Genomic DNA, 226413 nt, shown 5'->3' on the forward strand with positions numbered 1-226413 from the left:
CGATGATCTCGCCGATCTGGGGGTCGGCGGCCGAGATGGACGCGGTCGCGGCGATCTCGTCCTTGGTCTCAACCTCCTTCGCCGTCGCGAGCAGCTCCTCGGAGACGGCCGTGACGGCCTTCTCGATGCCGCGCTTCAGCGAGATGGGGTCGGCGCCGGCGGCGACGTTGCGGAGGCCCTCGCGCACGAGCGCCTGGGCGAGCACGACCGACGTGGTGGTGCCGTCACCGGCGACGTCGTCGGTCTTCTTCGCGACCTCCTTGACCAGCTCGGCGCCGATCTTCTCGTACGGGTCGTCGAGCTCGATCTCCTTGGCGATCGACACGCCGTCGTTGGTGATGGTGGGGGCGCCCCACTTCTTCTCGAGGACGACGTTGCGGCCGCGCGGGCCGAGGGTCACCTTGACCGCGTCGGCGAGCTGGTTGAGCCCGCGCTCGAGACCGCGGCGGGCCTCCTCATCGAAAGCAATGATCTTTGCCATGTGTGTCTCTCGTCCCTTCCGGACGTTCAAAGATTCCAAGGGTTAGCACTCAAAACGAGTGAGTGCTAAAGCGATTCTGGCACTCACCCGGCCCGAGTGCAAGCGAGCGACGGATGCCGCATCCCCCGGGAACGCGGAAGCGCCGCCGGGCGAGCCGACGGCGCTTCGACGCTGAGGGGATCAGGCGGGGCGGACCGCCTCGGCCTGGGGGCCCTTGGAGCCTGAGCCGACCTCGAAGGTCACCTGCTGGCCCTCTTCGAGCACCTTGTAGCCCGCCATGTCGATCGCGGAGTAGTGGACGAAGACGTCCTGACCGCCCCCGTCGACGGTGATGAATCCGTAGCCCTTTTCAGCGTTGAACCACTTCACGGTTCCGTTCGCCATGCGTTGCTCCCATGTTGCCGAGTTTCCGAGTCAGCACGTGCCTTCGCCTGTACCGGGCCGTCGACGTGCCGACACGGCGCCGGGGCCCCGGCACCGGATGCTCCACACGCGATCGAGCGGCCGAATCCAGATAGTCACAGCGCGCGCGCCCCGCACAAGGGTTCCGCGGTCCCGAATGGTCGCAGAATGGCAACGATTCGGTCACCGTCAGCGGCCGGACGCCTCCACATAGTCCGCCCCGAGCACCACGACGAGCTGCATACCGGTCGCCCCGTACTCCTCCGAGAGCCGGACGTCACCGACGGGCAGCAGCCCCAGCACTCCGCGGGCCGCGCCCTCGAGCTCCGGCGCCGCGTAGTACACGACGGTGGTCTCGATGTCGGACGTGTCGGCGTTCGAGGTGATGCCCACCGTCAGCCCGCTCGCCGTCAGCGTCTCGCCGACGCTCGCCGCCAGGCCCGACGTGCCCGTGCCGTTCAGCACCGCGACCGGGACATCGGGCGCCAGGGTCGGCGGCGCCGTCGCCACGGGGGTCTGCGTGGGGACCGGCTGACCCCCGCCGAAGTCGAGCCGGTCGTTGTAGATGCTCACCGCGGCGATGCCCGCACCGGCCAGCACGACCGTGGCGAGGGCGGCCCAGCCGAACGCGATCCACCGGGCGCCACGGCGGGCGGGGGCACGGTGCGCGCCGACGCGCTCGATGCCGTGCGGGATCGAATCGAACCGGTCTCGGGGGAACTTCTGCGTCATGGATCCTGCCGGGGTCGTGGTCGGCCCGTCTCGATCGCCGCGCCGGTGGGGATGGCGCGTTCGGCCCGGGCCGCCGCCCGCGCCGCGCGCTGCCGCTGCAGGCGCTTCACGAGCATGGGATCGTGCCGCAGGGCGGCGGGGTCGTCGACGAGTTCGGCGAGCAACCGGTAGTACCGGGCCGGCGAGAGATCCAGTTCGTCGCGGATCGCATCGGCCTTCCGCGCCGGATCGCGCCACGCGCGCGCCTCGAAGGCGAGGATGCGCCGACGTCGCTCGTCGAGTCCGTCCGTGCTCCGGTGCGTGGTCGCGGAGTCGGGGTCCGGCCTGCCTGCGGCGTCCATCGCACCTCCTCGTCGGTCTCGGTCGGCGGTCGCCCGCTCGTCTGACGACATCCTAGAGAGCGGATGCCGCGCACCCGCCGCACTCGGGCGGAGCGCCGTCACGGAACACGCGTCGAGCGTCATGCGTTGCACCGCACGTCGCCGGAACTGCGACGATGGGATGACCGCACACGACGAGGAGACCGCATGCCGTACGAGGTGGAGAAGTCCGAGGAGCAGTGGCGAGAGGAGCTCGGCGACGAGCGCTACGCCGTGCTCCGCGGTGCCGGGACCGAGCGCGCGTGGACCGGCGAGCTGCTCGACGAGGAACGCGCCGGCGTCTACGCGTGCGGCGCGTGCGGCGCCGAGCTGTTCAAGAGCGGCACGAAGTTCGACTCCGGATGCGGCTGGCCCAGCTTCTACGAGTCGGTCCGGCCCGAGGCGGTCGAGCTCCTCGAGGACACCTCGCTCGGCATGGTGCGCACCGAGGTCCGCTGCGCGCGCTGCGGCTCGCACCTCGGCCACGTCTTCCCCGACGGCTTCGGCACGCCCACCGGCGACCGCTACTGCATGAACTCGATCGCCCTCGACTTCACGCCCGAGTCCTGAGCGTGGCATCCGTGCGCGAGGCGGCCCTCGCCCGCCGGTCGTGGCCCGAGGTGACGGATGCCGCACCCGGCGACGACGAGCTCCGCGACCTGCTCGAAGCGGCCGGGCGGGTCGCCGACCACGCGTCGCTCGCCCCGTGGCGCGTGATCGCCGTGCGCGGCGACGCCCGCGCCCGCGTGGGCCGGGCGCTCGCGGCCGCCGCCGGCGCCGAGGGAGCCGCGGCCGAGAAGCTCGCGGCGAAGCCGCTGCGCGCCCCGCTGCTCCTCGCGATCGTCGCCTGCACGAGGCCGCATCCGAAGGTCCCCGAGTGGGAGCAGGACGCCGCGGCGGCCGGGGTCGCCCACCTGCTCTCGCTCCTGCTCGACGAGGCCGGGTGGGGCGTGATGTGGCGGACGGGGCCGCTCACGCGGCATCCGCTCGTCGCCGACGCGCACCACCTCGCCCCGGGCGAGCACCTGCTGGGGTGGCTCTACGTCGGCGGCCGGCCGGAACGCGTCCGCCCGGAGCGGCGAGTCGGCCCCGACGTGGCCCAGCGGTTCAGCTCGTTGGCCTGACCGCCGCGGTCGACCCGGTGACCGGCTCGGGCTCCGGCGGCGCCGCGTGCTTCGCGCGCCCCCAGCGGATGCTCGCCAGTGCGACCGCAACGAGCGCCAGCACCGTGCCGCCGACCGTGGCCAGCCCGACGGGGCGGCCGGTGGCCGGCAGGAGCAGGTCGAGCGCGAGCGCCGCCGTCAGCTGCCCGGCCACGAGCCCCAGCGCGAGCAGCAGCACCCCCACGCGGCGCACCAGCACGGCCTGCGCGGCGATGAACACGCAGCCGATCGCGCCGCCCGTGTAGAGCCACCAGTCGGCGGGCATGCGATCGGGCCAGCCGACGGATGCCGCATGCACGAGCATCACGCCGACGAGCACCGCCGTGCCCACCGCGAAGTTGGCGACGGTCGCGGCGAGCGCGCTCGCCGATGCGGTGCGGACCCGCCCGTTCATCGCCTGCTGCCAGGAGGCGCCGATGCCGGCCGTGAACGGCAGGAGCATGACCCACAGCGGGACCGACGCGGACACCTGCGCGGAGACCGCCCACCCCACCGCCGCGAGGGCGAGCACGGCGCCCGCGACGCGCGCGATCGACAGGGGCCGACGCCCGCCGGGACCGATGCCGATCACATCGAACACGACCCCGCCGAGCGTCTGCCCGGCGACGATCCCGATCGTGAACAGGGCGACGCCGAGGACGCCGACGGCGATGCCCTGGGTCGCGACGAACCAGGCGCCCGCGACGCCGCCGAGCAGCATCCACCACGGCACTGCGCCGGCGCGGAAGGCGACGCCGAGGCGAACGAGCCCGCGGCGTCCCCCGGGCCACGCCGCCGCGAGCACCAGGAGGAGCACGAGGCCGGACCCGAACGAGATCACCGCGGCGACGGAGTAGTCGTCGAGGGCGCGCGCCAGCTGCCCGTTCACCCGGGACTGCAGCGCCACGAGGCCGCCGGACACCACGGTGAGGGCGATGGCGACCCACATCGGCACCCGCGAATCGGCCGCGTGCGCGTGCGGGGGCGAATGGTGCGGATGACTCGCCGCGCCGCCCGCTGCGGGCTGCGACGACGGGGCGGGTGTGCTCGACATGGAGCCGGCTACGGGACTCGAACCCGTAACCACCGCTTTACAAGAGCGGTGCGCTACCAATTGCGCCAAGCCGGCGTGACTCCCCCACATCCTACCGATCGCGCGGCGCGAGCGGACGACGACGGCCCGGCCCCGCGATGGGACCGGGCCGTCGGCACGACCGGGACGGCGCTCAGCCGGCGGGGGTCGGGGTGGGCGTCGGCGTCGGCGTGCCGTTGGACTCCGAGTAGCTCTGGCCGGCCGCCTGCAGCACGAACGCGCGGAACTCGGCCGGGTCCTCGAGCGAGCCGACGTACTGCTTGCCGTTCACCAGCACCGTCGGCGTGCCCTTGACGGACTCGAGCTCGGAGTTCGGGATCGGCTGGGTCAGCGCCCGGTTGGTGGCATCCTCGACCCAGCCCTTGAACCGCGTCTCGTCGATGCACTCGTCGACCGACGAGGACGCGCCGGCCTCGGCGGCGAGCGCCTTGATCTCGTCGTTCGAGAGGCCGGCCGAGAGCTCCTCCGGCTGGTTCTCGAACATGAGCGCGTTGAAGTCGAAGAACGCCTCGGGCGACCGGTCGGCCACGCACGCCGCGGCGTTGGCGGCGCGGAGCGAGTACTGGGTGCCGGCGGACTTGTTCGTGAGGATGGCGATCGGGTGCACCTCGAGCGTCGCGGCGCCCTGCTCGACCATCGTGCGCATCGACTCGGAGTTCGTCTGCTCGAACTGGCCGCAGTAGGGGCAGAGGTAGTCGACGTAGACCACGATGTTCGCGACCGTGCCGCTGTCGTCGGGCTCGCTCGGCGTCGGCTCGCCGTTCGCGGGGATCGCGCGGGTCGAGACCGGCTCGATGCCGCTCTCGCCGCCGACGAGCAGGATGCCGTCGCTGGCCATGTTCTGCGGACCGGGACCCTCGGGACGGACGCTGTTGAAGATCATCGTGCCGATGAGCGCCGCGATGGCGAGCACCACCACGATCACGCCGCCCTGGATCAGGAACTTCTTGCGGCGGTCCTTCCGCCGCTGCTCCTCGCGCAGCAGGCGGGCCTTCTCACGGGCCGCCTCGCGTCGCTCGTTGCGGCTGGGGCGCGGCTGGATGGATCCAGTGCTCATCGATGGTCAACTCCGGGTCAGCTGTGGGGGCGCGCGGGAATGCAGGCGCACGCACCGAAGAGTGTAGGAGCGGACACTGTGAATCGCCCAAACGGCGCCCGAGCGCCGGCTGGTCGCGGCATCCGCGGGGCATGGTTCGCCCGCTGCGGCCACCGACGCGGATGCGGCGATGCGGAGCTCGCATGACATACTGAGGGAGCGTCGACACCGATGTCGGCGTTTCCATTCACTACGGATCGTCCGGCACGTACCTGCCGGTGAAGGAGAACAGAACCATGGCGTCAGTCACGTTCGACAAGGCCACCCGCCTCTATCCCGGTGGCACCCGTCCCGCCGTCGACCAGCTCGACCTCGAGATCGCAGACGGGGAGTTCCTCGTCCTGGTCGGCCCCTCCGGCTGCGGCAAGTCCACGTCGCTCCGCATGCTCGCGGGCCTCGAAGAGGTCAACGACGGCAACATCTTCATCGGCGACCGCAACGTCACCGACGTGCCGCCGAAGGACCGTGACATCGCGATGGTCTTCCAGAACTACGCGCTGTACCCGCACATGACCGTCGCCGAGAACATGGGCTTCGCGCTCAAGATCGCCGGCGTCGGCAAGGAGGAGCGGGCCGCGCGCGTCCTCGAGGCCGCCAAGCTGCTCGACCTCGAGCCGTACCTGAACCGCAAGCCGAAGGCGCTCTCGGGCGGCCAGCGGCAGCGCGTCGCCATGGGCCGCGCGATCGTGCGCCAGCCGCAGGTGTTCCTCATGGACGAGCCGCTGTCGAACCTCGACGCCAAGCTCCGCGTCCAGACCCGCACCCAGATCGCCTCGCTCCAGCGCCGCCTCGGCGTCACCACGGTCTACGTCACGCACGACCAGACCGAGGCCCTCACCATGGGCGACCGCATCGCCGTGCTGAAGGACGGCGTCCTCCAGCAGGTGGGCACGCCGCGAGAGCTGTACGAGCGGCCGAACAACGTCTTCGTCGCGGGCTTCATCGGCTCGCCGGCGATGAACCTGTTCCACGCCGACGTGGTCGAGGGCGGCATCAAGTTCGGCACCGCGACCATCGACGTCGAGCGCGACGCGCTCGCGTCGGCGTCCGGCCCCGTCGTCACGGTCGGCGTCCGCCCCGAGGACATCGTCGTGTCGAACACGCAGGGCGAGGGCCTCGAGGTCGTCGTCGACCTCGTCGAGGAGCTCGGCGCCGACGGCTACCTCTACGGCCACTCGACCATCGAGGGCAAGCGCACCGACATCGTCGCGCGCGTCGACGGCCGCGTCCACCCGTTCGCGGGCGACACCGTCTACCTCATGCCGACCCCCAAGCACGTCCACGTGTTCGACGCCGAGTCGGGCGCGCGTCTCATCCAGGAGCCGGTGGCGAGCTGATCTCCGCGATACTGCGACCGCGATGCCGGTCGGGCTCCGGCCCGGCCGGCATCGTCGTTCCCGGGTACGCTTGGGCCTGATGAGCGGCACACTCTCGATCACGTCGGCGATGACCGACCCCGCCCTGCTCGACCTCCCGTGGGACCTCCCGCTCGAGGCGTGGCCGAGCGAGACCATCGCGGCGCTCCCGAAGGGCATCTCGCGGCACCTGGTCCGCTTCGCGCACCTGAGCGGCCACGTCGTGGCCATCAAGGAGACCACGGCCGAGATGGCCAAGGGCGAGTACGAGATGCTGCGCACCCTGCAGCGGCTCGAGATCCCCTGCGTCGACCCCGTCGCGGTCATCACGAACCGAACGGATGCCGACGGCGAGGAACTCGCGCCGGTGCTCGTCACCCGGCACCTGCGCTTCTCGCTGCCGTACCGGGCGCTGTTCTCGCAGACCCTCCGCCCCGACACCGCGACCCGCCTCGTCGACGCGCTCGCGGTCCTGCTCGTGCGCCTGCACATCGTCGGGTTCTTCTGGGGCGACGTGTCGCTGTCGAACACGCTGTTCCGTCGCGACGCCGGGGCGTTCGCCGCGTACCTCGTCGACGCCGAGACGGGCAAGCTCTACGAGGGTGGCCTGTCGAACGGCCAGCGCGAGAACGACCTCGAGATCGCGCGCGTGAACATCGCCGGCGAACTGCTCGACCTCGAGGCGGGCGGCCGTGTCGCCGACGAGCTCGACCCGGTCAACATCTCGAACGGCATCGTCGACGCCTACCGCAGCCTCTGGACCGAGCTGACCGGCTCGGAGTCGTTCGGGCTCGCCGAACGGTGGCGGATCAACGAGCGCGTCAACCGACTCAACGAACTCGGGTTCGACATCGAGGAACTCGCGATCCGCACCGACGAGGCCGGTACGACGCTGCGCATCCAGCCGAAGGTCGTCGACGCGGGCCACCACCAGCGCCGGCTGCTCCGCCTCACGGGGCTCGACGCGGGCGAGAACCAGGCCAGGCGCCTGCTGAACGACCTCGACTCCTATCGCGCCGCGTACAACAAGCAGGACCAGGACGAGGAGATGGTCGCGCACGAGTGGCAGATGCGCGTGTTCGAGCCCGTCGTCCGAGCCGTCCCGCAGGAGCTCCGCGGCAAGCTCGAGCCCGCCGAGGTGTTCCACGAGCTGCTCGAGCACCGGTGGTACATGGCGCAGCAGCAGGGTCACGACATCCCGCTGGCCGAGGCGCTCACCGCCTACATCAACGACGTGCTGCGGCATCGTCGCGACGAGGCCACGGTGATCGGCCCGCCGACCGAGGCGATCACGACCGCGCTGCCGGCCGTCGGCCCGGACACCGCCGAGCTGGCCGTGCACGATCCCGACGACGAGGGCGACTGGCGCCTCAAGGTCTGAATCGCCCGGTGGTCGAGTAGGACCCGGCCCGTACCGAGGTGGCGCTACTCGGCGCGCAGCTTCGCGATCTCGTAGAGCGTGACGGATGCCGCGATGCCGGCGTTCAGGGACTCGGTGGCCGCAGAGATCGGGATCGACACGATCGCGTCGCACGTCTCGGTGACCAACCGCGACAGCCCCTTGCCCTCGGACCCGACGACGACCACGATCGGCCGGTCGGCGAAGTCGAGGCCGGGCAGCGACACGTCGCCGTCCCCGTCGAGACCGAGCACGAACACGCCGCGCTCCTTCAACGCCTTGAGCGTCTGCGTCAGGTTCGGCGCCATCGCCACGGGGACCCGAGCCGCCGCACCGGCGGAGGTCTTCCACGCCGCGGCCGTCACCCCGACCGACCGGCGCTGGGGCACGATCACGCCCTGCCCGCCGAACGCGGCCGTCGAGCGGATGATGGCACCGAGGTTGCGCGGGTCGGTGACGCCGTCGAGCGCCACGAGCAGCGGCGTCTCGTCGTCGGCGAGCACCTCGTCGAGCAGGTCGATCGGGTGCGCGTACTCGTACGGCGGCACCTTCAGGGCGAGGCCCTGGTGCACCCCGCCCTCGCCCGCGAGCCGGTCGAGCTCGGGCCGCATGACCTCGAGGATCGGGATGCCGCGGTTGGTCGCGATCTTCACGGCCTCCTTCACGCGGTCGTCCATCTCGATGCGTGCGGCGACGTAGAGCGTGGTGGCGGGGATGCGGGTGCGCAGCGCCTCCACGACGGCGTTGCGGCCGGTCACGATCTCCGACTCGTCACCCGACTTCGACCGACGGGCGGCACCCGATGCGCCACGAGGGGCGCCGGCGCGCTGCGGCGTGCGGCCGCCCGACTTCTCCGCGGCGCGCTCGGCTGCGGCCTTGCGCTTGTAGGCCTTGTGGTACGGCCGATCCTCGGCCTTGGGGGTCGGGCCCTTGCCTTCGAGCGCCTTGCGGCTGTGGCCGCCGGTCCCGACCTTCTGGCCCTTGCCCTTCTTGCGCACGGCTCCCGCGCGAGGCTTTCCGCTGCTGCCCTTCATGAGGTGAGGCTCCAATGCGTTCCGGTCTGGCTGTCTTCGATGGTGATGCCGGCGCCCGCGAGTTCGGCGCGGATGCGGTCGGCGGTGGCCCAGTCCTTCGCATCGCGCGCCGCGCGACGGTCGTCGACGAGCCGGGTGACGAGGGCGTCGAGCGCGGATGCCGCAGGCCCGGCATCCGTCGCCCAGGCCGCGTCGGCCGGGTCGATGCCGAGCACGCGCACCATGGCGTGCACCTGCCCGCGACGCTCGGCGGCGACCGGCAGGTCCTCGTCGTCGAGGGCCTGGTTGCCGGCCCGGACGGTCTCGTGCAGCACGGCGAGCGCCTGCGGCACGCCGAGGTCGTCGTTCATGGCCTCGGCGAAGGCGGCCGGCCACGTCGCATCCGTGCCGGTCTCGGCGTGGCGCGTGCCGGCGAGCCGGCGGTCGACGCGAGCGAGGAAGGTGTTGATGCGGTCGACGGCGGCCTCGGCCTCGGCGAGGGCCTCGGGCGAGTAGTCGAGGGTCGATCGGTAGTGCGCCTGGCCGAGGTAGTACCGCACGGCGAGCGGGGAGGCGAGCTCGAGCAGTTCGTCGGCGTAGACGGAGTTGCCGAGCGACTTCGACATCTTCTGGCCGCCGACGTTCACGAGGCCGTTGTGCACCCAGTACCGGGCGAAGCGCTGGCCGTCGGCGCCGGACTGCGCGAGTTCGTTCTCGTGGTGCGGGAACCGCAGGTCGAGCCCGCCGCCGTGGATGTCGAACTCGGTGCCGAGGTAGCGCGCCGCCATCGCCGAGCACTCGATGTGCCAGCCCGGGCGCCCGTGTCCCCACGGCGCGTCCCATCCGGCCGAGGCGGGCTCGGTGTCCTTGCGGCCCTTCCAGAGCGCGAAGTCGCGCGGGTCGCGCTTGCCGCGCGGGTCGGCGTCGGCCGCGGCCTCCATGTGGTCGCGGGACTGCCTGGTGAGCTCGCCGTAGGCGGGCCACGTGGCCGTGTCGAAGTAGACGTCGCCCGACCCGTCGGCGGCGACGTAGGCGTGCCCGCCCTCGATGAGGCGCGCGATGAGCTCCTGCATCTGCTGCACGCTCGCCGTGGCGCGCGGCTCGTACGTGGGCGGGAGGATGCCGAGCGCGTTGTAGGCGGCGGTGAACTCGAGCTCGACTCGGTAGGCGAGCGACCACCACTGGTCGCCGATGCCCTCGTCGGCCGCGGCGTTCAGGATCTTGTCGTCGATGTCGGTGACGTTGCGGATGAAGGTGACCCGGTCGCCCCGCGCCGTGAACCACCGGCGCATGAGGTCGTAGACGAGCGCGCTCCGCAGGTGCCCGATGTGCGGGCTCGACTGCACGGTCGGGCCGCAGACGTACATGCCGACGTGTCCCTCGGTGAGGGGCACGAAGTCACGCAGGGCCTGGGCCTTCGAGTCGAAGAGTCGCACGGTCACCCCGCAAGCCTACCGGCGGGCCCGCTGCGAGACGGATGCGACGGATGCCGCGGTTCAGCGCTTTCGCGGATCACCGCTGCGGCCCCAGGTGCGAGGTGGCCGCGAGCCGCGAAGGGCCTTCAGGCCGAGCCAAGCGAACACCGCCGCGAAACCTCCATTCACGAGGACGGACATCCAGAGGGGCCCCTCGCCGAAGCGCGTGAGCGGGACGGTCGCGGCGAGGTCGCCGCGGACGTCGATCCCCGACTGGATCACCACGAACAGCAGCAGCGCGGAAATCAGCAGCGGACCGACTGCGAGGAGGACATCGAAGCGTCGATTCATGCCTGACCCGGGCCGGGCACGATGAGGGCGGTGGCGATCGCCGTGACGCCCTCTCCGCGGCCGGTGAAGCCGAGGCCGTCGGTCGTGGTGGCGGTGACGCCGACCGGCGCGCCGACGACGCGCGTGAGGAGCGCCTCGGCCTCGGCGCGGCGCGGCGCGAGCTTCGGGCGGTTGCCGACGACCTGCACCGAGACGTTGCCGACACGGAATCCGGCGTCGGCGAGGCGTCGAACGGTCTCGGCCAGGAAGACCTCGCCGTGCGCCCCGGAGAACCGCGGGTCGGCGGTGCCGAACATGCCGCCGATGTCGCCGAGGCCCGCGGCGGCGAGCAGCGCGTCGCAGATCGCGTGCGCGACCGCGTCGCCGTCGGAGTGGCCGGAGAGGCCCCGCTCCCCCGGCCAGTTCAGTCCGGCGAGCCAGAGCGGCGTCCCGGCGTCGTCGGCGAAGGCGTGGACGTCGATGCCCGTGCCGACGCGCGGCACGACGACGGACGCAGCACCGGCGGGCGTCGTGATGGCGGCCGCGGTATCCGCGCGCTCGGCCACGAGCTGCTCGGCCCGGTGCAGGTCGGCCGGGACCGTGATCTTGAAGGCCCGCGCATCACCCGGGACGATGTCGATCGGCATGCCGACGGACTCGACGAGGGCCGCATCGTCGGTGTGCTCGCCGTGCGCCCGCGAGTAGGCGTGCTCGAGCGCCGACCGTGGGAATCCCTGCGGCGTCTGCATGGCCGCGAGTTCGGACCGGTCGACGGTCGCGACGATCCGGCCCCGCGCGTCGACTCGCTTGATCGTGTCGATCACCGGCAGGCCGGGCACGACGCCGTGTCCCCGCGCCCGGACGGCCGCGGCGACCTCGTCGAACACGATCGACGGCGTGAGCGGCCGCGCCGCGTCGTGCACGAGCACGGTCTCGATGACGTGCGGCAGTGCGCCGATGCCGCGGGAGACCGACTCCTGGCGGGTCTCGCCGCCGGCGACGACGTCGAAGGCGACGGATGCCCCTCCGGCCCGGGCCGCGACGATCGCCCGCGCCTCCTCGACGCGCTCGTCCGGCGCGACGACGACCAGGTACGGGGCGTCGCTCATGCCGAGCACGGCATCCAACGCGACACCGAGGACCGTGTCGTCGCCGAGCGGCACGAACGCCTTCGGCTCGGGGCGACCCAGGCGCGTGCCGCTGCCCGCGGCGACGACGATGACGGCGACGGTCGAATCGTTCACGAATCGAGCGTATCGCCGCCCGGACGACGATCGCCGCCCTGCGCTGGTGCGCGGGCGGCGATCGTACGGGAGCCGGGCTCGGGCTCGGGCTAGGAGGCGAGGACCTCGTCGAGGACGGTCGACGCCTGCTCCTCGTCGGTCTTCTCGGCCAGCGCGAGCTCCGAGATCAGGATCTGTCGAGCCTTCGCCAGCATCCGCTTCTCGCCCGCGGACAGGCCGCGGTCCTGGTCGCGGCGCCACAGGTCGCGCACGACTTCGGAGACCTTGATCACGTCGCCGGAGGCGAGCTTCTCGAGGTTCGCCTTGTAGCGGCGCGACCAGTTGGTCGGCTCTTCGGTGAAGGGCGCTCGAAGCACCTCGAAGACCTTGTCGAGGCCTTCCTTGCCGATCACGTCACGAACGCCGACCAGGTCGACGTTCTCGGCGGGCACCTCGATGACGAGGTCGCCCTGCGTGACGTTCAGCTTGAGGTAGAGCTTCTCTTCGCCCTTGATGATGCGTTTCTTGACTTCGACGATCGTCGCGGCTCCGTGGTGCGGGTAGACAACGGTCTCGCCAACCTCAAACAGCATGAATAGACGTCCTTTCGGCAACTTTCAGGATATCACACCGAGGTAGTGCTAGGGTTCCGCCTCCACGCCCGAAGCCCCTGCGCCCGTAGGCTAGACTCATCGAAGTCCCCTGCGCGCGGTTGCCTGCATCCGCGCGCACGCATGTCTCGTTGGAGGTTCTGTGAAGGCGCGTCTCGCGGCATCCGCTGCCCTGGCTCTCGGCATCGCCATCGGCGGAACCGGCTGCGGCATGGTCACCTACCAGGCGACCACGGAGCGGTACGACCCCAGCGACGGCGTCTCGGCCGAGGTCGGTTCGCTCGCGGTGCGCAACATCCTCATCATCAGCGAGGACGGCGACGAGGGCAGCATGACCCTCTCCGTCTCCAACTCCGGGTCGGAGGACGCGACGCTCGAGCTCCAGGTCGGCAGCGAGACCGTCGAGGTCGACGTCGACGCCGGCCAGACCGTCGCCCCGGGCGCCGGCGACGAGGAGCCCCTGCTCATCGAGGGCCTCGACGCCGAGGTCGGCGGGCTCGTCCCCGTGTTCGTCACCACCGACGGGGCCGAGGGCCGCGAGATCTCCGTGCCCGTCCTTGACGGCCGCCTCCCCGAGTACGAAGACCTGGTGCCGTAACCCGAACCACCACGACCGATCGAGCGGATGCCGCAGCGCGAGCGCGCGGCATCCGCTTCGTCGTCTCAGGCCTCGAACCGGTAGCCCAGGCCCCGGACGGTGACCAGTTGCACCGGCTCCGAGGGCGTGACCTCGATCTTCGAGCGGATGCGCTTGATGTGCACGTCGAGCGTCTTGGTGTCGCCGAAGTAGTCGCTTCCCCAGACGCGGTCGATGAGCTGGCCGCGCGTGAGCACGCGACCGGCGTTGCGCATGAGCAGCTCGAGCAGTTCGAACTCCTTCAGCGGCATCGCCACCGTCTCGCCGTCGACCTCGACGGTGTGGCGGTCCACGTCCATCCGGACGCGGCCGCCGGTGATGATCGCGTCGTCGACGTCCTCCGGTTCGATCCGTCGACGCAGCACCGCCCGGATGCGGGCGAGCAGCTCGCGGGTCGAGTACGGCTTCGTGACGTAGTCGTCGGCGCCGAGCTCGAGGCCGACGACGATGTCGACCTCGGAGTCCTTCGCGGTCAGCATGATGATGGGCACCTGCGAGCGCTGGCGGATCTCGCGGCACACCTCGGTGCCGGGCAACCCGGGCAGCATGAGGTCGAGGAGCACGAGGTCGGCTCCCGCGCGGTCGAAGGCCGCGACGGCCGCGGGTCCGTCAGCGGCGACCTCCACCTCGTACCCCTCGCGCTCGAGCAGGAAGCTCAACGGTTCGCTCAGCGCGATCTCGTCCTCGACGAGCAGGATGCGGGTCACGTGCGGTCTCCTCGGGAAGGGGCCGCGGCCGGCAGGGCCGCGGCGATGCGATCGGGGGTCTCGGACGATTGGCCGCGCCCCGTGGTGGCGGTCGCGGAGCCGTCGCCCTGACCGTCGACGACGGTCTCGGCGGCGGTGTCCTCGGGCTCGGGCGGGGATACGGGCGGCTCGGCGAGCGGCAGTCGGATGGTGAAGGTCGAGCCGCGCCCCGGCTGCGACCACACGCGGACGTCGCCGCCGTGGTTCTGCACCGTGTGCTTGACGATGCTGAGGCCGAGGCCCGACCCGCCCGTGTTGCGGGAGCGGGCCTGGTCGACCCGGTAGAACCGCTCGAACACCCGGTCCTGATCCTCGGGGGCGATGCCGATGCCCTGGTCGGCCACGGCGATCTCCACCGCATCGTCGTCGACCGTGACGCCGACGCCCACGCGCCCGCCCTCGCTCGAGTACGCGAGCGCGTTCGCGATGAGGTTGTGCACCGCGACGACCATGAGCGCCTCGTCGCCGTAGACCTTCGCCTTCGACTTCGCGCGGAGCCGGACCTCGATCCCCTTGGCCGCGGCGACGACGCGGTTCTGGTCGACGGCGGCGGCGACGATGCGGTCGACGTCGAGCAGCTCGTCGCGGCGCAGGGCATCGCGGGCCTGCAGGCGGGACAGCTCGATCACCTCGCTCGTGATGTGCCCGAGGCGCGTCGACTCGACCGCGAGGCGATCGGCGAAGCGGCGCACCCGTTCCGGCTCGTCGGCGGCCTGGTCCAGCGCCTCGGCGAGCAGGCTCACCGAGGCGATCGGGGTCTTGAGCTCGTGGCTGATGTTCGCGATGAAGTCGCGACGCACCTCGTCGAGTCGCCGGGCCTCGGTCCGGTCGTCGGCGAGGAGCAGGACGAAGCGCGTGCCGAGCCGGGCGACCCGCACGTCGACCTGCATGGTGGCATCGCTGAAGGGACCGCGCGCGAGCACGAGCTCGGTCGCCACGGGGTCGCCCGTGCGGCGGACGGCGGCGACGAGGTCGATGAGCTCCTGGTGGGCGAGCATCTGGTTGCGCACCAGGCCCATCGCGAGCGCGCCCGGCGAGGCGCGGAGCACGTTGTTCGACGGGTCGAGCACGACGCCCGCCGACTCGAGCACGTCGAGCACCTGGTCGACGCCGTCGGGGATGGTGGGCGCGACGACGCGCGCAGCGCTCTGCCCACGCCGTTCGGCGATGTGCAGCACGACGGTGAAGCCGGCCCCGATGAGCACGCCGAACGCGAGCGCGGCGAGCACGGACCAGGTGGAGTCCATGGGACCAACGATAACCACCGCCCGGGCCCGTCACGTCCGGGATGCCGGTGGACGAGGGTAGGTTAGGGAGTGTTCAGGAACGCGGCACCTGCCGTTCACCTGCACCGGGGAGGATGTCGCGGGTCGGCCGGCTGCCGGCTGCTCGCGCGTGCCCGACGCGCGAGCCGAGACCGAAGGGGTCGAATTACATGCGTGAGGTGTTCCAGCAGGAACTGCGGGAGGTCCAGGACGGCCTGGTCGAGATCGCGACGCTCGTCGCCGAGGCCATCGAGAAGGCCACGCGCGCCTTCAACGAGTCGAACGTGAGCCTTGCCGAGGAGGTCATCGCCGACGACCACCTCATCGACCAGCGAGCCCAGGCGCTCGACGAGCTCGCCATCACGATCCTCGCCCGCCAGCAGCCCGTCGCACGCGACCTCCGCATCGTCGTGAGCGCGCTGCGCATCTCGGCGTCGCTCGAGCGCATGGGCGACATGGCGACGCACATCTCGCAGCTCGCGCGCTACCGCTTCCCCGACAAGGTGGTGCCGAAGAGCCTGCGCCCCACGTTCGCCGAGATGGGCACGCTCGACGTCGAGATCGCGCGGCGACTCGTCGAGCTGCTCCGCAACGAGGACGTCCGCCTCGCCGAAGAGATCCGCAACGAGGACGACAAGGTCGACGCCCTCCACCTCTCGGTGTTCGACAAGGTCCTCGGCGAGACCTGGAAGGGCGAGGCGGTCGACACGGTCGACGCGACGCTCGCCAGCCGGTACCACGAGCGGTTCGCCGACCACGCGGTGTCCATCGCCAAGAAGGTCCAGTACCTCGCCACGGGCGACTGGGTGCCCGACCCCGTCTGACCACCTCGCGCCGGGAGGCGCGACGGCGAAGGGCCGAGCGGATGCGACATCCGCTCGGCCCTTCGCTCGTGTCGGGGCGTCGACCCTACTTCTTGCCCTGCGCGGCCACCGCCGCGGCGCCGGCCGCCGCCGCCTCGGGGTCGAGGTACTCGGCGGGCTTGGTCGGCATGAAGTCGTCGCCGAGCTCGTAGACCAGCGGGATGCCCGTGGGGATGTTCAGCTCGGCGATGTCGGCGTCGGAGATGCCGTCGAGGTGCTTCACGAGCGCGCGCAGCGAGTTGCCGTGCGCGGTCACGAGGACCGTCTTGCCGTCCTTCAGGTCGGGGATGATGTCGGTCTCCCAGTACGGGAGCATGCGCGCGATGACGTCCTTCAGGCACTCGGTGCGCGGCATCTCGTCGTCCGAGAGGTTCGCGTAGCGGGGGTCGCCGACCTGCGACCACTCGCCGTCGTCGTCGATGGGCGGCGGCGGGGTGTCGAACGAGCGACGCCACAGCATGAACTGGTCCTGGCCGTACTTCCCGAGGGTCTCGGCCTTGTCGAGGCCCTGCAGCGCACCGTAGTGGCGCTCGTTGAGGCGCCACGACCGGCGGACGTCGATCCAGAGCCGGTCGGCCTCCTCGAGGGCGAGGTTCGCGGTCTGGATGGCGCGCGTGAGCACCGAGGTGTGCAGCACGTCGGGCAGCACGCCCTTCTCGACGAGCAGCTCGCCGGCGCGGCGCGCCTCGGCGCTGCCGAGTTCGCTGAGCCGCACGTCGACCCAGCCGGTGAACAGGTTCTTCTGGTTCCAGTCGCTCTGGCCGTGGCGCAGCAGCACGAGGGTGTAGACCATGAGCCCCAGCCTACCGGCGCGGCATCCCGCCGCCATTCCCGCGGTCGCCGCGTGACGGATGCTGCGCAGCGGAGCCGCACGCCCGCGCACGCCTGCGAGACTGGGAGCATGCCGGTCGGATCCATCACGCGGGGGACGACGAACACGAATCGCCTCCGCCGCGTCGACCGGTGGATCGCCGACCAGCCGGAGTTGCGCCGCGCGGCCGATCCGCTCGTCGTCGACCTGGGCTTCGGCGCGAGCGGCGTCACGGCCTTCGAGCTCGCGACGCGGCTGCGACGCACGCGCCCCGACGTGCGCGTGCTCGGCCTCGAGATCGACCCCGGGCGCGTGCGCACCGCCGAGGCGCAACTCGCCGACGTGCGGGCGGCCCGAACCCACTTCGCCGCGGACCTGCCGGTCTCCTTCGGGCTCGGCGGCTTCGAGGTACCCGTGCGCAGCGGCGGCTCCCCCGCCGTGATCCGAGCGTTCAACGTGCTGCGCCAGTACGACGAGTCCGACGTGGCCGGCGCCTGGGCGCGCATGCGCGAACGGCTCGCGCCCGGCGGGCTGCTCGTCGAGGGCACCTGCGACGAACTCGGTCGCATCGCGGCGTGGGCGGGGGTGACGGATGCCGGCCCGCGCACCTTCACGATCAGCCTGCGCCTGCGCGACCTCGACGCGCCGTCCGTGGTCGCCGAGCGCCTGCCCAAGGCGCTCATCCACCGGAACGTGCCCGGCGAGCGCGTGCACGACCTCCTCGTCGCGCTCGACCGCGGATGGCGCGTCCACGCGCCGCTGTCCGTCTACGGCCCCTCGCAGCGGTGGATCGCGGTGGCGCGCGGACTCCGCGACGAGGGGTGGCCCGTGCTCGGCGGGGTGCGCCGCTGGCGACTCGGCGAGCTCACGCTCGCGTGGGGCGCGGTCGCGCCGGGCGCGGCGGCATCCGCTCGCTGAACGCCGGCCCAACCGGGTGCCGCACCACCGGGTGCCGCACCATCGGGTGCCCGCCTAGGGGCGGACGCCGAGCCTCGGCAGGCGGGGCACGTCGACCGCGGCCCCCGCGCCGGCCGGGACGATCTCGACCTGCGCGGCCGCCACGTCGATGCCATGGCTCTCGACGATGAGCTCGAGCTGCGGGGGCACCGCGCGCTTGACCACCGCCAGGGCGATCGGACCGAGTTCGTGGTGCATGGCGGCCGAGGTGATGTGGCCGACGACCCGGCGCTCGGGCTCCTCACCGGGCGCGGGCTCCGGCCGGACCTTGACGCCGACGACCTCGTCGCCGGCCTTCGGCAGGACGGTGTCGCTGCCGTCGAGGTGCAGCATGACGAGCCGACGCGGCGGGCGGCCGAGGTTCACGACCTTCGCCACGGTCTCCTGGCCGCGGTAGCAGCCCTTGTGCAGGTCGACCGCGCTGCGGAGCCAGTCGAGCTCGTGCGGGAGGGTCTTCTCGTCGACCTCGGTCGCGAACCGGGGACGCCACGCGGCGACGCGCAGCGCCTCGAGCGCGAGCACCCCGGCCGGCTCGGCGGCCCCCGACCGGACGGCCGCGGCGAGGCCCGCGAGCGATTCGCGCGGCACGATCACCTCGACGTACCGCCAGAATGCGCCGGGGTGCGCCGGGTCGACGCTGTAGCGGTGCCCGCCCGGGAGCTCGAGACGCCAGGGATCGGTCCAGCGCAGCGCGTCGTCGGGCAGGTCGAGCGGGAACGCGTCGCCCTCGGGCATCGCACCGACGACCGCGACCTCGGCGGAGACGTCGGCGACCTCGACGCGGAGCATGAAGCGCATGCGGTCGAGCCACGACGCCAGCGCGGGCGCGTCGTCGCGCTCGGCGACGAGCCAGGTGCGCTCGCCGTCGTCGACGACGTGCACGGCGTGCTCGACGTGGCCGGCGGCATCGAGGAAGAGCGCCTCGGCCGATTCACCCGGGCGGAGGTGGTCGAGCCGCTGGCTCGCCATCGAGTTCAGCCAGGAGAGGCGGTCGGGGCCGGTGACGGTGACGACGCCGCGGTGCGAGAGGTCGACGACCGCTCGCCCCTGCTCGAGTCGGCGCTGCTCGACCATGGGATTGCCGTAGTGACCCGCGACGCCCTCGTCCACGCCCTCGGCGGGCACCGCACCGGGAAGCGCGAGGAAGGGGGAGCCGGTCATCAGTCGACCTTCGCGAGCCGCGCCGAGGCGTGGGTACGGAGGTCCTGCCCGAGGGCGGCGATGTCCCAGGCCCAGAGCAGGTGGTTCTCGACGAGGCCGTACAGGCGGGTGGCGGCCGCGTACTCCTTCGCGCCGGCGGCGCGCATCACCGCGTCGGTCGCGAGGTCGATGCGGGGGCCCTTGACCTGCCCGAGGTAGAGCTCGCTGACCCCGCCGGGGTGCACGACCGAGACCTCCAGGTCGAACCCTCCGGCAGCGTTGCGCAGCGTCTCGACGGCCTCGGCGTCGGGGAACCGCGAAGGTCCGGTCGCGGGCAGGAGCGCGGGGCCGGGGTCGCCCTCGCCGAGCGGCCGGGCGAGCCGCCAGTATCCGGTCTCCGCGGCGATCGGCGTGGGCTCCGCACCCTCGTCACCCGGGAAGAGCCACGTGGACGACGTGTAGTTGAGGTAGGGGAGGCCGTCGTGGCTGAAGCTCACGCGCTGCCCGAACTCGTGCGTGACCGACTCGTCGCCGACCTTGTAGTCGATGACGCCGGAACCCTCCCACACCCCGATGAGCCAGGAGAGCGGAACGAGCTCCGGGGGGAGGTCGACCGGGAGTTCGATCACGGCCTAGCGCTGCCCCTTGAAGAGCCGGAAGACGACCACGCCGCTCACCCAGGCGATGGCGAGGCTCGCGAGCCCGAGCAGGCCGATGAAGAAGAGTTCGAGGGCGAGCAGCGAATCCATGCAGCGAGTCTACCCGCTGCTCAGAGCACGACCGGCAGCAGCGCGAGCGCGGCCACGGCGACGACCACGACGGCGCCCGCGATCGAGGCGCTCACCCGTCCGACGAACCCGTGCGGCTCGCGCGAGGCGAGCTGCAGGGCCATCGATGCGATGACGGATGCCGCGAGCACCATGCCGAGCGCCACGTAGACCGCCCCCGGCGCGTCGTCGCCGAACCACACGCGGCGCCCGGAGTACGCGGCGGCGACGACGAGCACCGAGCCCACCGCGGCGAGCGCCCACACGACGGGGATCGCCCACCGCCCCCATGCCGACGCCGGCGCCGATGCCGGGGCCGGCGGTGCCGTGTGACCGTGTGCGTCGCCCATGCCGTCCCTCGTTCCGTGGCGCCCCTTCGAGCGTCCCGTAGTATTGACCGCACCTTACTACTGGAGGGTGTGCGTGGCGCAGCTGCTGATCCTGACGCCGGCAGCCAACGATGACGTTCTCCCGGCCCTGTCTCTCCTGACCCATCGGGTGCGCGTGATCCCCGCGTCGCCCGACCAGCTCGTGCGCGCCCCCGAGTCCGATCTCGTCTTCCTCGACGCCCGCACGAACCTCGCGGGAGCCAAGGCGCTGGCGCAGATCCTGCGCACCACCGGGCTCTCGGTGCCGCTCGTCCTCGTGGTCACCGAGGGCGGCCTCACCGCGGTCACCCCGGACTGGGGCGTCGACGACGTGATCCTCGAGCACGCGGGCCCCGCCGAGATCGACGCGCGCATCCGCCTCGCCGTGGGCCGGGCGCAGGCGTCCCAGCCGGCCGAGCGCATCCAGACCTCCGGCGTCGTCATCGACGAGGCCAGCTACTCGGCGAAGGTGCACGGGCGCACCCTCGACCTCACCTACAAGGAATTCGAGCTGCTCCGCTTCCTCGCGGCGCATCCGTCGCGCGTGTTCACCCGCGAGCAGCTGCTCAGCGAAGTGTGGGGCTACGACTACTTCGGCGGCACGCGCACGGTCGACGTGCACGTGCGGCGGCTGCGCGCGAAGCTCGGCGACCTCGACTCCCTCATCGGCACCGTGCGCAACGTCGGCTACCGCTTCAACGTGCACGAGGAGGACGAGCGCGACGCCGACGTCACCATCCGGTGACACCCGCTTCACCACCCGGTCGCACCCCGGTGGCATGATGTGGGGATGACGGCCGAGACCACCCTCGACGAAGACCGCACCTCGAGCGATTTCGACGACGACTTCGAGCCGCTCGACACGGATGGCGCCCCGGAGCTCGTCTCGGAGCGCTACCTCGACCGCGAGCTCAGCTGGCTGGCGTTCAACCAGCGCGTGCTCGAACTCGCCGAGGACCCGCGCCTGCCGGTCCTCGAACGGGCCAACTTCCTCGCCATCTTCGCGACGAACCTCGACGAGTTCTTCATGGTCCGCGTCGCGGGCCTCAAGCGCCGCATCAACACGGGACTCGCCGTGCCGACGAACGTGGGGCGCACCCCGCACGAGGTGCTCACCGACATCTCCCGCAAGGCGCACGAGCTGCAGCTGCGGCACGCCGCCGCGTACCAGGAGCTCGTCAAGCCCGCCCTGGCCGATGCCGGCATCCGCATCGTCTCGTGGGAGGACCTCGACGAGGCCGAGCACGCGCACCTCCACGAGTTCTTCAGCTCGCAGATCTTCCCGGTGCTCATGCCGCTCGCCGTCGACCCTGCCCATCCCTTCCCCTACATCTCGGGACTCTCGCTGAACCTGTCGGTGCGCGTGCGCAACAGCCGCACGGGTCGGCTCGAGTTCGCCCGCGTGAAGGTGCCGCAGATGCTCCACCGGTTCGTGCGGGTCGACCCCGACGAGCCGGTCGAGGATGCGCGGTACATCGCGCTCGAGGACCTCATCTCGAACCACCTCGAGGACCTCTTCCCCGGGATGGAGATCCTCGACCACCACGTGTTCCGCGTCACCCGCAACGAGGACGTCGAGATCGAGGAGGACGAGACCGAGAACCTCATCAAGGCACTCGAGAAGGAGCTGCTCCGCCGCCGGTTCGGTCCGCCCATCCGCCTCGAGATCTCGAACGACATGGACGACGTCACGCTCGGCCTGCTCGTCCGCGAACTCGACGTCACCGAGCAGGAGGTGTACCGGCTCCCGGCCCCGCTCGACCTCGGCGGGCTGTTCGACCTCGCGCGCATCGACCGGCCGGAACTGCACTACCCCACGCACGTGCCCGCGACCAACGCCCAGCTCATGCGGTCCGAGCCGAACCTGCCCGCCGACGTCTTCGGCGCCGTCGCGCGCAAGGACATCCTCCTGCACCACCCGTACGAGTCCTTCGCGACGAGCGTGCAGGCCTTCCTCGAGCAGGCCGCCGCCGACCCCGACGTGCTCGCGATCAAGCAGACCCTCTACCGCACCTCGGGCGACAGCCCCATCGTCGAGGCGCTCATCGACGCCGCCGAGGCGGGCAAGCAGGTGCTCGCACTCGTCGAGATCAAGGCCCGCTTCGACGAGCAGGCGAACATCTCGTGGGCGCGCAAGCTCGAGAAGGCGGGCGTCCACGTCGTGTACGGCCTCGTCGGACTGAAGACGCACTGCAAGCTCGCGCTCGTCATCCGCCAGGAGAAGGGGCGGCTGGTCCACTACAGCCACATCGGCACCGGCAACTACAACCCGAAGACCAGCCGCATCTACGAAGACCTCGGGCTGCTCACCGCCGACGACCAGGTCGGCAAGGACCTCACGCGGCTCTTCAACGAGCTCTCCGGGTACGCGATCGAGAAGAAGTTCAAGCGCCTGCTCGTCGCGCCGCTGCACCTGCGGAAGGGCCTGCTCAAGCTCATCACGCAGGAGATCCGCAACGCCGAGGCCGGCCGGCCGAGCGGCATCCGCATCAAGGTCAACTCGATGGTCGACGAGGCGATCATCGACGGACTGTACCGGGCGTCGAACGCGGGCGTGCCCGTCGAGATCTGGGTGCGCGGCATCTGCAGCCTGCGGCCCGGCATCCCCGGCCTCAGCGAGAACATCACGGTGCGCTCCATCCTCGGCCGCTACCTCGAGCACTCGCGCATCTTCACCTTCCACAACGACGGCGACCCCATCGTCTACATCGGCTCGGCCGACATGATGCACCGCAACCTCGACCGCCGCGTCGAGGCGCTGGTCCGCCTCACCGACCCCGACCACGTCGCCGACATCGGCGAGCTCTTCGACGAGGCCATGGACGACGGCACGAGCTCGTGGCACCTCGACGGCGACGGCATCTGGACCCGGCACTCCACCGACGACGAGGGTCGGCCCCTCGCCGACCTGCAGCACCTGCGCATCGAGCGCGTCGCGCAGCGCACGTCGCGCGTGGTCCGGAGCGCACGATCGGCGAAGCGACGATGAGCCCCGTCGCGACCGCCGTCTACGCAGCCGGCGCGGTGTGCTGGCGCGTGATCGACGGGCGCGTGCACGTGCTCGTCGTGCACCGCACCGTCTACGGCGACGTCACGATCCCGAAGGGGAAGGTCGACCCCGGCGAGACCCTCCCCCGCACCGCCGTCCGCGAGATCGCGGAGGAGACCGGACTGTCGGTCGCCCTCGGGGTGCCGCTCGGCGTCTCGCGCTACGCGCTGCCGAGCGGGCGCGAGAAGATCGTGCACTACTGGGCGGCCCGCGTCAGCGAGAAGGCCGTCCAGCGCTCGACGTTCCGCCCGAACGCCGAGATCGCCGCGCTCGAGTGGGTGACCGTCAAGCGCGCTCGCACCTACCTTACCTACGAGCCCGACCGCGAGATCCTAGACAACTTCGCGAAGCTCGTCGACCAGGGAGTGACGTCGACGTTCGCGCTCATCGTGCTCCGGCACGGCAAGGCCCAGGCGCGCGGCTCGTGGGACGGCCCCGACACGACCCGTCCCCTCGTCGAGCGCGGGGTGCGGCAGGCGGTCGCCCTCGCCGACACGCTGACCGCGTGGCGGCCGAAGAAGATCGTCTCGAGCCCGGCCGTGCGCTGCGTGACCACCGTGACCCCCCTCTCCGCGGCATCCGGCATCACCGTCAAGCGCGACGACGGCATCAGCCAGGACGCGTGGGAGGCCGGGCACGACGAGGTCCGGCGGGTCATCGGCAAGCGCGTGCGGGTCGGCAAGACCGCCGTCGTCTGCAGCCACGGGCCGGTCCTGCCGGAGATCATGCGGGAGATCGCCCTCGCGACGGGGACGCCGCTCGGCTCGTACGTGACGGATGCCGCAGGCATCGACGTCGGCGAGTTCAGCGTCGTCCACCTGTCGGCCACGAACCCCTCGTCGGGCATCATCGCCATCGAGACGCACGCCCCGAAGTCCTGAGCCTTCGGACGCGACCGACATGCAGCGGATGCGCAGCTTCCCCACCCGCCCTCGGCACCGGCTGTTCACCTTCCGTTCACCGAGGTGGGTTTCGCTGTTCACGCGATCGCGAGTCGGAATCGGCCGCGCCGGTCGATCCCCGCTCCCGTGTCCCCCACCCGAAGGATCCCAGTGAATCGCACGCGCCTGCTCGCGTCCGCCGCGCTCGCCGCGACCTCCTCCCTCCTCCTCTCCTCGTGCGCCGTCAACGAGATGGGCCTCGACGACACCGGTTCGAACCTCGACGGGTACGTCATCGGCGCCGGATCCTCGGCCCAGGGCGCCGCGCAGCAGGCCTGGGTCGCCGGTTTCCAGACGGCGCACCCGCACGTGACCGTCGACTACGACCCGTCCGGGTCCGGAGCCGGCCGCGACACCTTCATGGAGGGTGCGAGCGACTTCGCCGGATCCGACCGCGCCTACACGCTCGACGAGCTCGACGAGGGTCGGTTCGGCCGTTGCGCACCGGACTCCACCGTCATCCAGCTGCCGCTCTACATCTCCCCCATCGCGGTCGTGTTCCGGCTCGACGGCATCGACACGCTCGACCTCGACGCCGCCACCATCGCGGGCATCTTCGCCGGCGACATCGTGAACTGGAGTGATCCGGCCATCGCCGCGACGAACCCCGACGCGGACCTGCCCGACCTGCCCATCACGGCCGTGCACCGCTCGGACGACTCCGGCACCACCGAGAACTTCACGGAGTACCTCAACGCGGCCGCGCCCGACGTGTGGGAGTGGGAGGCCGACGGCGTGTGGCCGTTCGCCGGCGGGGAGGCCGCCCAGGGCAACTCGGGCGTCGTCGACACCGTCGGCAAGGGCGTGGGCACGATCGGCTACGCCGACGCGTCGCGCGCCGGCGACCTGGGCACGGTCGCCGTGCAGGTCGGCGAGGAGTTCGTGCCCTTCTCGCCCGAAGCCGCGGCGGCGATCGTCGACGCGTCGCCGCTCGAGGAGGGGCGCGCCGAGGGCGACCTCACCATCGCCATCGACCGCACGACCCAGCAGGCGGGCGTCTACCCGATCGTGCTGGTCAGCTACCTCATCGCCTGCGAGGAGTACGTCTCGCCCGAGAACGTTGAGGTCGTGCGGGAGTACCTCGCCTACATCGCGAGCGAGGAGGGCCAGCAGGCCGCTGCCGAGGACGCCGGCTCGGCGCCGATCTCGGATGCGCTGCGCGACCGCGCCATGCAGGCGATCGAGTCGATCCGGTAGGCGGACTCCCAGCTGGGGCTCCCCCGCCGGTCGACCCCGGTTCACCTGCCGTTCACCCTCGTGGGGGACGCTCGTCACGCACGCTGGTTAGCGTCGCAGGCGGGTCGGCACCGGCCCACCCCCTGCATTCCAACCCCGGAAGGGAATCACGTGAACCTCAAGCGTTTCGGCGCGCCCGCCGTCATCGCCATGACCGCGGCGCTCGCACTCAGCTCCTGTGCTGCGAACGAGGGCGGCGCCACCGAGAACGGCGACGCCGGCTCGGAGTCGACGCTCTCCGGCAACCTCGTCGGCGCCGGCTCGTCCGCCATGGATGCCGCCCAGCAGGCCTGGATCGCGGAGTTCCAGAACGCGAACCCCGATGTCACCATCGACTACGACCCGTCCGGTTCGGGCGCGGGGCGCGACACGTTCCTCGAGGGCGCGAGCGGCTACGCCGGCTCCGACCGTGCGTTCAACGACGAGGAGATCGCCGCCGGCGGCTTCGCCGCGTGCGCGCCGGACTCGACGATCATCCAGCTCCCGCTCTACATCTCGCCGATCGCCGTCATCTTCAACCTCGACGGCATCGACTCGCTGAACCTCGACCCGGCCACGATCGCCGGCATCTTCGCGGGCCAGATCACCGAGTGGAACGACCCGGCGATCGCCGCGACGAACGAGGGCGTCGAGCTGCCCGACCTGGCGATCACCCCGGTCCACCGCTCCGACGACTCGGGCACGACCGAGAACTTCACCGACTACCTCGCCCAGGCCGCTCCCGAGGTGTGGACCTACGAGGCCGACGGCGTCTGGCCGTTCGAGGGCGGCGAGGCCGCGCAGGGCACGTCGGGCGTGGTCGACGCCGTGACCAACGGCACGGGCACCATCGGCTACGCCGACGCGTCGCGCGCCGGGGACCTCGGCACCGCCGCGGTGCAGGTCGGCGACGAGTTCCTCGAGTACTCGCCGGAGGCGGCCGCCGCCATCGTCGACGTCTCGCCGTTCGTCGAGGGCCGCCCGGACGGCGACCTCTCGCTCGAGCTCGACCGGACGCCGGATGAGGCCGCCTACCCGATCGTCCTCGTCGCGTACTCGATCGCGTGCCAGCAGTACGAGGACTCGGCCACCGCCGAGCTGGTGAAGGCGTACTTCTCGTACATCGCCAGCGCCGAGGGCCAGGACGTGGCCGCCGAGAACGCCGGTTCGGCGCCGATCTCCGACACCCTGCGCGAGCAGGCGGTCGCGGCGATCGACTCCATCCAGTAAGAAGGTCGTGCCCGGCCCCGACGCTTCCGAGGAAGCCGGGGCCGGGCACAGCCCTGTTGTTGCGAAATCAGACCAGAGGAACTCGCCAGATGAGCACCGCACCCGCCCAGATCCGGGCGAAACAGCGACCGGGGGACCGCGTCTTCTCGCGTTCCGCGGTCTTCGCCGGGTCGATGATCCTCGTCACGCTCGCGGCCGTGGCGACCTTCCTCATCGTGCAGAGCATCCCCGCGCTCTTCGCGACCGGCGAGACCGCGTCGATCCTCGACACGAACTTCTGGGCGTACGTCGGCCCGCTCGTGTTCGGCACGATCTGGGCGGCGGCGCTCGCCCTCCTCCTCGCACTGCCCGTCTCGATCGGCATCGCGCTCTTCATCTCCCACTACGCCCCGCGGCGTCTCGCCTCGGTGCTCGGCTACATCGTCGACCTGCTCGCCGCGGTGCCCTCGGTCGTCTTCGGCCTGTGGGGCATCGGCGTGCTCGCTCCCGCGGTGCAGCCCCTCTACACCTGGCTGGTCGACAACCTCGGCTGGTTCCCGCTCTTCTCCGGCCCCGTGTCCGGCACGGGACGCACGATCCTCACCGCCGCCGTCGTCCTCGCCGTCATGATCATCCCCATCATCACGGCCATCTCCCGGGAGGTCTTCCTGCAGACCCCCGTGCTGCACGAGGAGGCCGCGCTCGCGCTCGGCGCCACGCGCTGGGAGATGATCCGCACCGCGGTGCTGCCCTTCGGCCGCCCCGGCATCATCTCCGCCGCCGTCCTCGGCCTCGGCCGCGCGCTCGGCGAGACGATGGCCGTCGCCATGGTCCTCTCGGCCACCGGCGCCGTCACCTTCCAGTTGCTCACGTCCGTCAACCCGTCGACGATCGCCGCCAACATCGCGTTGAGCTTCCCCGAGGCCTACGGCATCAACGTCAACGTGCTGATCGCGACCGGCCTGATCCTCTTCATCGTCACCTTCGCGGTGAACGCGCTCGCACGTTGGATCGTGGCGCGCCGCAGCGAGTTCTCGGGAGCGAACTGATGACCACCACGCTCACCCCTCCGGAGCCCCGCGTCGCGACGCCCGTCAGCAACTCGCTGACCGCCGGCAAGCTGCCCAACGGCGCACCGTGGATGATCCTCGCGGCGAGCCTCCTGGTCTCGGCGGGCCTGTTCGGCGTGATCGCGCTGAGCGGCGCCGAGTTCAACTGGGTCGGCACCCTCGTGGTCGCCGCGCTCATCTACGTCGTCGTGATCACCGTGCTCTCGCGGATCGTCGAGGGATCGCGCCGGTCCACCGATCGGTTCGTGACCTCGCTCGTGACGGGCGCGTTCCTGCTCGCGATGATCCCGCTCGTCTCGCTCACGATCACGGTCGTGACCTTCGGGCTCGCCCGCTTCGACCCGGAGTTCTTCACGTACTCGATGCGCAGCGTCACCGGCGAGGGCGGCGGTGCGCTGCACGCGATCGTCGGCACGCTGCTGATGACGGGCACCGCGGCGCTCATCTCGATCCCCATCGGCCTGATGACCTCGATCTACCTGGTCGAGTACGGTCGCGGACGACTCGCGCGCGGCATCACCTTCCTGGTCGACGTGATGACCGGCATCCCGTCGATCGTCGCGGGCCTGTTCGCGTACGCGCTGTTCGCGATCTTCTGGGGACCCGGCACCCGAACGGGCATCGCCGGGGCGGTCGCGCTCGCGGTGCTGATGATCCCCGTCGTCGTCCGCTCGAGCGAGGAGATGCTGCGGCTCGTGCCGAACGAGCTCCGCGAGGCCGCCTACGCGCTCGGCGTGCCCAAGTGGCTCACGATCGTGAAGGTCGTGCTCCCCACGTCGATCGCGGGCATCACGACCGGCATCATGCTCTCGATCGCCCGCGTCATCGGAGAGACGGCACCGCTGCTCATCGCGGCCGGCTTCACGAACAGCATGAACTACGACATGACCGAGGGGCGCATGCAGTCCCTCCCCGTGTTCGTGTACACCCAGTACGCCAACCAGGGCACGCCCGCCTCGGCCTATCTCGACCGTGCGTGGGCGGCCGCGCTCACCCTGATCCTCATCGTCATGGCGCTGAACCTCATCGCCCGCCTCGTCGCGCGGTTCTTCGCCCCCAAGTTCGGGCGCTGAGCCCAGACCCCCAGTAAGGAAACCCGTGTCCAAGCGCATCGAGGTCCGCGACCTCAACGTCTACTACTCGAAGTTCCTCGCCGTGGAAGGCGTCACCCTCGAGATCGAGCCGCGCAGCGTGACGGCCTTCATCGGCCCGTCCGGCTGCGGCAAGTCCACCTTCCTCCGCACCCTCAACCGCATGCACGAGGTCATCCCCGGCGCGCGTGTCGAGGGCGAGGTGCTGATCGACGGCAACAACCTCTACGACCCGGATGTCGACCCGGTGCTCGTCCGCCGCCAGGTCGGCATGGTCTTCCAGCGTCCGAACCCGTTCCCGACGATGTCGATCAAGGAGAACGTCCTCGCGGGCGTGAAGCTCAACAACAAGCGCATCTCGAAGTCCGACGCCGACGACCTGGTCGAGAAGTCGCTCAAGGGCGCGAACCTCTGGAACGAGGTCAAGGACCGGCTCGACCGCCCGGGCTCCGGCCTCTCGGGCGGCCAGCAGCAGCGCCTCTGCATCGCCCGCGCGATCGCGGTCTCGCCCGAGGTCATCCTGATGGACGAGCCCTGCTCGGCACTCGACCCGATCTCGACCCTCGCCATCGAGGACCTCATCGAGGAGCTGAAGCAGGAGTACACGATCGTGATCGTGACCCACAACATGCAGCAGGCGTCGCGCGTGTCCGACAAGACCGCGTTCTTCAACATCGCCGGCACCGGCAAGCCCGGCAAGCTCATCGAGTACGACGACACCACGACGATCTTCTCGAACCCGTCGCAGAAGGCGACCGAGGACTACGTGTCGGGCCGCTTCGGCTGATCCCGACGGCGCTCCGCCGACGGCCCGTCCCCGATCCCGGGGGCGGGCCGTCGCCGTCAGTCGCGCGGCGAGAGCAGGTAGGCGTTCAGCGCGGCCGTGGTCTCGGCGTCGAGGGGCAGTGTCGCGCCGTCGAGCTCGACGATGGGCGCGGCCATGCGCACGCTCGACACGAGCCACGCGGCATCCGCTGCCCGCAGGTCGTCGACGGTGAGGTCGCGGTACTCGGCGGTGCGCCCGGTCGCCTCGAGGTGCGCGAAGACGCTGCGCTGGGTGGTGCCGTGCAGGATGCCGGCTGCGGGGGGCGGCGTCACGAACTGGTCGCCCATCCGCACGATGACGCTCGAGGTGGGTCCCTCGAGCACGTACCCGTCCGAGGAGATGTAGATCGCGTCGTCGGCGCCGCGCCGCTTGGCCTCGCGCAGCGCGGCCATGTTGCCCGCGTAGCTCAGGGTCTTCGCGCCGAGCAGGAGCCAGGGGGCGCGGTCACCGACGCCGTGCGCGACGCCCCGGTCGAGGGTGATGACGCGGATGCCGCGCCGCCGTGCCGCCGTGAAGTCGACGCCGGGCGTCACGTGCACCCAGCCGGTCGGCTTCGGGCCCGGCTCGATCCCGCGGCTGAGCGCCAGCTTCAGGGCGAACTCGCCCTGGGCCGGCACACGCTCGGCCGCGCGGGTGATGATGAGGCGCCACTGGTCGAGGTTCGGCTCCGGCAGCTCGCAGAGCCGCGCCGAGTTCACCAATCGGGCGAGGTGCGGTTCGACCTCCTGCGGGTGGCCGTCGATGATCGCGAGCGTCTCGAACACGCCGTCGCCGCGGTGCGGGGCGAGGTCGTTCACGGCCAGGGCGTCGGCGCCCGGTTCGACCTCGCGGAACGACGACTCGAGGAACTGCGGCGAGGCGTCGGTCGGCAGCGGATCGACCAGGAACGTGACGGTGTCGGCCATCCTCCGATGCTACGCCGGTGGCCGTCGTCGCGGGCGTGGCTGCGGTCGCACGGCCGTCGCGGCGCCGTGGTGGGCCCGCGGGCATGGAAGTGGCCGGCCGCAGAACGCCTCTCGGCGCGAGGCCGCTCGAAGCGGCGAGATTTGGAGCCCGGGGTTACTGCGACCGGCCACGACAAGTGTAAACGAGGGGCCCCCGAGGACTATTCCGCACGCCCGATCCCGGTGCGGGCCGGGCGTGTCGGGCTCGACCGTGCTAGCCTGCGCCGCTGCTCAGTCGAGGCTGTCGTGGCGCCAGAGCCGCGCGCAGGCGGTGAGCTCCTCGGCGAGGGACGACAGGCGCAGCGCTCGGCGCGTGAGGATGCCGGGACGATCGGGGTGCACGGCGTCCGCGGCATCCGCGTCGTCGGCGAGGCTCGTGAAGCCGGTGGCGGCCACGCGCCCGAACGCCGAGGCGCGTTCCAGGGCCGCGGCGAAGTCGCCGGAGAACACGCCGCGAAGGATCACGTCGGCCAGCTCGCGCACCTCTGCGGGACCGGCCGGGGTGGGGGCGCCGGCCACGACCTGGTCGATGGTGCGCGATACCTCGGTGCCGCGCTGGAAGGCGAGGCTCACGCCCGCGGCGTCCTGCCGGATCATCGTGCGCAGCAGGTAGATGCGCCACAGCGCGCCCGGAAGGCTCTTGGGCGAAGCCTGCGACCACAGCTCGGCGATCGCGTCGATGCCGTGCTCGTCGGTGTACGACACCAGCCGCGACACGATCTCGGGATCGGGGTCGGCGCGCACGCGCGATAGCACCGCCGCCGCGGTGTCGTGGGCGACTCGGCTCACCTGCGCGGGATCCTCCGCGCCGAGGTAGCCCTCGAACATGCGCGGCGGAAAGCGCGTGGGACGGTGGAAATCTGCGGTCATCGCGGGCCACGATACCGCCGCGACCTGCGAGCCGTGCCGATTCCGCGCTCCGCGGAATCAGCTCCCGTCCTCCGCCGAGAGGAAGGCATCGACCTCCGCCATCGACTGGAGCCGAACGGTCGAACGCCAGTTCCTGCCGAGCCGTTCGTAGGTGACGATGGCATGGCAGTTACGGCAGCGAACGTCGCACTTGGCGATCTCGGCGGCGATCGTCGAGATCGCGTGCCCACCTTGTGCGAGCCGCATCACTCCGTCCTGCTTCTCGACGCCACTGCGGTGATCGAAGTCCAACACGCGGATGTCGGTTTCTCCGCAATCGACGCACGGATGCGTCAGGAGATGCCGACCGATCCACTCGAGTGCTCTGGATCGACGTGATTCCTTTCCAGCGATGATGCGCCGTACCTGGCTCTCCCGATGGAGTGAATAGTCGGCGCGGGCATTCGCCCGGTTGCAGTCGCGGCACAAGGACTGCAGGCCGTCCCGCGAGGCCGTTCGTCGGTTGTATTCGACCAGTGGCCTAGACTGCTTGCATCTGCCGCATTGCTTCGTCTGCGTCACCTTGCCCCCGTAGCTCAGAGGCAGAGCAGCTGACTTTTAATCAGCGGGTCGGGATGTCGGAATTCCCCGGGGGCACCACTCAACGCCCGCTGCTGCTCCGGAGGTGCTCTGCCTGCGGATCGGTGGCCTGAACGTACCGCCAGCCGCCGACACGCTCCTCGCGACTCCGCGACCACCGAACGAACGGCACGGGGCCCCTCCGTGCGCCTGCCCGCGTCCATCGCACGTGAACGTTCGGTGAAGTCTCACCAGTCCAGTGATCAACCCATAGACCGCGGTCTATGGTTGGAGTGAGCGAGACGAAACGAGGTGCCATGACCGAGGCCGACCTGAGCGACGCGCGCGACCGCGCGGCCGCGTCATCCGCCGACCGGAGCGTGCTGCGAGCCCTGGACGACCCGTACGAGGTGCTGCAGCGCAGCGCTGAGCGGCTCGCCTCGCACTACGACGGCATCGTGAGCGCCGAGACGGCCGAGCGCGTCGTCTTCGAGTCGTACGCCGCGCTGAAGCGGACCGCCCGCGTGGACGCGCACCTCCCGAGCCTCGCGTACCGGTTCGCGAACGAGCGCCTGACCGCGCTCGCGCAGTCGAAGGGCGTCATCCCGAAGCCGGTGCCCGAGGTGCTGTTCGTCTGCGTGCAGAACTCGGGGCGTTCGCAGATGGCCGCCGCGCTCATGCGCGAGCTCGGCAGCGGGCGGGTGCACGTCCGATCCGCCGGGTCGCAGCCCGGGGAGGCGGTGCTGCCCTCGGTCGTCGACGCCATGCGCGAGGTCGGGCTCGACCTCGGCGAGGAATTCCCGAAGCCGCTCACCGACGACGTCGTGCGCGCCGCCGACGCGGTGGTCACGATGGGCTGCGGCGACGCCTGCCCCGTCTACCCCGGCAAGCGGTACCTCGACTGGCGGCTGGAGGATCCGGCGGGGCTCGACGCCGACGGCGTCCGCCGCGTCCGCGACGAGATCCGAGCCCACGTCGAACGGCTGCTCGCCGAGATCCTGCCGGCGGCCTGAGGGCGGTCAGGCGCGCGCGGGCCGGTCCTCCGGTGCGAGGTCGGGCGGCGACAGGACCCCGAACTCGTGCCGCAGCGCGCTCCGTGCCGCGTTCCAGCCCGCCAGGCCGTGCACACCCGGCCCCGGCGGTGTCGAGGACGACGCGAGGTACACGCCCGAGAGGGGCGTGCGCCACGGGTCGGGTGAGATCACCGGGCGGCGGACGAGCTGCATGAGCGACGGCGCGCCGGAGGCGATGTCGCCGCCGATGTAGTTCGGGTTGTCGGCCTCGAGGTCGACCGCCGACCGCGCGGAGGACGCGAGGATCACGTCGCGGAAGCCGGGCGCGAACCGTTCGATCTGCCGCACGACGGCCTCGGTGGGGTCGGCGGTCGAGCCGGCGGGGACGTGCGTGTACGTCCACAGCGTGTGCCGCCCGTCCGGCGCCCTCGTCGGGTCGACGATCGACGGCTGCGACACGAGCACGTAGGGCGATGCCGGATGCCGCCCGCGGGCGACCTCGCGCTCCCCCGCGGCGATCTCGGCGCGGGTGCCGCCGACGTGCACGGTGCCCGCCTCGGCGAGCGCCGGGTTCGCCCAGGGCACCGGCCCGGCGAGCGCGAAGTCCACCTTCGCGGCGGCGTTGCCGTAGCGGAAGCGCCGCAGCGCCCTCCGGTACCGGTCGGGAAGGCGATCCCCGGCGATGCGGTCGAGCGCGCGCGGGGTGACGTCGAGGACCACGGCCCGTGCTGCGGGCAGGGCCGCGAGGTCGTCGATCGCGGCATCCGTCACCACCTCGCCGCCGTGCGCCCGCAGGTCGTCGACCATGGCGCCGACGATCGCGCCGCTGCCGCCCACGGGGATCGGCCAGCCGCGCGCGTGGGCGAGCGCCGTGAGCACGAGCCCTGCACCGGCGGTCGCCGGGGAAGGCATGGGCCGGATCGCATGCGCGGCGACGCCGGCGAGCATGGCCGGGGCGACCTCCTCGCGGAACCGGGCGTTCCAGGCCCACGATCCCTGCTCGAGCACGGCCAGCCCGAAGCGCAGTCCGACGAGCGGATGCCGCGGCACGCGTACGAGCGAGGAGCCGATGAGGTCCATGAGCGCGTCGTCGTGCGCGGCCAGCCCGCGCAGGAGCCCGGCGTATGCGGCGCCGTCGCGCCCCAGCCCCTCGGCGGTGCGCTCGAGGTCGCGCCACGCGAGGCCGGCGCGGCCCCCGTCGAGCGGGTGCCCGTACGAGATGGGCGGGAGGCGCAGCTCGATGCGGCGCTCGAGTTCGAAGCCGCGGAAGAACGGCGAGGCGAGCGCCATCGGGTGCACCGCCGAGCACACGTCGTGGAGGTAGCCGGGCAGCGTCAGTTCCTCGGTGCGGGCGCCGCCGCCGGGGGTCGGTGCCGCCTCGTAGACGCGGACGGACAGTCCGGCGCGAGCGAGCGTGACGGCCGCGGCGAGCCCGTTGGGGCCCGCCCCGACGACGATCGCGTCGACGGCGTCGGTCACTTGCCCTCCCAGCGACCCTCGGCGAGGTAGGCCAGGCGACGGAGCGTCTCCACGTTGCGCAGGCGGATGACGGGCTGCCGGATCAGCGAGGGGACGAACCTCGCCGGGCCCTCGGCGGCCTCCTCGTAGATGCGCACGAGGCAACCTCCGTCGGTCGGCTTCGCCTCGATGGCGACGACGGCCTCGCCGATCGGCCATCCCTTCGCGCGGAACACCGCACGCCGCGGCGGATCCCATTCACGCGACTCGGTGACGTCGTCGAGGTAGATGGGCCAGATGCCCACCGAGTGGTGCAGGCGCGCGCCCGGAGTCGGCCATCGGCGGTCGACGTCGCGCATGCGCATGGCGCCCACGACCCAGGCGGGATAGAGCCAGCCCTCGGCCAGCACCTCGAACACGGCCTCGGGCGGGCATGCCAGCCGCCGGACGTTGTGGGCCATCGGTCCTCCCCCGGCCGCGGCGTACCCGCGCACGGCCTGTTCCGATGCTACGGGCGCGCCACCGGTCGAAGGCAACCCCTCGACGGATGCCGCGAATCGGGGCACCGCCTGGCGGGGTCGCGGCCGCATCGGCCTCGTCGCCCCGCCACGGCAGCCCCACCCCCATGGTTCCCCTGCCGCAACCTGAGCTGCGGTGCACCGAGCGTACGCGCCCGACCGGGCGTGATGACACACCCCTGAACTGGGGGTGGACTGGGGGGACGATCGTGGAACAATGCCGGTGCGACGTGCCGCCGAGCCCGCGGACGTCAGCCGACGATACGCCGGAACGCGGCCATGAGCGCCACCCGCTCGGCCGAGTCCCGGGCGAGCGGCGTGACGGTGAGCGTCGTCACGCCCGCGGCGGCGAACGCCGCCACCCGCTCGGCGACCTCGGCGGGCGAGCCGATCAGCGAGATCGCGCGGACCAGGTCGTCGGGGACCGCGGCGATCGCCTCCTCGCGGCGGCCCTCGAGGTAGAGGTCCTGGATCGTCGCCGCCTCGTCCGCGTAGCCGTAGCTCGCGATCAGGTCGTTGTAGAAGTTCTTGCCGCGCGCGCCCATGCCGCCCACGTACAGGGCCAGGTTGGGCTTCACGGCCGCGATGGCGGCGGCCGCGGCATCCGCTCGGTCGGTGATCGCCAGGGCCGGGCTCGCGAACACGTCGAGCGGGCCGAGTTCGGGTGCCCGCTTCGCCAGGCCCGCGTCGAGCGCGTCGCCCCAGACGTCGCGCGCCCGCTCGGGGTGGAAGAACATCGGCAGCCAGCCGTCGGCGATCTCGGCGGTCTGCGCGACGGACTTCGCACCGAGCGACGCGACCGTGATCGGGATGCGCTCGCGCACGGGGTGGTTGATGAGCTTCAACGGCTTGCCGAGCCCGGTGCCCTCGCCCTCGGGCAGCGGGATGCGGTAGTGGCGTCCGGTGTGCACGACGGGCTCGCGCCGCCAGGTCATGCGGCACACGTCGATGATCTCGCGGGTGCGGCCGAGCGGCGCGTCGTACTTCACGCCGTGGAAGCCCTCGATGACCTGCGGGCCCGAGGCGCCGATGCCGAGCTCGAAGCGCCCGTCCGACACGTGGTCGAGGCCGGCGGCCGTCATCGCCGTGAGCGTGGGCGTGCGGGTGTAGAGCTGCAGGATGCCGCTCATGAGCGTCATGCGGGAGGTGCGCGCGGCGAGGAAGCCGAGCTGGCTGACCGCATCGAACGAGTACGCCTCGGGCACGGCGACGAGGTCGACGCCCGCCGCCTCGAGCTCGGTCACCTCGTCGGCGACCTCGCGGAATCCTCCGGCGTAGTTCAGGAACATGCCGACGCGCATGCGTCACTCCTCGTCGTCGTGGGGTTCGGGCGGGCCGGCACGCGGCGTGGGGGCGCGCGGCGGGCCACCACGACCCTAGCCGACGGCGAACGGATGCCGCGGCGCCCCCGATCCCCCGAGGGCCGCCGCGGCATCCGAGTCTCAGGTCTCGAAGGCGACGATGGGTTCGGTCGTCGGGGCTTCGGAGCCGCCGGCCGGTTCGACGGTGATGCCCACGAGCAGGCCGGGCTCGAACTCGCCGTCGAGCACGACGTACGCGGCCCCGCCGTCCGGATCGAAGAGCCCGGCGGGCGTCGCGGCGGGCTGCTCGCCCGAGGCGTCGATGTACCAGAGCTCGTACGTGCGGTCGTCGCCGGCCTCGGGCAGGCGCTCGGCGCGGATGGCGGATCGTCCGAGCTGCTCGGACCAGACGAGGGTGACCTCGCCGCCGCTGGCGAGTTCGACAGTGGCGGTCTGCGCGTCGTCGGCCGCGGCGATGGCCTGCACCTCGCGCTGGGCGCCCCAGCCGGCGGTACCGGTCCAGTTGAGGCCGACGACGGCACCGGCGATGAGGAGCACGGCCGCCGCCGCGGACGCGACCAGAGCCGCGGGCCGCTGGAACCAGCGGCGGCGAGCGGCCCGCTCGGCCGGTCCGGCACCGACCGGTGCCATGGCATCGGCGGGCGTGGCGAAAGGGGCGGGTCCCACGGGCGCGAGCGGCGTCGCCGGCGGCGGCACCATCGACTCGGCCGGGGCCGACTCGGCGGGAGCCGTCGCCGCAGCGGGCGCGGCCGGCGCGGACTCCGAAGGCGCGGGGGCGTCGACCTGGGGCGCGTCGTCGAGTCGAGCGAAGATCGCGTCCCTGAGTGACGGCGGCGGCGCGACGGCCGGGGCCTCGTCGGCCAGGCCGACGGCGGCCTCGCGATAGGCCTCCACCTCGGCGCGCGCCTCCGGCGAGGCGGCGAGGTGCCGTTCGACGATCGCGCGCTCCTCGTCGGACACGGCGTCGAGCGCGTAGGCGGCGAGCAGCTCCTCGGGGTCCACGGGGTCTCGACGGCCGGGGAACTCGGGCTCGGTCATGCGGTCACCCCCAACAGCCGGCGCAGGCGGATCATGCCGTCGCGCAATCGGGTCTTCACGGTGCCGAGCGGCACGTCGAGCCGCTCGGCGATCTCGGACTGGGTCAGCCCGCCGTAGTACGCGAGCGCGACGCACTCGCGTTGCAGGTCGCTCAACTCCGCGAGCGCGCCGCGCGCGCGTTCGTGCTCGATGCGCACCTCGGCCGATTCGGCGACGGTGTCGACGGGCACGTCGAGGTCGCGCGCGCCGATGCGGAGGTCGCGGTCGTGGGCGGACTGGGCGGACCGCACGCGGTCGACCGCGCGGCGGTGGGCGAGCGTGAACATCCACGAGATCGCCGACCCGCGGTCCCGGTCGAACCGGGGCGCGGTCTGCCAGACCTCGAGGAAGACGTCCTGGGTGACCTCCTCGGCCTGGGCCGGGTCGACGACGAGTCGCCGCACGAGCCCGAAGATCCGGGCGGACGTGCGGTCGTACAGCGCGCCGAAGGCGTCACGGTCACCGGCACCGGCGGCGACGAGCAGGTCGTCGACGCTGGGGTCGGATGCCGCGGCCTCGTGTTGCGCGTCCACCACGCGTCCCAGCATGTCAGACCGGGGGCGGCGGCGTCGCACCGGGGCCGGCGCGATCCGCGCGGGGGCCAGTGCGATGCTCATCGGTGCTCCTGCGGTCGGGTTCGCAGGTGGTTCGGTGCGGAGGCTCGCGAGGATTGCCCCGCGGCGGAAGGGCGGGACCGGGCGGACGGGGTCAGATGCCGCCCGGGGTGTCCTCACCCGTGGCGATGCGGCGTCGGTGCTCGCGGTTGCGGATGACGCGCTTGACGACGAACGCGGCCACGGCGACGACCACGCCGATGATCACGAGCACCTGGAACGCGTCGGCCCACGGCTCGACGACCTCCCAGTTCTCGCCGAGGAAGAAGCCGGCGAGGACGAAGACCGTGTTCCAGATGAGGCTTCCCGCGGTCGTGAGCAGGAGGAACAGCGGGACGTTCATGCGGGTGACGCCCGCCGGGACCGAGATGAGGCTGCGGAACAGCGGGATCATGCGGCCGAAGAAGACGGCCTTCTTCCCGTGGTCGAGGAACCACTGCTCCGTGCGATCCACGTCGGCGACGTCGACGAGCGGCACCGCCTTGATGATGGCCCGCGTGCGCTCGCGACCGAGCACGCGCCCGATCGTGTACAGCGCGACCGCGCCGAGGACCGACCCGAGCGTCGTCCAGAACAGCACCTCGACGAGGCTGAACGAACCCTGGCTCGCGGTGAAGCCCGCGAGCGGGAGGATGACCTCGCTCGGCAGCGGGGGGAAGAGGTTCTCCAGCGCGATCGCGAGGCCGGCGCCCGGAGCGCCGAGCGTCTCCATGAGGTCCACGGCCCACGCGGCGAGGCCGGTGAGTTCGGGTTCGGCGGCGGCGATGGGGGTCGTCGTCATGCGTTCGAGCGTATGGGATGCCGATGGACGGACCCTGACCGAGGCGACGGCGCCGTGGCATCCGCTCGCCGTCGCCGGGCCGACACGCCCGGCCGAAGCCTCACCAAACCGTCTCGTCGCCCGCCCCGAACCCCACCATGACGGCCCCGAGGGGCGGGCCGCACACCGAAGGAGAGAACCGATGCGAACCACGTTCCGCACGCAGCGCACCACGCTCGCCGCATTCTCGATCGTGGCCGTCGCCGCGCTCGGCCTCGCCGGATGCAGCGCCGGCTCGACCGATGAGCCGGCCGCCGACGACGAGACGACGATGTCCGAGGAGCCCATGGAGACCGAGGACAGCATGGCGGACCCCGCCGCGAACCTCGTCGGCCCCGGCTGCGCCGACTACGCCGAGCAGGTGCCGGACGGCGCCGGCTCGGTCGAGGGCATGTCCCAGGACCCGGTCGCGGTCGCGGCGTCCAACAACCCGCTGCTGACGACGCTCGTCTCGGCGGTCTCGGGTGAGCTGAACCCCGACGTGAACCTGGTCGACACGCTGAACGGCGACGAGTTCACGGTCTTCGCGCCCGTCGACGACGCGTTCGCGAAGATCGACGCCGCGACCATCGAGACCCTGCAGACCGACAGCGAGCTGCTCACCTCGATCCTCACGTACCACGTGGTTCCCGGCCAGCTCTCGCCGGACGAGGTCAGCGGCACGCAGACCACCGTGCAGGGCGGCACCGTCGAGGTGACCGGCTCGGGTGACGAGCTCATGGTGAACGACGCCAACGTGATCTGCGGCGGCGTCATGACGGCCAACGCGACCGTCTACCTCGTCGACACGGTGCTGCTTCCGCAGTAACCGACGCGCACGGCTGAAGGCGCCCGGGCTCCGGCCCGGGCGCCTTCAGCGCGTTCCGAGGCGGATGCGGGAGGCTTGAGGCTCCCGGTGAGCGATCGGAGACCGAGTGGGCTGGAGCATCATCCTCGACGTCGCGCTCGTGCTCGTGCTCATCGGGGCGCTCGTGCACGGATGGCGCGCCGGCCTGCTCCGCACCGCCGCGAGCCTGCTCGGCCTCATCGCGGGCGGCATCGCCGCCTACTTCGCCATGCCGTGGGTGGTGTCGTTCATCCCCGCCCCGGAGTGGCGCGCGCCCGTCGCCATCGCCATCGCCATCATGCTCCTCGTCGCGGGGGCCTCGCTCGGCGGCGCGATCGGGCGCGGACTGCGACGCGGCGCCGACGCAGTGAAGCTCGGTCCGCTCGACCGCGTCCTCGGCGCGATCGGCAACACCATGGTCACCGCCTTCGTCATCGCCCTCGTCGGCGCGGGAGTGTCCACCATGGGCGTCCCCGTCGTGTCACCGGCCGTGGCGAACTCGTGGGTGGTGCGCGGCATCGACCAGATCACGCCGCAGCCGGCGCGGTCGCTCATGGCCGAGCTGCGCGGCGCGGCCGTCGGCGAGGCGATCCCGTGGCTGGTGGGCGTCCTCGACGGCCCCTCGGTCGCGCCTGAGCTGCCCACGGGCGGCGTCGACGATCCGGAGCTGTCCGCGGCCGCGGCATCCGTTGTGCGCATCACCGGACTCGCCTTCGAATGCGGCGGCAACCTGACCGGATCGGGCTTCGTCGTCGCCGAGGACCGCGTGGTCACCAATGCGCACGTCGTGGCCGGCGTCGACGAGCCGATCGTGCACGCGCCCGGCCGCAACCCCGTCGCGGGCCGCGTCGTCGCGTTCGACCCCGACAACGACCTCGCGCTGATCGCGACCGACGGCCTCGGCGTGACGCCGCTCGGGCTCGCCGAGCCGCCCGCGGCCGAGGAGGACGCGGCCGTGGCCGGCTACCCGTACGGCGGCCCGCTCGAGCTCCGCCCCGCTCGCGTGATGGCCAACGGCCCGCTCACCATCTCGGTCGACGGGACCACCTCGTCGCGCGAGGTGGTCACCCTCGCCGCCGACGTCGACCAGGGCAACTCGGGCGGACCGGTGCTCACCGGCGACGGACTCGTCGGCGGCGTGGTGTTCGCCAAGTCGCAGACCGTCGACAACGTGGGCTTCGCGGTGCCGGTGGGCGCGCTGGCACCCCTCGCCGACCAGGCTCCTTCGCTCAGCCAGCAGGTCGACTCCGGCAGCTGCGTGAACTGACCCCGCGGGGCTACTCGGCGGTGAAGCCGGCGAAGCGGATGCCCCAGCTGATCTCCCACTGCTCGCCCGGGTCGAGCCAGCGCACGCCCTTGCCGGAGTTGAAGGCGTCGGCCGGCGCGGTCATCGGCTCGACGGCGATCGCCATCGATTCGCCGGGGTAGCTGTCGGTGGTGAAGACCTGCACGTAGGCGAACTCGTCGTCGGCCCACACCGAGACGGAGCGGCCGTCGGGCGCGGTCAGCGTGTGCTCGACGGTGCCGTCGACCGAGGCGAGCTCGCCGAACGCGTCGTCGAGCTGCAGGTCGCCCACGCGGCGCCCCTCGCGGAAGTCCCACGGGGTGTCCTCGACCGAGATCTCGCCCGTCGGCAGCAGCCGGTCGTCGACCTCGATGTGGCTGGCGGCGCGGAGCCGGAGCACGAGGTCCTCGGTGCGGACGCCGCCGATCTTCAGGAACGGATGCGTGCCGACCGCGACGGGCGCCGACTCGCCGCCCTGGTTCTCGAGGAAGTGCGTGACCTTGAGCCCGTCGGAGACGAGTTCGTAGCGCACGGCGGTGCGGACGGTGAAGGGGTAGCCCATCTGCGGGTGGATCGTGGCGCTCAGCGTCACCGAGTCGCGGTCCTGCTCGACGGGCGTGTACTCGGTGTAGCGGAGCAGGCCGTGGATCGCGTTGCTGCGGGCGGGCTCGGTGATCGCGAGCTGGTACGAGGTGCCCTCGTGGGTCCAGACACCGTCGCGGATGCGGTTCGGCCACGGCACGAGCACGATCCCGGAGCCCGACGGCGGGGTCTCGTCCTCGCCGTAGGACGGCACCAGGTCGATGCCGTTGATCGTCAGCGTGCGCAGGCCCGCTGCGACGGCCGTGACGGTCGCGCGGACATCGCCGGTGGAGGTGGTCGTCTCGAGTTCGAACTGCTCGCCCGTCGGGAGGGTCATGCACTCCACCTTATGGCTGCTCGGCTCCGTGGGCGACGAGGACCTCGAGCCCCGCGTCGCGGAGCTCGCCGAGGAGCACGGCCGGGGCTGCGGCATCCGTCACCAGCGTGTCGAAGGCGTCGACCGGGGCGACCCGGCCGAGGTGGACCTCGCCCAGCTTGGACGCGTCGGCGACGACGACCGCACGCTGCGCGCGGCGCAGCATGAGCGCCTTGACCGAGGCCTCGGGGAGGTTGGCGTTGGTGACGCCGTGGCGCGCGTCGACGCCGTTGCAGCCGAGGAACGCGAGGTCGACGTGGACCTCGTCGAGCACGGACGCGGCGAGCGGGTGCACGAGCGAGTGCTGGCGCGGCCGGAGCGTGCCGCCCGTGACGACGACCGAGAAGCGCGGGATCTCCGGCTCGAGCTCGAGCGCGATCGAGAGGCCGTTCGTGAAGATCGTGAGGTCGTCGAGGTCGGTGCGGGCCCGCAGGGCGCGCGCGACCTGCAGGGTCGTGGTGCCGACGTCGAGGATGATGCTCTGCCCGCTCCGCACGAGGGCCGCGGCGCGCTGCCCGATGAGCTGCTTGGGCACGACCGAGGCCTCGAGGGCCTCCTCGAAGGTCGGCTCGCGGTCGGGTCGCGGGGCGTCGGGGCCGGCTCCGGCCGGCACCGCGCCGCCGTGCACGCGGCGCACGCGCCCCTCGCGCTCGAGCGCGTCGAGGTCGGCCCGCGCGGTGACGGGCGTCACGCCGAAGGACTCGCTGAGTTCGATGACGCGCACGAAACCGCGCTCGACGACGAGGTCGGCGGCGAGGGTGCGCCGGCGGCGGGCGTCGCGGGGCGGTCGGTCGGGTTCCATGGGCCCATCATCGCGAGGCGAAGCGCACTTTGCAATACGAAACCCGCTTGTTTCCGAAACGAAGATCGCGTAGCGTGTCGGCGTGCAGCAGACGGAACCCGGCATCCTCGACCCGCGCATCGCGGTGCGCCGCTCGACCCTGGCCGACGGGCGCGAGCTCATCTACTTCGACGATGCCGACACCGTGCTCGGCACCGAGCGCGCCGTCGACGCGCGAGCGCTCGACCCGCGCCCCGGGACCGCCGAGATGCGCCAGGACCCGCTGACCGGCGACTGGATCTCGGTCGCCGCCGCACGCCAGAACCGGGCGTTCCTGCCGCCCGCCGAAGCCGATCCCCTCGCGCCGCAGACCGAGACGAACCCCTCCGAGATCCCGAGCACGTACGACGTCGCCGTGTTCGAGAACCGCTCGCCGTCGTTCGGGCCCGACCTGCCCGGCTGGGGCGAGTCGACGGATGCCGCGGCATCCGCCCTCGCCGAGCTGCGCGCCGTCGGCCTGGACCGCACGTCCCCGTCGCACGGCCGATGCGAGGTCGTCTGCTTCAGCCCCGAGCACGAGGGGTCGTTCGGCACGCAGACGGTCTCGCGCGCCCGCACCGTGATCGAGGCCTGGTCGCACCGCACCGCGGCGCTGTCGGCGCTGCCCGGCGTGCAGCAGGTGTTCCCGTTCGAGAACCGCGGCCGCGACATCGGCGTCACGCTCCCCCACCCGCACGGCCAGATCTACGCGTACCCCTACGTGACCCCGCGCACCGAGCGGCTGCTCGCCTCGATCGACGCGTACGGACCGACGCTGCAGGCCGACATCCTCGACCGGGAGCGCAGCGGCGACCGCGTGCTCATCGCCGGCGAGCACTGGACCGCGTTCGTGCCGTTCGCCGCGCGCTGGCCGATCGAGGTGCACCTCATGCCGCACCGGCACGTGCCCGACCTCGCGGCGACCGACGAGGCCGAGCGCGCCGAGCTCGCGAGCCTGTACCTCCGCCTGCTGCGCGGCGTCGACCGGCTGTACGACACCCCCACGCCCTACATCGCCGCGTGGCACCAGGCGCCCGTGCACGAGCGCCGCGACGAGGTGCGCCTCACCATGCAGCTCACCAGCCCGCGCCGCGCCGCCGAGCGGCTGAAGTACCTCGCCGGCTCCGAGGCCGCCATGGGCGCCTGGATCGGCGACGTCCCGCCCGAGACCCAGGCACGCGCGCTGCGCGACGCGATCGAAGGAGTCGAACTGTGACCGACGCCGTGGCATCCGCCCAGCAGCGCTTCGCCGAGCAGTACGGGCGTCGCCCGGTCGGCGTCTGGTCCGCTCCCGGCCGCGTCAACCTGATCGGCGAGCACACCGACTACAACGACGGGTTCGTCTTCCCGTTCGCGATCGACCGGCGCACGACCGTCGCCGTCGGCGACCGCGACGACCGCCTCGTGCGCGTCGCCTCGACGTTCTCGCCCGGGACCGTCGAGGTCCACCTCGACGAGCTCTCGCCCGACGCGGTCTCGGGTTGGGCGGCGTACCCGCTCGGCGTGGTGTGGGCGTTCGCCGAGTTCGGCGCCGACCTGGCGCACGCGCGCGGCGTCGACCTGTACATCGACTCCGACGTGCCCGTCGGCGCCGGCCTGTCGTCTTCGGCCGCCATCGAATGCGCCGTCGCCCTCGCCTTGGACGAGCACTGGGCGCTGGGCTTCGACCGGCCGACGCTCGCGAAGGTGGGGCAGCTCGCCGAGAACCGCGCCGTCGGCGCGCCGACGGGCATCATGGACCAGTCCGCGTCGCTCCTCGGCGAGACGGATTCGGCCGTCTTCCTCGACTGCCGCAGCCTCGATGCCGACGTGATCCCGCTCGGCTTCGCCGAGGCCGGCCTGTCGCTGCTCGTCATCGACACGCGCGTCAGCCACTCGCATGCCACCGGCGGCTACGCCGCGCGACGGGCGTCGTGCGAAGCGGGTGCGCGAGCGCTCGACGTGGAGTCGCTGCGGTGGCTCGACGTCGACGACCTCGACCGGGCTCGCGAGCTGCTCGACGACGAGACCTTCCGCCGCGTGCGGCACGTCGTGACCGAGAACCAGCGCGTGCTCGACACGGTCCGCACGCTCCGCGAGCAGGGCCCGGGCGCGATCGGACCGCTGCTCGACGCCTCGCACGTGTCGATGCGCGACGACTTCGAGATCTCGGTGCCCGAGCTCGACCTCGCCGTCGAGACCGCCCAGGCCAACGGCGCGATCGGCGCGCGCATGACCGGCGGCGGCTTCGGCGGCGCGGCGATCGCGCTCGTCATCGACGACCTCGTGCCGGTGGTCGCCCGCAAGGTGCAGGAGGCGTTCGCCGAGCGCCGCTTCCGCGAGCCCGCGATCTTCACGGTGCACGCGGCGCAGGGCGCGCGGCGCGACGCCTGAGCCGCGTTCCGGCGTCGGGCCGCGCGGAGGTCACGCCTCCCGCGTCGGTTCGTCCGCGGACCCGGGCTCGACGGGCGTGGGCGTGCCGCCGGTGAGGCGCACGAGCTCGTCGTACGTGGTCGGGAAGACCGTCTTGGCATGCCCGGCCGCGGCCCACACCTCGTCGTAGCGGGCGAGGTCGACGTCGACGAACGTGCGCACGGGCGCCGGGTGCCCGACGGGCGCGACCCCGCCGATGACCTGCCCGGTCGCCGCCTTCACGACCTCCTTCGACGCGCGCCCGATCCGGCCGCCGAGGCGCTCGCCGAGCCAGTCGGTGTCGACGCGGTGCGCGCCGGAGGTCAGCACGAGGATCGGCTCGTCGTCGAGCGTGAAGACCAGTGAGTTCGCGATCTGGCCCACCTCGACGCCGAGCGCGTCGGCGGCGAGCTGCGCCGTCGTCACGGCGTCGCCGAACCAGACCACGCGGGGCTCGACGCCCCGCGCCTCGAGGGCGGCGATGACGCGGTCGACGGCGGCGTGCGAGGGCGCGGTCTGCTCGGCGGACATGGGTCGATCCTACGAGCGGATGTCGCGGCATCCGCCACGCCCGCCGCGGGACTTCACCGCACTGGCATAGGGTGCGACCGTGAGCCGCGACGCGCCCCAGCCGACACCCGAGCCCGGACCGGGCGGAACGCCGTCCGGCCGGCTGGCCCGACGACTGGGTCTCCGCGACGCGGTGGCGATCGGGCTCGCCGCCATGATCGGTGCGGGCGTGTTCGCGGTGTGGGCTCCCGCCGCACAGGCGGCGGGCGGGTGGCTGCTCGCCGGGCTGGTCGTCGCGGCGTTCGTCGCGTTCGCCAACGCCGGATCGACCGCGCAGCTGGCGGTGCGCCATCCCGAGGCGGGCGGCGCCTACCGGTACGGGCGGGAACGGCTCGGCGCGTGGCCCGGGTTCCTCGCCGGCTGGGGGTTCGTGGTCGGCAAGACCGCCAGTTGCGCGGCCATGGCGCTGACCGCCGCCGCCTACCTCGTGCCCGGCCAGTGGCAGAAGCCGGTCGCGATCGCCGCGGTCGTCGTGCTCGTGGGCGTCAACGTGCTCGGGGTCACGCGGACCGCGCGCGCGGCGACGGTGATCGTGTCGGCCGTGCTCGCGGTGCTGGTCGTGGTCGTGGCCGCCGGCGTCGCGACGATCGCGGAGGCGGGGTGGGGCGGGGCGGCCGCCTCAGCGGCGACGGGCGTGTACGAGCTCCGCACCGGCATGGGCGCGGACGCAGCAACCACGCCGTTCGCCGCCGCCTACGGCGTGCTGCAGTCCGCTGCCCTGATCTTCTTCGCCTTCGCCGGCTACGCCCGCATCGCGACGCTCGGCGAGGAGGTGCGCGATCCGACGCGCACCATCCCACGCGCGATCGGCATCGCGTTCGGCGTCGTGGTCGTCGTCTACGCGGCGGTCGGCACCGCCGCGCTCGGGTCGCTCGGCGCCGTCGCCCTCGCCGGATCGCCCGCGCCGCTCGCCGACGTGGTGGTCGCGGCCGGCTGGGCCCGGGCCGATCCCGTCGTTCGCGTGGCTGCGGGAGTGGCGGCGCTCGGGTCGCTGCTCGCCCTCATCGCCGGCATCGGCCGGACGAGCTTCGCGATGGCGCGCGACGGGGAACTGCCGCATCCGCTCACCCGGGTGCACCGGCGGTTCGGCGTGCCCCACGTCGCCGAGCTCACCGTCGGCGCGGCGGTCATCGTGCTCGTCCTCGTCGCCGACCTGCGCGGCGCGATCGGGTTCTCGTCGTTCGGGGTGCTCGTGTACTACCTCGTCGCGAACTGGTCGGCGCTGACCCAGCCCGCCGCCGAACGGCTGGTGCCCCGGTGGGTGTCGTGGTCGGGCGCGATCGGATGCGTGGTGCTCGTGATGACCCTTCCGCTCGTCTCGATCGCGGCGGGCGTGGCGGTGTTCGCGGTCGGGGCGGCGGTGCGCGGCATCCGTCTTCGAGCGGGCCGCCGTCGCTGACGGAGCGGGCCTAGGCTGGGGCGCATGACCGCCGCCGACCCGTCCGCCCGCATCCTGACCATCGCCGACGTGCCCGCACCCGACATCGACGACACCGCGTTCGTCGCTCCGGGCGCCGTGATCGTCGGCCAGGTGCGCCTGGCCGCGCGGTCGAGCGTCTGGTATACGGCGGTGCTCCGCGCCGAGGCCGAGCCGATCACCCTCGGCGAGCGCTCGAACCTGCAGGACGGCGTCGTCTGCCACGTCGACGCCGGCTACCCGGTCACGATCGGCTCGGGCGTCTCGGTCGGCCACCGCGCGGTGCTGCACGGCTGCACCGTCGAGGACGACTGCCTCATCGGCATGAGCGCGACCGTGCTCAACGGGGCGGTGATCGGCGCGGGCTCGCTCGTCGCGGCCGGCGCGGTCGTGCTCGAGGGCACGGTGGTGCCGCCGGGCTCGCTCGTCGCGGGGGTGCCCGCCAAGGTGCGCCGCGAGTTGACGCCCGAGGAGCAGGCCGGCATCCGCCGCAACGCCGAGGCGTACCTCGCGCACGTCGACCGGCATACGGCGCCCGTCGACTGATCAGTCGCGCGAGCCGGCCCCGACGGTCTCGTCCCGGCTGGGCGGCGCGGTGGCCGTCGCAGCGGATGCCGCGGCCTCCGGCCGGACGGGTGCGAGCGGCTCGGCGACCCGCGCCGCATCCGTCGCCGTCCAGCGCCGCAGTGCTCGCCGCGCCCGCCGGACGCGGCGCACGACGGCCCGCACCGGCACGCCGATGCCCCACGCGAGCGTGCCGGCGAGCGAGCGGTCGAACGCGCCCAGCATGCGCCGGCGCTCGAACGCCGCACGGAGCGCGCCGCCCCACAGGTCGTGGCGGCGTTCCAGCGGTGGCAGCGGCACGATCTCCCGCGCCTCGACGAGCGCGGTGAGCCGCCGGGCCCAGTCGGACTCGTGCGGCTCGTGGAAGTAGTTGTCGGCGAGCCACGCGGCATCCGCGTACCGGAACCGGCCCGCGACGAGGTCGGTCGTCGACCCGAACACGCCGGCCCCCTCGAACACGGTGTTGATCATCGCCGGCGAGACGCCGAAGTCGTCGAGGAGGAGCACGGGCAGGTCGAGGGCGATCGCCTCGAGCGCGGCGGTCGAGCTCACCGTGACGAGCGCGGCGGCCCGGGCGAGGTGCGCGGCCATCGGGCCGTCCTCGACGACGAGGTTGGCGGGCACGCGGTCGAGGTCGGCGAGCAGGTCGGCGTAGTCGTGCTCCTCGGCGTGGGTCTGCGCCTCCCCCGCGCGGGCGCGCACCTTGACGACGACGCGGTGCTCGGGTCGGCGCCGGGCGAGCTCGGCGAGCGCGGCGAGCAGCTTCACGCGGTCGGCGCGCTCGGTGGGCACCTTGGCCTGCGCGGCGAACACGAGATCGGTGCGCTCGCGCCCGGGTGCCTCGCGGTCGTCCGTCGCGAGGAACGGGAGGTTGGCGAGCCCGAACATCCGGTCGACGCCGAGCGCCCACGCGTTCGCCTCGAAGTCGCGCACCTCGCGGCGGCTGTGCAGCACGACGAGGTCGGTCTGCTCGCGGTAGACGACGGCCTTCGGCACGGCCGGGATGGTGAGCCCGGGGAATCCGCTGAGGAGCACCGGCCGGTTCGGGCGGGCGTTCAGGCGCGGTGCGACGACGCGGACGAACGGTCCCCGCAGCGAGAGCAGCACCGCGTGCGGGTCGAAGGCGTCGAGCTCGGCGTCGAGGTCGTCGAGGTGGCGCGCGTGCGCGGCCTCCGTGGTGAACGCGGTGCCGGCGAGCGCGTCGGCGAGCTGTCGCGGGCTCGGCTGCACGGGCGAGGCGATGACGACCAGGCGGGTGCGCCATCCGCTCGGCAGGGTCGATGCGAGGGCGGCGCCCCACTTCACGTACGAGTCGGAATCGGCGACGACGAGCAGTCGGCGGCCCCCGCGCGCGTCGCGCGTCGCGGCATCCGTCACGCGAGCACCCGGCGGAGCTTGGCCTTCGGCGCCTCCTCGCCCGGGTAGACGCGCTTGATGCCGTCGCCGAGCGCCTCGCCGATGATGCGGATGTCGCGCACGAGGTGGTCGAGGCCCTGCGGCTCGAGCGAGGCCGAGTGATCGGAGCCCCACATGGTGCGGTCGAGGGTGATGTGCCGCTCGACGGCCACGGCGCCGAGTGCGACGGCCGCGAGCGAGATCTGCAGGCCGCGCTCGTGCCCGGAGTAGCCGATCGGGACCCCAGGGAAGCGGCGCTTCAGCGCGGGGATCATGAGCAGGTTCGCCTCCTCGGGCGGCATCGGGTAGCTCGAGGTGGCGTGCATGATGACGAGGTTCTCGGTGCCGAGCACGGTGACCGCGCGGTCGATCTCGTCGAGGGTCGACATGCCCGTCGAGAGGATGACCGGCTTGCCGGTGTCGCGCACCGCCTCGAGCAGTTCGAGGTCGGTGACCGAGGCCGACGCGATCTTGTGCGCGACGACGCCGTACGACTCGAGGTCGGCGACGGCGGGCGCGTCCCACGGCGACGCGAACCAGTCGAGCCCGTGCAGCGAGGCGTGGTCGGCGATCGCCGCGTACTCGTCGCGGCCGAACTCGACCCGGTGCCGGTACTCGAGGTAGGTCATGGTGCCCCACGGCGTCTCGCGGGGCGTGAGCTTCATGTGCTCCGGCGTCGAGAGGTCGGGCGTGCGCTTCTGGAACTTCACCGCCTGCGCGCCGGCCCGCGCAGCGACCTCGATGAGCCGCTTGGCGAGCTCGACGTCGCCGTTGTGGTTCAGGCCGATCTCGGCGATGACGTAGACGGGCTCGTACTCGCCGATGGCGGCGTGGCCGATGCGCACGGACATGTGGGCTCGCTCTCGTTCAGGGTGCGGGGGCGGGTTCCGGCGCCGGCGGCGCAGCGGGCGGGTGAGCGGATGCCGCGGCGATCGCCTCGCGCTGCAACCGGGTCGGGTGGGCGGGCTCCAGCTCGCGCGCCTCGCGGGCGGCGGCGCGGGCGTCGCGTTCGCCCCGCCAGTCGTCGTCGACGGATGCGGCGGAGCCATGCGCCGCGCCGCCACGCGTCGCCGCGGTCGCCCTGGCCTCGCGGGCGGCGAGCACGAGCTCGGCCAGCTCCCGCACCGCGCCGTGGCCGCCGTGGCGCTGCAGCACGTGCCGGGCGCGGGCGAGCGCCTCGGGCGCGGCATCCGGCACCGCCACGGGCCAGCCCACGAGGTCGAGCGCGGGGATGTCGCCGCGGTCGTTGCCGAGGTACGCGATGCGGTCGAGGCGGATGCCGCGCGTCGCCGCCCACTCGCGGAGCGCGCTGCCCTTGTCGGCGAGCCCCTGCACGCAGTCGACGCCGAGCTTCTCGGCGCGGCGGCTCACGACCGGGTTCGCCTCGGCGGAGAGGATGAGCACCGGGATGCCGGCGTCGCGCAGCCGCGCCACGCCAGCGCCGTCGGCCCGTGAGACGCGCACCGATTCCCGGCCGAGCTCGTCGAGCCCGGCGGTGTCGTCGGTGTGCACGCCGTCGAAGTCGGTGACGACCGCGTCGACGTCGATGAACGGATGCCGCGGGTCGGCCGGCCACGCCGCGCCGCGGGCCGCGCTCACGCCGCTGCCGGCAGCCCGCGCGGCCTGCGCCGCGGCGAGGGCCCCGGCGAGCCGGCGGTCGATGCGCGCGGCGAGCGCGCGCGCCCGGGCGAGGTCGGCCGCGTCGTCGATCTCGATCGCGAGGTCGGCGTGCACCGGCTGGATGCCGATGCGACCGAAGAACCGGTGCCGGGCCGCGGTGAACCCGTCGGTGCGAAGCGCGTAGAACGCGCCGGTCTCGAGGTACTCGGGCGCGCGGTCCTGCCGCCGCGGGCGGTTTCCCGGGTCGTGGTTCACGCCGACCGCACTGGCCCCGTCGGCCTCGTCGGCGCGTTCGCGCCAGAGGAAGCCGTGCGTGGGCGTGGCCGCGAACACCACGTCGCGCTCACCGCGCTCGACCCGGGAGACCGCCGCGTCGAGGTCGGCGGGGTCGATGAACGGCGACGTCGCCTGGATGAAGACCGTGACGTGCGCCGGCGCCGGCGCCTGGGGCGAGCGGCTCGCGGCCGCGCGGGGCGTCACGAGGTCGAGCACCTCGAGCGCGTGGAGCAGCGCCGACTCGCTCGACGCGGTGGCGTTCGCGAGTTCGGCGGGTCGCGCGACCACCTCGGCGCCGGCTGCGCGTGCGACGTCGGCGATCTCGTCGTCGTCGGTCGTGACGACGACGCGTCCGATGCGCTCCGCGGCGAGCGCCGCGTGCACGGCGCGGGCGACGAGCGGCACGCCGCCGACTCGGGCCACGTTCTTGCCGGGCAACCCCTGCGAGCCGCCGCGCGCCGGGATGACCGCGACGGCCGTGCGCGCCGGCGCGTCCACTCCCGACCCGCCGCCGGTCGCCGCGCGGTCGCCCGGCGCGCCGGCGAGGTCCCCCGACCCGCCGGAGCCGTTCCGAGCGAGTCCCCTCGCGCTCGCGCCGGCGGCGGTCGCCTCGGTGAGGTCGGTGCTCATGCCGCGAAGCTATGCGCGGCGTTCGTCCGCCCGGTGCACGCCCGGTGAACGTCCGACGTCGTTCAGGCAGCGAGCGGATGCCGCCGCGCCCCCGTGCGCTGGGGATAACCTCGTCCCGCCGCGCCGCCGTCGCCTACGGTGGAGCGCATGCCCGAAGCCTCCCCCGCCAGGCCCTCGAGACGGATGCCGCACCCCCGCGCCGCTGCCGCCGTGCTCTCGTGCGCCCTGCTGCTCGGCACTGCCGCCTGCGCGTCGCCGGACGGCGACGCGCCCCGCGCCTCCACGGCCGCCCCGTCCGCCGCCGCGACCGACCAGCCGATCTTCGCGTCGGACGAGGAAGCGCTCGCGGCGGCGGTGGAGGCGTATGAGGCCTATAGCGAGATGTCCACGCGGATCGCCTCAGAAGGGGGCACCAACCCCGAGCGGATCACGGAGGTCGTCAGCGAGAACGCCGCTTCGCAACTCGTCGAGGAGTTCGAGGCTCTGGCTGAGGCTCAGCTGCGTACGACCGGGACAACCAATGTCTACGGAGCGCGCCTCATGTCTTGGGAACAGGCCGGAGAAGACACAACGGTTTCGGCGTACTTCTGCCGAGACGTGTCTGGCGTTCGAATAGTCAATGCCTCTGGGGCGGACGTAACCAAGCCGAGGACCAGCGATGTATCGGCTCTGGTTGCCACCTTCGTGGTCCGACCAGACGATCCGTCCAAGCTCATCGTCGAGGACACCGAGCCATGGTCCGACATCACATTCTGCGAGTAGGACTGGCTGGGTGGGCGGTTGCGACGCTCTCGCTTGCCGGGCCAGTCGCTGCTACCGCCGACGACGCTGATTCCTGGGACATCGGTGCCGTCTTCGACGCCGACCAATCATCCGGCGAGGGCGCAGCGCAAGTCGTAGCTGATTACGCCCGACCGGGCACGGACAACAATCCGGTCGACGGCTACAGCCCCGACCCGGACCAGGTCGCCGAGGGGATCGGCTTCGGCGGCACCACCCAACCCACTCGCCCCGCCGCTCCCCCGCGCGACATCTGCAGTCCCACGAATCCGACCGACTGCTTCTTCACCGGCGCCGAGCCGACCCCGCCGCCGGCGGGCGAGCCGGCCGTGACGCTTCGCGACGTCGCCACGTTCCAGCCGGCGCCGCACGAGCACACCGCCGAGCCGGCGGGTTGGGCGGTCGTCGACCTGCCGGCGAATGCCGTCGCCGAGGCCGGCACCGTGACGCGATCGGGCACGCTCTTCGCCCGACCGGTGCAGGTGCGGTTCCATCCGGTCGGCTACCGCTGGGTGTACTCCGACGGCGCGACCGTCGGCAGTGCGGATCCCGGTGCGACCTGGGCCGAGCTCGGCCAGCGCGAGTTCACCGCGACGCCGACGAGCCACGTCTATCGCAGCAAGGGCGAGCACACCGCCCGGCTCGACGTGACCTACGTCGCCGAATACCGCTTCGACGGGTCGGCCTGGCGGTGGATCGACGGCACGCTCACCGTCCAGGGCGCGCCGCAGCCGGTGCTCGTCGGCGACTTCGACACCGTGCTCGTCACCGGGCCGTGCACCACGCACCCGAACAGCCCCGGATGCGGGTAGCGGTCAGCGGCTGCTGAGCCGGAGCTCGGCCGCCTTCACCACGTTCGCGAGCAGCATCGCCCGCGTCATCGGGCCGACACCGCCGGGGTTCGGCGACAGGTGCCCGGCGACCGACGCGACCTCGGGATCGACGTCGCCCGTGAGCCGACCCTTGCCCGTCTCCTCATCGGCCACGCGCGTGATCCCCACGTCGAGCACCGCTGCGCCCGGCTTGATCCAGTCGGGCTTCACCATGTGCGGCACGCCGACCGCGGCGACGACGATATCGGCGCGACGCACCTCGTCGGCCACGTCGACCGTGCGTGAATGGGTGAGGGTGACCGTGGCATCCAGCCCCTTGCGGGTGAAGAGCAGGCCGAGGGGGCGGCCGACCGTGAGGCCGCGGCCGATCACCGCGACATGCCGCCCGCGGATCGGCACCTCGTACCGCTGCAGCATCTCGACGATGCCGGCGGGCGTGCAGGGCAGCGGGGACTGCAGGTCGCCCTCGATGCCGAGCACCAGGCGGCCGAGGTTCGTGGGGTGCAGCCCGTCGGCGTCCTTGTCCGGGTCGATGAGCTCGAGCATCGCGTTCTCGTCGTGCCCCGTCGGCAGCGGCAGCTGCACGATGTAGCCCGTGACCTCGCGGGCCGCGTTCAGGTCGCGGATCGCCGTACGCACATCGGCCGTGGTCGCCGACGCGGGCAGGTCCACGCGGATCGACTCGATGCCGACCTCGGCGCAGTCGCGGTGCTTGCCGGCCACGTACGACCGCGACGCCGGGTCGTCGCCGACGAGCAGCGTGCCGAGCCCCGGCACCACCCCGTGGGCGCGCAACTCGGCGATGCGCGACGCCAGCTCGGACTTCACGGCCGACGCCGTGGCGACGCCGTCAAGGGTGATCGCGGTCATGTGGGTACCTCTTCCGAGCTGGTCAGCGGAGCGGGATGAAGGAGATCCGGGCCGACACGCCGTGGGGCGGATGCCGCGGGCGGCGTGTCGAGAGCGGACTCCTTCGCTGCGACGGGATGCCGGAGGCTCCGGGGCCGGCCGGGACCACGATGGGGCCGGCCGGACCCGGAGCTCCGCGGGACTACTGCTGCAGCCCCGGGTAGAGCGGGAACGCCTCGGTCAGGGCCTCGACGCGCGAGCGGAGCGCCGCGACATCCGCCGACGGCTGCAGCGCCAGCGCGATGATGTCGGCGACCTCGGCGAACTCGGCGTCGCCGAAGCCGCGCGTCGCGAGCGCGGGCGTGCCGATGCGCAGGCCGGACGTCACCATCGGCGGACGCGGGTCGAACGGCACCGCGTTGCGGTTCACGGTGATGCCGACCTCGTGCAGGCGGTCCTCCGCCTGCTGGCCGTCGAGCTCCGACGTGCGGAGGTCGGCGAGCACGAGGTGCACGTCGGTGCCGCCCGTGAGCACGTCGACGCCCGCGGCGCGGGAGTCGTCGGCGGTGAGGCGCGACGCGAGCAGCTTCGCACCCGAGATGGTGCGCGCCTGGCGGTCCTTGAACTCCTCGGAGGCCGCGATCTTGAACGCGGTCGCCTTGGCGGCGATCACGTGCATCAGCGGCCCGCCCTGCTGGCCGGGGAACACGTTCGAGTTGAGCTTCTTCGCCAGCTCGGTGTCGCGCGAGACGATGAGGCCCGAGCGGGGGCCGCCGATGGTCTTGTGCACGGTGGTCGAGACGACGTCGGCGTGCGGCACGGGCGACGGGTGCAGGCCTGCGGCGACGAGTCCGGCGAAGTGGGCCATGTCGACCCAGAGCTTCGCGCCGACCTCGTCGGCGATCTCGCGGAACGCGGCGAAGTCGAGGTGGCGCGGGTACGCCGACCAGCCCGCGATGATGACCTGCGGCTTGGTCTCCTTGGCCTTGTCGCGCAGCGCGTCCATGTCGACGAGGAACGTCTCGGGGTTGACGCCGTACGACACGGCGTTGTAGAGCTTGCCCGAGAAGTTCAGCTTCATGCCGTGCGTGAGGTGGCCGCCGTGCGCGAGCTCGAGGCCGAGGATCGTGTCGCCGGGCGTCGCGATCGCCGACAGCACGGCCGCGTTCGCGGTCGCACCCGAGTGGGGCTGCACGTTGGCGTACTCGGCGCCGAACAGCGACTTGGCGCGCTCGATGGCGAGCGACTCGGCGACATCCACGTACTCGCAGCCGCCGTAGTAGCGGCGGCCCGGGTAGCCCTCGGCGTACTTGTTGGTGAGCACCGAGCCCTGCGACTGCAGGACCGACACCGGCACGAAGTTCTCGCTCGCGATCATCTCGAGCGTGTGGCGCTGGCGGTTCAGCTCCTGCTCGAGCACCTCGGCGATCTCGGGGTCGACCTCGGCGAGCGGCTTGTTGAAGACGGAGTCGGCGCCGGCGGCGGTGCCGGGCGCGACGGTGGAGAGTGATTCGGCCAAGACTGGCTCCTTCGAAGATGACATGCGGACCTGCGGAAATCGCCTCGTGCGCGACTCGCGCCCCGAGGCTTCGCGTACCGGCCCAGGCGTGCGGTCGGTCCGTGCCAGTCGCTCCCCGATGGTCACCCATCTCAACGCCAGTCGCGACGCTCGCAAGCATACCAACGGATGCCGCGACCGCACGCCGTGCGTCATCCGCCGACGCGCGCAGCGGGATAACGTGAGCGGGTGAGCTCCCCGCGCGTCGACGTGATCCACTCCGCCCGCCTCGTCTCCGGGGGCGACGTCGTGCCCGAGGCCTGGGTGCGGTTCGACGGCGACCGGGTCGCCGCACGCGGCGTCGGCGACGGATGGCGCGACGGCCTCCCCCGCGACGGCGCCGCCGGCGGGGGCGTGACCGTGACGGATGCCGCGGGTCGGTGGCTCGTACCCGGGTTCATCGACCTGCACTGCCACGGCGGGGGCGGCGCCGCCGCCGACGACGGCGAGGACGCGATCCGCACGGTGCTCGCGACGCATCGCGCGCACGGTACGACCCGCAGTGTCGTGTCGCTCGTGACGGCCGGCATCGACGAGCTCGAGGGCCGCCTCGGGGCGATCACCCGCGTCGCGGCATCCGACCCGCTCGTGCTCGGCTCGCACCTCGAGGGCCCGTTCCTCGACCACGACTTCCGCGGGGCCCACGACCCGGCGCGCCTGCGGCGGGCCGATGCGGCATCCGTCGACCGGCTGCTGGACGCGGCCGCGGGCACGCTGCGGCAGATCACGATCGCGCCCGAGCACGACGGGGCGAGCGAGGCGACGGCGCGGTTCGTCGATGCGGGGGTCGCCGTCGCGGTCGGCCACACCGGCGCGGACTTCGCGACGGCCCTCGCGGCATTCGAGGCGGGCGCGAGCATCCTCACGCATGCGTTCAACGGCATGCGCGGCATCCACCACCGCGCGCCGGGTCCTGTGGTCGCGGCCATGCACGCCGACCACGTCACGCTCGAGGTCATCAACGACGGCGTGCACGTGCATCCCGACGTCGTGCGCCTCGCGTTCGCGGGGGCGGCGGGCCGGGTGGCGCTCGTGACGGATGCCATGGCGGCGACCGGATCGGCGGACGGCCGGTACGTGCTCGGGTCGCTCGAGGTCGACGTGGTCGACGGCATCGCGCGCCTGGCCGAGGGCGGGGCGATCGCCGGCTCGACGCTGACGCAGGATGCCGCGCTCCGCCGCGCCGTGCTCGAGTGCGGCATCGGCCTCGCGGACGCGGTGACCGCCCTTACCGAGACGCCCGCGGCCGCCGTCGGCCGCGCGCACGACCTCGGCCGGCTCGACGCGGGATACGCCGCCGACGCGGTGCTGCTCGACGACGACCTCGCCGTGACCGCGGTCTGGGGCGCGGGCGCGCGACTGGGCTGATCCCCGCGATGCGGCGGCGCGCGCGTCGGTCGGCTTCGGGCCGGGGCGGAGGCCTGCTCCCCTTCGTCTCCGCTCGCCCGGCCCGCGTATCGAACCCGCGCCTCGTTCCCCCGATGCGGGTCGTGCCGACCGCGGCCGGCCCGAACTCCGGCCGCGATCTCATCCTGCCTCCCGGAACCCGTGAGCCCGCTGGGAGCATTCCGTGATCTGGCCGAGGAGGCCGGTTCGGGGTGTATCGGCCCCTAGGCCGAGGGCGTGATCGAGCCCGTCGCCGCGGCGACGCGCGCGCGCCCGGCCGCCGCGCGCGTCGACGACACGACGACGATCACGGATGCCGCGACGAGCATGACGGCGTACGCGAGCGGCACCGCACCCACGCCGAACGCACCGAACAGCAGCCCGCCGAGGAGCGCGCCGCCGCCGATGCCGATGTTGAACGCGGTCGTGTAGAGGGCGCTGGCCGCGTCACGTCGCTCGGGCGGGGCGGCCTGGAGCAGGCGCGTCTGCAGCAGCGGCGGCACCGCGCCGAACGCGAAGCCCCACGCGGTGTAGGCGATGACGGCCGGCCACAGGCCGGGCTCGGCGGCCATCACGACCAAGGCGATGGCGATCGCGGTCATCGCGACCACGAGGGCGCGCACGCTGTTGCGGGCGATCGGACTGCCCGCGACCACGAGGCCCGCGGCGCCGGCGAGCCCCGACGCGAACAGCAGCGGGGCGACCGCCTCGGGCGCGGCGCCGACGACGTCGGTGAGGATCGGCGCGACGTAGGTGAGAGCGGCGTACTGGCCGATCATCACGACCGCCGTGACGACGCACACCGCGAGCACGGCCGCCATGCCGCCGGCCTCCGAGACGCGGATCGCGGCCGTGGAGCCGGTCGCCGGACGGATCGCGGCCGGCGCCGCGGCATCCGTCGGCAGCACCGCACGCACCACCAGCGCGCCTGCCAGGGTGAGCACGCCCACGAGCACGAACACCGGCCGCCAGCCGAGCGCCTGCCCGAGCGCGGTCGAGATCGGCACGCCCGCGATGAGGGCGATCGTGCCGCCGCCGAGCACCGTCGACACGGCGCGGCCGAGCTGACCGTGGGCCACGAGGCGGGCCGGGTAGGCGCCGACGAGCGCCCAGAACACGCCGTGGGCGACGCCGCCGAGCACGCGCACGGCGACGAGCATCCAGTACTCGGGCACGAGCGCGCTCGCGATGCTCGTGAGTCCGAGCAGGACGAGCACGGCCGTGAGCAGCGTGCGCCGCGGCATCCGTCGGGTGAGGGCGGTGAGCGGGGCGGACGTCACGACGACCGCGAACGCGAAGACCGAGACGAGCAGGCCCACGAGCGGCTCGCCGACGCCGAGGTCGGCGCTCATCTCGGGGAGCAGGCCCATCGGGATCATCTCGATGGTGATGGACAGGAACACCGCCGAGGCGAGCGCGATGAGCGGCTTCCACGGCAGGGCTGCGGTGGGGGTCGCGGCGACGCGCGACGATGAGGTGATCGGCATGAGGTTCATCCGACGGCGTTCCCCGCTCGCGGCGATGCCTGCGGCGGGTCGACTACGCGCTCACGTGCGCGCCCGGGGCCGGCGGTGACCGCACGACCGCGAGCATTCTACCGCGTGGCGTCCGTGCGTCGGCTGAACGCCCGAAACGTCGCGCGACCGCCGGGTACGCTGTCCGGATGATCACGGATGCCACCGAGACCGCGGATGCCACGGGCACGCACCTGAACCACTGGGTCGTCACGCTGAGCTGCACCGACGGGCCCGGGATCGTCCACGCGGTGAGCGGCGCGATCGTCGCCGCGCGCGGGAACATCACCGAGAGCCAGCAGTTCGCGAGCCACGACACCGGCCGGTTCTTCATGCGCGTGCAGGTGGAGTCGCCTGCCGACCGGGCCGAGCTCGAAGCCGCCCTCGCGCCCGTGCGGGAGCGCTGGCAGATGGACCTGCACCTCGACGAGGTGGGCCGGCCGCTGCGCACCCTCGTGCTCGCGTCGACCGCCGGGCACTGCGTCAACGACCTGCTCTTCCGCCAGCGCGCGGGCCAGTTGCCCGTCGAGATCCCGCTCGTGCTCTCGAACCACGGCACGCTGCGCGACCTGGTCGACTTCTACGGCGTGCCGTTCGAGTCCGAGGCGGTCGTCTCGCCCGAGACGAAGGCGGCGTTCGAGCGCCGGATCCTCGACGCGGTCGAGGAGCACGACATCGAGCTCGTCGTGCTCGCCCGCTACATGCAGATCCTCTCCCCCGAGCTCTGCGACGCGCTCGCCGGCCGGTGCATCAACATCCACCATTCGTTCCTGCCCGGCTTCAAGGGCGCGAACCCGTACCGCCAGGCGCACGCCCGCGGCGTGAAGCTCATCGGCGCGACCGCGCACTTCGTCACGAGCGACCTCGACGAGGGCCCGATCATCGAGCAGAACGTCGTGCGCGTGGACCATTCGCGCTCGGTCGCCGAACTCGTCGCGATCGGCCAGGACGAGGAGAGCCGCACGCTCTCGCAGGCCGTGAAGTGGTTCGCCGAGCGGCGCGTGCTGCTCGACGGGCAGCGCACCGTCATCTTCCGCTGAGGCGCGCGGGTCTCGGTACGCGCCTTCGGCGCTACCCGACCACCGGCCGCAGCCGGCGCCGTCGGTTCAGCGGAACTCGCGGCGGCCGTTGATGACGCCGCTGACCGCGGCGACCACCGCGAACACGACCGCGATCACCGGCTGGCCCATGACCCACCACGCGATCGCCGCGCTCGAGAACACGGCGATCTCCACGAGCGCCTTCACGAACGGGTCGACGCGGAACACGGCCTTCGGCGACCGGAACAGGGCCCACAGCAGGATCGCGGCGAGCGGCAGGCCGATGCCGAGCAGCACGCCCGGCCACGGCAGCTCGAACGCGACGAACCCGAAGATGCCGAGGGTCACGATCGCGAAGACCTCGAGCAGGAACCGCAGCAGGTCGTTGAAGCCCACCTGGGGCGTGTCGGGCGTGGCGTCGTTCACGAGGTTCAAGCCTAACCGCGGTGACGGATGCCGCGGCATCCGTCACCGTGACCCCCTCAGCCGACCGGCGTCGGCATCCGCGGGACGTCGGACACGGCGGGCCCGTCATCGGCGTGCGACGCCTCGGCATCGGTCTCGGCGCCGCCCGCGGTGCGGAAGTGCCCGACGAGCGTGAGCGCGAGGCCGCCGACCGCCCAGGCCCAGAGGACGAGCCAGGGGAACGTCGCGTCGGCCGCCGGGAAGTACGACAGGTCCCGCAGCAGCGTGGCTGCGGCGCCCGGCGGGAACCACTGGCCGATCGCACCCCACGGCGCCGGCAGGAACTCGACCGGGATCGCGGCCGCCGAGATCGGGTTCGCCACGAGCAGGAAGGTGAGCGCGCCGAGCGCGATGCCGGCCCGACCGAGGAGCGCGACGAACCCGGTGATCGGCGCGGCGATCGCCGTGAGCGCGAGAGCGATGGCGGCGCTGTTCACCCAGAAGTCGCCCTGCAGCGCGCCGAACCATCCCTGCAGGATGCCGGTGAGCAGCAGCCCCGCACCGACGGCGTACACGAGCACGGCCGTCATCCGGCGGACGGCGCCGATGACGGCGAATGAGATCGCGATGCCGCCGAGCATGCCGCCGATGACGATCGGGAACATCGCCGCGGTGAGGCCCGTGCCGCGCGGGTCGGTGTCGGCGAGCGGCACGACGTCGGTCACGGCGACGGTGACTTCGGGCAGCTCCGGCGGCGCAGGTGCTGCGGGAGGGGCCGCGGGTGCCTGGCCGGACGCCTGGGCCTGCGCGGCCTGCAGCGCCGCGGCAACCGCCTGCTGCAGCGCCTCTTGGATACGGCTCGGAAGCTCCTCGCGCAGTCGTGCGTCGATGCCCTGCTGGAGTTCGGCGGCGACGCCGCGCAGCGTCTGGGCGACGACCGGGCTCGCGGCCGAGGCGACGAGCACCTCGGGAGCGTCGGTCGGCGTCTCGCCGAGGACGACCGCTCCGTACGCGTTGCGGCGTTCGATCGCATCGACCGCCGCGTCGCGGTCGTCGACCCGTTCGAACTCGACGGCGCCGTCGGACTGCTCCGCGACGCGGCTCTGGACCTGGTCGACCGCCGCGTCGGTCCCGGCGATCGCGACGGGAAGGTCCTTCGGCTCGGCGGCGACGGAGGGCCACGCGAAGGCCAGGACGATCAGCCCGACGACGAGCGCGAGTGCCCCACCGATGCCGATCGCCCGGGCGAAGGAGGTCACTGCGTGAGGTGCGGTGTTCGATTCCATGACGACTCCGTAACTAAAACGAATGTTCGTTCTTTATAATGCTCTCGAATGCGTAGGATCGTCAAGCGGATGATCCGCATCGAGGGAAGGGACGCGATGCCGAAGGTGACGGAGGCCTACCGCGAGGCCAGGCGCACCGAGATCGCCGATGCGGCGCTGCGGTGCTTCGCCGAGAAGGGCTTCCGCGGCACCTCGATGGCCGACATCATCGCCGCGTCCGGGCTGTCCGCCGGTGCGATCTACGGCCACTACGCCAGCAAGGAGGAGCTCTTCGTGGCGGCCGCGCAGCACGTCCTGTCCGCACGCACGGTCGAGCTCGAGGAACTCCGGGCCGAGCACGGCCCGCTCGCACCCGGCGAGATCATGGCCGCCCTCATCGACGGCATGCGCCAGGAGGTGATCACGCCGAACCTCTTCCTCCAGGTGTGGGCCGAGGCGGCGATCGATCCGTCGCTGCGCGAGATGGTGCACCGGTTCCTCGCGCCCGCGCGGCAGATGCTCCGCGGCCTCGTGGCCGAGTGGGCTGCGGCGCACCCCGACATCGCCGGCGCGGAGCCGGAGGCCTACGCGCGGCGCGTCGTCCCGGTGCTCATGGGTCTCGCGCCCGGCTTCATGGTGCAGCGGGCGATCCTCGCCGACTTCGACGAGGAGGCCTACCTCGCCACCGTCAGCGCCCTGATCCCCCGTTAGCCCGCATCCGGCCGGTGCGCCGCCCGGGGATCCGGGCGACCTTCCGGGCGGCGGCTCCGGTGGGCCCGGCATCCGTCATCCGACGTACTCGTCAGATGCCCTGCCAGTCGGGCTTGTTCGCCCACGCGTGCCGGTAGTAGTCGGCGTGCTCGAGTTCGGCGGCGGCGGCCTCGTCGACGATCACGGTCGCGTGCGGGTGCAGCTGGATGGCCGAGCCGGGCCGGCTCGCCGAGACCGGGCCCTCGACCGCGTCGGCGAGCGCGCGCGCCTTCGCCGCCCCGAACGCGAGCAGCACGAGGTGCCGCGCCCGGAGGATCGTGCCGATGCCCTGGGTGATGCAGTGCACGGGCACGTCGTCGGGCGAGTCGAAGAAGCGCGCGTTGTCGGCGCGGGTCTGCTCGGTGAGCGTCTTCACGCGCGTGGGCGAGGCGAGTGAGGAGCCGGGCTCGTTGAACCCGATGTGCCCGGTCCGGCCGATGCCGAGGATCTGCAGGTCGACGCCGCCGGCGTCGGCGATCGCGCGTTCGTAGTCGTCGGCCGCCGTGCGGATCGTCTCGGGGTCGCCGTTCGGCACGTGCACGAGCGACGGCGTGAGGCCGAGCGGCTCCACCACCTCGCGCGTGATGACCGCGCGGTACGACTCGGGGTGCCCGGGCGGCAGTCCCACGTACTCGTCGAGCGCGAACCCGCGCACGCGCGACACGTCGAGGCCGTCGTCGCGCAGGCGCCGCGCGAGCGCCCGATAGGTCGACAGGGGCGTCGACCCGGTCGCGAGCCCCAGCACCGCGTCGGGTCGCGAGCGCACGAGGTCGACGAGCGCGGATGCCGCGAGCTCGCCCGCCTCCTCCTCCGAACCGACGATCACGACCTCGGCCATGCGGGCACCTCCTCCTGGATCGCGGGCGTGCGGAGCGCTTCGGCTCCGCCGGATGGCGCCGGCTCGTCGCCGACGAGTGCGGCGCCGACGGCCGCGGCGGGGAAGCCGCGCGGGATGACCCGCACGCGGGACGCGAGGTCGAGCGAGGCGAGGAACGGCGACGAGGCCGTCCAGTCGGCGAGCACGCGCCGCGTGCCCACGAGCAGGCGGTCGCCGAGCGCGGCGAGCCCGCCGCCGATGACGATGTCGTCGACGTCGGTCGTGAGCGCGAGCAGCCGCACCGCCGATGCGACGCCGGTGAGGAACCGGTCGCGCACGGCGACCGCGGCGGCGTCGCGGGCGTCGGCCCGGTCGAAGAGCTCGAGGCTCGGATGCTTGTGCTCGCTCGGCCACATCGCGGCGAGCGCGGACCCCGACGCGACGGTCTCGAGGCAGCCGCGCTGGCCGCACGGGCAGGCCGCGCCGGCCGGGTCGACGGGGATGTGACCGATCTCGCCCGCGACGCCGCGGCGGCCGCGGAGCAGGTGCCCGTCGAGGACGATGCCCGCGGCGAGCCCGGTGCCGAGGTTGAGGTAGGCCATCGAGTGCGCCCGCTGCCCGTCGGCGAGGCCCAGCAGGTGGTGGGCGCCGAGCGCGGCGGCGTTCACGTCGTTCTCGACGCGCACGTCGACGCCGAGGCGGTCGGCCAGGCGCGGGCCCAGGTCGAGGCCCTCGAGGCCCAGGTTGACGGCGTGCGCGACGCGGCCCGTCGCGCTGTCGACCGAGCCGGGGATGCCGATGCCGATGGAGCGGAACGCGTGCGCGTCGACGCCCGCGAGCTGCGACATCCGCTCGACCGTGCGCAGCGCCGTCTCGACGACCGCATCGGCGCCGAACCCCGTGGGCATGCGCACCTGGTCGCTGAGGGCGCCGTCGTCGCCGATCGCGACGGCCGCGGTCTTCGTGCCGCCGATGTCGATGCCGAGCCTCACGAGGCCTCCGCCGGCGTCGTGCGCAGGGCACCGTCGATGCGCTCGGCGAACGCCTCGGCGACCGACCGCGACGCACCGAACGTCGCGACGTCGGCGAGCGCGAGGTCGTCGCTCGGCCAGCCCAGGTCGGCGGTCACCACGTCGTCGCGCACCGCGCGCAGGCGCTCGATCGCGTCGACGGCGAACGGATGGCGGTGCAGGTCCTTGCCCACGACGAGCACGGGCCCGGCGAGGCCGGTCGGGTCGGCGAGCGGCGTCGACGCGTCGACCGGCACGATCGCGGCATCCGTCAGCCAAGCCGGCGCCGGGCGGCTCGGGTCGGGAGCGGCGACGAGGGCGAACGGCCCCCACGGCACCTCGCCCACGGCGATGTTCGCCGCCGTGTCGATGCGCACGACGGTGCCGAGGCGCCCCGCACCCGCGAGGCGCTCGAGGGCGCCGGGCGCCTCGTGGAACGACGACGCGATGCGGGCGCCGAGGTCGGCGGGCAGGGCGGCGCTCGTGTCGGCTTCTGCCTCGGCGTCGGGCGCCGGTGCGAGCGCCCGGACGCGGGCCGCGGCATCCGTCACCCGTTCGGCCGGCAGGCGGCCCGCCTCGATCGCGTCCTCGATCGCCGCGACGATCTCGGCGAGCTGGTCGGCGGTGTTGCCCGTGCCGATGCACAGGAGGTCGCAGCCGGCGGCGAGTGCGCGCACGGCCGCCTCGGGGATGCCGTGCACGCCGCTCGCCCCGGCCATGTCGAGCGCGTCGGAGACGATGACGCCCTCGAAGCCCAGCTCCCCGCGGAGCAGGCCGTGCAGGATGCGGGGAGACAGGGTGGCGGGCTGCTCCGCGTCGAGCTGCGGCAGCAGGATGTGGGAGGTCATGATCGTGCGCGTGCCGGCCGCGATCGCCGCGCGGAACGGTGCCAGCTCGCGCTCGCGGAGCCGCTCGAGCGGCAGGTCGACGACGGGCAGCGCCAGGTGCGAGTCGGTCGCGGTGTCGCCATGACCCGGGAAGTGCTTGGCGCTCGCGGCGATGCCCGTCGACTGCACGCCCTCGATCCACGCGGCGGTGTGCCGGGCGACGAGGCCCGGCGTCGCACCGAAGCTGCGAACGCCGATCACCGGGTTCAGCGGATTCGAGTTGATGTCGGCGTCGGGCGCGAACGTCATGGTGCACCCGACCTCGACGAGGGCGGCGCCCACGGCGCGGCCGATCTCGCGCGTCAGCGACTCGTCGTCGATGCGGCCGAGCACGGCGTTGCCCGGGTACGGCGCACCACGGTCGGCGAAGAGCCGGGTGACGTCGCCGCCCTCCTCGTCGATGGCGACGACGGCGTTCGGGTTCGCGCCGCGCAGGCTCGCCGTCAGCTGGCGGAGCCGGCCGGGCGTGCGCACGTTCGTGGCGAACAGGCACACTCCCCCGAGCCCTTCGGCGAGCAGGCCGAGCAGCCACTCGGGCGCCCTCGGCCCCGTGAACCCGGGCAGCAGCGTGGTCAGGATGTCGCGGCGCAGGTCGCCGATCGCGGCATCCGTCGTCATGGTGCTCACCCCTTCACCGCCCCGCTCACGAGGCCGCTCGTCATGCGTCCCTGCACGATCAGGAAGAACACGATCACGGGGATCGCCATGAGCGTCGAGCCCGCCATGATCGCCGCCCAGTTCGTGGTGCCGTTGGCGACGAGGAAGGTGCGCAGCCACACCGGCAGGGTCATCATCTCGGGTCTCGCGTTCAGCACGAGCGCGATCACGAACTCGTTCCACGCCTGGATGAAGCCGAACACGCCCGTCGCCACGAGGCCCGGGGCGAGCAGCGGGAACGTGACCCGCCAGAAGGCGCCGGAACGAGAGCATCCGTCGATCATCGCAGCTTCCTCGAGCTCGGCGGGGACGCCGTTCACGAAACCCCGCAGGGTCCAGATCGTGAACGGCAGCACCGTGGCGACGTACACGATCGTGAGGCCGATGAGGGTGTTCAGCAGCTGCCATCCGTCGATGACGCGGAAGATCGAGACGATCATCGCCTCGCCGGGGATCATCTGCACGACGAGGATCACGATGATGAACGTCCGGCGGCTCTTGAACCGGAAGCGGGTGACCGCGAGGGCCGCGAGGAACGCGAAGATCAGCGCGACCGCGACGGTCGTGAGCGTCACGATGAGCGAGTTCAGGGCGGCGGGGGCGAACGGCGTGCGACCCGGGTCGAAGAGCACCGTCGCGTAGTTGCGCAGCGTGAAGTTGTCGGGCCAGAAGTGGATGTCGGCGCCGCGGATCTCGTTGTTCGGCTGGAACGACGTGTTCACCATCCAGTAGACGGGGAACGCGAACAGCGCGAAGAGCACGACCGAGAGGGCGCTCCAGCCGATGGTCGACGGGCGGATGCGGCGGCGCCGGGGCGCGGCGGCCCGACCGGCGGGGCGGCCGGACGCGGCCGGCTGCGTCCCGGGTGCGACGAGGGCGCTCACAGCTCCTCCTCCTTGACGGTCTGACGCACGTAGTAGAGCGAGATGGACATGAGGATGATCGCGGTGATGACGGCGATCGCGCCGCCGGTGCCGAAGTCGCCGCCGGCGATCGACACCTGGTAGATGTACACGCCGAGCGTGTTCGTCTGCTCGCGGATGCCGCCGATGTCCTGCAGCGCGAAGATCTGGGTGAACACCTTCAGGTCCCAGATGATCTGCAGAATCGTCGTGATGAGGAAGATCGGCTTGAGGTACGGGAACACGATGAGCCGAAAACGGCTGAACCCGCCCGCCCCGTCGAGCTGCGCGGCTTCGAGCACCTCGTCGGGCACCTGCGTGAGCCCGGCGTAGAGGGCGAACGCGACGAACGGCACCGCGCCCCAGACGATGATGACGCCCGCGACGAGGAAGAAGCTCAGGGGCTCGATGAGCCACGAGTGCTGCGTGTACTGCTCGAGGCCGAACGCGTTCACCAGCACGGAGTTGACGACGCCGTAGTCGGTGTCGAACATCCAGCCCCACACGATCGTCGCCGACAGCGGCGGCATCGCCCACGCGAGCAGCAGCCCGAGCGAGAGCAGCAGGCGGAAGCCCTTCGGCAGCCGCTGCAGGAGCAGGGCGATGAGGGTGCCGAGCAGCATCGTGATGACGACGCACGCCGCGGCGAACACGAGGCTGCGGCCGAGCACGGCGTAGAAGGCGGGATCGGTGAGGACCGACACGTAGTTGTCGAACCACACCCACTCGGGCGGGGCGCCGAAGACCTGCGCCCGGCCGAACTCCTGCATCGACGTGACGAGCAGCTGGACGAGGGGCCAGCCGACGATCGCGGCGAGCACGATCGAGGCCGGCACGAGGAGGGCGTACGGGGTGAGTCCGCCCGTGGGCCGACGACGCCGGGGCGATCGCCGGGGCGCGGGCTGCGGCGCGACGAGCCGTTCGCCGTCGACCGAGCTGACGACCGGGGGCGGGCCGCTGTCGGTGGTGGTCATGGGGTTCTCCTGCAGTCGACGGATGCCGCGGGCGGGGCCCGCTCATGGTTCCGGGCCGGCAGCGTGTGTGGGCGGCTGCCGGCCCGGGGCCTGGAGGACGGGTGCGGTCGCGCGGCCATGCTGCGCGGCCGCACCCGGTCGGGACGGGATCAGCCGTTGAGGATGTCCTCGATCTTCTGGTCGGCCTCCTCGGCGAGCGCCTGGACGTCGCCGCCCTGTGCGATCTTGACGAAGAGGTCCTGCAGGATGCCGGCGGCCTCCACGTCGGCCCACTTCGGCGACGCCGGGGTGAGCTTGGCGTTGCCCGCGGCCGCCGCGATGGCCTGCGCGACCTCGTCGGTGCCGAGGGTGTCGGCGAGCGAGAGCTTGGCCGGAACGAGGCCGTTCTCGCCGTAGATGGTCTGGAACTCGTCGGACAGGATGATCTTCATCGCGTCGAGCGCGAGCTCCGGGTGCTTCGACTTCGCCGAGATGCCGATGTTCGAGCCGCCCGCGAAGACCTGGGCGGCGCCGCCGTCCTTGCCCGGCAGGGCGTAGACGCCGAGGTTGGCCTCCTCCTCGGGGCAGCCCGGGGTCTCGGCGTCGGCCGGCGCGAGGATCGACCACTTGACCCAGCTCGGGGCCGACAGCTGCAGGGTGGTGCCGTCGCAGTAGCCGACCTGCGGGTTGGTCTCGTTGCCGTCCTTCGGCGCGAGCGAGGCGTTGGTCATGACCTGCTGCACCTGCTCGAGTCCCGCGACCGACTCGTCGCTGGAGAGCTGCGCATCCCACTCGTCGCCGTCCGGGACTGCGACCTCGCCGCCGTTCTCCCAGATGTAGGGCAGGGCGTTGTACCAGTCCTGGCCGGGCCACCAGATGCCCGACTTGCCCGGGTTCGCCTCGGCGAGCGCCTCGCCGTTGGCGATGTACGCGTCGAGGTCGCCGGGCACCGAGAGGCCGGCCGCCTCGAGGGCGTCCTTCTTGTAGAACACGAGCCGCGAACCGGAGTAGAGCGGTGCGGCGTAGAACTTCCCGTCGAACGAGCCGGCCTCGACGAAGCCGGGCAGGAGGTCGTCGCCGCCGAGCTCGTCGTAGTGCTCGGTGAGGTCGAGGAACGCGCCTGCCGAGGTGAACGCCGCGGCCTGGGTGTTGCCGACCTCGACGATGTCGGGGCTGTCGGAGCCGGACAGGCTCGTGGTCAGGCGGTCGACCAGGCCGTCCCACGACTGCTCCTCGATGACCAGCGTGGAGCCGGGGTGCTCCTCCTCGAACGTCTCGACCAGGTAGTCGCGCGCGGCGTCGGGCGTGTCGGTGCCGACGAGCCAGACGCGGATCTCGGCGCCCTCGTCGGAGGCGACGTCGCTTCCGGTCGTGGCGCAGCCGGCGAGGGTGAGCGCAGCAGCGGCGCCGAGCGCCGCGATGCCGAGTTTCCTCATTGCTGGGGTTCCTTTCGATGGGACATGGGGTGGGGCGGGGTGCGTCCACCCGTGGTGCGGGGTGGGCCTCTACGAGACCCCGAGCTGCCCGGACAGGACCATGACGGCCGCGCCGCGCAGGACGATGTCCTGCCCGTGCGCCGTCATCCGGAGCCTCAGATCGCGGTGGTGTTCCGCCATGGTCCGGTTCCGGAGCGTCTCGACGGCCGCCTCGAGCAACGGTCCGTCAAGCAGTTCCGTCGGTCCGCTGAGCACGACCTCGGAGAGGTTCAGCGCACCGACGACGGGGGCGAGCACGATGCCGAGACGTCGGCCGGCCTCCCGCAGGGTCTCTTCGCGAGCGGATGCCGCGGCATCCGTCGTGCCGAGCCGTTCGAGCTCGGCGGTGAGCCGGGGCACGGCGAGCCACGACTCGAGGCATCCGTGCTTGCCGCACGCGCAGCGCGGCCCGCCGTCGGTGCCGACGACGACGTGGCCGATCTCGCCCGCGGCGGAGCCGGCGCCGAGCACGGGGCGGCCGCCGACGATGAGGCCGGCGCCGACACCGTGGCCCACCTTCACGAGGATGAGGTCGCCGGGCGCGGTCGCGTGCTCGGCGAGCACGGCGACGTTGGCGTCGTTGGCGACGTGCACGGGCAGGTGGAAGGCGGCGGTCAGCCGCTCCTGCAGCGGCAGGTCGGTCCAGCCGAGGTTCGGCGCGGAGCGGACGACGCCGTTCGGCTCGACGACACCGGGCGAGCCGACGCCGATGCCGAGGACGCGCGCGGTCGTGAGGGCGAGGAGCCCGTCGAGCAGTTCGACGATGAGCTCGACCGCGCGCTCGCCGGTCGCGCCGTCGAGCGCGACCTCGGCGCGGGCGACGATGCCGCCGTCGAGGTCGAGCACGGCGCCGCGGAAGCGGGTGTGCTCGGAGAGGTCGAGGGCGACCACGTGGAATCCGGCCCGGTCGACGTCGATGAGGGTCGCGGGCTTGCCCGGGCGGGCGTCTTCGCGCTGGCCCAGCTCGACGACGAGTCCCTCGGCGATGAGCTCGGCGACGAGGTCGGAGACCGTGACGCGGGTGAGGCGAGTCTCGCGCGCGACGTCGGCCCGGCTCTGCGCACCCTGCGTGTACAGCGTCTGGAGCACGAGCGAGCGGTTGTGGCTGCGGGCGTGCTCGGGGAGCACCTTGCCGGACGCCCGGAGCGCTCGGCCCGCGAACAGCGGAGCCGTCGCGCTCGTGGCGGGCGCCTGGGGCGGCTGGGCCGGGGTGGTCTCCGTTGCGGTCACGTTTGTTAGTAAACCTTACGAACAAACTCGGCGCAAGAGGTCGTTATCCGTCCGTGACCTCGTTCCCGCAGGCGCGGGTGTCAGCGGGCGGCCGCGCCGACCCGGGCGCGCGCCGCGACCGCCGCCGCCGCATCGCGACGGCCGCCGATGGCCCGGAGCGCCGCGAGGATCGCCGCGAGGTCGACGAACTCCTGCAGCAGGGCGCCCGCGGTCGCCGGGATGTAGCCGAACGCCGCGACGAGCATCAGGCCCACGCTCACCACGATGCCGAGCCAGATGCTCTGCAGGGCGATGCGCACGGTGTCGCGCCCGATCTCGACGGCCTTCGCCGTCCGCGAGACGTCGTCGACGAGGATCACGGCATCGGCGGACTCGCTCGCCGCCGTCGCGCCCCGCGCCCCCATCGCGATGCCGACGTCGGCCGCCGCCAGCACCGGGGCGTCGTTCACGCCGTCGCCGACCATGATCACGGGCCGGTCGGTGATCGCGGCGACCTCCTGGACCTTGTCGGCCGGCAGGCACTCCGCCCGGACGCGCTCGATGCCGAGTTCGGCCGCGATGTGGTCGGCGGTCGCCTGCGCGTCACCGGTCAGCATCATCGTGTGGGTCACCCCGAGCGCCTCGAGCCTGGCCAGGGTCTCCCGTGCGTCGTCGCGGAGCCGGTCGCGCGCGAGCAGCGCGCCGGCGTACCGACCGTCGACGGCCACGTACACGGCGAGCTCGCCCGGCGCGATGGGCGTGCGCCGCGCCTCCGGCGCGTGCTCGAGCACGAACGCGAACTTGCCGACCACGACCTCGCGCCCCCGGATGCGGGCGACCACGCCGTTCGTCGCCGCCTCGCGTGCGGCATCCGCTTCGGACAGGCGGAGCCCGCGTTCGGTCGCCGCATCGATCATCGAGGCCGCGAGCACGTGCGACGAGTACTGCTCGGCCGACGCGACGAGGGCGAGCAGCTCGTCGGCGTCGAAGCCCGCCTCGGGTCGCACGGCGACGAGCTCGGGCGACCCGTGCGTCAGGGTGCCGGTCTTGTCGAACACGGCCGTGCGAGCGCGCGCCAACTGCTCGAGCACGCCCCCGCCCTTGACGATCACGCCGTTCCGGGCCGCGCGGCTCATCCCGCCCATGAACGCCACGGGGGCGGCGATGAGCAGCGGGCAGGGCGTCGCGAGCACGAGCACCTCGGCGAAGCGCACCGGGTCGCCCGACACCCACCAGGCGACGCCCGCGAGGAGCAGGGAGAACGCCGTGAACGGCACCGCGTAGCGGTCGGCCAGGCGCACCACCGGGGCCTTGCTCGCGGCAGCCTCGGCGACGAGCGCCACGATCTGCTGGTATTGGCTGTCGGCGGCACGGGCGGTCGCGGTCATCTGCACGGCGACGTGCCCGTTGACCGACCCGCTCAGCAGGTCGTCGCCGGCCCGCTTCTCGACGGGCAGGCTCTCGCCCGTGATCGAGGACTCGTCGACCGCGGTCTCGGCCGAGCGCAGCGTGCCGTCGACCGGCACGATCTCGCTCGGGCGCACGAGCAGCACGTCCCCCGGGCGCACCTCGTCGATGGGCACGTCGACGAAGTGGTCGTCGACGACCCGGTGCGCGCGCTGCGGGGCCCGCGCGAGCAGCGCGTCGAGCTCGCGCTTGGCGCGGCGGCCCGCGTAGTCCTCGAGCGCCTCGCCGCCCGTGAGCATGAGCACGACGATGAGGGCGGCGACGTACTCCCCCACCACGACCGTCGCGATGATCGCCGTGACCGCGAGCACGTCGAGGCCCCAGTGGCCGCGGAGCAGGTCGCGGACCATGCCGACGGCCTGCCACGCCGCGATCGCGAGCGCGTAGCCGGTGAAGATCCAGGCGACCAGCCAGCCCGCCCCGGCGAGCGCGAGCACCGCGCCGACGAGCCCGATCGCGACGGTGAGCGCGACGACCGGGTAGCGACGAACGAGGCGGATGCCGCTGGCCATGCCCTCCATCCTCGCCGATCCCGATGACGCGCGAGGGCCGGGCAGTCGCGCCTGCAACGGCGAAGGGGCCGGATGCCGCGGCATCCGACCCCTTCGATGAGCGCGGGGCTCAGGCGGCGATTCGCGCCTTGAGGTTCGCGTCGATCGTGTCGAGGAACTGCTCGGTCGTCTGGTACTCCTGCTCGGGACCGACGAGGAGGGCGAGGTCCTTGGTCATCGCGCCGGACTCGACGGTCTCGATGACGACCTCCTCGAGGGTGCGCGAGAAGTCGATGAGCTCCTGGTTGCCGTCGAGCTTGCCGCGGTGCGCGAGGCCGCGCGTCCAGGCGAAGATCGAGGCGATCGGGTTCGTCGAGGTCGGCTTGCCCTGCTGGTGCTGGCGGTAGTGGCGCGTGACCGTGCCGTGCGCCGCCTCGGCCTCGACGATCCGGCCGTCGGGCGTGGTGAGCACCGAGGTCATGAGGCCGAGGGAGCCGAAGCCCTGCGCGACGGTGTCGGACTGCACGTCGCCGTCGTAGTTCTTGCAGGCCCAGACGTAGCCGCCCTCCCACTTGAGCGACGCCGCGACCATGTCGTCGATGAGGCGGTGCTCGTAGGTGATGCCGGCCTCGTCGAACTTCTGCTTGAACTCGCTGTCGAACACCTCCTGGAAGATGTCCTTGAAGCGGCCGTCGTACGCCTTGAGGATGGTGTTCTTCGTCGAGAGGTACACCGGGTAGTTGCGGGCCAGGCCGTAGTTCAGCGAGGCGCGCGCGAAGTCGCGGATCGACTCGTCGAGGTTGTACATGCCCATCGCGACGCCCGAGCCGGGCGCCTGGAAGACCTCGAACTGCTGCGGCTCCGAGCCGTCCTGCGGGGTGAAGGTCATGGTGAGCGTGCCGGGGCCGTCGAACTTGAAGTCGGTGGCGCGGTACTGGTCGCCGAACGCGTGGCGGCCGACGATGATCGGCTTGTTCCAGCCGGGCACCAGCCGCGGGATGTTCGAGATGATGATCGGCTCGCGGAAGATCACGCCGCCGAGGATGTTGCGGATGGTGCCGTTCGGCGACCGCCACATCTTCTTCAGGCCGAACTCCTCGACGCGCGCCTCGTCGGGCGTGATCGTCGCGCACTTGACGCCGACGCCGTGCTTCTTGATCGCGTTCGCCGCGTCGACCGTGATCTGGTCGTCGGTCTCGTCGCGCTTCTGGATGGAGAGGTCGTAGTACTCGAGGTTCACGTCGAGGTACGGGTGGATGAGCTGGTCCTTGATGGCCTGCCAGATGATGCGGGTCATCTCGTCGCCGTCGAGTTCGACGACGGTGCCTTCGACCTTGATCTTCGACAAGGGGCGGTCTCCTTGGGATCTCGTGGGATTGCTTGGGAAGCGAGGAAGTCTCGGGGGTGTCCGACACGCCGCCTGAAAGCTTACCGCCTCGCCGGGATATCTCGACATCGAGACATCCGCCGGCCTCATCGCGGCTACCCGGGGGAACGACGGCTCCGTTAGGCTGCGTTGCATGGCTGAACTGCGACTCGAAGAACTGAACGCGACGAACGTGGTGGCCGCGAACAACCTGTCGCTGAAGCCCGGGCAGGAGCAGTTCATCGCCCCCGTGACCTATGCCGCCGAGACCGCGGTCGTCAACCCCGCCACCGCGTGGCAGCGCGTCGCGCTGAACGGCGACAAGGTCGTCGGTTTCATCCACGGCAACTTCGACCCCGAGAACGAGCACGAGGAGTTCCGCGCCTGCATCTGGCGGATCAACGTCGACGCCGAGGCGCAGGGCAAGGGCGTCGGGCGCTTCCTCGCGCACGCGCTGGCCGAGGAGGCCAAGCGCCGCGGCTTCGACCACATCACCGTGCTGTGGGAGCCGGGCGAGGAGGGACCGGGCGAGTTCTTCCACCGCATCGGCTTCCGCGACGTGGGCGAGACCCAGTACGGCGACATCATCGGGTCGCTCCAGCTCGCGAGCTGACCGGCGCGGGTCGGGTCCACGGATGCCGCGCACCGGCGAGGGATTCGTCGAGGCCGTGCTCGCCGTGGTCGGCGACATCCCGCCCGGCCGGGTCATGACGTACGGCGACGTCGCCGCGACGCTCGGCTCGCGCGGGGCGCGGGCCGTCGGACAGGTCATGGCCAGGTACGGCGGTTCCGTGCCGTGGTGGCGGGTGATCCGCGCCGGAGGCCGCCCGCCCGCGGGCAAGGGCGACGTCGCCCGACCGCACTACGAGGCCGAGGGCGTCCCGCTCCGACCGGTCGACGACGAGGACGGCTACCGCATCGACCTCGCCGTCTGCCGCTGGAACGGCTGAGCCGCCCCGACGCGCCCCGGGCGCCCCGGCGCGACGCTAGACGTCGAGCGGCGTGCTCACTCCCCCGGCCGGCACTCCCGCCGCACCGGGTGCGCCGGGCGCCGGATCGGACGCCTCCGCGGCGACGAGCAGCGCGGCGCCCGATGCGGCGTGCGCGTCCGTGGTGGGCGGGTGCAGCGGCATCCGCACCGTCACCGTGGTACCCGACCCGGGCGGGCTCACGAGCTCGAGCTCGCCGCCGACGGCCTCGATGCGGTCCGCGATGCCGAGCACGCCCGTGCCCGCGTCGAGGGATGCGCCGCCGACGCCGTTGTCGCGGATCTCGATCGCGACCGTCTCGCCCTCGACGTGGGCGCGCACCCAGGCGCGGGTCGCCTGCGAGTGCTTCGCCACGTTGGCGAGCGACTCGGCGATGGCGAAGTACGCGGTCGACTCCACGAGTTCGGGCAGTCGCCCGTCGGCCTGCACGTCGACCTCGACCGGCACGGGGCATCGTCCGGCGAGCTCCGGCACGGCGAGCGCGAGCCCGCCCTGCGAGAGGAGGCTCGGGTGGATGCCGTGGGCGAGCTCGCGGAGCTCCTTCAGGCCCTGGTTCAGCGTCGCGATGGCGTCCTCGAGCTCGGACGCCAGTTCGTGCTGCCCGGCCGAGCGCGCGGTGTTGGCCGCGAGGCGGAGGTTCATCCCGAGCGACACGAGCTGCTGCTGCGCGCCGTCGTGCAGGTCGCGCTCGATGCGCCGCCGCGCCTCGTCGCCCGCCTCGACGATGCGCTGGCGCGACTGGCGGACCTGCTCGAGGGTGCGTTCGAGGTCCGAGCGCAGCCGGCCGTTGTCGACCGAGAGCCGCAACGCGCTCGACACCCCGTCGAGCAGCCGCATGTTGTCGGTGAGCACCCGGTCGTGGCGGATCAGCGCGATCGGGAGGCCCGACGGCGAGGCGACCGGCAGGATGCTGTGGCCGCGACCGGCCTCCTGCGAGTCGATGAGGCGGCCGGCCGCGTCGACGTACCGTCCGCGCTCCTCGTCCCACCAGTAGACGCGCACGCTGTCGTCGCGCAGCGTGCGCGCGAGCGACTCCGCCCACAGGCCGCGGTCGGCGCCCTCGCGGGTGATGCGCATGAGGTCGGCGACGCGGGCGCGCATGTTGCGGGTGTGCGCGATGCCGGCGACGAACGTGACCGGCACGGCCGCCATGGCCAGCAGCGCCACCGTGTCGATGACCATGCCGGTCGAGGTGGAGGTGATGTACCCGGTGGCCTGCACGGCGATCGCGAGCGCCCAGGCCAGCAGCGAGACCGGCATGAGGAACGCGACGGCGCGCGCCGGCACGCTGCCGCGGATCCACCGCACGAGCAGGCGTCCGGCGATCACGAGCGCGAGTCCGACGCCGACGACGCGGTAGCCGTAGTCCAGGATCGCGAACAGCACCGGCGCATCGGCGATGCGGTAGGCGTTCGGCGCGCACGGGTTGCAGGGAGCGGCGTCCGGCCCGGCGAGCGCGAGCACCGCGGCGAGGTTCACGACGGAGGCCACGACCGCGATGGTCGCGATCGTCCGGTCGAACCGGTCGGCGAGCCAGCCGCGCGGGTACACCAGCACGAGCAGCCCCGAGATGACGGCCCAGACGAGGTCGATGCCGCGCACGATCGGCCAGAGCCATCCGATGCCGCCGATGATGTGGAAGATCGCCTGCGGGATCCACAGGACGACGAACGCGATCATGAGCCGGGCCGGCACCGCGTTCGGGCCGATGGCCCACGCCACGGCCGCGCACGCGGCGAACACGAGCGGCACCGTCGCGTGCAGCGTCACGTACGCGACCTCGCGCTGCTCGGCCGCCGGGGCGGCCATGAACCCGGCGATCTCCATCCACAGGCTGAACGCGACCGCGGCCGCGATGATCGCGGTCCGGCGAAGGACCCGTCGGCGGTCTCCGTGCGCCATCACGGGCGCCTCACCCCCTAGCGTTCGCCGAGGAGCGTGAGCACCGCGAGCACGCGGCGGTGGTGCTCCGGCGACTCCTCGAGATCGAGCTTCTGCAGGATGCTGCGGACGTGGGTCTCGACCGTCTTGAGGCCGAGGAACAGGGTCTGGGCGATCCCCCCGTTGGAGTAGCCCTGGGCCATGAGCTCGAGGACCGAGCGCTCCCGCTCGGTGAGCCGGGCGAGGGGGTCGTCGGCTCGCGTGCGGCGCACGAGCTGCTCGACCACCTCGGGGTCGACGACCGAGCCGCCCGACGCGACGGTCTCGACGGCGCGCACGAGTGTCTGCGGCTCGGACACGCGCTCCTTCAGCAGGTACCCGGTGCCGCTGCCGGCGCCCATGACGCGCAGCGCGTACTCGGGCGTCGCGTACATCGACAGCAGCAGCACGCCGAGGTCGTCGCCGCGTTCGCGGATGCGCTCGAGCGCGACGATGCCCTCGTCGCGGTGCGTGGGCGGCATGCGGATGTCGAGGATCGCGGCGTCGAGGTCGTCGCCGTCGAGCACGGCGAGGAGCTCGTCGGCGGTGCCGACGGAGGCGACCACCTCGATGCCGCCGCCCTGGAGCACCTTCGCGATGCCCTCGCGCAGGAGCAACGCGTCATCCGCGATCGCCACGCGAAGGGTTCGATCCGCTCCGGACTGCTCCATTCCACCTCCCGTTCGAAGGCGTGCGACAGCCGTCGACGTCGATGCGCCGCCCATCGTGAGGCTACCGCGTGCGGACGGCGCCCCGCGCGGTCCCCGTTCTGGGGGCAAGTCGCACGGAGGACGGCCGGAGACGTGCGGCGCGCGTGACGCTCGTGCCACGCTGGGATCGCCGGGTACCCTCCCCGCCGCCCGGCGAACCCGGCGCCACCCCGCGCCCGAACCCGAGGAGCACGATGGTCCCGAACCGTTCCGCCGTCACCGAGTCCGAACGTCCGGTGAAGCTCGTCGTCGTGGAGGCCGACAAGCGGATCAAGGACCTCCTCAAGACGACCGAGCACCTCGGCGCGGTGCCCTCGTTCAACCGGACCATGCGCGTCGCCCTCGCGATGCGCGGCGGCGTCAGCCTCGCCGTGTGGATCGGCGGCGCCGTCGCCGAACTCGACCTGCTCCGTCGCATCCGCCTCTACGACCGCGACGGCGAGACGATCGCGTTCGTGCCGGAGGCGAAGGGCCGTCCGCTCACCCCGCCGGTGCTGGCCCGCCTGCAGGCGTACGCCGAACTGCTCGACGCCGCGGGATACGACCGCGTCGAGTTCGACCTGCTCGCCGGCGCGAGCGCCGGCGGGCTCAACGCGGTCGTCTACGCGGTGGCGCAGCGGGCCGGCACGGGACTCGACCGGCTCCTCAACACCTGGGGCGAGGTGGGCGGGTTCTGGCAGCTCCTGCATCCGCCGGGCGCGCGCGGCGTCGTCGCGCTCATGCAGGGCGAAGGCTACTTCCGGCCGGAGGTGCTGAAGACGCTGAAGGACTTCTACCACTCCGAGGAGCGGCACCCGGACCTCGTCGCCCCGTACACGAGCGTCGACCTCTCGGCGACCCTGATCGACGCGGACGACGAGTACGAGGAGGACGCCAACGAGGGCCGCGGGCACTTCCGGTTCGTGGGCACCCCCGGGCACCTCCTCGACAACCGCATCCCCGACAAGCACGACGGTGTGGACGAGACGCAGCTCGACGACGACGAGGCGAGCCTCTCGCGGCTCGCGCTCGCGGCACGGTCGACGTCGTCGCTGGCGGGCGGCTTCGAGCCCGCGGAGATCGACTCGTGGGGCGGCGCTGCCGGCGACCCCGACGATGCCACCGCGCGGGGCATGCGCTTCGCGTTCGCGGCGCACCGCGACCAGCCGGGCACGCCGTACCGCATCGTCGACGGTGCCGTGTTCGACAACGTGCCGATCGAGCGCGCCCTGCGCTCCGCGCGGTCGCGCGCGTCCGAACGGCGCGCCGACCGGGTGATGGTGTTCCTCGATCCCGAGCCCGACCCACCGGTCGGCGGCGCGACCGAATGGGACGCCGACGCCTCGCGGTTCTTCCGCGCGCTGCGCGCCATGTTCACCAAGCAGATGCGGAGCGAATCGGTCGCGCGGGAGGTCGCCGAACTCGAGCGGTTCAACGCCGAACGGCTCGTCGCCGCCGCCCGGCTCGACGGGGCCGCCCCGCTGATCGCATCGGCCGAGTGGACCCCCGCCGCCGTGCAGGAGCGCCAGGCGGCGTACGTGCAGGCGCTCGGCGCCGACCTGGCCGACCACCTGTCGACGACGATCTCGACGCCGAGCCTGTGGCAGCTGGGGTCGTCGCTGCCCACCCGTCGCCGGTACCGACCCATCCCGCGCGGGCGACTCGCCGCGCTCGGCCCCGCACTGCGGCGCCGGTTCTCGACGCTCGGCGTCGCCGACACGGCCAAGGTCGCCAAGTCGCCCCTCGCCCTGGCCGACGCCGCCAACTGCGTGCTCGGGTGGGCGCGCGCGCTCGAGACCATGCCGGAGCGGGAGGGCGGGCGCCAGGCGCTCCAGCTGGAAGCTGTGCGCACGAAGGCGTACACGGCCCTGACCGAGGCCATCGGCCTGCGCGACGAGCGCACCGCGCGGGTCCTCGAGGCGACGGAGCGGACGGCGGTGCGCGGGACCACGCCCGACGCCGCCGAGATCGACCGGTGGATCGACGTCTGGCTCGCATCCGGCCGGGTCGCCGACACCGCCGCGCAGTGGAAGGAGCTCGACACCGCGGTGGCGCTCCTGCGGATCGCGAGCCTCGGCGTCGAGGCGGAGGCGCGGGCAGGCAAGCGCACGCTCTCGCCCGCATGGGTCGCGTCGGCGTGGCGTCCGCTCGCGTCGACGACCCTGTCGGCCGTGGACCTGCCGCCGCTCTACCACTCCGCCGGCATCCCGGCCGCGCTGTCGCACGTGCGCTACTGGGCGATCGGGGTCGACGAGGAGCCGGCCGATCCGGGCGGCTTCGCGACGCTCGTCGCCGAGCGGCGGGTCGGCGTCCTCGGCCGGGGCGTGCGCGCCGCGGGCCGTCCCGTCGCGCAGGTCGCCGCCGAGGTCCGTGCGGCGGCCGAGCATCCCGTCGTCGACCGGCAGACCAAGCTCGCCGGGTACGGGTTCGGCAACTTCTTCGGGTTCCTCGCGCGCGAGTGGCGGATCAACGACTGGTGGTGGGGGCGCCTCGACGCCTCGGCCGGCATCGCGCGGTTCTTCGCGTCGCTGAAGCCCGAGACGGTGCGAACGGATGCCGCGGTGCGACTGCTGCAGGACGCCGTGCTCGCTCAGGCCGACGAGGCCGACCGCGAGGAGCGGCGCGAGGCGGACGCGTCGGACGCCGCCGCCGCCCCCGCCGTCGCGTCCGTCGCCGGGGCGGTCGCCGAGCCCACGAGGCTGTCACCGCTCGAGCCGGTGTCGCCCGACGCCGGATCGCCGGGCGATGACGCCCGAGCCCGGCGCACCCGCCTCCGCGCGGGCACCGACACCGTCCTCAACCTCGCGCCGGCGTACCGCTTCGCGATCGCGTCGCGCACCGTGCGCCTGCTCGTGCGCGTGCTCGTGCAGCCGGGGAGCACGGCCGGGCGCGTCCTGGCCCAGACCGTGCTGACGCTGCTGCGGCCGCTCCTCGTCGCCGTGCCGGCGGTCGTCGATCCGCCGCGCCTGGCCCTGCTCGCCGGATTCGTGGCGGCCGCCGCGTGGCCGCTGACGTGGTCGGAGATCACGCCCCCCTCGGTCGGCTGGGTGATCGTCGTGGCGGCCGTCACCGTGGTCGCCGTGGTCTCGATCTGGGCCGCGGTGACGGCAGTGCAGCGCCGTTGGCGTGCGATCGCCGCGGCACTCGGCGGTCCGCTCGGCGACGAGGCCGAGACGGCGCGCGTCATGGCGCGCCGCCGGGCGCTCGTGATGGCGGGGGTCGCCACCGCGAGCGTGGTCCCGCTCGTGATCGCGCTGCTGCAGGGCAACCTCCTCCTCATCGTCCTCTGCGTCGGCGTGACGGCGGTGCTCGGCGCCGTCGCCCGGCGTCTCGCGGGTTCGGCGCGCCGCAGCGCGATCCCGGGACGCGACCGCCGGACGATCGCGATGGTCGTCGTGTTCGGGCTGCTCGGCGGAGTGCTGCCCCTCACCCAGTACGTGCTCGACCTCGCCGACACGCTCCCGGAGTGGCTCGCGCCCGACGAGCGCTGGAACCTGCTCGTCCTGAGCGTCGCCGCGATCGCCGCGACGCTCACGCTGACGGTGGGCTGGCTCCGGATCGGCCGGAACCGGAGGGAGATCGCGGCCACCCGAGGCGTGAACTGGGCGTCGGTGACCGTGGTCGCCGTCGCGGTGGCGGCGCTGGCGTCCTGGCTCGCCAGCGAGTATGCGACGGGCGGCGGCGTCGAACTGCTCGCCGACACCATCGCGGCGGGCGTGTTCGTCCTCGCCTGGGCGGGCGTCGTGTGGTGGATGCCGGAGCTCGTCCGCGAGACGCCGCCCGTCGAGGACCGGGTCCAGCGGGCGTCGCTCACGTAGCCCGCCCCGCCGCAGCCGGCGATCTCAGGGGTCCCCCCGACGCATCCGAGGGGCGGATCCGGATCCGTCGCGCCGGCGCCGCTGGGAGGCTCGGGGCATGTCGGATCCCGCTCGCCTCCCTCGAACGCACCGCGGTCGCGTCGCGCAGTGGGTCGCGCGCTACCTGCCGCTCGAGGTGCTCGGCACGATCGCCGCGGTGGCGGGCTCGTGGGCGGCGTACGAGGCGAGCGGCTCGATCGTCGTCGCTGCGGTGGCCGGCACCGTCGCCGAGACCGTCGGCTACTACGCGCTCGTCGTCGTCCGCGGCATCCGCGGCCACCTCGCCTCGGCGCGCGTCAGGCGCGTAGACGGCCGCGGCCGCCGCGCGGGGTTCGCCATCGCGCTGACGCTCCGCGGCATGCTGGCCGAGTTCGGCCCCGCCGAGGTGCTCGACACGTTCATCACCCGTCCGGCGCTGCTCATCGCCGCCGCGTCCTGGCTCGGCCCGAGCCCGACGTCGTGGCTCGTGGGCAAGCTCGCCGCCGACGCCGTCTTCTACGTCATCGCCATCGCGTCGTTCGAACTCGGCCGCCGGATCATCCTCCCCGACGGTCGAGCGGATGCCGCGGCCACCCGCCGCACGCGCACCTCCGGGTCCGCCGCGGCCGAACTCGAGGCGGTGGCACGATGAGCCTGCTCACCCGCACGGGCCCGACTCCTCGCGTGACGGGCGATCCCGCCGAGCGCTCCCACCGCCGCCACGGACGCACCGACGCCGGCCCGCCGCGCGGGCGCCCCACGCACCGGGAGCTCGTCCGCCGCGACCTTGCCGCCTACGCTCGCCGCGTCGGGCTCGACGACCTCGCCCGCACCCACGGCTCGCCGCTCTTCGTGCTCGACCCGGCCCGCGTCGCCGCGCAGGTCGACGAGCTCCGCCGCGAGCTGCCCGGCACCGGCATCCACTTCGCGACGAAGTCGCTGCCGCATCCGGCCGTCATCGACGCGGTGCACGCGTCCGGCGCCTCGTTCGAGGTCGCCTCGCGCGGCGAGGTCGACCTGCTCGAACGTCACGGCGTCCCCATCGGGGCCTGCCTCCACACGCACCCCGTGAAGACGGTGGCCGACATCACGGGCGCGTACCTCCGCGGCATCCGCACGTTCGTCGTCGACAGCCCGTCGGAGATCGGCAAGTTCGCCGGGCTCCCGTGCTGCGATGTCGGCGTCCTCGTACGACTGTCGTTCCCGAACCCCGGTGCGAAGTCCGACCTGTCGTCGAAGTTCGGCGTGGCGCCCGAGCACGCCGCCGCGCTCGTGGAGCGATGCCTGGCCGCACGACTGCGCGTCCGCGGGTTCACGTTCCACGTCGGCAGCCAGACCATCTCGGCGGAGCCGTGGCGCCGGGCGATCGACGCCACCCTGCGGCTCATGCGCACGCTGGAGGCACGGCACGGCATCCGGTTCGAGCTGCTCGACCTCGGCGGCGGCTTCCCCGTCGCGTACGACGAGCCCGTCCCGTCGCTCGGCGAGCTGGCCCGCGGCATCCGCTCGGCGCTCGCGGCCGTGCCGCCGCACGTGCGCGTCGTCGTCGAGCCGGGCCGCTTCGTCGCCGCGCCCGCCATGACACTGGTCACCCGGGTCATCGGCACGAACGACCGCGCCGACGGACGCTGGCACTACCTCGACGAGGGGCTGTACGGCGCGTACTCGAACATCCCCGCCGAGGACGTGCACGCGCTCGTGTTCACCGCCGCGGAGCTCGGCGTCGAGCCGGACCGGCCGGTCGGCCCCGCCGACGCCCCGGCCGCCCGCCGCCCCGCGCGCCGACGGGTGCCCGTCACGCTCGCCGGTCCCACCTGCGACAGCGTCGACGTGATCGCACGCCGGCTGCCGCTGCCGCCCCTCGCCGACGGCGACCTCCTGGTCTCGCCCATGATGGGCGCCTACACCTGGGCCACCGCGACCGGCTTCAACGGCATCGCCCCGACCCCGGTCGTGGTCCTCCCCGAGGGGTGACGAGCGGATGCCGCGAGCCGGGGCCCGCGGCATCCGTCACCGTCACACGAGCGAGTCGCGCCAGGCGGCGTGCAGCTTCGCGAACCGACCCGACCCGCCGATGAGCTCGGCCGGCGCGCCGTCCTCGACGATCCGGCCGTGCTCCATGACGAGCACGCGATCGGCGATCGCGACGGTCGACAGGCGGTGCGCGATGATCACCGCGGTGCGGTCGGCGAGCAGGGTCTGCAGGCCCTCCTGCACGGCGCGCTCCGACGGGATGTCGAGCGACGAGGTCGCCTCGTCGAGGATCAGCACCGCCGGGTCGGCGAGGAAGGCGCGCGCGAACGAGATGAGCTGGCGCTGGCCCGCCGAGACGCGCCCGCCGCGCTTGTTCACGTCGGTGTCGTACCCGCTCGGCAGGCCCTCGATGAACTCGTGCGCGCCGACCGCCTTCGCCGCGGCGATGATCTCCTCCGGCGTGGCATCCGGCTTGCCCAGCCGGATGTTGTCGGCCACCGACCCGGAGAACAGGTACGCCTCCTGCGTGACCATCACGATCGCGCGGCGCAGGTCCTTCGGGTGCAGTCGCCGCAGGTCGACGCCGTCGAGCTCCACCACGCCGTCGCTCGGGTCGTAGAACCGGGCGATGAGCTTCGCGAGCGTCGACTTGCCGGCACCCGTGGAACCCACCAGCGCGATGGTCTGCCCGGCGGGGATGTCGAGGTCGAACCTCGGCAGCACCATCCGCTCGGGGGTGTACGCGAACTCGACGCCCTCGAACCGCACGCGGCCGTCGGCCTTCCACAGGTCGACCGGGTCGCGCGGGTCGGGCACGCTCGGGTCCTCCTCGAGCACGCCCGAGATCTTCTCGAGCGCGGATGCCGCGGACTGGTAGCCGTTGTAGAACATCGCCATGTCCTCGAGGGGGTCGAAGAACCGGCGCGTGTACAGCAGCGCCGCGAGCAGCACGCCGATCTCGAGCTGCCCGTCGATGACCCGGAGGCCGCCCACGAGCAGCACGACGGCGACCGTGACGTTGCCGATCAGGATCAGCCCGGGGTCGTAGATGCCGAACAGCTGGATGACGCGCGCGTTGACGTCGCGGTAGTCCTCGACCAGCCGGCCGAACTCCTTCCGGTTGCGGCGCTCGGTGCGGAACGCCTGCACCGCGCGGATGCCCGTCATGGTCTCGACGAACTGCACGATGAGGTTCGCCGACGCCGTCCGCGACCGGCGGAACAGGCGCTGCGACCGCTGCTGGAACCACCGCGTGAGCAGCGCGAGCGGCAGGATCGACCCGGCGAGCACGAGGCCCGACACGGGATCGAGCAGCACCAGCGCGATACCCGTGAACCCCATGTACAGCGTGCCGCGCACGAGCGCGTTCACGCCCTCGTCGAGGAGCTCGCGGATCGCGTCGAGGTCGCTCGTCTGCCGCGAGATGATCCGCCCGGACGTGTACGACTCGTGGAACTCGAGCGACAGCTTCTGTGTGTGCAGGAAGATCCGCGTGCGCAGGTCGATGAGCACCGCCTGGCTGATGCGCGCCGCGAGGCGGATGTACCAGGCGATGAGGAACGCGCCGACGACGCCCGTGAAGAGGTACGCGAACCCGGCGAAGGCCACCGGCATCCACTCGCCCTCGACGAGGGCGGGAAGGCCGCGGTCGATGCCGTACGCGATGAGGGCGGGCCCGGCGACCTGGGCGAGCGTCGAGACGAGCACGACCGCCATGGTGAGCCAGAGCGTTCCCCGCACGGGGTGCAGCAGCGACCGCAGCAGGCGCAGCGACCGCTGCCGGATCTGCTTCGACTCGGCCTTGGTGAAGTCGTGGCGTTCCTCGCCGGCGACACCGGTGACGGTCATCGCGCCACCTCCTCTCGTTCGTCCAGTTCGTCGGCCGCGTCCTCGATGCGGTCGGTCGACTCGGCCTGGCGGCCCCGTTCCTCGTCCTCGAGGCTCGAGATGACGAAGCGGTAGTGCTCGCTCGTGGCGAGCAGCTCGGAGTGCGTGCCGACCGCCGTGATGCGCCCGTCCTCCAGGAGGCCGACGCGGTCGGCGAGCATCACGGTCGACGGCCGGTGCGCCACGATGAGCGCGGTGGTGTCGGCGAGCACGCGGCGCAGCTCCGCCTCGACCTTCGCCTCGGTGGCGACGTCGAGCGCCGAGAGCGGGTCGTCGAGCACGAGCACGGCGGGGTTCGCCGCGATGGCACGAGCGAGCGCCAGGCGCTGGCGCTGGCCGCCCGAGAGGCTCATGCCCTCCTCGCCGACCTTCGTGTCGAGCCCGTCCGGCAGGCCGTGCGCGAAGCCCGCCTGCGCGATGCGCAGCGCCTCCTCGAGCACGCGCTCGGCCTCGGCCGCGACGGCGGGATCGGCTGCCGCGTCACCCGTGAGCTCGGGCCGGCCGAGCAGCACGTTGTCGCGCACCGACGCCGAGAACAGCGTGGCGTCCTCGAAGGCCATCGCGATGTGGCGGCGCAGTTCCTCGCGGCTGAGCGCGCGCACGTCGACGCCGTCGAGCTCGACCGCGCCGGCCGTGACGTCGTACAGGCGGGTCGCGAGCGCGGTCATCGTGGTCTTGCCCGAGCCGGTCAGGCCGACGAGCGCCATCGTCTCGCCGGGTCGCACCACGAGGTCGACGCCGTCGAGCAGGTCGCCGAACCGCTCGGGCGAGTCCTGGTAGCGGAAGTGCACGTCGCGGAACGCGAGCTCGCCGCGCGGCCGCTCGATCGACACGGGACGCTCGGGGTCGACGATGTCGTTCCGGCTGTCGATGATGTCGAAGTAGCGGTCGGTCGCCGCGCGCGCGTCGAGCGTGAACGCGAGCAGGAACCCGATCGACTCGATCGGCCACGCGAGCACGCCCGCGGTGGCGAAGAACGCGACGAGCTCGCCCACCGTGAGCGTGCCCTGTGCGGCGAGCCACACGCCGAGCACGAGGCAGCCCGCGAGGGCGATCGCGGGGATCACGATGAGCCAGAACCAGATGGCCGCCTCGAGGCGCCCCTTCTCGAGCTCGGTCGAGCGCAGCGTCTCGGCCTGCGCGCGGAACGTCGTGAGCGCGTGCTTGCCGCGGCCGAACGCCTTCAGCACCCGGATGCCGTGCACCGACTCCTCGACGGCGGTCGCGAGGTCGCCCTGCTGGTCCTGGCTGCGCCGCGAGACCTCCGAGTAGCGACCCTCGAAGCGGTAGCCGACGACCCAGAGCGGCAGCGACGCGACGAGGAACGCGAGCCCCAGCATCCAGTTCATCGACACGAGGATGCCGATGCCCACGAGGATCACGATGAGGTTCACCGTGAGCAGTACGAGGCCGAACGACATCCACCGGCGGATGAGGTTCAGGTCGCTCACCGCGCGCGAGAGCAGCTGCCCGCTCGGCCAGCGGTCGTGGAAGCTCACGGGGAGGTCCTGCAGCTTCGCGTACAGCGTGTTGCGCATCGACGCCTCGACGCGCGTGCCGGGCTTCAGGACGAACCACCGCCGGAGCGCGACGAGCAGCGCCTCGAGCACGCCGAGCCCGAGCACGAGCAGCGCCAGCGGCACGACGGATGCCGCGTCGCCGTCGCTGAGCGGCCCGTCGACGATCGCCTGCAGCACCTGCGGGATCGACAGGGCGACGAGCTGGGCGGTCAGCGACGCGCCCATGCCCGCGAGGATCCACGGGATGGCGGGGCGGGCGTAGGCACGGAGGCGCAGGAGCGCGCGCACGGTGCCGGGGCGCCGGTCATGCGGAGGGTGGAGCTGGGGATGGGTGGCGGTCACGCCGGATCCTTCCGGGAGAGCGCGACGGGTCGCTCAGCGAGGACCTCGTCGAATGGAGACGTGGAGGCGCGCGCGTGGACGCGCGAACGGCGGGAGTCGTTCCCGCGGTCGTGGGCAGCCGGCGACCCGCCGGCACGTGGACCCGGTCGGAGCTAGCCGGCCTGGGTCGGGGCGGACACCGGGACGGCAGGACCGAACGCCGCGACCGTGCGGGCGAGAGTGTCGGTGATCTGCATGTCGTCCTCCTGCGTCGTGGTCAACGAACCCCATGGCCGGCGGATGGTTCCCCGCACGACCAGCCCTTCAGGCTATGGGCATCGGCCGTCGGCGCGCAAGAGCGAGTTCGCGACCTCCGAACGGACCGGCGGTGTGGTCAGCGCACCCGGACCGACAAGCACGTGACGCAGCCCTCGAGCTTCTCGAACTCGCTGACGTCGACGGTCACGACGCGGTAGCCGAGGTTCGACAGCAGCTCGGCCGTGCGCGGCGCGGACGCCGACATGAGCAGCGTCTCGTCGGAGAGCAGCACGACCGCGACGCCCTCCGGCTCGGGCACCGCGAGGAACCGCGGGAACAGCGAGGTCGTCTCGAGGAGGTCGGGGTGTCCGATCACCGTGCCGTCGGGCAACGCGGTCGCACCGCTCTTCAGGTGCAGCGCCTTCGTCATCGGCACCGCGACGACGGTGTACCCACGCACCGCGAGGATGCCGCGCAGCTGCCGGATGCCCTCCGCGTTGGTGCGGCTCGACGCGCCGACGTAGACCGTGCCGCCGACCTTGAGGACGTCGCCGCCGTCGAGCGTGCCGGGCGCGGTGATGCGGGCGATCGAGATGCCCGGGATCGCGCGGACGGCGCGCTCGACCGCCTCGACCTCGGGCTTGCGCGAGTCGGCGCCCGGGTTCGCCAGGACCGCGAGGTCGCCGAAGAACACGACGGTGTCCTCGATGAAGACCGAGTCGGGCAGGTCGGGGGCCGCGTCGACCTCGACGGTGTCCCAGCCCTCCGCGACGAGCGCCGCGCAGTAGTCGTCCCACTGCTCGTCGGCCTTCGCGGTGTCGACCGCGCGCCGCTCGAGGTGCGTCAACTCGCCCTCGCCGAGGTTCGAGGCGGGGATGCGCACGAGGGCCACGCGGCGCTGCTGGCGCCGGGGCCGGTGGTGCAGGACCGCCCGCTCGACGCGGGGCGCGAGGAAGATCTCGGCGAGCACCGCCGCGACGATGAAGACGAGGTTGATGCCCGCGAGCGAGCCGAGGAGGACCGAGAAGACCTGCCCGGTCACCTCGATGCCGCGCGAGAGGACGTTCGTGCTCGCGGCCAGGAGCGCGGCCAGCACCGCCGACGTGAGCCCCGCGAGCGCGGCGAGGAACCACGCGCGCAGCGCACCCGCGGCATTCGCGACGCACAGGAGCGCCCAGAGCACGACTGCGGCGAGCGAGAAGTACCCGAAGGCCTGCCCGAACACGGCAGGGTTCTGCCCCTGCGCGAGCGAGGTCGCGAGCACGCCGGAGACGAACGCCACGACCGCGACGGCCGCCGCGGACGCGATCGCCGCGATGCTCCGGCGCGCCACCGACGTCTGCGACGGGGAACGGTCCGGGACGGCGGGGAGGCGGATCGCGGGGGGCGTCGTCATGGCGCCAGCCTATCGGTGGCGGGCGGACCCGGACGCCGGGGCGCCGTCGCACGACGGCGCCCCGGCAGTCGGGATCCGGCTCAGCGCGCGGCGGCCAGACGTGCCGCGGCGATGCGCTCCGCGGCCTCGAGCGTCGTGATGCCCGCCGCGTCCGCGTCGCCGAGGACGGCGGCGACGACGTCGCCGATGCCGGCGATTCGCTGGTCGAGCTCGTCCTGGCCGATGCCCGGCGTGGACGCGAGGTCGAGGTAGACGACGCCGCCGGCGTTCACGACGAAGTCGGGCGCCCAGGCGATGCCCCGGGCCCGCAGGCTGCGGGCGACGTCGCGCTCGGCGAGCTGGTTGTTCGCGGCGCCGACGACGGCGCGCACCCGCAGCTCCTCGACGACCGGGCCGGTGAGCACGCCGCCGAGTCCGCAGGGCACGAACACGTCGGCCTCGACGCGATGCGCCTCGCCCGGCGCCGCCCACTCGGCCCCGAGTTCCTCCGCGAGCGCGCGCTTGGACTCCGCGACATCCGTCACCGTGAGCCGTGCGCCGCCCGCGGCGAGCGCGCGAGCCAGCCGGCCGCCGACCTGGCCGAGGCCGGCGACGACGAAGTGGCGCCCCGCGACCTCGCGGGATCCGAACACGTGGTCGAGGGTCGCGAGGATGCCGGCGTGGACGCCCGCGGCCGTGGCGTCGGCGGGCTCGCCGACGCCGCCCTGCTCGGCCGGCAGGCCGCACACGTGCTCGGTGCGCTCGTGCACGACGGCCATGAGCTCGGCGCTCGTGCCGACGTCCTCGGCGGTCATGTAGGCGCCGCCGAGCGACTCGACGGCGTCGCCGAGGTCGAGCATGGCGTCGTGGCGACGGGCCTCGTCGAGCGTGACTCCGGCGGGGATGCACACGACGGACTTGCCACCGCCACGGGCGAGGCCTGCGGCGGCGTTCTTGAGGGTCATCGCCTGCGAGAGGCGGAGGGCGTCGGCGAGCGCGTCGGTCCAGTGCTCGTAGTGCCAGACGCGGGCGCCGCCGAGGGCCTGGCCGAGGGCGGTCGAGTGCACCGCGACGATGATGGTGAGGCCCGAGCGCGGACCGCGCGTGATGAGCACGCGTTCGTGGTCGGGTGCGTCGAGGGGAAGTGCGGCGTGGACCTCTGCGGAGGGTGCCGGGTCGTGCGTGATCGTCATCGATCGTTCTCCTTGTTCATCGCCTTGTGGGCGCGGCGGTGCGGGCGCTTCGTGGGCGCCCTTCACCCCAAGGGTACTCCCGAGCGGATGCCGCTCCGGGCACCCTTGACGCGGCGGGACGTCAGTGGAAGAAGTGCCGTTCGCCGGTGAAGTACATGGTCACGCCGGCGGCCTTCGCGGCGACGACGACCTCCTCGTCGCGCACCGATCCGCCGGGCTGGACGACGGCCTTCACGCCGGCGTCGAGGAGGATCTGCAGCCCGTCGGCGAACGGGAAGAAGGCGTCGGATGCCGCGACGGAGCCGGCCGCGCGCTCCCCCGCCCGCTCGACCGCGAGCCTGCACGAGTCGACGCGGTTGACCTGCCCCATGCCGACGCCCACCGAGGCGCCGCCGGAGGCGAGCAGGATCGCGTTCGACTTCACGGCGCGGCACGCGCGCCACGCGAAGGCGAGGTCGGCGAGGGTGGCCTCGTCGGCGGGCTCGCCGGCGACGAGGGTCCAGGCGGCGGCATCCGCGAAGGCCCGGTCGGCCTGCTGCAGCAGCAGGCCGCCCGACACCTGCCGGATCTCGACCGCGGGCGGTTCGAACCCGGCGGGCAGCTCGAGCAGCCGGAGGTTCTTCTTCTGCGTGAGCACGTCGAGCGCCGCGGGCTCGAAGCCGGGCGCGACGAGCACCTCGGTGAAGATGCCCGCCACCGTCTCGGCCATCTCGCGCGTCACCGGGCGGTTCGCGGCGATGACACCGCCGAACGCCGAGACCGGGTCGCACTCGTGCGCGCGGCGGTGCGCATCGGCGATGGCGTCGGCTGCCTCGGATGACGCGACGGCGATGCCGCACGGGTTGGCGTGCTTGATGATCGCCACGGCGGGCGCCTCGAAGTCGTACGCCGCCCGCACCGCGGCATCCGCGTCGACATAGTTGTTGTACGACATCTCCTTGCCGTGGTGCTGCACGGCCTGGGCGATGCCCGGCCGGCCGCCGACCGCGGAGTAGCGCGCCGCCTTCTGGTGTGAGTTCTCGCCGTACCGGAGGTCGGCGTCCTTGGTCCAGGCCGCGCCCACCCAGGCCGGGAACGGCGACTCGTCGACCGCCTGGTCGGGTGCGACGACGCTGCCCATCCACGACGCGACGGCGATGTCGTAGCTCGCGGTGTGGCGGAACGCCTCGCGCGCCAGGTCGCGCCGCTGGGCGAGGGTGGTGCCGCCCGCCCGGACGGCTGAGAGGACCTCGTCGTAGCGATCGGGCGAGACCACGACGGCGACGTTGGCGTGGTTCTTCGCCGACGCACGCACCATGGCCGGGCCGCCGATGTCGATCTGCTCGACCGCGGCGTCGGGCTCAGCACCCGACGCGACCGTCTCGACGAACGGGTAGAGGTTCACGACGACGAGCTCGAACGGCTTGATGGCCAGTTCGGCGAGTTCGCGCTCGTGGCTCTCGAGTCGGAGGTCGGCGAGTAGGCCCGAGTGCACGCCCGGGTGCAGCGTGCGGACGCGCCCGTCGAGGTGCTCCGGGTAGCCGGTGACCTCGGCCACCTGCGTGACCGGCAGGCCCGCGTCGGCAATGGCCTTCGACGTGCCGCCGGTGGAGACGATCTCGACGCCCGCCTCGACGAGCGCCGCGGCGAGGTCGACGAGGCCCGTCTTGTCGCTCACGGCGATGAGCGCACGCCGCACCGGGACGAGGTCGCGTTCGCGGTACAGGCTCGGGTCGATGCTGGCTCCGCTCATCGGGCGAGCTCCTTCAGGTCGAGGTGCGAGTTGGCGATGTCGAGCACGGTCTGGATCAGCAGGCGGCGCTCGACGGGCTTGATGCGGTCGTGGAGGGTGGTCTCGGTGTCGCCGGGCAGCACGGGCACGCGCTCCTGCGCGATGATCGGCCCGCCGTCGACGGAGTTGTCGACCACGATGAGGCTCGCACCGGTCTCGGTCACGCCCGCGGCGAGCGCGTCGCGCACGCCGTGCGCCCCGGGGAACTCGGGCAGGTAGGCGGGATGCGTGTTGATGAGGTGCGGGCTGAACGCGTCGACCACGGCGGGCGGCACGAGCCGCATGAGCCCGGAGAGGATGACGAGGTCGGGCTGCCAGCGCCGCACCTGCTCGATGAGGGCCTCGCCCCACTCGTCACGGGAGTCGTAGGCGGTGAACGGCACGGTGAAGGCCGGGATCCCGAACTCCTCGCCCAGCCCCAGACCCTCGCAGTCGCGGTCGGCGCCGATGGCGACGACGCGAGCGGGGAACTCGGCGTCCTCCGACGCCTCGAGCAGCGCGCGGAGGTTCGATCCCGTGCCCGAGATCAGCACGACGAGCTTCAGCACCCTACGAGGGTACCGGTCGGCGGACGCCGCCCTCGGCCACGTGACCGCCTCGCCGGCGCCCGTGCACCTACGCGACGGGCGACGGGTCCTCGACCCACGGCTCGCGCGGAGCGTCGACCATCGCGTTCCGGGCGCGTGCCCGCGCGGCGAACACTCCCGCGAGCGCCCCGACGCCCACGCTCGCCGCCGCCGACGCGGCCACGAGCAGCGCGTCCGGTCCGACCTCGGCGAGCCGGCCCGGACCGGCGGCCCCACCGGACCACGCCGCGAACACCCCGAGCAGCGCCCCCGCGACCACGCCCGAACCGAGCCCGACGACGAGGGTCGTCCACCAGGGCGCCTCCTCGTGCACCGGGACGGATGCCGCGACGGCGATCGCGCCCGCGAACCCGAGCAGCACCGGCAGCGCGAGCCACAGCACCCCGAGCGGGGCGCCCCCGGGCGGCAGCGCCCCGAGCAGGGGCAGGCCGGGGACCGGACCGATGAGCGTGACGGCGGGCGACACGGTGGTGCCGGCGCCGAGCGCGAAGCCGGGGCCGAGGATCCAGGCCGCGGCCCACATCACGAGGTTCGGCACGAGGGCGAGCTGGACCATGGTGATCGTCGCATCGCCGTCGACGCCCGCGCCGAGCGTCTGGTACAGGCCGACGATGGTGGCGTGGTCGAGCACGATCCGGACGACGACCAGGAGCGCGGCGACCGCGATGACGCCGAACGCCGCGCCGACCCCGACGCGGACCGCGGTGCGCACGCCGTCGACCGCGACCCGCGGCAACCGGTCCACCCAGCCGCGAACGACGCTGGTCGTGGCATCCGTCGCCCACCCGAGGCGGGCGAACGCGCGGGCGATGCCGACGAGCGTCCCGGCCGCCATGACGAGGGCCGGCAGCACCGCCGACTGCCACGGGGACGGCACGGCGGCCTCGGTGGCGGCGAGCGCGCCCATGACCCCGCCGAGGATCCCGACGGTCACGACGGCCGCGGCGGCACCCACGACGGGATTGCCGCCCTGCGTCGCCCGCCGACCGATGCGGAGCGCGAAGGCGAACGTGAGCACGGCGAAGCCGAGCAGCGGCAGCGTCACGGTGAACGCCTCGTCGGCGCCGGGCAGCCCGACGGTCGCGGCCGTCACCGCATCGAGCCGGACCGTGACGTCGACGCCGTGCCCGAGCAGCCACAGGTCGCCGGCGACGCGGAAGAACACGTCGATGGGCGCGGCGAGCCCGAACGCGATCGCCCAGAGGAGCATGAGCGGCACGAGGGCCACGCCGTACCCGATGAGCGTCGACACCGACGCCTCGAGGGCGGCCAGCAGGGCGATCGTCGTGCGTCTCATCGCACTCGACCTTAATGCGCTGCGACGGGATCAGCCCGCAGGACGTGCGGAATCGATGCGACCCAGGGCCGCCCGGGCGTCGGCGTCCGTCTCGGCGATCGCCTCGCCGTCCGGATCGCCGGTGGTCGCGGCCTCGGCGACGGCGTCGTCCGCCTCCTCCGCCGGCGGTCGGCGCAGCAGCTCGACGAGCGCGACGGCCAGCAGGGCGAGCACGACCGTCCACACCACGGTCGACACCTGGATCGGGCGGTTGAACAGGAGGACGAGCGAGGCCACCACCGCGATCACGACGTAGGCCCCCACGCGATACCGGTGCAGCGCGACCCCGAACCGTCCCGTCGTGACCCCGCGCCGTTCGCCGGCCCGCCGCACGGCGCCGAACGCGTCGTCGGCCACGCCGCGCGCTGTCCGGGCCGGGCGCCACGGGCCCGACAGCCACGCGATGAGCGCGATCGCGATCGCCAGGACGGCGAGCGCGACGAGCGTCGAGACCATGAGCTCGGTGAGCCCGCCGTAGATCGCCTCGGCGGCACCGGCGGGCATGATCGACGGACTCACGGTCGCGACGAAGAACAGCCGTCCCGTGCCGAAGCCCGCGAGGGTGAGCAGCATCGCGACGGCCAGGCCCGCCGCGGTCCAGACGAGGGCGGCGCTGCGCCGCTTGGCGACGAGGACGCCCGCGGCGAGGAGGACCAGCACCAGCACCGGCAGCCACGTGCCGACCGCGACGGCCAGCGCGTACACGGTCTGGACGAGCACGAGCGAGTCCACCTTCGCCACGACGACGCTCCGCTCGATGACAGGGATCGCCGAGGCGAAGTCGACGCCGCGGTCCGCCAGCCGCGACTTCACCTCCTCGATGATGGGACCGAGCTGCACCGACAGGCTGCCGTCGTCGCCGATCGCGAGCGCGGCATCCGGATCGCCCTGCAGCGCCGCGATGAACTGCCGGTGGCTGCCGCGAAGGGCGGCCGTCCAGACGTCCTCGAACGCCTCGGAGGTCACCACCCGGTCGACGGTCTGCCGGAGCAGCGAGCTGAGGCCCTGGGCGGCCGGACCCTCGAGCAGGCTGAGCGCCTGCTCGGCGCGCGGCGGCAGGTCGAGCGACCGGATGCCGTCGAACACGTCGGCGGTGAGCTGCGGGATGTCGACCTGCTCCTCGATCGCGTCGACCACCTGATCGCCGATGAAGGCCTGCACGGCGGGGTCCTCGCCGAGCGGCGCGAACGTGGCGACGAAGCGGTCGGTGTCGACCAGTTGCAGCCTCGCCCACGCGCTGACCACCGCGACGGGCGCGAGCAGCAGCCCGACGAGGACGAGGGCGACCGCGGCGACGGTGCGCCCTCGTCGACGCCTGGGACGGACCGGCGGTGTCCCGCCCGGCGGCGCGGCATCCGTCGGCGCCGCCGCCCTCAGCCGTGCGTTCTCAGCCTCGAGGCGGGCGATCTGCGCCCTCAGGTCGTCGTCAGCGGCCGTCGCGTCGCTCATCGCGTGCTCCCGTCATGCGTCCCCTGGCGCCGACGCTACCGGCCGGTCCCGTGCGCGAGGGGACGATGGTCCCGTGATTCGGATGCCGCGTCGGCGCTCAGTGCACGAACGCCTTCAGCAGCATCATCGCCAGCCCGAAGGCGGCCGTGGCGAGCGACCCGGCCACCTGCATGAGCGGACTGGCGCCGCGTCGGCGGAACGCGACGAAGCCGAGCACCGCGAGCACGACCACGCCCGCCCAGAGCGCCGCCCACAGCGCCACCGCATCGGGCACGGCCCGCGTCGCCCCGAGCAGCAGGATCACCGAGGGGATGAGCGCCGAGACGAGCAGTCCCAGCGAGCGTCGGAACGAGATGCGGAACGCCTCGCGCAGCCCGACCATGCGGTGGTCGTCCATGCCGTGGTGCGCGACCGTGCCGGCGTACACGTGCGCCGCCCAGAAGACCAGCACGGTGACGACGACGGTCACGAACGTCGTCCACGAGCTGTCGCGATGGCCTCCGGCCACGACGATCATGCCCGACACGAGGAGGACGCCGTACACCGACTCCTCGGTGACGAAGCTCGCCCGCAGGAGGTGCACGGCGCTGCGGGGCTCGGTCATGGCACCATGCTGCCACGCCGACGGCCCCGCCGGCATCGCCGACGGGGCCGTCAGGTGCGGTGCGCGAGGCGGGCGATCCCGCCCGGCCCCGGCATCCGCTGGCTACGCGTTCAGCGCCTCGTACACCTCGCGCAGCAGGCGCGCGGTCTCGGACGGCGTCTTGCCGACCTTCACGCCGGCGGCCTCGAGAGCCTCCTTCTTCGCCTGCGCGGTGCCGGCCGAGCCGGACACGATCGCGCCCGCGTGACCCATGGTCTTGCCCTCGGGCGCGGTGAAGCCCGCGACGTAGCCGACGACCGGCTTCGTGACGTTGGCCTTGATGAAGTCCGCCGCCCGCTCCTCGGCGTCGCCGCCGATCTCGCCGATCATGACGATCGCCTTGGTCTCGGGGTCGGCCTCGAACGCGGCGAGCGCGTCGATGTGCGTGGTGCCGATGATGGGGTCGCCGCCGATGCCGATCGCGGTCGAGAAGCCGAGGTCGCGCAGCTCGTACATCATCTGGTAGGTCAGCGTGCCCGACTTCGACACGAGGCCGATCGGCCCCTTGCCCGTGATGTTCGCCGGGGTGATGCCGACGAGCGACTCACCGGGGCTGATGATGCCCGGGCAGTTCGGCCCGATGATGCGGGTCTTCTCGCCCTTCTCCTTGGCGTAGGCCCAGAACTCGGCCGAGTCCTGCACCGGGACGCCCTCGGTGATGATGACGAGGAGCGGGATCTCGGCGTCGATGGCCTCGACGACGGCGTTCTTCGTGTAGGCGGGCGGCACGAACGCGATCGACACGTCGGCGCCGGTCTGCTCGATCGCCTCCTGCACGGTCGCGAAGACGGGCAGCTCGACGGGGTTGCCGTCGGCGTCCTTGTGCAGCACCGTCGTGCCGGCCTTGCGGGCGTTGACGCCGCCGACGACCTGGGTGCCCGCGGCGAGCATGCGCGCGGTGTGCTTCGAGCCCTCGCCGCCGGTGATGCCCTGGACGATGACCTTGGAGTCCTTGTTCAGAAAGATGGTCATTGCTCTCGAATCCTTACTACGCGGCGTTCGCCAGCTCGGCGGCCTTGTCGGCGCCCTGGTCCATGTTCTCGGCGAGGGTGACGAGCGGGTGCGCCGCCTCCTCGAGGATGCGGCGGCCCTCGGCGACGTTGTTGCCGTCGAGTCGCACGACGAGCGGCTTGTTCGCGGTCGAGCCGAGCTCGGCGAGCGCGCCGACGATGCCCTTGGCGACCTGGTCGCAGGCGGTGATGCCGCCGAAGACGTTGACGAACACGGCCTTCACCTGCGGGTCGCCGAGGATGATCGACAGGCCGTTGGCCATGACCTCGGCCGACGCGCCGCCGCCGATGTCGAGGAAGTTGGCGGGCTTCACGCCGCCGTGGTTCTCGCCGGCGTAGGCGACGACGTCGAGCGTCGACATGACGAGGCCCGCGCCGTTGCCGATGATGCCGACCTCGCCGTCGAGCTTGACGTAGTTGAGGTCGAGCTCCTTGGCCTTCGCCTCGAGCGGGTCGGTCGCGGCCTTGTCCTCGAGGAGCGCGTGGCCGGCGTGACGGAACTCGGCGTTCTCGTCGAGCGTGACCTTGCCGTCGAGCGCGATGACCTTGCCGTCCTTCTCGAGGATGAGCGGGTTCACCTCGACGAGGGTCGCGTCCTCCTTCTCGTACACCTCGTACAGCTTGACGAAGACGTCGGCGACCTGGTCGACGAGCTCGGCGGGGAAGTTCGCGGCGGTCGCGATCTCGCGCGCCTTCTCGGGGGTGATGCCCGCGATCGGGTCGACCTCGACGCGCGCGAGCGCCTCAGGCTTCTCGACGGCGAGCTGCTCGATCTCCATGCCGCCCTCGACGCTGGTCAGCGAGAGGTACGAACGGTTGGCGCGGTCGAGGAGCACCGAGAAGTAGAACTCCTGGGCGATCTTCGCGCCCGCGGCGACCATGACGCGCTTGACGACGTGGCCCTTGATGTCGAGCCCGAGGATCGCCTTCGCGGCCTCCTCCGCCTCGTCGGCGTTCTTCGCGACCTTCACGCCGCCGGCCTTGCCGCGGCCGCCGGTCTTCACCTGCGCCTTGACGACCACGACGCCGCCCAGCTTCTCGGCCGCCGCGCGCACCTCTTCGGGCGTGTCGGCGACGATGCCCGGGAGCACCGGCACTCCGTACTTCTCGAAGAGGTCTCTGGCCTGGTACTCGTAAAGATCCACGCTCTGCTTCCAATCGTTCCGCGGTTCGCGCGTAGGGATGGTGGGTGAGGGGGCCCGGGTGACCTCTCGACATCGAGATACCTCGATGTCGAGATAAACGGGCCGCGACCATGGTACCCCTCCCCCGCGACGCGCCCGAACCGGCCGATCCTCGCACGTCGGGCGCCCCGGGTCACGGGACCTCCGGCCGGTGGCATCCGCCCCTCGGCGCTGCGAGACTGCCCCCATGACGGATGCCGCTGCCGAACCCCTGCATCGCACCGATCCGCACGACGGCAAGGTGCACGAGAAGCTGAACTGGCTCCGTGCCGCGGTGCTCGGGGCGAACGACGGCATCGTCTCGGTCGCCGCACTCGTGGTGGGCGTCGCCGCGGCCACCACCGACCTCGGCGCGATCCTCGTCGCGGGCGTGGCATCCGTCGCCGCGGGCGCGATCTCGATGGGCCTCGGCGAGTACGTGTCGGTGTCGAGCCAGCGCGACACCGAGCGCGCGCTCATCGCCAAGGAGCGCGCGGAGCTCGCCACGATGCCCGACCAGGAGCTGGCCGAGCTGGCCGAGATCTACCGTGGCAAGGGCCTGTCGGAGGCGACGGCGGCGCGGGTCGCCGAGGAGCTCACCGCGCACGACGCGCTCGCCGCCCACCTCGAGGCGGAGTTGCACATCGCCGAGGCCGACGTGGTGAACCCGTGGCACTCCGCGTGGGCGTCGGCCGCCTCGTTCCTCGCCGGCGCGATCCTGCCGATGGTCGCCATCCTGCTCCCGCCGCCCGAGTGGCGGGTCGTCACCACGTTCGGTGCCGTGCTCACGGCGCTCGCCATCACGGGGTGGCTGTCCGCGTGGATCGGCGGCGCGCCGCGCGGCCGCGCCGTCGCGCGCGTGGTCGTCGGGGGCGCCCTGGCGCTCGCGGTGACGTGGGCGATCGGCGCGCTGCTCGGCGGCGCGGTCGCCTAGGCGGGTGGACATGGTCGAGGCGCGCATCGGAATCTCCGGCTGGCGGTACCGGCCGTGGCGGGGCGTGTTCTACCCCAAGGGCCTGCGGCAGGCCGACGAGCTCGCCTACGCGGCCGAGCGCATGACCTCGATCGAGCTGAACGGCTCGTTCTACTCCCTGCAGCGTCCGGCGAGCTGGCTGCGCTGGCGCGACGGCACGCCCGACGGCTTCGTCTTCGCCGTGAAGGGTCCGCGCTTCATCACCCACGTGAAGCGCCTCGGCGACGTCGACGCGCCGATGGCGAACTTCTTCGCGTCGGGCGTGCTCGACCTCGGGGCCAAGCTCGGCCCCGTGCTCTGGCAACTCCCGCCGACGCTCCGCTACGACGAGGGGCTGCTCGACGCGTTCCTCGCCCGACTGCCGCGAACCCGAGCGGATGCCGCGGCGCTCGCCGCCCGCCACGACGACCGCATGTCGGGGCGGGCCTCGTTCCCGGCGGCCGCGGCCGGCGCCACGGGCGAGACCCCCATCCGGTACGCCGTCGAGGTGCGGCATCCGTCGTTCGAGGAGACCGCCGACGAGTGGGCGGCCCTGCTCGCGCGCCACGGCGTGGCGTCGGTGACCGCCGACACGGCGGGCAAGTACCCGCGGCTCGACCGCACCACCGCGGACTTCGCGTACGCGCGCCTCCACGGCGAGGAGGAGCTGTACGCCTCGGGCTACGACGATCCGTCGCTCGACCGCTGGGCCGAGTGGACCCGCGCGCACCTCGAGGCGGGGCGCGACGCCTACCTGTACTTCGACAACGACATCAAGGTGCGCGCGCCGTACGACGCGATGGGCCTCATCGCGCGCCTGCCCCGGCCGGCGTCGTCGTCCGCGGCGGCGGCTCCGGCGCCGGCTCCGGGCGATCCCTGACGCCCGGCGACGATCGCGGGACTAGCATGTCGCGCGTCGGGGGCTGACGCCCGCACGCCGCAGAGAGGCGGTACGCACGATGTCGACATCGCAATCGGAACCCGTGCTCGAGCTCCGCATCCACGGGGTCAACAACACGCCGCCGCACGAGATGCTCGACCTGCCGCCCGGCGACGTCGAACTCGCGTTCGGCGACGACCTCGGCAGCTTCTGGCATCCGACGCCCGACGCCGTCGACCGCGGCCGGATCGACCGGGTGCACGGCGAGACGTCCCGCGGCGTCGTCGATCCCGACGAACCGCCGCGTGGGCGCGTGCCGCACGGGATCCACCGGGAGACGTACTCGTGGGGCGGCATGGTCCGGACCGCGCCACCCGAGTCGGGCCTCGGCGGGATCGTGCTCGCGGTGCTGGCCCGCGCCGCCTGGACGCTGCTGCTGCCCTTCAGCATCGCGAACGCCGCGATCTGGGCGTGGCAGCTGCCGTCGCCGACCGCCGGCCGTCGCATCCGCCTCGGCGCGGCCGTCGTGCGCACCGCGTGCCTGACGCTGACGCTCGTGCTCGCGCTCTCCCTCGCCTCGGTGGCGATCGACCTGTTCGCGCTGCAGTGCTTCCGGGGCGGACAGACGGTGTGCGCGCCCCTCGGCGACGCCGGCGCGACGTTCGCCGCCTGGAAGGACGAGCGACGCGTCGCCCTGTTCTCGCTCCTGCCGGTCCTCGCCCTCGTCGCCGTCTTCCTCGTCGCCAGGCTGTCGATCCTCCGCTACAACGTCGCGGGCCGCATCCTCGGCGGCGCGGGGACCGACCACGGCGAGCGCCCGCTGCTGGCCGAACCCCGCTTCTGGCTCACCCGCACCGAGACCGACCGACTCGCGACGCTGCACCTCGCGGCGGGCATCGCCACCGTCGCGCTCGTGACGAGCTTCGCGTTCGCGAGCGACACCACCGGCGTCACCCCCTTCCTCACCGGCGCGTCCGTCCTCGTGGTGGTCGTGTGCGCGGCGCTCGTCGCCACGACGGACTCCACGCCGTACGAGCTCACGCGCGCCGATCGCCGGATCCCCGGTGCGCTGCTCGCCGCGGCCGCCGTGCTCTACGCGGCCCCGGCGGTCGTGCTCGGGTTCCACGGCGACATCCGACTGGAGCCTCGCATCATGGGACAGGCGTCGGACCGGATCCTGCTCGTCGTGGTCGCCGCGGCGCTGCTGCTCATCGTGGTCGCGTGGGCGCTGCCGGCCCGCGAGCGCGAGCGACGGGCCTGGCGTGGCCGCGGGGCCGCGGTGTTCCTCACGCTCGGACTCGCCATCGAGCTCCTGCTCGGCTCGCTGCTCAACGTCCTCGCGGGCGACTGGTTGAACGGCCCCGCCGCCGCGAACCGGCTCGACCAGCCCTACCCCGACTGCTCGGGCGAGGACTGCCTGCCCGGGGAGATGACGATCGGCCCGTTCTCCGCGCCGTTCCTCGGCCTGACGCTCCTGGCGATCGCGGTCGCCGCGGTGGTCGTGGGCGCCATGATGATCCGCCCTCGGGACGTCGGCGCCCGGGCACCGCACTCGGCGTCGGCGACGGATGCCGCGTCGGCCCGCGCGGCGCTCACGGAGCTGCTCGGCCGCGAGATCGCGCAGAAGCGCGCACTCGCCGCACGACTGCACCTGGCCGAGCCGATGGTCGGCGCCCTCGCGGTCGCCTTCTTCGCGGCGACCGTGCTCGCGGTCGCGCTGGCCGCGTACCCGGGCCTGCTCGGTGCCGTGCTCCCCCCGGGGACCGCCGCGGCCGTTGCGACGGCGTTCGCGCGGTGGATCGACGCCTCGCTCATCGTCTGGGTCGTGATCGGCCTCGCCGTGACGGCCGGACTGGTCCTCGGCGGGCGCCGATCGTCGCGCCCGCTCGCGCTCGTGTGGGACCTCGCGTGCTTCCTCCCCCGCGCCGGACACCCCTTCGGCGCGCCCTGCTACGCCGAGCGAGCCGTCCCCGAGGTCGCGCGTCGCGTGCGCTGGTGGCTCGACCTGCCGCCCGTCGACCGCGACGGCACGCCCGAGCCGCGCTCGGTGATCCTCGCCGCCCACAGCATGGGCGCGGTCGTGGCCGTCGCCGCGCTCTACGCGCTGCGCAACGATCCGGCGTGGGCGTCGTATCGCGACCGCATCGCCCTGCTCACCTTCGGTGTGCAGCTGCGGCCATTCTTCGGGCGGTTCTTCCCCGAGGTGCTCGGTCCGGGCGTGATCGGCGCGGTGCCCTGCGGCCGCCCGAGCCCGTGGGCCCGGGACCCCTGGGCACGCGCCGACCTCGGTTCGACGGCCTCGACGGTTCCGGGCGGGTTCCCGGCGTCGGCCTGGGTGAGCCTGTGGCGATTGACGGACTACCTCGGCTTCCCCGCGCGCTCGATCGGGTCGGTCGGGAACGACCGCGACCGGTACACGGAGGAGATCGACCTCAGCGGTTACGTCGGCGTCGTCGACACGCACCGCTGGTACTCGCGCACTCCGGCGTACCATCGCGCGCTCGACGAGCTGCGCCAGCGGCTCGGGGCCGCGTCGGGGCGCTGACCGACCCGGCGGGGTCGCTCCGGCAGGTGCCGGACGGCCGCCGTCAGAGCTTCTCGATCGGGGCGATCTTGATGAGGAGCTTCTTCTGCCCGGCGGCGTCGAAGGCGACGTGCGCGATGCGCTTGCTGCCCTCGCCGGTGACCTGCCGCACGGTGCCCTCGCCGAAGTCGGTGTGCCGGATGCGGTCGCCCGCCTCGAGCGTGAGGTCGCCGTTGTCGCGGACGGTGCCCGTGACCCGGTTCGCCCACTCGGTCTTCGTCGCGGCCGACTTGGTGACGCTGAACCGCTCGAGGTCGCGGTCGCGCGTGCCCCAGGCACCGCCGCCGGCGCCGCCGTAGCCGCCGCGGCGCGCGTTGAGCGCGCGGGGCTGGCTGCCCCCTCGGCTGTTGGCCATGCCGGGCGACTGCTTCCAGTCGACGAGCTCGTCGGGGATCTCCTGCAGGTACCGGCTCGGCATCGCCACCGACACCTCGCCGAACTGGGCGCGGCTCATCGCGAGCGAGAGGAAGAGCCGCTTGCGGGCGCGCGTGATGCCGACGTAGAACAGGCGTCGCTCCTCGGCGGGGCCGCCCGGTTCGGAGGCCGACATCTGGTGCGGCAGCAGTCCCTCCTCGAGCCCGGTGAGGAACACGGCGTGGTACTCGAGGCCCTTGGCCGTGTGCAGGGTCATGAGCGAGACGGTGCCGGATGCGTCGTCGAGTTCGTCGGCGGCGGCGACCAGCGACACCTGGGTGAGGAAGTCGACCAGCGTGGCGCCCGGGTTCTCGCGGTCGAAGTCCTTGGTCTGCGCGAGGAGCTCCTCGACGTTCTCCGCCCGGGTCTCGTCCTGCGGGTCGCGGCTGCCGCGGAGGGCGGCGACGAGTCCGGAGCGGTCGAGGAGGAGCGCGAGCACGTCGGAGACCTTCGCGGCGCCCTCGTTCGTCCCCTCGTCGATGCCCTTCTGCGACGGCACGAGCATCGCGGCCGCCTCGTCGAGCACGTTCGCGAGGTCGGTGATCGCCTTCGTCACCTTGGGGCCGAGCCCCAGCCCGTCGGCCGCGCGCATCGCCTGGCGGAACGACAGGTCGTTCTGCTCGGCGAAGCTCGCGAGGCTCGTCTCGGTCGCCGGGCCGATGCCGCGCTTGGGCGTGTTCAGGATGCGGCGCAGCGCGAGTTCGTCGAGCGGGTTGGCGACGGCGATGAGGTACGCCATCGCGTCCTTGATCTCGGCGCGCTCGTAGAACTTCGTGCCGCCGACGACGCGGTACGGCACGGCCGAGCGGACGAAGATCTCCTCCAGCGCACGCGTCTGCGCGTTGGTGCGGTAGAAGACGGCCATGTCGCGGTAGGCGACGCCCGCTCGGTGCAGCGCCTCGATCTCGTCGACGACGAACTGCGCCTCGTCGTGCGCGGTGTACCCGGTGTACCCGGTGATCTTGTCGCCGTCGCCGTCGGCGGTCCAGAGCTTCTTGTCCTTCCGGTCGAAGTTGTTCGAGATCACCGCGTTCGCCGCCGACAGGATGTTCTGTGTCGACCGGTAGTTCTGTTCGAGCAGCACGACCTTGGCGCCCGGGAAGTCGCGCTCGAACTCGACGATGTTGCGGATGTCGGCGCCGCGGAAGGCGTAGATCGACTGGTCGGAGTCGCCGACGACGGTGAGGCTCGCGCCGGGGATGCGCCCCGAGGCATCCGTCATGCCCCGCACGAGCACGCCGTGCGCGTCGAGCTCGGCGACGACGTCGGGTTCGACGGGCCGGGTCAGCTCGCGGATGAGCGCGTACTGCGCGTGGTTGGTGTCCTGGTACTCGTCGACGAGGATGTGCCGGAACCGTCGCTGGTACAGCGCCGCGACCTTCGGGAAGGCGCGGAACAGGTAGACGGTCTCGCTGATGAGGTCGTCGAAGTCGAGGGCGCTCGCGTCGCGCAGCCGGCGCGTGTACTGCCGGAAGATCTCGAGGAACATCACCTCGTTCGGATCGTTCGTGTTCACGTTGCGCGCGAACGTCTCGACGTCGGAGAGCTCGTTCTTGAGCTTGGAGATCTTGGCCTGCGCGCTCGCGGGCGTGAAGCCGAGGGTGTCGGCATCCAGTTCTTTGATGATGCGCTTCAGGATCGTGCGCTGGTCGGCGGAGTCGTAGATCGTGAACGTGCTCGACAGCCCGATCGCCTCTGCCTCGCGCCGCAGGATGCGCACGCACGCCGAGTGGAACGTCGAGATCCACATGCCGCCCGCGGCCTCGCCGAGCAGCGCCTCGACGCGCTCGCGCATCTCGGCCGCGGCCTTGTTGGTGAAGGTGATCGCGAGGATCTGGCTGGGCCACGCCTCGCGCCCGTCGATGAGGCTCGCGATGCGGTGCGTCAGCACCCGGGTCTTGCCCGACCCCGCGCCCGCGACGATGAGCAGCGCGGGACCGCGGTACTCGACCGCCTCGCGCTGCTGCGGGTTCAGCCCGGCCGTCAGCCGGTCTGATGCCGCGTGGCCGGCGCCGTGCGCGGCCCCGCTGCGTTCGTCGGTGGCCGAGACGGGCGCCTCGCGCCAGCCGGTCGGGTCGTCAGGGTCGAGGATCAGCGTCATGTCCCGTCAAGTCTAGGCGCGCCATCCGACAGCGCTCCCGGCGCACTGCCCCGCCGGCCCGCCGGCGCCCGCCCCACCGCGGACGCAGATCGTCGCTCGGGCGGGCGCGGAGCGACGATTCGCGTCCGGCGCCGACGCGCGGGGGGCGTCACGCCTCGGCGAGCGCGCGCCGCGCCTCGATGCCGAGGTCGGGGTGGTCGAGGAAGACGCCGTCGACGCCCGTCCGCAGGATGCGCGTGAACTCGCCGAGCCAGTCGCCCCAGGCGGAGCGTGCCGCACCGCGGCGGAACGGCGGGGCGAGGAACCGGTTCTCGGGACGCAGGGTCCACGTGTACACCACGAGCCCGGCCGCGTGCGCCGCGTCGACGAGGGCCGATCCGCGCAGCGGCGCATCGGGCCGGACTCGGCGGGCCGCGCCCGCGACATCCGTCGACGAGGCCGGCCCGCCGACCAGCCGCGCCTTGCCGACGCTCACCCCGTCGACGACGCCCGCGAGCCCGGCGAGCCCCGACGCGGTCGCGAACGCGTCGTACGTGCGCGCCGCCGCCCCGTCGGCCGCCACGAGGTCCCAGGGCGCCCCGCGATCCTCGAGCAGCAGGACGCGCGTGCCGCCGATCCCGGCATCGCGGAGCCGGTCGAGCAGCGTCGGCTCGAACGCCTCGGAGATGAGCCGGTCGTCGCCGCGACTCCACCCTGCGGCGGCGAGCTCGGCCGCGAAGAGCTCGTCGAGCGGCAACCCCAGCGAGGCGAAGTACGTGGCGTGCTTGAACTCGGCGACGAGGCGGATGTTGCGCCGCGACTCCTCGGTCGCGGCATCGAGCAGCCTCAGCAGGTCGCGGAACCGGATGACCGGGTAGCGGCCGTCGAACGTGGCGCTCTGCGGGCGGATGCCGCCGAGCCGCTCGGTCGCGCGGAGGGTGGACAGCTCCGCCCACGTGAAGTCCTCCGTGAACCAGCCGGTCAGCGCCCGGCCGTCGATCTCGCGCGTGGTGCGGCGCGACGCGAACTCGGCGCGCGACGCGACATCCGTGGTGCCGGAGATCTCGTTCTCGTGCCGGAGCACGAGCACGCCGTCGCGCGTGGCGACCAGGTCGGGCTCGACCGCGTCGGCGCCGAGCGCGAACGCGAGGCGGTACGCGGCCTCGGTGTGCTCGGGTCGGTAGCCGGGCGCACCGCGGTGGCCGATGACGAGCGGATGCTCGACGGGCCCTGGCAGCATCCCCTCAGCGTAGCCACGGCCTCCGCGGCGCAGCGGAATCAACCGCGGATTCTCGGCGTTGACACGGATGGACCCGATAGATTGGGACTTCCTTCTCCACCCGACGGAAAGCCGAAAGCAGAGGAAACCACGGCAATGGCACTCAACAACCCCGCCTTCTCACGTAACGAGGCGTTCTCCAACCAGGGGGCGGTGGCTGTCGCGCAGGACATGTCCGCCCAGCAGTTGCAGGACATCTACAACCGGCCCGCCACGCTGCCCGACCGCGAGGTCATGACGGTCGAGGACACGATCCAGAAGTCGGCCGCCGCCTTCGGGCTGCTCGTGGTCGGCGCCGCGATCGGCTGGATCACCATGCAGTCGATCCCGTTCCTCTGGATCGGCGCGGGCATCGTGGGCTTCGTCCTGGCGCTCGTGAACATCTTCAAGAAGGAGCCGTCGCCCGGTCTGGTGCTCGCCTACTCGGCGGTGCAGGGCGTGTTCGTCGGAGGCATCTCGGCCTACTACGAGGTGATGTTCCCTGGGGTCGTCGCTCCCGCGGTCATCGCGACCCTCGCGGTGGTCGGCGTGACCCTGGCGCTGTTCGCCTCGGGCAAGATCCGCGCATCCAAGAGGGCCACGAAGGTCTTCCTGATCGCCATGGTCGGCTACCTGGTGTTCTCGCTCGTCAACTTCGGGCTGATGATCTTCAACGTGACGGACGACCCGTTCGGCCTCCGCTCGTGGGATGGCTTCTTCGGCATCCCGCTCGGCGTGATCCTCGGTGTCTTCGTCGTGATCATGGCGGCGTACTCGCTCGTGCTCGACTTCGACTTCATCCAGCAGGGCGTGCGCAACCGCGCCCCGAAGAAGTACGCGTGGACCGGTGTCTTCGGCATCATGGTCACCGTCATCTGGCTGTACCTCGAGATCCTGCGCATGCTCGCGATCATGCAGTCGAGCGACTAGCAGCGGATGCCTCGCACGTGAACGGGTCGCCCTTCGGGGCGGCCCGTTCCGCGTTCCACTGCGCCCGCGCCCGTCTCCTCACCGCGACGTCGGGCGCGACGCGCGCGCGAGCAGCACCGCGCGCTCGCGCTCGTTCGCGGTGAGGCGGGCCGCCTCGGCGAAGGCCTCGCGTGCGGCATCCGTTCGCCCGAGCCGTTCGAGCAGCTCGCCGCGCACCGCCTGCAGCGGGTGGTACGTCGCGAGCCGGCGGTGGGCGGTGAGCTCGTCGACGATCGCGAGTCCGGCGGCGGGACCGTCGGCCATGGCCACCGCGACGGCGCGATTGAGGTCGACCACGGGTGACGGGGCGATCGCCCCCAACGCCTCGTAGAGTGCGACGATCGCACCCCAGTCGGTGTCGTCGACGGATGCCGCGAGGTCGTGCTGCTCCGCGATCGCGGCCTGCAGCGCGTAGGGGCCGCGCCCGCGCCCGAGCGCATCGGCGCGGGCGAGCGCGGCGCGCCCCCGCCCGATCGCCGAGCGGTCCCACCGCCGTCGGTCCTGGTCGGCGAGCAGCACCGGGTCGCCGTTCGCGTCGAGGCGGGCGGGGAACCGCGCCGCGGTCAGCTCCATGAGCGCGACGAGCCCGTGCGCCTCGGGCTCGCGGGGCACGAGTCCGGCGAGCACGCGCGCGAGCCGCAGCGCCTCGCGGCTGAGCTCCGGGCGCATGAGGTCGGCGCCGGCCGACGCCGAGTGCCCCTCGTTGAAGATCAGGTACAGCACGCCCAGCACGGTGCCGAGTCGCTCGGGGAACTCCGACCGGGGCGGCACCTCGAACGGCACGCCCGCGTCGCCGAGGGTCTTCTTCGCGCGCACGATGCGCTGCTGCACCGTCGAGACGGGCACGAGGAACGCCCGCGCGATCTCCTCGGTCGTGAGGCCCGCGACGACGCGCAACGTGAGCGCGACGCGTGCCTCCCGCGAGAGCACCGGATGGCACGACACGAACACGAGGCGCAGCACGTCGTCGTCGATCGCATCGGGGTCGTACGGCAGGCCGCCCGCGGCATCCGTCGCCTCGGCCCGTTCGCGCTCGAGGTCGTGGGCGATCGCGGCGAGCCGCTCGTCGTACCGCTCGCGGCGCCGCCACCCGTCGATCGCGCGACGCTTGGCGACCGCGGTGAGCCACGCCCCCGGGTTCGAGGGGGTGCCGCCGGCCGGCCACTGCGCGAGCGCCTCGGCGAGCGCGTCCTGGGCGAGGTCCTCGGCGAGCGCGAAGTCGCCGACCAGGCGCGTGAGCGTCGCGACGATGCGGGCCGACTCGATGCGCCAGACGGCGGCGACGGCCCGCCGGGCGGACTCGGGGTCCACCGGGCGGGCCGTCGCGGCATCCGTCTCGTCGGTCACGTCGGGCACGCGGTCGCGCGGCCGGTCACGCCTGCGCGGCGCGCTGGGCCTGCTCCTCGCGCCAGCCGGCCTCCTTCTGGATCCACTCGTTGTCCTGCGGGAAGTCCTCGATCTCGGTGACGCGGCGCACCTCGAGCTTCGAGCCGGGGCCGAGCGGGCAGCGCTTGGCCCACTCCGCCGCCTCCTCCTTCGAGGCGACCTCGAGGATCCAGAAGCCGTTGAACAGCTCCTTCGTCTCACCGTAGGGGCCGTCGGTGACGAGCGGCGGCTCGGCGGAGAAGTCGACGACGAAGCCCTCGCTCGCGTCGGACAGGCCCTCGCCGGCCAGCAGCACGCCCGCCTTCATGAGCTCCTCGTTGTACCGGCCCATCGCCTCGATGACCTGCTCGAAGGGGATGTCCTGGTACGCCTGCACGGCCTCGTCGGTGGCCCGCATGATCAGCATGTACTTCGCCATGGTGGTTCGCTCCTCGCGTGTCCGGGTCGCTGTTCGACCCTCTCATTCATGACGTCGAACGGGAAGACGCCCGATCGACACGGTCGCCGAAGACTTTCGAGCGGATGCCGCGGGCCGGGTCAGATGCCCAGCGACGCGATCGAGGCGCGAAGCGCGTCGGCCGACTCATGCAGCTTGCGGCGCTCCTCGTCGGAGAACGGGGTCTCGCCGAGGGGCGTGACGCCCGAGGAGTTCACGATGCTCGGCACCGAGAGCGCCACGCCGTCGACGCCGTGCACTCCGTCCAACACGGCGCTCACGGGGAGCACGGCCGACTCGTCGCCGAGCAGGGCCTCGACGATGCGGGCGCCGGACAGGCCGATCGCGTGGTTCGTGGCGCCCTTGCCCTGGATGATCCGGTAGGCGGCGTCGCGCACCTCGGCGGCGATCTGGTCGAGCTCCTCGCGCCGGAAGCCCTGTCCGTGCGCCCACTCGAGGATCGGCACGGTGCCGACGTTCGCGCTCGACCAGAGCGGGAACTCGGTGTCGCCGTGCTCGCCCACGATGTGGGCGTGCACGCTCGACGTCGCCACGCCAGCGCGCTTCGCGAGCAACCACCGCAGGCGCGCCGTGTCGAGCACGGTGCCCGACGAGAACACCCGGTTGGACGGCAGACCCGAGATCTTCTGCGCCGCGACCGTGAGCACGTCGCAGGGATTCGTGACGAGCATGTAGATCGCGTCGGGCGCGCGCTCGAGCAGCTTCGGCAGGAGATCCTCGAGGATCCGTACGTTGGTGCCCGCGAGATCGAGTCGGGACTGGCCCGGTTCCTGCTTGGCACCGGCGGTGATCACGACCACGTGCGAGCCTTCGACGACGGCGAGGTCGTCGCCGCCCGCGATGGTGCTCGATCCGACGAACGGCGTGCCGTGCGCGAGGTCGAGCACCTCGGCGTCGACCTTCGCCGTGTTCACGTCGTACAGGGCCACGTGCCGCGCCGACCCGCGGATGAGCGCCGCGTACGCGAGGCTCGCGCCCACGCTCCCGGCTCCGACGACGGTCAGCTTCGCGTTCTCGACCACACCCATGTCGCCATCCTTCCGAACCGACGGGCGGATGTCACGAATCGGCAACGGGCCCGCAGTGGAATCGCCCGATGTGGTTCGATCGTCCGGAGCCCTCCGCGTGATCCTCCGGCGTCGGGCGACCCGTCGACCCGAATCCCGCCCGGAGCCCTCTTGCCCTCACACCGCTCGGGACGTGCCGCGCCCCGGTCCCGCCCGACCGCCCGTCTCGCTCGAGGATGGTTCCTCGTCGCGCTCGCCACGGCCCTCGCCGTGGTCGCCCCCGGCACGGCGATCGCGTCGCCGACGGCGGCCGTCGGGACCGCGACGCCCGCTGCCGCGGTTCCGGTGGTGGCGGCCGAGACGGCGACCGATGCGAGGATCGCGGGCACCGTGGTCGGGGTGCACGGGAGTCCGCTGTCCGCGGTGACCGTCAGGCTCCACCGCATCGACGGCAGCGGCATGATCGCTCTGAACTCGCGAACGACCGATACGACGGGCACCTTCTCGTTCTCCGGGCTCGCTGCCGGTGACTACACGCTGGAGTTCACGCCGAAGTGGGAGTCGAATCACCTGCAGACGTGGTGGGGCGGGGCTGCAGCTCAGGCCGAGGCCGTCCCCATCCGAGTGGGAGCGAGCGAGCAGGTCACCGGTCTGCGTGCCGAGTTGCGCCCCGGAGCGGTGGTGACCGGCGTCCTGACCGACGAGCATGGCGCGCCGCTCGTGGGCCATGTCGTCGCCCTGCTCGGTGCGAGCAGCTGCCAGGCCGTCCTCTGGGAGCAGTCCCTCGCGGGCGGGGTGTTCCGCTTCAGCGGACTGGAGCCCGGCACGTATTCGCTGTACTTCTGGAACGGCGGGCCCGACGAGCGAACGTTCATCGGGGAGTACTGGCGCGACCAGCCGGAGTGCGATCTCGTGGATCGCTTCGAGCTCGCCCAGGGCCAGGTCCTGGGCGGGATGGATGTCGAGCTCTCCACCCGCCGGGTCGAGCTTCGGAACCCGACCTTCAGCCCCTCCTCACCATCCGTGGGCGTGCCGCTCACGGTCGAGGCCGCATCGCCGACGCCGGGCGTCGTGTTCGATTACCAGTGGGGCGCCGGGTACGTGGCGATCCCCGGCGCGACCGGTCCAACGCTCACTCCATCGGCCGAACACCTCGGGAAGAGCCTGTACGTCCGAATCACGGCTCACGCCCCGGGTTTCGCGCCGGTCCTCCTGACGGCATATGCCGGCACCGTCGAACCGCCGCCGCCGCCCCTCGACTGGGGCCCCGTGGTCCGGCTGTCCGGTCCGGATCGGTACGCGACGTCGGTCGCCGTCTCCCGGTCGCAGTTCGCTCCCGGCGTGGACACCGTGTTCATCGCGAGCGGAGCGGCGTTCCCCGACGCCCTCTCGGGCGCGGGCGTCGCAGCGTCGAGGAACGGCCCCCTCCTGCTGACGCCCGCTGCAGGCCTGCCGCAAGTGGTCATCGACGAGATCAAGCGCCTCAAGCCGAAGATGGCCATCATCTTCGGCGGCACCGGGGCGGTGAGTTCCAAGGTCCAGCAACAGCTCTACGAGCTCACGAACCAGCACCACGTGGCGCGCTTCTCGGGGTCGGATCGCTACGCCACGTCGGTGGCCATCTCCCGGATGGAGTACAGCCCGCTCGCGCCGCCCGTGGTGTACGTCGCCAACGGCATGGACTTCCCCGATGCCCTGTCCGGCGCACCCCTCGCGGGGCGGGAGCGCGGACCGCTCCTGCTGTCGACGGCGACGGCGCTCCCGAGCCCGATCGCGGCCGAACTCGACCGGCTGAATCCGCAGCGGATCGTCATCCTCGGCGGCACCGGCTCCATCAGCGACGCCGTCGCTCGGCAGCTCGGGACGTACACGAGCGGTGGCGTGACGCGACTCGCAGGCGCCGACCGCTACCAGACCTCCGCGGCGATCTCGAAGGGGAGCTTCGATGTCGGTGTCCCGGTCGCCTACATCGCGAACGGGGCGAACTTCCCCGACGCGCTCTCGGGCGCGCCGGTGGCGGGTATGCAGGGCGGGCCGGTCCTGCTGACGCCGGCCTCCGCGCTCCCCGAGGCGGTCGTCGACGAACTGCAACGCCTGCGACCGGAACGCGTGGTGATCCTCGGCGGGACCGGCTCGGTCAGCAGCGCCGTGCAGCAGCAACTCGACGGACTGGGCTGAACGACGGAGGGCGCGGACCGCACGGCCCGCGCCCTCCCCACGTCACCTCCGCGACGTCACTCCCACTCGATGGTGCCCGGCGGCTTCGACGTGACGTCGAGCACGACCCGGTTCACGTCGGGCACCTCGTTGGTGATGCGGTTCGAGATGCGCGCGAGCACGTCGTACGGCAGTCGGGTCCAGTCGGCGGTCATCGCATCCTCGGATGACACGGGCCGCAGGACGATCGGGTGGCCGTAGGTGCGACCGTCGCCCTGCACGCCGACCGAGCGCACGTCGGCGAGGAGCACCACGGGGCACTGCCAGATCTCGTGGTCGAGGCCCGCGGCGGTCAGTTCCGCCCGGGCGATGGCATCCGCTTCGCGCAGTACCTCGAGCCGCTCGCGGGTGACCTCGCCGACGATGCGGATGCCGAGCCCCGGCCCGGGGAACGGCTGCCGCGCCACGATCGCCTCGGGCAGGCCGAGCTCGCGACCGATCGCGCGCACCTCGTCCTTGAACAGGGTCCGCAGCGGCTCGACGAGCTCGAACTGCAGGTCCTCCGGGAGGCCGCCGACGTTGTGGTGGCTCTTGATGTTCGCCGTGCCGGCGCCACCGCCCGACTCGACCACGTCGGGGTAGAGCGTGCCCTGCACCAGGAAGCGGATGGGCTCGCCGTCAGCCGCGGCCTCGGCGACGAGGTCGCGCTCGGCGCGCTCGAACGCGCGGATGAACTCGCGCCCGATGATCTTGCGCTTCTCCTCGGGGTCGGTGACCCCGGCGAGCGCGGCGAGGAACGTGTCGGCCGCGTCGACCGTGACCAGCCGGATGCCGGTGGCGGCCACGTAGTCGACCTCGACCTGCTTGCGCTCGTCCTTGCGGAGCAGCCCGTGGTCGACGAAGACGCAGACGAGCTGGTCGCCGACGGCCTCGTGGACGATCGCCGCGGCGACCGCGGAGTCGACGCCGCCGGACAGTCCCGCGATGACCCGGGCGGGCCCGACCTGCTCGCGGATGCGGGCGACCTGCTCGGCGATCACGTTGCCGGAGTTCCAGTCGGCGGGGATGCCCGCCGCGCGGTGGAGGAAGTTCTCGATGACCGCCTGGCCGAACGGCGAGTGCTTGACCTCGGGGTGCCACTGCACGCCGTAGAAGCCCTGCTCGTCGTGCGCGAAGGCGGCGACGGGGGTGTCGGCGGTCGAGGCGAGCACCTCGAACCCGTCGGGCGCGACGGCGACCGAGTCGCCGTGGCTCATCCACACCGTCTGGTGCTCGGGCTGCCCGCCGAGCAGCGCGTTGCCGTCGTCAGTGCGCACCGTCGCGGCGGTCGCCCCGTACTCGCGACGGCCCGTGTGGGCGACCTCGCCGCCGAGCTGCTGCGCCATGACCTGGAAGCCGTAGCAGATGCCGAGCGTCGGCACCCCGAGCTGCAGCACGCCCGGGTCGAGCTGCGGCGCGCCCTCCTCGTAGACCGACGACGGGCCACCCGACAGGACGATCCCGATCGGGTCCAACGCGCGCACCTCGTCGGCGGTGATCGTGTGCGGCACGATCTCCGAGTAGACGGATGCCTCGCGCACGCGCCTGGCGATCAGCTGCGCGTACTGCGCACCGAAGTCGACGACGAGGACGGGACGTTGCTGGGTCTCGCTCACTGGGCGGCCTCCACGGGCTCGGAGTCGGGGTCGGACGATGCACGCGCGGCCGCGGCATCCGCTTCGCGCTTCGCGAGGTACTCGCGGACCTCGCGCCCGATGCGGGCCTCGAGGATGAACGACAGGAACGGCACGATGCCGCCCGAGGCGAGCAGCAGCAGCTTCCAGAACGGCCAGCGCATGAGGCTCCAGAGCCGGAAGTTGCTGAACAGGTATACGACGTAGAACCAGCCGTGGGCGATCAGGATGCCGGTCGAGAGGTTCACGCCGACGCCGGTGGACTCGAGGCCCTCGGGGGTCTCGACGACCGGCTCGAGCGAGAGCAGGCCGTTGGGGCCGAACGCGTAGAGCTCGAGGAACCACACGTACTTGAGCAGCATCTCGGCGCACAGCAGCAGCAGCATGGTGCCGGTGATGACCGAGGCGATCATGTAGAACTTCAACGCCCCGCGGATGCGCGGGAAATCAGCCGGTTTGGGCTCGAGGGGCATGCCCTCCAGTCTACGGGCCGGGCGGCTGGGCGAATCCCGGGTCGGCCGCGGGCGCGAGGCCCGCGATCATGCGGGCGAGGGTCGTCACGGCGTCGTCGATGCCTCGCTCGGGTTCGGCGGCGGTCGCATTGGCGATGGCGACCTCGTTGAGCGCCCCGGAGATCATGGTCGTCACGGTGCCGAGCGAGGCCGATCCGATGACCCCGGCTTCGGCGAGTTCCGCCACTCCGGCGTCGAGCAGTCGGGCGCTCGACTCCAGGTCGCCGTCCCGCCAGTCGCCCCAGCCGAGCACCGCGGGCCCGTCGACGAGGAGGATGCGCCGCACCTCGGGCGCGAGGCTCGCCTCGAGGAACGCGCGGCATCCCGCGAGGAACGCCTCGAGGGGGGCGACGTCGGCGGCCGCCGCGCGTTCCACGGCCTCGGCGACGGCGAACTGCGCCCGCTCGACGACGGCGGCGAACAGGCCCTGCTTGCTGCCGAAGTGGTGGTACAGGGCGCCGCGGGTCAGGCCCGCCTCGGCGACGAGGTCCTCGAGTGCGACCCCGGCGTAGCTTGACTCGGCGAACCGGCGCGTGGCGATGCGCAGGATCTCCTCGCGCGTGCGCTCGCGCTGCTCGGCCTTGGTCGCCATGCCCGGTCCTCCCGCGTCTTGACATACACACTGTATGTCAGCCACGCTGAGATACATACACACTGTATGTATCAAAGGAGGAAGCGATGCTCCGATCGACCTACCCCGTCCTGTGCTCCGAGCACGTCGAGGCGAGTTCGCGGTTCTACCGCGACCACTTCGGGTTCGAGGCCACGTTCGAGTCCGACTGGTACGTGAGCCTCCGGCACCCCGGCTCCGGCACCGAGCTCGCGCTGCTCGATCCGGCGCACGAGTCGGTCCCGCCGGGCTACGGCACGCCCGCCCGCGGCGTCCTGGTGAACCTCGAGCTCGACGACGTCGATGCGGTCGCGGCGCGACTCGAGGCGGCCGGCGTCCCCGTGGTCCAGCCACTCCGCAGCGAGCCGTTCGGGCAGCGCCACGTGATCGTGCGCGACCCCGGCGGCGTACTCGTCGACGTGATCACCGAGATCGAACCCGCCCCCGAGTTCCTCGCCGCGTTCGGCCGCGACGCCTGAGGGGTCGGCCGCCGAGGCGATCAGGCGCCCACCAGTTCGCGCGGCACCACGAAGACGTCGACGAGCGCGCCGCCGCGCCACAGGGTCATCTCGACCTCGCGGTCGATCGCGTCCTCGACCATCAGCCGTTGGATCGAGGTCGCCGTCACGATGCCGGTGCCGTCGAGGGTGACCGCGATGTCGCCGGGCCGGATGCCGGCGGCCTCGGCCGGGCTCCCGGCCACCACCGCGGTCACTTGCAGGCCCGTCGGCGAGCCCACCCGCTCCGCGAGCTCCGGCGCCAGCCGGACCTGGGCTCCGGCGATGCCCAGCCACGCGCGGCGCACGCGCCCGCGGCTGACGAGGGCGTCGATGATCGCCCGGGTGGCCGGATTGATGGGGACCGCGAGGCCGAGCCCGACGCCCGCGACGGCCGTGCTCACGCCGACCATGCGACCACGCCCGTCGGCGAGGGCTCCCCCGCTGTTGCCGGGATTCAGCGCGGCATCCGTCTGGATCACCTCGTCGACGACCCGGCCGGCAGCCGTCGGCAGCGAACGCCCGAGGTTCGACACGATGCCCGCGGTGACGCTGCCGGCGAGCCCCAACGGCGTGCCCACGGCGACGACGAGCTGGCCGACCCGCAGCTCACGCGCGTCGCCGAACGGCACCGGAGGCGGCACGGGACCGCGCGCCCGCAGCACCGCGAGATCGGAGAGCGGGTCGCGGCCGATCACGTCGGCGGTCACGGCGGTGCCGTCGCCGAAGGCGGCCTCGGCCCGGTCGGCGCCGGCGACGACGTGCGCGCTCGTGAGCAGCACCCCGTCGGCCGACACCACGCTCGCGCTGCCGGTGCCCTGGCCGCGCCCCGATCGGACGGCGAGGCTCGCGATGCTCGGAAGCAGCTCGCGCGCCACGCGCGTCACGACCCGCGAGTACGCGTCGAGGGGGTCCTCGTCGTGCTCGTGCGCGGGCTCGCCATCCGGGGTCCCGTCGAGCCGGGTGCGGTCGTCATCGCTCACACCGGCATCCTCACCCCGTGAGCGGATGCCGCTGCCGGAGTTCGCCGCAGGCGGAACGTCGCTCAGTCCCGCGCCGCCGCCTCGCTCGCCGCCGCCGCCTCGGCGGCCTCCTCGCGCTCGCGCTCGACCGCGTCGCGCACGAGCCGGTACCAGAGGTAGACGGCGAACCCGCCGAAGACGATCCACTCGATGGCGTAGAAGACGTTGAGCCAGTTCAGCTCGGCCTGCTGCTCGGGCGGCGGCGACGAGATCGCCTCGAGACCGGCGACCGGCTCGGCGGCCGTGACGTAGCCGAAGTACACGGGCCGCTCGTCGTAGTCCTCCCACAGGTTGATGAGATGCGCGACCGCCACGGTCCGCATGACCTGCGGGTCCTCGTCGTCCTCGGGCTGGATGGGCGCCTCGCTCGGCAGGAACCGGCCGACGACCTCGACATCCCCGCCGGAGCGCGCGGCCGCGTCGACCTCGGCGAGCGCCTCGCGAGCCGTCGCCTCGTCGGGCGTCCACCCGAGCGCGACCGGGAGACCGCCGGGCGCGGCATCCGTCACCTCGAGGTGGGCGACCACCCACCAGCCGGTGGCGCCGTCGTTGACGCGGCCCTGCACGAGGACGGTGTCGCCGGCGACGAGCATGCCCCGCACCGACACGCGCTGGCCGGTGGCCGCCTGTTCGGTCGGGGCGTCCGGCACCACGACCTCCGCGAGCGGCCGGACCTGCTCGGTGGGACGCTCGACGACCTTGGCCTCCTCGACCGCGCGGCTCACCTGCCACTGCGCGAGGGTCGCGAACGCCGCCGCGATGCCGAGCGCGGCGAGCAGGGCGAGCACCCACCGCGGGCGCAGCATCATCCGGAGCATGTCGTGCGCGATTCTATCGGCGCCGGATGCGCGCTCCCTGCGAGCGGGGTGTCGGTACGCGCCCTCGGTGCTCCTCGGCCACCGGTGGGTCAGTCGACCTGGACGATGTCGGGCGCCTCCAGCCTCACCCGGTCGGCCGACTCGTCGTCGGGCTGCTGCTGCGACGCGATCTCGGCCTGCACCCGCTGCTCGTACCGCTCGACCTCGAGCGCCTCGCGAGCCGCATCCCAGCCGAGCACCTCCGCCATGAGCCTCGCGGCGACCGGCGCGGCCGAGACCCCGCGGTCCCAGGCCTCGATGGAGATGCGCGTGCGTCGCGCGAGCACGTCGTCGAGGTGCAGCGCTCCCTCGTGGGATGCGGCGTACACGACCTCGGCGCGGAGGTAGTCGTCGGCACCCGGCAGGGGCTCGCCGAGTTCCGGCCGCTCGCGGATCAGGTCGAGCAGGTCGTCGGTCATCGTGCCGTACCGGTTGAGGAGGTGCTCGATGCGCACCTTGTGCACCCCGAACGCCCGCGCGATCTTGCCGCGCTTGTTCCAGGCCGCCTGGTAGCCCTCGGCACCGAGCAGCGGGATGCGCTGCGTGGTCGAGGGCGGCACCTTGCCGTCGAGGGCGTCGGCCGCGGCGTCGATGGCGTCCTTCGCCATCACCCGGTACGTGGTCCACTTGCCGCCCGCCACGACGACGAGCCCCGGCACCGTGTGCGCCACGATGTGCTCGCGCGACAGCTTCGACGTCTCGTCGCTCTCGCCCGCCAGGAGCGGCCGGAGGCCCGCGAACACGCCCTCCACGTCCTCCCGGGTGAGCGGCACGTTGAGCACCTCGTTGACCCGCTCGAGGAGGTAGTCGATGTCGGCGGCCGTCGCGGCCGGGTGGGCCTTGTCGAGGTTCCAGTCGGTGTCGGTCGTGCCGATGAGCCAGTGACGACCCCACGGGATGACGAACAGCACGCTCTTCTCGGTGCGCAGCAGCAGGCCCATGTTCGACTGGAACCGGTCGCGCGGGACGACGAGGTGGATGCCCTTCGAGGCGCGCACCTTGAACGTGCCGCGCTCCCCCACCATGCGCTGGGTGTCGTCGGTCCACACGCCCGTCGCGTTCACGACCTGCTTGGCGCGGATCTCGAAGTGCTCGTCGGTCTGCAGGTCGTGCGCCTTCACGCCGACGACCCGCTCGCCGACCTTGACGAAGCCCTCGACCTTGACCCGGCTCGCGACGTGCGCGCCGTAGAACGACGCGGTGCGCGCGAGGGATGCCACGTAGCGGGCGTCGTCGACCTGCGCGTCGTAGTACGTGAGACCGCCGATGAGGGCGCTCGGCGCGATCGACGGCGCGGCGCGCAGGACCTGCCGCTTGGTGAGGTGGCGATGGTGCGGCACACCCGGGTGCCCGCCGCCGGAGTAGCTGAAGATGTCGTAGAGCAGCATGCCCGCGCCGATGTACAGGCGCTCGAAGAGCCGCTGCTTCAGCGGGTAGAGGAACCGCACGGGCTTGACCAGGTGCGGGGCGATGCGCTGCAACAGCAGCCCTCGCTCGATGAGCGCCTCGCGGACGAGCCGGAAGTCGAGCTGCTCGAGGTAACGGATGCCGCCGTGCACGAGCTTGGACGACCGGCTCGACGTGCCCGAGGCCCAGTCGCGCGCCTCGAGGAGCCCCGTGGACAGCCCGCGGGTCACCGCGTCGAGCGCGGCGCCCGTGCCCACGATGCCGCCGCCGACGACGAGGATGTCGAGTTCCTTGTCCTTCAGGCGGGCGATCGCCGCCTCGCGCTCCTCGGGTCCGAGCTTGTTCGAACGCGTCACCGACTTCAGTCTCGCCATCGTCGCTCCCCATCCCGGGCGGACCGCGGCGGTGCCGCCCGTCGTCCCCCACGCTACCCGAGCCGGTCGCGCGGGCACCATGGAATCCGCTGGGGGTGCGCCGTCAGACCGTGTGGTGGTAGGGCGCGACGACGACCTCGACGCGCTGGAACTCCTTCAGGTCGGAGTACCCGGTCGTCGCCATCGACTTGCGCAGCGCGCCGACGAGGTTCGCCTTGCCGTCGGCGCCGGGCGCCGGGCCGTACAGGATCTCCTCGAGCGGGGCGACCTGGCCCACCTGGACGCGCTCGCCGCGCGGCAGCTTGGCGTGGTGCGCCTCGGGCCCCCAGTGCCATCCGCCGCCGGGTGCATCGGTCGCCCGGGCGAGGGCCGCACCGAGCATGACCGCGTCGGCACCGCACGCGATCGCCTTCACGATGTCGCCGGCCGCACCGACGCCGCCGTCGGCGATGACGTGCACGTACCGGCCGCCGGACTCGTCGAGGTAGTCGCGGCGCGCACCCGCGACATCCGCCACCGCCGTGGCCATCGGCGCGTGGATGCCGAGCGCGGTGCGCGTCGTGGACGCCGCACCCCCGCCGAACCCGACGAGGACGCCGGCCGCCCCGGTGCGCATGAGGTGGAGCGCCGCCGTGTAGGTGGCCGCGCCGCCCACGATGACGGGCACGTCGAGCTCGTAGATGAACTTCTTGAGGTTCAGGGGCTCCTGGTTCTTGGAGACGTGCTCGGCCGACACCGTGGTGCCGCGGATCACGAACAGGTCGACGCCCGCCGCGACGACCGTCTCGTAGAGCTCCTGCGTGCGCTGCGGCGAGAGCGCCCCGGCGACCGTCACGCCCGCCGCCCGCACCTCGGCGAGGCGCTGGGTCACGAGTTCGGGCTTGATCGGCTCGGAGTACAGCTCCTGCATGCGCGCGGTCGCCCGGTCGTCGGGCAGGTTCCGGATCTCGGCGAGCACGGGCTCCGGGTCCTCGTACCGGGTCCAGAGGCCCTCGAGGTCGAGTACGCCGATGCCGCCGAGCTGGCCCATCATGATCGCCGTCTGCGGGGAGACGACGGAGTCCATGGGTGCCGCGAGGAAGGGGATGTCGAACTGGTAGGCGTCGATGCTCCACGACACCGACACGTCCTCCGGGTCGCGCGTGCGCCGGCTCGGCACGATGGCGATGTCGTCGAACGCGTACACGCGACGGCCCCGCTTGGAGCGGCCGATCTCGATCTCCTGAGTCACCGTTCAACCCTACCGAGCGCGCGCCACGCGCGCCTCGTCGAACACCGGCTGATCCGTCTCGACGACCTCGCCGTCGGAGCGGAACACCAGGAACCGGTCGAACGATCGCGTGAACCAGCGGTCGTGGGTGACCGCGAGCACCGTGCCGTCGAACCGCGACAGCGCGTCCTCGAGCGCCTCCGCGGAGACCAGGTCGAGGTTGTCGGTCGGTTCGTCGAGCAGCAGCAGGGTCGCGCCCGACAGCTCCAGCAGGAGGATCTGCAGCCGCGCCTGCTGGCCGCCCGACAGGTCGTCGAAGCGCTGCTGGGCGGATGCCGCGAGCCCGTACCGATCGAGCGCGGAGCTCGCCCCCTCGCGGGCCATGCCGTCGCGGTTCGCGTCGCCGCGGTGCAGGATGTCGAGGAGCGTGCGTCCGCGCAGCCCGGGCAGCTCGTGGCCCTGCGCGAACCAGCCCGGCACGACGCGGGCGCCGAGCACCGCCGAACCCGTGTGCGGCACGCGAGCGAGCGTCGCGCCGACATCCGTCACGTGGCCCTTCGCCGCGTCGGGGTCGCTGCCGCCGCCCGCGAGCAGGCGCAGGAAGTGCGACTTGCCCGAGCCGTTCGACCCGAGCACCGCCACGCGGTCGCCGTACCAGACCTCGAGGTCGAAGGGCTTCATGAGGCCGGTCAGCTCGAGCCGCTCGCACACGACCGAGCGCTTGCCCGTGCGGGATCCGCGCAGGCGCATCGACAGCGCCTGCGCGGGCGGCCGTTCCTCGGGCGGACCGGCCTCCTCGAACTTCCGCAGCCGCGTGAGCGCCGCCTGGTAGCGGGAGGCCATGCCGTCGTTGTACGTCGCCTTCACCTTGAGGTTCTGCACGAGCTGCTTCAGCTGAACGTGCTGCTCGTCCCATCGCCGGCGCAGCTCGTCGAGCCGCGCGAACCGTTCCTCTCGGGCCTCGTGGTAGCCCCGGAAGCCACCCCCGTGGACCCACGCGGTGCTGCCCGCGCCGCCCGCCTCGAGGGTCACGATCCGGTCGGCCGCCCGCGCGAGCAGCTCCCGGTCGTGCGACACGAGCAGCACCGTCTTCGGGGTGGCCCGCAGCTGCTGCTCGAGCCACCGCTTGCCCGGCACGTCGAGCGAGTTGTCGGGCTCGTCGAGGATCAGCACCTGCTCCGGTCCGCGCAGCAGCGCCTCGAGCGCGAGCCGCTTCTGCTCGCCGCCGGACAGCGTCGACAGCTCGCGCCACTTCGCGCGCTCGAACGGCACGCCGAGCGCGGCCGTGGTGCAGTGGTCCCAGAGCACCTCCTGTTCGTAGCCGCCGGCCTCGGCGTACTCGGCGAGCGCCGACGCGTACCGCATCTGCGCGGCCGTGTCATCCGTCTCGATGAGCGCGTTCTCGGCCCGCTCGAGCTCGATGGCCGCCGCCCGCACTCGCGTCGGGGCGACCGACACGAGCAACCCGTGCACGGTGCGGTCGACGCCGTCGACGACCTCCCCGCGGCCGACGAACTGGTCCATGACCCCGAGTCCCCCGTCGACCTGCACGCTGCCCTCGTCGGGCCGCACGTCACCGCGGATGATGCGCAGGAGCGTGGTCTTGCCTGCCCCGTTCTGGCCGATGAGGGCCGTCGTGCGCCCTTCCGTGACGCGGAAGGCGAGATCCGACAGCAGGGGGCGGCCGTCGGGCAGCGAGAAGGAGACGCCGTTGACGTCGATGAAGCCCATGGGTGTGCGATCCGTTCGGGACGCGGCATCCGCCGCGGCGCCCGATCGGGCAGCCGACCAGAATACACAGCGACGGATGCCGCGGCACGCCTGCCCGCCACCCTGTCGCCGCACGACCCGGTGCGGCAGGCTGGGGGCCATGCATCGCGTCGCCGCCGACCCGCTCGACCAGCTCCGCACCCGCACCAGCGCGAAGTGGCGCTCCTACGACCCGGACGTGCTGCCGCTGCCGGTCGCCGAGATGGACTACCCGCTCGCCGAGCCGATCGCCGAGGCGCTCCACGCGGCCGTGCGCCGATCCGACACGGGCTACAACTCGGGCAGTCGGCCCGTCGCCGACGCGTTCGCCGAGTTCGCGGCGGCGCGTCTGGGCTGGGAGCCGGACCCGGCCCGCGTGACCTGCACGGCCGACGTCAGCATGGGCATCGTCGAGGTGCTCCGGCAGGTGATCTCCCCCGGCGAGGGCGTGATCGTGAACCCGCCCATCTACCCCCCGTTCTTCGACCTCGTCACCGAGGCGGGCGGCGCGGTCGTCGAGGTGCCCCTCGCGGGCGGCATCGACGAGGGCTGGGCGCTCGACCTCGACGGCATCGAGGCGGCGTTCGCCGCGGGTGCGCGCGCGATGGTGCTGTGCAACCCGCACAATCCGGTGGGGCTCGTGCACCCGCGCGAGCAGCTCGCCGCGCTGGCGGACCTCGCGGCGCGCTTCGACGCCGTGATCGTGTCCGACGAGGTGCACGGGCCGCTCGCGCAGCCGGAGACGCCGTACGTGCCGTTCCTGACGGTGTCGGATGCCGCCCGCGAGCACGGCGTCGCGGTCGCCGGGGCCACGAAGGCGTTCAACATCGCCGGCCTCAAGGCGGCGCTGGTGCTGAGCGCGAGCGAGCGCGGCGACGCGGTGCGCACGGCGTTCCCGTACGAGGTGGAATGGCGGATGAGCCAGTTCGGTGCGATCGCGTCGATCGCGGCGTTCCGGCACGGCGGCCGCTGGCTCGACGGGGTCCTCGGCTCGATCGACGACAACCGGCGCCTGCTCGCCGACCTCCTCGCCGACGAGCTCCCCGAGGTGCGGTACCGGATGCCGCAGGCCACCTACCTCGCGTGGCTCGACCTCTCGGCGCTCGGCTGGGGCGACGACCCCGCCGCCGTCGCACTCGAGCGGGCCCGCGTCGCGCTCGCGAACGGACCGATGTTCGGCGCCGAAGCGGGGCGCGGGCACGCCCGGCTCAACCTCGCATGCTCGCCCGAGGTGCTTTCGGAGGCGATCACGCGCCTCGCCGAGGCCCGGGGATCGGCGGTCGAGTAGCACCGGCCGCAGGCCGGCGCGTATCGAGACCTACCTCGTGTAGTTCGGCGCCTCGACGACGAACTGCACGTCGTGCGGGTGCGATTCCTTCAGCCCGGCGGGCGTGATGCGAACGAAGCGACCCTTCGCCTTGAGCTCCTCGACCGTTCGCGCGCCGACGTAGAACATCGACTGACGGAGGCCGCCCACGAGCTGGTACGCGACCGCCGACACCGGGCCGCGGAACGGCACCTGGCCCTCGATGCCCTCGGGGATGAGCTTCTCGTCGCTCGGCACGTCGGCCTGGAAGTAGCGGTCCTTCGAGTACGACGTCTTCTTGCCGCGCGTCTGGAGCGCTCCCAGCGAGCCCATGCCGCGGTACGTCTTGAACTGCTTGCCGTTCTGGAAGACGAGTTCGCCCGGGCTCTCGGCGGTGCCGGCGAGCAGCGAACCGAGCATGACGGTGTCGGCGCCCGCGACGAGCGCCTTCGCGATGTCGCCCGAGTACTGGAGGCCGCCGTCGGCGATGAGCGGCACGCCGGCCGGCTTGGTCGCCTTCGAGGCCTCGTAGACCGCCGTGACCTGGGGCACGCCGACGCCCGCGACCACGCGGGTCGTGCAGATCGAACCCGGGCCGACGCCGACCTTCACGGCGTCCGCGCCCGCGTCCACCAGCGCCTGGGCGCCCTCGCGGGTCGCGACGTTGCCGCCGATCACGTCGATGTGGGCGAACGTGGGGTCGGCCTTGATCCGCCGGATGATGTCGAGCACGCCCGCCGACTCGCCGTTCGCCGTGTCGACGACGAGCACGTCGACGCCCGCGTCGCGCAGCGCTTCGGCGCGCTCCCACGCGTCGCCGAAGAAGCCCATCGCCGCGCCGACGCGCAGCCGGCCCTCGGCGTCCTTCGTGGCGTTGGGGTACTGCTCGGACTTGTCGAAGTCCTTCACCGTGATGAGCCCGGTCAGCCGGCCCTGCTCGTCGACGAGCGGGAGCTTCTCGACCTTGTGCTGCGCGAAGATCGCGATCGCCTCGTCGGGGTCCATCCCGACGCGTCCGGTGATGAGCGGCATCCGCGTCATGACGTCGGCGACCTTGGTCGTCGGCTTCTCGAAGTCGGAGACGAACCGCATGTCGCGGTTGGTGATGATGCCGACGAGGATGCCCTGGGCGTCGACGACGGGCAGGCCCGAGACGCGGTAGGTGGCGCACAGCTGGTCGACCTCGGCCACGGTGGCATCCGGGGTCGTCGTCACGGGGTTCGACACCATGCCCGACTCGCTGCGCTTCACGCGGTCGACCATGTCGGCCTGCTCGGCGATCGACAGGTTGCGGTGCAGGATGCCGATGCCGCCCTGGCGGGCCATGGCGATCGCCATCCGGGCCTCGGTCACCGTGTCCATCGCGGCGGACAGCAGCGGCGTCGCCACGGTGATCCGCTTCGTCAGGCGAGAACTCGTGTCGGCCTCGCTCGGGATCACGTCGGTGTGCCCCGGCAGGAGCAGGACGTCGTCGTAGGTGAGCCCGGTGAAACCGAACGGATCTGCCTGATCCATGTCGCCCCTTCGTGTGTGTGGAGTCGGGCGCACGAGCCGTCGACCCGGCGGATCTGCCGGGTCCGAGCGTCGGTGCGGTACATCGATGTTAAGCGAGTTTGCGCCGTCGGCATTCCCCGGATAACAATCGAGGGCCGTTTGTGCTCTCGTGCGAAACACTTGGGACATAATCGGCACGTACTGTCGACGGCGTCGTCGTCAGGAAGCCAGATCCCGACCCCACCCGCGGTCGGGACCTTTGGAGGTGCAGTGGAACCCACGCGAACAGTCCCCACACGTTCTCGCGGGAGGTGGCTCATCCTCCTCGGAATACTGATCTCCGCACTCACTCTGTCCGGCATCGCAGCGTCCCCTGCGGTGGCGGACGAAGGGGGTACGGACGATCCGGCCGCCGAGGAGGAGTACGAGTACTTCTTCACCGGGAACGTGCAGTTCGAGGGTGAGGCGCTCGAGGGCGTGCTCATCACCGTCGAGGGCAACGGATTCGATGCCGACACCGAGACCGACGCCGATGGGCGCTGGACGATCGGCGTGCCGGAGAAGGCGGAGTACGAGGTCACCCTCGACCAGGACACGCTCCCCGAAGGCGTCGTCGTGCTCGAAGGGCAGGACACCGTCACCGCCGAGTTCGGCCTGACCAAGCGCAAGGCGGTGAACTTCTTCCTCGGCGAGGGCCAGCGGGTCACCGTCAACTACTTCGACCAGGTGGTCCAGCGCGTGGTGAGCGGCCTCAACTTCGGCCTGCTGCTCGCGCTCGCGGCCATCGGCCTCTCGCTCATCTTCGGCACGACCGGACTGTCGAACTTCGCGCACGCGGAGCTCATCACCTTCGGTGCGTTGATGGTGCTGACCTTCGGCGTCAACCTGGCGTGGCCGCTGTGGCTCGCGATCATCGTGGCGCTGGTGCTCAGCGCGGCGCTCGGCTGGACGCTCGACGCCGCACTGTGGAAGCCGTTGCGACGACGCGGGGTCGGCCTGATCCAGCTGATGATCGTCAGCATCGGCCTCTCGCTCGCCCTCCGGTACACGTACCAGTTCTTCTACGGCGGCTCGACGAGCCAGCTCCCGGGCGCGACGCTGCCGTCCGACATCCGCTTCGGCGCGGTCGCGCTGTCGTGGGTCGACCTCGTCAGCATGGGCGTGAGCATCGTGGTGCTCCTCGCCGTGGCCTTCTTCCTCCTGCGCACCCGCATCGGCAAGGCCACGCGCGCGGTCTCCGACAACGCGCCCCTCGCCTCGGCGAGCGGCATCGACGTCGACCGCGTCATCCGCATCGTCTGGGTGCTCGGCGCGCTGCTGGCCGGCCTCGCCGGCATCCTGTGGGCCTACTTCCGCCCCGGCGTCAGCTGGGACATGGGCTTCCAGATCCTCCTGCTCGTGTTCGCCGCGGTCACGCTCGGCGGGCTGGGCACGGCGTTCGGCGCCCTCGTCGGCTCGCTCATCGTGGGCCTGTTCGTCGAGGTCTCCACGCTGTGGCTGCCGAGCGACATGAAGTACGTGGGCGCCCTGGTCATCCTGATCGTGGTGCTGCTGTTCCGACCGCAGGGCATCCTCGGTCGTCGAGAGCGAATCGGATAGGAGGGCGACGACATGGACTGGGGAGCAATCTTCGGAAACGCGGCCGTCGAGCTGATCAGCCCGACCACCGCCGCCTATGCACTGGCCGCACTGGGTCTCGCGATCCACTTCGGTTTCACGGGCCTGCTGAACTTCGGACAGGCGGGCTTCATGCTGCTCGGCGCCTACGGGTACGCCATCCCGGCACTGAAGCTCGGCTGGCCGTGGTGGGCCTGCCTCCTGACGTCGCTGCTGGCGTCGGTGATCTTCGCACTCATCCTGGGTATCCCGACGCTGCGGCTGCGCGCCGACTACCTCGCGATCGTGACGATCGCCGCGGCCGAGGTGCTGCGGTTGACGTTCACGACCAACGAGTTCGCCCCCGTCACGGGCTCGGCGAACGGCCTCTCGGAGTACCAGCGCGACCTGCTCACGCTGAACCCGCTCCCCGACGGACGCTACGGCTTCGGCCCGTGGGTGTTCAGCGACCGGGCGTGGTTCTTCCTCATCCTCGGATGGATCGTCGTGATCCTCGCGGCGCTGCTCACGTGGCTCCTGATGCGCAGCCCTTGGGGCCGCGTCATCAAGGGCATCCGCGAGGACGAGGACGCCGTGCGCGCGCTCGGCAAGAACGTGTACTCCTACAAGATGCAGAGCCTCATCCTGGGCGGCCTGTTCGGCACCGTCGCCGGCATCATCTTCGTGATGCCACGCGCGGTCGTGCCGAGTTACTTCCAGCCGACGCTGACGTTCTTCATCTACGCGATCCTCCTCTTGGGCGGGGCCGCGACCATCCTGGGGCCCATCCTCGGCTCCATCGTCTTCTGGGTGCTGCTGTCGTTCTTCTCGGGCTTCATCGCCCGAGCCGTCGAGGCGGGGTGGCTGCCGTTCATGACGCAGGTGCAGGCCGGGCAGCTCCGGTTCATCCTGGTCGGCGTGGCGATCATGCTGATAGTGGTGTTCATGCCACAGGGCATCCTGGGCAACAAGAAGGAGCTTGCTTTTGTCAAGTGAAATCACACCCAAGGCCAAGCCCGTCAAGTCGACCGGGCTCCACGTCGGCGACCCCGCCCCGGGCGTCAAGAAGGTCGACCCGATCCTCATCGCCGACGGCGTCAAGCGCACGTTCGGCGGCCTCACGGCCGTCGACGTCGAGCACGTCGAGATCCCGCGCAACGCCATCACGGCGCTCATCGGGCCGAACGGTGCCGGCAAGACGACCTTCTTCAACCTGCTGACCGGCTTCGACAAGCCCGACACGGGCGACTGGTCCTTCGAGGGCCGCTCGCTCGCGCACATCCCGGCCTACCGGGTCGCGCGCATGGGCCTGATCCGCACGTTCCAGCTGACGAAGTCGCTGGGCCTGCTCTCCGTCATGGAGAACATGAAGCTCGGCGCCAAGGACCAGACCGGGGAGAACATCTTCCGCGGACTGATCCCGTCGCTGTGGCGGAAGCAGGATCGCGAGATCGAGGACAAGGCGCAGGACCTGCTCAAGCGGTTCAAGCTCGACGCGAAGAAGGACGACTACGCGGCGAGCCTCTCGGGCGGACAGCGCAAGCTCCTCGAGATGGCGCGGGCGCTCATGAGCGACCCGACCCTCGTGATGCTCGACGAGCCGATGGCCGGCGTCAACCCGGCGTTGACCCAGTCGCTGCTCGACCACATCCTCGACCTCAAGGCCCAGGGCATGACCGTGCTGTTCGTCGAGCACGACATGCACATGGTCCGTCACATCGCCGACTGGGTGATCGTGATGGCCGAGGGCCGCGTGGTCGCCGAGGGCGACCCGCACGAGGTCATGCAGGACCAGGCCGTGATCGACGCCTACCTCGGCGCCCACCACGACACGGACCTCGGCTCGACCGACACCGGCCACGTCGAGGCGATCAAGGAGCTCATCGATGACGAACAGTGAACCCACCGCGAGCCCGGTGCTCGAGCCCACGGGCGACATGGTCGTCGAGGTGCGGGACGTCACGGCCGGCTACCTGCCGGGCGTCAACATCCTCAACAGCTGCTCGCTGACCGCCCGCGAGGGCGAGCTCATCGGCATCATCGGGCCGAACGGCGCCGGCAAGTCGACGCTGCTGAAGTCGATCTTCGGTCTCGTGAAGGTCCGCGAGGGCGGCATCTTCCTGCAGGGCGAGGAGATCACCAACCTCAAGGCGAACAAGCTGGTCGCCAAGGGGGTCGGGTTCGTTCCGCAGACGAACAACGTGTTCCCCTCGCTCTCCATCCAGGAGAACCTCGAGATGGGCGTCTTCCAGAAGCCCAAGGACCTCAAGCACCGGCTCGAGTTCGTGACCGAGATCTTCCCGGACCTCAAGAAGCGACTCGGCCAGCGCGCCGGTTCGCTGTCGGGCGGCGAGCGCCAGATGGTCGCGATGTCGCGGGCGCTCATGATGGGCCCGCACGTGCTGCTGCTCGACGAGCCGAGCGCCGGCCTCTCGCCGGTGCGTCAGGACGAGGCGTTCCTCCGGGTCAAGGAGATCAACCGCGCGGGAGTGACGACCATCATGGTCGAGCAGAACGCACGCCGCTGCCTGCAGATCTGCGACCGCGGCTACGTGCTCGACCAGGGCCGCGACGCCTACACGGGCACCGGTCGCGACCTCCTCAACGATCCCAAGGTGATCGGGCTCTACCTGGGCACGCTCGGGACGGACGAGTAGGACCGTACTCGCACACGACGGGGCGGGGGATGCTGCGGCATCCTCCGCCCCGTTCGTGTGTCTGCGCCCGGAGACCGGGGCCACCACGGAGGCCGCACGGACCGACGTCGCGTTCGAGGCCGTGTGTCGCACCCGGGACCAGCGGAGGACTCACGGGCCCACCAGCGGGGCGCTGAGCGCGTCGAGAGGGGACGAGCGGACATCTCCGGGGCGGCCGCGTGCGGTGCGTGCGGGGCCGTGCGGGCGCGTGTGGCCGCATGCGGGGCCGGGGCCCGCGCGCGGGCCGGGCGGCCCCGTGCGGGGACGTGCGGGCGCGTGCGGGGCCGCCCGGACGCGTGCGGGCGCGTGCGGGGCCGGGGCCCGCGCGGGCGCGTGCGGGCCTGTGGGGCCGCGTGCGGTCCCGCCACCGCGCGCCACCGTCGACGGCGGCTGACTCCGCTGAAGTGCGCCCCGGTCACTCCTCCTGCGTGGGGTGGTGCCCCGCGTCAGGTTCCTGACGCCGCCTCCGACCTCCGACCCCCTCGACACGCCGAAGGGCCCCGGCTGGAAGCCGGGGCCCTTCGTGTGCGAGTGGATCAGCCGTCGCCGATGCGCTCGTACGTATTGTCGTCCAGGTACTGGAAGATACCGATGGTCGCCTCGGTCGGGTCGCCGTTCTCGTCGAACGTGACCGGGCCGGACGGGCCGTCGTAGTCGATCTGGTTGCCCTCGGCGAGCGCCTCGGCACCGGCGGCGAAGGTGTCGACCTTCTCGCCCTCGCCCGAACCGCCCGACACCTGACGCAGGTACGACGCGATGTCGGTGCCCTCGACGCTGTTGGCCGCGTAGGCCGCGAGCGCGATGAGGACCAGCGCGTCGTAGGACTCAGCCGCGTAGCTGTAGTCCTGCAGGGCCGGGTCGACCTCGAGCAGGCGGTCGGTGAAGTCACCGAGGGTGCCCACGTCGAGACCGGGCAGCGTGCCCTTCGAGCCGGCGACGAGGCCGGGCGCGAAGTCCGCGCTGTAGTCGGACAGGTTGCCGTCGACGAAGTACAGCTTGTCGCCGGGGTAGCCGCTGCCGACGAGGGCCGGCGTGATGATCTTCGCCTGGTCGAACGTGATCAGCGCGATCGCGTCGGGGTTGGCCGCCGTGACCTCGGAGATCTGCGCGTCGAAGCTCGAGTCGCCCTCGTTGAAGAGCGCCTCGGCGACGACCTCGCCGCCCGCGGCCTCGAACGCGTCGCGCGTGAACTGCGCGAGGCCCGTGCCGTAGGCGTCGTTCAGGACGATCATGCCGAGCGTGGCGTTGCCGTCCTCGGCGATGAGGTTGCCGAGCACCTCGCCCTGCAGGACGTCGGACGGAGCCGTGCGCCAGTACAGGTTGTTGTCGTCGTAGTTGGTGAAGTCGGCCGACGTGTTGGCGGGCGAGAACTGCACCACGCCCGCGGCGACGATCTGGTCGATGACGGTCTTCGACACACCCGACGAGGCGGCGCCGATGATCGCCGACACGTCCTGCGAGAGGAGGTCGGTGACCGAGACGGTCGCGGTGTCGGTCGTGGTGTCGCCGGAGTCGCGGTAGACGACCTCGACCTGGAGGCCCAGGTCGGCGTCGTTGATGTCCTGCGCGGCGAGCGCCACGCCCGCCTCCTCGGGCGGGCCGAGGAACGCAAGCGCACCCGACTGCGGGAGGATCGTGCCGACCTTGAGGGTGAGGTCGCGCTCGCCCGCCTCGATGGGCTGGGCGTCGCCGGTCTCGGCGGGCGCCTCGGACTCCTCGGGCTCGCTGGTGCCGCCCGTGCTGCACGCGGTCAGGAGGAGGGCACTGACGCCGGCGATGGCGATGCCCGTCCAAGCTGCGCGACCCGAGCGCGAGGCCCGTGCCTTCGCGAATACGCTCATGTTGCTCCTTGGGACTGAAGGATTGGGACACTTCCCGGTGCCTTGCGACACCGATGGTTTTGACAGTATTGCCCGGCCAATGCGGAAACAAGGACATCGGATCACAACCCGGTAACACCCACCGCTTCGCGACGTCCTCGCCGCGCATGCGACGTTCTGCGCACGAAACCCGCGTCGACCAGCCGGTTCGCGCACGCTTCCGGCAAAGCGGAATCCGGCCCGCGGCCGTGCTCGGACCCCCCGATCGGGGGCGGGTCAGACGGGCTCGACGGCCGCCGCACGACGGGCGCGAGCCCCCCGCAGGAGATCGAACGTGAGCACCGCGAGGGCGACCCAGACCAGCCCGAACCCGATCCACCGTTCGAGCGGCATCGGCTCGCGCAGCACGACCACGCCGACCAGGAACTGGATGAAGGGCGCGAAGTACTGGATGAAGCCCATGTAGGTCAGGGGCAGCCGGCGCGATGCGGCGGCGAACAGCAGGAGCGGGATCGCGGTCACGGCCCCGGCGGCGAGCAGCAGCACCGTGTGCCACACCCCCGCCGTTCCCATCGTCATGGCGCCGGTCGCGCCCACGATCACGAGCAGCACGGCGGCGAACGGGGCGAGCCATGCGGTCTCGAGCGTCAGTCCCGATACGGCGTCGACCCGGTGGCCCACCCGCTTCTTGATGAGCCCGTAGAAGCCGAAGCTGAAGGCGAGCACGAGCGCGATCCACGGCAACTGCCCGTAGCCGACGGCGAGCACGACGACCGCGACGATCGAGATCCCGACGGCGGTCCACTGCGTCGCGTTGAGGCGCTCGCGCAGGACGATCACCCCGAGGAAGACGGTGACGATCGGGTTGATGAAGTACCCGAGCGCGGCCTCGACGACCTGCCCGTTGAGCGTGGCGAAGACGTAGGTGAGCCAGTTGACGAAGATGAGCGCGCCGGCGGCCCCCATCGTCAGCACGACGCGGCGGTCGCGCAGCAGCGCGCGGAAGGCCCGCCAGGACCTCGTGACGGCGATGAGGAGGGCGCAGAACACGAGCGAGAGCAGGATGCGCCAGGCGACGATCTCGACCGGTCCCGTGGGCGCCAGGGCGATGAAGTAGATCGGCAGGAATCCCCAGAGCCCGTAGGCCGCGACGGCGTAGACGAGCCCGCTCCGGCTCACGCCCGCGGGCGAGGGGCGGGCGTCGGCGACGGTGGGTGCGGTGCTCACCGGGAAAGCCTACGCTCGGCGGCCGACACGACCGACGCTGGGGGACTGCCGGAATTCGTCGACATCCCGCCGCAGGCGGTCCCGCACCGGTCGGCGCCGGGGACGATTCCCCGCCGGAGACGACGACGCGGCCCGGATGCCGTGTGGCATCCGGGCCGCGGAGGTTGTCGGACCGACTAGCGGACGACGACCGCGAGCACGTCGCGGGCCGAAAGGACGAGGAACTCGTCGCCGCCGAACTTCACCTCGGTGCCGCCGTACTTGGAGTAGATGACCTTGTCGCCGACGGCCACGTCGAGCGGGATCCGGTTGCCGTTGTCGTCGATGCGGCCCGGGCCCACGGCCACGACCTCGCCCTCCTGGGGCTTCTCCTTGGCGGTGTCGGGGATGACCAGACCCGACGCGGTGGTCTGCTCGGCCTCGACCTGCTTGATGACGATGCGATCCTCGAGCGGCTTGATGGAAACCGACACGGTTGACCTCTTTCTTGACGAAGACTGGGGTTAGCAGCCTCTGAATGAGAGTGCTAACAGGAGTCTAGGGCGGTTCTGGCACTCGTGCAACGTGAGTGCCAGCGGATGCCGCGGTGCTAGCGTGTCCGCGTGGAACGCGCCGAGCTCGTCGAACTGCTCTCACCCGAAGGGCTCGACCTGCTCGACTCCCTGCCCGCCTGGACCGGCCGCGAGGACGTCGTGAAGACGGTCGCCGACCTGCGACGCAGGGGGCACTCCCCCGGCCTCGTCGCCGCCGTCCTGACGCAGTCGCGTCTGCGGGCCAGGGCACGCGCGAAGTTCGGCGAGTTCGCCGACCGCATGCTCTTCACCGAGCCCGGGCTCGAGCAGGCCACCCGGCTCCGCGTCGCCGCCCTCCACGCCGGCCGGTACGCGCGAGCCGGCCTCCGCCACGTCGCCGACCTCGGCTGCGGCATCGGCGGCGACGCGCTGGCGTTCGCCGCGATGGACCTGGAGGTGACCGCCGCCGACGCCGACGAGGTGACCGCGGCGATCGCCGCGTTCAACCTGACGCCGTTCCCGCATGCGCAGGTGCTGCACTCCGCGGCGGAGGAGGTACCCCTCGGCGGCATCGACGCCGCGTGGCTCGACCCGGCGCGACGCACCACCGCGGGCGGCACGACCAAGCGGATCGCGGATGCCGCCGACTACTCGCCGTCGCTCGACTTCGCGTTCGGCCTGGCCGAGCGGATGCCGGTCGGCGTGAAGCTCGGGCCCGGCACCGACCGCGACCTCGTCCCCGCCGGCACCGAGGCGCAGTGGGTGTCGGTCGACGGCGACGTGGTCGAGCTCGCGGTCTGGACCGGGCCGCTGGCCCGGCCGGGCGTCGGACGCGCCGCCCTCGTCATCCGCGGGGACGCGGCGCACGAGCTCGTCGCCCCGGCCGACAGCGAGGATGCGCCCGTGGGCCCGCTCGGCGACTACCTGTACGAACCCGACGGCGCGGTCATCCGGGCCCGACTGATCGGCGACCTCGCCCGGGCCAACGGCGGCTGGATGCTCAGCGAGGGCATCGCCTACCTCACGGCCGATCGCGAGTTCGACAGCCCGTTCGCCCGGGGATTCCGCGTGATCGAGCGACTGCCCGCCGATGAGCGGCACCTCCGCCAGGCGCTGCACTCCCGCGGCGTCGGCACGCTCGAGATCAAGAAGCGCGGCGTCGACGTCGACCCGGCGGCGCTCCGCACGCGCCTCAAGCTGAAGGGCGACACCGCGGCGACCGTCGTGCTGACGCGCGAGGAGGGTCGCCACGTCGCCCTGCTCGTCGAGCGGCTCTGACCGGCGAGGATCGCCCGCGGCATCCGCCGGGACCACTCAGCGCGGCAGCGCGCCGAAGACGATGGCGTAGTAGCCGATCCACACGCCCGAGAAGACGAGCCCGGCGATGCCGGTGCCGATGCCGATGAAGGCCGGGACGCGCGCGCCCTCCTCGCGACGGAGGCCCATCACCCCGAACACGATCGCCGCGATCGACAGCGGGAGCATCCAGCCGACGAACAGCGACGCGACGGCGCCCGGGATGCCGAGGCCCGCCGAGAGCCGGCTCCAGAACCGACGCTGCTCCTCCTCGTCGACGTACTCCGGCTCGGGGGCCGGGCGCCCGAGCGCGAGGAGCTGCCCCGTGGGGAGTCCGTGCAGTTCGCCCGTGTCGTACGGCACGTCGAATTCCCGCTGGGGCTCCGGCGGGGACGTGTCGATCCCGCGGAGCGCGTCCGGCTCGGGCGGCGACGGGGATCCGCCCGGCGCGGCGCGCTCGTCGCCGCGGGGCATCCGCTCGTCGCTCACCCGCGCCGTCCTCAGTACGTGTACGAGGTGTCGCTGACCGCGAAGAGCGCCGCCCAGGCGACGATCGAGATGAGCGCGATCGCGATCCCGACGAAGCCGAGCACGATGCCGGTCAGCCACATGCCCTTGGCCCAGGGCTCCTTGCGGCGGCCGATGAAGCCGAGCACGACCGCGGCGGCGGGGACGATCAGCTGCAGGATGCCGCCGACGAAGGGGATGATCACGATGCCGGAGCCGATGATGCCGATGATGCCCGCGATCAGCGAGATGATGCTGAACACCGCGGTGGGCTTGGCCGGGGCCGGCTGGTAGGGCGCGGAGCCGTACCCGGCGCCGTATCCCGCGTCCGGCGCGCCCGCCGCGGTGCCGTACGCCGCGCTCGGCGCAGCGCCGTAGGCGGACTGCGGCGTCCCGTCGTACGCTGCGGCGGCGGCGGGCGACTCGGCGGCGCCGGTGTCGAACGGCGACCCCCCGCCGTAGGCGGGCGGGGCCGGCGGCGCCGGCGGGGCGGGCGGAGCCGGGGGCGCGGGAGGCGCCGGCGGAGCCGGGGGCGCGAGCGGCTCGGCCGGTCCGACGGGCTCCGACGGCTCGACCGGCACGGCGGGCGTCTCGGGCTCGCTCGGCGGGTTCGGCTCGTCGGGGATCGTCGGCCCGACCGGCTCACTCGGCTCGGCGGGTACGGTGGGCTCGACCGGCTCGGCCGGGACCGACGGCTCGGACGGCGTGAGCGGCTTTGCCGGCTCGTCGGGCTGCCTGGGATCGCTCATGTCGAGCCCCTCTCGTACTTCCTTCGATCAGTAGGTGGTGACGTTGCCGCTGCTGATGGCGGCGCCGAGGATGGCGAACCAGACGATCGCGATGATGATGCCGACGACCAGAAGGACGTACCCGATGATCAGGCCGGCGATCGCGAGGCCGCGGCCCTGCTCGCCCGTCTTCTTGATCTGGCTGAGCGCGATGTGACCCGTGATGATGCCGACGAGCGGGATGAAGAACGACGACACCAGCGAGACGATCGCCAGGACGTTGGTCTTCTGCGACGCCGGGGCGCCGTAGGACTCCGTACCCGAACCGTACGAGGGCGCGCTGCCGTAGGCGGGCGCGGGCGCGGGCGGGGGCGGCGGGACGTCGGAGCGGTTGGGCTCGTTGGGGTCGGTCATGCTGGACTCCTCGTGTGGTTGCCTGGACCCGGCCATGCTGGCAGCGCCACCGGGTGATGTCAACGACCGGCGACGCGGGTCGACGCACCCCGTCATGGGGGCGCACACGCCACAGTAGCGCCCCGCTCGCGCGCCGCGCATCGGGGAGGACTCCCCATTCGCGTTCAGCCCTGGATGTCGGTGACCGGGAGGGTCGAGTCGGCACCGAAGTCGAGTCCCGACGGCTCGTGCCCGGCCATGATGAGCCGCGCGCCCAGCGCCGCGATCATGGCGCCGTTGTCGGTGCACAGCGACAGCGGCGGGATGCGCAGGGCCACGCCCGCGGCATCCGCTCGCAGCTCGGCCACCTCGCGCAGTCGCCGGTTGGCGACGACGCCGCCGCCGAGGAGCAGCCGCGGCACGCCGAGGTCGGTGCACGCGGCGATCGCCTTCGAGACGAGCACGTCGACGACGGCCTCGCGGAAGCTCGCGGCGACGTCGGCGAGCGGCACGGGCTCGCCGACCGCTTCGCGCTGCTCGACCCAGCGGGCGACCGCGGTCTTCAGGCCCGAGAACGAGAAGTCGTAGCGGTGGCGCTCGAGGTCCTTGGGCCGCGTGAGTCCGCGCGGGAAGCGGATCGCGTCGGGATCGCCGCCCACGGCGGCACGGTCGATCTCGGGCCCGCCCGGGTAGGGCAGCCCGAGCAGCCGGGCGACCTTGTCGAACGCCTCGCCCGCCGCGTCGTCGATGGTCTCGCCGAGCAGCTCGACGTCGGAGTCGAGGTCGCGCACGAGCAGCAGCGACGTGTGCCCGCCCGACACGAGCAGCGCAACGCTCGGCGTCTCGAGCGGGCGGTCGCCGATGAGGTCGGCGCCGACATGGCCCACGAGGTGGTTCACGGCGTAGACCGGCTTCTCGAGCGAGAGCGCGAGCGCCTTCGCCGCCCCCACCCCGACCATCAGCGCCCCCGCGAGCCCGGGCCCGTTCGTCACGGCGACCGCATCGAGGTCGGCGAGGTCGACGGACGCCTCGTCGAGGGCCGCCCGGATGGTCGGGCCGAGCGCCTCGAGGTGGGCGCGTGCGGCGACCTCGGGCACCACGCCGCCGTAGCGCGCGTGCTCGTCCATCGACGAGGCGATCGCGTTGGCGAGGAGCTCGGTGCCGCGGACGATGCCGACACCGGTCTCGTCGCACGAGGTCTCGATGCCGAGCACGAGCGGGGCGTCGCGGTTCACGGGGCGTCTCCTGCGGGGGTCTGCGTGGTGGGCGTCGGGGCCGGGTCGCGTGCGTGGTCGACGTTGGCGACGGATGACGCGGGGCGGGCGACCGCCGGCGGCACCGCCAGTCGCATGACGACCGCGTCGACGCCGTCGGGCTGGTAGTAGCCGCGGCGCACGTCGATCTCGACGAAGCCGAGCGATTCGTACAGGCCGCGAGCGACCGGGTTGTCGGCCCGCACCTCGAGGAACAGCTCGGTGACGCCGCGGCGTCGCGCCTCGTCGATGAGCGCGTGCATCAGGGCGCGCCCGAGCCCGGCACCGCGACGCGACGGGGCGACGGCGATGGTCTGGATGTCGCCCTGGCCGGAGCCCCGGGGGGCGAGGAGTCCGGCATAGGCGAGGATCGCCTCGGGGTCCCGGTCGTCGATCGCCACGAGGTAGTGGGTGTGCTGCGCCGACAGCTCCGAGCGCATCGCCGACTCCGGCCAGGCGTCGGAGGCGAACGTCGCGCGCTCGAGCGCCATGACGGCGTCGAGGTCGTCGGGACGCGCGTGCCGCAGCATGAGGCTCATCCGAGCACCCGCTTCGGGCCGGCCGACACGGTCACGTCGGGTGCGCGGAGGTAGAGCGGCTCGTCGTCGGCGAGCGGCAGGCGCCCGGTGGCGTCGGCCCGCTCGGCGAGCAGTCCGAGCGCGCCGGCCGACACGCGGTCGGCGTCGAGGCGGATGCCGCCGACCTCGGTCACCGCGTCCCGCGGAGCGAGCCGCGGACCGCCGATGCGCACGGGCAGGCCGTCGGCATCGAGTCCGTCGTACTCGGACACGGCGGACTCGCGCCGCCGGGCGTCGGTGACGACCTGCAGCCTCCCGGTGCCGCCGTCGACGTACCAGGCGAGGGCGATCGCGTCGTGGCTCACCACCGGGACGAACGGCCGGTCGGTGCCGAGGGCGAAGGCGTGGGCGGCGGCGATCCCGACGCGCAGGCCCGTGAAGGGACCGGGCCCCATGCCCGCCGCGACGGCGGAGAGGTCGGCGGGCCGGACGCCCGCGGCCGCCAGCGCGTCGCGGATGAACCCGCCGACGACCTCGGCGTGCCGCATGGTGTCGGCCGTGCCCGCCTCGGCGAGGACGCCGGCCTCCCGGTCGACCACGGCGACGCTCGTGCCCGTGGACGTGTCGATCGCGAGGAGCATGGCTTCCAGCCTAGTTCGCGGCGTCGCGCGGGGAGCCGGGTCCGGCCTCGAGCCGGGCCGCCGCGGCGTAGGGCGTGCCCGCCCAGCGCGGTCCGTGCCCGACGAGCTCCACGGTGCGGGGCTCGTCGGACTCGAGGTCCTCCTCGGCGTCCGCCGGGTGCTCCGCGTCGTCTCCGTCGGTCGCATCGCCGCCCCGCCGTCGGGCGATCACGACCTCGAGCCATGAGTCGCTGACCCCGTCGAGCAGGCCGGCGCCCCACTCGACGACGACCGCCGCGCGGTCGAAGTCGAGGTCGAGGTCCTCGAGTTCGGCTGCCCCGGACAGGCGGTAGGCGTCGACGTGCACGAGCGGCGCCCCGCCGACGAGGCTGGGGTGCGTGCGGGCGAGCACGAAGGTCGGGCTCTGCACCGGCCCGCGGACCCCGAGTCCGTCGCCGATGCCACGCGTCAGCGTGGTCTTGCCGGCGCCCAGGGGTCCGGTGAGCACGACGAGGTCACCCGCACGCAGCTGCCGGCCGAGCTCGCGGCCGAGCTCCTCCATCGCGTCGGCGTCGGGCACGATGCGGGTGCTCATGCGTCCTCCACGTGGGTGCGCGGAACTCGCGGCCCGATGCGCGTGACGATCTCGTAGCCGATGGTGTCGGCGGCGGCGCCCCAGTCGTCGGCGGAGGGCGCTCCCACCTGCGGGTCGCCGACGAGCACCACCTCGTCGCCCACGGCCACCTCGTCGTCGCCCACGTCCACCAGGAACTGGTCCATCGCGATGCGGCCCACCACGGGATGGCGGCGTCCGCCGATGAGGACCTCGGCGCGACCCGACGCCTGCCGCGGCACGCCGTCCGCGTAGCCGAGCGGCACGAGCGCGAGCGTGGTCTCGCGCTCCGCGCGCCAGGCGTGGTTGTACGACACCCCCGTGCCGGGGCCGACCCGCCGCACCGCGGCGACGCGGCCGCGCAGGGTCATGACGGGCGTCAGACCGAGGTCGGCCGCGGTCGTGCCGTCGCCGAACGGGGGGATGCCGTAGACCCCGATGCCGATGCGGACCAGGTCGAGCCGGGCCTCGGGGAACCGCAGGGCCGCGGCCGTCGACGCGAGGTGACGCAGTTCGGGGCGGAGGCCCGCCCGGCGCGCCTCGTCGACGCCGCGGAGGAAGGCGGCCAGCTGCTCGGCGTCGGCGTCCGGCGAGGTGTTCGCGAGGTGGCTGAAGATCCCTCGCACGTGGATGCGTCCGGCGGCCTCGAGCTCCGCGGCGCGTTCGACGGCGGCCGGCCAGGCCTCGGGGGCGATGCCGTTGCGGCTGAGGCCGGTGTCGAGCTTGAGGTGCACGTTCGCCGTGCGGTCGACGGATGCCGCGGCAGCCGCCATCGCCTCGAGCTGGGCGACGGACGAGACGCCGAGGTCGACGTCGCGCTCGATCGCGTCGGCGAACCGGGCGTCGGGGTCGTGCAGCCACGCGAGGACGGGCGCGTCGATGCCCGCGGCGCGGAGCGCGAGCGCCTCGTGGAGATCGGCCACGCCGAGCCATCCGGCCCCGCCCTCGAGCGCGGCGCGGGCGACCGGCACGGCGCCGTGACCGTACGCGTCGGCCTTGACGACCGCCATGACGGCGGCCGGGGCCACCCCTTCGCCGATGGTGCGGAGGTTGCGGCGGACGGCATCGAGGTCGATGACCGCCTCGCGGAAGGGGCCCGGCAGGGATCGGTCGGTCACGGCGTGGTTCCTCGGGTCTCGGCTCGCTCGAGCACCACGAAGGCGCTCGCGATGCCGGCGTCGTGGCTCATGGAGAGGTGCACCCGGTCGATGCCGAGGTCGGCGACGTGTCGGGAGAGCGCGCCGGACAGCGCGAAGTCGGGATTGCCGTCGGCGTCGTTCACGATGCGCATGTCGTGCCAGCGGATGACGGCGTGCCCTCCGAGCGCCTTGATCAGCGCCTCCTTGGCGGCGAAGCGGGCGGCGAGCGACCGCGCAGGGCGGTTGCGTTCGCTCTCAGCGAACAACCGATCGCGCAGGGCCGGCGTGCGCTCGAGCGAGCGCTCGAAGCGCGCGATGTCGACCACGTCGATGCCGATGCCCGCGATCACGCGATCCTCCTCGACTCCACGTTTCCGAGTCTGCCGTACCCGTGCCGTCGCGGGCGCCGATGACCGACGCCCGCGACGGAGCGGTCACTCGACCGTGACGGACTTCGCCAGGTTGCGCGGCTGGTCGACGTCGAGGCCCTTCGCCTGCGAGAGCTCCATCGCGAAGATCTGCAGCGGCACGACGGCCAGCAGCGGCTCGAACAGCGGTCCGGCGAGCGGGATGCGGATGACCTCGTCGGCGAACGGGAGCACCGCGGCATCGCCGGCCTCGGCGATCGCGATGACGCGAGCGCCGCGGGCGCGGATCTCCTGGATGTTCGAGACGACCTTCGGGTGGAGGGCCGCCGAGCCGCGCGGGCTCGGGACGACCACGAACACCGGCTGGCCCGGCTCGATCAGGGCGATCGGGCCGTGCTTGAGCTCGCCCGCGGCGAAGCCCTCGGCGTGGATGTACGCGAGCTCCTTGAGCTTCAGCGCGCCCTCGAGCGCGATCGGGTAGCCGACGTGGCGGCCGAGGAAGAGCACCGAGCGGGTGTCGCTCATCCAGTGCGCGAGCTCGCCCACGCGCTCGCCCTGCTCGAGGACGGTCGTGATCTTCTCGGGGATCGCCTGGAGCTCGGCGACCTGCGCCGCGAGCTCGTCCTCCGAGAGGGTGCCGCGCACGCGCGCGAGGTGGAGGCCGAACAGGTAGAGGGCCGTGATCTGCGCCACGAAGGCCTTGGTCGACGCGACCGCGACCTCGGGGCCGGCGTGCGTGTAGACCGCCGCGTCCGACTCGCGCGGGATGGTCGCGCCCTGGGTGTTGCAGACCGAGATGGCCTTCGCGCCCTGCTCGCGGGCGTACTTGACGGCCATGAGGGTGTCCATCGTCTCGCCGGACTGGCTGATCGAGACGACGAGCGTGCCGTCGTCGATGACCGGCTCGCGGTAGCGGAACTCGTGGCTTAGCTCGACCTCGACCGGGATGCGCGCCCACTGCTCGATGGCGTACTTCGACACCATGCCCGCGTAGGCGGCGGTGCCGCACGCCACGACGGTGATGCGCCGGATGGAGCGGAGCGCGTCGTCGCCGAGCTGGTCGAGCTCGGGGATCGAGACCACGCCGTCGACGATGCGACCGCGGATGGTGTTCGCCACGGCGTCGGGCTGCTCGGCGACCTCCTTCGCCATGAACGAGGACCAGCCGCCCTTCTCGGCCGCGGAGGCGTCCCACGCGACGTCGAACGGCTCGACCTCGACCGCGTTGCCGTCGAAGTCCGTCACGGTGACCTCGCCCGCGGTGATCGAGACGATCTGGTCCTGGCCGATCGCGACGGCGCGCTTGGTGAACTCGACGAAGGCCGCGACATCCGAGCCGAGGAAGTTCTCGCCGTCGCCGAGGCCGATGACGAGCGGCGAGTTGCGCCGGGCGCCGACGACCACGCCGGGCTCGTCCTTGTGGACCGCGAGGAGGGTGAACGCGCCCTCGAGGCGGCGAACCGTGCGGCGGAAGGCCTCGCGCAGGTCGCCCGTGGCGCGGTACTCCCGGCCGAGGAGGACCGCGGCCACCTCGGTGTCGGTCTCGCTGAGGAACTCCGCGCCGTCGGCGACGAGCTCTTCCTTCAGCTCGGAGAAGTTCTCGATGATGCCGTTGTGGATGAGCGCGAGCTTGTCGTCGTCGGCCAGGTGCGGGTGGGCGTTGCGGTCGGTCGGGCCGCCGTGGGTCGCCCAGCGGGTGTGCCCGATGCCGGTGCCACCGCGGTGGATCGGGTGGCGGCCGAGCTCGTCGGCGAGGACCTGCAGCTTGCCGGCGCGCTTGGCGAACTCGAGGTCGCCCTCGTCATCGACGACGGCGACGCCGGCCGAGTCGTAGCCACGGTATTCGAGGCGGCGCAGGCCACCCATGAGGACGTCGAGGCTGTTGCGCTCTCCGACGTATCCGACGATTCCACACATGCGCACGATCCTACCGGCGTGTTCCTGAGCGCCGGACCGATGGCCCGCGACCGCGCTCGGGCCGCGACTACACTGTCACGGTGCCGGATCCGCAGAGCCCGTCGACGCACGCTCCCCAGATCTCCCCGTTCATCGAACTGAGCCGGGCCGACTGGGCGGCGCTCGCCCCGTCGATGCCGTCGCCGCTGCGCGAGACCGAGATCGTCCAGCTCCGCGGGCTCGGCGAGCCGCTCGACCCCGTCGAGGTGGCCGAGGTCTACCTGCCGCTCAGCCGGCTGCTGAACCTCTACGTCGGTGGCACCAAGGCGCTGCACGAGGTCACCAGCACGTTCCTGCGCGAGCGGTTCGCCTCGACCCCGTTCGTGATCGGCGTCGCGGGCTCGGTCGCCGTGGGCAAGTCGACGATCGCGCGACTGCTGCGGGAGCTCCTCGCGCGCTGGGAGCACACGCCCCGCGTCGAGCTGGTCACCACCGACGGCTTCCTGTTCCCCAACGCCGAGCTCGAGCGTCGCGGACTCATGGAGCGCAAGGGGTTCCCCGAGTCGTACGACCGCCGCGCGCTGCTGCGCTTCGTCAGCGAGGTGAAGGCCGGCGCGCCCGAGGTGCGTGCGCCGTTCTACTCGCACCTCGCGTACGACATCGTCCCCGACGCGCAGGTCACCGTGCGGCGGCCGGACGTGCTCATCGTCGAGGGGCTCAACGTCCTCCAGCCGGCCTCGCCTGGCCACAAGCTCGCGGTGAGCGACCTGTTCGACTTCAGCATCTACGTCGATGCGCGCACGAGCGACATCGCCCGCTGGTACGAGGAGCGCTTCCTCAAGCTCCAGCGCGGCGCGTTCACGAACCCGCGCTCGTACTTCCACCGGTTCGCGAGCCTCAGCGAGGACGAGGCGCGCGCCCGCGCACGGTCGATCTGGCAGTCGATCAACGAGCCGAACCTGCTCCAGAACATCCGTCCCACGCGGTCGCGCGCGTCGCTCGTGCTCCGCAAGGGCAGTGACCACGCGGTCTCGAGCGTCCTGCTGCGCAAGCTCTGACGCGCGGTCCGACGCGTGACGGGTGCCGCGGCATCCGTCACCTCGAGGGCGAGCGGATGCCGCGGCGACGCCGTGGGACGGCGGGTCAGTTGGCGAGGCGCTCGCGTACCACGGCCGCGAGCTTCTCGGCGTGGGCCTCGGCGGCCTGCTGGTCGGCGGCCTCGACCATGACGCGCACCATCGGTTCGGTGCCGGAGGGGCGGAGGAGCACCCGGCCGGTGTCGCCCAGCTCGGCCTCGGCGGCCCGCACCGCGGACGCGATCTCGGCGTCGTCGGCCATCGCGTGGTGGTCGACGCCGCGCACGTTGACGAGCACCTGCGGGTACACGGTCATGATCGACGCGAGCTCGGCGAGCGACTTGCCGGTGCGGGCCATCTCGGCGACCAGGTGGAGCCCGGTGAGCACGCCGTCGCCCGTGGTCGCGAACTCGCTCATGATGACGTGACCCGACTGCTCGCCGCCGAGCGCGAACCCGCCCTCGGCGAGGGCCTCGAGCACGTAGCGGTCGCCGACCTTGGTCTCGACGACGCGGATGCCGCGCTCGGCCATCGCGCGCTTCAGGCCGAGGTTCGACATGACCGTGGCGACGAGCGTGTCGTCGGTGAGCGTGCCGCGCTCCTGCATCGACACCGCGAGGATCGCCATGATGCGGTCGCCGTCGACCACGTTGCCGTCGGCGTCCACGGCCAGGCAGCGGTCGGCGTCGCCGTCGTGCGCGATGCCCACGTCGGCGCCGTGCTCGCGCACGGCCTGCTGCAGCAGCTCGAGGTGGGTGGAGCCCACGCCGTCGTTGATGTTCATGCCGTCCGGGTCGGCGCCGATGACGACGACCTCGGCGCCTGCGTCGCGGAAGGTCTCGGGCGAGACGCCGGCGGCCGCGCCGTGGGCGCAGTCGAGCACGACCTTCAGGCCCTCGAGCCGGTTCGGCAGCGTGGCGAGCAGGTGCACGACGTAGCGGTCCTCGGCGTCGGCGAAGCGACGGATGCGGCCGACGCCGTCGCCGGTCGGGGCGAGCTTCTGCCGGCCGAGGTAGGACTCGATGCGGTCCTCGACCTCGTCGGGGAGCTTGGTGCCGCCGAACGAGAAGAACTTGATCCCGTTGTCGGGCGCGGGATTGTGCGATGCCGAGATCATCACGCCGAAGTCGGCGCGGATGCTGTCGATGAGGAACGCCGTCGCGGGCGTGGGGATGACGCCCGCATCGAGCACGTCGACGCCGGAGCTCGCGAGTCCGGCGGAGACGGCGGCGGTGAGGAATTCACCGGAGACGCGGGGGTCGCGCGCGACGACGGCCACGGGGCGGCGGCCGGCCGCGCGGAGTTCATCGGCGTGCCGGCCCTGGGTGAGGACCGCGGCAGCCGCCTGGGCGAGGCCCAGGGCCAGGTCAGCCGTGAGTTCACGGTTGGCCAGGCCCCGGACCCCGTCGGTTCCGAAGAGCCGAGGCATACGGGGGACCCGTTCTCGCGCTTAGCGCTTCGAGAACTGGGGCGCCTTGCGGGCCTTCTTGAGACCGGCCTTCTTGCGCTCGATGACGCGGGCGTCGCGCGTGAGGAAGCCGGACTTCTTCAGCGTGGGACGGTTGTTCTCGCGGTCGATCTCGTTCAGCGCACGGGCGATCGCGAGGCGCAGGGCGCCGGCCTGGCCCGAGGGGCCGCCGCCGGTGATGCGGGCGATCACGTCGTACGAGCCCGAGAGCTCGAGGACGGTGAAGGGGTCGGTGATCAGCTGCTGGTGCAGCTTGTTCGGGAAGTAGTCCGCGAACTCACGGCCGTTGACCGTGATGGTGCCGGCGCCGGGCACGACGCGCACGCGGGCGATGGCCTGCTTGCGGCGGCCGACGGCCGAGCCCGAGACGTTGAGCACGGGACGGGCGGCAGCGGCCTCGGCGGCCGGAGCGGACTCGGTGGTGTAGCTCTCGGGAGCCTGGTCGATCTGGTCTGCGATCTTCGCCATGGTGGTCTCTCTGAATCCTTTTCGCGTCGGCGCCGGGCTTACTGGGCGACCTGGGTGAGGGTGTACGGCTTCGGCTGCTGAGCCGCGTGCGGGTGCTCCGGGCCGGCGTAGACCTTGAGCTTCTTCAGCTGCTGGCGGCCGAGCGAGTTCTTCGGGAGCATGCCGCGGATCGCCTTCTCGACGGCGCGGACGGGGTTCTTCTCGAGCAGCTCGGCGTAGCCGACCGCCTTGAGTCCGCCCGGGTAGCCCGAGTGGCGGTAGGCCTTCTTCTGCTCGAGCTTCTGGCCGGTGAGGGCCACCTTGTCGGCGTTGACGATGATCACGTGGTCGCCGGTGTCGACGTGGTTCGCGAAGATCGGCTTGTGCTTGCCGCGGAGGATCGCCGCGGCGTGGCTCGCGAGACGGCCGAGCACGATGTCGGTGGCGTCGATGACGACCCAGTCGCGCTGGATCTCGTTCGCCTTCGGGGTGTAGGTGCGCGTCACAGTAGTGCTGCTTTCTGATCGAGTGAGGGGTTCGTGAATCCCGCTCCGGCGGGAGTTCGCTCGCGATGCGAGGAGAACGCCACGGTGGAGGGCTCAACATCGGATGCCGACGCAGTCGACGGCACCAAAGCGAAAGCTTAGCCGACGACGCCGTCCACGTGCAATTCGCGACGTGCGCGCGTCTGCTCCGCGCGGGCCGCCAGGTCCTCCTCGGGCGGGTAGCCCACCTCGGTCAGGGTGAGCCCCTTGGCCGGGAGCACCTTGAAAGCGCTCGTCCGGGTGCGCGCGTGCATGAGTTCGCCCGGCTGCTCGACCCCGAGCCGCCCCTCCCCCACGGCGACGCCCGAGCCGACGAGCGCGCGGACCATGGAGTGGCAGAACGCGTCGGCCTGGAGCGAGGCCACGAGGACGCCGTCCGCGGCCCGGCGCCACCGGAACGACTGCAGGGTGCGGATCGTCGTCGCGCCCTCGCGCGGCTTGCAGAAGGCGGCGAAGTCGCCGAGGCCCACGAGCGTCTGCGCGGCCACGTCCATGGCCTCGGCGTCGAGCTCCCTCGGGTACCAGACCGTGCGGTGGCGCTGCAGCGGATCGTGCTCGGCGTCCGCGTCGGCGATGCGGTACTCGTACCGTCGCCAGACGGCCGAGAAGCGGGCGTCGAAGCCCTCGGGCGAGGGTCGCACCGACCGCACGACGACGTCGTCGTCGGCCGCTCCCAGGACGCCGCGCAGGCGACGCACGAGCACGGCGCCGGGATCGGCGTGCGGATCCGACTCCGCCACGCCTCGACGGGGACGCGCGACCGCCCGGAACGCCGCCCGGTCCACGTCGAGGTGGGCGACCTGCCCGGTCGCGTGCACCCCGGCGTCCGTCCGGCCCGCGACGACGAGGCGGGGCGCGACGCCCTCGCGGCGGAAGAGCGTCTCGAGCGCCTGCTCGATCGTGCCCTGCACGGTGCGGAGGCCGGGCTGGCGGCTCCAACCGGCGAAGGCCGTGCCGTCGTAGGCGAGGTCGAGCCGCAGTCGAACGACGGATGCCGCGGCATCCGCGTCGCCGTCGACGCCCGTGGTCGTGGTGGCCTCGTTCACGGACCCAGCCTAGATGCGAGAGGGGCCCCGGTGCGGATGCACCGGGGCCCCTCGTCGAGCGGGAGCGCGAAGGCTACTTCGCGGCGGCCTCCTCGGCCTCGGTCTCCTCGGCCGGAGCCTCGGCGGACTCCGCCGACGCCTCGGAACCGGCGGCCTCGTCGACCGCGGCCTCGGACTCGGTCACGACCTCGTCCTGGGGCTCCTCGGCGGCGGGCTCCTCGGCGGGAGCGGTCGCGGCGGCCGGCTTCGCGGCGCGCGCCTTCGGCGTCACGGGCTCGAGGACGAGCTCGATGACGGCCATGGGCGCGTTGTCGCCCTTGCGGTTGCCGATCTTCGTGATGCGGGTGTAGCCGCCCTCGCGGTCGGCCACCTGCGGCGCGATCTCGGTGAACAGCTTGTGCACGACCGACTTGTCGCCGATCACGGCGAGCACGCGACGGCGCGCGTGGAGGTCGCCGCGCTTGGCGAACGTGATCAGGCGCTCGGCCAGCGGACGGAGGCGCTTGGCCTTCGTCTCGGTGGTGGTGATGCGCTCGTGCGTGTACAGCGCGGCGGCGAGGTTCGCGAGCAGCAGGCGCTCGTGCGCGGGTCCGCCTCCGAGGCGGGGTCCCTTCGTGGGCTTCGGCATGGTGGTATCTCCAGTGTTGGGGGGTTGGTGCGGCCCGGGGCCTGCTTAGTTCTCGTCCTCGAAGCCCGTGTAGAAGTGGGCGCCGTCGAAGCCGGGGACCGAGTCCTTCAGCGACAGGCCCATCTCGGTGAGCTTGTCCTTGACCTCGTCGACCGACTTCTGGCCGAAGTTGCGGATGTTCATCAGCTGCGACTCCGACAGGGCCACGAGCTCGGACACCGTGTTGATGCCCTCGCGCTTGAGGCAGTTGTACGAACGCACCGACAGGTCGAGGTCCTCGATCGGGATCGAGAGCTCGCTCGAGAGGACGGCGTCGACCGGCGCGGGGCCGATCTCGATGCCCTCGGCGGCGGTGTTCAGCTCGCGGGCGAGGCCGAACAGCTCGACGAGCGTGCGACCGGCCGACGCGATCGCGTCGCGCGGCGTGATGGCGGGCTTGGACTCGACGTCGACCACGAGGCGGTCGAAGTCGGTGCGCTCGCCCGCACGCGTCGCCTCGACGCGGTACGTGACCTTGAGGACCGGCGAGTAGATCGAGTCGACCGGGATCTGGCCGGCCTCGGAGTACTCGTTGCGGTTCTGGCTGGCCGAGACGTAGCCGCGGCCGCGCTCGATCGTGAGCTCGAGCTCGAACTTCGCCGAGTCGTTGAGCGTCGCGATGACCAGGTCGGGGTTGTGCACCTCGACGCCCGCCGGAGCGGAGATGTCGGCGGCGGTGACCTCACCGGCGCCCTGCTTGCGCAGGTAGGCGGTGATGGGCTCGTCGTGCTCGCTGGAGACGACCAGGTTCTTGATGTTGAGGATGATCTCGGTGACATCCTCCTTCACGCCCGGCACGGTCGAGAACTCGTGGAGCACGCCGTCGATGCGGATGCTCGTCACGGCGGCGCCGGGGATCGAGGAGAGGAGGGTGCGACGGAGGGAGTTCCCCAGGGTGTAACCGAAGCCCGGCTCGAGGGGCTCGATCACGAAACGCGAACGGAACTCCGAGATGTTCTCTTCGGTGAGCGTCGGACGCTGTGCGATCAGCACGGTGTGATTCCTTTCGGCAGGGTGTCCGCTATATGACACCTGCGAGTTCGAGGATCTTGAGTTGTGAGAGAGAACGGATGCCCGGTGGTCGAGTAGCGCCCGGCGCAGCCGGGCGCGTACCGAGACCGTGCGATCTCGGTACGGCCTGCGGCCTACTCGATCACCGGGAACGGAGTGCTAGACGCGGCGGCGCTTCGGCGGGCGGCATCCGTTGTGCGCCTGGGGCGTCACGTCGTTGATGCTGCCGACCTCGAGGCCCGCGGCCTGGAGCGAGCGGATCGCGGTCTCGCGGCCCGAGCCCGGACCCTTGACGAAGACGTCGACCTTCTTCATGCCGTGCTCCTGCGCCTGGCGGGCGGCCGACTCGGCGGCCAGCTGCGCGGCGAACGGGGTCGACTTGCGCGAGCCCTTGAAGCCGACGCCGCCCGAGGAGGCCCAGCTGATCACGGCACCGTTCGTGTCGGTGATCGACACGATGGTGTTGTTGAACGTCGACTTGATGTGGGCCTGGCCCACGGCGACGTTCTTCTTGTCCTTGCGGCGCGGCTTGCGAGTAGCCGCCTTGGGTGCTGCCATGTTCGAAATCTCCTAGATCTTGGCGCGAGCGGTTACTTGCGGCCGGGCTTCTTCTTGCCGGCGACGGTGCGCTTCGGGCCCTTGCGGGTACGAGCGTTGGTCTTGGTGCGCTGACCGCGGACCGGGAGGCCGCGACGGTGGCGGATGCCCTCGTACGAGCCGATCTCGACCTTGCGGCGGATGTCGGCGGCCACCTCGCGGCGGAGGTCGCCCTCGACCTTGTAGGTGCCCTCGATGTGGTCGCGGAGGGCGACGAGCTGGTCGTCGGTGAGGTCCTTGACGCGGATGTTCCCGTCGATGCCGGTCTCCGCGAGCGTCTGCAGCGCGCGAGTGCGGCCGACGCCGTAGATGTAGGTCAGTGCGATCTCCACGCGCTTCTCGCGCGGGATGTCGACTCCTGCCAGACGTGCCATGGTGGCTTCTCCTGTTGGATGTGTCGGAGGTGTGGAGCACTTCCGGTGCCTCGGCCTCCGTCCGAGGGTGTCCCCTCCCGGTGATCGAGTAGCGACGGAGTCGCGTACCGAGATCTCGGGAGGTTCGTGGAAGTGCCGTATTCAGTTCGCGTCGGCGCGGGCGACTAGCCCTGGCGCTGCTTGTGGCGCGGGTTCTCGCAGATCACCATGACGCGCCCGTGGCGGCGGATGACCTTGCACTTGTCGCAGATGCGCTTGACGCTGGGGTTGACCTTCACAGTCGTTGTTTCCTTAGTTCGCTGTCCTCGTGCCCGCGGGGTGCCGGGGGCCGTTACTTTCCGAACAGCCCTTACTTGTAGCGGTAGACGATGCGGCCGCGGGTCAGGTCGTACGGGCTCAGCTCCACGATCACGCGGTCCTCGGGGAGGATGCGGATGTAGTGCTGGCGCATCTTTCCGGAGATGTGGGCGAGCACCTTGTGCCCGTTGGTCAGCTCAACCCGGAACATCGCGTTCGGGAGTGCCTCGATGACCGAGCCTTCGATCTCGATGACGCCGTCTTTCTTGGCCATAGCCTCACTATCGCTTGGAGTTTGGGTATTCGGTCGTGCGATGATGATGCACGACCTCGACGAGGCCCATCGGGCATGCCGAAGCGGGCGTGCAAAACACCAAGGGTCAACTATAGGCGAATCCGGCTCGATTCGCCACTCGGCCGCGTGTCAGCTTGCGGTGCGGCGCGTCACGGCCGCGACCAGGCGATCGTGCAGCGGATGCCCCGGCTCGATGCCGCACACCTCGCGCGCGATGGTCTCCGCGTCATCCGTTCGCACGCGCTGCTGCAGTTCGACGCTCTCGGGATCGGCCGGCACGTCGAAGCCGAGCGCCGCCTCGACGGCGTCGAGGAGCCCGTCGACGGGCAGTCCGCGTTCCGCGAGCTCCGCGGCGGGCCCGATGAACCGCTCCCGCCGGCCGAGCTTGCGCAGCGGCTGCCGCCCGACGCGCTCCACCGTGTCGGGCAGCGCCGCATTCCGGAAGCGGCCGAGGATGGTCGCCCGGTACTGCGCCTGCTCCTCCGCGGTGAAGCCGTGCTTGGCGACGATGAGCGCCGAGGTCTCCTCGAGCACGCGCTCCACGCGCGCGGCGACCGACGGGTCGGCCAGTGCCTCGGCGATGCGCTCGTGCCCGGCGAGGAATCCGAAGTACGCCGTGGATGCGTGCCCGGTGTTCACCGTGAACAGCTTGCGCTCGATGTAGGGGCCGAGCCGATCGACGAAGTGCGCGCCCGGGATGGGCGGCGGCGCGTCGCCGAACGGCGGACGCTCGATCGCCCACTCCGAGAACGTCTCGACCGTCACGTCGAGGCCCGACTCCCCCGGCTGGCCGGGGACGATCCGGTCGACGGCGGTGTTCGCGAACACCGCGCGACGCTCGAGCTCGAGCCACTCGTCGGGTCCGGCGAGCTTCGCCGTCTCGTCGCGCAGCAGGCTCGTGGCGTCGATGGCGTTCTCGCACGCCATGACGGCCAGGGGCGCGGCATCCGGCGCCCGGTCGCGCAGCGCCTGCAGCACGTGCGGCGCGATGAACCGGAGGATGTTCGGGCCCACCGCGGTCGTCAGCACGTCCGCGTCGGCGAGTTCGGCGGCCAGCGCCGCGGCATCCGTCTGCGAGTTCACCGCCCGGTACCGGTCGACGCGCCGGTCGCGCGCCCCGTCGCCCACCTCGTGCACCGTGTAGTGGTCGGATGCCGCGAGCGCATCGATGAGCTCGGCGTTCACGTCGGCGAACACGACCTCGTACCCGGCGTCGTGCAGCAGCAGCCCGATGAAGCCGCGACCGATGTTGCCGGCGCCGAAGTGGACGGCCTTCACGAGTCGTTCACCTCGGAGAGGAGCGCGACGAGCTCATCCGACGAGCCGGCCGCGAGGAGCTTGTCGACCTCCTCCTCGTCGGAGAAGACGATCGCGATCTTCGACAGGATCTCGAGGTGCTCGTCGCCGCGGCCGGCGATGCCGACGACGAAGCGCGCCTGCTCGCCGCCCCACTCGATCGGCTCGTCGTAGCGGAGCAGCGACATCGCGGAACGCCGGATGAGGTCCTTGGCCTCGTTCGTGCCGTGCGGAATGGCGAGCCAGTTGCCCATGTAGGTCGACACGGAGCCCTCGCGCTCCAGCATCGAGTCGACGTACGCGGCGTCCACCGCGCCCGCGTCGACGAGCACCGCGCCCGCCGCTCGGATGGCGTCCTCGCGGGTCGCGCCGCCCGGCACGATCCGCACGTTCTGGGCGGGCAGGATCTGGTCGCTCATGGGTGCTCCTTCTTCGTCGCGGTTCTCGTGGTTCGGTCTACGTCGGGCGGTCGATGCGGGTGGCGGATGACGCGACCGCCCGGGCCGGACCCCTGCAGGGCTCGACCCGGGCGGCGCGTCATCCGTTCGGGATCGTCAGCTCCGACCCTTCTGGGCCTCGATCATCTCCACGACCTCGTCGTACTTCGGCGAGTTCATGAAGTTGTCGACCGAGATGTGCACGGCGTCGGGCGTCTGGTGACGTGCGCGCTCCGTCAGCTGGTTCTGCGTGATCACGAGGTCGGCCGACGTGTCGAGGTTCGCGATCGCCTTGTTGACGACCGTGACACCCTCGATACCGGCCTTCTTGATCTTGTTGCGCAGGACGCTCGCGCCCATCGCCGACGAGCCCATGCCGGCGTCGCAGGCGAACACGACGTTCCTGATCTCGCGGATCGTGCCGGTCGCGGGACCGCCGCCGCCGCCCGCCTGGGTCGCCGCACCGCCGCGCAGGTTCGCGAGCGCGTCCGAGCTCTTGCCCTTGGCGGCCTCGGTCTGCGTGACGGCGGCGCCGAACGCGTCATCCGTGACGGCCATCGCCTGCAGGTCGCGGCGGCGCGTGGCCCGCAGGATGACCGCCGAGATGAGGAACGTGACCGTCGCCGAGAGGATGACCGACAGGATGACGCCGAGGTAGCTGTCGCTCGCCGTCTGCGCGATCACCGCGAAGATGCTGCCCGGCGCCGCCGGGGCGCGCAGGCCCGCGTCGAAGAGCATGTTGGTCGTGACGCCGGTCATGCCGCCCGCGATGAGCGCGAGGATCAGGATCGGCTTCATCAGCGCGAACGGGAAGTACACCTCGTGGATGCCGCCGAAGAACTGGATGACCGCGGCGCCCGGAGCCGACGCCTTCGCCGCGCCGATGCCGAAGAACGTGAACGCCAGGAGCAGGCCGACGCCCGGTCCCGGGTTCGCCTCGAGCAGGAACAGGATCGACTTGCCCTCCTCCGCGGCCTGCGTGAGGCCGAGGGGGGTCAGCACGCCGTGGTTGATGGCGTTGTTCAGGAACAGCACCTTCGCCGGCTCGATGATGATGCTGGTCAGCGGCAGCAGGTTCGTCTCGACGAGCCAGTTCACCGCACCGGAGAGGGCGTTCATGATGCCGTTCACCAGCCAGGCCACCGGGTAGAACCCGACGATCGCCATGACGAAGCCCCAGATGCCGGCCGAGAACATGTTCACGAGCATCTCGAAGCCGGCCTTGACCTTGCCCTCCCAGAGCGAGTCGAGCCGCTTCATGGTCCAGGCCGCGAGCGGGCCGAGGATCATCGCGCCGATGAACATGTGGATCTGCCCGAGCTGGTTGTCCTCGGGCAGCGTCGCGTTCACCTGGGCGATGAGCAGGTCGGAGCCGGCGATCGCACCGAAGGTCGCGATGCTGCCCACCACGCCGCCGCGGATGCCGTACACCATGGAACCGCCCGTGTAGCCGATCAGGATCGGCAGCAGGTAGTGGATGAACGGCCCGACGATCGTGGCGAGGTCCGCGTTCGGCGTCCAGCCGACCCCGATGAAGAAGGCGGTGAAGATGCCCCACGCGATGAGCGCGGGGATGTTCGGCATGATCATGCCGGAGAGGAACGTTCCGAAGCGCTGGACGTGGACTCGGGCTCCCCCGGGTCGCTTCGCCTCAGCTGACGTCGTCGTCATTGCTGCCTCCAGTGCAGGTCACGGCACGGGTGTGCCGGTGGGAGTGGGTGCGGATGCGGCGGCGGCCTCCTGGGCCGCCTGCTTCGCCTCGGCCGCTCCCTCAGCGGCCAGGGCGGCCCGGGCGATGCGCTCGGCATCCTCCCGGGTGTGCCGCGCGAGGGAGGCGCGGACGTCTGCGAGTGCCGACGGGGACATCGACAGGCTGGTGGCGCCGAGGCCCACGAGGACCACGGCGAGGAGCGGATCGGCGGCGGCCTCGCCGCAGATGCCGACGGGGCGGCCGTCGACCCGGCCCGCCTCGCCGACCTGCGCGACCAGTCGCAGCACCGCCGGATGCCACGCATCCTGCAGGTTCGCGACCGTGCCGAGCAGCCGGTCGGCGGCCATCGTGTACTGGGTGAGGTCGTTCGTTCCGATCGACGCGAAGTCGGCGACCTTGAGGATGTGGTCGGCGATGAGCGCCGCGGACGGCGTCTCGACCATGACCCCGGCGACCTTGATGCCGAGCTCCCGGCAGAGGTTCGTGAAGTAGCGCGTCTCCTCGACGGTCGCGATCATCGGCGCCATGACCCACAGGTCGGCATCGGTCGCGGCATCCGCTGCGGCGAGCGCGGTGAGCTGCTCGCGGAGGATGACCTCGGAGTGCCGGAGGGCGCGGATGCCGCGGAGCCCGAGCGCCGGGTTCTCCTCGGGTGCGTCGTTGAGGAACGACAGAGGCTTGTCGGCGCCGGCGTCGAGGACGCGCACGACGACCTTCCGCCCCGGGAACGCGCTCAGCATGCGCGTGTACTGCGCCTGCTGCTCGGTGACCGACGGTGCGGTGTTCGCGTCGAGGAAGAGGAACTCCGTGCGGAACAGGCCCACGCCCTCGGCGCCGAGCCTGGCCGCCTCCTCGGCGCCGTCGGCCGAGCCGAGGTTCGCGAGCAGCGGCACGGGCGTGCCGTCGGCGAGCGCGCCGGGCGTGACCGGCGCGGCGGCGCGGGCCGCGCGCTCGGCGATGCGCTCGCGCGCCTCGGCGACCTGCTCCGGCGTCGGGTCCTGCACGACCAGGTCGTTCGCGGCGTCGACGATGACGGTGTCGCCGTCGGCGAGCGTCGCGGCATCCGCTGCCCCCACGACCGCGACGATCGACTTCTCGCGGGCGAGGATCGCGGTGTGCGAGGTCGGTCCGCCGTCGATGGTGACGAGCCCCAGCACCTGCCCGAGGTCGAGCAGCGCGGTGTCGGCGGGCGCGAGGTCGCGGGCGACGAGCACGAACGGGTGGCCGGGGTTCGGCACGCCGGGGGCGGGCACCTTGAGCAGGTGCGCGACCACGCGCTGGGAGACGTCGTCGAGGTCGGCCGCGCGCTCGCCCATGTAGCCGCCCATCGCGGCGAGCATGTCGCGGAACGATGCGAACGCCTCGAACACGGCGCGCTCGGCGGTCTTGCCGTCGGCGAGTCGCTTCACGATGTCGTCCACGAGCGTCGGGTCCTCGGCCATCATGGCCTGCGCCTCGAGCACGTCCTGCGCGGCACCGCCGGCCTGCGCGCCCATGCGCTGCAGTTCGCCGGCCACGACCGAGAGCGACGCGCGAGCGCGTTCCTCCTCGCGGGCCGGGTCGAGGTGACTCGGCCGGTCCACCGGCTCCGGCAGCCGTTCGGCCATGCGCACGACCGGTCCGACGGCCACGCCCTGGCCGATCCCCGTGCCTCTGAACTCCATCACTCGCCCCTCCGATTCGATTCGTCGGGCGACGGATGCCGCGAGCTACTCGTCGTGATCGGTGCTGAGCAGCTCGACGAGCTCGTCGAGCACGCGCTGCTCGTCGCCCCCGTCGACCGCCACGGTGACCTCGTCGCCGTGGTCGATGCCCTGCGCGATGACGGCGAGGATGCTCGCCGCGTTGACGGGAGTGCCACCGGCTTTCGCGATGGTGACCGTCGATCCCGACGACGCGGCGGCCTGGGTGAACAGCTTCGCCGGCCTGGCGTGCAGTCCGTGGCTCGATCCGACTCGAACAGTGCGTTCCACCATGTTGCAGGCCTCCGTCGCTGGCGTCCGTTCCCGACTTCACCATAGACCCGGGTGTCCGCGCAGGGAACGGGGTTGCGCGGCGTGGGGGCGTTCACGATCGGGCTCCCGTGATCGCGATCGCGAGGTCGAGCGCGGCGTCGCCGTCGAGCGCTCGGGTCTCGCCGGGCAGCACGGCGACGGGCACGGATGCCGCGGCGGCCTGCTGCTCGAGGCCACCCAGTCGCTCGCCGAGGTGCGTCCCGACGAGCAGGGCGTCGGCGTCGGCGAGCTCGGCGGCGAGGGTCTGCTCCCCCGCGGCGCGCACCTCGACGTCGATGCCGCGCGCCTCGGCGGCCCGGCGGATGCGCAGTGCGGCGAAGGTGCTCGACGCACCAGCTCCGCACACGACGACGATCCGCATCGCCTGCCTCCTCGCCCGGCTTCGCCCGGTCCTCTTCGATCGGTCACGGCGGATGCCGCGAACATCCCGAGTCTGCTCGCCCACCCCGGACCGCTGCCACCAGACCTGCTTCCGCACCCCCGGAAGTTCTGCGGCATCCGCTGCCCCGGGCGTGCCGGGGGTGGTTGACTGGCTGGACCGCCCCGCGAGCGCGCGGCACGGCGGAGTCCCGATCGGAAGCGAGTCGACGTGCCGGAGAAGTGGGAGCGCCTCGTCGAGGTGCTCGCCGACCACGACGACTGGGTCACCGCTGCGCGCCTCGCCGACCGGCTCGGCGTGACGACGCGGACGGTGCGCACGTACGCGGCGCAGGCGAACGCGGCCGGCGAGCCCGTCGTGGACTCGGGCCCGGACGGGTATCGACTCGACCGGGCGGCCTGGGCGCGGCGCGCGCGGCGAACCGCCGACGCCGCCGACGCGGGACCAGAGGGGCGTCGGGCCCGACTCATCCGCGACCTCGTCGACGCGCCGGACGGGCTCGACGTCTTCGACGCCGCCGAACGGCTGCACGTCAGCGAGTCGACGCTCGAGTCCGACCTCGGACGGGTCCGGGCGCGACTCCGGGGCACGGGACTCGCACTCGAGCGCGAGGGCAGCGTCGTCCGGCTGCGCGGGCCGGAGACGGCGATGCGGCGGCTCGTCGGCGCGCTGGTCCGCGAGGAGGGCCGACGCGGCATCCGCGACCTCGCGACGCTCCGCGCCGGGTTCCCGCCGGTCGAGGGGTTCCGTCGCGGGCTGCTCGACGGCCTGCGCGCCGCCGGATGGGCGCCCAACGAGTACGCACTCGACGACGTGCTGCTGCACGTCGCGATCGCGGTCGACCGCGTGTCGCACGACCGCACCCTCGAACGCGACGAGGGCACGGCGGCCGGCTCCCCCGCCGACGCCCTCGTGACCCTCGTCGACGAACTGGTCCGTGACGAGTTCGACGTCCACCTGCCGCCCGCCGAACTGGCGCACCTCGCCCGACTCATCGGCACGCGGGCGGCCACCCGACGCGACGGTCCCGCCCGCATCGACGTCATCCGGGGCATCGTGGGCCGGATCTCGCAGGAGTGGCTCGTCGACCTCGGCGACGACGAGTTCCTCGAGCGCCTCGCGCTGCACGTGGACAACCTCGCGGCGCGCGCCGCCGAGCAGAGCTACTCGCGCAATCCGCTCACCGCCTCGATCAAGGCCGCCTACCCGCTGATCTACGACCTCGCCGTCTACCTGGCCGCGGAACTCGGGCGCCTGGAGGGCATCACGGTGAACGACGACGAGATCGCCTACCTCGCGATGCACCTCGGCGCCGCGCTCGAGCGGACGCGGTCCCGCGGCGACGCCGTCCGCGTCGCGGTGGTCGCGCCGGAGTACCACGACGCCCGGGACCTCCTGCTCGAGCGACTGCGCGCCGGGCTGGACGACGACGTGGAGCTCCTCGTCGGCGGCGCCGTGCCGCTCGAGGGGCCCGCGGCATCCGGTGACGACGCCGACCTCGTCGTGTCGGTCCTCCCGCCGCGCGTGCCGCAGCCCGGCGTCGTCACCGTCGCACCCTTCCCGACCGCCGACGACGTCGAGCGCGTGCGGCAGGAGCTCGCCCGGATCCGCCGCGGACGACGCCGTGCGCGCCTGGCGTCGACGCTCACGCGGACCATCGGCCCCGACCTGTTCGTGCGCGGGGTCGGCGGGCGCGGACGCGAGGAGGTCATCCGCCTCCTCGGCGACCGGCTGCTCGCGGCGGGCGTGATCGACGACGCCTACCTGGAGGGGGTGCTCGAGCGGGAGCGCATGTCGTCGACCGCGTTCACCGACCTGCTCGCCGTGCCGCACGCGATGACGATGACGGCGGAACGCAGCGCCATCGCCATCGCCATCGACGAGCGCCCGATCGCGTGGGGCGAGGCCGACGTGCACGTGGTGGCGCTCATCGCGTTCGCGGAGTCGGGCCGGGCCGAGTTCCAGGCCGTGTTCGACCAGTTCGTCGAGGCCTTCTCCGACCCCGAGAACGTCCGCCGGCTGGTGCGCGGCGCGGTCGACTACCCCGGACTGCTCGCCGAGCTGTCCGTGCTCATGGCCCCCTGAGGCCGCGCGCTCAGGGGATCGGCACGGGCGCCACGCCGAACGGCGCGAGCCCCGCAGCGCCGCCGTCGGGGGCCGTCAGCACCCAGATGCCGTCGCGGTGCACCGCCACGCTGTGCTCGAAGTGGGCGCCGTCGGCGCCGTCCGACGTCGCTACGGTCCACCCGTCGTCGCGGACGAACGTGTCCGGCCCGCCGGCGACGACCATCGGCTCGATGGCGACGACGAGGCCGGGCCGCACGCGCGGCCCCCGCCCGCGCACGGCGTGATTGTAGACCGTGGGCTCCTCGTGCATCTCGCGCCCGATGCCGTGGCCGCCGTATCCCTCGATGATCGAGTAGGGGCCGGACGCCTCGACCGAGGCCTCGATCGCTTCGCCGACCTCGTTGAGATGACGAGCCGTCGCGAGGCGCACGATGCCCGCCCAGAGCGCCCGCTCGGTCGCGTCGGCGAGCGCCTGCCGGGCCCGGACGACCTCGGGTCGCCCGGGATCCGGCAGGACCACCGTGAAGGCGGCGTCGCCGTTCCATCCGTCGATCTCGGCACCGCCGTCGATCGAGACGAGGTCGCCCGGGGCGAGCGCTCGGTCGCCGGGGATGCCGTGGACCACGTCGCTGCCGACCGACACGCACAGCGTGTGGCCGTAGCCGGGGACCAGCGCGAAGTTCGGGCGGCCGCCGCGCTCGCGGATGAGCGCCTCGGCGGCCGCGTCGAGCTCCAGCGGGGTCGCGCCGACGGCGAGCCGTTCGCGCACGAGCGCGAGGGCGGCCGCGGTCGCCTCACCCGCCGGGATCATCGCGCGCAGCTCGGCGGGCGACTTCAGCGGGTGGCGGCGGAACACGCGCTCGGGCTAGGCCGCGCCGGTGGCGGCGGCGCCGTCGCCGTTCGGCACCAGGCCGCGCTCGGCGAGCGCGTCGAAGATCCGCCCGGTGACGTCGTCGAGCGTGCCGACGCCGTCGATGCGGAGCACGAGGTCGCGCTCGCGGTACACGTCGAGGATCGGAGCGGTCTCTCGCTCGTAGATGGCGAGGCGGTTCGCGATGACCTCCTCCGTGTCATCCGTGCGGCCCTGGTCGAGGGCGCGCTGGCGCAGACGCGCGATGCTCTCGTCGCGGGGCACCGCGAGCTCGATGACCGCGTCGAGCGCCTCGCCGCGGCCGGCGAGGAACTCGTCGAGGTGCGCGACCTGGCCGCGGTTGCGCGGGTAGCCGTCGAGCACGAAGCCGCCCGCGGCGTCCGGCTGGGCCAGGCGGTCGCGCACGAGTTCGCTCGTCAGCTCGTCGGGGACGAGGTCGCCCGCCTCGATGATCGCCTGGACCTGCTTGCCGAGCTCGGTGCCGCCCTTGACGTTCTCGCGGAAGATGTCGCCGGTCGCGACCTGCGGCACGTCGAAGGCCTCGGCCACGAGCACGCCCTGCGTGCCCTTGCCGGACCCCTGCGGGCCGACGATCAGGAACCGGGCGGAGCGTGCGGGGTGCGTCATCGGAGGAGTCCTTCGTAGTGGCGCTGCTGGAGCTGTGCGTCGATCTGCTTCACGGTCTCGAGGCCGACACCCACGATGATGAGGATCGACGCGCCGCCGAAGGGGAAGTTCTGGTCGGCGCCGACGACCGCGAACGCGATCAGCGGGATGAGCGCCACGAGGCCGAGGTAGAGCGAACCCGGCAGGGTCACTCGGGTGAGCACGTAGTCGAGGTACTCGGCCGTGGGGCGCCCGGCACGGATGCCGGGGATGAAGCCGCCGTACTTCTTCATGTTCTCGGCGACCTCGTCGGGGTTGAACGTGATCGCGACGTAGAAGTACGTGAAGCCGACGATGAGCAGGAAGTACACGAGCATGTACAGCGGGCTGGAGCCCTGCGTGAGGTTGTTCGTGACCCACACGACCCAGGGCTGCGGCTCCTCGCCGGCGGCGGGCTGGTTGAACTGCGCGATGAGCGCCGGCAGGTACAGCAGCGACGAGGCGAAGATGACGGGCACGACGCCGGCCATGTTCACCTTGATCGGGATGTAGGTGTTGTTGCCGCCGTACGTGCGGCGGCCGACCATGCGCTTGGCGTACTGCACCGGGATGCGGCGCTGCGACTGCTCGACGAAGACGACCGCGAGGACGATGACGAGGCCGATGGCCAGCACGACCGCGAAGGTGTCGAAGCCGCGCGAGACGGCGATGCCCCACAGCGAGCCGGGGAACGTGGCGGCGATCGAGACGAAGATGAGCAGCGACATGCCGTTGCCGATACCGCGCTCGGTGACGAGCTCGCCGAGCCACATGATGAGGCCGGTGCCGGCGGTCATGGTGATGACCATGAGCAGGATCGCGTACCAGGCGTCGTTGGTGATGAGCTGCGTGCACGCGGGGTCGGAGTTCGCCGGGAACAACGCACCCGAGCGGGCGACCGTGATCAGCGTGGTCGACTGGAGGACGCCGAGCGCGATCGTGAGGTAGCGCGTGTACTGCGTGAGCTTGGCCTGGCCGGCCTGGCCCTCCTTGTAGAGGGTCTCGAAGTGCGGGATGACCACGCGGAGCAGCTGCGTGATGATCGACGCCGTGATGTACGGCATGATGCCGAGCGCGAAGATCGACAGCTGGAGGAGCGCGCCGCCGGAGAAGAGGTTGACGAGCTCGTAGAGGCCCGAGGCCCCCTGGTTCGCCGCCAGGCACTGCTGGACGTTCGCGAAGTCCACGAACGGCGCGGGGATGAACGAGCCGAGTCGGAACAGGGCGATGATGCCCAGCGTGAACCCGATCTTCCGGCGAAGGTCGGGGGTGCGGAAGATCCGCCCGATGGCGTTGAACACTCGTCCTCCTGTTGCTCCGTCGTGGAGTCAGTCGTTATGCGGCTCGAGCCTGTCGAGACCCCCGTGAATCATACGCGAGGTCCCGACAGGCCCGAACTCGTTGTGGTGCAGCGGCTTACTTGACCGAACCGCCGGCGGCGACGATCTTCTGCTCGGCGGAGCCGGAGACCTTGTCGACCGCGACGTTGAGCTTCACCTGGATGTCGCCGTTGCCGAGCACCTTGACGCGCTCGTTCTTGCGGACGGCACCCTTGGCCACCAGGTCGTCGACGGTGACGTCGCCGCCCTTGGGGTAGAGCTCGGCCAGCTTCTCCAGGTTGACCACCTGGTACTCGACCCGGAACGGGTTCTTGAAGCCGCGCAGCTTCGGCGCACGCATGTGGTACGGAAGCTGCCCGCCCTCGAAGCCGGGGCGGATGTTGTTGCGGGCCTTCGAGCCCTTCGTGCCGCGACCGGCGGTCTTGCCCTTCGAACCCTCACCGCGTCCGACGCGGGTCTTGTCCTTCTTGGCACCGGGCGCCGGGCGCAGGTGGTGCACCTTCAGCACGGGCTCGCGCACGGCGTCGTCGGCGGCCTTGGGGGCGGCCTTCTTCGCCGGGGCCTTCTTCGCCGGAGCCTTCTCGGCCGCGGTGTCGTCCGCCTTGGCGGACTTGGCCGGGGCCTTCTTCTCGGCGGCCTTGGCCGGAGCCTTCTTCTCAGCGGCGGCCTTGGCCGGCGCCTTCTTCGCGGGAGCCTTCTTCGGGGTCTCCTCGGTTGCCTTCTTGTCGTCGGCCATTAGTCGATCTCCTCAACCTTCACGAGGTGGGCGACCGTCTTCACGTAACCGCGGTTCTGCGGCGTGTCCTCGCGGACGACGGAGTCGCCGATGCGCTTCAGTCCGAGGCTGCGGAGCGTGTCGCGCTGGTACTGCTTCTCGCTCACCTTGGACTTGATCTGGGTCACCTTGAGCTGCTTGGCCATCAGGCACCTGCCTTCGCTGCTGCGGCGGCCTCGGCCGCCTGGGCCTCGGCACGCAGCAGACGGGCCGGGGCGACCTCGTCGTAGTCGAGACCACGACGGGCGGCGACGGCGCGGGGCTCCTCGAGCTGCTTCAGCGCCTCGACCGTGGCGTGCACGATGTTGATGGTGTTCGACGAACCGAGCGACTTGCTCAGCACGTCGTGGATGCCCGCGCACTCGAGCACGGCGCGGACCGGACCACCGGCGATGACACCGGTACCGGGGCCGGCCGGACGCAGGAGGACGACACCGGCGGCCGCCTCGCCCTGCACCGGGTGCGGGATGGACGAACCGACGCGGGGAACGCGGAAGAAGTTCTTCTTCGCCTCCTCGACGCCCTTCGAGATCGCGGTCGGCACCTCGCGGGCCTTGCCGTAGCCGACGCCCACGAGGCCGTTGCCGTCGCCCACGACGACGAGCGCCGTGAAGCTGAAGCGGCGGCCGCCCTTGACGACCTTCGACACGCGGTTGATGGTGACGACGCGCTCGAGGAACTGGCTCTTCTCGGCGTCGCGGTCGCGACGGTCACGGCCCTGGCCGCGGTCGCGGCCGCCACGACGGCCCTCGCGCTCGTTGCGCTGCGGCTCCGAGGAAGCTGCCGTCTCGACGGGTGCCTCTGCGGTCACCTCGGTCTCCTTCACAGTGTTCTCGCTCACAGGTTCAGCCCTGCCTCTCGCGCTCCGTCGGCGATCGCTGCGACACGACCGGCGTACTTGTTGCCGCCGCGGTCGAACACGACCGACTCGATGCCCGCCTGCTTGGCCCGCTCGGCGACGAGCTCGCCGACCTTCTTGGCCTTGGCGGTCTTGTCACCGTCGAACGCGCGGAGGTCGGCCTCCATGGTCGAGGCGGATGCCACGGTGTGGCCCTTGCTGTCGTCGACGACCTGCACGAAGACGTGGCGGGCCGAGCGCGTCACCACGAGACGCGGGCGCAGCTCGGTACCGACGATCTTCTTGCGAAGCCGGGTGTGGCGGCGCGAACGCGCAGCCGACTTGCTCTTGACGGCCATGATTACTTACCAGCCTTTCCGGCCTTGCGACGCACGACCTCGCCGGCGTAGCGGATGCCCTTGCCCTTGTAGGGCTCGGGCTTCTTGATCTTGCGGATGTTGGCGGCGGTCTCGCCGACGGCCTGCTTGTCGATGCCCGAGACGGTGATCTTGTTGTTGCCCTCGACCGTCAGGGTGATGCCGACCGGCGGCTCGACGGTGACCGGGTGCGAGAAGCCGAGCGCGAACTCGACCGACGAGCCCTTCTGGGCGACGCGGTATCCGGTGCCGACGATCTCGAGGCCCTTGGAGTAGCCCTGGGTGACGCCGATGATGTTGTTCGCGATGAGGGTGCGCGTGAGGCCGTGCAGCGAACGCGAGTCGCGCTCGTCGTCGGGGCGGGTGACGAGGACCTGGTTCTCCTCGACCTTGACCTCGATGGGCTGCGCCACGGTGAGCGCGAGCTCGCCCTTGGGGCCCTTCACGGTGACGGCGCGGCCGTCGACCTTCACGTCGACACCGGCGGGGATGTCAATGGGGAGTCGTCCGATTCGTGACATGGAACTACCACACGTAGGCGAGGACTTCCCCACCCACGCCCTTCTTCTCGGCCTGGCGGTCGGTGAGCAGACCGCTGGAAGTGGACAGGATCGCGACGCCGAGGCCGCCGAGCACCTTGGGGATCTCGGTCGACTTGGCGTAGACGCGGAGGCCGGGCTTCGACACGCGCTTGATGCCCGCGATCGAGCGCTCGCGGTTCGGGCCGAACTTGAGCTGCAGCGTGAGCGTCTTGCCCACGCGCGCGTCGGTGACCTCGAAGCCGGCGATGTAGCCCTCGCTCTTGAGGATCTCCGCGATGTGCGCCTTCAGCTTGGAGTGGGGCATCGACACGGAGTCGTGGTGCGCCGAGTTCGCGTTGCGCAGGCGCGTCAACATGTCAGCGACCGGGTCGGTCATCGTCATGACGGATGTTCCTAACGTTCACCAGGTTTCAGGACCCGTTACACGGGGACTGACCTGTGGTGGTGGCGGGACGCGGTTGCGAACCGCCGGATGCCGGTGCCGGCCGGACCTCGGGCGAGGCCCGGCCAGCGGGCACAAACTCGTAGAGTCTACTACGCGTTGTCGGTCGACTTGAACGGGAAGCCGAGCGCCTTAAGCAGCGCACGACCCTCGTCGTCGGTCTTGGCAGTGGTCACCACGGTGATGTCCATGCCGCGGACGCGGTCGATCTTGTCCTGGTCGATCTCGTGGAACACGGACTGCTCCGTGAGACCGAAGGTGTAGTTGCCGTTGCCGTCGAACTGCGCGTCCGAGAGCCCGCGGAAGTCGCGGATACGGGGCAGCGCGAGCGAGAGCAGGCGGTCGAGGAACTCCCACATGCGGTCGCCGCGCAGCGTCACGTGGGCGCCGATGGGCTGACCCTCGCGGAGCTTGAACTGGGCGATCGACTTGCGGGCCTTGGTGACCTGCGGCTTCTGACCGGTGATGCGGGTCAGGTCGGCGATGGCGCCGTCGATGACCTTGCCGTCACGGGCCGCCTCGCCGACGCCCATGTTCACGACGATCTTCACCAGGCCGGGAACCTGGTGCGGGTTGGCGTAGCCGTTCGCCTCGGTCAGCGACTTCGTGATCTCGGTCTGGTACTTCTGCTTGAGGCGCGGCTGGATCTTGCCAGCCGGCGCGGCAGTTGCGGTGTCGGTCATTACAGGTCCTTACCTGACTTCTTCGCGTAGCGGACGCGGACGGTCTTCTCGACGCCGTCCTTCGTCACGGTCTCGTTGCGGAAGCCGACGCGGGTCGGCTTCTTCGTCTCGGGGTCGACGAGCGCGACGTTCGACACGTGGATCGGAGCCTCGTGGGTCTCGATGCCGCCGGTCTTCGTGCCGCGCTGGGTCTGGCCGACGCGCACGTGCTTGGTGACGTAGTTCACGCCCTCGACGACGACGCGGTTCTGGTCGACGAGCACCTCGATGACCTTGCCCTGCTTGCCGCGGTCTCCGCCGCGAGCCTGGCTGCGGCCCGAGATGACCTGGACGAGGTCGCCCTTCTTGATCTTCGCCATGGTTACAGCACCTCCGGCGCCAGCGAGATGATCTTCATGAACTTCTTGTCGCGGAGCTCCCGGCCGACCGGCCCGAAGATGCGGGTGCCACGGGGGTCACCGTCGTTCTTGAGGATCACCGCGGCGTTCTCGTCGAACTTGATGTAGGAGCCGTCGGGACGACGGGTCTCCTTCACGGTGCGGACGACGACGGCCTTGACCACGTCGCCCTTCTTCACGTTGCCGCCAGGGATCGCGTCCTTGACGGTGGCGACGATGACGTCGCCGAGGCCCGCGTAGCGGCGGCTGGAGCCACCGAGCACGCGGATGGTGAGCAGCTCCTTGGCACCCGTGTTGTCGGCGACCTTGAGCCGGGATTCCTGCTGAATCACTTCGTACTCCTTCTGAGAGGCAAGCCCTGGGGCTTACTTGGCCTTCTCGACGATCTCGACGAGGCGCCACCGCTTGGTGGCGCTGAGCGGGCGGGTCTCGGAGATCACGACGAGGTCGCCGATGCCGGCGGTGTTCTGCTCGTCGTGCGCCTTGACCTTCGAGGTACGGCGGATGACCTTGCCGTACAGCGGGTGCTTCACGCGGTCCTCGACCTCGACGACGATGGTCTTCTCCATCTTGTCGCTGACGACGTAGCCACGGCGGACCTTGCGGTAGCCGCGGGCGTCGGCGTCCTTGACGTCGTGCTCGGCCGACTCGTGGCCCTTCGTCTCCTTGGCGGTTGCCATGACTAGGCCTCCTTCGTCTCTGCGGCCTCAGCCGTGGCATCCGCCTCGGCCTTGGCCTTCTTGGTCTTCTTGGCCGGGGCGGCGGGCGCCTCGACCGGAGCCGGCGTCGCACGGATGCCGAGCTCGCGCTCACGGATGACCGTGTAGATGCGAGCGATGTCGCGCTTCACGGCACGCAGGCGGCCGTGGCTCTCGAGCTGTCCGGTGGCGGCCTGGAAGCGGAGGTTGAACAGCTCCTCCTTGGCCTTCTTGAGCTCGTCGACGAGACGCTCGTCCTCGAAGGTGTCGAGCTCGACGACAGCGAGCTCCTTGGATCCGACGGCCATTATGCGTCGCCCTCCTCGCGCTTGATGATGCGTGCCTTGAGGGGCAGCTTGTGGATGGCACGGGTCAGGGCCTCGCGAGCGAGTTCCTCGGAGACGCCCGAGACCTCGAAGAGGACGCGACCCGGCTTGACGTTGGCGACCCACCACTCGGGCGAACCCTTACCGGAACCCATGCGGGTCTCGGCCGGCTTCTTCGTGAGCGGACGGTCGGGGTAGATGTTGATCCACACCTTGCCGCCTCGCTTGATGTGACGCGTCATGGCGATACGAGCGGACTCGATCTGACGGTTGGTCACGTAGGCGGGGCTCAGGGCCTGGATGCCGAACTCGCCGAAGGTGACCTTCGTGCCGCCGGTGGCCTGGCCCGAACGGCCGGGGTGGTGCTGCTTGCGGTACTTGACTCGACGGGGAATCAACATGGTTATGCCTCAACTCCTGCGGCCGCCGGCTCCTGCGAACGGGGCGCACGACGGGGACGGTCACTGCGCTCGCGCGACGGCTTCTGGGAGGCCTGCTCGCGGGCGAGTTCCTTGTTGGTGATGTCGCCCTTGTAGATCCAGACCTTCACGCCGATGCGGCCGAAGGTGGTCTTGGCCTCGTAGAAGCCGTAGTCGATGTTCGCGCGGAGCGTGTGCAGCGGCACGCGACCCTCGCGGTAGAACTCCGACCGGCTCATCTCGGCACCGCCGAGGCGACCCGAGACCTGGATCCGGACGCCCTTGGCGCCGGCGCGCTGCGCGCCCTGCAGGCCCTTGCGCATCGCGCGGCGGAAGGCCACGCGGGCGGAGAGCTGCTCGGCGATGCCCTGCGCGACGAGCTGGGCGTCGGCCTCGGGGTTCTTCACCTCGAGGATGTTGAGCTGGATCTGCTTGCCGGTGAGCTTCTCGAGGTCGGCGCGGATGCGCTCGGCCTCGGCGCCGCGGCGGCCGATCACGATGCCGGGACGCGCCGTGTGGATGTCCACGCGGACGCGGTCGCGGGTGCGCTCGATCTCGATGCGCGAGACACCGGCGCGGTCGAGCGACGTCTGGAGCAGGCGACGGATCTTGACATCCTCGGCGAGGTAGTCGGCGTAGCGCTGACCGGGCTTCGTCGAGTCGGAGAACCACCGCGACACGTGGTCGGTGGTGATGCCGAGACGGAAGCCGTACGGGTTGACCTTCTGACCCATTACTTCGTACCCTCCTCGGGCGTGCCGAGCACGACGGTGATGTGGCTCGTGCGCTTGTTGATGCGGAAGGCACGACCCTGCGCGCGCGGCTGGAATCGCTTGAGGGTGGTGCCCTCGTCGACGAATGCGCGCTTGACGTAGAGGTCCTGCTCGTCCAGGTGGGTGTTCGTGGCATCGGCCTTGACGCGAGCGTTCGCGATGGCCGAGGCGACGAGCTTGTACACCGGCTCGCTCGCACCCTGGGGGGCGAACTTCAGGATGGCCAGGGCCTCCTGTGCCTGCTTGCCGCGGATCAGGTTGACGACGCGGCGGGCCTTCATGGGGGTCACGCGGATGTGACGCACGCGTGCGATCGACTCCACCATTTCTCTCCTCCTTCACGCCACCGCGTCAGCGGCGGCGGCCCTTCTTGTCGTCCTTCACGTGTCCACGGAAGGTGCGGGTGGGCGCGAACTCGCCGAGCTTGTGGCCCACCATGGTCTCGGTGACGAACACCGGGATGTGCTTGCGGCCGTCGTGCACGGCGATCGTGTGGCCGAGCATGGCCGGGACGATCATCGAGCGACGCGACCACGTCTTGATGACGTTCTTCGAACCCGCTTCGTTCTGCGCGGCGACCTTGCGAAGCAGGTGCTCGTCGACGAAGGGGCCCTTCTTGAGGCTGCGAGGCATCTTCTCTTACTCCTACTAGCGCTTCTTGCCGACGGTGCGACGACGGACGATGAGCTTGTCGCTCTCCTTGTTGGGACGACGCGTGCGGCCCTCGGGCTGGCCCCACGGGCTCACCGGGTGACGACCACCGGAGGTCTTGCCCTCACCACCACCGTGCGGGTGGTCGATCGGGTTCATCGCGACACCGCGGACGGTCGGGCGGACGCCCTTCCAGCGCTTGCGGCCGGCCTTGCCCCAGTTGATGTTCGACTGCTCGGCGTTGCCGACCTCGCCGACGGTCGCGCGGCAGCGCGCGTCGACGTTGCGGATCTCGCCCGACGGCAGGCGGAGCTGCGCGTAGGGGCCGTCCTTCGCCACGAGGCGCACCGACGCACCGGCCGAACGCGCCAGCTTCGCGCCGCCGCCGGGGCGGAGCTCGATGGCGTGCACGACGGTACCCGTCGGGATGTTGCGCAGCGGCAGGTTGTTGCCGGGCTTGATGTCGGCGCCGGGGCCCGACTCGACCGGGTCGCCCTGCTGCAGCTTGTTCGGCGCGAGGATGTAGCGCTTGGTGCCGTCCACGAAGTGGAGCAGCGCGATGCGCGCGGTGCGGTTGGGGTCGTACTCGATGTGAGCGACCTTGGCCGGCACGCCGTCCTTGTCGTTGCGCTTGAAGTCGATGACGCGGTACTGGCGCTTGTGGCCACCGCCGATGTGGCGGGTGGTGATGCGGCCCTGGTTGTTGCGGCCACCGGTCTTCGACAGCGGGCGGAGCAGCGACTTCTCGGGCGTCGAGCGCGTGATCTCGGCGAAGTCGGCGACCGACGAACCGCGACGACCCGGGGTCGTGGGCTTGTACTTGCGAATAGCCATAGTGAGTTTCCTCTGCTCCTTAGCCGACAGCCGTGAAGATGTCGATCGAGCCGGACTTGAGGGTGACGATCGCGCGCTTGGTGTCCTTGCGCTTGCCGATGCCGAAGCGCGTGCGACGCGTCTTGCCCTGGCGGTTCAGGGTGTTGATCGAGGCGACCTGGACGTTGAAGATCTTCTCGATCGCGAGCTTGATCTCGGTCTTGTTCGCACGGGGGTCCACGATGAACGTGTACTTGCCCTCGTCGATCAGGTTGTAGCTCTTCTCAGAGACGACCGGCGCGATGATGATGTCGCGCGGGTCCTTGTTGTGCGCGGCGCTCATGCGGAGACCTCTTCCTTCTTCGCCGTCTTCGCGGCGATGAACGCCTCGAGCGCGGCCTGGCTGAAGACGATGTCGTCGGCGACGAGCACGTCGTAGGCGTTCAGCTGGTCGACCGGCAGGACGTGCACGGTCGGGATGTTGCGCACGACGCGCTCCGACAGCTCCTCGTCGCGGGTGAGGACGACGAGCTGGTGCTTCGACGGCGAGATGCCGGCGAGGAGCGCCACGGCGTCCTTCGTCTTGGGGGTGTCGCTCGCGAATGAGGTGACCGCGTGGACGCGGCCGCCGCGGGCCCGGTCGGAGAGGGCGCCGAGCAGGGCTGCGGCGATCATCTTCTTGGGGGTGCGCTGCGAGTAGTCGCGCGGCTGCGGGCCGTGGACGATGCCACCGCCGGTCATGTGCGGCGCGCGGATCGAGCCCTGGCGGGCGCGGCCCGTGCCCTTCTGCTTGAAGGGCTTGCGGCCGGCGCCGGAGACCTCGCCGCGGCGCTTGGTCTTGTGCGTGCCCTGGCGCGCCGCGGCGAGCTGGGCGACGACGACCTGGTGGATGAGCGGCACGTTCGTCTGCACGTCGAAGAGCTCGGCGGGCAGCTCGGCCGTACCGGCCTTCTTACCGGTGACGTCGAGGACGTCGATGGTGGGGGCGGCCATGGTCAGGCTCCCTTCACAGCGTTGCGGACGAACACGAGACGGCCGCGCGCACCGGGGACGGCGCCCTTGACGAGCAGCAGGCCCTTCTCGGCGTCGACCGCGTGCACGCGGAGGTTGAGGACGGTCACGCGCTCGCCGCCCATGCGGCCGGCCATGCGCATGCCCTTGAAGACGCGGCTCGGGGTCGACGAGGCGCCGATCGAACCGGGCTTGCGGTGGTTGCGGTGCGCACCGTGCGACGCGGAGACGCCCGCGAAGTTGTGGCGCTTCATGACACCGGCGAAGCCCTTGCCCTTGGAGGTGCCGACGACGTCGACCAGCTGGCCGGCCTCGAAGGTGCCGTCGACCGTGAGCTCCTGGCCGAGCGAGTACTCGGCGGCGTCAGCGGTGCGGATCTCGGTGACGTGGCGGCGCGGGGTCACGCCGGCGGCGTCGAAGTGGCCGGTGAGCGGCTTGGTGACCTTGCGCGGGTCGATGGCGCCCGCGGCGATCTGGATGGCGGTGTAGCCGTCCTTCTCGGGGGTGCGGAGCTGCGTGACCACGTTGGGGGCGATCTCGATGACGGTGACCGGGATGAGCTTGTTGTTCTCGTCCCACACCTGGGTCATGCCGAGCTTGGTGCCGAGCAGACCCTTCACGTTCTTGGTAGTGGTGGACATGTCGTACCTCAGAGCTTGATCTCGATGTTGACGTCGGCCGGAAGGTCGAGACGCATGAGCGAGTCGACGGCCTTGGGCGTCGGGTCCACGATGTCGATCAGGCGCTTGTGGGTGCGCATCTCGAAGTGCTCGCGGCTGTCCTTGTACTTGTGGGGCGAACGGATGACGCACACCACGTTCTTCTCGGTCGGAAGCGGCACGGGGCCGACGACCGTGGCGCCCGCGCGGGTCACCGTGTCGACGATCTTGCGCGCCGAGGTGTCGATGACCTCGTGGTCATACGACTTCAGTCGAATGCGGATCTTCTGTCCCGCCATTGCTGACTCTCTCTCTGTCAAGGCGTCTTACCCCTTCCGAGGGCATCGGACGCCGCGTAGCTACTCCGTGTGAAGCACCACTGTTCTTCTGTCAAAGGCCGGTGATCGAGCCTGTCGAAGCCACCCCGCTGACGCGGTGGCCTCGGCACGCTCGACCTTCGAACCCCACCGACCCCCGCGCTCGGGCGTGTCGCACTCGCGCGTTCGGGCATGGCGGACCCATGCTCGAAGTGGTTGTCGGTTGTGTGTCCTGCTGCCCGCGGCCTAGCCTGACCCGTACTCGCCCATCTGGGCCTTCCGGTGGCTATGCACTGCCTGGCAGTGATTCGAACGGCACGCAGCAAGGCACGCCGTTCGAAATGTTGAACTAGAAGAGTTTGCCACAGCGGCCGCGTGCGTGCAACCCGGGCGTGTCGCGCCCCGCCGGCTCACTGCGACCTCCCAGCCGAGCGGATGCCGCGCCCCCCGCGCCATGGTGGAATCGGAGGGGAACCGCCCGACAGGAGGACGCGATGAGCGAGCAGACGACCGAGCACGTGCACCAGGTGAGCGAGCGGATCGGACCGGGCAGCGTCTCGGTCGCCCGCGTCGCCCCGCGGCGATACGTGGGCCTCAACGAGAAGGGCGCGACCGTGCAGATCGGCGGTGCCGAGCTCGAGGGCGAGCACTTCACCCCGGGCGAGCTGCTGAAGCTCGCGCTGGCGGGCTGCGTGGGCCTCAGCGTCGACCGGGTGGCCTCCCGGCGCCTCGGCGACGACTTCGAGATGACGGTGTGGGCCCACGGCAGTTCCGACGCGGAGTCCAACCGCTACCAGCGCATCGCGGAGGAGGTCCTCGTCGACCTGTCCATGCTCGAGCCGGACGACCGCGCCAAGCTCGTGGGCATCATGGCCCGGGCGATCGAGAAGGGCTGCACGGTGGGCCGGAGCGTCGAGGGCGCCATCGACGTCGACACCGAGATCGACGGGACCCACTTCCCGGCGCACTGACCGCGGACACGACGAAGGGGGCCGGGCCGAAGCCCGACCCCCTTCTGAGGTCGCTGTCGCGGAGACCTTACTTGATGATCTTCGTGACGGTACCGGCGCCGACGGTCCGGCCACCCTCGCGGATGGCGAAGCCGAGGCCCTCCTCCATGGCGATCGGCTGGATGAGCTCGACCGTCATGTCGGTGGTGTCGCCGGGCATGACCATCTCGGTGCCCTCGGGCAGCGTGATGACGCCGGTGACGTCGGTGGTGCGGAAGTAGAACTGCGGACGGTAGTTCGCGTAGAACGGGTTGTGACGGCCGCCCTCGTCCTTCGAGAGGATGTACGCGGTGCCCTCGAAGTTGGTGTGCGGGGTCACCGAGCCGGGGGCCACGACGACCTGGCCGCGCTCCACGTCCTCACGCTTGGTACCACGGAGCAGGAGACCGCAGTTCTCGCCGGCCCAGGCCTCGTCGAGCTGCTTGTGGAACATCTCGATACCCGTGACCGTGGTCTTCTGCGTCGGGCGGATGCCGACGATCTCGACCTCGGAGTTGATCTTCAGCGTGCCGCGCTCGGCGCGACCCGTGACGACCGTGCCACGACCGGTGATGGTGAAGACGTCCTCGATGGGCATGAGGAACGGCTTGTCCTTGTCGCGCACCGGGTCCGGGATGGACTCGTCGACGGCCTCCATGAGGTCGAGGACCGACTGCACCCACTTCTCGTCGCCCTCGAGCGCCTTGAGGCCCGAGACGCGGACGACCGGAGCGTCGTCGCCGGGGAAGCCTTGGCTCGAGAGGAGCTCGCGGACCTCGAGCTCGACGAGCTCCAGGATCTCCTCGTCGTCGACCATGTCGGCCTTGTTCAGCGCGACGAGCAGGTACGGCACGCCGACCTGCTTGGCGAGCAGCACGTGCTCACGCGTCTGGGCCATGGGGCCGTCGGTCGCGGCGACCACCAGGATCGCGCCGTCCATCTGGGCGGCACCGGTGATCATGTTCTTGATGTAGTCGGCGTGACCCGGGGCGTCGACGTGCGCGTAGTGGCGCTTCGGCGTCTCGTACTCGACATGCGAGATGTTGATCGTGATGCCGCGCTGGCGCTCCTCGGGAGCCGAGTCGATCGACGCGAAGTCGCGCTGCACGTTGGTGGCCGACGGGTACTTGTCGGCGAGCACCTTCGAGATCGCCGCGGTGAGCGTCGTCTTGCCGTGGTCGACGTGACCGATCGTACCGATGTTGACGTGCGGCTTGGTCCGCTCGAACTTGGCCTTAGCCACTGTGGGTCCTCCTCAGGATCCGTGTAGCAGCACCGGGCGCCGGATTGCGACCGGAGTGCTACGGGGGGTTGTGTTGTTATGTTACGCGAACCTGTCGGCTCGTGCGTTCGGGCGCTACTCGCCCTTGTTCTTCTGGACGATCTCCTCGGCGACAGCCTTCGGGACCTCCGCGTAGCTCTCGAACTCCATCGAGTACACGGCGCGTCCCGAGGTCTTCGACCGCAGGTCGCCGATGTAGCCGAACATCTCCGAAAGCGGGACGTGCGCACGCACGACCTTCACGCCGGCGGCGTCCTCCATGGACTGGATCTGGCCGCGACGCGAGTTCAGGTCGCCGATGACGTCGCCCATGTACTCCTCCGGAGTACGGACCTCGACGGCCATCAGCGGCTCGAGCAGGACGGGGTTCGCCTTCCGAGCGGCCTCCTTGAAGCCCATCGAACCGGCGATCTTGAACGCCATCTCCGAGGAGTCGACGTCGTGGGCCGCACCGTCGACGAGCGTCGCCTTGACGCCCACCATCGGGTAGCCGGCGAGGATGCCGTACTGCATGGCGTCCTGGAAGCCGGCGTCGACCGACGGGATGTACTCGCGCGGGACGCGACCACCGGTGACGGCGTTCTCGAACTCGTAGGTCTTGTCGCCCTCGACCTCGAGCGGCTCCAGCTTGAACTGGATCTTCGCGAACTGGCCCGAGCCACCCGTCTGCTTCTTGTGGGTGTAGTCGTGACGCTCGACGGCGCGCTTGATGGTCTCGCGGTACGCGACCTGCGGCTTGCCGACGTTCGCCTCGACCTTGAACTCGCGCTTCATGCGGTCGACGAGGATGTCGAGGTGCAGCTCGCCCATGCCCTTGATGACGGTCTGGCCCGTCTCGGGGTTGAGCTCGGTGCGGAAGGTCGGGTCCTCCTCGGCGAGCTTCTGGATGGCCGTGCCGAGCTTCTCCTGGTCGGCCTTGGTCTTCGGCTCGATGGCGACCTCGATGACGGGCTCGGGGAAGGTCATCGACTCGAGGACGACCTGGTTGTCCGGGTCGCACAGCGTGTCGCCGGTCGTGGTGTCCTTGAGACCGATCACCGCGTAGATGTTGCCCGCGGTGAGCGAGTCGACCGGGTTCTCCTTGTTGGCGTGCATCTGGAAGATCTTGCCGATGCGCTCCTTCTTGCCCTTGGTCGAGTTGATGACCTGGGCACCGGAGTCGAGCCGGCCCGAGTAGACGCGCACGTAGGTGAGGCGACCGAAGAAGGGGTGCACCGCGACCTTGAACGCGAGGGCCGAGAACGGCTCGGTCGCGTCGGCGTGGCGCTCGATGACCTTCTCCTCGTCGCGCACGTCGTGGCCCTGGACGGGCGGCACGTCGAGCGGCGACGGGAGGTAGTCGATGACCGCGTCGAGCATGGGCTGCACGCCGCGGTTCTTGAAGGCCGAGCCGCAGAGGACCGGGTAGACCTCGGAGTTGATCGTGAGCTTGCGGATGGCGCCCTTGATCTCGTCCTCGGTGAGCTCCTCGCCGCCGAAGTACTTCTCGAGCAGCGCGTCGTCGGTCTCCGCGACGGTCTCGAGGAGCTGCTGGCGGTACTGCTCCGCCTTCTCCTTGAGCTCGGCCGGGATCTCCTGGATCTCGTACTTCGCGCCCATGGTCACGTCGCCCTTGGCGTCGCCGGGCCACACCAAGGCCCGCATGTAGACCAGGTCGATGACGCCGACGAAGTCGTTCTCGGCGCCGATCGGGAGCTGGAGCACGAGCGGCTTCGCGCCGAGGCGCGAGACGATCGTGTCCACGGTGAAGTAGAAGTCCGCGCCGAGCTTGTCCATCTTGTTGACGAAGCAGATGCGGGGCACGTTGTACTTGTCGGCCTGGCGCCAGACGGTCTCGGACTGGGGCTCCACGCCCTCCTTGCCGTCGAAGACGGCGACCGCGCCGTCGAGCACGCGCAGCGAACGCTCCACCTCGACGGTGAAGTCGACGTGGCCGGGCGTGTCGATGATGTTGATCTGGTTCTTGTTCCAGAAGCACGTGACCGCGGCCGACGTGATGGTGATGCCGCGCTCCTTCTCCTGCTCCATCCAGTCGGTCGTCGACGCGCCGTCGTGCGTCTCGCCGATCTTGTGGTTGACGCCCGTGTAGAACAGGATGCGCTCGGTGGTGGTGGTCTTGCCGGCATCGATGTGGGCCATGATGCCGATGTTGCGGACCTTGTTCAGGTCGGTGAGCACGTCAAGTGCCACGGGGTTCCTCCGGATGGTCAGGAAGGGAAGGGTGGGGGTGAGCGGATGCCGCGTGGGCGTCCGCGAGCGCACGGCCCGCGGCATCCGCTCGGCCGACTACCAGCGGTAGTGGGCGAAGGCGCGGTTCGACTCGGCCATCTTGTGGGTGTCCTCGCGGCGCTTGACCGCGGCACCCAGGCCGTTCGAGGCGTCGAGGATCTCGTTGGTGAGACGCTCGGTCATGGTCTTCTCCCGGCGGGCCTTGGCGTAGCTGGTGAGCCAGCGGAGCGCCAGGGTGTTCGCGCGGTGGGGCTTGACCTCGACGGGGACCTGGTAGGTCGAGCCGCCGACGCGGCGCGACCGGACCTCGAGGGTCGGGCGCACGTTGTCGAGGGCCTTCTTCAGGACCGCGACGGCGTCCTGGCCGGACTTGTTCGCGACGTTCTCGAGCGCCTCGTAGACGATGCGCTGGGCGAGGTCCTTCTTGCCGTCGACGAGGATCTTGTTGACGAGCTGGCTGACGACCGGCGAGCCGTAGACCGGGTCGGCGACGACGGGGCGCTTCGGAGCGGGTCCCTTGCGAGGCATTACTTCTTCTCCATCTTCGCGCCGTAGCGGCTGCGGGCCTGCTTGCGGTTCTTCACGGCCTGCGTGTCGAGCGCGCCGCGGATGATCTTGTAGCGCACACCGGGGAGGTCCTTCACACGACCGCCGCGCACGAGCACCATCGAGTGCTCCTGCAGGTTGTGGCCCTCACCGGGGATGTAGGCGGTGACCTCGGTGCCGTTCGAGAGCTTGACACGGGCGACCTTGCGGAGCGCCGAGTTCGGCTTCTTGGGGGTGGTGGTGTACACACGGGTGCACACGCCGCGCTGCTGGGGGTTGGCCTTCAGGGCGGGCGCCTTGGTCTTCGTGACCTTGGGCGAGCGACCCTTGCGGACCAACTGCTGAATGGTTGGCACTGCTTCTCCTTGATGGTGCTGCACGGTGACAGCGTTGATGGGTTTCACATCACGACCCACCGGCACCGCCGAGCGGCGCTGCCGTACGTGGTGGGTATGCCGTGGGGGCGTTCCGGCCTCGGCGGCCGGAGCCCTGGTGTGCGCCATGATGAGAACCCGCTTCGTGTCCGATCTCCGGCTGGCGGATCGCGGGCATGAACGAGCGCGCGGCAGAGCGCACACCCGATCAATGGTAATCGGGCGTCACGGTGCGGTCAAATGGCGACGGATGCCGCGGGCACGCCCTGAGCGAACGGGCACCGCCCGGCTCAGCCCGGCCAGCCGGGGGCGTCGAGCTCGCGGTCCAGGTCGGCGAGCAGCTCGGCGACCTGCGGCTCCACGAGCCGCTCGACGGCGTTGGCGATCCGCTGCCGGTGCTGGGCGAGTTCGATGCAGATGCGGCGTCCGAGTTGCTTGGCGAACTCGTCGGCGAGGCGGACCTCCTCGCGCAGGGCCTCCTTCTCCTCGGGGGTGAAGGGGCGCGGGGCCGGTTCGAAGGCCTCGGCCGCGGCATCCGCTTCGAGCCCCTGGAGGGTGAAGAGGAACGGCGAGCCGGGCGTCGGTTCGGGGTCGAGGTCGAGGCCGAGGAACTCCGGGTCGAGCCCCTCGCCCGCGCGGTAGGGCCGGCGCGCCTTGCGCTCCTCGGCGAGGCGGATCTCGCGATGGAGCATCGGCAGGTTGCGGGCCGTGTAGTCGTCGACCGCGCCGTCGATGATGCCCTTCATGCGCATGCTGAACGCGTGCTGCACCGGGTGGGGCACGTCGGTGTCGAGACCGGCGGCGGCGAGGATCGGCGATCCGAAGCAGCGCGTGCAGAGCCGCACGCGACCGCGGTGCGTGCCCGGCCTCCATCGCGGCAGCCACGCCAGCCAGCGGTCGACCTCGTGGCTCACGCGAGCCTCGACCGAACCCTCCACGCGGTTCACCCTACTGCGGCGGCCCGGCCGCGGCGCCGAACCCGCGAACGGATGTCACGCGGGACGCGCGCCTCACTCCTCGCCGTCGCGCTCCCACGGCCACTTCGGGCGCTCGACCCCGCCCTGCTGGGCACGCACGGTGACCGCGGCGAGGAGGGCGACGAGCGCCCCGGTGACGGGGATGATCGCCCCGAAGCCGACGGTCATGAACGACAGCGCGAACAGCAGCGAGGCGAGGATCGTGCCCGTGGCGGCCGCGTACGACACCGTCGCCCCGACGACGCCGGCCGCCCACGTCGCGAGCAGGGCGAGCCCGGCGAGCGACCAGGGACGGAGGCCGCGGCCGAGCCCCCGACCCAGCAGGATGAGCAGGGCGAGGACGGATGCCGCGACCGTGAGAGGTGCGACGAGCCGCCCCGCCTCGGGGTCGGGGACGGGCTCGGCGTCGGCGAGCAGGCTCACGAACCCGAACGCGGCGACGATGAGCGCGACGTGCAGGGCGGCCGCGAATCCCGCGACGGCCCAGGATGAGGTCGAGTTCGTCGCCATGTCCCGAGCCTACGCCCGGGTGCCCGGAGCGCCTCGGCCCGGCGCGACCCGCGCGGCGCGTCGGGCGAGGGAGGCGAGCGCGGCGATCGAGATCGCCGACATCCCCTGGAGCGCCACGATCGCCCCGACCGCCCTCCCGGTCTCGGGGTCGGTCAGCGCGACGGCGCCGGAGGCGATCGCGCCCAGCCCGGAGACGACCGCGAGGGCGGTGAGGCCCCGCGAGCGGAGCCGGTCGGCCCGCGGCGCGCGGGCTCGGCCGCGGCCGCCGGTCCCGGCGAGGACCGCCGCGGCGGCGACCGCCGAGAGCGTGGCCGCCCAGGCGGCCGGCACGGTGCCGACGAGGTCGAGGACGACGAGCGTCGCGAGGAGCAGCGGTGCCGCGGCGAGGATCCCGCCCGCGACGGCGCCGGGATCGGCGGCATCCGTGCGCGTCGGTGCCGTGGTGCTCGTCGCGCGGTCGGCTGGCGCCGGTCGGACTGCGGGAACGATCGACCCGGCGACGACGGCGGCCGCGGCCGATGCGCCGAGTGGGGCGGCGGCAGCGGCCGCGACCACCGCGGGCGCCAGCACGCCGCGTCGCTCGAGGATCGCGAGCGCCGCGTCCCGCTCGGCACGCAGCCCCGCGGCCTCCTCGGCGGCCAGCCGCTCGGCAGCGCTCGCAGCGCGGGCGAGCTCGTCCGCCGCGGACCGACGCGGCCGTCCGCCGGCAGCGGTCCGACGGGCGGCCTCGACCGCGGCATCCGCTCGCTCGGCCACCCGCGACCGGACCTCCGGGTGATCACGCAGCACGAGCGCGTCGAGTTCGCCGAGCACCCGGGCCGCGTCGCGTCCGCCGGGCGTCGCCGTCGCCCAGTCCGCCGGCTCAATCACCGGCGGCTCCGCGCGACGGCGCCCACGCGAAGGTGCTCGCGATCGCGTCCGCAAGGGCGACGAGCGCGTCGAGGTCGATGCCCTCGACCGGATCGCCCGGATCGCGGACGATCGCCGTGGACAGCAGGACGCCGACGCGCCGGCCCGTGCCGGGAACGGGGACCAGGTGGTTGACCTGCTCGGTGCCGACGCGCTCGAGCCCGGGCAGGGTCGCGAACGTGCGACGCCAGCGGACGATCGTGCGGTCGTCGCCGAGGAACTCCGCGCCGTGGCGTCGGAACAGCTCGGCGACCTGGCCGTCCAGCGGCCGCCCGTCCGGGCCCGTGATGCGGCAGGCGCTCATCGACATCGGCACCGCCGTCGACTCGCCGACCTCCGTAGGCAGGTACATCGCGATGCCGTCCTTCGCGCGCAGCTCGCGGAAGGCCGCCTTGGTCCCGGCCGTCAGCTGGAACTCCAGGTCCGGACGCCCGAGCGGACGGATGCGCTCGCGCATGCGCGCCAGCAGCTCGCGCTCCTCGTCGTCCGTCGGGAGGTGGCGCGTCCAGCCCGCCGGGAGGAGCAGTCGGAACGGCGGCAGCTCGGGGTGGCGCTCGACGGCCTCGGCGACGCCCGCCGGCAGGGTCACGAGAGCACCACCGAGTCGACGAGCCGCCACAGCTGCTCGGAGAGGGCGCCCACCACCGACGGGTCGGCGCTCCGCGCGCGCACGGCCACGGCGCAGGCATCGGGCGTGAAGACGTAGCCGAGTTCGGCGATGCGGGGCGCTGCGGCATCCGTCGTCGGCTCGCCCGCCTCGAACACGCGCGCGTACCCGACCCCCGGTCCGAGTCCCTGCGCACGCACGTCGACGGGCCGCACCGGCAGGTCGCCCCGGAGGCCGGCGAGCTCGGCGTGCGGATCCGCCGGCCGATCCTTCCGATCCTCGACCGCGATCTCGACGACGCCCGATGCGGGCAGACCGAACGGGCAGTACCAGAGGGCGATCCCGCCGTGACCCGCGAGGTCGGCGTGCTGGGCCAGGAGCAGCTCGCGGAGTCCGGCACGGCGCGACGGATCGCGCCACGGTTCCATGACCTCGTGCTCGGCGAGCAGGCCGTCCACCCAGGCGCCCGCGTCGTCCGCCCCGTCGGATGGGAACGCCGTCGGCACGGGCAGGAACCACTTCGCCTGGTAGTCCAGCCGGATCACCCTGCGGTCAGCCCCGCCCGTCATCGCGCCGCCAGCTCGCTGCTCCAGCGATCCACCGGGTCGGTCAGCGCGTCGAACGCCTGCCCGCCCAGCTCGTAGGCACCGTAGAGCGGCTTGCCGATCGAATCGACCACGTTGAGGGCGGCATCGACGCCGGAGCCGCCGTGCTGCACGCCGTCGAGGACGGTGCCGCGCAACGCGCCGTCGACGCGGTTGGTCACGGCGGCGCCGGAGCGCGCGTACGCCTCGGACAGGCCCTCGGCGATCGAGCCGCTCGTGCCGCCCGCGATCCGCGCCGCCCAGCCCGAGGGTCCCGTGTAGCGCAGCGCGGACATGTCATCGGCGAAGGCGCCCATGCGCTGCAGGATGCCGCGGCTCTGCGTGAGGTTGCCGGCGGAGTTGACGACCGGGCCGCGCATCACGTCGACGAACCCTCGCCACGCCCGGACCTCCCGGAGGGCCGTCAACCCGACCATGTCGGAGCCGAAGCCCGACAGGAACCGCCCGGCGCCCGACCAGCCGTCGGCCAGCTGGCCGAGCTTGGCGAGCCGGCCGAACGGGATGATGCCGATCACCGCCATGGCGATGTCGAACGCGCCGCCCCGGCCACGCGCGACCTTCCAGATCGTCGTCGCCAGCGCGGCGATGCCGACGATCGCACCGAGCAGGAGGAAGAGCGGCGCGCCCACGACGATGGCGAGGACGGCGAGCACCACCCCGGCGACCGCGAGCACCGTCGAGATCGCCTCGATGACCGGCAGGGCGTCGTCCCAGAACGAATCGCTGACACCGCGCTCGTTGGCGTCCTCCAAGCCGCTGAGGGCGGTCTCGTAGGCCGCGTCCCACGTGTCGTAGGGCGCGTCGTAGCGTGTCGCCTCGACGAGCCACGCGTCGTACGCGCGCTCGCGATCGGAACGCAGGCCCGCGACCGCCTCCTCCCCCGCGCTGAGCTGCTCGGGAGTGGCATCCGGCGCCGGCGGCCTGGCGGCGGCATCCGCGTGGGCATCGCGGGCGGCCGTGTACCGGGCCCAGAGCTCATCGCAGGTCTCGACCACGTCGTCGATCGTCGGCTGCACCTCGCCGAGCGTGCGCCCGTAGTGGCGGAGCACCCGACCGCTCGGCTCGTACCGCTCGCCGGCGCGGCCCAGGTCGACGTGCAGGTCGCCGACGTCGTCCTTGAGGTCCTCGATCGAGTAGCCCTTGCCCCGGGCCCCGTCGACGATGGAGCGCAGCAGCGCCGCCGACTCGCGCATCTCGGCGCCGAGCGTCTCCATCTCGGCCCCGCGCGCCTCGATCCCGGCGGCATCGCCCTGGATCCGCCGGATCTCCCGGCCCGCAGGCGACCGGTCCATCAGCGACCCCCCGACCCGGACGCCGACGCCTCGGCGTCGACGTCGAGCGACGCGCCCGCCTCGCGGTCCCAGTCGCGCCACGCGCGCCCGATCGCGTCGACGCGCTCCTGGAAGGCCAGGACGTCCTGCTTGAGCGTCTCGCGCTTGTCGTCCCACTCCGATTCGAATCGGTCGGCCGCGGTGCGCAGCCCCGATCGCCCGCACGGGGTGCCGATCGCGGACTCGAGCGCGCCCGAGCGCGCGCCGGCGCGGTCGAACTCGACCGCGATGCGCTTGAGCGACCCGTTGAGCTCGTTGAGCAGCTCGTAGGGGATCTCGACGCCGTCGGACACGGGACGTTCCTCTCAGTTCGGGTTGGGACGAACGGCAGCGGCCGCGACGACGGTCTCCCGTCGTCGCGGCCGCGCGGGATCAGCGACCCGCGAGCTGCTGGTCGAGGTCCTGGATCGCCTGCATCATGCCGCGCAGGGCCTCGCCCATCTCGCCGATGCCGTCGACGGCGTTCTTCAGGCCCGTGGTGAGCTCCTCGTAGCCCTGGCCGAACTTGCCGGACGCGTGCTGGGTCTTGAAGTCGTTGCCGAGCAGGGTGTCGACCGAGCTCTTCAGCTGGTCGAGCTGCCCCTGGATGTCATCGCGAGCGTCGGCGAGCTTGTTCGCCATCGCCTCCATCTCGCCGTACGAAGCGCCGAAATCTGCGGCCATCGTGAAACCTCTTCCATCGTTCGGGATGCGTGCCCGCGACTGCGGACGGTGATCACCACCATACGGATGCCGCTCCGCCGGAGCCATGGGGAGCACTCCCCACCCGGCGTGCCCGGCGGGCTCAGCCGGACAGCGGCAGCTGCACGAGCGTCGCCCGGCCGTTCTGGACGAAGAACCCGCGACCCTCCGGGAAGTCGCTGCGCTTGACCTTGGGGAACGGGGTCTTGAACACCGCATCCCCGTCGTAGGCGTCCGGGCGGAGCGCCACGCCGCGGCGTCCCGCCTTGAAGTCGCCGACGAAGCCGAACCCGCTCGACAGCGAGGCCACGTCGGCGTCGCCGACGAGGAAGTGCTCGCTGCGGTTCACGGCCTGGAACAGCTCCTTCAGCGGGCGCTCGGCCTCGGAATCGGCGAACTGCGTCACGTTCTCGACGGCGATCACGTACCGGCCGGGCACCGTCGGGTCGCCGATCACGTCGACGAGTTCGCGCGCGAGCGCCTTCACCTCGTCGGGGGTCACCGCGCTGCGCGTCCACTCGGCGTGGTCGGCCAGTTGCGGGCGTCGACCCGCGAGGTGGAACAGGCGCACGTCCGGGTCGTGCCGCCGGACCGCGTCGATCACGGCGCGCATCGCGGTCGTCTTCCCGCTCTGCGGCGGACCCGTGATCGCGAACGTGCCGACCGGTTCGAAGCCGATCGGGGCGAGCGTGTCGTCGGCGAGGCCGAGGGCCGGCTCCCCCGCCACCTCGGCGGGCAGCTCACCCGGTGCGAAGGCCGTCGGCAGCGCCCGCACCGGTTCGGCCTCGTGCGCACCCTGGGCGCGCAGCCGGGTCGCGAGCGACTCGAGCGCCTTCGTCTGCTCGGCGACGTTCGCCGTGCCGCCGAGCACCGCGAGCTGCGTCTCGAAGCCGTCGACGATGGCGCGTCCGGGAGCCGACCGGTCGTCGAGCACGTCCTTCGGCACGCCGAGGACCTGGTAGCCCGACTCGTCGGACAGCCGCAGCACGATGCGCTTGGTGACGTTGGCGCTCACCGCGGTCGGCACGGCGCCCGCGCGGTCCGCCGTCGCGACGACGTGCACGCCGAGCGGGCGGCCCTCGCCGAGCAGGCGCATCACGACGTTGTAGAAGGGCATGCGCACGGTCGTGGAGTCCCAGTCGGCCTTGAACTGCGCGAAGCCGTCGATGAGCAGCAGCACGCGGGGTTCGCGGATGCCGGTGAGCTCCCGGTACTCGGTGAGGCTCGCGGCGTTCACCTCGCTGAACGCCCGGCCGCGCCGGTCGAGGAGCGCATCCAGGGTGCGCAGCATCCGCTGGACCCGTTCGGCGTCGTCGCCCGGCACGACCGAGCCGACGTGCGGGAGCAGCTCGAGGGAGCGCAGCGCACCGGAGCCGAAGTCGAGCGCGTACACCTCGGCCGGTCCGAGATCGGGGCGCAGGCCGATCGAGACCGCGAGCGAGCGCAGCAGCGTGGACTTGCCGGAACCGCTCGTGCCGTACGCGAGCATGGCGCCGTCGCGGTCCGGCGTGAACGACATCGGGGCCTGCAGCTGGCGCTCCGGGACGTCGGCCAGGCCGAACACCACGTCGGCATCGCCGCGCTGCGGCAGGGATTCCAGCGCGACCGTCGTCGCCAGGTCGTCGAGCCAGGGACGACGCGGCGCGGGGATCGTCGCGGTGTTCGCGGCCCGGATGAACGTCTGCACCATCCGCTTCTGGTCGTTCGGACCGGGGTCGACCGGGTCGAGGTCGTCGTCCCGCTCTCCCGCGACCTCCCACACGGTGGTCGACCCGAAGCGCAGCTCGGCGACGCGGACGTCGGCCTCGGCGGGGGCGTCGCTCGTCCACCCGCCGGCGTAGGCCGACTGGAAGGGCACGAGCCGGCCCGGCCCGGTCTTCGCGATGCCCCGACCGGGAATGGCCGGGTCGAAGCCGGCGGCGACCGGGTCGCCGACGACGTCGCGCGAGTCCGACTCGTCGGCCATGCGCAGCGCGACCCGGAGGTTGGTGTTCGCCCGAAGGTTGTCCTTGATGACGCCCGCCGGCCGCTGCGTGGCCATGATCAGGTGGATGCCCAGCGAGCGGCCGCGCTGCGCGATGTCGACGACGCCGTCGACGAACTCGGGCACGTCGCCCGCGAGCGCTGCGAACTCGTCGATGACGATGACGAGCGCGGGCGGGGTCTCGGGATCCCGGCGCTTCTCGAGCTCGAGCAGGTCCTTCGCCTTCTTGCGGTTGAACAGGTGCTCGCGGTGATGCAGCTCGGCCCGGAGGCTCGTGAGCGCGCGACGCACGAGGTGCGGGCTGAGGTCGGTGACGAGGCCCACGCAGTGCGGCAGGTCGACGCAGTCCGCGAACGCCGAACCGCCCTTGTAGTCGACGAACAGGAACGTGACCCGGTCGGGGCTGTACTCGGCCGCCATGCCGAGCACCCACGCCTGGAGGAACTCGGACTTGCCCGCGCCGGTGGTGCCGCCGACGAGGGCGTGCGGACCCTGCGTCCGCAGGTCGAGCGTCATCGCATCGGGGCTGCCCTGGCCGACGAAGGCCTTCAACGTGCCGGCCCGCTTGAGCCTCGGCAGCTTCGCGCCCGATCGGTCGAGAATCGACGCGTTCTGCCGCCAGCGCTCGACGACGCTGTCGGCGTCGCGGGCCATCTCGTCGCCGATGAGCGAGAGCATCGAGACGCTCCTCGGCAGGTCGCTCGCGTCCTCCACGACCGTGCTCGCGTCGACCACGGGCGCGAGGCGCCGGGCGAACACCTCGGCGTACCGCATCGAGACGCCCTCGACCGCGACCTCGGCGTACTCGACGCCCGAGCGCACGACCCCCACGCGGGCCCGATCGAGGCCATCGGCGACGTCGATGAAGGTGCGGCAGGCTGCGGGGAGCGACGCGACCGTCGGGGCGACGAACAGCGTGTGGATGCCGACCTCCGCGCCGCGCTCGATGAGCTGGACGAGGCGCGGACGGTCGACGGGCGCGTCGGCCGAGACGATGAGCACGAGCGCCGAGTCGGGCCGCGGTTCGTCGCGGATGCCGCCGGGCGTGCCCACGCGCGCCCCGCGCGCCATCGACCCCTCGTCGTCGGCGAGCGGTCCGCGGCGCTGCGGCGCGGCGTCGAGGCGTTCGAGGATGAGCTCCTCGAGCGAGTTGAGCAGCGCGGCCCCGGCCGACGCGCTGTCGGCCAGCGCGGCGCCCGCGACGGGGTTGCGGTCGCTCGAGGCGTGCGGCAGCCACTTGAGCCAGTCGAGCTCCCGGCTCCAGCCGGGGTCGACGATGGCCGCGGCGACCACGTCGTTCGGCGCATGCAGGCCGAACAGCTGCACGGCGAGCCCGCGCAGCGCATCGGCGGCGAGGTTCGCCGGCCCGGCGACTCCGACGGCGCCCGCGCTCGGCAGCAGCTCGACGACCGGCACGTCGTCGATCTCGCGGTACCGCTCGCGCAGCACGTCCACCTGGCGCGCGTACCGGGCGATGCCGGGCTGCGACGTCTCCGACTCGCGCACGGAGTTGCGGCTCGGTGCCCGACCGACCCCGAGCCGGACCGCGAGGAAGTTCCAGTGCTCCGGGCGCCGGGTCCACAGCATGGGACCGAGGCGCATGGCCTGCTCGTACACCGTCGCGACCGGCGGCGCCTCGTCGTGGCGACGCTCGCGCTCGACGTGCCGCTCGCGCTCGAGGGTCTCCTCCAGCCGCTCCAGCTGCACCTCGAACGTCTCGATCTCCTGCTTGAGCTTCTTGCCGCTGCCCATCCGCTGGCCGAGGTAGTTGCCGACCAGCATCAGCGGCGACAGGAACACGATGAGCAGCGCCATCGGCCGCTCCGTCAGCGCGAAGATGGCCACGCCCATGAGCACGGGCGAGATGATCATCGGCCACGGGAACAGCCGCGGGTTCTCCTCGCTCGGCACGCGCGGCTCCGGGTGCGCGGTGCCCGGGTAGCGGGCCTCGACGCGGGGCGACCGGTTGAACATGAGCGCGCCGCCGCGTTCGAGCACGGGGTCGGCCGCGGCATCCGTGCCCGCGAGCATCGCGAACGACACCACCGTGTCGCCGATGGTTACGCGCACGCCCGGGAGCGCGCGCACGCGGGAGACCGGCCCGCCGTCGACGATGAGCCCGTTCGCCGAGTTCAGGTCGACCACCTCGACGCCCTGGTCGACCTCGATGCGCGCGTGGCGCTTGGAGACGAGCGGATCGGCGAGTACCACGTCGGCGTCGGCGGCGCGCCCGACCACGCTGTGGCCGGGCCGGAGCGGGAACTCCCGCCCGGCATCCGGTCCGGAGTGGACGTGCATGACCGCGACCGGCGTCGCCGCCGCGGCCGAGCGCGACGACGGCGAGACCACGGCCGCGTTGAAGCCCGACCCGATCGGCGCGTCGGCGGCGAGCGTGTCGGGATCGAGGACGACCGGCTCGCTCGAGGTCGGCGGCGCCACCGCCAGGGTCAGCGGTCCGCCGTGGCGCGGCAGGTGGGCCGACGCCGGGTCGGCATCGGCGATGGAGCGCGCCATGTCGCCGACCGTCGCGGTCGCGTCGGCGGTCACCACCACGTCGACCGCCGGCCCGCTCTGCCGGCGGAACCCGAGCTTGAGCCTCACGCGCGCACCTCCTCGACCCGGAACTCGACCCCGCCGAGTCGCACCGACGCGCCCGCGGGCAGCGGATGCGGCACGCCGGCCTCCAGCTCACGGCTGCGTCCGTCGGCCTCGACGATCGCCGTGCCGTTGCTCGACCACCGGTCCACGACGTGCACGCCGCGCTCGTCGACGACCACCGCGGCGTGGGTCTTCGACAGGCCCATGGTCGGGTCGGCCACCGGCAGCAGCAGCGCCCGCTCGGGGTCGCCGTCGGCGCGCGCGGGGTCGCGGCCGATCAGGGTGGTACCGGATGCCGCCACCCGGGCGCCGTCGCCGAAGACGAGGGTCGCCGAGGCGCGCGTCGCCGTCGGCGACGGGCCCGCCGCGGCGGGCGACGTCGTGGCGGGCGGGGGCGCGACCTCGGCCACGGGCGGCGGCGTCCACGCGCCGACGGTCGCCTCGGGCCGGGACGCCGGCGGCGCGGCGACCACGCCCGAACTCGAGCGGGCCGCGGGGATGAACGTGCGCTCGTCGACCCCGCGGTCGGACGCGAGCGACGGCAGGTCGGGACGCTCTGCGAACGGCGCCGACTCGACCTGCCGACGGGCGAACCGGAGCGCCTTGCCGTCGAACGGGTCGAGTCCGCGACGCACGTCGAGCACGAGGCAGCGCCCGACGCGGTCGAGCCAGCTCCGTCCCCGTCCCTCCGGATCCCACAGCCCGGAGGCGAAGCAGATCGCCGGGCCGACGATCGGCAGGACCACCTGCGACGCCCAGAGGACGAGGACCCGCAGCACGACGCGCCAGAATCCGGGCCGGGCGAAGGTCGCCACGTTCACGGATCGCAGCCCCAGCGAGGCCTTGCCGATCGTGATGCCGTGCCGACCGTGCAGGCCGAGCTGGGTGAGGCCGTACGCCGTGAGCAGCACCTGCCCGACGGCCGCGAGCACCAGCGGGCCGGCGAGGGTGCCGAGATCCGTGGCGGAACCCGCCATCACCACGGGGACGAGCTGCACGGCGGCGACGACGGCCGGGATCGACAGCAGCGCCCAGCCGGTCGCGTCGATGGCGAACGCAGCCGCCCGACGGCCGGTGGGCGCCGGTCGCAGGCCGAGTGCGGCGGCGTACGCGGGATCCGGGCGACCATCGGCGCCGACGCCGGGGATCGGCTCGTCGGCGTGCATGGTGATGCTCAACAGCGCTCCTCGGGTGTGCAGGGTCAGGGAGCCACCCAAGCAGGCTGGGCGTGCCACGTCGATGGGGAGCACTCACCGTGTGCACCCGACATCCGAGCGTAGCGCGCCGGCCGTGACCGGCCGAAGGTCAGCGCGACGACGAGATGGGCTGCGGACCCGCTGCGAGCTGCCGCTCGTACTCCTCGCGCGCGAGGCGGTTGCGCTCGCCCACCGTGCGGCCGCGCGACGCGATCCACCCGCCGAACCAGATCGGCAGCTCGCGCGCGACGATCGCGGCGATGATCGCGTACGGGTCGAGCCAGCGGTCGGCGATGAAGTCGCCCGCCTCCTGCGGCGTGAACTGCCACGCTCCGACGGTCAGCAGCGACGCCCCGATGTAGGAGAAGTACACGACGACCGCGACGAGCAGGCCGAACACCGCCCAGGTCCACCACGCGGCCCGGTTCAGCGCCAGCGCGAGGAGCGCGAAGGCGATGAAGAAGAAGATCACCGGGATCCAGAAGACGGGCTGCACCAGGAACTGGCCGAGCACCCGGGCGGCGTCGTCCGGCGCGTACTGCGTCAGGAGGACGAGATAGGAGATGCCCGCGTAGAGGATCGCGAAGAGCACCGTGGCGATGAGCCCGACCAGGACACCGAACCCGCGGTTGCCCCGCGGCTTCGGCTCGGCCGGGGCCTGCACGTAGATGGCCTGCGGCGAGGGCGGCGCGGGCGCCGCCGGCGCCGTGCTCGACGCGGCGGTCGCGCCGGCGCCCGCGGCGCCGACCGTCTCGGGCACGCCGGTCTCGCGACGGACCTCCTCGGCGCGCACCGGTTCGGGGCTCGCGGCCTGGAGGTCGTCGCGCTGCATCGCGGTGGTGTCGGTCCGGTCGGCCGGATCCGGGCTCACCGCGACCGGCGGGTGCTCGGTGCGCGCCCGCTCCACCGCGGCGTCGAGCGCCGACCGGTCGTCGGCGCCCTGGTCGGCCCCGGTGAAGTCGGGCTCGAGCGGCGGGGTGCCGGCCGCGTCGCTCGGCGCGGCCTCGGCCGGCTCGAGCCGGTCGACGTGCTCGGCATCCGGCGCGGTGGGGTCGACCTCGGCCTGGGCCGAAGTCGCCTGCGCGTCCGCCTCGGCCGCCGTCGACGTCGACGCGTCGTCGCCGACCGCATCGCGGGTCGGCTCGGCCGGCGCGTCGGGCCGGCCGTCGCCGTCGAGGTCGCGGCGCTCGGGGTCGGATCCGGGAGTCGTGCTGCTCATCGTCCGCTCCTTCCGGGCAGCATCGCCTGCCCGTGGTGCGGCCACTCTAGCAACGGGCGCACGTCCGGCTGCGGAGCGCCGCGGCGCTTCGCGAGTCAGGGGAAGACGGCCTCGATGATGTCGTGCGTGTAGCCCGTGACCGCCGGTCCGGACCAGCGCGTGGCGATCCACACGCCGCCGCGGAAGAAGTGCGACTCCCCCGCCGGACCCGCGGCCTCCTCCCACTCGGCGACGCAGCGCGTGCCTTCGAGCTCGGGGAAGCAGTCGAGCCCGCCGGCCTCGAACGCGCCGAGCGCGGCACTCCGCTGGGCGTCGTCGACGGAGGCGATCGTCGTGACGAGGCCGGTACGGCCGTCCGCGGGCTCCGCCGGCAACCAGGCGCAGGTGAGCTGCGCGGCCTGCTCGAGCGTCGGCACGGCGCCCGGGTCGTCGGTGCCGAGGAGCACCGGCGCGTCGTCGCCGGTCGCCCACGCGGGGTTCAGCACGTAGTCGGGGGCGAACGCGTCGGTCCAGTCGCTCGAGTAGGCCGCGCCGCAGTCCGCGGGCACACCGCCGGCGGGAGCGGCCGCGGGGGCGCTGCCGCCGGGCGCCACGGGCACCGGCTCGCCGGCCGCGGCGGGCATCGGTCGCGGGGTGGGCTCGGGCGCGGCATCCGCTTCGGGCGCGGGCGCTCGCAGGACGCCGACGAGCGCGGCGGCGGCGAGGACGAGGGCGGCGACCGCGGCGATGAGCCAGGTCGTCGGACGGCGCAGGAGAATGGCGGGGTCGGGCATGGGGGAACACTCCGTGGTCGCGGATCGGGGGAATCGGCAGGGTCGACCGCCGGCGATCCTAGCGAGATGGTCTGGGAGTGCCGTTCAGGACGTGCCGGACGGCGCCGTCAACCGAAGATCGCCGCGACGATGTCGTGCGTGTATCCCTCCGGGCTCACGTTCGCCCACCGCGTCGCGATCCACACGCCCTCGCGGAGGAAGTGGGACTCGCCCCACTCGCCCGCGTCGGTGGTCTCCTCGATGACGCACCGCGTGCCCTCGAGCTCCTCGTAGCAGGTGAACCCGGCGCCGGGGAAGTACTCGGCCATGGAGTCCTGCTGCTCGGGCGTCAGGCCCGCGACGTTGGTGATGATGCCCACGTCGCCGCCGCCCGCCTCCTGCACCCAGGCGCACCGGAGCTCCGCCGTGCCCTCGAGCATCGTGATCGCACCGCGATCGTTCGACCCCCACAGCGGTTCGTCCTCCGACCAGGCGGGGTTCAGGACCAGGCCGCCGAGCTCGGGCGCCCAATCGCGCGTGTAGATCCCGGCGCAGTCGGTCGGGATCACCACGGCCGACGGCGTGCCCGGGTCGGAGGTCGCGGGCGGCTCGGAGGGCGGCGTGCTGGGCGCCTCGGACGTCGGAGTCGGCGCGCTGGTCGTGGGCGACGGCTCGGGCGAGCGACCGCCCGACATCCCGAGGACGACGACCACCACGACGGCGATCCCGAGGAGGACGGCGCCGACGATGAGCCAGAACACGGGTCGTCGCGTGAGCGGGGTGGTCGGTTCGTTCGGGGTCTCGGTCACGATCAACCTCTCGACGGGGATGCCCGGAGTCTACGACCGGGGCTGCCGACGGCGGGTCAGCCCACGCACGCGTCGCCGAAACGCCGAAGGGCCCCGGATCGCTCCGGGGCCCTTCGGGTGCGCGTGCGGCGGCGCGGACGCCGCCGCACTCGCGTCAGCTGTAGTTGCCGGGGGTGAAGTCGTCGCTCGAGAACGAGTCGAAGTCGACGAAGCTGAGGTCGCCCTCGGTGAACGCGGCGTCGTCGGAGAAGATGCGGTTCGGGTAGCGCTCCGCCTTCGCCTCCTCGGTCGCCTCGACGGTCACGTTCCGGTACTTGTTCAGACCGGTGCCCGCCGGGATCAGCTTTCCGATGATCACGTTCTCCTTGAGGCCCACCAGCGGGTCGGACTTGCCCTCCATGGCGGCCTGCGTGAGCACGCGGGTCGTCTCCTGGAAGGACGCGGCCGACAGCCACGACTCGGTCGCGAGCGAGGCCTTGGTGATACCCATGACCTCCTGGCGCGCCGACGCCGTCTTCCGGCCCTCGGTGAGCGCCGCGCGGTTGATCTCGTTGTACTTCGAGCGGTCCACGAGCTCACCGGGCAGCAGGTCGGTGTCGCCGTGGTCGACGACGGTGACCTTGCGCAGCATCTGGCGCACGATGACCTCGATGTGCTTGTCGTGGATCGGCACGCCCTGCGAGCGGTAGACGTCCTGCACGCCGTTCACCAGGTGCTTCTGCACCTCGCGAACGCCCTTGACCCGGAGGACCTCCTTCGGGTCGACGGTGCCGACGATCAGCTGCTGGCCGAGCTCGACGTGCTGGCCGTCCTCGACGAGCAGCGTCGAGCGCTTGAGCACGTTGTACGCGATCGGCTCGTCGCCGTTGTCGGGCGTGAGGATGACCTTGCGCTGCTTCTCGGTCTCGTCGATCGTGATGCGGCCGGCGGCCTCCGCGATCGGCGACGCACCCTTGGGGGTGCGGGCCTCGAACAGCTCCTGCACGCGGGGCAGACCCTGCGTGATGTCGTCGGCCGAGGCCGAACCACCGGTGTGGAAGGTACGCATCGTCAGCTGCGTGCCCGGCTCGCCGATCGACTGGGCGGCGATGATGCCGACCGCCTCGCCGATGTCCACGAGCTTGCCCGTCGCGAGCGACCGGCCGTAGCACTTCGCGCAGACGCCGACCGCCGACTCGCAGGTCAGCACCGAGCGGACCTTGATCGACTCGACGCCCGCCGCGACCAGCTTGTCGATGAGCACGTCGCCCACGTCGTCGCCGGCCTCGGCCACGACCTCGCCCTTGGCGTTCACCGCATCGGCGGCGAGGCTCCGCGCGAACACCGAGTTCTCGACGTTCGGGTCGCGGACCAGGGTGCCCGTGGAATCCGTCGCCGCGATCGGCATCTCGAGGCCCTTGCCGGTGCCGCAGTCGTCCTCGCGGATGATGACATCCTGCGAGACGTCGACCAGACGACGGGTCAGGTAGCCCGAGTCCGCCGTACGGAGCGCGGTGTCGGCGAGGCCCTTGCGGGCACCGTGCGTGGCGATGAAGTACTCCGCCACCGACAGCCCCTCGCGGTACGAGGAGATGATCGGGCGCGGGATGATCTCGCCCTTCGGGTTGTTCACCAGGCCTCGCATACCGGCGATGTTGCGCACCTGCAGCCAGTTACCACGCGCGCCCGACGTCACCATGCGGTTGATGGTGTTGTCCTGGTTCGACGCGAACTCCTCCTGCATGGCCTTGGCGACCTCGTCGGTGGCCTTCGTCCAGATCTGGATGAGCTCCTGGCGACGCTCGAGGTCGGTCGTGAGGCCCTTCTCGAACTGCGACTGGACCTTCGCGGCCTGCTTCTCGTACTTCGAGACGATCTCGCGCTTCTGCGGCAGCTCGACGACGTCGGACAGCGCGACGGTCACGCCCGAACGGGTCGCCCAGCGGAAGCCGGCGTCCTTGATCCGGTCGAGCGTCGCGGCCACCTCGGTCTTCGGGTAGCGCTCGGCGAGGTCGTTGACGATCGCCGAGATCTGGCCCTTGCCGGCCTGCGCGTTGAAGTACGGGTAGTCCTCCGGCAGCGCCTCGTTGAACAGGGCGCGACCGAGGGTCGTCTCGAGCAGGAACGGCTCGCCCGGCACGAAGCCCTCGGGGGCCTCGCCCTCGCGGAAGTGCAGACCCGCGAGGCGGATCTTCACCTTCGCGCCGAGGTCGAGCGCGAGCTCGCCCGGACGGTTCTGGTCGAACGCGAGGATCGCCTCGGCGATCGACGAGAACGCGCGGCCCTCGCCGGCGGCGCCCGGCTTCTCGGTCGTCAGGTGGTGCAGGCCGATGATCATGTCCTGCGAGGGCAGGGTCACCGGACGGCCGTCCGACGGCTTGAGGATGTTGTTCGACGCCAGCATCAGGATGCGGGCCTCGGCCTGCGCCTCGACCGACAGCGGCAGGTGCACGGCCATCTGGTCGCCGTCGAAGTCCGCGTTGAACGCGGCGCAGACGAGCGGGTGCAGCTGGATGGCCTTGCCCTCGACCAGCTGCGGCTCGAACGCCTGGATGCCGAGGCGGTGCAGCGTGGGCGCGCGGTTCAGCAGCACGGGGCGCTCGCGGATGATCTCCTCGAGCACGTCCCACACCTGCGGGCGCGAACGCTCCACCATGCGCTTGGCGGCCTTGATGTTCTGCGCGTGGCTCAGGTCGATGAGGCGCTTGATGACGAACGGCTTGAACAGCTCGAGCGCCATCTGCTTGGGCAGGCCGCACTGGTGCAGCTTGAGCTGCGGACCGACGACGATGACCGAACGACCCGAGTAGTCGACGCGCTTGCCGAGCAGGTTCTGGCGGAAGCGACCCTGCTTTCCCTTGAGCATGTCGCTCAGGGACTTCAGGGCGCGGTTGCCGGTGCCGGTGACGGGGCGACCGCGGCGGCCGTTGTCGAACAGCGCGTCGACGGCCTCCTGCAGCATCCGCTTCTCGTTGTTGACGATGATCTCGGGCGCACCGAGGTCGAGCAGGCGACGGAGGCGGTTGTTGCGGTTGATCACGCGGCGGTACAGGTCGTTGAGGTCGGAGGTCGCGAAGCGGCCACCGTCGAGCTGGACCATCGGACGGAGCTCCGGCGGGATCACGGGGACCACGTCGAGCACCATCGCGGCCGGCGAGTTGCCGGTCTGCAGGAACGAGTTCACGACCTTGAGCCGCTTGATCGCGCGGATCTTCTTCTGGCCCTTGCCCTCGGCGATCTGCAGGTGCAGGTCGTCGGCCTCGGCCTGCAGGTCGAAGGACTCGAGGCGCTTCTTGATCGCCTCGGCGCCCATGTACGCCTCGAAGTACATGCCGAAGCGGTCCTGCAGCTCCTGGAAGACGGAGTCCTCGGGCTTGAGGTCGCCGACCTTCAGCGTGCGGAAGTCCTCCCACACGCGCTCGAGGTGCGCGATCTGCTCGTCGGCGGACTTGCGGACACCGGCCATCTCCTTGTCGGCGGCGGCCTCGGCCCGCTTGCGCTGGTCGGCCTTGGCGCCCTCGGCCTCCAGGGCCGCGAGCTCCTCCTCCTTGCGCTTCATGAGGTCGGCGATGCGCGCGTCGCGGGCGTCGCCGATGGTCTTGATCTCGAGCCGGAGCTCGTTCTCGAGGCCCGGCATGTCGGCGTGACGACCCTCGTCGTCGACGTCGATGACCATGTACGCGGCGAAGTAGATGACCTTCTCGAGGTCCTTCGGCGCCATGTCGAGCAGGTAGCCGAGACGGCTGGGCACGCCCTTGAAGTACCAGATGTGCGTGACCGGCGCGGCGAGCTCGATGTGGCCCATGCGCTCACGGCGGACCGAGGACTTGGTGACCTCGACACCGCATCGCTCGCACACGATGCCCTTGAAGCGCACGCGCTTGTACTTGCCGCACGCGCACTCCCAGTCGCGGCTGGGTCCGAAGATCTGCTCGCCGAAGAGGCCGTCCTTCTCGGGCTTCAGCGTGCGGTAGTTGATCGTCTCGGGCTTCTTGACCTCGCCGAAGGACCACTTGCGGATGTCCTCGGCGGTGGCCAGGCCGATACGGAGCTCGTCAAACGTGGTTGCGTCGAGCAATTTCTCTCCTAGATTCCTGAAGTCTTCTCGTACCTGGCGGATCAGATCTCGTCGATGTTCGACGACTCGAAGCGCGCGGAGATGTTGATGCCGAGCTCCTCCGCGGCGCGGAACGCCTCGTCGTCGGTGTCTCGGAGGCTCACCGCGGTGCCGTCGGCCGAGAGGACCTCGACGTTCAGGCAGAGCGACTGCATCTCCTTCATGAGCACCTTGAAGGACTCGGGGATGCCGGGCTCCTGGATGTTCTCGCCCTTGACGATGGCCTCGTACACCTTGACGCGGCCGAGGATGTCGTCGGACTTGATCGTGAGGAGCTCCTGCAGGGCGTAGGCGGCGCCGTAGGCCTCGAGGGCCCACACCTCCATCTCGCCGAATCGCTGACCGCCGAACTGCGCCTTACCACCGAGCGGCTGCTGGGTGATCATCGAGTACGGGCCCGTCGAACGCGCGTGAATCTTGTCGTCGACGAGGTGGTGCAGCTTCAGGATGTACATGTAGCCGACCGAGACCGGGTACGGGAAGGGCTCGCCCGAGCGGCCGTCGAACAGCTGCGTCTTGCCGCTGGAGTCGATCAGGCGCTCGCCGTCGCGGTTGGGGAGCGTCGAGTCGAGCAGACCGGCGATCTCCTCCTCCAGCGCACCGTCGAACACGGGCGTGGCGACCTTCGTGCCGGGCTCGGCCTCGCGGGCGACCTCGGGCAGGCGCTTGGCCCACTCGGGGTTGCCGTCGACCTTCCAGCCCTGCTTGGCGACCCAGCCGAGGTGGGTCTCGAGCACCTGGCCGAAGTTCATTCGACCGGGGATGCCGAGCGGGTTCAGGATGACGTCGACCGGCGTGCCGTCGGCGAGGAACGGCATGTCCTCGACCGGCAGGATCTTCGAGATGACGCCCTTGTTGCCGTGGCGGCCGGCGAGCTTGTCGCCCTCGGTGATCTTGCGCTTCTGGGCGATGTAGACGACCACGCGCTGGTTGACGCCCGAGCCGAGCTCGTCGTCGCCGTCCTGCGCGTCGAACACCTTGACGCCGATGATCGTGCCCTGCTCGCCGTGGGGGACCTTGAGCGACGTGTCGCGGACCTCGCGGCTCTTCTCGTTGAAGATCGCGCGGAGCAGGCGCTCCTCGGCCGAGAGCTCGGTCTCGCCCTTCGGCGTGACCTTGCCGACGAGGATGTCGCCGGGCCGGACCTCGGCGCCGATGCGGATGATGCCGCGCTCGTCGAGGTCGGCGAGCAGGTCGGGGCTCACGTTGGGGAGGTCGCGGGTGATCTCCTCCTTGCCGAGCTTGGTGTCGCGGGCGTCGACCTCGTACTCCTCGATGTGGATCGAGGAGAGGACGTCGTCCTTCACCAGGTTCTGGCTGAGGATGATCGCGTCCTCGAAGTTGTGGCCCTCCCACGGCATGAACGCCACGAGGAGGTTCTTGCCGAGCGCGAGCTCGCCGTTGTCGGTCGCGGGACCGTCGGCGATGACCTCGCCGGCCTCCACGCGGTCGCCGGCCGAGACCACGACGCGGTTGTTGTACGACGTGCCCTGGTTGGAGCGGTCGAACTTGCGCAGGTAGTAGGTCTGCGTGCCGCCCTCGTCGAGCTGCAGCGTGACGGCGTCGGCCGAGACCTCGGCGACCACACCGGCCTTGTCGGCAGTGATGACGTCACCGGCGTCGATCGCGGCGTAGCCCTCCATGCCCGTGCCGACGAACGGCGAGTCGCTGCGAAGCAGCGGCACGGCCTGGCGCTGCATGTTCGCACCCATGAGGGCGCGGTTCGCGTCGTCGTGCTCGAGGAACGGGATGAGCGAGGTCGCGACCGAGACCATCTGGCGCGGCGAGACGTCCATGTAGCCGATCTCGTCGGCCGGGAACAGGTCGACCTCGCCGCCCTTCTTGCGGGCGAGGACTCGCTCCTCCTGGAAGTGGCCGTCGGCCTTCAGCGGCGCGTTGGCCTGGGCGACGATGTAGTCGTCCTCCTCCATCGCGGTGAGGTAGTCGATCCGGTCGGTGACCTTGCCGTTCTCGACCCGGCGGTACGGCGTCTCGATGAAGCCGAACGAGTTGATGCGCGCGAACGACGCGAGCGAGCCGATGAGGCCGATGTTCGGGCCTTCCGGGGTCTCGATCGGGCACATGCGGCCGTAGTGCGAGGGGTGCACGTCGCGGACCTCGACGCCCGCGCGGTCGCGCGAGAGGCCGCCGGGGCCGAGCGCCGAGAGGCGGCGCTTGTGCGTGAGGCCGGCCAGCGGGTTGTTCTGGTCCATGAACTGCGACAGCTGCGAGGTGCCGAAGAACTCCTTGATCGCGGCGACGACGGGTCGCACGTTGATCAGGGTCTGCGGGGTGATCGCCTCGATGTCCTGCGTGGTCATGCGCTCGCGGACGACGCGCTCCATGCGCGAGAGGCCGGTGCGGACCTGGTTCTGGATCAGCTCGCCCACCGCGCGGATGCGACGGTTGCCGAAGTTGTCGATGTCGTCGACGTCGAGGCGGATCTCGACGTCCTTGCCACCGCGGCGACCGGGCAGGGTCGGACGGTCCTCGTGCAGGGCGACGAGGTACTTGATCGTGGCGACGATGTCCTGGACGGTGAGGACGGAGTCGGTCAGCGGGGCCTCGAGGCCGAGCTTGTTGTTGATCTTGTACCGGCCGACCTTGGCGAGGTCGTAGCGCTTCGGGTTGAAGTAGAAGTTGTCGAGGAGCGCACGCGCGGCCTCGGCGGCGACCTGCTCGCCCGGACGCAGCTTGCGGTAGATGTCCTTGAGCGCCTCCTCCTTCGTGAGGATGTTGTCCTTCTCGAGGGTGAGGGCGATGGACTCGTAGCCGGCGAACTCCTCGAGGATCTCCTCGGAGGTCAGGCCGAGGGCCTTCAGGAACACCGTGACCGACTGCTTGCGCTTGCGGTCGATGCGCACGCCGACCTGGTCGCGCTTGTCGACCTCGAACTCGAGCCAGGCGCCGCGGCTCGGGATGACGCGCGCCGAGTAGATGTCCTTGTCGGACGTCTTGTCGGGCGTGCGCTCGAAGTAGACGCCGGGCGAGCGGACGAGCTGCGACACGACGACGCGCTCGGTGCCGTTGATGACGAAGGTGCCCTTCGGGGTCATGAGCGGGAAGTCGCCCATGAAGACCGTCTGGGTCTTGATCTCACCGGTGAGGTGGTTCATGAACTCCGCGTTGACGTACAGCGGAGCGGAGTAGGTCTTGCCCTTCTCCTTGCACTCGTCGATCGTGTACTTCGGCGGCTCGAGCTCGGGGTTCGTGAACGAGAGCTGCATGGTCTCGCCGAGGTCCTCGATGGGCGAGATCTCCTCGAAGATCTCCTCGAGACCGGTGGTCTCGGGCAGGTCCTGACGACCCTGCTCGACCGCCGCCTCGACGCGCGCCTTCCACGCGTCGTTGCCGACGAGCCAGTCGAAGCTCTCGGTCTGCAGGGCGAGCAGGTCGGGTACGGTGAGGGTGTCGGTGACCTTCGCGAACGAGAGGCGGCTTGCACCGCGTCCGTTCTTGGGGGTGGGCGTGGATGCGTTGCGCGCAGCAGCCAAGGAAATGACCTCCATGGCCCCCTCGGGGGCCGGTTCACTGTCGGTGGTGGTTGGAGTTGACCCCTCAGACGAAGTGCGGATGCCGGGACACCCGACACGCAGAAGCCGACCGCAATATGAAGGCATAGTGGGTCTGGGAGCGCAAAGGTCAAGCATAGAACGCGAGACGCGCCATGTCCAGTCGATTCTTGACCTCTCCGCGAATCTCGGGTATAACCCAGCTTTCCCGGCCACGTCGGCATGGGGATCGCTCCCCATCGACCCCGCGCCCGGCGCCGTCGTAGCGTGGCGATGACCCTACGGAGGCAGCCATGACCGACGTCCTCATCACGTACGACCGGCTCGCGGAGCTCGACGCGAAACTGCAGGCCATCACGACCGAGCTCCGCGAGGCATCCGCTCGCGCCGACGTGCTCGAGGCCGCGATCGGCGACCCGTTCGGCCGCGACGAGCTGCGCGAGGCCGTCGAGGACTTCGAGGACCGCTGGAACAACCGGCGGCAGAACCTCGCCGAGGACGTCGCCGGCGTGCAGGAACACGTGCACGGGGTCCTCGAGGGCTTCCGCGCGTGGGACGCCGAGACCGCCACCGGCCTCACGGCCGACTGAGACGCGGGGACCCGGAATGCACCCGTACACCCCCAAGGGTCGCGCCATCCGTCACCTGGAGGGCGACCCCGCGACCATCCGGCGCCGCGGGACCGAGATCGAACAGCTCGGGACCGACATGATCGAGAGCGCCGCGACCCTCCAGGCCATCGCCGACGGGGCGTCCGGCCAGCAGGGACTCGCCGTCGACCGGCTCGCGGAGGTCGTCGGCGACGTGCACCGCGAGCTGCGCCTCGCCGGCGAGCTGTACCGCCCCACGGGGCCGGTCGTCCGCGCGTACGGCGAGGCCCTCGCCGAGCTCCAGCCGCGACTGGACGCGCACGCCGAGGAGTGCGACGAGCTGTGGGAGGCGTACCTGCGCGCCCCCGGCTTCCGCGAGGGCGAGCGTCCTCCCTTCGCGGCCGCCGAGGCCGACAGCCCGGAGGCGGCCGACCAGGCCGGGCTCGACCGGGCCAAGCAGGCGGCGTACGACGCGTGGGCCGACGAGGCGACCGCCTTCGACGACGACTACGACACGTGGGAGGCGGCCTTCGAACGGGCCGCCGCGAACGTCGGCGACGTGCTCGACGGCCGCATCGAGGACGGCTTCTGGGACCGCGTCGACGGCTTCGTCGCCGGCACGCTCGAGGTGCTGAAGTGGGTCGGCCTCGCGCTCGCGATCGCCTCGATCGTCATCGCCGGGCCGCTGATCGGCGCCCTGTCGGCGATCGTCGCGATCACCGTGCTCGCCCTCACCATCTACCGGAAGGCCCGAGGCGACACCGGCTGGAAGGAGGTGATCCTCGCGGCCATCGGGGTCATCCCGTTCGGCAGCCTCGGCAAGATCGGGACGCCGAAGTTCGCCGACGACGTGTTCGGCGGCCTGCTGACCGGCGCCGGCCGGAGCGCCATCCGCACCGAGGTGTCGACGATCCTCGGTTCGGGCAGCGCCGCGTTCCGGTTCTCCGGTTCCGGCGTCGAGGCGATCCGCAACGGCTTCTCGCACTTCGCGCGCAACCACGGAACCGACGGGCGCCTCGTCGACTCGCTCGCCCGGTTCTTCACGGGCAAGGCCGCGGGCTCCCTCGGCTCGGCCCGCCCCGCCGACATCCTCATCGGCACCTGGTGGACGCACCTCGGCCGCGTGAACACCGGCCTCTCGTGGGGCACCGGCGAAGGCCTGTACAGCCGCCTCTACGACGGCGTCGTGGGCGCGGATCGGTAGGCTCGCGTGGTGACTGAGAGCCTGCGCGCCGCACTCGGCGCCGATCGCGATCCCGAGTTCGCGATGCTGCTCCCCGAGGGGTGGGCCCGGCTCGACGCGAGCGACGAGTCGCGCGACCTGCTGCTCGCCCGGCTGCGCGAACGCCTCATGGCCGCGCATCGCCCCGACCTGTGGGCGGCGGCGCGCGCGTCCGTCGAGCGGGCGTTCGCGGGGTTGCGACGCAGCGGCGGCGTCGCCGTGATGATGCAGCTCGAGCGCGAGGGCGACGCCCCGTTCGTGCCGGCGTCGGTCACGGCCGCGATCGAGACCGGTCCCGACGGGGCCACCCTCGACGACCTGGTCGCCGGGCTCATCGCGCGCGGCGCGACGCCGCTCGGCGAGGACCGCCGGTTCATCCGCCTCGAGACGCGCGAGGTGCGCACCGAGGAGGCCGTCCGCATCGGCGTGACGACGGTGCGGTACCTCACGCCCGTGCCCGGGTCGCGGCGCCGGCGGGCACTCCTCCTCACCGCGGTGCTGCCGCATGAGCCCGACACGCCCGAGGACGACCCGCTCCTCGCGGCGACGCGGTTCGCGATCGACGCCCACGTCGCCACGCTGCGCTGGCTGCCGCCCGGCTCGTCCACGTCCGACACGGCGGGCGCGGGGCGTACATGACCGCGACGGATGCCGCCGGCCGCCACGACGAGCTGCTCCTCGACGCCCCTGCCCCCTGGGCCCTCCCGCTCCCCCGGGATCTCGTCGGCGACGAGCGTGCGGCGTGGCTGGCGCGCGCCGCGGACGACGCCGCCGCCTCCGCCGCGCACTGGCCCGCCGAGGCGGTCGAGCTGCTGCCCGCGATCCTCGAGCACGCCCTGGACTCGCGCGGCGACGAGGGACTCGTCCTCTTCCTCCTCTCGCCGACCGCTCCCGCGTGCGCGACGCTGCGCATCGCGGTGCTGCCGTCGCCCGGTCGTGCGGCCGTCGCGCGCGACCTCCGGGCCGCGCCGCGAACCGCGCTCGTGACGCGCATCGAGGGCGCCGGGCTCGGCGACGGGGCGGAGTGGGTGCACGGCGCGCCGATGCCGGGCGGCGCGGGCGAACAGCTCGCGGGGCTGCAGTGGTGCTTCGCCGGCGACGACGAGCTCGTGCTGGCCACGCTCGACCCGGTGCCGCCGCCCGTGCTGGCGCACGTGGTCGACCTCGCGCGCGAGCTCGTGTCCGGGCTCCGCCGCGTGCGCGACGACGGCGACTGGCTGGCACCCGCGCTGCCCGAGGGGGTCGGCTTCCGCACCGGAGAGGCGTGGCCCGACGCGGCCGCCCGGGCGGCATCCGTCGTCGACGCCGCGGCGCCCGGCAGGGCCGGCCGGTGAGGCGCGCCCCGCGACAGGTCCCCACCGCGGCCGAGTGGGCGCGCGCCCTCCCGCGCGGGGCTCGCGTGCCGTGGGCGGAGCTCGAGGCGCACGTGCTGCGCGAGCACCCGGCCGTGCTCCGCCTGATGGGGCCTGCGGCATCCGGCGTGCGCGCTTCGCGACCCGGGTTCCGCGCGGTGCTCGGCGTCGGCATCGTCCTCGGCGGGCTCGTCCTGCTCGCGATCGTCTGGGCGCCGATCTGGGGGCTCGCGACGCTGTCGGGCGACGCGTTCGGCGTGCGCGACGTCGACGGCGCCGTTGCCGTCCCCGTCGCTGGCGTCTCGCTCCTCGTCGCGGCGGTGCTCCAGCTCGGGCTCCTGGTCCGCGCCCTGCGCGGGCGACCGGATGCCGCGGGCATCGGGGGCGGCACCGCCGTGCTCGCCGTGCTCATCGGGATCGGCACCGCGCTCGTGGGCGTTCGCCAGGACGTCCCCGCCTGGCCCGCGTGGGTCGGCCTCGCGGCGGCCGTCGCCGCGCTGGGCCTGGTGAACGTCGTCCTGGCCCGTGTGCTCCCCCACCGGACCGCGCAGCCGCGGACGCGTGACGCCGCATCCCCCGGCGACCGTCTCGCCCGCGACCGCGCCCTCGGCGAGGCGATCGCGGCGCTCCCCGAGGCGGAGCGCACGCGACTCCTCGACGACCGTCGGCGTGCGATCGAGTGGTTGCGCCTGCAGGGCACGGTGAGCCCCGACGAGGCCGCCCGCGCGATGCGCGCCCCGCTCGGCCGACTCGGGGCCTCGACCTGACCGGCGGGCCGTGCCACGATGCAGGCGTGGCATCCCGCATCGAGTTCGAACGCGACGTGTTCTCGCCGACCGGGCTGACCCTGCTCGTCGACGGGGCCGCGCAGTCGCACGTCGACGCGGCCGACCCGACGCGCCTCTTCTTCGAGTACGTGCGACGCATCGGCCACGTCGTCGACGCGATCGCCGACCCGGGGGCGCCCATCGCGGTGCTCCACCTCGGCGGCGGCGCGATGAGCCTCGCCCGGTACGTCGAGGCCACGCGACCCGACTCGACGCAGGTCGTCGTCGAGGCCGACCCGCGCGTCGTCGAGCTCGTCGCCGAGCGGATGCCGCTGCCCGGGCAGGCGCGCATCGACGTGGTCGTCGCCGACGCCCGCGACGCCGTCGCACGGCTCGCCGCCGACGGCGCCCGCTTCGACCTCGTCATCGTCGACCTCTACACGAGGCTGGACGCGCCCGCCTTCGTCGACGGTCCGGAGTTCCTCGGGGCGTGCCTCGAGCGGCTCGCGCCCGGCGGCGTGCTCGTCGTGAACGTCGCCGACGCCGCGGGCGGAACGCGCCTGGCCGCGCAGGCGCGGGCCGTCGCCCGGGCCGACCCCGCCGCCGCGCTGCTCGTCGCGGGCGATCCGGCGGTGCTGTCCGGCGCCGAGGAGGGCAATGCGGTGCTCGTCGCGGGCCCGTCCATGCCCGAGCGGGTCCGGGAGCGGCTCCGAGACGCCGGTCCGTTCCCGGCCGAACTGCTCGAGGGGGCGCGCCTCGACGTCGTGCTGTGGGGCGCGTGCTGAGCGAGCGGCGGTAGCGTGGCATCCGTGCCGGAACTGGAACGACGCCTCGCCGTGAGCGGCCACGTCGCGCGCCTCGAGGAGTCGCGCACGCGCCCCGGCGCGTGGACGCTCTACGTCGACGGCACCCCGCAGTCGCACGTCGATCTCGAGGATCCCGAGTGGCTCGGGTTCGAGTACGTGCGGCGGATCGGCCACGCGATCGACCTCGTGCGCCCGGCGGGCGAGCCCATCACGGCCGTGCACCTGGGCGGCGGGGCGTTCACCCTGCCGCGGTACGTCATCGCGACGCGCCCCGGTTCGCGCCAGCAGGTCATCGAGCTCGAGTCCGACCTCGTCGACCTCGTGCGCGAGCGGTTGCCGCTGCCGCGCGGGGCGCAGCTGCGCGTGCGGCACGGCGATGCGCGCGAGGTGCTCGCGAAGCTGCCCGCCGGACTCACCGGCACGGTCGACGTCGTCGTGGTCGACATCTTCTCGGGCGCGCGGACGCCCGCGCACGTGACGAGCGCCGAGTTCCACGGGCTCATCGCCCCGCGGCTCGCCCCGGGCGGCATCGTGGTGGTGAACGTCGCCGACGGCGCCGGGCTCGCGTTCGCCCGGTCGCAGGCGGCGACCCTGGCCCACGTCCACGAGCACGTCGCGATCGCCGCCGACACCGGCATGCTGAAGGGCCGGCGCTTCGGCAACGTCGTCATGTACGCCTCGGCCGACCCGCTGCCGTTCGACGCGTTGCCCCGTCGCCTCGCGAGCGACCCGGCCCCCGCGAAGCTCGTCGAGGGCGAGGAGCTCACGCGCTTCATCGCGGGCGCGCCGGTGGTGACGGATGCCACGGCGATCCCGTCCCCGCCGCCGTCGCGCTCGGTCTTCGTCTCGAAGCGGTAGAGCGGGGCGGCCCCCAGCGGCCGCCCCGCCCGGGCGGACGAGGGGGCTCGAGTCCCCTCGTCCGCCGCAGCGGCCCGGTCGATCGACGTCCCCCGATCCGACCCCGGGCCGCGGTCTCAGCGCACGGTGCGCACGGCGCTCGGTGCCGACTCGTTCCACACCCGGTCGAGCGCGGTGACCGCGTACGAGTAGGTCCGCCCCGGCTCGGCCGCGGCATCCGTCCACGTCTGGCGCACCCCGTCGACCGCGCGCAGGGTGGCGACGAGCGCGGTCGCGTCCTCGACGTCGACCGGGCCGTCGCCCTCCACGCGGTACACCGCGAAGGAGGTCGCGCGCACGGCGCCCGGGGCGGCGTCGTTCCACGAGAGCCGCACGCCCCCGTCGGTGCGCGAGACGTTCGCGAGCACGGGCGGTCGCACGGCCGTCGCGGGCAGCCACTCCATGGCGGGCACGATCGCGGGGTGCGCGTAGTGCCGTTCGCGGACGAGGCTCATCGAGCCCTTGGGGTCGGCCGGGATGTGGTTGGCCGAGAAGTACACGTTGCCGTGCACGGGCGTGCCGGCCGCGTCGATCTCGCGGTCGAAGTCGAGGTGGTTCGCGAGCTCGGCGGGGTCGGTGAAGACGCCCGAGGTGACCTTGTAGAGCGCCTCGCCGATGTACAGGTGCGTGCCGGACTCCGCCGCGAGGTCGGCCCACCAGGGCACGAGCTTCAGGTAGTCGGCGACGGCGAGCCCGAACTGCCAGTAGATCTGCGGGTTGATGTAGTCGAGCCAGCCCTCGAGCACCCATCGGCGGGTGTCGGCGTACTGGTTGTCGTACGACTGCGAGCCCGCGGTCTCCGAGCCCGCCGGGTCGGTGGCGCGATTGCGCCAGATGCCGAAGGGGCTGATCCCGAACTTCACCCAGGGCTTGGCCTGCTTGATGCGCTCGGAGATCGTCCGCACGAACGTGTCGACGTTGTGGCGGCGCCAGTCGGCGATGTCGGCGAAGCCGGCGCCGTGGGTGGCGAAGGTCGCGGCATCCGGGATCGTCTGCCCGGCCACGGGGTACGGGTAGAAGTAGTCGTCGAAGTGCACGCCGTCGAGGTCGTAGTGCTCGACCGAGTGCAGGATGGCGCGCTGGATGTGCTCCTGCGCCTCCGGCAGGCCCGGGTCGAAGTAGAGCTTGCCGCCGTAGGCCCAGACCCATTCGGGGTGCTGCCGGGCCGGGTGCTCGGGGACGAGCTTCGCCGGGTCGGCCTGCATCGAGACGCGGTACGGGTTGTACCAGGCGTGGAACTCGAGGTTGCGCGCGTGCGCCTCGTCGATCATGAAGGCGAGCGGGTCGTAGCCGGGGTCCTGTCCCTGGACGCCGGTGAGGTACTGCGACCACGGCTCGAGCGGGCTCGGCCAGAAGGCGTCGGCGGTCGGTCGCACCTGCACGAAGACCGCGTTGAGCCGGAACTGCTCGGCGACGTCGAGCCAGCGCAGGAACTCGGCGCGCTGCTGGTCGGCGGAGAGGCCGGTGCGCGAGGGCCAGTCGATGTTCACGACCGACGAGATCCACATCGCGCGGAGCTCGCGCTTGCGCGGCGCGAAGGCGGCGCCCTCGGCGGCGTGCGCGGTCGAGCTCGGCGCGGCCATGGTGCCGATGGTGACGGTGAAGGCCGAGGCGGCCGCGCCCGCGACGGCGAGCGTGAGGAAGCCGCGCCGGTCGACGCCGACGGCGGGCTTGGCGGGTTCGGGAGTGCGGAAGGGCGTCATCGATCCTCCGGGTAGGGACGGAAATTACTTCCAGTCACTATGCCCGAGTTGACGAACAATTTCCAGACTCATCTCGCGTGACGGAACCGCACCTCCTGGCCCGGCCGCACCTGGGCGAGCCGATCGAGCGAGGCGGCCTCCACGATCGCGACCACCGGGTACCCGCCCGTGACCGGGCGGTCGGCGAGCAGCACCGTCGGCACACCCGCCCCCGTCACCTGGATGCCGCCGGCGACCGTCGGCTCGCTCGGCAACTCGTCGACGACGGCGCGCGCGAGCGGGGGCCCCTCCAGCCGGGCTCCGATCCGGTCGGCCGACGCCGACAGCCGCCACGGGGATTCGTAGAGCGCGGCGAGCGCGGCATCCGTCACCCAGTCGGCCCGCGGCCCGGGCAGCAGGCCCAGGGTCACGGGGCCCGCCGGCGGCGGGTAGGCGGCGTCCTCGTCGAGCAGGGGCACGGATGCCGCGGGCTCGGCGCCCACGCGCAGCACGCGCCCGGCGCGCACGGGCTCGGGCCCCAGCCCGGCCAGCGTGTCGCGGCTCCGGGAGCCGAGCACGGGCGGCTCGTCGATGCCGCCCCGCACGGCGAGCAGGTACCGGAGGCCCCGCTCGGCGGTTCCCAGCTCGAGCACCTCCCCCGCGCGGACGCGATGCGCGCGGTACGGCCACGCCGGCCGGCCGCCCACGTTCATCGGCCCCCACGCGCCCGCCACCGCGACCCACGCGTCGGCGTCGGGCACCGCGCGGAACCCGCCGAGCACCACCTCGAGCCCCGCCGCGTCGTCCGGGTTGCCGACGAGCCGGTTCGCGAGCGCGAGCGCGCCGCGATCGAGGGCCCCCGACCCGGCCACGCCGAGGTGCGCCAGCCCGGGCCGGCCCAGGTCCTGGACGAGCACCGACCCCGCCGCCTCGACGCGGAGCGCGGTCACGGTCCGACCGCCCGGAAGCGCACGGTGCGGCCGGGTGCGAGGAGCGCCGGCGGGTCGGCGCGCGGGTCCCACAGCGTGGCATCCGTTCGCCCCACCAGGCGCCAGCCGCCCGGGCTCTCGCGGGGGTAGGCGCCCGAGAAGCCCGCGGCGAGCCCCACCGCGCCCGCCGGAACGCGCGTGCGGGCCACGTCGAGGCGCGGCACGTCGAAGGGCCAGTCGTCGGCCATGAGGTACGCGAAGCCCGGCGCGAAGCCGATGAACGCGACCCGCCACTCGGTCGCCACGTGCCGACCCACGAGCGCCTCGGGCGAGAGTCCGAGGAGGTCGGCGGTGTCGGCGAGGTCGTCGCCGCGGTAGTCCACCTCGACCACCACGGCCGGTCCGTCCGAGCCGGCGGCCGCCGCGGCCCGCGCGTCGTCGGGCGACTCGGCGACGCGGCGCACCCAGTTCGCCGCGGTCTCGACGGGCAGGCTCGCGGGATCGACGACGACGAGCAGGGTGCGCGCCGCCGGCACGAGTTCCACGACCCCCTCGGGAGCCGATGCGGCGAGCGCCTCGCGCAGCGCGATCACGTCGGCCGCCGACGGCACCTCGACGAGCAGCGCCCCCGGTCCGGAGGGCAGGAGGCGTACCCGGCCGGTCATGCGAACGGACGCAGCTCGTGACCCGCGGCGTCGAGCGCGGCCCGGACGGCGCGCGCCAGGCCGACCGCCCCGGGGGTGTCGCCGTGCAGGCACAGCGAGTCCGGCTCGAGTTCGACCCGGCTCCCGTCATGGGCCGCGACCCCGCCCGTCTCGACGAGCTCGAGCGCGCGGTCGACGGCGGCGGACGGATCGTGCACGAGCGCACCGGGATGCGTGCGCGGCACGAGTCGGCCGTCGGCGAGGTAGCCGCGGTCGATGAACGCCTCGCGGGCGTAGCGGATGCCGGTCTCCCCCGCCGCGCGCTCGAGTCCGCCCGCGGGCGGCCCCAGCACCACGATCGCCGGATCGAAGGCGGCGAGCGCCTCGAGGACCGCGACGGCGGCGGCCCGGTCGGCGTCGAGCCGGTGGTAGAGCGCGCCGTGCGCCTTGACGTACCGCACCGCGGTGCCGGCGGTGCGCGCGACCGCCGCGAGCGCCCCGAGCTGGTAGACGACCTCGGCGGCCGCCTCCTCGGGGGTCACCGCGAGCTCGCGCCGCCCGAACCCGGCGCGGTCGCGGTAGCCGGGGTGGGCTCCGAGGGCGACGCCGTGCTCGACGGCGAGGCGGGCGCTCCGCGCCATCGTCAGCGGGTCGCCCGCGTGGAATCCGCAGGCGACGTTGGCGCTCGTGACGAGGGCGAACATCGCGTCGTCGTCGCCCATGCGCCACGCGCCGTACCCCTCGCCGAGGTCGGCGTTCAGGTCGATGGCCCGCTCCATGCTCCCATTCTGCCGTCGCGTCGCGCAGACTGGACCGGGGAGGCGGCATGCGCGCACGGGTTCTCGCGGCGGCGACGTCGGTCGTGCTGCTCGCGGGGTGCGCGCCGGGCCCCGGGTCGGGGCCGGTGGTCAATTCGCCCTCGGCGACCTCGGTCCCCTCGCCCACCGAACCGGCGCCCACCAGCCCGGCGGCGGTGGCCCCGACGGGCGCGCCCGAGGTGATCGCGGAGGGGCTCCAGGCGCCGTGGTCGGTGGTGCGCCTGCCCGCCGGCGGCGTGCTCGTCAGCGAGCGCGACTCGGGCCGCATCGTCGAGGTGCTCGAGGACGGCACGCTCCGCGAGGCGGGCGTGGTCGAGGGCGTCGCGGCCGGCGGCGAGGGCGGCCTGCTCGGCCTCGCGCACCGGCCGGGCGACGCCGACGACGCCGCATCGCTGTACGCCTACTTCACGTCCGATTCCGACAACCGGGTGGTGCGGATGCCACTCACCGGCGTCACCGGCGAACTCGGCCTCGGCCGGGCCGAGCCGGTGCTCACGGGCATCCCCCGGGCAGGCAACCACAACGGCGGCCGGCTCGCGTTCGGCCCCGACGGCCTGCTGTACGTCACGACGGGCGACGCGGGCGACCGGGACTCCTCGCAGGACCTCGAGTCGCTCGGCGGCAAGATCCTCCGCATGACGCCCGAGGGCGAGCCGGCGCCCGACAACCCGTTCGACTCGCTCGTCTGGTCGTTCGGTCACCGCAACGTCCAGGGCATCGCCTGGGATGCCGCCGGCGGCATGTGGGCGGCGGAGTTCGGCCAGAACGCATGGGACGAGCTGAACCGGATCGTGCCGGGCGGCAACTACGGCTGGCCGGAGGTCGAGGGCCGCGCCGACGACACCCGGTTCACCGACCCGGCCGTCCAATGGCCGACGAGCGAGGCCAGTCCCAGCGGTATCGCGGTCGTGGGCGACACGGTCGTGGTCGCCGCGCTCCGGGGCGAACGGCTCTGGTGGGCCTCCCCCGCGATCACGTCGCCGACCGATGTCGTCGACACGTACGCCGGCGAGTACGGACGGTTCCGCGACGTCATCGCCGGACCCGACGGCGAGCTCTGGGCCCTCACCAACAACACCGACGGACGGGGCTCGCCGCGCGAGGGCGACGACCGGCTGCTGCGCATCCGGGTGTCCGAGGCGGACTGACCGCGCCCGCACGCGGGGCCGGGCGAAATCGGTGGCGATCGCGGAGGTCGGCGCTATTGTCGTTCGCATGGCGGATCTCCGACGCGTTCGGGTCTGGGCAGAGGCGCTCATCGCCCTGCACCTCGACCCGTCCGTGTGGTCGTTCGAGTTCGACAATGCGAAGAAGCGCGCCGGGCTGTGCAACTACTCCGAGAAGCGCATCTCGGTCTCCCGCTACCTGGCCGCCCGGTACGACGACGACGAGATCCACCAGATCCTGCTCCACGAGGTCGCCCACGCGATCGCCGGGCCGCGCGCCGGGCACGGTCCGAAGTGGGCGCGCACCGCCGCCTCGCTCGGCTACGTCGGGCGCCGCACCCACGACGGCGCGGTCGCCGACGAGCTCGCCCCGTGGGTCGGCCACTGCCCGTCCGGCCACGAGCACTACCGCTACCGGGCTCCGTCCCGGCCGCTCAGCTGCGGGCTGTGCCGACGCGGCTTCGACCGCGCCAACCTCATCGTGTGGCGTCGGCGCGAGATCACGGGTGCGATGCGGCGTGCGGCGGCGAGCGCCGCCGCCGAGTAGCCCGGGGCGCGGAGCGGATCGTCGGCCGACGCATGCGCGGCGCGGCATCCGTCTGGGGATCGCGAGGAAACGAGCCCGCGCGAACGGGTAGGTTGGTGCGGTGCCCGTCTCGACCGTCTCGATCCCAGTCGGCCAGTGGTTCACCGACGACAGCGGCCGGTGGTGGTTCGACTCCGGCTCGTTCGCCCTCGACTTCGCCTACACCGGCAGCCTGCCCGTCGCCGTCGCGCCCGAGCGCCTCCACGCGCCCGACGACCTCAGCGCATGGATGCGCGAGCGGTTCCCGATGGCCGTGGGCACCGCGCGGTCGCGCGACCTGTTCGACGCGGTCGCGCTGCGCGACGCGATCGCCCGCCTCGCCCTCGCGGCCGGGCGCGGCGAGCAGCTCCGCTCGGCCGACGTCGACGTCGTGAACCTCTACGCGGCCACGCCCGACATCCCGCCCACGCTCGACGGCGGCTCGCGCCAGGCCGGTCGCTCCGTGCAGACGGTCGCCCAGGCGCTCTCGACGATCGCGCGCGACGCGGTCGACTGCTTCGGCGCGGCGAACGACGGCCGGGTCCGCGTGTGCGCGGGCGACTGCGGCATCGTCTACCTCGACACCTCGCGGGCGGCGAGTCGCCGCTGGTGCTCCATGCAGCGGTGCGGCAACCGCGCGAAGGTGCGCGCGCACCGTGCCCGCAAGTCGGGCAAGGTGCAGCTGACCGCGGCCTAGGCCGGCGCGCCCTCGCGGGCCACGCGCACGCTCGCCGACGCATCGCGAGCGGCCTCCCGTCGCAGCGACCCCGGTTCGACGCCCTCCTCGATCGCGCGGCGTCCCTCGGCCGACGCGGTCGCGAGGTGCGCCACCGCCCGGCGCAGCCCGGCGTACGCGGCGGAGGCAACAGCCGCCTCGGGCGACGTGTCGTCGATGCCGAGCTCGATGAGGGCGTCGATGACGGCGCCGGCGGCGAGCACGTCGTCGGCGGCGAACCCGCCGTCGGCTCGGCCCGCCGCGACGATCGCGAGGTACGCCCGGCGTCCAAGGCGCTCCTGCTCGGCGAGGACCCACGCGGCGGCGGCGGCCGCATCGCGGAGGTTCGCGGCGAGCACCGCGGCGCGGTCGGGGGCCGCGTCGAGCACGGCCCGCGGCACGATCGGCGCGTCGCCAGGCGAGTCGGCTGCGGCGTCCGTCGTCTGGTCGACCCAGACGACCACGTGCACGCCGTCGGCGATGCGGTGCACGGCGTCGGGGCCCTGGTCGAACCGCACCTGGTACTTCGCCTGCGCTGCGGGCGCGGCCGGGGTCGTCTCGCTCACCGCGACAGGCTACGCGACGGCGGCGCTCGTAGGGTGGGTGCATGACCTCGCATGTCGACGCCCGACCCGTCACGATCATCACCGGCGGCGGCCGCGGCATCGGCGCCGCGATCGCCGAGCGCCTGGCCGCCGAGGGCCACGACCTCGTCCTCACCTACCGCGAGCGCCGTGACGACGCCGAGCGGGTGGCCGACGGATGCCGCGCCGCGGGCGCGCGCGTCGAGGTGCTGCCGCTCGACCAGGCCGACCTCGACGCGTGCGCCGAGCTCGTGCCCGAGGCCGTCCGCCGATTCGGCCGGGTCACCGGGCTGGTCAACAACGCCGGGATCACCGGTCGCATCGGGCCGTTCCTCGACGGGTCGATCGAGGAGGCCGAGCTGGTGCTGCGCATCAACGTGCTCGCGCCGATGGCGCTGTGCCGGTCGGCGATCGCGCACATGTCGACCGAGCGCGGGGGCGCGGGCGGGTCGATCGTGAACGTCTCGTCGGGCGCGGCCACGCACGGCGCACCCGACACCTACATCCCCTACGCGGCGAGCAAGGCCGCCCTGAACACGATGACGCTCGGCCTCGGCAAGGAGTTCGCCCGCTCGGGCGTGCGCGTGAACACCGTCTCGCCGGGGACGACGCGCACCGAGATCCACGCGGCGGCCGGCCGGCCGAACGCACCCGACGAGCGCGCGGGCGGCATCCCGATGGGCCGCCCGGGCGAGCCGCCCGAGATCGCGGGCGCCGTCGCCTACCTGCTGTCGGATGACGCGTCGTACGTCACCGCGACCGACATCCGCATCTCCGGCGGGAAGTAGCCGCTCGCGACGGATGCCGCGGCGGCACCTCAGCGGTGCAGGGCGGCGTAGTGCGCGAGCGCCTCGGCGTCGCTCGCTCGGGCGGCCGCACGCCGGGCGGCGTCGAGCGCCTCGACCGGATCGGCCTCGCGCCGGGCGATCCCGAGCTGGCGCTCGGCCTCCGCGAGGCGCGTGCGGGCATCGGCGCCGGCGAAGGCACGGGCACGCTCCATGGCGGCGCGGGCGACCGCGATCTGGCTCTCCGCGATGGCGATCGCGCCCGGCAGCGCCCCGCGCGCGCCCTCGAGCCGGTCCTCGGCGCGTCGGACCGCGGCGCGGGCGACCTCGAGCCGGTCCCGTGCGGCGCGCAGCCGGTCGCGCTCGGCGAACGGGTCGCCGGCGCGGGCGTCCCGCCCGACGAGGAGCGGCGAGGCGTCGCCGATCGCGACGCCGAGGGCGGAGGCCGCATCCGCATCGGTGGCCGCGTCGCGCTCGTGGCGCGCCGCCGCGAGCTCGGCGTCCAGCGCGGACGCCTCGGCGTCCCCCGCCTCGGCGGCCGCCGCGAGGTCGGGCTCGACGCGCTCGACGGCGGCCAGCTCGGCTCCGGCGCGCTCGAGCGCGTGCCCGGCACGCGCGAGCGCCGGTGCGACGGGACGCCCCGGTTCGGTGAGATGGGTCTCCACCTCGGCGAGCGCGGCGCCGGCCCCCGCGAGCCACCGCTCGGCCCGCCCGGCGGCCCCCTCCGCCGCGGCGAGCGCGGCGGCATCGAATCGGGAACGGAGCCGCTCGAGCAGCTGGACTGCCGCGTCGTGGCGTTCCCGGACCCGTGCCTCACGCTCGCGCAGGGCGGGGAGGTCCTGGGCGGCACCGCGCTCGGCGGCCCGACGCTCGGCGAGCCCCTGCTGGGCGTCGCCGAGGGCGCGGTGGATCGAGTCGCACAGCGAGGCGATGCGGCTGCTCCAGGACCGTCGCTCGGCCGCCGTGTGCTCCTCGGCGTCGTCGAGGCGCTGCTGCAGCAGGAACGCCTCCCGCAGCCACCCGCGTGCCCGGGCGACCGCCTCGGCGAGGTCCCGCGCGACGTCCGGGCCGAACTCCGCCTCGGCGAAGCGCACCTCCTGGTCGGCGTCGCGCACCGCCTCGTCGGCGCGCACGAGCCGCGCCTTGGCGCTCGTCTCCAGCTCGTGTGCAGCCCGCCGGTCGACCGACTCCCGGCGCACGCCGACCCGCCTGAGGCCCACGACCGTGCCCACCAGCACGAGTGCGGCCGCGCCGATCCCGACGAGCGAGGGGACCACCCACTCGAGTCCGCCCATGCGGCGAGTCTAGGCACTTCGGCGCCGAACGGCTCGGGTGCGAACCGGGAGCCCGCCGAGCGCCCGCCGGGAATCCGGCGCGGAGCCTTGGCCGCGGCATCCGCCCGCCCCTAGCCTCGTCGCATGCGCGTGCTGTTGAAGCTCACCCTCGACTGCGATGCGGATGCCGCGTGGCGCGCGATCCGCAGCCCCGCCGTGCTCCGCGAGGTCGTCGCCCCCTGGCTCGACTTCGAGTCGCTGGAGGGCACCGGCTTCCCCGCGACCTGGCCGGAGGGACCGCACCGGTTGCGTGCCCTCGCGTTCGGCATCGCGCCGACGGGCGAGGAGATCATCGACGTCTCGTACCCGGGCGGGCTGCCGCCGGGCGTGAAGATGCTGCGCGACGGCGGCGGCGCCGTCTCCGGCCCGCTCGCGGCGTTCCGGCACTGGGACCACCGGATGGCGATCTCGCCGCTGCCCGACGGGCGGACGCTGTACCGCGACCAGCTCCGCGCGAGCGCCGGGGCGCTGGAGCCCCTGCTCTGGTACCCGACCTGGGCGTTCTGGCAGTACCGCGGGATGCGCTTGAAGCAGTTGGCGTCGACGTGGGCGTACGACCCGCCGGGCACGGCTGACGCCGACCGCGCGGCATCCGCCGCCGGAGCCGGGAGCGCGGCATGACCGCGACGCTCGGCGCCCTCCAGCTCGCGGACTGGCGTCGGCGCGTCTTCGGCCTCTACGCGGGGGTGCGGCACCTCAACTCCCACGACCCCGCGCAGGGACACGAGCTCTGGCGCTCGGGCCGCGACGACCTCTTCGCGGGTCACCCGCAGTCGCCCCTGCTGCCCGACGACCGGGCTCGGTTCACCGGCCTCACCGTGCCGCGGTACGACCCCGACTGGCGCTTCGAGCTCGAGGTGCGCCGGCCCGACGAGCCCGTCCGGATGGTCGTCGACAGCTCGACCGACGGGTCCATCCCCTTCTCGCTCGTCGGCACGGTCCGCATCCCGTACCTCGGCACGCTCGACGTCTGGCGGATCACGGCCTACGGGGGCGGGCTCTTCCTCCCGGTGAAGGACGGCCTCGCCGGCCAGCCGGGCGGCACCTACGGCGGCGGACGCTACCTGCTCGACACAGTGAAGGGCGCCGACCTCGGCTCGGGCGCCGACGACGACAGCCTCGTCGTCGACTTCAACTTCGCCTACAACCCCTCGTGCGCGTACGACCCGTCATGGTCGTGCCCGCTCGCTCCGCCCGGCAACACCGTCCGCGACGAGATCCCGGTCGGCGAGCGGATGCCGCGCTGAGGGCGCGCACAGGGTCGGCCCCGCGGCATCCGCTATGGTTGACGTCGGCGTGCGCGACGAACGCGCCGCCTGCGTCGTAGACACGCTCCCGGGCCGAGAGCCCGATGACTTCATACGGCGAACGGATTCGCCGACCGGCGTCTTCGCCATTCCCCACCGCCGGGCCCATCCGCCGCGTTCCGCGGCGCGCCCGGCCGTGCCATCCCGAACGGACCACCTTTGACGGACCTCACCTTCGGCGCGCTCGGCGTGCCCGCACCCCTCGTCGCGGCGCTCGCCGCCGACGGCAAGACCACCCCCTTCCCGATCCAGGCCGACACCCTGCCCGACACGCTCGCCGGGCGCGACGTGCTCGGCCGCGGCAAGACCGGCTCGGGCAAGACCATCGCCTTCGCGCTGCCCATGGTGGCGCGCCTCGGCACGTCGCTCGCCGGCGGCAAGCGCCGACCCGGCCGCCCCCTCGGCCTCGTGCTCGCCCCCACCCGCGAGCTGGCCACGCAGATCACCCAGACGTTCGAGCCGCTCGCGGCCGCCTACGGCCTGAAGGTCACCACGATCTTCGGCGGCATCAACCAGACCCGTCAGGTCAGCGCGCTGAAGGCGGGCGTCGACATCGTCGTGGCCACGCCCGGCCGCCTCGAGGACCTCATGAAGCAGGGCTTCCTGAGCCTCGACGCGATCGAGATCACCGTGCTCGACGAGGCCGACCACATGGCCGACCTCGGCTTCCTCCCGGTCGTCACGCGCATCCTCGACAAGACCCCCCGCGGCGGGCAGCGCCTGCTGTTCTCGGCGACGCTCGACAACGGCGTCGACAAGCTCGTGAAGCGCTACCTGCAGAACGAGGTGCTCCACTCGGTCGACGAGGCGAACTCCCCCGTCGCCGCGATGACCCACCACGTCTTCGAGATCGACGACGTCGACGCGAAGAACGAGCTCGTGAAGACGCTCGCCTCGGGCACCGGTCGCCGCATCCTGTTCATGCGCACGAAGCACCACGCGAAGAAGCTCGCGAAGAAGCTGACCGAGCAGGGCATCCCCGCCGTCGACCTGCACGGCAACCTGTCGCAGCCGCAGCGCGACCGCAACCTCGCCGCGTTCGGCGACGGCTCGGTCAAGGTGCTCGTGGCGACGGATGTCGCGGCGCGCGGCGTGCACGTCGACAAGGTCGAGCTCGTCATCCACGTCGACCCGCCCATGGAGCACAAGGCGTACCTGCACCGCTCGGGCCGCACCGCGCGTGCCGGCAGCGAGGGCGACGTGGTGACCATCTGCCTGCCCGGCCAGAAGCAGGACCTCAAGACCCTGCTGCGCAAGGCCGACATCCGCGTCACGCCGCAGCAGGTGACCGCCGACTCGCCCGCCGTCGCGAAGCTCGTGGGCGACGTCGCGCCGTACGTGAAGCCCGCGCCGCGCGAGGCCCGCCAGCCGCAGGGCGGCGGGCGCTCGCAGGGCGCCAACGCCCAGCGCAAGCGCGCCGCGCGTGCCGGCGAGCCCCAGCCCGCCGGCCAGGGTCGCCGCAGCCGCGGCCGCGGTCGCGGCGGCCAGTCCGACGTGGCGCCCGCCGCGCCGCGTCGCGACCGGTCGGGCCGGCCCGCCGAGGCGAAGGCGCACGCACCGGGGCAGTCGGGCGGCCAGGGCCGCGCCGCGCAGTCGTCGAGCGCCCCGCGCGCGGCATCCGCTCGCCACGGCCAGAAGGCGCCGCTGCGCGTCGGCAGCCTCGTCTCGCCCTCGCGCTCCACGCGCACGAACCGTCGCGCCCAGGGCTGAGCCCCGAGCGATCCCGCACGGCCCCGCACCTCTCGGTGCGGGGCCGTTCGGCGCCTCGGCCGGCTCAGACGACGAAGTCCGGCCGCAGGTTCCAGGCGGTCGACGCCTCGAGTCGGGCGAGCAGCGCGAGCGCCGTGAGGCGCGCGTGGTCGTCGCTGACCGTACTGTAGACGTCGATCGCGAGCGGCGGCGGCTCCCCGACGCGCGGCAGCTCGACCTCGGCCCACGCGCCCTCGGCGAGCGGCACCCGCGCCTGCAGGGTTCCGGCGCCCTCGACGCGCGAGTCGGCGGCGAGCGCGATCACCGCGAGCGCGTCGATGCGCGTCGCCGGGCTGCGCAGCACGATGGTCGCGCAGTACTCCACGGGCGGGTCGGTGCGGCGACCGGGCAGCGGCGGCGGGCTCATGATGGCCGCAGATTACGCCCGTGGGCTGAGCGGATGCCGCGTCGCGGCTGCGGCTCCGAGCGCCCGCCGGTCGGCTCCGCCCGAGCGCCGCCGCCGATTTCGCCGGTGACGGGAGGCCGGGTTAGCCTGAGGCGCATGAGCACCGAGGTCGCTGCCGAAGTCGTCATCCGCCCCGTCCGAGACACCGACGTCGAGGCGTTGGGCCGCGTGCACGCGCAGTGCTGGCACGAGGACTACGACACCCTGGTCGACGCCGCCACCCTCGCGAACCTCTCCCCGCGCCGCATGGCCGAGCTGTGGAACCACTGGATGAACCAGGGCGAGGAGTTCATCCACGTCGCCGCGCTCGTCGACAGCGAGATCGTCGGATTCGCCGGTGCCGGCCCCGCGCGCGACGCCGACGCGCCGCGCGAACGCGAGCTGTTCTTCATCCACCTGCTCGATGCGCACCACGGCAAGGGCATCGGGCAGAAGCTGTTCGACGCGGCCGTGGGCGACGACGCCGTCTACCTGTGGGTGCCGTCGGCGAACGAGCACGCGGTCGCGTTCTACGAGCGCAACGGCTTCACGGCCGACGGCGCCTCGCACGACGAGCCGTTCCTCGGCGAGACGATCCACGAGATCCGGATGGTGCGCTAGGCCGACGGCCCGGCCCGGCGCGTCCCGCGGGGCCGACTACGGCAGCGCGCCCACCGACGCGAGCGCCCGCCGGAGGAGCACGCCGCGGCCACCCTCCATCTCGGCGCCGAGCGCCTCGCTCGCAGCCTCCTCGGGCGTGACCCAGGTCACCTCGAGCGCGTCCTGTCGCGGCTCGCAGGTGCCGGTGACCGGCACGACGTACGCGAGCGAGACCGCGTGCTGGCGCTCGTCGGTGAACGGCGACAGCCCGGGCAGCGGGAAGTACTCGGCGACCGCCGCGGGAACCGGGCTCGCGGGCAGGAGCGGGAACGCCATGGGCCCGAGGTCCTTCTCGAGGTGGCGGAACAGCGCATCGCGGATGGTCTCGCCGTACATGACCCGTCCCGACACGAGCGTGCGGGTCATCTCGCCGACGGCGTTGGCGCGCAGCAGCACGCCGACCTCGATCACCTGGCCCACGCCGTCGACGCGCACGGGCACGGCCTCGACGTAGAGCAGCGGGAGGCGACCGCGCACCTCGGCGAGCTCGATGTCGCTCAGCCAGCCCGGGTTGGCGGGCGGCTGCACGACCGGCTCATCGCCGGGGTTCCAGTCCGGGTCGGGTGTGCGCACGGCCATGCCTCGATTCTGCCCCACGAGCGCCCGGCTCGCGTGGAGGCCGCGGAGGCGCCGCGGGGGACGCGACACGCCGCGGCGCCGGCGGGGCCGGCGGCGTGTCGCGGCCCCTCACCCGCACGGGCGGCCGGGGTACGATGCCCCGATGCGGATCGACGACGACGCGGTGCTGTGGTCGGCATCGCCGGCCGACCGGGCCGGCCGGCCCCTCCTGGTGCTGCTGCACGGCTACAACTCGCACGAGGGCGACCTGTTCGGCCTGAGCCCCTACCTGCCGTTGCAGCCGGCCATCGCGAGCCTGCGCGCGCCGATCCCCACCGGATACGGCCACGCGTGGTTCCCGCTCCCCGAGCAGCTCGACGACCAGCTGTCGACCGAGGACGCCGAGGCGGCCACGACCGCCGTGATCGAGTGGCTCGACCGCGCGGCGCCGGATGCGGCATCCGTCGGCCTGCTCGGCTTCTCACAGGGCGGGGCCATGGCGATCGAGTTGCTGCGGCGCGCGCCCGAGCGGTTCTCGTTCGCGGTGTCCCTCGCGGGGTTCTCGCTGCCGGGCGAACGCGCGGGCGACGAGCGGATGTCGCAGCTCGCGCCGCCCGTCTTCTGGGGCCGCGGCACGGCGGACGAGGTCATCCCCGCGGAGGCGGTCCGGCACACGCAGTCCTGGCTGCCGCGGCATGCGGAGGTCGACCAGCGCGTGTACGAGGGCCTCGGCCACTCGGTCTCCGAGCGCGAACTCGCCGACGTGACGGCGTTCCTCGCGGCGCGCTACGCGGCCTGAGCCGCGGCGGGGCGTCTCAGACGCCGGCGCCGCCGCCTCCGCCGCCGGCCTCCCGGCGGGCGGCGTCGCGCTCGGCGATGCGGCGCTTCTCGGCGCGGACGCCGGCCTGGCGCGCGCGCTCCTCGACGAGCCAGGCGGGCGGCGCGGCGAGCAGGTCCTTGATCTCGGCCGTGGTGAGCGGCTGGTCGATGCCGGCGCGCGCGAGACCGGAGTTGGAGACGCCGAGCTTCGCGGCCACGACGCTGCGCGGGTGCGGGCCCTCGCGGCGGAGGGTCGCGAGCCACTCGGGCGGGTCGGCCTGCAGTGCGGCGAGCTCGGCGCGGCTGACCTCCCCGGAGCGGAACTCCTCGGGCGCGGCGTCGAGCAGGATGCCGAGCTTCTTCGCCGCCGTCTCGGGCTTCATCGTCTGGGAGGGGCGCGGCTTCGACTCGTTCACGCCTCCACGGTAGTCGGCTTCGTCACCGGCCGCAGGCGCCGACTACCCTGAGAGGGCCGCGGAGCGCGGCGGAAGGGGGCTGGCGTGGCGCTGCGGCTGGACTACGTCGCGGGCGTGAGCCCGGCGAAGTGGCTGCGCGCGTGGGCCGACCGGCGACCCGACCTGCCGCTCGAGGCCGAGCGCGTCGACGAATCCGCGCAGTGCGATCGGCTCCGCGCCGGCGAGGCCGATCTCGCCTTCGTGCGGCTCCCGGTCGATGAGACCGGCCTGCATCGCATCCTGCTGTGGGAGGAGCTCGCCGTCGCGGCCCTCCCGAAGGACCATCCGCTCGCCGAGGCCGACGACCTCGAACTGGCCGACCTCGCCGACGAGCCGCGAGCACCCGAGCAGGACGACCCGGCCATGACCCTCGAGCTCGTCGCCGCGGGCACCGGCTATGCGATCCTGCCCCACAGCCTGGCGCGCCTGCACCATCGCCGCGACGTCGTCGCGATCCCGGTGACGGATGCCGCGCCGACGCGTATCGCGCTGGTGTGGCGCGTCGAACGCGACGACGCCGACATCCAGGAGTTCGTCGGGGTGGTGCGCGGCCGCACCGCCCGGAGCTCGCGCGGCGCCGACGAGCCCGACGAGACCGCCGCCCCGCCCGCGAAGGCGGCCGCGGCGTCGCGCGCCCGTCGGCAGCCGGCCGGCGCCCCCCGCTCCGGCGGCCGGTCCGGCGGCACCGCCCGCGGAGGCCGCCAGCAGCGGCGAGGCGGTCGGCGCCGGTGAGCCGTCCCTTCCTCTTCATCTCGGCCCGCCCCGAGGTCGAGGCCGTCGGACCCGAGTACGAGTCCGTGCGCCGCGCGACGGGCCTCGACGCGGGTCGGCTCGAGCACCACCGGATCGACGTCGAGACGCTGGGCGACGCCGTGCCGGAGCGGTTCGCGGGGGTGATCGTCGGCGGCAGCCCGTACAACGTCACCACCCCCCACGAGCACAAGCATCCGGTGCAGCGCCGCGTCGAGGCCGACCTGGCGCGCTTGGCGGAACAGGCGCTGGAGACCGATCATCCGGTGCTGTTCACGTGCTACGGCATCGGCGTGCTCACCCTCGTACTGGGCGGCGAGGTCGGCACCACGTACGGCGAGCAGGCGGCCGCGGTCGAGATCACGTTGACCGATGAGGGTCGGGCCGATCCCCTCCTCAGCGGATTGCCCGAGCGCTTCGACGCCCTCGTCGGCCACAAGGAGGCCACGGATCGGCTGCCCTCGGACGCCGTCCACCTCGCCGGGTCGGCGGGCTGCCCCGTGCAGGTCTACCGCGTGGGCCGGAACGTCTATGCGACGCAGTTCCACCCCGAGGTGTCCACCGCCGACTTCATCGCCCGCGCCGAGGTGTACCGCCACCACGGCTACTTCCCCGCGCGTGAGCTCCGCGCCGTGAGCGAGCGGCTCGCCGCGGCATCCGTCACCCAACCGCAGCGGATGCTGCGCCGGTTCGTCGAGCTCGCCGGCGGCTGAGCCGCCCCGCGTCCGTCGGCCCGGACATGCCGAAGGCCCGGCCGACGATGGTCGACCGGGCCCCCGGAGCTGCGCCGCAGATCAGGCGGTGCGCTTGTTGCGGTTCACGATGAGGCCGTAGATCAGCAGCACGATGATCGCGCCGCCGATGGCGAGCAGCCACGTCTGGATGCTCCAGAACTCCTCGAGGCCGACACCGAACAGCACGCTGCCGAGCCAGCCACCGAGCAGGGCGCCCACGACGCCGAGCAGCAAGGTGATGAGCCATCCACCGCCCTGCTTCCCGGGCAGGATGAGCTTGGCGATCGCCCCGGCGATGAGGCCGAGGAGGAGGAAAGCGAGGAAACCCATGTGCACACTCCTTCTCTTGTGTGAGCCCAACTGTCCTCCTGAGAACCTCCTGAGTGCAAGTGGTTGCGCTCGCGTGTCGCGAGGCGCTATTCGCGGGGCGGATCCGGGAGTCGTCGGCCATGGAGAAGTGGGCAATCACTACTCCTACCGAAATCGAGGAATCCTCGTCAAGTCCCTTGTCGCTGGAATGCCCGCGTCATAGCGTGCCCACATCCACGCGGCCTCCGGGTGCCGCGCCGAAATCCGAGATCACCCGAGACATTCCGAGTACACCCCGGTACTCGGGAACCCGAGTAGTGACGCGGTGTTCCATGCTGCGCGGACGGGGGACGGAATCCGACGTCCCTCACGTCCCCGGGCGCAGCCGGCCCGGAATCCAGTAGGGGGAAACACCATGCGAAAGGTACTCGCAACGCTCGCGCTCACCGGCTTCCTCGTCGGCGGTGCCGCCGTCGGAGCGGCCCAGGGCGCGCCGCTGCCCGACAACTGTACGAAGGATCGCGGCACGGTGACGTGCACGACCTTCGAGGGCCCCGGCAAGAACCAGGCCGGCGTCGGGTCCACGTCGTCCACAGAGACGAAGGGCAACACCAAGAACACCAGCCCGGAGCCGCAGGACCTCGACAGCTTCTGCACGGTCAACCCGCCGAAGAGCCAGGGCGCGCCGAACTCCTGCTAGTCGGCGTCGTCGCCGCTGCCCGAGACCCTCGGCGCCTGCGGGCGTCGGGGGTCTCCCGCTGCGGTTTCCGACGGCGACGCTTGCGCTCGGCCGCCCGGACGCGGTAGTCAGGCCGGGTGAGCGGCAGTCCGGACCTGTGGGTCCTGCACGTCGACCTCGACCAGTTCATCGCGGCGGTCGAGGTGCTCCGGCGCCCGGAGCTCGCCGGCCGCCCGGTCATCGTCGGTGGTCGGGGCGACCCCACCGAGCGGGCGGTCGTGTCGACCGCCTCGTACGAGGCGCGCGAGTTCGGCGTCGGGTCCGGGATGCCGCTGCGCATCGCCGCGCGCAAGGTGCCCGATGCGGTCATCCTGCCGGTCGACGCTGAGGCCTACGCCGCGGCATCCGCTGAGGTCATGGCGACGCTGCGAGCGCACCCCGGCGCCACCGTGCAGGTCCTCGGCTGGGACGAGGCGTTCGTCGGCCTCGACTCCGACGACCCCGAGCGCGACGCGCGCGAGCTGCAGGCCGCCGTGCTCGCGCGAACCGGCCTGCACTGCAGCGTTGGCATCGGCGACACGCTCGTGCGGGCGAAGGTCGCCACCGGGTTCGGCAAGCCCGCCGGCGTGTTCCGGCTCACGGCCGACAACTGGGCGGCCGTGATGGGCGACCGGTCGGTGATCGAGCTGTGGGGCGTCGGGAGCAAGGTGGCGCGCCGCCTCGCCGTGCACGGCATTCGGACGGTCGGCGAGCTCGCTGCGGCCGACGAGGCCGTGCTCGCGGGCGAGTTCGGGCCGCGGATGGGGCCGTGGTACGGGCAGCTGGGGCGCGGCGAGGGTGCCCGGGTCGTCGACGACACGCCGTGGGTCGCGCGCGGCCACAGCCGGGAGACCACCTTCCAGCGCGACCTGGAGGATCCCGCCGACGTCGAGTCGGCGCTGCGGGAGCTCGCCGCGCGGGTGCTCGACGACGTGGCGGCCGAGGGCCGGCCCGTCATCGGCCTCACCCTCAAGGTGCGCTACGCGCCGTTCGTCACGAAGACGTACCAGCGCCGCATCCCCGCGAGCTCCGATCGCGATGACGTGACGGCACGGATGCTGCAGCTCGCCGAGGACCGGATCGAGCCCGGTCGCGCCATCCGCTTGCTCGGGCTGCGCGCCGAGATGCCGATGCCCGATGGTGCGCGCGAGGGACACACCCCGACCCGTAGCGGATGGTGAGCTCGGGGCCGCCGGCTCACGCCTCGCGCCGTCGACGGATCCACTTGTCGACCTCGGCCACGACGAGCACCGTCGCACCCACGAGGAAGGCCGTCAGCCAGTCCAGGAGCGACAGCGGCACGAAGCCGAGGATCTGCTGGCCGGGCACCGTCCAGACGGCGAGCGCCTGCAGCACGACGGCGAGCACGGCGGCGCCGAGCAGCAGCGGGTTCGCCCACGGGCGCAGGGCGAACACCGATCGCCGCTCGGAGCGCGCGGTGCCGGCCTGGAAGAAGTTGAGGAACGCGAAGACCGTCATCGCGAGCGTGCGCGCGTGCTCGATCTCGTAGCCGGCGTCGAGCGCGACGTGGAAGGTCACGAGCACGCACATGCCCATCCACACCCCCGTGACGACGATCCGCGTCCACACGTCGCGCGAGAGCAGCCCCGCGTCGCGGCGGCGGGGCGCCGCGTCGAGTTCGCCGCCCTCGCCCGGCTCGAACGCGATCGCGACGTCCTGGAGTCCGTTCAGCACGAGGTTGAACCACAGCACCTGCACGGGGAGGAACAGCAGCGGGGTGTCGGTGAACAGGTTGAGTGCGACGGCGAGGGGCGCCGCGACGGCGTTCGCCAGCAGGAAGAACGCGACCTTGCGGATCGCGCCGAAGGTCACGCGGCCCTGCTCGACGGCGTCGACGATGGTGACGAAGTCGTCGTCGGTGAGGACCATGTCCGCCGATTCGCGCGCGACGTCCGTGCCGGATCGGCCCATCGCGACGCCCAGCGAGGCGAGCCGCAGCGCGGGCGCGTCGTTGACGCCGTCGCCGGTCACGGCGACGATCTCGCCGTGCTGCTGCAGTGCCGACACGATGCGGAGCTTGTCCTGCGGGGTGACGCGGGCGACGATCGAGGTCTCCTGGAGCCGTGCGACGAGCTCGTGATCGCTGATCTCCGCCATCTCCGCGCCGGTGATGGGCGGACCGGACGACTCGATCCCGACCCGTTCCCCGATCGATGCGGCGGTCTTCGGGTGGTCGCCGGTGAGCATCTTCACCGCGATGCCCGCCGACCGGCACCGGCGGATCGCGTCGGCGACGCCGGGTCGCGGCGGGTCCACCATGCCGACGAGGCCGAGGAAGGTGAGGCCGGCCGGCACGCCGAGATCGGCGGGCAGGGACTCGTCGGGGGCGAGTTCGCGCGCGGCGCACGCGATGACGCGCAGGCCGGCCTCGGCGAGCGCGTGCTCGGCCGCCTCGACGGCACGGGGGTCGACGGATGCCGCTCCCCCGCCATCCGCGGCCGCCATCGCCGTCGACCAGTCCAGGATGGTGCGAGGTGCGCCCTTCACGTAGAGCACCCGGGTCCCGTCGGGGCGCACGCGGACGGACTGCGAGCTGCGCAGCTCGGGCTCGTACGGCAGGTGCGCGGCGGGTGGCGCGGCGAACTCGGCCGCCGCGACCGCGCCGGCGTCGATCGCCGCGCGGGCGATGGCCACGTCGACCGCGTCGCCCGTGAGGGTCCCGTCGCCCGGGTCGAGGTGGGCCTCGTTGGTCAGCGCACCCGCGCGGAGCACGTCGAGGGCGTCCGGCGGCAGGTTCGGCGCCGCGGCCCCGACCGACCGGATGCCGACCGGGCTCCACACCTGCTCGACGGTCAGCCGGTTCTCGGTGATCGTGCCGGTCTTGTCGGAGGCGATCACCGTCGTGGAGCCGAGCGTCTCGACCGCGGGCAGCGACCGGACGACGGCGTGCTTGCGCGCCATCCGGGTCACGCCGATGCTCATCGCGACCGTGAGCGCGACTGGCAGGCCCTCGGGGATCGTCGCGACGGCGAGCGCGATCGAGGTGAGGAGCGCGTCGCCCGGCGTGAGGCCGACGACGAGTCCGGCGACGAGCACGAACAGGCCGACGAACCCGACGACCCAGCCGATGCGCTTCTCGAGCCGGTCGATGATGAGCTGCAGGGGCGTCTGGGTGCGCACGCTCCGCACCAGCCGGTCGATCTCGCCGAGCTGCGTGGCGGCCCCGGTCGCGATGACGAACCCGCGGGCACGTCCCGTCGCCACGAGCGTGCCGCCGAAGGCGAGCTCGCGGTCGCCGGCCTCCGCGCCCGCCGCCTTCGACACCGCGACGGACTCGCCGGTCAGCATCGACTCGTCGACGCGCAGCCCCGTGGACTGCACGAGGCGCAGGTCGGCGGGCACCTTGTCGCCGCTCTCGAGCAGCACGACGTCGCCGGGCACCAGCGCCGAGGCATCCACCATCGACGTCACGCCCGCCCGGACCACCCGGGCGCGCGGCGCGGTGAGCGACTGCAGCGCCGCGACCTCGCGTTCGGCCTTGCTCTCCTGCCAGTACCCGATGGCGGCGTTGCCGATGAGCACCAGCAGGATCGAGACGGTGTCAATCCAGCGCTGCAGCAGCGCCGTCGCCGTCGCCGAAACGAGCAGCAGGAAGATCAGCGGGCTGAGGAACTGCCGCAGCAGGATCCGCCACGGGTTCGCGGCCCGGTGCACGCCCAGCACGTTGGGGCCGTACTGCGCCAGGCGGCGCGCCGCCTCGTCGGGCTGGAGCCCCACGCCGGGATCGGGCAGGTCGTGGAGGACGTCGGGTCCGGGTCGGCGTGTCGGGGCGTCGGCCATGCCCTCAGCCGACCACATCGCCGGGACCGGCGCGAGTGGCGAAGGTCCCCTCGCCGGGTCGGTCCGGATGCCGCGGGACGTTCGCCTCGACGCCCCGCGCGGCCATGCGAGAGGGTGGAGGCACGAGGGTCGACCGGAGGATGAGATGCACGAGACGACAGTGGTGGGTTGGGACGCGAGCGAGACCGCCGAGCGAGCGCTGGAGTGGGCGATCGCGCGGGCCGAGATGCAGGCGGAGGGCCGACGACGGCTGCGCCTGGTCCGGGCCGTGGACGACACCGGGCTCGCGGGCGACGACGACGAGACGCGCGCCGAGTTGCAGCGGGCCGAGGTCGACGTGGCCGAACGCGCCGAACGGATCCGGGCCGAGCATCCCGGCCTCGAGGTGGAGGCGGCCGCCGTCCGCGGGGAGCCCGGCGACGTGCTCGCCGACCGCACGGGCGACGACTCCCTCGTCGTGGTCGGCGCGGAGAACGGGCGCACCGACGAGTACTGGCACAGCTCGCGCCTCGGACCGCGCCTGGCCGGAGCCGCCGACGGCCCGGTCGCGGTGATCCCGGTCGGCGACGTGCTCGAGCGCTCGGGCGTCATGGTCGCCGTCGACCACGGCGCCGCGGCCGAGCGGCTCTGCCGGCTCGCGGCCGACTACGCCGCCAAGCGCGGCGAGACGCTGCACGCCGTCCACGTCGGCGCCCGCACGCACGACGTCGCCCAGGACACCGAGGTCGTCGACCACGCGCTCGCGCCGGCACTCGCCGACCACCCGGATCTCGCGGTCGAGCGCCACGTCGACTCGGGCCCGACGGCGCCCGCGCTGCTCCGTCGCGCCCGCGAGCACGCGACGGTGTTCGTCGGATCCCGGCAGCTCGGCACGGTCCGGCGGATGTTCCTCGGCTCGGTGAGCCACGCCCTCGTGACCAACGCGCGCTGCGCGACCATCGTCGTGCCGCCCGTGAGCGGCCTGCACTCCGAGGACGACGCGACCCGCGCCTGACCCCGAGACGACGGAAGCCCCTCCGCGAGGAGGGGCTTCGGTCATGTGGCGGTACCGGTGGGATTTGAACCCACGGTGGGCTTTCACCCACACAACTTTTCGAGAGTTGCACCTTAGGCCGCTCGGACACGGTACCGGGATCGATGATAGCCGGATCGTCCGCGCGGTCCAAAACGAGCCGGCGGGCGACGGGGCGAGCGGATGCCGCTACGCCGCGAGTTGCGCGGCGACCACCGCCGCGTCCTCGCCGACGCCGAGCAGCAGCGGCGACTTGCGGGTCCGCATCCACGGCACGCCGGCGAAGTACAGTCCGGGCGCGACGGTGCTCGCACCGTCGTGCTGGATCGGCAGGCCGAGCTCGTCGACGACGCCCGGGATGCCGATCCAGCGGTAGTCGGGCCGGAACCCGCAGGCGACGACGACGACGGCCGAGAACTCCGCGAGGCGCGGAGCCGGTGACGCCAGCACGCTGCCCGGCGGCATCCGGGGAAGGTCGGGCACGGGCACCGACATCCGCTCGGCCGTCTGCGCGATCAGGCCGCAGATCACCGCCCAGCCCTCGTCGCCGGCACGGACCGACTCGGCGAGGTCGTCGGCGACGACGAGGCGGCCGTCGTCGACGCCGACGATGTGTCCGAGCAGCTCGGCCCCCGCGGCGGCGAGCGTGCGGAGGTTGAGGTCGTGGCCGCCGGCGCGACCGGTGACGAGCGGGTTCGGCGAGAGCCGGGCGGCCGAGGTCGGCAGCCGGGCGGCGGTCTGCTCGAAGAAGCCGGCGTCGATCAGCCAGTCGATGCCGTCGCGGTCGCCGACGCGCCGCGGCATCGCCGGTGCACGCCCGGCCGACAGCACGACCTCGCGGCCGGCGAGGAGGAGCTCCTCGGTGAGCTGCCCCGCGGTCTGCCCGCCGCCGATCACGAGCACGCGCCCGTCGGGTAGCGACGCGGGCGAGCGGTACGACGTCGAGCCGATCACCGGCACGTGGCGCGCGAGGTCGTCGACCACCGCGGGGCGGCGCTCCCGGTGGTAGGCGCCCGTGCACGCGACCACGCGTCGGGCGCGCACGGGCCCGCCCTCGGTCTCGGCGACGAAGCCGCGATCGGTGGCCCGGAGCTCTTCGACGCCGGCGTGCTCGATGACGGGGGCGCCGAACGAGCCCCGGTACCGGCGCAGGTGGGCGATGATGCCCTCCCGGGTCAGGTAGCCGCCGGGATCGTCGCCGTCGTAGCCGCCGCCGGGCAGTCGGATCGTGTGGTTGGGCGTGACGAGCGTGAAGCTGTCCCACCGCAGGTACCACGCCGCGCCGGCGCGCTCGCGGTCGACGACGACGTGATCGACGCCCGCCGCCATCAGCTGATGGCTCACCGCCAGGCCCGCCTGCCCGGCGCCGACGACGAGGACGTCCGTGTCCGCCAGCATGGCGCCAGCGTAGGCCGGGCGCCGCGGCGCCGGTAGCCCCTCGAAGCGTCCAGCCGGCGCTCAGCGGTCGTTCAGCCCGCGGCAATAGCGTCGCCGCGTGCCACAGCAACCCGATCGTCCGCCCGGCGCCGCCGCGGCATCCGCCGTCGTCACCGTCGCCGTGCTCGGCGGTGCCGTGCTCGCCGCCCGCGCCGCGTGGCGGCGGTTCCGTGCGAGCATCACGCGCAACAGCCTGATCCTCAACGAGACGCTGCCCGTCCACTCGA

At 72.3% G+C, this 226413-nt stretch carries 225 protein-coding genes, 3 tRNA genes and 1 riboswitch (2 of these 229 only partly in view); of the genes, 70 read left to right on the top strand and 158 right to left on the bottom strand.

Annotated features, from left to right (window positions below):
- The 4 genes from groL to RH861_RS10035 form a co-directional block, all read right to left on the bottom strand.
- On the bottom strand, nucleotides 1-481 hold the 5' portion of the coding sequence (groL, locus tag RH861_RS10020; protein WP_310520873.1) for a chaperonin GroEL. It extends 1139 nt beyond the left edge of the window; only the first 481 of its 1620 coding nucleotides appear in the window; it begins with the start codon at nucleotides 479-481; its stop codon lies off the left edge, out of view.
- A gap of 180 nt (nucleotides 482-661) precedes the next feature.
- Complete coding sequence (locus RH861_RS10025) at nucleotides 662-865, bottom strand: cold-shock protein (protein WP_067948690.1); 204 nt, start codon at nucleotides 863-865, stop codon at nucleotides 662-664.
- A 207-nt stretch (nucleotides 866-1072) separates the two neighbouring features.
- On the bottom strand, nucleotides 1073-1615 hold the full coding sequence (locus RH861_RS10030; RefSeq protein ID WP_310520875.1) for a LytR C-terminal domain-containing protein: 543 nt from the start codon (nucleotides 1613-1615) through the stop codon (nucleotides 1073-1075).
- Complete coding sequence (locus RH861_RS10035; RefSeq protein ID WP_067948694.1) at nucleotides 1612-1956, bottom strand: DUF3263 domain-containing protein; 345 nt, start codon at nucleotides 1954-1956, stop codon at nucleotides 1612-1614. The genes RH861_RS10030 and RH861_RS10035 overlap by 4 nt, the downstream gene beginning before the upstream one ends.
- Before the next feature lie 186 nt (nucleotides 1957-2142).
- Between RH861_RS10035 and msrB the strand changes: the two genes are divergently transcribed.
- Both msrB and RH861_RS10045 read left to right on the top strand, forming a co-directional pair.
- Nucleotides 2143-2544 (top strand): peptide-methionine (R)-S-oxide reductase MsrB, encoded by a 402-nt coding sequence (gene msrB, locus RH861_RS10040; RefSeq protein ID WP_067948696.1) that lies wholly within the window; start codon nucleotides 2143-2145, stop codon nucleotides 2542-2544.
- An 11-nt stretch (nucleotides 2545-2555) separates the two neighbouring features.
- A complete protein-coding gene (locus RH861_RS10045; RefSeq protein ID WP_374760973.1) occupies nucleotides 2556-3098 on the top strand; it encodes a nitroreductase family protein in 543 nt (180 codons plus the stop codon).
- On the opposite strand, the gene RH861_RS10050 is transcribed toward RH861_RS10045, so the two are convergent.
- From RH861_RS10050 to RH861_RS10060, 3 genes are all read right to left on the bottom strand, one after another.
- Nucleotides 3082-4170: a DMT family transporter gene (locus RH861_RS10050; protein ID WP_310520877.1), complete on the bottom strand. Its 1089-nt coding sequence runs from the start codon at nucleotides 4168-4170 to the stop codon at nucleotides 3082-3084. The genes RH861_RS10045 and RH861_RS10050 overlap by 17 nt on opposite strands.
- Nucleotides 4170-4245 (bottom strand) — tRNA-Thr (locus RH861_RS10055). The genes RH861_RS10050 and RH861_RS10055 overlap by 1 nt, the downstream gene beginning before the upstream one ends.
- Nucleotides 4246-4342: 97 nt before the next feature.
- A complete protein-coding gene (locus RH861_RS10060; protein WP_310520878.1) occupies nucleotides 4343-5266 on the bottom strand; it encodes a DsbA family protein in 924 nt (307 codons plus the stop codon).
- 275 nt (nucleotides 5267-5541) lie between these two features.
- Between RH861_RS10060 and RH861_RS10065 the strand changes: the two genes are divergently transcribed.
- Together RH861_RS10065 and RH861_RS10070 are read left to right on the top strand one after the other, a co-directional pair.
- Nucleotides 5542-6642, top strand: a complete 1101-nt coding sequence (locus tag RH861_RS10065; RefSeq protein ID WP_310520879.1) for an ABC transporter ATP-binding protein — start codon at nucleotides 5542-5544, stop codon at nucleotides 6640-6642.
- Between the two features lie 79 nt (nucleotides 6643-6721).
- Entirely contained in the window at nucleotides 6722-8041 is a 1320-nt protein-coding gene (locus tag RH861_RS10070; RefSeq protein ID WP_310520880.1) for a DUF4032 domain-containing protein, read from the top strand.
- A 44-nt stretch (nucleotides 8042-8085) separates the two neighbouring features.
- Here the strand turns inward: RH861_RS10070 and rlmB are convergent, their stop codons facing one another.
- The 5 genes from rlmB to RH861_RS10095 form a co-directional block, all read right to left on the bottom strand.
- The gene (rlmB, locus tag RH861_RS10075; protein ID WP_067948708.1) at nucleotides 8086-9093 is read right to left on the bottom strand and encodes a 23S rRNA (guanosine(2251)-2'-O)-methyltransferase RlmB; all 1008 of its coding nucleotides are present in this window, start codon (nucleotides 9091-9093) and stop codon (nucleotides 8086-8088) included.
- A complete protein-coding gene (cysS, locus tag RH861_RS10080) occupies nucleotides 9090-10514 on the bottom strand; it encodes a cysteine--tRNA ligase (RefSeq protein WP_310520881.1) in 1425 nt (474 codons plus the stop codon). The genes rlmB and cysS overlap by 4 nt, the downstream gene beginning before the upstream one ends.
- A 54-nt stretch (nucleotides 10515-10568) precedes the next feature.
- On the bottom strand, nucleotides 10569-10838 hold the full coding sequence (locus tag RH861_RS10085) for a hypothetical protein (RefSeq protein WP_310520882.1): 270 nt from the start codon (nucleotides 10836-10838) through the stop codon (nucleotides 10569-10571).
- Nucleotides 10835-12061, bottom strand: coding sequence for a 2-C-methyl-D-erythritol 4-phosphate cytidylyltransferase (ispD, locus tag RH861_RS10090; protein WP_310520883.1), 1227 nt, complete (start codon nucleotides 12059-12061; stop codon nucleotides 10835-10837). The genes RH861_RS10085 and ispD overlap by 4 nt, the downstream gene beginning before the upstream one ends.
- An 89-nt stretch (nucleotides 12062-12150) precedes the next feature.
- Nucleotides 12151-12633, bottom strand: a complete 483-nt coding sequence (locus tag RH861_RS10095; protein ID WP_067948714.1) for a CarD family transcriptional regulator — start codon at nucleotides 12631-12633, stop codon at nucleotides 12151-12153.
- Between the two features lie 160 nt (nucleotides 12634-12793).
- Between RH861_RS10095 and RH861_RS10100 the strand changes: the two genes are divergently transcribed.
- Nucleotides 12794-13249: a hypothetical protein gene (locus RH861_RS10100; protein WP_310520884.1), complete on the top strand. Its 456-nt coding sequence runs from the start codon at nucleotides 12794-12796 to the stop codon at nucleotides 13247-13249.
- 65 nt (nucleotides 13250-13314) lie between these two features.
- On the opposite strand, the gene RH861_RS10105 is transcribed toward RH861_RS10100, so the two are convergent.
- Together RH861_RS10105 and RH861_RS10110 are read right to left on the bottom strand one after the other, a co-directional pair.
- Nucleotides 13315-13995: a response regulator gene (locus RH861_RS10105; RefSeq protein WP_310520885.1), complete on the bottom strand. Its 681-nt coding sequence runs from the start codon at nucleotides 13993-13995 to the stop codon at nucleotides 13315-13317.
- Entirely contained in the window at nucleotides 13992-15281 is a 1290-nt protein-coding gene (locus RH861_RS10110; protein ID WP_310520886.1) for a sensor histidine kinase, read from the bottom strand. Before RH861_RS10110 ends, RH861_RS10105 begins: the two co-directional genes overlap by 4 nt.
- 188 nt (nucleotides 15282-15469) lie before the next feature.
- On the opposite strand from RH861_RS10110, the gene phoU reads away from it, so the two are divergent.
- Entirely contained in the window at nucleotides 15470-16123 is a 654-nt protein-coding gene (gene phoU / locus RH861_RS10115; protein WP_067948720.1) for a phosphate signaling complex protein PhoU, read from the top strand.
- An 85-nt stretch (nucleotides 16124-16208) separates the two neighbouring features.
- Here the strand turns inward: phoU and RH861_RS10120 are convergent, their stop codons facing one another.
- Nucleotides 16209-16955, bottom strand: a complete 747-nt coding sequence (locus RH861_RS10120) for a phosphoglyceromutase (RefSeq protein ID WP_310520887.1) — start codon at nucleotides 16953-16955, stop codon at nucleotides 16209-16211.
- A 108-nt stretch (nucleotides 16956-17063) separates the two neighbouring features.
- On the opposite strand from RH861_RS10120, the gene RH861_RS10125 reads away from it, so the two are divergent.
- The gene (locus tag RH861_RS10125; protein ID WP_310520888.1) at nucleotides 17064-17891 is read left to right on the top strand and encodes a class I SAM-dependent methyltransferase; all 828 of its coding nucleotides are present in this window, start codon (nucleotides 17064-17066) and stop codon (nucleotides 17889-17891) included.
- 54 nt (nucleotides 17892-17945) lie between these two features.
- Here RH861_RS10125 and ygfZ read toward each other — a convergent pair whose 3' ends face one another.
- The 3 genes from ygfZ to RH861_RS10140 all read right to left on the bottom strand — a co-directional run bounded on the left by ygfZ (nucleotide 17946) and on the right by RH861_RS10140 (nucleotide 20187).
- Nucleotides 17946-19091 carry a CAF17-like 4Fe-4S cluster assembly/insertion protein YgfZ gene (gene ygfZ, locus RH861_RS10130; protein ID WP_310520889.1) on the bottom strand — a complete coding sequence of 382 codons (1146 nt, stop codon included), beginning with the start codon at nucleotides 19089-19091 and terminating at the stop codon, nucleotides 17946-17948.
- Entirely contained in the window at nucleotides 19091-19699 is a 609-nt protein-coding gene (locus RH861_RS10135; RefSeq protein ID WP_067948728.1) for a nitrobindin family protein, read from the bottom strand. The genes ygfZ and RH861_RS10135 overlap by 1 nt, the downstream gene beginning before the upstream one ends.
- A gap of 140 nt (nucleotides 19700-19839) precedes the next feature.
- Nucleotides 19840-20187, bottom strand: coding sequence for a hypothetical protein (locus RH861_RS10140; RefSeq protein ID WP_067948730.1), 348 nt, complete (start codon nucleotides 20185-20187; stop codon nucleotides 19840-19842).
- 73 nt (nucleotides 20188-20260) lie between these two features.
- Here RH861_RS10140 and RH861_RS10145 point away from each other — a divergent pair, with 73 nt between their 5' ends.
- The 8 genes from RH861_RS10145 (at nucleotide 20261) to pstB (ending at nucleotide 29567) form a co-directional block, all read left to right on the top strand.
- Nucleotides 20261-20950: a response regulator transcription factor gene (locus tag RH861_RS10145; RefSeq protein ID WP_067948732.1), complete on the top strand. Its 690-nt coding sequence runs from the start codon at nucleotides 20261-20263 to the stop codon at nucleotides 20948-20950.
- A 45-nt stretch (nucleotides 20951-20995) separates the two neighbouring features.
- Complete coding sequence (locus RH861_RS10150; RefSeq protein ID WP_310520890.1) at nucleotides 20996-23194, top strand: RNA degradosome polyphosphate kinase; 2199 nt, start codon at nucleotides 20996-20998, stop codon at nucleotides 23192-23194.
- Nucleotides 23191-24135: an NUDIX hydrolase gene (locus tag RH861_RS10155; RefSeq protein WP_310520891.1), complete on the top strand. Its 945-nt coding sequence runs from the start codon at nucleotides 23191-23193 to the stop codon at nucleotides 24133-24135. The genes RH861_RS10150 and RH861_RS10155 overlap by 4 nt, the downstream gene beginning before the upstream one ends.
- Before the next feature lie 171 nt (nucleotides 24136-24306).
- Nucleotides 24307-25392 (top strand): phosphate ABC transporter substrate-binding protein PstS, encoded by a 1086-nt coding sequence (locus RH861_RS10160; protein WP_310520892.1) that lies wholly within the window; start codon nucleotides 24307-24309, stop codon nucleotides 25390-25392.
- A 150-nt stretch (nucleotides 25393-25542) separates the two neighbouring features.
- Nucleotides 25543-26640, top strand: coding sequence for a phosphate ABC transporter substrate-binding protein PstS (locus tag RH861_RS10165; RefSeq protein ID WP_374760974.1), 1098 nt, complete (start codon nucleotides 25543-25545; stop codon nucleotides 26638-26640).
- An 89-nt stretch (nucleotides 26641-26729) separates the two neighbouring features.
- Nucleotides 26730-27668, top strand: coding sequence for a phosphate ABC transporter permease subunit PstC (pstC, locus tag RH861_RS10170; RefSeq protein WP_310520893.1), 939 nt, complete (start codon nucleotides 26730-26732; stop codon nucleotides 27666-27668).
- Nucleotides 27668-28762 carry a phosphate ABC transporter permease PstA gene (gene pstA / locus RH861_RS10175; RefSeq protein WP_067948742.1) on the top strand — a complete coding sequence of 365 codons (1095 nt, stop codon included), beginning with the start codon at nucleotides 27668-27670 and terminating at the stop codon, nucleotides 28760-28762. Before pstC ends, pstA begins: the two co-directional genes overlap by 1 nt.
- 25 nt (nucleotides 28763-28787) lie before the next feature.
- A complete protein-coding gene (gene pstB, locus RH861_RS10180) occupies nucleotides 28788-29567 on the top strand; it encodes a phosphate ABC transporter ATP-binding protein PstB (RefSeq protein WP_310520894.1) in 780 nt (259 codons plus the stop codon).
- A gap of 56 nt (nucleotides 29568-29623) precedes the next feature.
- On the opposite strand, the gene RH861_RS10185 is transcribed toward pstB, so the two are convergent.
- The 3 genes from RH861_RS10185 to RH861_RS10195 form a co-directional block, all read right to left on the bottom strand.
- A complete protein-coding gene (locus RH861_RS10185; RefSeq protein ID WP_310520895.1) occupies nucleotides 29624-30511 on the bottom strand; it encodes an aminodeoxychorismate lyase in 888 nt (295 codons plus the stop codon).
- Between the two features lie 270 nt (nucleotides 30512-30781).
- Nucleotides 30782-31420 carry a DNA-directed RNA polymerase subunit beta gene (locus tag RH861_RS10190; protein WP_310520896.1) on the bottom strand — a complete coding sequence of 213 codons (639 nt, stop codon included), beginning with the start codon at nucleotides 31418-31420 and terminating at the stop codon, nucleotides 30782-30784.
- 57 nt (nucleotides 31421-31477) lie between these two features.
- On the bottom strand, nucleotides 31478-31981 hold the full coding sequence (locus tag RH861_RS10195; RefSeq protein ID WP_310520897.1) for a hypothetical protein: 504 nt from the start codon (nucleotides 31979-31981) through the stop codon (nucleotides 31478-31480).
- A gap of 3 nt (nucleotides 31982-31984) precedes the next feature.
- On the opposite strand from RH861_RS10195, the gene RH861_RS10200 reads away from it, so the two are divergent.
- Nucleotides 31985-32059: transfer RNA gene (locus tag RH861_RS10200), tRNA-Lys, on the top strand.
- Between the two features lie 236 nt (nucleotides 32060-32295).
- Complete coding sequence (locus RH861_RS10205; RefSeq protein ID WP_310520898.1) at nucleotides 32296-32991, top strand: arsenate reductase ArsC; 696 nt, start codon at nucleotides 32296-32298, stop codon at nucleotides 32989-32991.
- Nucleotides 32992-32997: 6 nt separating this feature from the next.
- Here RH861_RS10205 and RH861_RS10210 read toward each other — a convergent pair whose 3' ends face one another.
- The 6 genes from RH861_RS10210 to RH861_RS10235 all read right to left on the bottom strand — a co-directional run bounded on the left by RH861_RS10210 (nucleotide 32998) and on the right by RH861_RS10235 (nucleotide 38761).
- Nucleotides 32998-34470 carry a phytoene desaturase family protein gene (locus RH861_RS10210; protein ID WP_310520899.1) on the bottom strand — a complete coding sequence of 491 codons (1473 nt, stop codon included), beginning with the start codon at nucleotides 34468-34470 and terminating at the stop codon, nucleotides 32998-33000.
- Entirely contained in the window at nucleotides 34467-34910 is a 444-nt protein-coding gene (locus RH861_RS10215) for an SRPBCC family protein (RefSeq protein WP_310520900.1), read from the bottom strand. Before RH861_RS10215 ends, RH861_RS10210 begins: the two co-directional genes overlap by 4 nt.
- Before the next feature lie 308 nt (nucleotides 34911-35218).
- Nucleotides 35219-36268 (bottom strand): LLM class F420-dependent oxidoreductase, encoded by a 1050-nt coding sequence (locus tag RH861_RS10220; RefSeq protein WP_310520901.1) that lies wholly within the window; start codon nucleotides 36266-36268, stop codon nucleotides 35219-35221.
- Between the two features lie 141 nt (nucleotides 36269-36409).
- Complete coding sequence (locus tag RH861_RS10225; protein WP_310520902.1) at nucleotides 36410-37327, bottom strand: anti-sigma factor; 918 nt, start codon at nucleotides 37325-37327, stop codon at nucleotides 36410-36412.
- Nucleotides 37324-37914, bottom strand: coding sequence for an ECF RNA polymerase sigma factor SigK (gene sigK, locus RH861_RS10230; RefSeq protein WP_374760983.1), 591 nt, complete (start codon nucleotides 37912-37914; stop codon nucleotides 37324-37326). Before sigK ends, RH861_RS10225 begins: the two co-directional genes overlap by 4 nt.
- 160 nt (nucleotides 37915-38074) lie before the next feature.
- Entirely contained in the window at nucleotides 38075-38761 is a 687-nt protein-coding gene (locus RH861_RS10235) for a DedA family protein (RefSeq protein WP_310520904.1), read from the bottom strand.
- Between the two features lie 181 nt (nucleotides 38762-38942).
- Here RH861_RS10235 and RH861_RS10240 point away from each other — a divergent pair, with 181 nt between their 5' ends.
- On the top strand, nucleotides 38943-39608 hold the full coding sequence (locus RH861_RS10240) for a fasciclin domain-containing protein (protein WP_310520905.1): 666 nt from the start codon (nucleotides 38943-38945) through the stop codon (nucleotides 39606-39608).
- A gap of 106 nt (nucleotides 39609-39714) precedes the next feature.
- Nucleotides 39715-40893 carry a MarP family serine protease gene (locus RH861_RS10245; RefSeq protein WP_310520906.1) on the top strand — a complete coding sequence of 393 codons (1179 nt, stop codon included), beginning with the start codon at nucleotides 39715-39717 and terminating at the stop codon, nucleotides 40891-40893.
- A gap of 10 nt (nucleotides 40894-40903) precedes the next feature.
- Here the strand turns inward: RH861_RS10245 and RH861_RS10250 are convergent, their stop codons facing one another.
- Together RH861_RS10250 and RH861_RS10255 are read right to left on the bottom strand one after the other, a co-directional pair.
- Nucleotides 40904-41830 (bottom strand): aldose 1-epimerase family protein, encoded by a 927-nt coding sequence (locus tag RH861_RS10250; RefSeq protein ID WP_310520907.1) that lies wholly within the window; start codon nucleotides 41828-41830, stop codon nucleotides 40904-40906.
- Nucleotides 41831-41840: 10 nt separating this feature from the next.
- Complete coding sequence (locus RH861_RS10255) at nucleotides 41841-42671, bottom strand: DeoR/GlpR family DNA-binding transcription regulator (protein WP_310520908.1); 831 nt, start codon at nucleotides 42669-42671, stop codon at nucleotides 41841-41843.
- A gap of 82 nt (nucleotides 42672-42753) precedes the next feature.
- Between RH861_RS10255 and galT the strand changes: the two genes are divergently transcribed.
- On the top strand, nucleotides 42754-43905 hold the full coding sequence (gene galT / locus RH861_RS10260; protein ID WP_310520909.1) for a galactose-1-phosphate uridylyltransferase: 1152 nt from the start codon (nucleotides 42754-42756) through the stop codon (nucleotides 43903-43905).
- A complete protein-coding gene (gene galK, locus RH861_RS10265) occupies nucleotides 43902-45062 on the top strand; it encodes a galactokinase (RefSeq protein ID WP_310520910.1) in 1161 nt (386 codons plus the stop codon). Before galT ends, galK begins: the two co-directional genes overlap by 4 nt.
- Before the next feature lie 30 nt (nucleotides 45063-45092).
- On the opposite strand, the gene RH861_RS10270 is transcribed toward galK, so the two are convergent.
- Nucleotides 45093-45611, bottom strand: a complete 519-nt coding sequence (locus tag RH861_RS10270; protein ID WP_310520911.1) for a YbaK/EbsC family protein — start codon at nucleotides 45609-45611, stop codon at nucleotides 45093-45095.
- Nucleotides 45612-45690: 79 nt separating this feature from the next.
- Between RH861_RS10270 and RH861_RS10275 the strand changes: the two genes are divergently transcribed.
- Complete coding sequence (locus RH861_RS10275; protein WP_374760975.1) at nucleotides 45691-47049, top strand: APC family permease; 1359 nt, start codon at nucleotides 45691-45693, stop codon at nucleotides 47047-47049.
- 24 nt (nucleotides 47050-47073) lie between these two features.
- Nucleotides 47074-47613 (top strand): gamma carbonic anhydrase family protein, encoded by a 540-nt coding sequence (locus RH861_RS10280; RefSeq protein WP_248599207.1) that lies wholly within the window; start codon nucleotides 47074-47076, stop codon nucleotides 47611-47613.
- On the opposite strand, the gene RH861_RS10285 is transcribed toward RH861_RS10280, so the two are convergent.
- From RH861_RS10285 to RH861_RS10295, 3 genes are read right to left on the bottom strand one after another with little or no spacing between them, the layout of a single operon-like run.
- On the bottom strand, nucleotides 47614-49008 hold the full coding sequence (locus RH861_RS10285; RefSeq protein ID WP_310520912.1) for a DUF6716 putative glycosyltransferase: 1395 nt from the start codon (nucleotides 49006-49008) through the stop codon (nucleotides 47614-47616).
- Nucleotides 49005-49877: an N-acetylneuraminate synthase family protein gene (locus RH861_RS10290; RefSeq protein ID WP_248599205.1), complete on the bottom strand. Its 873-nt coding sequence runs from the start codon at nucleotides 49875-49877 to the stop codon at nucleotides 49005-49007. The genes RH861_RS10285 and RH861_RS10290 overlap by 4 nt, the downstream gene beginning before the upstream one ends.
- A 16-nt stretch (nucleotides 49878-49893) precedes the next feature.
- Nucleotides 49894-51552 carry a cytidylyltransferase domain-containing protein gene (locus RH861_RS10295; protein WP_310520913.1) on the bottom strand — a complete coding sequence of 553 codons (1659 nt, stop codon included), beginning with the start codon at nucleotides 51550-51552 and terminating at the stop codon, nucleotides 49894-49896.
- A gap of 147 nt (nucleotides 51553-51699) precedes the next feature.
- Here RH861_RS10295 and RH861_RS10300 point away from each other — a divergent pair, with 147 nt between their 5' ends.
- Together RH861_RS10300 and RH861_RS10305 are read left to right on the top strand one after the other, a co-directional pair.
- Nucleotides 51700-52314 (top strand): hypothetical protein, encoded by a 615-nt coding sequence (locus RH861_RS10300; RefSeq protein ID WP_310520914.1) that lies wholly within the window; start codon nucleotides 51700-51702, stop codon nucleotides 52312-52314.
- Between the two features lie 347 nt (nucleotides 52315-52661).
- Complete coding sequence (locus RH861_RS10305) at nucleotides 52662-53144, top strand: hypothetical protein (RefSeq protein WP_310520915.1); 483 nt, start codon at nucleotides 52662-52664, stop codon at nucleotides 53142-53144.
- Nucleotides 53145-53147: 3 nt separating this feature from the next.
- On the opposite strand, the gene RH861_RS10310 is transcribed toward RH861_RS10305, so the two are convergent.
- Together RH861_RS10310 and glyA are read right to left on the bottom strand one after the other, a co-directional pair.
- On the bottom strand, nucleotides 53148-54035 hold the full coding sequence (locus RH861_RS10310; protein ID WP_310520916.1) for a bifunctional methylenetetrahydrofolate dehydrogenase/methenyltetrahydrofolate cyclohydrolase: 888 nt from the start codon (nucleotides 54033-54035) through the stop codon (nucleotides 53148-53150).
- Nucleotides 54036-54216: 181 nt separating this feature from the next.
- Nucleotides 54217-55533 carry a serine hydroxymethyltransferase gene (glyA, locus tag RH861_RS10315; protein ID WP_310520917.1) on the bottom strand — a complete coding sequence of 439 codons (1317 nt, stop codon included), beginning with the start codon at nucleotides 55531-55533 and terminating at the stop codon, nucleotides 54217-54219.
- Between the two features lie 73 nt (nucleotides 55534-55606).
- Nucleotides 55607-55688: riboswitch (ZMP/ZTP riboswitch) on the bottom strand.
- Between the two features lie 73 nt (nucleotides 55689-55761).
- Between glyA and RH861_RS10320 the strand changes: the two genes are divergently transcribed.
- Entirely contained in the window at nucleotides 55762-56940 is a 1179-nt protein-coding gene (locus RH861_RS10320) for an N-acetylglucosamine-6-phosphate deacetylase (protein WP_310520918.1), read from the top strand.
- 242 nt (nucleotides 56941-57182) lie between these two features.
- Here RH861_RS10320 and RH861_RS10325 read toward each other — a convergent pair whose 3' ends face one another.
- A complete protein-coding gene (locus tag RH861_RS10325) occupies nucleotides 57183-58445 on the bottom strand; it encodes an MFS transporter (protein ID WP_310520919.1) in 1263 nt (420 codons plus the stop codon).
- A gap of 176 nt (nucleotides 58446-58621) precedes the next feature.
- Here RH861_RS10325 and purU point away from each other — a divergent pair, with 176 nt between their 5' ends.
- Entirely contained in the window at nucleotides 58622-59512 is an 891-nt protein-coding gene (purU, locus tag RH861_RS10330; protein ID WP_248599198.1) for a formyltetrahydrofolate deformylase, read from the top strand.
- Nucleotides 59513-59578: 66 nt separating this feature from the next.
- Here purU and RH861_RS10335 read toward each other — a convergent pair whose 3' ends face one another.
- Both RH861_RS10335 and RH861_RS10340 read right to left on the bottom strand, forming a co-directional pair.
- Entirely contained in the window at nucleotides 59579-59938 is a 360-nt protein-coding gene (locus tag RH861_RS10335; RefSeq protein WP_231878485.1) for a YrdB family protein, read from the bottom strand.
- 56 nt (nucleotides 59939-59994) lie between these two features.
- On the bottom strand, nucleotides 59995-61203 hold the full coding sequence (locus tag RH861_RS10340) for a hypothetical protein (protein WP_310520920.1): 1209 nt from the start codon (nucleotides 61201-61203) through the stop codon (nucleotides 59995-59997).
- Between the two features lie 48 nt (nucleotides 61204-61251).
- On the opposite strand from RH861_RS10340, the gene RH861_RS10345 reads away from it, so the two are divergent.
- Nucleotides 61252-61893 (top strand): TetR/AcrR family transcriptional regulator, encoded by a 642-nt coding sequence (locus RH861_RS10345; RefSeq protein ID WP_310520921.1) that lies wholly within the window; start codon nucleotides 61252-61254, stop codon nucleotides 61891-61893.
- 91 nt (nucleotides 61894-61984) lie between these two features.
- Here the strand turns inward: RH861_RS10345 and nagB are convergent, their stop codons facing one another.
- The 9 genes from nagB to RH861_RS10390 all read right to left on the bottom strand — a co-directional run bounded on the left by nagB (nucleotide 61985) and on the right by RH861_RS10390 (nucleotide 73148).
- Entirely contained in the window at nucleotides 61985-62770 is a 786-nt protein-coding gene (gene nagB, locus RH861_RS10350; RefSeq protein ID WP_310520922.1) for a glucosamine-6-phosphate deaminase, read from the bottom strand.
- Nucleotides 62755-63741 (bottom strand): ROK family protein, encoded by a 987-nt coding sequence (locus tag RH861_RS10355; protein ID WP_310520923.1) that lies wholly within the window; start codon nucleotides 63739-63741, stop codon nucleotides 62755-62757. Before RH861_RS10355 ends, nagB begins: the two co-directional genes overlap by 16 nt.
- Nucleotides 63738-65264 carry a glycoside hydrolase family 3 protein gene (locus RH861_RS10360; protein ID WP_310520924.1) on the bottom strand — a complete coding sequence of 509 codons (1527 nt, stop codon included), beginning with the start codon at nucleotides 65262-65264 and terminating at the stop codon, nucleotides 63738-63740. The genes RH861_RS10355 and RH861_RS10360 overlap by 4 nt, the downstream gene beginning before the upstream one ends.
- Nucleotides 65265-65269: 5 nt before the next feature.
- Complete coding sequence (locus RH861_RS10365) at nucleotides 65270-66187, bottom strand: carbohydrate ABC transporter permease (RefSeq protein WP_374760976.1); 918 nt, start codon at nucleotides 66185-66187, stop codon at nucleotides 65270-65272.
- On the bottom strand, nucleotides 66184-67179 hold the full coding sequence (locus tag RH861_RS10370; RefSeq protein ID WP_310520925.1) for a carbohydrate ABC transporter permease: 996 nt from the start codon (nucleotides 67177-67179) through the stop codon (nucleotides 66184-66186). The genes RH861_RS10365 and RH861_RS10370 overlap by 4 nt, the downstream gene beginning before the upstream one ends.
- 149 nt (nucleotides 67180-67328) lie before the next feature.
- Nucleotides 67329-68594 carry an extracellular solute-binding protein gene (locus tag RH861_RS10375; protein WP_310520926.1) on the bottom strand — a complete coding sequence of 422 codons (1266 nt, stop codon included), beginning with the start codon at nucleotides 68592-68594 and terminating at the stop codon, nucleotides 67329-67331.
- A 69-nt stretch (nucleotides 68595-68663) separates the two neighbouring features.
- A complete protein-coding gene (locus RH861_RS10380) occupies nucleotides 68664-69797 on the bottom strand; it encodes an ROK family transcriptional regulator (protein WP_067945107.1) in 1134 nt (377 codons plus the stop codon).
- Between the two features lie 146 nt (nucleotides 69798-69943).
- The gene (locus RH861_RS10385) at nucleotides 69944-71821 is read right to left on the bottom strand and encodes a heavy metal translocating P-type ATPase (protein WP_310520927.1); all 1878 of its coding nucleotides are present in this window, start codon (nucleotides 71819-71821) and stop codon (nucleotides 69944-69946) included.
- Nucleotides 71822-71930: 109 nt separating this feature from the next.
- Entirely contained in the window at nucleotides 71931-73148 is a 1218-nt protein-coding gene (locus RH861_RS10390; RefSeq protein ID WP_067945071.1) for an NADP-dependent isocitrate dehydrogenase, read from the bottom strand.
- Nucleotides 73149-73320: 172 nt separating this feature from the next.
- Between RH861_RS10390 and RH861_RS10395 the strand changes: the two genes are divergently transcribed.
- The gene (locus RH861_RS10395) at nucleotides 73321-73779 is read left to right on the top strand and encodes a GNAT family N-acetyltransferase (RefSeq protein WP_067945069.1); all 459 of its coding nucleotides are present in this window, start codon (nucleotides 73321-73323) and stop codon (nucleotides 73777-73779) included.
- Between the two features lie 22 nt (nucleotides 73780-73801).
- Nucleotides 73802-74116 (top strand): MGMT family protein, encoded by a 315-nt coding sequence (locus RH861_RS10400; protein ID WP_310520928.1) that lies wholly within the window; start codon nucleotides 73802-73804, stop codon nucleotides 74114-74116.
- A gap of 36 nt (nucleotides 74117-74152) precedes the next feature.
- Here the strand turns inward: RH861_RS10400 and RH861_RS10405 are convergent, their stop codons facing one another.
- Together RH861_RS10405 and RH861_RS10410 are read right to left on the bottom strand one after the other, a co-directional pair.
- The gene (locus tag RH861_RS10405) at nucleotides 74153-76057 is read right to left on the bottom strand and encodes a sensor histidine kinase (RefSeq protein ID WP_310520929.1); all 1905 of its coding nucleotides are present in this window, start codon (nucleotides 76055-76057) and stop codon (nucleotides 74153-74155) included.
- Between the two features lie 17 nt (nucleotides 76058-76074).
- Entirely contained in the window at nucleotides 76075-76713 is a 639-nt protein-coding gene (locus RH861_RS10410) for a response regulator transcription factor (RefSeq protein WP_231878484.1), read from the bottom strand.
- A gap of 266 nt (nucleotides 76714-76979) precedes the next feature.
- Between RH861_RS10410 and RH861_RS10415 the strand changes: the two genes are divergently transcribed.
- From RH861_RS10415 to RH861_RS10425, 3 genes are all read left to right on the top strand, one after another.
- Nucleotides 76980-80582, top strand: a complete 3603-nt coding sequence (locus tag RH861_RS10415) for a DUF3376 domain-containing protein (RefSeq protein WP_310520930.1) — start codon at nucleotides 76980-76982, stop codon at nucleotides 80580-80582.
- A gap of 97 nt (nucleotides 80583-80679) precedes the next feature.
- On the top strand, nucleotides 80680-81252 hold the full coding sequence (locus RH861_RS10420) for a hypothetical protein (protein WP_310520931.1): 573 nt from the start codon (nucleotides 80680-80682) through the stop codon (nucleotides 81250-81252).
- Nucleotides 81249-82574 carry a type III PLP-dependent enzyme gene (locus RH861_RS10425; protein WP_310520932.1) on the top strand — a complete coding sequence of 442 codons (1326 nt, stop codon included), beginning with the start codon at nucleotides 81249-81251 and terminating at the stop codon, nucleotides 82572-82574. Before RH861_RS10420 ends, RH861_RS10425 begins: the two co-directional genes overlap by 4 nt.
- 42 nt (nucleotides 82575-82616) lie before the next feature.
- Here RH861_RS10425 and RH861_RS10430 read toward each other — a convergent pair whose 3' ends face one another.
- From RH861_RS10430 to sucC, 11 genes are all read right to left on the bottom strand, one after another.
- Complete coding sequence (locus RH861_RS10430; protein ID WP_310520933.1) at nucleotides 82617-84422, bottom strand: ABC transporter ATP-binding protein; 1806 nt, start codon at nucleotides 84420-84422, stop codon at nucleotides 82617-82619.
- A complete protein-coding gene (locus tag RH861_RS10435; RefSeq protein WP_374760977.1) occupies nucleotides 84419-86323 on the bottom strand; it encodes an ABC transporter ATP-binding protein in 1905 nt (634 codons plus the stop codon). Before RH861_RS10435 ends, RH861_RS10430 begins: the two co-directional genes overlap by 4 nt.
- Before the next feature lie 373 nt (nucleotides 86324-86696).
- On the bottom strand, nucleotides 86697-87956 hold the full coding sequence (gene ddaH, locus RH861_RS10440) for a dimethylargininase (protein ID WP_310520934.1): 1260 nt from the start codon (nucleotides 87954-87956) through the stop codon (nucleotides 86697-86699).
- Nucleotides 87957-88036: 80 nt separating this feature from the next.
- Nucleotides 88037-89128, bottom strand: coding sequence for a Glu/Leu/Phe/Val dehydrogenase dimerization domain-containing protein (locus tag RH861_RS10445; protein WP_310520935.1), 1092 nt, complete (start codon nucleotides 89126-89128; stop codon nucleotides 88037-88039).
- A 121-nt stretch (nucleotides 89129-89249) separates the two neighbouring features.
- Nucleotides 89250-90860, bottom strand: a complete 1611-nt coding sequence (gene purH, locus RH861_RS10450) for a bifunctional phosphoribosylaminoimidazolecarboxamide formyltransferase/IMP cyclohydrolase (RefSeq protein ID WP_310520936.1) — start codon at nucleotides 90858-90860, stop codon at nucleotides 89250-89252.
- The gene (gene purN, locus RH861_RS10455; protein ID WP_067945049.1) at nucleotides 90857-91447 is read right to left on the bottom strand and encodes a phosphoribosylglycinamide formyltransferase; all 591 of its coding nucleotides are present in this window, start codon (nucleotides 91445-91447) and stop codon (nucleotides 90857-90859) included. Before purN ends, purH begins: the two co-directional genes overlap by 4 nt.
- A 67-nt stretch (nucleotides 91448-91514) precedes the next feature.
- Entirely contained in the window at nucleotides 91515-92783 is a 1269-nt protein-coding gene (locus RH861_RS10460) for a cell division protein PerM (RefSeq protein WP_310520937.1), read from the bottom strand.
- 30 nt (nucleotides 92784-92813) lie between these two features.
- Nucleotides 92814-94271, bottom strand: coding sequence for a hypothetical protein (locus RH861_RS10465; protein ID WP_310520938.1), 1458 nt, complete (start codon nucleotides 94269-94271; stop codon nucleotides 92814-92816).
- A gap of 97 nt (nucleotides 94272-94368) precedes the next feature.
- The gene (locus tag RH861_RS10470) at nucleotides 94369-94875 is read right to left on the bottom strand and encodes a hypothetical protein (protein ID WP_310520939.1); all 507 of its coding nucleotides are present in this window, start codon (nucleotides 94873-94875) and stop codon (nucleotides 94369-94371) included.
- A 102-nt stretch (nucleotides 94876-94977) separates the two neighbouring features.
- Complete coding sequence (sucD, locus tag RH861_RS10475) at nucleotides 94978-95886, bottom strand: succinate--CoA ligase subunit alpha (protein ID WP_310520940.1); 909 nt, start codon at nucleotides 95884-95886, stop codon at nucleotides 94978-94980.
- 16 nt (nucleotides 95887-95902) lie between these two features.
- Entirely contained in the window at nucleotides 95903-97069 is a 1167-nt protein-coding gene (gene sucC, locus RH861_RS10480) for an ADP-forming succinate--CoA ligase subunit beta (protein ID WP_310520941.1), read from the bottom strand.
- A 226-nt stretch (nucleotides 97070-97295) separates the two neighbouring features.
- Here sucC and RH861_RS10485 point away from each other — a divergent pair, with 226 nt between their 5' ends.
- The 3 genes from RH861_RS10485 to RH861_RS10495 all read left to right on the top strand — a co-directional run bounded on the left by RH861_RS10485 (nucleotide 97296) and on the right by RH861_RS10495 (nucleotide 101464).
- A complete protein-coding gene (locus RH861_RS10485) occupies nucleotides 97296-98021 on the top strand; it encodes a VIT1/CCC1 transporter family protein (protein WP_310520942.1) in 726 nt (241 codons plus the stop codon).
- A gap of 10 nt (nucleotides 98022-98031) precedes the next feature.
- A complete protein-coding gene (locus RH861_RS10490) occupies nucleotides 98032-98919 on the top strand; it encodes a DUF72 domain-containing protein (RefSeq protein ID WP_310520943.1) in 888 nt (295 codons plus the stop codon).
- A 79-nt stretch (nucleotides 98920-98998) separates the two neighbouring features.
- Nucleotides 98999-101464, top strand: a complete 2466-nt coding sequence (locus RH861_RS10495; protein ID WP_310520944.1) for a hypothetical protein — start codon at nucleotides 98999-99001, stop codon at nucleotides 101462-101464.
- A 43-nt stretch (nucleotides 101465-101507) separates the two neighbouring features.
- On the opposite strand, the gene RH861_RS10500 is transcribed toward RH861_RS10495, so the two are convergent.
- Together RH861_RS10500 and RH861_RS10505 are read right to left on the bottom strand one after the other, a co-directional pair.
- Nucleotides 101508-104018, bottom strand: coding sequence for an ATP-dependent helicase (locus RH861_RS10500; RefSeq protein WP_310520945.1), 2511 nt, complete (start codon nucleotides 104016-104018; stop codon nucleotides 101508-101510).
- Between the two features lie 148 nt (nucleotides 104019-104166).
- The gene (locus RH861_RS10505; RefSeq protein WP_310520946.1) at nucleotides 104167-105237 is read right to left on the bottom strand and encodes a glycerophosphodiester phosphodiesterase family protein; all 1071 of its coding nucleotides are present in this window, start codon (nucleotides 105235-105237) and stop codon (nucleotides 104167-104169) included.
- Nucleotides 105238-105372: 135 nt separating this feature from the next.
- Here RH861_RS10505 and RH861_RS10510 point away from each other — a divergent pair, with 135 nt between their 5' ends.
- Entirely contained in the window at nucleotides 105373-106185 is an 813-nt protein-coding gene (locus tag RH861_RS10510) for a Bax inhibitor-1/YccA family protein (protein WP_310520947.1), read from the top strand.
- A gap of 78 nt (nucleotides 106186-106263) precedes the next feature.
- Here RH861_RS10510 and RH861_RS10515 read toward each other — a convergent pair whose 3' ends face one another.
- From RH861_RS10515 to RH861_RS10525, 3 genes are all read right to left on the bottom strand, one after another.
- A complete protein-coding gene (locus tag RH861_RS10515) occupies nucleotides 106264-107571 on the bottom strand; it encodes an RNA polymerase sigma factor (RefSeq protein ID WP_374760984.1) in 1308 nt (435 codons plus the stop codon).
- 25 nt (nucleotides 107572-107596) lie between these two features.
- The gene (locus RH861_RS10520) at nucleotides 107597-108028 is read right to left on the bottom strand and encodes a YciI family protein (protein WP_067945026.1); all 432 of its coding nucleotides are present in this window, start codon (nucleotides 108026-108028) and stop codon (nucleotides 107597-107599) included.
- A gap of 119 nt (nucleotides 108029-108147) precedes the next feature.
- Nucleotides 108148-109095, bottom strand: a complete 948-nt coding sequence (locus tag RH861_RS10525; protein WP_310520948.1) for an L-lactate dehydrogenase — start codon at nucleotides 109093-109095, stop codon at nucleotides 108148-108150.
- 369 nt (nucleotides 109096-109464) lie between these two features.
- Between RH861_RS10525 and RH861_RS10530 the strand changes: the two genes are divergently transcribed.
- The gene (locus RH861_RS10530) at nucleotides 109465-111252 is read left to right on the top strand and encodes a cell wall-binding repeat-containing protein (RefSeq protein WP_310521382.1); all 1788 of its coding nucleotides are present in this window, start codon (nucleotides 109465-109467) and stop codon (nucleotides 111250-111252) included.
- Between the two features lie 56 nt (nucleotides 111253-111308).
- Here the strand turns inward: RH861_RS10530 and guaA are convergent, their stop codons facing one another.
- From guaA to RH861_RS10545, 3 genes are read right to left on the bottom strand one after another with little or no spacing between them, the layout of a single operon-like run.
- Nucleotides 111309-112886: a glutamine-hydrolyzing GMP synthase gene (gene guaA / locus RH861_RS10535; RefSeq protein WP_310520949.1), complete on the bottom strand. Its 1578-nt coding sequence runs from the start codon at nucleotides 112884-112886 to the stop codon at nucleotides 111309-111311.
- Nucleotides 112883-113377, bottom strand: coding sequence for a DUF3817 domain-containing protein (locus RH861_RS10540; protein WP_248599166.1), 495 nt, complete (start codon nucleotides 113375-113377; stop codon nucleotides 112883-112885). Before RH861_RS10540 ends, guaA begins: the two co-directional genes overlap by 4 nt.
- Before the next feature lie 10 nt (nucleotides 113378-113387).
- The gene (locus RH861_RS10545) at nucleotides 113388-114008 is read right to left on the bottom strand and encodes a TetR/AcrR family transcriptional regulator (RefSeq protein WP_310520950.1); all 621 of its coding nucleotides are present in this window, start codon (nucleotides 114006-114008) and stop codon (nucleotides 113388-113390) included.
- Nucleotides 114009-114094: 86 nt separating this feature from the next.
- On the opposite strand from RH861_RS10545, the gene RH861_RS10550 reads away from it, so the two are divergent.
- Nucleotides 114095-114505 carry a VOC family protein gene (locus RH861_RS10550; protein ID WP_310520951.1) on the top strand — a complete coding sequence of 137 codons (411 nt, stop codon included), beginning with the start codon at nucleotides 114095-114097 and terminating at the stop codon, nucleotides 114503-114505.
- 20 nt (nucleotides 114506-114525) lie between these two features.
- Here the strand turns inward: RH861_RS10550 and RH861_RS10555 are convergent, their stop codons facing one another.
- The 5 genes from RH861_RS10555 to RH861_RS10575 form a co-directional block, all read right to left on the bottom strand.
- Entirely contained in the window at nucleotides 114526-115410 is an 885-nt protein-coding gene (locus RH861_RS10555; protein ID WP_374760985.1) for a S1C family serine protease, read from the bottom strand.
- 158 nt (nucleotides 115411-115568) lie between these two features.
- Nucleotides 115569-116363 (bottom strand): SURF1 family protein, encoded by a 795-nt coding sequence (locus RH861_RS10560; RefSeq protein WP_310520953.1) that lies wholly within the window; start codon nucleotides 116361-116363, stop codon nucleotides 115569-115571.
- Nucleotides 116364-116452: 89 nt separating this feature from the next.
- Nucleotides 116453-118183 (bottom strand): glycerol-3-phosphate dehydrogenase/oxidase, encoded by a 1731-nt coding sequence (locus tag RH861_RS10565; RefSeq protein ID WP_067945011.1) that lies wholly within the window; start codon nucleotides 118181-118183, stop codon nucleotides 116453-116455.
- Nucleotides 118184-118286: 103 nt separating this feature from the next.
- Nucleotides 118287-119414: a GuaB3 family IMP dehydrogenase-related protein gene (locus RH861_RS10570; protein WP_248599162.1), complete on the bottom strand. Its 1128-nt coding sequence runs from the start codon at nucleotides 119412-119414 to the stop codon at nucleotides 118287-118289.
- A 9-nt stretch (nucleotides 119415-119423) separates the two neighbouring features.
- Nucleotides 119424-121124 carry an ABC-F family ATP-binding cassette domain-containing protein gene (locus RH861_RS10575; protein ID WP_310520954.1) on the bottom strand — a complete coding sequence of 567 codons (1701 nt, stop codon included), beginning with the start codon at nucleotides 121122-121124 and terminating at the stop codon, nucleotides 119424-119426.
- Between the two features lie 139 nt (nucleotides 121125-121263).
- On the opposite strand from RH861_RS10575, the gene RH861_RS10580 reads away from it, so the two are divergent.
- Nucleotides 121264-122430, top strand: coding sequence for a MalY/PatB family protein (locus tag RH861_RS10580; RefSeq protein WP_310520955.1), 1167 nt, complete (start codon nucleotides 121264-121266; stop codon nucleotides 122428-122430).
- Nucleotides 122431-122460: 30 nt separating this feature from the next.
- Here the strand turns inward: RH861_RS10580 and guaB are convergent, their stop codons facing one another.
- Nucleotides 122461-123963, bottom strand: a complete 1503-nt coding sequence (gene guaB / locus RH861_RS10585; protein WP_310520956.1) for an IMP dehydrogenase — start codon at nucleotides 123961-123963, stop codon at nucleotides 122461-122463.
- A 297-nt stretch (nucleotides 123964-124260) separates the two neighbouring features.
- On the opposite strand from guaB, the gene RH861_RS10590 reads away from it, so the two are divergent.
- The 4 genes from RH861_RS10590 to RH861_RS10605 are packed head-to-tail and all read left to right on the top strand — an operon-like array spanning nucleotide 124261 to nucleotide 128195.
- Nucleotides 124261-125541, top strand: coding sequence for a branched-chain amino acid ABC transporter permease (locus tag RH861_RS10590; RefSeq protein ID WP_374760986.1), 1281 nt, complete (start codon nucleotides 124261-124263; stop codon nucleotides 125539-125541).
- A 12-nt stretch (nucleotides 125542-125553) separates the two neighbouring features.
- Nucleotides 125554-126534, top strand: a complete 981-nt coding sequence (locus tag RH861_RS10595) for a branched-chain amino acid ABC transporter permease (protein WP_067944999.1) — start codon at nucleotides 125554-125556, stop codon at nucleotides 126532-126534.
- Nucleotides 126524-127438 carry an ABC transporter ATP-binding protein gene (locus RH861_RS10600; RefSeq protein ID WP_310520958.1) on the top strand — a complete coding sequence of 305 codons (915 nt, stop codon included), beginning with the start codon at nucleotides 126524-126526 and terminating at the stop codon, nucleotides 127436-127438. The genes RH861_RS10595 and RH861_RS10600 overlap by 11 nt, the downstream gene beginning before the upstream one ends.
- Complete coding sequence (locus RH861_RS10605; protein ID WP_067944996.1) at nucleotides 127425-128195, top strand: ABC transporter ATP-binding protein; 771 nt, start codon at nucleotides 127425-127427, stop codon at nucleotides 128193-128195. The genes RH861_RS10600 and RH861_RS10605 overlap by 14 nt, the downstream gene beginning before the upstream one ends.
- Nucleotides 128196-128770: 575 nt before the next feature.
- Here RH861_RS10605 and RH861_RS10610 read toward each other — a convergent pair.
- The 3 genes from RH861_RS10610 to groES all read right to left on the bottom strand — a co-directional run bounded on the left by RH861_RS10610 (nucleotide 128771) and on the right by groES (nucleotide 131754).
- A complete protein-coding gene (locus RH861_RS10610; RefSeq protein WP_067944994.1) occupies nucleotides 128771-130075 on the bottom strand; it encodes an ABC transporter substrate-binding protein in 1305 nt (434 codons plus the stop codon).
- Nucleotides 130076-130330: 255 nt separating this feature from the next.
- A complete protein-coding gene (rarD, locus tag RH861_RS10615; protein WP_310520959.1) occupies nucleotides 130331-131281 on the bottom strand; it encodes an EamA family transporter RarD in 951 nt (316 codons plus the stop codon).
- Nucleotides 131282-131457: 176 nt separating this feature from the next.
- Nucleotides 131458-131754 carry a co-chaperone GroES gene (gene groES, locus RH861_RS10620; RefSeq protein WP_067944992.1) on the bottom strand — a complete coding sequence of 99 codons (297 nt, stop codon included), beginning with the start codon at nucleotides 131752-131754 and terminating at the stop codon, nucleotides 131458-131460.
- A gap of 129 nt (nucleotides 131755-131883) precedes the next feature.
- On the opposite strand from groES, the gene RH861_RS10625 reads away from it, so the two are divergent.
- Nucleotides 131884-133071, top strand: coding sequence for a class I SAM-dependent methyltransferase (locus RH861_RS10625; protein ID WP_310520960.1), 1188 nt, complete (start codon nucleotides 131884-131886; stop codon nucleotides 133069-133071).
- 36 nt (nucleotides 133072-133107) lie between these two features.
- On the opposite strand, the gene RH861_RS10630 is transcribed toward RH861_RS10625, so the two are convergent.
- The 10 genes from RH861_RS10630 to glmS form a co-directional block, all read right to left on the bottom strand.
- Nucleotides 133108-133578 carry a DUF4190 domain-containing protein gene (locus tag RH861_RS10630; protein ID WP_310520961.1) on the bottom strand — a complete coding sequence of 157 codons (471 nt, stop codon included), beginning with the start codon at nucleotides 133576-133578 and terminating at the stop codon, nucleotides 133108-133110.
- Between the two features lie 11 nt (nucleotides 133579-133589).
- Nucleotides 133590-134345: a DUF4190 domain-containing protein gene (locus tag RH861_RS10635; RefSeq protein WP_310520962.1), complete on the bottom strand. Its 756-nt coding sequence runs from the start codon at nucleotides 134343-134345 to the stop codon at nucleotides 133590-133592.
- A 27-nt stretch (nucleotides 134346-134372) separates the two neighbouring features.
- Nucleotides 134373-134738, bottom strand: coding sequence for a DUF4190 domain-containing protein (locus tag RH861_RS10640; protein WP_067948511.1), 366 nt, complete (start codon nucleotides 134736-134738; stop codon nucleotides 134373-134375).
- 164 nt (nucleotides 134739-134902) lie between these two features.
- Nucleotides 134903-135952, bottom strand: coding sequence for a tRNA (adenosine(37)-N6)-threonylcarbamoyltransferase complex transferase subunit TsaD (gene tsaD, locus RH861_RS10645; RefSeq protein WP_310520963.1), 1050 nt, complete (start codon nucleotides 135950-135952; stop codon nucleotides 134903-134905).
- Nucleotides 135949-136509, bottom strand: a complete 561-nt coding sequence (rimI, locus tag RH861_RS10650; RefSeq protein ID WP_310520964.1) for a ribosomal protein S18-alanine N-acetyltransferase — start codon at nucleotides 136507-136509, stop codon at nucleotides 135949-135951. The genes tsaD and rimI overlap by 4 nt, the downstream gene beginning before the upstream one ends.
- Nucleotides 136506-137129 carry a tRNA (adenosine(37)-N6)-threonylcarbamoyltransferase complex dimerization subunit type 1 TsaB gene (gene tsaB, locus RH861_RS10655; protein WP_310520965.1) on the bottom strand — a complete coding sequence of 208 codons (624 nt, stop codon included), beginning with the start codon at nucleotides 137127-137129 and terminating at the stop codon, nucleotides 136506-136508. Before tsaB ends, rimI begins: the two co-directional genes overlap by 4 nt.
- A 10-nt stretch (nucleotides 137130-137139) precedes the next feature.
- A complete protein-coding gene (tsaE, locus tag RH861_RS10660; RefSeq protein WP_310520966.1) occupies nucleotides 137140-137703 on the bottom strand; it encodes a tRNA (adenosine(37)-N6)-threonylcarbamoyltransferase complex ATPase subunit type 1 TsaE in 564 nt (187 codons plus the stop codon).
- Nucleotides 137700-138839, bottom strand: a complete 1140-nt coding sequence (alr, locus tag RH861_RS10665; RefSeq protein ID WP_310520967.1) for an alanine racemase — start codon at nucleotides 138837-138839, stop codon at nucleotides 137700-137702. Before alr ends, tsaE begins: the two co-directional genes overlap by 4 nt.
- Entirely contained in the window at nucleotides 138836-139210 is a 375-nt protein-coding gene (locus RH861_RS10670; protein WP_067948519.1) for a holo-ACP synthase, read from the bottom strand. Before RH861_RS10670 ends, alr begins: the two co-directional genes overlap by 4 nt.
- Nucleotides 139211-139294: 84 nt before the next feature.
- The gene (gene glmS, locus RH861_RS10675) at nucleotides 139295-141145 is read right to left on the bottom strand and encodes a glutamine--fructose-6-phosphate transaminase (isomerizing) (RefSeq protein ID WP_310520968.1); all 1851 of its coding nucleotides are present in this window, start codon (nucleotides 141143-141145) and stop codon (nucleotides 139295-139297) included.
- An 80-nt stretch (nucleotides 141146-141225) separates the two neighbouring features.
- On the opposite strand from glmS, the gene coaA reads away from it, so the two are divergent.
- Complete coding sequence (gene coaA, locus RH861_RS10680; RefSeq protein ID WP_310520969.1) at nucleotides 141226-142182, top strand: type I pantothenate kinase; 957 nt, start codon at nucleotides 141226-141228, stop codon at nucleotides 142180-142182.
- A gap of 85 nt (nucleotides 142183-142267) precedes the next feature.
- Here coaA and glmM read toward each other — a convergent pair whose 3' ends face one another.
- From glmM to RH861_RS10760, 16 genes are all read right to left on the bottom strand, one after another.
- Nucleotides 142268-143629 (bottom strand): phosphoglucosamine mutase, encoded by a 1362-nt coding sequence (glmM, locus tag RH861_RS10685; RefSeq protein WP_310520970.1) that lies wholly within the window; start codon nucleotides 143627-143629, stop codon nucleotides 142268-142270.
- 21 nt (nucleotides 143630-143650) lie between these two features.
- On the bottom strand, nucleotides 143651-144136 hold the full coding sequence (gene rpsI / locus RH861_RS10690; protein WP_067948528.1) for a 30S ribosomal protein S9: 486 nt from the start codon (nucleotides 144134-144136) through the stop codon (nucleotides 143651-143653).
- Between the two features lie 38 nt (nucleotides 144137-144174).
- Complete coding sequence (gene rplM, locus RH861_RS10695; protein WP_067948530.1) at nucleotides 144175-144621, bottom strand: 50S ribosomal protein L13; 447 nt, start codon at nucleotides 144619-144621, stop codon at nucleotides 144175-144177.
- 137 nt (nucleotides 144622-144758) lie between these two features.
- Nucleotides 144759-145706 carry a tRNA pseudouridine(38-40) synthase TruA gene (truA, locus tag RH861_RS10700; RefSeq protein WP_310520971.1) on the bottom strand — a complete coding sequence of 316 codons (948 nt, stop codon included), beginning with the start codon at nucleotides 145704-145706 and terminating at the stop codon, nucleotides 144759-144761.
- A 73-nt stretch (nucleotides 145707-145779) separates the two neighbouring features.
- The gene (rplQ, locus tag RH861_RS10705) at nucleotides 145780-146334 is read right to left on the bottom strand and encodes a 50S ribosomal protein L17 (protein ID WP_067948532.1); all 555 of its coding nucleotides are present in this window, start codon (nucleotides 146332-146334) and stop codon (nucleotides 145780-145782) included.
- A 45-nt stretch (nucleotides 146335-146379) separates the two neighbouring features.
- Nucleotides 146380-147366, bottom strand: coding sequence for a DNA-directed RNA polymerase subunit alpha (locus tag RH861_RS10710; protein ID WP_067948534.1), 987 nt, complete (start codon nucleotides 147364-147366; stop codon nucleotides 146380-146382).
- A 177-nt stretch (nucleotides 147367-147543) separates the two neighbouring features.
- Nucleotides 147544-147942: a 30S ribosomal protein S11 gene (gene rpsK, locus RH861_RS10715; RefSeq protein WP_067948536.1), complete on the bottom strand. Its 399-nt coding sequence runs from the start codon at nucleotides 147940-147942 to the stop codon at nucleotides 147544-147546.
- A 32-nt stretch (nucleotides 147943-147974) separates the two neighbouring features.
- Nucleotides 147975-148355, bottom strand: a complete 381-nt coding sequence (gene rpsM / locus RH861_RS10720) for a 30S ribosomal protein S13 (protein WP_067948538.1) — start codon at nucleotides 148353-148355, stop codon at nucleotides 147975-147977.
- Nucleotides 148356-148519: 164 nt separating this feature from the next.
- Nucleotides 148520-148633: a 50S ribosomal protein L36 gene (rpmJ, locus tag RH861_RS10725; RefSeq protein ID WP_056734976.1), complete on the bottom strand. Its 114-nt coding sequence runs from the start codon at nucleotides 148631-148633 to the stop codon at nucleotides 148520-148522.
- A 71-nt stretch (nucleotides 148634-148704) separates the two neighbouring features.
- Nucleotides 148705-148926, bottom strand: coding sequence for a translation initiation factor IF-1 (infA, locus tag RH861_RS10730; protein WP_011186713.1), 222 nt, complete (start codon nucleotides 148924-148926; stop codon nucleotides 148705-148707).
- A gap of 150 nt (nucleotides 148927-149076) precedes the next feature.
- The gene (locus RH861_RS10735; protein WP_310520972.1) at nucleotides 149077-150225 is read right to left on the bottom strand and encodes a mannitol-1-phosphate 5-dehydrogenase; all 1149 of its coding nucleotides are present in this window, start codon (nucleotides 150223-150225) and stop codon (nucleotides 149077-149079) included.
- A complete protein-coding gene (locus tag RH861_RS10740) occupies nucleotides 150222-150662 on the bottom strand; it encodes a PTS mannitol transporter subunit IIA (protein ID WP_067948543.1) in 441 nt (146 codons plus the stop codon). The genes RH861_RS10735 and RH861_RS10740 overlap by 4 nt, the downstream gene beginning before the upstream one ends.
- Nucleotides 150663-150797: 135 nt before the next feature.
- Nucleotides 150798-152351 carry a PTS mannitol transporter subunit IIBC gene (locus tag RH861_RS10745; protein ID WP_310520973.1) on the bottom strand — a complete coding sequence of 518 codons (1554 nt, stop codon included), beginning with the start codon at nucleotides 152349-152351 and terminating at the stop codon, nucleotides 150798-150800.
- Between the two features lie 18 nt (nucleotides 152352-152369).
- Nucleotides 152370-154055 carry a phosphoenolpyruvate--protein phosphotransferase gene (ptsP, locus tag RH861_RS10750; protein ID WP_310520974.1) on the bottom strand — a complete coding sequence of 562 codons (1686 nt, stop codon included), beginning with the start codon at nucleotides 154053-154055 and terminating at the stop codon, nucleotides 152370-152372.
- A gap of 45 nt (nucleotides 154056-154100) precedes the next feature.
- A complete protein-coding gene (locus RH861_RS10755; protein ID WP_067948547.1) occupies nucleotides 154101-154367 on the bottom strand; it encodes an HPr family phosphocarrier protein in 267 nt (88 codons plus the stop codon).
- A 91-nt stretch (nucleotides 154368-154458) separates the two neighbouring features.
- Nucleotides 154459-154767, bottom strand: coding sequence for a PTS IIB subunit (locus RH861_RS10760; RefSeq protein ID WP_310520975.1), 309 nt, complete (start codon nucleotides 154765-154767; stop codon nucleotides 154459-154461).
- A 228-nt stretch (nucleotides 154768-154995) separates the two neighbouring features.
- On the opposite strand from RH861_RS10760, the gene RH861_RS10765 reads away from it, so the two are divergent.
- Nucleotides 154996-156870, top strand: a complete 1875-nt coding sequence (locus RH861_RS10765; protein ID WP_310520976.1) for a BglG family transcription antiterminator — start codon at nucleotides 154996-154998, stop codon at nucleotides 156868-156870.
- A 10-nt stretch (nucleotides 156871-156880) separates the two neighbouring features.
- Here RH861_RS10765 and map read toward each other — a convergent pair whose 3' ends face one another.
- The 23 genes from map to rpsJ all read right to left on the bottom strand — a co-directional run bounded on the left by map (nucleotide 156881) and on the right by rpsJ (nucleotide 169412).
- Entirely contained in the window at nucleotides 156881-157708 is an 828-nt protein-coding gene (gene map / locus RH861_RS10770; protein WP_310520977.1) for a type I methionyl aminopeptidase, read from the bottom strand.
- Nucleotides 157709-157717: 9 nt separating this feature from the next.
- The gene (locus RH861_RS10775) at nucleotides 157718-158350 is read right to left on the bottom strand and encodes an adenylate kinase (protein WP_310520978.1); all 633 of its coding nucleotides are present in this window, start codon (nucleotides 158348-158350) and stop codon (nucleotides 157718-157720) included.
- Complete coding sequence (gene secY, locus RH861_RS10780; RefSeq protein WP_067948556.1) at nucleotides 158347-159669, bottom strand: preprotein translocase subunit SecY; 1323 nt, start codon at nucleotides 159667-159669, stop codon at nucleotides 158347-158349. The genes RH861_RS10775 and secY overlap by 4 nt, the downstream gene beginning before the upstream one ends.
- Before the next feature lie 115 nt (nucleotides 159670-159784).
- Nucleotides 159785-160444 carry a 50S ribosomal protein L15 gene (gene rplO / locus RH861_RS10785; RefSeq protein ID WP_082847155.1) on the bottom strand — a complete coding sequence of 220 codons (660 nt, stop codon included), beginning with the start codon at nucleotides 160442-160444 and terminating at the stop codon, nucleotides 159785-159787.
- Nucleotides 160444-160629: a 50S ribosomal protein L30 gene (gene rpmD / locus RH861_RS10790; RefSeq protein WP_067948559.1), complete on the bottom strand. Its 186-nt coding sequence runs from the start codon at nucleotides 160627-160629 to the stop codon at nucleotides 160444-160446. The genes rplO and rpmD overlap by 1 nt, the downstream gene beginning before the upstream one ends.
- Nucleotides 160629-161324, bottom strand: a complete 696-nt coding sequence (rpsE, locus tag RH861_RS10795; protein WP_067948561.1) for a 30S ribosomal protein S5 — start codon at nucleotides 161322-161324, stop codon at nucleotides 160629-160631. Before rpsE ends, rpmD begins: the two co-directional genes overlap by 1 nt.
- Entirely contained in the window at nucleotides 161321-161680 is a 360-nt protein-coding gene (gene rplR, locus RH861_RS10800; protein ID WP_067948563.1) for a 50S ribosomal protein L18, read from the bottom strand. The genes rpsE and rplR overlap by 4 nt, the downstream gene beginning before the upstream one ends.
- Before the next feature lie 2 nt (nucleotides 161681-161682).
- Complete coding sequence (gene rplF, locus RH861_RS10805; protein WP_067948564.1) at nucleotides 161683-162219, bottom strand: 50S ribosomal protein L6; 537 nt, start codon at nucleotides 162217-162219, stop codon at nucleotides 161683-161685.
- A gap of 4 nt (nucleotides 162220-162223) precedes the next feature.
- On the bottom strand, nucleotides 162224-162622 hold the full coding sequence (gene rpsH, locus RH861_RS10810) for a 30S ribosomal protein S8 (RefSeq protein ID WP_067948566.1): 399 nt from the start codon (nucleotides 162620-162622) through the stop codon (nucleotides 162224-162226).
- A 152-nt stretch (nucleotides 162623-162774) separates the two neighbouring features.
- Entirely contained in the window at nucleotides 162775-163365 is a 591-nt protein-coding gene (gene rplE, locus RH861_RS10815; RefSeq protein ID WP_310520979.1) for a 50S ribosomal protein L5, read from the bottom strand.
- A complete protein-coding gene (gene rplX, locus RH861_RS10820; protein ID WP_067948569.1) occupies nucleotides 163365-163724 on the bottom strand; it encodes a 50S ribosomal protein L24 in 360 nt (119 codons plus the stop codon). The genes rplE and rplX overlap by 1 nt, the downstream gene beginning before the upstream one ends.
- Before the next feature lie 2 nt (nucleotides 163725-163726).
- Nucleotides 163727-164095, bottom strand: a complete 369-nt coding sequence (rplN, locus tag RH861_RS10825; protein WP_067948571.1) for a 50S ribosomal protein L14 — start codon at nucleotides 164093-164095, stop codon at nucleotides 163727-163729.
- A gap of 33 nt (nucleotides 164096-164128) precedes the next feature.
- Nucleotides 164129-164443, bottom strand: coding sequence for a 30S ribosomal protein S17 (gene rpsQ, locus RH861_RS10830; protein ID WP_067948573.1), 315 nt, complete (start codon nucleotides 164441-164443; stop codon nucleotides 164129-164131).
- Between the two features lie 2 nt (nucleotides 164444-164445).
- A complete protein-coding gene (gene rpmC / locus RH861_RS10835; protein WP_067948575.1) occupies nucleotides 164446-164769 on the bottom strand; it encodes a 50S ribosomal protein L29 in 324 nt (107 codons plus the stop codon).
- The gene (gene rplP / locus RH861_RS10840) at nucleotides 164769-165188 is read right to left on the bottom strand and encodes a 50S ribosomal protein L16 (protein ID WP_067948577.1); all 420 of its coding nucleotides are present in this window, start codon (nucleotides 165186-165188) and stop codon (nucleotides 164769-164771) included. Before rplP ends, rpmC begins: the two co-directional genes overlap by 1 nt.
- Nucleotides 165189-165190: 2 nt before the next feature.
- Nucleotides 165191-165940, bottom strand: coding sequence for a 30S ribosomal protein S3 (rpsC, locus tag RH861_RS10845; RefSeq protein WP_067948578.1), 750 nt, complete (start codon nucleotides 165938-165940; stop codon nucleotides 165191-165193).
- Nucleotides 165940-166305, bottom strand: coding sequence for a 50S ribosomal protein L22 (rplV, locus tag RH861_RS10850; protein ID WP_067948581.1), 366 nt, complete (start codon nucleotides 166303-166305; stop codon nucleotides 165940-165942). Before rplV ends, rpsC begins: the two co-directional genes overlap by 1 nt.
- A 25-nt stretch (nucleotides 166306-166330) precedes the next feature.
- On the bottom strand, nucleotides 166331-166612 hold the full coding sequence (rpsS, locus tag RH861_RS10855; protein ID WP_067948583.1) for a 30S ribosomal protein S19: 282 nt from the start codon (nucleotides 166610-166612) through the stop codon (nucleotides 166331-166333).
- A gap of 15 nt (nucleotides 166613-166627) precedes the next feature.
- Entirely contained in the window at nucleotides 166628-167464 is an 837-nt protein-coding gene (gene rplB, locus RH861_RS10860; protein ID WP_248598637.1) for a 50S ribosomal protein L2, read from the bottom strand.
- 19 nt (nucleotides 167465-167483) lie between these two features.
- The gene (gene rplW, locus RH861_RS10865; RefSeq protein WP_067948587.1) at nucleotides 167484-167786 is read right to left on the bottom strand and encodes a 50S ribosomal protein L23; all 303 of its coding nucleotides are present in this window, start codon (nucleotides 167784-167786) and stop codon (nucleotides 167484-167486) included.
- A complete protein-coding gene (rplD, locus tag RH861_RS10870) occupies nucleotides 167783-168436 on the bottom strand; it encodes a 50S ribosomal protein L4 (RefSeq protein ID WP_310520980.1) in 654 nt (217 codons plus the stop codon). Before rplD ends, rplW begins: the two co-directional genes overlap by 4 nt.
- 2 nt (nucleotides 168437-168438) lie before the next feature.
- Nucleotides 168439-169095, bottom strand: a complete 657-nt coding sequence (gene rplC, locus RH861_RS10875; RefSeq protein ID WP_248598638.1) for a 50S ribosomal protein L3 — start codon at nucleotides 169093-169095, stop codon at nucleotides 168439-168441.
- A gap of 8 nt (nucleotides 169096-169103) precedes the next feature.
- A complete protein-coding gene (gene rpsJ / locus RH861_RS10880; protein WP_017201594.1) occupies nucleotides 169104-169412 on the bottom strand; it encodes a 30S ribosomal protein S10 in 309 nt (102 codons plus the stop codon).
- Nucleotides 169413-169924: 512 nt separating this feature from the next.
- Between rpsJ and RH861_RS10885 the strand changes: the two genes are divergently transcribed.
- The gene (locus RH861_RS10885) at nucleotides 169925-170401 is read left to right on the top strand and encodes an OsmC family protein (protein ID WP_310520981.1); all 477 of its coding nucleotides are present in this window, start codon (nucleotides 169925-169927) and stop codon (nucleotides 170399-170401) included.
- Nucleotides 170402-170468: 67 nt separating this feature from the next.
- Here the strand turns inward: RH861_RS10885 and tuf are convergent, their stop codons facing one another.
- The 19 genes from tuf to rpoB form a co-directional block, all read right to left on the bottom strand.
- A complete protein-coding gene (gene tuf / locus RH861_RS10890) occupies nucleotides 170469-171662 on the bottom strand; it encodes an elongation factor Tu (RefSeq protein ID WP_067948595.1) in 1194 nt (397 codons plus the stop codon).
- A 114-nt stretch (nucleotides 171663-171776) separates the two neighbouring features.
- Nucleotides 171777-173891, bottom strand: coding sequence for an elongation factor G (fusA, locus tag RH861_RS10895; RefSeq protein ID WP_310520982.1), 2115 nt, complete (start codon nucleotides 173889-173891; stop codon nucleotides 171777-171779).
- Nucleotides 173892-173987: 96 nt separating this feature from the next.
- Nucleotides 173988-174458: a 30S ribosomal protein S7 gene (gene rpsG / locus RH861_RS10900; RefSeq protein WP_067948599.1), complete on the bottom strand. Its 471-nt coding sequence runs from the start codon at nucleotides 174456-174458 to the stop codon at nucleotides 173988-173990.
- The gene (rpsL, locus tag RH861_RS10905; RefSeq protein WP_022889720.1) at nucleotides 174458-174832 is read right to left on the bottom strand and encodes a 30S ribosomal protein S12; all 375 of its coding nucleotides are present in this window, start codon (nucleotides 174830-174832) and stop codon (nucleotides 174458-174460) included. The genes rpsG and rpsL overlap by 1 nt, the downstream gene beginning before the upstream one ends.
- 308 nt (nucleotides 174833-175140) lie before the next feature.
- Nucleotides 175141-175788, bottom strand: coding sequence for a spermidine/putrescine ABC transporter substrate-binding protein (locus tag RH861_RS10910; RefSeq protein WP_067948602.1), 648 nt, complete (start codon nucleotides 175786-175788; stop codon nucleotides 175141-175143).
- A gap of 72 nt (nucleotides 175789-175860) precedes the next feature.
- On the bottom strand, nucleotides 175861-176337 hold the full coding sequence (locus tag RH861_RS10915) for a DUF6121 family protein (protein ID WP_310520983.1): 477 nt from the start codon (nucleotides 176335-176337) through the stop codon (nucleotides 175861-175863).
- Nucleotides 176338-176346: 9 nt separating this feature from the next.
- A complete protein-coding gene (locus tag RH861_RS10920; protein WP_310520984.1) occupies nucleotides 176347-177207 on the bottom strand; it encodes a hypothetical protein in 861 nt (286 codons plus the stop codon).
- A complete protein-coding gene (locus tag RH861_RS10925) occupies nucleotides 177200-177835 on the bottom strand; it encodes a hypothetical protein (protein ID WP_310520985.1) in 636 nt (211 codons plus the stop codon). Before RH861_RS10925 ends, RH861_RS10920 begins: the two co-directional genes overlap by 8 nt.
- Entirely contained in the window at nucleotides 177832-178398 is a 567-nt protein-coding gene (locus RH861_RS10930; RefSeq protein WP_310520986.1) for a hypothetical protein, read from the bottom strand. Before RH861_RS10930 ends, RH861_RS10925 begins: the two co-directional genes overlap by 4 nt.
- Before the next feature lie 20 nt (nucleotides 178399-178418).
- The gene (locus RH861_RS10935) at nucleotides 178419-179750 is read right to left on the bottom strand and encodes a hypothetical protein (RefSeq protein WP_310520987.1); all 1332 of its coding nucleotides are present in this window, start codon (nucleotides 179748-179750) and stop codon (nucleotides 178419-178421) included.
- Nucleotides 179750-180082, bottom strand: coding sequence for a hypothetical protein (locus RH861_RS10940; protein ID WP_248598645.1), 333 nt, complete (start codon nucleotides 180080-180082; stop codon nucleotides 179750-179752). The genes RH861_RS10935 and RH861_RS10940 overlap by 1 nt, the downstream gene beginning before the upstream one ends.
- Nucleotides 180083-180161: 79 nt before the next feature.
- Nucleotides 180162-180452, bottom strand: a complete 291-nt coding sequence (locus tag RH861_RS10945) for a WXG100 family type VII secretion target (protein WP_067948620.1) — start codon at nucleotides 180450-180452, stop codon at nucleotides 180162-180164.
- A gap of 121 nt (nucleotides 180453-180573) precedes the next feature.
- Nucleotides 180574-185055, bottom strand: a complete 4482-nt coding sequence (locus tag RH861_RS10950) for a type VII secretion EssC family protein (RefSeq protein ID WP_310520988.1) — start codon at nucleotides 185053-185055, stop codon at nucleotides 180574-180576.
- Nucleotides 185052-186230 (bottom strand): RDD family protein, encoded by a 1179-nt coding sequence (locus RH861_RS10955; protein ID WP_310520989.1) that lies wholly within the window; start codon nucleotides 186228-186230, stop codon nucleotides 185052-185054. The genes RH861_RS10950 and RH861_RS10955 overlap by 4 nt, the downstream gene beginning before the upstream one ends.
- A 127-nt stretch (nucleotides 186231-186357) precedes the next feature.
- Nucleotides 186358-187467: a hypothetical protein gene (locus RH861_RS10960; protein ID WP_310520990.1), complete on the bottom strand. Its 1110-nt coding sequence runs from the start codon at nucleotides 187465-187467 to the stop codon at nucleotides 186358-186360.
- Between the two features lie 95 nt (nucleotides 187468-187562).
- Nucleotides 187563-188240, bottom strand: coding sequence for a hypothetical protein (locus RH861_RS10965; protein WP_310520991.1), 678 nt, complete (start codon nucleotides 188238-188240; stop codon nucleotides 187563-187565).
- Nucleotides 188241-188347: 107 nt separating this feature from the next.
- Entirely contained in the window at nucleotides 188348-189028 is a 681-nt protein-coding gene (locus tag RH861_RS10970) for a hypothetical protein (protein WP_310520992.1), read from the bottom strand.
- 154 nt (nucleotides 189029-189182) lie between these two features.
- The gene (gene rpoC, locus RH861_RS10975; protein ID WP_067950388.1) at nucleotides 189183-193085 is read right to left on the bottom strand and encodes a DNA-directed RNA polymerase subunit beta'; all 3903 of its coding nucleotides are present in this window, start codon (nucleotides 193083-193085) and stop codon (nucleotides 189183-189185) included.
- 41 nt (nucleotides 193086-193126) lie between these two features.
- Nucleotides 193127-196618 carry a DNA-directed RNA polymerase subunit beta gene (gene rpoB, locus RH861_RS10980; protein ID WP_067950390.1) on the bottom strand — a complete coding sequence of 1164 codons (3492 nt, stop codon included), beginning with the start codon at nucleotides 196616-196618 and terminating at the stop codon, nucleotides 193127-193129.
- A gap of 311 nt (nucleotides 196619-196929) precedes the next feature.
- Here rpoB and RH861_RS10985 point away from each other — a divergent pair, with 311 nt between their 5' ends.
- The 7 genes from RH861_RS10985 to RH861_RS11015 are packed head-to-tail and all read left to right on the top strand — an operon-like array spanning nucleotide 196930 to nucleotide 202231.
- Nucleotides 196930-197226 (top strand): hypothetical protein, encoded by a 297-nt coding sequence (locus tag RH861_RS10985; RefSeq protein WP_067950392.1) that lies wholly within the window; start codon nucleotides 196930-196932, stop codon nucleotides 197224-197226.
- Nucleotides 197227-197242: 16 nt separating this feature from the next.
- Entirely contained in the window at nucleotides 197243-198430 is a 1188-nt protein-coding gene (locus RH861_RS10990; RefSeq protein ID WP_310520993.1) for a hypothetical protein, read from the top strand.
- Between the two features lie 9 nt (nucleotides 198431-198439).
- Nucleotides 198440-199087 carry a hypothetical protein gene (locus RH861_RS10995; protein ID WP_310520994.1) on the top strand — a complete coding sequence of 216 codons (648 nt, stop codon included), beginning with the start codon at nucleotides 198440-198442 and terminating at the stop codon, nucleotides 199085-199087.
- Nucleotides 199084-199782 carry a hypothetical protein gene (locus RH861_RS11000; protein WP_310520995.1) on the top strand — a complete coding sequence of 233 codons (699 nt, stop codon included), beginning with the start codon at nucleotides 199084-199086 and terminating at the stop codon, nucleotides 199780-199782. Before RH861_RS10995 ends, RH861_RS11000 begins: the two co-directional genes overlap by 4 nt.
- On the top strand, nucleotides 199779-200567 hold the full coding sequence (locus RH861_RS11005) for a serine/threonine-protein kinase (protein WP_310520996.1): 789 nt from the start codon (nucleotides 199779-199781) through the stop codon (nucleotides 200565-200567). The genes RH861_RS11000 and RH861_RS11005 overlap by 4 nt, the downstream gene beginning before the upstream one ends.
- A 26-nt stretch (nucleotides 200568-200593) precedes the next feature.
- Nucleotides 200594-201352, top strand: coding sequence for a spermidine synthase (locus tag RH861_RS11010; protein WP_248598655.1), 759 nt, complete (start codon nucleotides 200594-200596; stop codon nucleotides 201350-201352).
- 24 nt (nucleotides 201353-201376) lie between these two features.
- The gene (locus tag RH861_RS11015; RefSeq protein WP_310520997.1) at nucleotides 201377-202231 is read left to right on the top strand and encodes a spermidine synthase; all 855 of its coding nucleotides are present in this window, start codon (nucleotides 201377-201379) and stop codon (nucleotides 202229-202231) included.
- Between the two features lie 116 nt (nucleotides 202232-202347).
- Here the strand turns inward: RH861_RS11015 and RH861_RS11020 are convergent, their stop codons facing one another.
- From RH861_RS11020 to RH861_RS11035, 4 genes are all read right to left on the bottom strand, one after another.
- Nucleotides 202348-203973 carry a glycoside hydrolase family 10-like protein gene (locus RH861_RS11020; protein ID WP_310520998.1) on the bottom strand — a complete coding sequence of 542 codons (1626 nt, stop codon included), beginning with the start codon at nucleotides 203971-203973 and terminating at the stop codon, nucleotides 202348-202350.
- 68 nt (nucleotides 203974-204041) lie between these two features.
- A complete protein-coding gene (locus RH861_RS11025; RefSeq protein ID WP_310520999.1) occupies nucleotides 204042-204902 on the bottom strand; it encodes a 5-oxoprolinase subunit C family protein in 861 nt (286 codons plus the stop codon).
- Nucleotides 204899-205546, bottom strand: coding sequence for a 5-oxoprolinase subunit B family protein (locus tag RH861_RS11030; RefSeq protein ID WP_310521000.1), 648 nt, complete (start codon nucleotides 205544-205546; stop codon nucleotides 204899-204901). The genes RH861_RS11025 and RH861_RS11030 overlap by 4 nt, the downstream gene beginning before the upstream one ends.
- Complete coding sequence (locus RH861_RS11035) at nucleotides 205543-206304, bottom strand: LamB/YcsF family protein (protein ID WP_310521001.1); 762 nt, start codon at nucleotides 206302-206304, stop codon at nucleotides 205543-205545. Before RH861_RS11035 ends, RH861_RS11030 begins: the two co-directional genes overlap by 4 nt.
- Before the next feature lie 47 nt (nucleotides 206305-206351).
- Here RH861_RS11035 and RH861_RS11040 point away from each other — a divergent pair, with 47 nt between their 5' ends.
- From RH861_RS11040 to RH861_RS11050, 3 genes are all read left to right on the top strand, one after another.
- Nucleotides 206352-207491: a PQQ-dependent sugar dehydrogenase gene (locus RH861_RS11040; protein WP_310521002.1), complete on the top strand. Its 1140-nt coding sequence runs from the start codon at nucleotides 206352-206354 to the stop codon at nucleotides 207489-207491.
- A gap of 67 nt (nucleotides 207492-207558) precedes the next feature.
- A complete protein-coding gene (locus tag RH861_RS11045) occupies nucleotides 207559-208056 on the top strand; it encodes a SprT-like domain-containing protein (protein WP_067947011.1) in 498 nt (165 codons plus the stop codon).
- Nucleotides 208057-208156: 100 nt separating this feature from the next.
- The gene (locus RH861_RS11050) at nucleotides 208157-208771 is read left to right on the top strand and encodes a CGNR zinc finger domain-containing protein (protein ID WP_310521003.1); all 615 of its coding nucleotides are present in this window, start codon (nucleotides 208157-208159) and stop codon (nucleotides 208769-208771) included.
- Here the strand turns inward: RH861_RS11050 and RH861_RS11055 are convergent.
- On the bottom strand, nucleotides 208768-209355 hold the full coding sequence (locus RH861_RS11055) for a 2-phosphosulfolactate phosphatase (RefSeq protein WP_310521004.1): 588 nt from the start codon (nucleotides 209353-209355) through the stop codon (nucleotides 208768-208770). The two genes, RH861_RS11050 and RH861_RS11055, sit on opposite strands and share 4 nt — an antisense overlap.
- Nucleotides 209356-209396: 41 nt before the next feature.
- Between RH861_RS11055 and RH861_RS11060 the strand changes: the two genes are divergently transcribed.
- Nucleotides 209397-210161: an SDR family NAD(P)-dependent oxidoreductase gene (locus RH861_RS11060; protein WP_310521005.1), complete on the top strand. Its 765-nt coding sequence runs from the start codon at nucleotides 209397-209399 to the stop codon at nucleotides 210159-210161.
- A 29-nt stretch (nucleotides 210162-210190) separates the two neighbouring features.
- Here the strand turns inward: RH861_RS11060 and RH861_RS11065 are convergent, their stop codons facing one another.
- Nucleotides 210191-211453, bottom strand: coding sequence for a hypothetical protein (locus RH861_RS11065; RefSeq protein WP_310521006.1), 1263 nt, complete (start codon nucleotides 211451-211453; stop codon nucleotides 210191-210193).
- Between the two features lie 123 nt (nucleotides 211454-211576).
- Here RH861_RS11065 and RH861_RS11070 point away from each other — a divergent pair, with 123 nt between their 5' ends.
- The 3 genes from RH861_RS11070 to RH861_RS11080 all read left to right on the top strand — a co-directional run bounded on the left by RH861_RS11070 (nucleotide 211577) and on the right by RH861_RS11080 (nucleotide 214509).
- Complete coding sequence (locus RH861_RS11070; RefSeq protein WP_310521007.1) at nucleotides 211577-212113, top strand: hypothetical protein; 537 nt, start codon at nucleotides 211577-211579, stop codon at nucleotides 212111-212113.
- Nucleotides 212110-212739: a DUF1684 domain-containing protein gene (locus RH861_RS11075; RefSeq protein ID WP_067950017.1), complete on the top strand. Its 630-nt coding sequence runs from the start codon at nucleotides 212110-212112 to the stop codon at nucleotides 212737-212739. The genes RH861_RS11070 and RH861_RS11075 overlap by 4 nt, the downstream gene beginning before the upstream one ends.
- Nucleotides 212740-212958: 219 nt before the next feature.
- Nucleotides 212959-214509 (top strand): DEAD/DEAH box helicase, encoded by a 1551-nt coding sequence (locus RH861_RS11080; RefSeq protein ID WP_310521008.1) that lies wholly within the window; start codon nucleotides 212959-212961, stop codon nucleotides 214507-214509.
- A 64-nt stretch (nucleotides 214510-214573) separates the two neighbouring features.
- Here the strand turns inward: RH861_RS11080 and RH861_RS11085 are convergent, their stop codons facing one another.
- Nucleotides 214574-214915, bottom strand: coding sequence for a hypothetical protein (locus tag RH861_RS11085; RefSeq protein ID WP_310521009.1), 342 nt, complete (start codon nucleotides 214913-214915; stop codon nucleotides 214574-214576).
- A 135-nt stretch (nucleotides 214916-215050) separates the two neighbouring features.
- Here RH861_RS11085 and RH861_RS11090 point away from each other — a divergent pair, with 135 nt between their 5' ends.
- On the top strand, nucleotides 215051-215554 hold the full coding sequence (locus RH861_RS11090) for a GNAT family N-acetyltransferase (RefSeq protein ID WP_067946541.1): 504 nt from the start codon (nucleotides 215051-215053) through the stop codon (nucleotides 215552-215554).
- A gap of 36 nt (nucleotides 215555-215590) precedes the next feature.
- Here RH861_RS11090 and RH861_RS11095 read toward each other — a convergent pair whose 3' ends face one another.
- Nucleotides 215591-216172 (bottom strand): NUDIX hydrolase family protein, encoded by a 582-nt coding sequence (locus RH861_RS11095; protein WP_067946543.1) that lies wholly within the window; start codon nucleotides 216170-216172, stop codon nucleotides 215591-215593.
- Nucleotides 216173-216314: 142 nt separating this feature from the next.
- Here RH861_RS11095 and RH861_RS11100 point away from each other — a divergent pair, with 142 nt between their 5' ends.
- Entirely contained in the window at nucleotides 216315-216950 is a 636-nt protein-coding gene (locus RH861_RS11100; protein ID WP_310521010.1) for an alpha/beta hydrolase, read from the top strand.
- Between the two features lie 16 nt (nucleotides 216951-216966).
- Here the strand turns inward: RH861_RS11100 and RH861_RS11105 are convergent, their stop codons facing one another.
- A complete protein-coding gene (locus RH861_RS11105) occupies nucleotides 216967-217353 on the bottom strand; it encodes a DUF5997 family protein (RefSeq protein WP_067946607.1) in 387 nt (128 codons plus the stop codon).
- Nucleotides 217354-217470: 117 nt separating this feature from the next.
- Between RH861_RS11105 and RH861_RS11110 the strand changes: the two genes are divergently transcribed.
- Both RH861_RS11110 and RH861_RS11115 read left to right on the top strand, forming a co-directional pair.
- A complete protein-coding gene (locus tag RH861_RS11110) occupies nucleotides 217471-218157 on the top strand; it encodes a LysR family substrate-binding domain-containing protein (protein ID WP_310521011.1) in 687 nt (228 codons plus the stop codon).
- On the top strand, nucleotides 218154-218888 hold the full coding sequence (locus tag RH861_RS11115; RefSeq protein ID WP_310521012.1) for a glutamine amidotransferase: 735 nt from the start codon (nucleotides 218154-218156) through the stop codon (nucleotides 218886-218888). The genes RH861_RS11110 and RH861_RS11115 overlap by 4 nt, the downstream gene beginning before the upstream one ends.
- A gap of 81 nt (nucleotides 218889-218969) precedes the next feature.
- On the opposite strand, the gene RH861_RS11120 is transcribed toward RH861_RS11115, so the two are convergent.
- Entirely contained in the window at nucleotides 218970-219239 is a 270-nt protein-coding gene (locus RH861_RS11120; RefSeq protein WP_067946550.1) for a GlsB/YeaQ/YmgE family stress response membrane protein, read from the bottom strand.
- A 394-nt stretch (nucleotides 219240-219633) separates the two neighbouring features.
- Between RH861_RS11120 and RH861_RS11125 the strand changes: the two genes are divergently transcribed.
- Together RH861_RS11125 and RH861_RS11130 are read left to right on the top strand one after the other, a co-directional pair.
- The gene (locus RH861_RS11125) at nucleotides 219634-219918 is read left to right on the top strand and encodes a hypothetical protein (protein WP_310521013.1); all 285 of its coding nucleotides are present in this window, start codon (nucleotides 219634-219636) and stop codon (nucleotides 219916-219918) included.
- Nucleotides 219919-220034: 116 nt separating this feature from the next.
- Nucleotides 220035-221117 (top strand): DNA polymerase IV, encoded by a 1083-nt coding sequence (locus RH861_RS11130; protein ID WP_310521014.1) that lies wholly within the window; start codon nucleotides 220035-220037, stop codon nucleotides 221115-221117.
- A gap of 16 nt (nucleotides 221118-221133) precedes the next feature.
- Here RH861_RS11130 and RH861_RS11135 read toward each other — a convergent pair whose 3' ends face one another.
- On the bottom strand, nucleotides 221134-223737 hold the full coding sequence (locus RH861_RS11135; RefSeq protein ID WP_310521015.1) for a cation-translocating P-type ATPase: 2604 nt from the start codon (nucleotides 223735-223737) through the stop codon (nucleotides 221134-221136).
- Between the two features lie 145 nt (nucleotides 223738-223882).
- Here RH861_RS11135 and RH861_RS11140 point away from each other — a divergent pair, with 145 nt between their 5' ends.
- Nucleotides 223883-224731 (top strand): universal stress protein, encoded by an 849-nt coding sequence (locus RH861_RS11140; RefSeq protein WP_310521016.1) that lies wholly within the window; start codon nucleotides 223883-223885, stop codon nucleotides 224729-224731.
- 46 nt (nucleotides 224732-224777) lie between these two features.
- On the opposite strand, the gene RH861_RS11145 is transcribed toward RH861_RS11140, so the two are convergent.
- Both RH861_RS11145 and RH861_RS11150 read right to left on the bottom strand, forming a co-directional pair.
- Nucleotides 224778-224867, bottom strand: a tRNA-Ser gene (locus RH861_RS11145).
- A 71-nt stretch (nucleotides 224868-224938) separates the two neighbouring features.
- Nucleotides 224939-226147: an NAD(P)-binding domain-containing protein gene (locus RH861_RS11150; RefSeq protein WP_310521017.1), complete on the bottom strand. Its 1209-nt coding sequence runs from the start codon at nucleotides 226145-226147 to the stop codon at nucleotides 224939-224941.
- Nucleotides 226148-226244: 97 nt separating this feature from the next.
- Between RH861_RS11150 and RH861_RS11155 the strand changes: the two genes are divergently transcribed.
- Nucleotides 226245-226413: the 5' portion of an SGNH/GDSL hydrolase family protein gene (locus RH861_RS11155; RefSeq protein WP_310521018.1), read on the top strand. It continues 662 nt past the right edge of the window; 169 of the gene's 831 nt are visible here — the first part of the coding sequence; the start codon lies at nucleotides 226245-226247; the stop codon falls past the right edge of the window.

Source organism: Agromyces indicus (assembly GCF_031432295.1).
Taxonomy (GTDB): Bacteria; Actinomycetota; Actinomycetes; order Actinomycetales; family Microbacteriaceae; genus Agromyces; species Agromyces indicus.

Coding starts and splice junctions, on each gene's coding strand:
- RH861_RS10025 (WP_067948690.1), bottom strand. CDS start 865: ATGGCGAACGGAACCGTGAAGTGGTTCAACGCTGAAAAGGGCTACGGA.
- RH861_RS10030 (WP_310520875.1), bottom strand. CDS start 1,615: ATGACGCAGAAGTTCCCCCGAGACCGGTTCGATTCGATCCCGCACGGC.
- RH861_RS10035 (WP_067948694.1), bottom strand. CDS start 1,956: ATGGACGCCGCAGGCAGGCCGGACCCCGACTCCGCGACCACGCACCGG.
- msrB (WP_067948696.1), top strand. CDS start 2,143: ATGCCGTACGAGGTGGAGAAGTCCGAGGAGCAGTGGCGAGAGGAGCTC.
- RH861_RS10050 (WP_310520877.1), bottom strand. CDS start 4,170: ATGTCGAGCACACCCGCCCCGTCGTCGCAGCCCGCAGCGGGCGGCGCG.
- RH861_RS10060 (WP_310520878.1), bottom strand. CDS start 5,266: ATGAGCACTGGATCCATCCAGCCGCGCCCCAGCCGCAACGAGCGACGC.
- RH861_RS10065 (WP_310520879.1), top strand. CDS start 5,542: ATGGCGTCAGTCACGTTCGACAAGGCCACCCGCCTCTATCCCGGTGGC.
- RH861_RS10070 (WP_310520880.1), top strand. CDS start 6,722: ATGAGCGGCACACTCTCGATCACGTCGGCGATGACCGACCCCGCCCTG.
- rlmB (WP_067948708.1), bottom strand. CDS start 9,093: ATGAAGGGCAGCAGCGGAAAGCCTCGCGCGGGAGCCGTGCGCAAGAAG.
- RH861_RS10085 (WP_310520882.1), bottom strand. CDS start 10,838: ATGAATCGACGCTTCGATGTCCTCCTCGCAGTCGGTCCGCTGCTGATT.
- RH861_RS10095 (WP_067948714.1), bottom strand. CDS start 12,633: ATGCTGTTTGAGGTTGGCGAGACCGTTGTCTACCCGCACCACGGAGCC.
- RH861_RS10110 (WP_310520886.1), bottom strand. CDS start 15,281: ATGGACTCCACCTGGTCCGTGCTCGCCGCGCTCGCGTTCGGCGTGCTC.
- phoU (WP_067948720.1), top strand. CDS start 15,470: ATGCGTGAGGTGTTCCAGCAGGAACTGCGGGAGGTCCAGGACGGCCTG.
- RH861_RS10120 (WP_310520887.1), bottom strand. CDS start 16,955: ATGGTCTACACCCTCGTGCTGCTGCGCCACGGCCAGAGCGACTGGAAC.
- RH861_RS10125 (WP_310520888.1), top strand. CDS start 17,064: ATGCCGGTCGGATCCATCACGCGGGGGACGACGAACACGAATCGCCTC.
- ygfZ (WP_310520889.1), bottom strand. CDS start 19,091: ATGACCGGCTCCCCCTTCCTCGCGCTTCCCGGTGCGGTGCCCGCCGAG.
- RH861_RS10140 (WP_067948730.1), bottom strand. CDS start 20,187: ATGGGCGACGCACACGGTCACACGGCACCGCCGGCCCCGGCATCGGCG.
- RH861_RS10150 (WP_310520890.1), top strand. CDS start 20,996: ATGACGGCCGAGACCACCCTCGACGAAGACCGCACCTCGAGCGATTTC.
- RH861_RS10155 (WP_310520891.1), top strand. CDS start 23,191: ATGAGCCCCGTCGCGACCGCCGTCTACGCAGCCGGCGCGGTGTGCTGG.
- pstC (WP_310520893.1), top strand. CDS start 26,730: ATGAGCACCGCACCCGCCCAGATCCGGGCGAAACAGCGACCGGGGGAC.
- pstA (WP_067948742.1), top strand. CDS start 27,668: ATGACCACCACGCTCACCCCTCCGGAGCCCCGCGTCGCGACGCCCGTC.
- RH861_RS10185 (WP_310520895.1), bottom strand. CDS start 30,511: ATGGCCGACACCGTCACGTTCCTGGTCGATCCGCTGCCGACCGACGCC.
- RH861_RS10190 (WP_310520896.1), bottom strand. CDS start 31,420: ATGACCGCAGATTTCCACCGTCCCACGCGCTTTCCGCCGCGCATGTTC.
- RH861_RS10205 (WP_310520898.1), top strand. CDS start 32,296: ATGACCGAGGCCGACCTGAGCGACGCGCGCGACCGCGCGGCCGCGTCA.
- RH861_RS10215 (WP_310520900.1), bottom strand. CDS start 34,910: ATGGCCCACAACGTCCGGCGGCTGGCATGCCCGCCCGAGGCCGTGTTC.
- RH861_RS10220 (WP_310520901.1), bottom strand. CDS start 36,268: ATGCGCGTCGGCATGTTCCTGAACTACGCCGGAGGATTCCGCGAGGTC.
- RH861_RS10225 (WP_310520902.1), bottom strand. CDS start 37,327: ATGACCGAGCCCGAGTTCCCCGGCCGTCGAGACCCCGTGGACCCCGAG.
- sigK (WP_374760983.1), bottom strand. CDS start 37,914: ATGCTGGGACGCGTGGTGGACGCGCAACACGAGGCCGCGGCATCCGAC.
- RH861_RS10235 (WP_310520904.1), bottom strand. CDS start 38,761: ATGACGACGACCCCCATCGCCGCCGCCGAACCCGAACTCACCGGCCTC.
- RH861_RS10240 (WP_310520905.1), top strand. CDS start 38,943: ATGCGAACCACGTTCCGCACGCAGCGCACCACGCTCGCCGCATTCTCG.
- RH861_RS10250 (WP_310520907.1), bottom strand. CDS start 41,830: ATGACCCTCCCGACGGGCGAGCAGTTCGAACTCGAGACGACCACCTCC.
- RH861_RS10255 (WP_310520908.1), bottom strand. CDS start 42,671: ATGGAACCCGACCGACCGCCCCGCGACGCCCGCCGCCGGCGCACCCTC.
- RH861_RS10270 (WP_310520911.1), bottom strand. CDS start 45,611: ATGTCCGCCGAGCAGACCGCGCCCTCGCACGCCGCCGTCGACCGCGTC.
- RH861_RS10280 (WP_248599207.1), top strand. CDS start 47,074: ATGACCGCCGCCGACCCGTCCGCCCGCATCCTGACCATCGCCGACGTG.
- RH861_RS10290 (WP_248599205.1), bottom strand. CDS start 49,877: ATGTCCGTGCGCATCGGCCACGCCGCCATCGGCGAGTACGAGCCCGTC.
- RH861_RS10295 (WP_310520913.1), bottom strand. CDS start 51,552: ATGAGCACCGACCTCACCGAGGCGACCGCCGCCGGCGCGAGCGCGAGG.
- RH861_RS10300 (WP_310520914.1), top strand. CDS start 51,700: ATGCCCGAAGCCTCCCCCGCCAGGCCCTCGAGACGGATGCCGCACCCC.
- RH861_RS10310 (WP_310520916.1), bottom strand. CDS start 54,035: ATGACCGCGATCACCCTTGACGGCGTCGCCACGGCGTCGGCCGTGAAG.
- RH861_RS10325 (WP_310520919.1), bottom strand. CDS start 58,445: ATGCCGATCACCTCATCGTCGCGCGTCGCCGCGACCCCCACCGCAGCC.
- purU (WP_248599198.1), top strand. CDS start 58,622: ATGATCACGGATGCCACCGAGACCGCGGATGCCACGGGCACGCACCTG.
- RH861_RS10340 (WP_310520920.1), bottom strand. CDS start 61,203: ATGGAATCGAACACCGCACCTCACGCAGTGACCTCCTTCGCCCGGGCG.
- RH861_RS10345 (WP_310520921.1), top strand. CDS start 61,252: ATGCGTAGGATCGTCAAGCGGATGATCCGCATCGAGGGAAGGGACGCG.
- nagB (WP_310520922.1), bottom strand. CDS start 62,770: ATGGCCGAGGTCGTGATCGTCGGTTCGGAGGAGGAGGCGGGCGAGCTC.
- RH861_RS10360 (WP_310520924.1), bottom strand. CDS start 65,264: ATGACGACGGATGCCGCGATCGGCGACCTGCGCCGCGACATCCTGACC.
- RH861_RS10370 (WP_310520925.1), bottom strand. CDS start 67,179: ATGACCACCACCGACAGCGGCCCGCCCCCGGTCGTCAGCTCGGTCGAC.
- RH861_RS10375 (WP_310520926.1), bottom strand. CDS start 68,594: ATGAGGAAACTCGGCATCGCGGCGCTCGGCGCCGCTGCTGCGCTCACC.
- RH861_RS10385 (WP_310520927.1), bottom strand. CDS start 71,821: ATGGCCAGCGGCATCCGCCTCGTTCGTCGCTACCCGGTCGTCGCGCTC.
- RH861_RS10395 (WP_067945069.1), top strand. CDS start 73,321: ATGGCTGAACTGCGACTCGAAGAACTGAACGCGACGAACGTGGTGGCC.
- RH861_RS10400 (WP_310520928.1), top strand. CDS start 73,802: ATGCCGCGCACCGGCGAGGGATTCGTCGAGGCCGTGCTCGCCGTGGTC.
- RH861_RS10405 (WP_310520929.1), bottom strand. CDS start 76,057: ATGGCGCACGGAGACCGCCGACGGGTCCTTCGCCGGACCGCGATCATC.
- RH861_RS10415 (WP_310520930.1), top strand. CDS start 76,980: ATGGTCCCGAACCGTTCCGCCGTCACCGAGTCCGAACGTCCGGTGAAG.
- RH861_RS10420 (WP_310520931.1), top strand. CDS start 80,680: ATGTCGGATCCCGCTCGCCTCCCTCGAACGCACCGCGGTCGCGTCGCG.
- RH861_RS10425 (WP_310520932.1), top strand. CDS start 81,249: ATGAGCCTGCTCACCCGCACGGGCCCGACTCCTCGCGTGACGGGCGAT.
- RH861_RS10430 (WP_310520933.1), bottom strand. CDS start 84,422: ATGACCGTCACCGGTGTCGCCGGCGAGGAACGCCACGACTTCACCAAG.
- ddaH (WP_310520934.1), bottom strand. CDS start 87,956: ATGACGACGCCCCCCGCGATCCGCCTCCCCGCCGTCCCGGACCGTTCC.
- RH861_RS10445 (WP_310520935.1), bottom strand. CDS start 89,128: ATGACGATCACGCACGACCCGGCACCCTCCGCAGAGGTCCACGCCGCA.
- purH (WP_310520936.1), bottom strand. CDS start 90,860: ATGAGCGGAGCCAGCATCGACCCGAGCCTGTACCGCGAACGCGACCTC.
- RH861_RS10460 (WP_310520937.1), bottom strand. CDS start 92,783: ATGAGACGCACGACGATCGCCCTGCTGGCCGCCCTCGAGGCGTCGGTG.
- RH861_RS10465 (WP_310520938.1), bottom strand. CDS start 94,271: ATGAGCGACGCGACGGCCGCTGACGACGACCTGAGGGCGCAGATCGCC.
- RH861_RS10470 (WP_310520939.1), bottom strand. CDS start 94,875: ATGACCGAGCCCCGCAGCGCCGTGCACCTCCTGCGGGCGAGCTTCGTC.
- sucD (WP_310520940.1), bottom strand. CDS start 95,886: ATGACCATCTTTCTGAACAAGGACTCCAAGGTCATCGTCCAGGGCATC.
- RH861_RS10485 (WP_310520942.1), top strand. CDS start 97,296: ATGACGGATGCCGCTGCCGAACCCCTGCATCGCACCGATCCGCACGAC.
- RH861_RS10490 (WP_310520943.1), top strand. CDS start 98,032: ATGGTCGAGGCGCGCATCGGAATCTCCGGCTGGCGGTACCGGCCGTGG.
- RH861_RS10495 (WP_310520944.1), top strand. CDS start 98,999: ATGTCGACATCGCAATCGGAACCCGTGCTCGAGCTCCGCATCCACGGG.
- RH861_RS10500 (WP_310520945.1), bottom strand. CDS start 104,018: ATGACGCTGATCCTCGACCCTGACGACCCGACCGGCTGGCGCGAGGCG.
- RH861_RS10505 (WP_310520946.1), bottom strand. CDS start 105,237: ATGCTGCCAGGGCCCGTCGAGCATCCGCTCGTCATCGGCCACCGCGGT.
- RH861_RS10510 (WP_310520947.1), top strand. CDS start 105,373: ATGGCACTCAACAACCCCGCCTTCTCACGTAACGAGGCGTTCTCCAAC.
- RH861_RS10520 (WP_067945026.1), bottom strand. CDS start 108,028: ATGGCGAAGTACATGCTGATCATGCGGGCCACCGACGAGGCCGTGCAG.
- RH861_RS10525 (WP_310520948.1), bottom strand. CDS start 109,095: ATGGGTGTGGTCGAGAACGCGAAGCTGACCGTCGTCGGAGCCGGGAGC.
- RH861_RS10540 (WP_248599166.1), bottom strand. CDS start 113,377: ATGCCCCTCGAGCCCAAACCGGCTGATTTCCCGCGCATCCGCGGGGCG.
- RH861_RS10545 (WP_310520950.1), bottom strand. CDS start 114,008: ATGGCGACCAAGGCCGAGCAGCGCGAGCGCACGCGCGAGGAGATCCTG.
- RH861_RS10550 (WP_310520951.1), top strand. CDS start 114,095: ATGCTCCGATCGACCTACCCCGTCCTGTGCTCCGAGCACGTCGAGGCG.
- RH861_RS10560 (WP_310520953.1), bottom strand. CDS start 116,363: ATGCTCCGGATGATGCTGCGCCCGCGGTGGGTGCTCGCCCTGCTCGCC.
- RH861_RS10565 (WP_067945011.1), bottom strand. CDS start 118,183: ATGGCGAGACTGAAGTCGGTGACGCGTTCGAACAAGCTCGGACCCGAG.
- RH861_RS10575 (WP_310520954.1), bottom strand. CDS start 121,124: ATGGGCTTCATCGACGTCAACGGCGTCTCCTTCTCGCTGCCCGACGGC.
- RH861_RS10580 (WP_310520955.1), top strand. CDS start 121,264: ATGCATCGCGTCGCCGCCGACCCGCTCGACCAGCTCCGCACCCGCACC.
- guaB (WP_310520956.1), bottom strand. CDS start 123,963: ATGGATCAGGCAGATCCGTTCGGTTTCACCGGGCTCACCTACGACGAC.
- RH861_RS10595 (WP_067944999.1), top strand. CDS start 125,554: ATGGACTGGGGAGCAATCTTCGGAAACGCGGCCGTCGAGCTGATCAGC.
- RH861_RS10605 (WP_067944996.1), top strand. CDS start 127,425: ATGACGAACAGTGAACCCACCGCGAGCCCGGTGCTCGAGCCCACGGGC.
- RH861_RS10610 (WP_067944994.1), bottom strand. CDS start 130,075: ATGAGCGTATTCGCGAAGGCACGGGCCTCGCGCTCGGGTCGCGCAGCT.
- RH861_RS10635 (WP_310520962.1), bottom strand. CDS start 134,345: ATGAGCGATCCCAGGCAGCCCGACGAGCCGGCAAAGCCGCTCACGCCG.
- RH861_RS10640 (WP_067948511.1), bottom strand. CDS start 134,738: ATGACCGACCCCAACGAGCCCAACCGCTCCGACGTCCCGCCGCCCCCG.
- rimI (WP_310520964.1), bottom strand. CDS start 136,509: ATGAGCCTCATGCTGCGGCACGCGCGTCCCGACGACCTCGACGCCGTC.
- tsaB (WP_310520965.1), bottom strand. CDS start 137,129: ATGCTCCTCGCGATCGACACGTCCACGGGCACGAGCGTCGCCGTGGTC.
- tsaE (WP_310520966.1), bottom strand. CDS start 137,703: ATGAGCACCCGCATCGTGCCCGACGCCGACGCGATGGAGGAGCTCGGC.
- glmS (WP_310520968.1), bottom strand. CDS start 141,145: ATGTGTGGAATCGTCGGATACGTCGGAGAGCGCAACAGCCTCGACGTC.
- glmM (WP_310520970.1), bottom strand. CDS start 143,629: ATGCCTCGGCTCTTCGGAACCGACGGGGTCCGGGGCCTGGCCAACCGT.
- rpsI (WP_067948528.1), bottom strand. CDS start 144,136: ATGGCGAAGATCGCAGACCAGATCGACCAGGCTCCCGAGAGCTACACC.
- rplQ (WP_067948532.1), bottom strand. CDS start 146,334: ATGCCGAAGCCCACGAAGGGACCCCGCCTCGGAGGCGGACCCGCGCAC.
- rpsK (WP_067948536.1), bottom strand. CDS start 147,942: ATGGCAGCACCCAAGGCGGCTACTCGCAAGCCGCGCCGCAAGGACAAG.
- rpsM (WP_067948538.1), bottom strand. CDS start 148,355: ATGGCACGTCTGGCAGGAGTCGACATCCCGCGCGAGAAGCGCGTGGAG.
- infA (WP_011186713.1), bottom strand. CDS start 148,926: ATGGCCAAGAAAGACGGCGTCATCGAGATCGAAGGCTCGGTCATCGAG.
- RH861_RS10740 (WP_067948543.1), bottom strand. CDS start 150,662: ATGAGCGACCAGATCCTGCCCGCCCAGAACGTGCGGATCGTGCCGGGC.
- RH861_RS10745 (WP_310520973.1), bottom strand. CDS start 152,351: ATGACGACGACGTCAGCTGAGGCGAAGCGACCCGGGGGAGCCCGAGTC.
- ptsP (WP_310520974.1), bottom strand. CDS start 154,055: ATGGAGTTCAGAGGCACGGGGATCGGCCAGGGCGTGGCCGTCGGACCG.
- RH861_RS10755 (WP_067948547.1), bottom strand. CDS start 154,367: ATGGTGGAACGCACTGTTCGAGTCGGATCGAGCCACGGACTGCACGCC.
- RH861_RS10760 (WP_310520975.1), bottom strand. CDS start 154,767: ATGCGGATCGTCGTCGTGTGCGGAGCTGGTGCGTCGAGCACCTTCGCC.
- RH861_RS10775 (WP_310520978.1), bottom strand. CDS start 158,350: ATGACGCACCCCGCACGCTCCGCCCGGTTCCTGATCGTCGGCCCGCAG.
- rplO (WP_082847155.1), bottom strand. CDS start 160,444: ATGGCCGACGACAAGAAGGCAACCGAGGAGACCCCGAAGAAGGCTCCC.
- rpmD (WP_067948559.1), bottom strand. CDS start 160,629: ATGGCCAAGCAGCTCAAGGTGACCCAGATCAAGTCCAAGGTGAGCGAG.
- rplR (WP_067948563.1), bottom strand. CDS start 161,680: ATGGCCGTCAAGAGCAAGTCGGCTGCGCGTTCGCGCCGCCACACCCGG.
- rplF (WP_067948564.1), bottom strand. CDS start 162,219: ATGTCACGAATCGGACGACTCCCCATTGACATCCCCGCCGGTGTCGAC.
- rpsH (WP_067948566.1), bottom strand. CDS start 162,622: ATGACGATGACCGACCCGGTCGCTGACATGTTGACGCGCCTGCGCAAC.
- rplE (WP_310520979.1), bottom strand. CDS start 163,365: ATGACCGACACCGCAACTGCCGCGCCGGCTGGCAAGATCCAGCCGCGC.
- rplX (WP_067948569.1), bottom strand. CDS start 163,724: ATGGCGAAGATCAAGAAGGGCGACCTCGTCCAGGTCATCTCGGGCCGC.
- rpsQ (WP_067948573.1), bottom strand. CDS start 164,443: ATGGCAACCGCCAAGGAGACGAAGGGCCACGAGTCGGCCGAGCACGAC.
- rpmC (WP_067948575.1), bottom strand. CDS start 164,769: ATGGCCGTCGGATCCAAGGAGCTCGCTGTCGTCGAGCTCGACACCTTC.
- rplP (WP_067948577.1), bottom strand. CDS start 165,188: ATGTTGATTCCCCGTCGAGTCAAGTACCGCAAGCAGCACCACCCCGGC.
- rpsC (WP_067948578.1), bottom strand. CDS start 165,940: ATGGGTCAGAAGGTCAACCCGTACGGCTTCCGTCTCGGCATCACCACC.
- rplV (WP_067948581.1), bottom strand. CDS start 166,305: ATGGTGGAGTCGATCGCACGCGTGCGTCACATCCGCGTGACCCCCATG.
- rpsS (WP_067948583.1), bottom strand. CDS start 166,612: ATGCCTCGCAGCCTCAAGAAGGGCCCCTTCGTCGACGAGCACCTGCTT.
- rplB (WP_248598637.1), bottom strand. CDS start 167,464: ATGGCTATTCGCAAGTACAAGCCCACGACCCCGGGTCGTCGCGGTTCG.
- rplW (WP_067948587.1), bottom strand. CDS start 167,786: ATGAGCGCCGCGCACAACAAGGACCCGCGCGACATCATCATCGCGCCG.
- rplD (WP_310520980.1), bottom strand. CDS start 168,436: ATGGCCGCCCCCACCATCGACGTCCTCGACGTCACCGGTAAGAAGGCC.
- rplC (WP_248598638.1), bottom strand. CDS start 169,095: ATGTCCACCACTACCAAGAACGTGAAGGGTCTGCTCGGCACCAAGCTC.
- rpsJ (WP_017201594.1), bottom strand. CDS start 169,412: ATGGCGGGACAGAAGATCCGCATTCGACTGAAGTCGTATGACCACGAG.
- RH861_RS10885 (WP_310520981.1), top strand. CDS start 169,925: ATGAGCGAGCAGACGACCGAGCACGTGCACCAGGTGAGCGAGCGGATC.
- rpsG (WP_067948599.1), bottom strand. CDS start 174,458: ATGCCTCGCAAGGGACCCGCTCCGAAGCGCCCCGTCGTCGCCGACCCG.
- RH861_RS10915 (WP_310520983.1), bottom strand. CDS start 176,337: ATGGCGACGAACTCGACCTCATCCTGGGCCGTCGCGGGATTCGCGGCC.
- RH861_RS10935 (WP_310520987.1), bottom strand. CDS start 179,750: ATGGACCGGTCGCCTGCGGGCCGGGAGATCCGGCGGATCCAGGGCGAT.
- RH861_RS10945 (WP_067948620.1), bottom strand. CDS start 180,452: ATGGCCGCAGATTTCGGCGCTTCGTACGGCGAGATGGAGGCGATGGCG.
- RH861_RS10960 (WP_310520990.1), bottom strand. CDS start 187,467: ATGAGCAGCACGACTCCCGGATCCGACCCCGAGCGCCGCGACCTCGAC.
- RH861_RS10965 (WP_310520991.1), bottom strand. CDS start 188,240: ATGCCCGACCCCGCCATTCTCCTGCGCCGTCCGACGACCTGGCTCATC.
- RH861_RS10985 (WP_067950392.1), top strand. CDS start 196,930: ATGACCGACGTCCTCATCACGTACGACCGGCTCGCGGAGCTCGACGCG.
- RH861_RS10990 (WP_310520993.1), top strand. CDS start 197,243: ATGCACCCGTACACCCCCAAGGGTCGCGCCATCCGTCACCTGGAGGGC.
- RH861_RS11000 (WP_310520995.1), top strand. CDS start 199,084: ATGACCGCGACGGATGCCGCCGGCCGCCACGACGAGCTGCTCCTCGAC.
- RH861_RS11020 (WP_310520998.1), bottom strand. CDS start 203,973: ATGACGCCCTTCCGCACTCCCGAACCCGCCAAGCCCGCCGTCGGCGTC.
- RH861_RS11030 (WP_310521000.1), bottom strand. CDS start 205,546: ATGACCGGCCGGGTACGCCTCCTGCCCTCCGGACCGGGGGCGCTGCTC.
- RH861_RS11035 (WP_310521001.1), bottom strand. CDS start 206,304: ATGGAGCGGGCCATCGACCTGAACGCCGACCTCGGCGAGGGGTACGGC.
- RH861_RS11040 (WP_310521002.1), top strand. CDS start 206,352: ATGCGCGCACGGGTTCTCGCGGCGGCGACGTCGGTCGTGCTGCTCGCG.
- RH861_RS11045 (WP_067947011.1), top strand. CDS start 207,559: ATGGCGGATCTCCGACGCGTTCGGGTCTGGGCAGAGGCGCTCATCGCC.
- RH861_RS11060 (WP_310521005.1), top strand. CDS start 209,397: ATGACCTCGCATGTCGACGCCCGACCCGTCACGATCATCACCGGCGGC.
- RH861_RS11065 (WP_310521006.1), bottom strand. CDS start 211,453: ATGGGCGGACTCGAGTGGGTGGTCCCCTCGCTCGTCGGGATCGGCGCG.
- RH861_RS11070 (WP_310521007.1), top strand. CDS start 211,577: ATGCGCGTGCTGTTGAAGCTCACCCTCGACTGCGATGCGGATGCCGCG.
- RH861_RS11075 (WP_067950017.1), top strand. CDS start 212,110: ATGACCGCGACGCTCGGCGCCCTCCAGCTCGCGGACTGGCGTCGGCGC.
- RH861_RS11085 (WP_310521009.1), bottom strand. CDS start 214,915: ATGAGCCCGCCGCCGCTGCCCGGTCGCCGCACCGACCCGCCCGTGGAG.
- RH861_RS11090 (WP_067946541.1), top strand. CDS start 215,051: ATGAGCACCGAGGTCGCTGCCGAAGTCGTCATCCGCCCCGTCCGAGAC.
- RH861_RS11095 (WP_067946543.1), bottom strand. CDS start 216,172: ATGGCCGTGCGCACACCCGACCCGGACTGGAACCCCGGCGATGAGCCG.
- RH861_RS11100 (WP_310521010.1), top strand. CDS start 216,315: ATGCGGATCGACGACGACGCGGTGCTGTGGTCGGCATCGCCGGCCGAC.
- RH861_RS11105 (WP_067946607.1), bottom strand. CDS start 217,353: ATGAAGCCCGAGACGGCGGCGAAGAAGCTCGGCATCCTGCTCGACGCC.
- RH861_RS11120 (WP_067946550.1), bottom strand. CDS start 219,239: ATGGGTTTCCTCGCTTTCCTCCTCCTCGGCCTCATCGCCGGGGCGATC.
- RH861_RS11125 (WP_310521013.1), top strand. CDS start 219,634: ATGCGAAAGGTACTCGCAACGCTCGCGCTCACCGGCTTCCTCGTCGGC.
- RH861_RS11135 (WP_310521015.1), bottom strand. CDS start 223,737: ATGGCCGACGCCCCGACACGCCGACCCGGACCCGACGTCCTCCACGAC.
- RH861_RS11140 (WP_310521016.1), top strand. CDS start 223,883: ATGCACGAGACGACAGTGGTGGGTTGGGACGCGAGCGAGACCGCCGAG.
- RH861_RS11150 (WP_310521017.1), bottom strand. CDS start 226,147: ATGCTGGCGGACACGGACGTCCTCGTCGTCGGCGCCGGGCAGGCGGGC.